Below are 230,686 nucleotides of genomic sequence, written 5' to 3' on the forward strand. Positions count from 1 at the left end.
AAGTTGGCTTAGAAATAAAGTTGGTTGGTATTACCCCTTTATTGAAAAAGAGAATAAACTTTTTAAAGATATTGACCAAGAATTATTATAATTAATTTACTACATTTGAACATAATATAATTATAAATCAGAGTACACACTTTCGTACACAATTTAATCAAAATATAGCTGAAAAAGGGCAAAAATGGGTGTTTTCCTCGAGCTCATAACCCGAAGGTCACTGGTTCGAGTCCAGTTCCCGCTACTATTTTAAATCATTATAAAAAAACAGTTTAGGTCACTAAACTGTTTTTTTTGTAATCAATTTATGAATTCATTACCTTTACTAGGAAAATTGAACACGATTTGGAACACGATTTCAAAAATAAACTGCTATTTTCAAGCCCAAAAATCTATACTGCAGAGGGAGACCTCTCCAAACATTGGTATATTTTTTTTTCGTTTAGAAATCCAGATACTGAAAGACTAAATAGAATGGCAAATCCGAGACTTTGATTTGTATACAGGTTAGATTGTTTATTTTGGATTGAGTTTATCTTTTAAAAATTAAATGGTATTAAAATAAAAAAATAGCAACCATTTAGTAAATCAGTCAGAGACCAATTTAAAATCCTTAGAAGAATTAGAACTAGAGTTTGTAGAAAATTAGTTTTAAGGAAATAGTATTTTATTAAAATGGTTTATTTTTCTGTTAATTTTATCTTACTTGTTATTGGTTTTAGCTTACAAATTGGAATTTAAATCTAAAATAATGATGCTGGATAAAATTTAATTTTAATTTTTAAAATTAATATAAATCAACTAAATTTTAAAAAGAAGAAATACATTTATATCTATTTAGAGCTCGAATATTGATGTCAAAATCATAGGACACAGAAAATTCATGAATGCCACCTGTATTTACGAAGTTAGTGGTATTAAAATCATAAGAATATCCAAATCTAAAACCTTGCCATCTAAGACCTACAAAAGAGCTTATAGAGCTTAATGATGAAGTTGTGAATTCATTTTTTATAGGTGTTAACCCAGCAGTGATTCCTAGCGAAAACTGATTTTCGAAAACATATTGGGCACCAACATCCAACCTATTAAAACCACCTTGCATCATGAAATTTGATAAAACATAAACTTTACTTTTGCGGTTAAATTCTGTCCTATCATTTTCTAAAAAAGGCAGGTAATATTTTGCATGTACAGACCAGAAAATATCTAAAGGAGCATTCCCATTTTCAGTTAATGAAATATTAGGTTTATTTAAATGCCTTACTGTTAAACCAATCCAACTATCATCATTATTAAATAGTATAGACGAACTAAAATCTAAAAAATTTCTTTGGCTGGCTAACAAAGTAGGATCTAATGATGATGTATTTATAGTGTTATTGGTTAAATTAATTTGATCTTCTAAAAGTAAATTTTGGAAGCCATAGTTTTTCATTCCAAAACCAACAGAAACACTAGGTCTAAAAAACCAGGTTTTGTTTAATTGAAATGCCATTGCATAATTAAAATTAATTTGATTAAAGCTATAGCTAGAATTACTTTCTGATTGGTTTAAAAAACTAACACCAATTCCTGTATTGTACCTCTCAAACCAGGTGTCGTAAAAGGCATAATTAGTGTTTGTTTTAAATGCACTATTTCGCCATTGAGACCTAAATAAAGAACCAACTTTACTACTTCTTATAGAGCCTGTAAAAGATGAATTTAAAGTTTCTGGAACTAAAAATGCCTGTGAAAAAATAATATCTTGTGCAAAACTAATCACACTAGAAAAAACAAAAAATAGAATTATAATTTTCTTCATCTTATCTTATTAGTGTAAATGGTGCAGTTTCGATAATCTCTGTGTTATAAAAAGTAAGTCCTTTTACAACCATAATATAGTTTCCGTTTTCAGCTGGTGAGCCATTTATAAGTCCATTCCAGCCATTAAAATTTAGACTTTTTTCGTAATACAAAGTAGCTCCCCAAGTACTGTATATGGTCATTTCTATTTCTGTAAATCCTTTATGTATAGGTCTAATAGTTTCATTATAACCATCTCCATTAGGTGTAAAAGCATTTGGATTAATTAAAATATAGCCTTTGGTAATGTTTATCTCTCTCTGTATGGTGTAAAAACAGCCAGCATCATATTCTATAGAATATGTAATGGTATAATTACCTTCTCTAGTATAGGTATGAACTGGGTTTTCTTCATTGGTATTGGAACTACCATCACCAAAATCCCAAGTAATTTTTCCATAATCTCCTGTAGATAAATTTGTAAAATCAATTGGGTCTTGAATTGATAATAAATCGATATTAGTCAATGCAAAAGAACTATAGGTAAAATCTTGAATACCAATTGTTGGCACATCAACATTAAAAGACCTAACAGCAGTACAACCTTTATCATCTGTTATTGTTAAAGAATACGAGTCACTTTCTGTAGTAGTCATAATATTATTATCTAATCCAGAAATGGTACCTCCAGACCAAGTGTAAGTGTATGGTAAAAAACCTCCAGTAACAGTTGCAGTTACTTGCATAGCACTGGTTTTTAAATTACAAAAGGGTAGAAGAACTTCATTTAAAGTAATATCTAGTGGTTCTTGTCTAAATATGTTGTATTCTCTTGTTACTACACAATTATTAGCATCTGTAATGGTAACTGAATAATCTCCTTTACCAATATTTACTAAATCTTTTGTAGTTTCATTATTGCTCCATAAAAACGAATACGGTTCTACACCACCAGTAACTTCTAAATTAATGCTTCCACTGTTTTCAATATCACAATCTATGGCATCAATAACTGTCTCAGTAATAACAATTGGAGATGGATTGGTAATAACAAACGTTTCTTGTATAGGACATTGGGTAGGATTGCTATCTCTAATTAGCACAGTATATGTGCCTGCTGCCAAATTTGTTCTGTTTGCACCTGCTGTTGCATTATCATTCCAAACTATAGAAACAGGAGCAATACCACCTGTTATATTTAAATTAATAGTAGCATCATTTGCTGAGCTACAGGTAATTGGTGTTGTAGTTGGCTCTATATAAAACAGCGCTTCGTTTATAATTATTGATGCTGCTTTAGTACAATTATTAGCATCCGTAACTGTTAATGTATACGTGCCTGGAGCTAAGTTTGATAATGATAAACCAGTTGCAGAATTACTCCAATTAAAAGTGTAAGGTGCAGCACCACCACTTAAAATTATATCAATACTTCCGTCATTTTGTTGATAACAACTCTCATCTTTTTTTGTAACATTGATGTCAATTTCATCAGATTGATTAACGATAAAAGAAGCATTTTTTGTACAACCCAAATTGTCAGTTACGTTTAAAGTGTATGTGCCTGCAATTAAATTGTCGATGTTTTTTGATGAACTTGTATATCCATTTGGCCCAGACCAAGAGTATATATAATTAAAAACGCCAGCGGCTATTTCTGTTCTTGTACCACCAGAAACATTTACTTCTAAAGAACCAACTGCATCACCAAAACAGATAATATCATTTTTGGCAATTAAATCAATCTGAATTTCATCTGGCTCATTAAGTGCAAAACTTGTAGATATTGTACAGTTATTTTTATCGATAACTTCTAAGGTATAATTTCCTTTTGTTAATGTATTTTGATTTTTTTGGTTAGGCACTATTCCACTTCCATTGGTGGTCGTCCAATTATAAGTATAGGGCAAAGTACCGCCATTTATGGTAACTTCAATAGAGCCATCATTGCCATTAAAACAGGTAATGTTTTTTTCTAAATCTTTTACAAGTTCTAAAATATTAGGCTGAGTAACAGTATAGTTTTCTGTGAAAATAAATCCATTTTTATCTTCAATTGTTAGCGTATAAATTCCTGCCTCTAAATTTGAGATGGAAGCGTCTGTTGAGGTAAATCCATTTGGACCAACCCAAGAAGTTAGGTAAGGATTGCCAGCATCAAAAGGAATTCCTCCTGTTATATTCGTATTAATGGAACCATCATTTGCTTCGAAACAACTGTTATTTATAACAACAGTATTTGGGTTTAAACTCGGATTTACAGTAACCTCTAAAGTAAAATTATTTCCAGTACAAATTGTGCTTGTTGGAGTTATAACATAGGTAACTTTTACTGGTGATGCTGTTGTATTTTCTAGTGTTTGACTTATGAGTTCTTGAGAAATTGTAACTGCTGATGCACCAATAATTGAACCGGCAGGATTAAAACTAGGTGCAGACCAAGTATATAAGGTATTGTTAGGTACTATATTTCCAGCAACAGAAGTTGGATTGAAAGAAAATGTCTCTTCACTATAAATACTTATCTCTACATCAGAAATAACAGGTGTTTCATTGACAATTACCTGAGCTGTATCAGAAATAATTTTAGAACAACCACCAGATGTAAATGAAATTTCTACATAATAATAAAATGTTCCAACAGTATTTGTTGGTGGATTATATGAACTTGTAGTAGCTATTGAAATTCCTCCAAAATTCTCATTATTGGTGTTAGAGAACCATTCGTATGTTGGAGTTCCTATTCCGTTTTCATAAGTCACTTCCAAAAGTGTTGCAGTTTCATTAACACAAACTTCTGATGATGTTGGTTGTGCTGAAATTATTGCATTTTCGTTAATTGTTACTTCAGATACTGAACTAGTAATAGTACAACCAGATGCAGGTTCAGTAATAACCACATAGTAATAAAAAGCACCAACTGTTGCAGTTGAAGGTGTATATGAGTTTGCAATTTCTCCAGAAATTACAGATCCACCAGAATTCGAATTGGTTGTGTTTGCAAACCATTGGTATTGCTTGGCTGAATTTAAACCGCCAGAAACTGTAACAGATAAATCAGTAGGAATCGCGTTTTGACAAACTTCTTGACTTACAAGTGGCTGTACATCAATTACAAGGCTTTCAGCAACATCTACTTGAAAAACATCACTTATGGCATTCGAACAATCATTTCCATCAAAACTTATTTCTGCATAATAATAGTAACTGCCAGCCACAGAATAACTAGCTGGTTGGTATGTTTTATTAATTTCATTCGTAATTAAAGTACCTCCAGTATTCGTGTTTGAAGTATTTGTAAACCATTGATAAGTTGGATTTCCTGCACCACCAGAAACTTCAATATCCAATTCATTTGGAGTAGAACTAATACAAACTGTTTGCAATGCTGTTAGGTTGCTAACACTTGCTTGATTGGCCACTTTAACAGAAGCAGTATTGGAAGTAATTAAATTACATCCACCACCAGAAAAAGTTATTTGTAGATAATAAAAAGTTTCGCCAACTGCCACAGTTGGTGGATTGTAAGTGCTAGTAGTTGCTCCAGGAATTTCAATTCCACCAGAATTTGAATCTACATTATTTGAAAACCACTGAAAACTTGGAGTTCCAGAACCATTTTGATGCGTTACCTCTAAAAGAGTTGCAATTCCATTTAAACAAACTTCAGAAGAAATTGGTTGGGTAGCAACTGTAGGTCCCTCATTAATTTCAATCTGCGAACTTTCACTTGTTACAGAACAACCAGATTCTGGTTGCGTAATAACAACGTAATAAGAAAGCGTACCAACATTGTCTGTGTTTGGTGTATAACTGTTAGAATTAGTACCAACCATAGTAATAGTTCCTCCAGAGTTTTGATACCATTGATAATTTTTCGGAGTACTAGTTCCTCCAGAAACCGTTACAAATAAATCTACAGGAGTTGCTCCTTTACAAAAAGCAAGACTTGCAACTGGTTGTGTATCAATTATCGGATCTGAAACAACATTAATTACAAACACATCACTAGCAACAGTTGAACAACCTGTTTTACTTAGAGAAACTTCTGCATAATAATAAAAACTACCAGTTGTAGAAAAAGGAGCAGGTGTATAGAAACTATTTGTTTCACCATTGATTAAATTTCCACCTGTATTAGCATTATTTGTATTCGAAAACCATTGATAGGTAACATTTTCTGTCCCAGAATAACTTACTTCCAATTCATTCGTATTACCACCAATACAATAAGTTTGTATAGGGTTTATAGTATCTATAGAAAGTTGTTCGATTACAATTACACTTGCAGTATTGGATACAATTTTAGAACATACACTTCCTGAAAAAGAAATTTCTACATAATAAAACAATTCTCCTATCGTATCAGTTAGTGGATTGTAAGCATCATTGATTGCACCACCAATTATATTTCCTCCAGAATTGACATCAACAGTATTTGAAAACCATTGATAGGATGCAGTTCCTGTTCCATTTTCGAAAGCAACTTCTAAAAGTGTTGCTGGTGTATTTTGACAAACTTCTGATGATAAAGGCTGTGTCGTAAATCTTGGTGAACTATTTATTGTAATTACAAAATCAACAGCATCACCATCACAACCATTTACAGTAGGAATTACTGTATAAGTTACTGTGCCACTTCCATTTTGATTATTAATAATAGTTTGACTTGGTATTGTGTTTGTATTTCCACTGGTTATAAAACCACTTATACCAGAAGAAGCTGCAGCTGTCCAAACATACGTTGTGTTTGGAATATCTGAAGTTAAATTAATTTCTTGTGTGTTTTCGTTTGAACAGATTTGTTGGGTTAAATCTGTATTTGTAATGGTTGGTTTTTGAAAAACTTCAAAAGTTTGAGATGCTATATTAGAATCACCACAGTCATTTGTAATCTGTAACGTTATTTCATAAGTTCCTGGAGTATTGTAAACAATATTACCAGGGTCTAAAGTATTTGCAAAAGCAGGATTTCCTCCAACAAACTTCCAGTTATAAGTAATACCTGCAACATTAGAGGTGCAATTCTCAATCGTTGCAACAGGGTTTATGGTAAGATTATCACATGCATCATCAATGGGATCTAAACTTACTGTGGGTGGTTTTTTTACTTCAATTATTTTTGAGGTTGTTTCGGTTCCACAACCTGTAATTATTTTTTGTGTCAATGTATAAAGTCCAGCATTCGTAAATAAAAATTCTGGATTTTCTGAATTTTTATCTGTTCCGTTTATAAAACTCCATGAGCCAGTAGTTTCGCAATTACCAGCAGCATACGCAACTTCCCACTCATAACTTGCAGCACTACAAACAGTATTTTCTGTTGTAGTATTGGTTGCTGCTACATTTAAAGGAATACAGCCAGCCTCATTATCTACAGTAAAAGTTGGTGTGTTTACTTCTTCGATACAAATGTCTTTTGTAAAAATATCGGTGTTACATTGTGTAGTAACTGTTAAAGTAACAGTATAAGTGCCAGAAGCAGCATACCTATGTATTTGATTGTTTGACAGGCTTGCAGCGTTATCATTTACAATTGTTCCATCACCAAAATCCCAAATAAAGTTTGCGGCTTTGTTACAATCGTCATTTTCTCCAATAAGAGATTTGTTTATAAATTCTACATCAGTATTTATACAAGCAATTTCTGGCGATTCAAATTCAGCTACAGAAGGTTCTAAAATTGTAATATTATTGATGGTCTTCTCAGTATTTGAGCATAAATTTTCCATCGATAATATAGCAATATATTCTCCATTTGGCAGAGTACAACTTCCTTTGTCGTAAGTATGAGTTAGCTTATTGTTATTTAGTATTTCAGCATGGGTATACGTCTCTAAAGGAGAACCATCACCAAAATTAACCGTATAAATTGTGTCTTCCCAATTTGTTTCAAAGTTTGTAATTTCGAAGTCTATTTCTGCATTTGTTAAACATACATTGTCAGTGTTTTCTGTACTTGCAAAATCTCCTACAGGATGGGCAATGTTTATTACTTGATATATCAGTTCGCTAAAACAACCATTTTCTCCATTTCCTTTCACTTTCATGTCATAAATACCTAAATTTAAATAGGTGTGTGCAATTGGGAAAGTAATTGAGGTCTCAGTGTTTCCATCACCCCAATCTATATCGTAAGAATCTACACATGGAGAGTTAGAGTTGTTACCTACATTTACTGTAAATTGAGGAGTTGCTATTGATGCATTATCACAATTATTAAAATCACCACCATCTGCATCAAAAAATTCAAGGTCTGGTTTTGGAGTTACTGTAACAGAATTAACTACAGAGTTTAAACAGCCATTTTCGTCAGTTACCTCTAAAGTAACTCTAAAAACTCTATCTTCTACTATACAACCAAAAGCTTGAACAGAATGACTAGCTATTTCAAGATCGGAAGTTACACCATCTTCAAAAGTCCATAAATATTTAAGTTCTCCTTTACCAGATGCTGTTGGCGTAAATGTTATTATTTCACCAGCACAAACATTATTTTTATCAAAAGTAAAACTTACAGTTGGTAATGCATTAACAATTATTGTAACTTCTTGATTGTTTATTGGAATAACCCCTGAACTAGCATCTTTAACACTAGTAAGCTTATAAGTAAAAGTGCCAGCAAAAACTTCTCGAAAATTAAATTCTGCAACGCCTGCATTATTAGAAGTAATGGTTTGCTCTGCACCACCATTTACGGTGTACGTAAAGATATAAGGTGCTGTGCCTCCAGAACCTTCAAAAGTAATGAGCATAAATTCGCGTTCACAAACTTCAGTTTTTGCAGCTGTTATAGTTGCACTGGGATTAAATGAAAATTTATTATCAATACTATTTGTATAACTAGCGTAAGAGTTTAATAAAATAAGACCAAAAGAGATTACAAGAAAAAGTGTAACGTTATTTTTTAATAATGAGTATAATTTATTTTTAAGCTTCATATAGCACTATGAGCAATTCGTAAAAAATAATAGGACTCCATTTTTAATTTAAGAAATCTCTTGTTTATACTAGCTGCAATTTTTTTATTTTTTTTAATAAGCCAAATTTAGTTAAATTAATTAATTAATAAAATTTTATGACGGAATATGTTGATTCAAAATTTCAGAAAATAAACTAGTTTATTTCTATTTTTTTAGACTTAAATAAAACTATTTTAGGATAAGAAATTAAAAATAAAAACTGATATTAAAAAAAATGAAGTGAACAAATTTTATTTGTGACTAAAATTACTTTTTTTGCTTAATATTTAAAAATACAAAGGTCAATTCAAAAAGGTATAAGAACTGATTTTTAATGCAATAGCAGTAAACAGATTTCAGAAAAACACAGTCCCATTTTTATAAGAATTCGAAAACATTATTTGAATTATTTAAAAATTTAGAATTGAAAAACTTATCTATTTAATTTTGATAATAGATTCCTTTTTTTTGATAATTTTGTTCGAAATTAAAGATCTATGGTCTTTGAAAATAAATACATTAAGTAAGAATCTTGATAAGAATTATTTATAGTTAAATTTTATTCAATTTATAAAAATGGTTAATCGTAATTTTATAAAAGGTAATTATTATCAATTATTAAAGAGTCTATTTAAAAGAATTTTTTTTTTTGTAAGAAAACATCCTTTTAAAAGTGTTTTTTATGCAATAGCTGCATGTTTAGCTAGTTTTATCATATTAATTTCACTTACCTACATAAGTGTGTTTGGTAAATTACCTACAAAAGATTTCTTACTACAGTTAAAAACACCACTCACTTCCACCCTTTATAATAGTAATAAAGAACAAATAGGTTTCTATTATCTTCAAAATAGATCTAATGTCGATAGTACAGAAATTCCTAAAGTTTTAAAAGATGCTCTAATTGCAACTGAAGATAGTAGATTTTATGAACACAAAGGAATTGATTATAAAAGTTATGGGCGGGTTTTTGTAAAATCGGTTTTATTAAGACAAAATGCTGGAGGAGGAAGTACATTAACTCAACAAGTAGCCAAAAATACTTTTGGTAGAAAAAATCATTTTTTGTTTTCTACACCCATTAATAAAATTAAAGAAGTTTTTATTGCCAAGAGGTTAGAGGACATTTATTCAAAAGATGAGATATTACTTTTATATTTAAACACGGTTACCTTTGGCGAAAGTATTTATGGCATAGAAAAAGCAGCATTTCGTTTTTTTAATAAAGCACCAAAAAAGCTATCGGTTTCTGAGTCTGCAACTCTTGTAGGTTTGCTAAAAGCACCAACATATTATAATCCTAGAAGAAATCCTGAACGTGCAGTTATCAGAAGGAATGTGGTCTTACAGCAAATGGTGAAATATGGATATTTAACTTTAGAGGAGCAAGAAAAAGCTAAAATACCATTAAAACTTAATTATTAAGAACCTAAAAAATTATCTTCTTTAACGTCGTATTTTAAGGATTATGTTGCCAATGAATTCGATAAATGGGCTGCAGAAAACCCAGCCTCAGATGGACATATATATAATTTAGAAACTGATGGTTTAAAAATTTACACTACACTAAACAGCTCTATACAAAAATCGAGCGAAAAGGCAATGTTGAGGCACATAGTTAATCTTCAGAAATTGATGAATCAACATTGGGAATCCTTAAGCACAGAAGGAGGAAAGGAAGCTTTACTTAAAAAAATTATAGATCAAACGAATGAAGTAAAAAAATGGAAATCTCAAGGTAAAAGTGAGTTGGAAATAGAAAAATTGATCTCAGAGAAAAAACAAAGAATGTATTGGACTTTAGATTCTGGCAACCAATTGAAGTTGCAATCGTTAAAAGATTCTATTGCTAATGCTATTAATAGATTGCATACAGGTTTATTAACTATAAATAGTAAAACCGGAAGAATTATGGGGTATGTAGGAGGTATAGATTATGGAATGAGTCAGAAAGATAATATTCTAGAGGCAAAACAGGTTGGATCTACTTTTAAACCTATTACCTATCTTGCTGCTTTACAAAATGGAAAAAATCCTTGCGATTTTTATGATAATAGTTTAGTAACCTACTCAAAATATGAAAATTGGATGCCTCGTAATTCAAACGGAAAATATGGAGGTAGTTATAGTATGTATGGTGCTTTAGCAAATTCAGTGAATACTGTGTCTGTAAAAATTCAGCTAGAAACAGGTATTCAACCAGTTAAAAAATTAGCTGAAAAAATGGGAATTACAGCCACATTACCTTCTGTACCTTCACTTGTTTTAGGTACTGGTAATATCTCATTAATAGATATGGTTACAGCTTATGCAAGTATTTCTAATGGAGGTAGACGCATCCAGCCTTTTGCTATTGAGCGTATAGAAGATGATAAAGGAACTGTTTTATACCAAGCAAAACCATTTTACAATGGAAACTTTGTTGCAAGTAGCATAAAAATAAGTCACTTGCAGAAGATGATGGGAAGTGTGTTAACTGAAGGAACAGCATCTCGCATTCAAAACTATGAAATTCCATATAATTTAATTGGTAAAACTGGCACAACTCAAAATAATGGTGATGGTTGGTTCATTGCCTGTTCTCCAGAAATTGTTGTTGGTTCTTGGGTTGGTACCTATGATAAAAGAGTACAATTTAAAAACACCTATTTAGGTTCAGGTGCAAATACAGCTTTGCCTATGGTTGCCTCTGTTTTTAAATCGATGAGTTTATGGAATAGACCCTTACTTACAAATTTTGTATATGAAGAAGATTATTTCGATTGTCCACCGTTTTTAGAAATGAATGCTAATGAAGCTGATAATTTTATTAAAACAGACAGCACCTATTTATTAAAAAGAAAATTAAGAGATTCTATTCTGAATAATTCTCAGATAATTATAGATTCTATTGTAGATATATCCAATAAAAACATTCCCATAGATTCAATATCGAAGCAATAATTATGCTAAGGTTTTCTATTTTTTAGAGACATTAAAATAGATTAGAAATTAAAAGGTTAGTTATTGTAAAAGAACTCATTATTATAAATAATATACTGATAAATAATTATTTAAGTAATTACTTTGCGAAGTAAAAGTAGCTTTAATACTAAACTAAAAATTATTCTGTTTTATAAGAGTGTTAAAACTTTATGTTTAGATATATTTATTCTTTCAAAATCGATATATTTGAAACTTAAAATAATTTATGCTTTTAATGAAGTTATTGTGTACTAGATTTTCTTTATTATGTCTAATTCTTTTTTCATTAAAAAGTTATTCCCAAGAAACACTTCCAATATATCAAGATTATCTTTCAGATAATGTTTATTTGGTGCATCCGTCAGCAGCTGGTATTGGTAATTCTAGTAAATTACGTTTTACAGCCAGGCAGCAATGGGCAGGAATACCAGATGCTCCAGCCTTACAAACTTTAAGTTTTCATACAAGATTTGGTGAGTATTCAAATGCTGGTTATGGTTTTGTTCTTTTTAATGATAAAAATGGTTTTCACTCCCAAAAAGGAATTCAAGGTACGTATGCATATCATTTGCCAATGGGAAATGGTAGAAACTTTAATCAGCTTTCTTTTGGTCTGTCATTTACATTTGTTCAAAATCAATCAGATCAAAGAACTTTTACAGGAGATAGAGCAGTAGCTGCGATTGTAGAAAGTACAAGTTATTATAATGCCGATTTTAGTGCTGCATATCATTATGGTGGTTTTTCTTCATATTTTACAGTTAAAAATTTGTTACTAACTGCTAAAAATAATTTAAACGTACAAGAGCCTTTAGATTTACGAAACTATATTTTTACTACTGGTTATTATTTTGGAGAGGATTTAATTGTACAATTCGAGCCTTCTATTATGTTGCAGTTTAGAGAAGGGACAGGAGAGAGAATAGCAGACTTTAATATTAAAGCATATAAAAATTTATCGAGTACTCAAGTTTGGGCAGCACTTTCCTATAGAAGATCTTTTGATGCGAATGCTATAGAAAACTCTCAGTTTATTTCGCCAATTATAGGTATAAACTATCAAAATTGGATGTTCTCTTATACGTATACAAATCAGATGAATGACATTGTATTAACAAACTCTGGGTTTCATCAGGTTTCTGTGGGAATTAATTTATGGACAAGAGAGCCAAGAGCTGCAGCCTGTCCTAATATTAACTCTTCTTTTGGAAGTTTCTAAAAATCTTTCTCTATTACTTTAATATTTTCGTTTTTGGAGACAAGTAGCTCTAAAACTTGTTTATTTTTATTGATGTAAAACTGATGTTTTCCTTCTTTTTTATAAAAATTTAATAATGAATTTTTCTCGAGAATATTTTTAGTCTGTCTAGCTACTGCTTGACCAGAATCTATTATTTGCATTTTTTCGCCAACTATTTCTCTAATTTGTGGAATTAGATAGGGGTAATGAGTACAGCCTAAAACCAAACAATCTACCTTTTCTTCAATCATAGGTTCTATATAAGCAGTTAATAATTTTTTAATTTCTATAGAATCTATTTTACCATCTTCAATCAATTCAACTAATCCTGTTCCTATTTTTTCTTTAATGGTTATTTGTTGTTTTATTAAACTAGATGTTTTCTCAAACAATTCGCTATTTAAGGTGCCTTTAGTTGCTAAAATTCCTATCACATTGCTTTTTGTGCTTAAAGATGCTGGTTTAATAGCTGGTTCTATGCCTATAAAAGGAATTGGGTATTTCTCTCTAAGTATTTTAATTGCATTTGTAGTAGCTGTATTGCAAGCAACCACAATAAGTTTGCAGTTCTGTTCTAATAAAAACTGAGTATTTTTTATTGATAATTTAATAATATCCTCTTTGCTTTTATCTCCATAAGGTGCATTTTTACTATCTGCTAAATAAATTGTATTCTCATTTGGTAGAAGTGATTTTATTTCTTTCCAAATAGATGTTCCACCAACTCCAGAATCGAAAATACCAATAGGATAATTATTAGATTTCATATAGTTGTAAAAATAAAAAAACCTACTTTATAAAAAGTAGGTTTTACATTATTTGTAAGAAGTTTTTATTAAAAACCTAATTTAGTTTTTACTGCTGCAAATAAATCTTCTCCTTTACTAACTAAAAGACCTTTACCAACAGAAGCATCTAAAACATATAAAATACTTTTAGAAGCTGCTACTTCATCTATAGCTTTTTGAGCTTTTTCTATGATTGGCTGTAAACCACTAGCTTGTTTTTTTTGCATTTCTTGGTAAGCAGTTTGTCTCAATTGCTCATATCTTGCATTTTCTTGTTGCACTTCTTGAGCTCTCATTTTATTAATTTCTTCTGTTTGAGCCGCTTGTTCTGCAGTGTATTTTTTCATTTTCGTATCTAGCTTCTTAGCCATACCTTCAATTTCATCCTGGTAAGTTTTACCTAATTTTTCAATATCTAGCTTAAGCTGCTTTGTCTGTGGCATTTCTGCTACTAATTTTTCAAAGTCTATATGACCCATCTTTTGTGCATTTGCAACACCACCTACTCCTAAAGTAAATACAGCAATTAATAGTAACGTTTTAAAATTTTTCATTCTTGTTTTAATTTAATTATTATTCTCGTGTTTTTGTTTTAATTATCTTCTTTCTTTTTGTCTTCTTCCGCTTTTTTCTTTTCTTCTTCTTTTTTCTTCTTTAAAGCTTCTTGTTTCTCTCTTAATATTTTTCTTTTTTCTTCACGTTGTTTTATCAACTCTTTTCTTTTTTCTTCTATAGCAGCCTTTTTAGCTTCCCTTTCTTTTTCCTTTTCAGACAAAAGCTCTTCTCTTTCTTTTTCTTTTTCAGAAATAAGTTCTTCTTTTTTGGCTTCGGCTTCCTCTTTTTTAGCCATTAACTCTTTTTGCTTATCAGTTAATTCATCATCTGGAATGTTAGAAATATCGCTTTTATTTTTTCTAAGTTCCTTTTTTTCTTCTGATAATCTTGTTCTATCTATAGTGGATAAAACGAGGTCGCTAATATCGTATTTTTTATTTGAATACAACATTACTAAATCACTTGATTTTTCGAAAACAAAATCATATTTTTTTCTTGCTGCAATGCTCTGTATCGCATTGTAAACTTGATCCTGGATTGGTTTTACCAATTGCTTTCTAACTAAAAACATGTCTCCATTTGGACCAAAATACAAAGATTCTAATCTTCTTAATTCTTCTTGCTTAATGGTAATTTCTTCTTCTTTTTCTTCAATTAAATCTTTTGTTAAAATAGCTTTTTCATTTGCCAAATCTGATTTTAAAATTTCGATATGACGTGCTTGCTCATCTAATTTCTTTCTCCACTTTGCAACTTTAGAGTCTAAAGTATTTTGAGCTTGCATATATTCAGGAACATTCTCTAGAATATATTCCATATCTATATAGGCTATTATTTGATTTCTTTGTGACCAAAAATTTGTAACACTAAATAAAAGAACGACTAATAAAAATATTTTTTTCATTGGTATAATGTATTTAGAAAAAACCGTGCCAAAAAAACTTTCGACATTACAAATGTACAGTTTTCTTAGAATTGTCTTCCGATAATAAAATGTGTTTGCCAGCCAGATTTTTCTGTAAAGCCAGGTAAAGGATCAAAACCATGAGCAAAGTCTATACCTAACAATCCAAATGCAGGCATAAATATACGTATACCTAAACCAGCTGAACGTTTTAATTCAAACGGATTAAATGTCTCAAAATTGTCATAAGAATTACCTGCTTCTAAAAACCCTAAAGTGTAAATAGATGCAGAAGGAGAATCTGTAATAGAATATCTTAATTCTAACTGAAATTTATTATAAATAGAACCACCTTCTAAAGGCGATAATCTGTTGTTTTCATATCCTCTTAAACCTACAACTTCTCTACCATCTAATTGAAATACTGCGATTCCATCTCCACCAACAAAATATCTTTCAAAAGGAGATAAACCTACTTCAGAGTTATAGAATCCTAAAAAACCCATTTCAGCATTGGTCATTAAAACCAATTTATCTGTAAAAGAAGTATACCATTTTCCTTTGGCATTTAATTTATAGTATTCTAACCATTTGTATTTTTCTGCTGCATCTAAGTTAGAGTAATCTTTATTATTAACTAAAGAATAAGGGAAAGTTGCTTTTACACCAATAGAAAATTCAGAACCATAAGTTGGAAATATTAAACTTGGACCTGCAGAATTTCTGGTAATATTTGCGCTATAAGAAAGGTTGTTTAGAGTTCCATTGTCTAAAACTTCAGATCCAACCCTGAAACCATAATTATTTAAATTAAAACTTTGATAACTAATTGTTTGTGATAATTGAAAGTAATCATCTGGCCATTTTAAACGTTTACCTAAACCAATAGATGCACCAACAATGCTTAAACTCCTGTCATTATCTACTTGAAAAGTTTGTGGATTTAATTGATATTGATTTGACGAGTATATAGAAAATGATAAAGACTGTGGTTTTCTGCCTCCTAACCAAGGTTCTGTAAAAGAGAAACTGTAAGTGCTAAAAGTTTGACTTGATTGTAATCGTAAAGAAAGGCTTTGACCATCTCCCATAGGTAATGGTTTGTATGCATCTTTATTAAAAATATTTCTGATAGAAAAATTATTAAATGATAAACCTAAAGTTCCAATAAAAGAACCACCTCCATAACCACCTTGCAATTCTATTTGGCTTCCACCTTTCTCTACTACATTAAAATTAATATCTGCAGTTTTATTTTGATAATCTGGAATTACGTCTGGAGTTACATTTTGATCAAAGAAACCCAACTGACCAATTTCTCTAATAGATCTAATAATGTTACTTCTACTAAATAAATCACCTGGTTTTACTCTTAATTCTCTAAAAATTACATTATCGTTTGTTTTATCATTTCCAGAAACTGAAACTTTTCTAATACGTGCTTTTTCATCTTCTCTAATTCTAATCTCTACAGTTATAGAATCATTTTCCACTTTGGTTTCCACAGCATTTATTTGCGAAAACAAGAAACCATTATCTTGGTAAAGTGTTGATAAATCTTGAGATGTTGGAGATCCATCACCTTTTACGCGCTCTTTTAAAACGGCTCCATTATAAATATCACCTTTGTCTATTCTTAAATAGTTTTGCAGTTCTTCGTCTGTGTATTCTTTGTTTCCAACAAATACAATATCTGCAAATCTATATTGTCTACCTTCTTCTAAATTTATATTTACGTTAATGGTATTATTATCGTTCCAGGTAATATTTTCACTTAATATTCGAGCATCTCTAAAACCAAGTCTACTATATTTATCTAAAATACTTTCTAAATCTGCTTGGTAATCTTCTTCTATATACTTAGATCCTTTCCAAAAACGACCAAGTATTTTTTCTTTGGTGTTAGACATGGTTTTACGAAGTTTTTTACTAGAAAGTTTTTTGTTACCCGTAAAAACAATGTCTTTAATTTTTATCTTCTTTCCTTTGTCTATAAACACATTCATGTTTACAATATTAATATCGGAAGTGTCTGGTTTGATGTCTAGGCTTACTTTTGTTTTTAAGAAACCTTTGTCTGTATATTTTTTAGTAATATAATTTTTAGTAGTTACAACTAGGTTATCTGTAACCATTGTTCCTAACTTTAATTCTGTTTCTTTTACAAGGTCTTTTGCCTTCGACTTTTTAATACCGTTAATTTTAACCAGGTTTAATTGAGGTAATTCTTGCACGTCAAATTGTAAATAAACCGTTTCGCCATCTAATCTTGCCAGGTAAACGTCTACATTACTAAACTGTTTACTTTCGTACAATTTTTTAATAGCACTTGTAAGTTTGTCTCCAGGTAATTTTATGCCTTGTCCATTTCTTAAACCTGTGAAAACTTTCACAGTTTCTTCGCTAAACTTTTTTAAACCAGTAACTACAATTCCTCCTAAAATATATTCTTTGCCTTTTTCGAAAGCAATATTATTGTTAGAAATGGTGTCGTTTTCTATTTGTGCATTGGCACTAAAACTAAAAAATAGTGCAATTAGCACTAATGCAGCAGAAGTAAATTTTATAATAAACTTATTCTGTAATTTGTTCGCTTGTTTTTCCAAATCGTCTTTCTCTGTTCTGATAATCTATGATCGCTTCATAGAAATGTTCTTGTCTAAAATCTGGCCAAAGTACATCTGTAAAATATAATTCAGCATATGCCATCTGCCATAATAAAAAATTACTAATGCGTTGTTCTCCACTAGTTCTTATCATTAAATCAACGTCGGGCAAATTAAATGTATATAAATGGTTATTTATAGTATTTTCATCAATATTTTCTAAATCGAGTTCTTTATTAACAACTTTTTTAGATATGTTTTTGATTGCGTTAACAATTTCTTCTCTTGAGCCATAACTTAAAGCAAAAGTTAAAACAATGTCTGTATTGTCTTTAGTTTCAAAAATAACATCACTTAAAACTTTTTGAGCTTTATTAGGAAGTGTTTCTATAGAACCAATTGAGTTTACTTTAACTCCTTGTTTCATGAATTCTGGCAATTCTTTTTTTAGTGAGTTTATTAATAAACTCATTAAAGCATCTACTTCTAATTTGGGTCTGTTCCAGTTTTCGGTAGAAAAAGCGTATAAAGTTATGGCTTCTACATTTACTTGAGAGGCAGCTTTTACAGATTCTCTTACAGCTGTTAAGGCATTTCTGTGTCCAAAAATTCTATTCATTCCTTTACCTTTTGCCCAACGTCCATTACCATCCATAATAATGGCAACGTGTCTTGGGGTTTTTAGTAAATCGATGCGTAGTTTTTTATCCATATAATATTACAATCCGTTTGTATAACAAGCTGGTCTTCCAAAAGTATAAATTAAGGAAACACCTGTAAACATATACCAATCACTTCCATTTCCGCCAAAATTTAAATTTGGTATTGTGTCTGTTGTGTAATCTAAATCGTCATTAAAAGTATATCTAAATTTTGTTTCTAAAGCAAAAGCCAATGGCCCCATTAATTTAGACTTAAACCCTACCCCAATAGGTATAGCGAAAGAGTTTTTTGTTTGCAAAAGAAATTGATTGGGAGAAGGCTCTGAAACAACATGTTTAGAATTGAATGCTGCAAGCTCTACTAAAATATAAGGCGTCCAAGTTTTATCATCTGATGATAAATCGTATTCATAAAAATTATACTCTAGACCTACTGCCAATTCGTGAATTGTATTTGTAAAATTTAAACCTCTTGTTCTTCTAAAATCTGTATCTGCATCTAAATCATTGCCTTCAATTGGCAAATAACTGTAAGTAGCTCTTAGAGCTATTCTAGGATTCCAGTTGTATTTAAAGAATGCAGCACCTGCAACTTTATTGGGGTAAATATAGTTTGTTCTTCCAATATCGCCTACGTAATTAGAACCTCCTAAAAAGATTCCAGCTTCATAAACTTGTGCAAGTGCAAGGCTAGAAAAACATCCAAAAATAATTAAAAATAAACTTTTTTTCATCCTAAAAAATAGCGAGCAAATATAGGGATTTCAATTTGCTTTATAAAGTTAATAATCAGTCTTTTTTGAATAACTACTATTTTAGTGATTTATTGTAATTTATTGCTTAAAGATTGGTTTCGTTTCTGGTATCTTCTCCCCAAAGTAATTTGGTGCGTAAGGTTTGTAAAAACGATTGATTATTTGGAATCATACTTTTTACTGTAAATGGCGCTTTTTCTATAAAAACTTTAGTGTTTTTTGAAACGGATGTAATTCTAGAATCTAAAGAAATTAAGAAATCTTTTTCCCTTGAGTTTATGGTTAATTCTATTTTAGTTTCGTCTGAAATAACCATTGGTCTGGCATTTAAATTGTGAGGTGCAATTGGTGTAATTACTAAGTTTTTAGAATCTGGAGAAATTACAGGACCATTGCAACTTAAAGAGTAACCTGTAGAACCTGTTGGTGTTGCAATTATTAAGCCATCTGCCCAATAATTGGTTAGATATTCGTTGTTTAAACTGGTTTCTACACCAATCATGGAAGTTGTATTTTTTCTTGCTATGGTTACTTCGTTTAAGGCAAAATTAAGCTCAGAAAAAGCGTTCGTTTCTGGCGATGTTTTTATAGTTAATAACGTTCTTTCTTGTATGGAATATTCTCCTTCTAAAATTAAAGCAACACTTTCTTTAATTGTTTTTTTGTTGATGGTTGCTAAAAATCCAAGTCTACCTGTGTTAATACCTAAAATAGGAATGCCTAAATCTCTGATGTAAGTTACAGCTCTTAGTATAGTTCCATCTCCACCTAAAGTAAAAAGCACATCAAATGAGTTGTTTAAATCATTAAAATGAGAGAAAGTAGGATATTTTTTATCTAAAGAATTTGCTTTTACTAAAAGGTTGTAAAATTTCTTTTCAATAAAACTTACAATGTTATTTTCTTGCAGAACTTCCAATAAAATTTTTAATTCCTTTTCTGCAGAAATAGAATAAGATTGACCGTAAATTGCAACTTTTTTCAAATTGATATTTTATTTTAATTTTCTTGTTTTTTTTGATACCTGAAAATAAATACTACATTTCTAAGTATTTCTGTAGATATTCCGATCTGTTTTTTAAATCTTCTAAATAAATATCATTCTCATGTGTAGATATTATTTTGTAATCATAACGTCTAAATGTTTGAATGATTTCGTTAATTTCTTTGGATACAATTTTTAAGGTTATCTGCACAAAATCATTCGATTTTTCTGACAAATACAAACCAAGTAATTTCCCTCCATTAGACTCTACAATTTGAGAAACTTCAGCCATAGAATAATCCATTTCTAATTTTTCTATAATTAAAGTTTCGCTTTCTTCAATCATAAAAGGGCTTGTCGAAAAAACGTCTAAAACATCAACCAAATCATAATAACCAATGTATTTTTTTTCTTTATTTAAAACAGGTATAATGTTGGTGTCATTATCTGCAAATATTTTTAATAGCTCTAAAACTGTCGCTTTTTCGTCTGCGAAAAAAGAATTCATAAAGTGAGCATACCCAACCAATTCATCTTCTTTATTTCCAAGTGCTTGAATATCTGCTTCAGAAAAAGAACCCAAAAGCATTGCATCTTCTACCACAGGAAAATGTGTTATCGGAAAATTTTTAAACAAACTTTGTGCACCCTTTACAGTGTGTTTTAAATTCAAAGCTTCAATTTCTTTTAGTATGTAATCGTTTATGTTCATTCTCTACGAATATAGGATAAAATGATTTAATGAGTTATCTTTGCACTCTAATTTTATACAATGACAAAGTTAAGTGTAAATATTAACAAAATTGCAACTTTACGCAATTCTAGAGGAGGTAATGTGCCTAATTTATTAAAGGTTGCAGCAGATATAGAAGATTTTGGAGCCCAAGGAATTACCATTCATCCAAGACCAGATGAAAGACATATTAAATATCAAGATGCTCGCGATTTAAAAAATACGGTTAGAAGTGAATTTAATATAGAAGGTAATCCTATCAAATCTTTTATGGATTTAGTGCTAGAAACCAAACCAACTCAAGTTACTTTAGTTCCAGATGCTGTAAATGCAATTACCTCTAATGCTGGTTGGAATACTATTAAACATCAATCTTTTTTACAAGAAGTGATCAAAGAATTTCAGAAAAATGGAATTCGTACGTCTATTTTTATTGATACTGATTTAAAACTCATAGAAGCTGCTGCAAAAACTGGAACTGATCGAATAGAATTATACACAGAACATTTTGCAAGCGAGTTCGAAAAAGGAAATAAAAACGCTGTAAAACCCTATACAGAAGCTGCAATTTTAGCACATAAACTAGGTTTAGGGATCAATGCAGGACATGATTTAAGTTTGGAAAATATCAAATTTTTTAAAGAGAATATTCCCAATTTAGCTGAAGTTTCTATTGGGCATGCTTTAATTACAGAAAGTTTGTATTTGGGTTTAGAGAATGTGGTGAGTATGTATTTACATCGATTACAATAAGAAATTGGATGTCAATTCCAATTTTCTATCAATCTAAAAATCCAATAATCTAAAAATCTAAAAATCTAGATGATATTGCATTCACAAATTTTAGGAGAAGGAAAGCCATTACTCATTTTACACGGTTATTTTGGTTCTAGTGATAATTGGAAAACACTAGGAAATCAGTTTGCTGATAATTTTCAAGTTCATTTAATAGATCAAAGAAATCATGGAAGAAGTTTTCATGCAGAAGATTTTAATTATGATTTGTTGGCACAAGATTTATATGAGTATGTGCAACATCATCAATTAGAAAATTTTCATTTAATTGGGCATTCTATGGGAGGCAAAACTGCGATGCTTTTTGCTGTAAAATATCCAGATTTAGTTGATAAATTAATTATTGTAGATATTTCACCAAAAGAATATAAACCACATCATAATGCAATTTTGGCAGGCTTAAATTCTGTTGATTTTTCCTTGCAAAATTCAAGAAATTTAGTTGATGAGCAAATTGCTAAATACATTCCAGAGTTTGGCGTTCGTCAGTTTTTGCTTAAGAATGTATATTGGAAAGAAAAAGGAGTTTTAGAGTATCGATTTAATTTAAAATCGCTTACAGAAAATAATATTGAAGTTGGTAAATCTTTACCAATAAATGCTGTTTTTAAGAAATCAACTTTATTTTTAAAAGGAGAAAATTCAGGTTATATAATTGCTGAAGAACATTTAATTATTGATACTCATTTTCCTAGTAATAAAATAGTAGAAATTAAAAATGCAGGGCATTGGTTGCATGCAGAAAATCCGAAAGATTTTTATAAAGAGGTTTGTGAGTTTTTGGGTTGATTTGTTAACTTTAACGCCAATATACAACATTTTAATGTTTTATACTCGTAGTTAAAGATAGTATAATTTTTAAGGTATAGAAACAAACTAAATTATTTTAGAAACTATATATTTGAATCTTACAATTAAAAAAGTATGAACATACAAAACGCACAGCAGCAAGTAGATGATTGGATTAAAAACCACGGAGTTCGTTATTTTAACGAATTAACAAACATGGCTCAATTAACAGAAGAAGTTGGCGAAGTTGCTAGAATAATTGCGCGCAGATATGGAGAGCAAAGTGAAAAAGAATCTGATAAAGCCAAAGATTTAGGCGAAGAGTTAGCAGATGTTCTGTTTGTAGTTTTGTGTTTGGCAAACCAAACAGGAATCAATTTGCAGGATGCTTTTGAGAAAAAATTAGATATTAAAACAAAACGCGATCACGATCGTCATCAAAATAACCAAAAATTAAAATAATGAGTTTCCCAGAAAAAATTAAAAGACCAGAATTTTGGCCAAACTTTTTAAAAGTAGCTGTTCCCTTTTTTATAATAGTTACTTTAATTTCATTATTTATGAATAGTTGGCAAGAAATATTTGCTGGAGATTTTGAAGCAGTGTCTGAAGCCAATTTTAATGATGGGAAATGGAAATCTTTTTGGGGAATTAAAATAGTGATTAGTATTATTTATGGTTTTTATATTACGAATAAAAATATGAAAAAGTGATTTTAAAAAACATCAACAACAAGTTGAATAAAAACGTTGAAGACGAAACTGATTTGATAAATTCAATCTCATTAGGTAAATACTTATTGATTTATATTCCATTTTATTTTTTGATATTTGCTCTATTCCAATTTATTGCTAATATTTTTTTTGATGTTCCTTTTGATATTCTACAAGTTTTTATTCAAGTAATTGGATTTGCAATTTTCTTTAGGATTTTTCACAAAGCAAGGAAATTGATCAACGAGAATTTTAAAAATAAACACAACTAAAAAAGGTTAAATTTTTACATCTAACCTTTTTAATTTTAAAATTTAATTATTTTTTTTTGTAATTCTAATAAGCAATTTATGGAACGAATGTCAGTCTGAGCTTGTCGAAGACCATTTAAAATTTATTTACATTCTAGAATCTTTATATTGCCTATAGTTTTTAGAAAATTTCACCAAATCATCCCAATTCCCATCAATTAACGCTTGTTTTTTTCTTCTAGACCAACCTTTTATCTTTTTTTCATATTGAATTGCATCTCTAGAGTCTGAACATTCTAGATACCATTTTAATTCTAAAGGTAATCTTTGGGAAGTATATGAGTCTTTATTTTTAACAGATTTATGTTCTATTATTCTTCGTTCTAAATCGTTGGTTATTCCTGTGTAAAATGATTTATCTGAACAAAGTAGAATATAAACGTAATAAGTTCTCATTTTTTGATTTTTTAAACATTAATTTCCACTTCGACAAGCTCAGTGTGACATTGTGAGTTTCAATTGGCATTAGTAAAAATAAATTATTTTCTTAATCTTATATAATAATTAATCTAACGAATGTCAGTCTGAGCTTGTCGAAGACTTTTTTTTTGTATTTGATAAGCTCAATGTGACATCCTTATTTTAATTGTTTTTAGTACAACTAAATTATTTTATAAATTTCAAATTATAATAAATCTAAAAAAGGTCAGTCTGAACTTGTTGAACACCCTATAATAAAACATCAATCCAACTGAATCAAATCAATATCACTTTCTTTTACTTTCTGGTTCAATTCTTTTACTCCATTTGTAAATAGTGCGTTTAACTTTGCCAATTCTACATCAATTTCTTTGGTAATTTCATTTTTAAAATCGATTGCTTGTTGCGTAGGAGCGTAGTTTCCTATTCTTGTTAATGAGTTTAAATGTCCTAGTTTATTGTTCAATCTTATAGGATAATTTAAAGGATCTTGCCCACTTTTCGATTTTGTTTGATACAAAGTTTCCTCAATAACAGTCAAGTCTTTCACTAATTTATCTGCAAAATCAATTAACTCTTTGTGTTTCTTTTTATCAGTAATAGATTTATTTAACAAACCAACCTGGTCTCTTACTTTTTTTACATTTTTTAAAGCTTTATGAATCTCAGTCATTTTAGAATTAATATCATTAATAAAATCAAACTGCGCTTTCATGTCACTTTCAGTTGCTTCAGAAGTTGGATTATTGATAATTTTAAATGTTTGATTCATTTTTTTATCATTTATAGCCAACTCCACTTTATAAGTTCCTGGCAAAGCCATAGGTCCAGATAAAGAAGCCCACCACAAAATCATACCATCAACAGATTCTGCTCCATCATACATCATATCCCAATTAAAAATATTACTGCCATCTTCTACTTTTAGAGTTTCCTCTTTTTCTTCTTTGTTTGGTTTAGTGCTATATTTTTTGATAAGATTGTCATTCACATTATAAAAAGACAAAGCAATAGTATCTTTTTCTTCCACTTTATTGATGTAATAATTTACACTTACACCTCCAGCATGATTTGTTCCTGCAGTTCTTGACGTTCGTCCATTTCCTCCAGATAAATTATAGGCATCTTTTGGTTTGTATAAAACTACTTCTTGTTTTAATGTTGATGAATTTAGTTGATGTAAAGGAGTTAAATCATCAATAATCCATAAAGATCTACCTTGAGTTGCTACAATTAAATTATCCTCTTTTATGGCTAAATCTGTAATAGGTACAATTGGTAAATTCTGCTGAAAAGGTTGCCAGTTTTGTCCATCATCAAAAGAAATGTACATTCCTTTCTCTGTTCCTGCATACAACAAGCCTTTGCGTTTTGGATCTGCTCTTAAAGCCCTAGTAAAACTTTCTTCTTCAATTCCGTTTACAATTAAAGTCCAAGATTTTCCATAATCATCGGTTTTATAAATATATGGACTGTAATCGCCAGATTTGTATTTTGTACCTACAATGTAGGCACCACCTTTTGTAAAAGGATCAACTTCTATACAGTTAATCATCATCCATTCTGGCATTTTTTTTGGTGTGATGTTGTTCCAAGAATCACCATTATTTTTTGATACATGCACCAAACCATCATCTGAACCTGTGTAAATTAAACCTGGTTCAAAAGCAGATTCTGTAGCCGCGAAAATAGTTCCATAATATTCTACACCAGTATTGTCTTGTGTAATTGGGCCTCCAGAAGATTTTAATGTTTTTGGATCGTTTCTTGTTAAATCTGGACTGATTAATTTCCAAGATTGCCCTTCGTTTTCAGTAACATGCAAATGATTAGAAGCTGCATACAAACGATTTTTATGAGTTGGCGAAAAGAAAATTGGGAAATTCCACTGAAATCTGTATTTAAAATCTTCAGCTCCATGTCCCATTGGGTCATCTGGCCAAACGTTTACAGCTCTGGTTTCATTTGTTTTATGATTTACTCTTGTTAGCAAACCACCATAACTGCCACCATACACAATATCATCATTTAAAGGATCTACAGCTATGTGTGCACTTTCTCCACCAGCAGTTGAGCTCCAATCAGATTCTGTAATAAATCTACCATCATTTCTATGCGAAATTCTCACTGTAGAATTATCTTGTTGTGCAGCTAAAATTCTATAAGGAAAATGATTATCAGTAGTAACCCTATAAAATTGCGAAGTTGGTTGATTCATATAAGTACTCCAATTTTCGCCAGCATCAAAAGAAATTTGAGCTCCACCATCATCACCAATTATCATTCTTTGGTTGTCTTCTGGTGCAATCCATAAATCATGATGATCTCCATGAGGCGCATTATACGTTTTATAAGTTTTTCCACCATCTGTAGATTTGTGATAGCGAACATTTAACACATATAAAATATCTTCATCTTGGGTGTCTGCATACAAACGTGTGTAATACCAAGCTCTTTGACGCAATTTTCTTTCAGAATTTATCAAACTCCAAGTTTTTCCTGCATCTGTAGATTTGTAAATTCCGCCTTTTTCATTTTCGATTAAAGCATACACAATATCCGAATTTACTGGCGAAACTGTAACTCCAGCAATTCCCCAAATACCTTTAGGCAAACCTTTGTACTCTGAAATATTTGTCCAAGTTTCACCTTCGTCAGTACTTTTCCACATTGCAGAACCTTTGCCACCAGAAGATAAACTATAAGGAGTTCTTCTAACATCCCAAGTTGTTGCAAATAAAATTCTTGGATTATTTGGATCGATAATTAAATCGACAACTCCAGAATTTTCATCAGAAAAAAGAACTTTTTTCCAAGTTGTTCCACCATCAATAGTTTTGTAAACCCCTCTTTCTTGAGTGGGTTTGTATAAATCACCTAAAACTCCTGCAAAAGCAATATCAGAATTTTTTGGATGAATACGCATTCTTGGAATATGTCTTGAATTTTTTAAACCTACATGTGTCCAAGTTTTTCCTGCATTTTCAGATTTCCAAATTCCATCTCCAGAAGAAACATTTCCACGAACGGTTTTTTCTCCCATTCCAACATAGATTACATTATTATCAGAATCAGAAACTGCTACAGCACCAACAGAACCGCCAAAAAAACCGTCAGAAATATTTTGCCAAGTGTTCCCAGCATCAGTAGTTTTCCAAACGCCACCACCAGTTGCGCCCATGTAAAATAAATTTGCTTTTCCAGAAACGCCAGTAACAGCAGCACTTCTTCCACCTCTAAAAGGACCAATATTTCTGTATTTTACTTCGCTAAAATATTCGTCAGAAACTTGGGTAGCTTTTTTTTGTGCATTAACTTTGGCATTTGCAGATAAAAAGATGCAAATTGCCGCAAAAAGAAATTTTTTCATGTAGGTTAGTTGTAAGTTTAAGCCTTAAAAATAAGAATTAAAATCAGTTTTTAGAATGGACATATTGTTAAATGTTTTAGACGATAAAAAAATAAATCAAAAAATAACTATTTCTGGTTCGAAAAGTGAATCGAATAGATTGCTGATTTTACAAAAATTATTCCCAGAAATTACGATAGAGAATTTATCGGATTCTGATGATTCTGTGCACATGCAACATGCACTTTCTACAAATGATGTTACTGTAGATATTGGTCATGCAGGCACTGCAATGCGTTTTTTAACATCTTATTTTGCAGTAAATGATGGCAGAGAAACTGTACTTACAGGTTCTGAAAGAATGCAAAACAGACCTATTGAAATTTTAGTAAATGCTTTAAAAGATATAGGTGCAGATATTTCTTTTACAGATAAAATTGGATATCCACCAATTAAAATTAAAGGCACAAAAATTACACAAAACAAAGTTCAAATTAATGGGAATGTAAGTAGCCAATATATTTCATCATTATTGTTAATTGCTTCAAAATTAGAAAACGGATTAGAAATAGAATTATTAGGGCAAATAACATCTATTCCTTATATAAACATGACATTGAGTTTATTGCATCAAATAGGTGTAAAAACAAGTTTTATAGGCAATTTTATAAAAGTGTATCCTATAAAAAATATTGAAAAACAAACAGTAGTTGTAGAATCTGATTGGTCTTCTGCAAGTTATTTTTATTCGATTATTGCATCCTCAGAGATTGGTTCTCAAATTCAATTATCAGCATATAAGAAAGAAAGTTTGCAAGGAGATTCTTGTTTAAAAAAAGTGTACAAACATTTTGGTGTAGAAACTACTTTTGGAGAGAATTTTATCACTTTAAAAAAAGTAAAAGAAAGTAAAAAATCTGCTTTGGAAATCAATTTAAAAAATGCTCCAGATATTGCGCAAACCATTGCTGTTACTTGTTTTTTAGAAAATGTTGCTTGTAATTTAAAAGGTTTACACACTTTAAAAATTAAAGAAACAGACAGATTAGAAGCTTTGCAAGTTGAATTGACCAAATTGGGAGCAACTATTTCTGTAACAAACGAAAGTTTGCATTTAGAAAAATCATTAGAAATAAAAGAAAATATTGCCATAAAAACATATAATGATCATAGAATGGCAATGGCTTTTGCGCCTTTAGCGTTAAAAGCACCCATCAAAATTTTAAATGCTGAGGTTGTTACCAAATCGTATCAAAAATTTTGGGATGATATGCAGCAAATTGGGTTTAAAATAGATAAACTTTAAAGATAAACAGGTAAACACTTGACAACGCCTATTTTCATATCGTATATTTGCATCTTTTTATAGCTAAATATATATATGAAATTATCACACTTCGATTTTGAATTGCCAGATGAATTATTGGCAGAATATCCTGCAGAACATAGAGACGAGTCTCGTTTAATGGTTTTAAACAGAAAAGACAAAACTATAGAGCACAAATTGTTTAAAGATGTTATCGATTACTTTGATGAAGGTGATGTTTTAATGCTAAATAACACCAAAGTTTTTCCTGCAAGAATGTTTGGAAATAAAGAAAAAACAGGTGCTAGAATTGAAGTTTTCTTATTAAGAGAATTAAATGCAGAAAATAGATTGTGGGATGTTTTAGTAGATCCAGCAAGAAAAATAAGAATTGGAAACAAGTTGTTTTTTGGTGATGATGACAGTTTAGTAGCAGAAGTTATAGACAACACAACTTCTAGAGGTAGAACTTTACGCTTTTTATACGATGGAAGTTACGAATCTTTCAGAGAAAAATTATTAGAATTAGGGCAAACACCTTTGCCTAAATACATTTTAAGAGCTGTAGAACCTTCAGATGAGGAGCGTTATCAAACAATTTATGCAAAACACGAAGGGGCTGTTGCAGCACCAACTGCAGGTTTGCATTTTTCTAAACATTTATTAAAACGTTTAGAAATTAAAGGAATTGATTTTGCAGAAATGACATTACACGTTGGTTTAGGAACTTTTAGTGGTGTTGAGGTAGAAGATTTGTCGAAACATAAAATGGACTCTGAACAAATTATAATTCCGGCTGCAACTGCTGCGAAAATTAACCAGGCAAAAAAAGACAAAAGAAGAATTTGCGCTGTTGGAACAACAGTAATGAGAACTGTGGAATCTTCGGTTTCATCGAATGCAGAATTAAATGCGTTTGAAGGTTGGACAAATAAATTTATTTTTCCTCCTTACGATTTTAGTATCGCGAATTCTATGATTACCAATTTCCATACACCAAAATCTACCTTAATGATGCAAGCTGCAGCATTTGCTGGTTACGATTTTTTAATGGAAGCCTATAAAGTAGCTGTAAAAGAAAAGTACAGATTCTACTCTTATGGAGATGCAATGTTGATTATCTAATAAATTAAAGAATTGAAAAATTTAAAAATTAAAAACTGGTGCTTGTTCAAGTGCCAGTTTTTTTATGTATATTTTACATTGTATTTTTTTTAATTTTTAATCTTTTAATAAGAATATTTTGAATAGTAAAAAAGACATCAGAGCCTTAACCAAAGAACAATTACGCAATTTTTTTGTAGAAAATGGCGATAAAGCTTTTCGTGGAAATCAAGTGTATGAGTGGCTCTGGAGTAAGTCTTTGCATACATTTGAAGAGATGACAAACATTTCTAAACAAACTAGAGAAATGTTAGAGAGTAACTTTGTCATCAATCATATCAAAGTAGATTCTATGCAAAAAAGTGCAGATGGCACTATTAAAAACGGCATAAAATTACATGATGGTTTGGTTGTAGAATCTGTTTTAATTCCTACAAAAAAAAGAACCACAGCTTGTGTTTCTAGTCAAGTTGGTTGTAGTTTAGATTGCAAGTTTTGTGCAACTGCACGTTTAAAAAGAATGCGTAATTTGAATCCTGATGAAATTTACGATCAAGTTGTAGTCATTGATAAACAAAGCAGATTATACTATAATCGTAAGTTGACCAATATTGTTTTTATGGGAATGGGCGAACCACTTATGAACTATAAAAATGTCTTGAAATCTATAGAAATGATCACTTCTCCAGAAGGTTTAGGAATGTCATCAAAAAGAATTACAGTTTCTACTTCTGGGGTGCCAAAGATGATTAAAATGATGGCAGATGAAGAAGTGAAATTTAATTTAGCAGTTTCTTTACATTCTGCAATCGATGAAGTAAGAACTTCAATTATGCCTTTTAATACCAACTTTCCTTTAAAAGACTTACGAGAATCTTTAGAATATTGGTATGCAAAAACAAAACGTGCAATTACCTACGAATATGTTGTTTGGGAAGGAATTAATGATCGAAAAGAAGATATAAACGCACTCGTTGAATTCTGTAAATATGTGCCTTGTAAAGTAAATTTAATAGAATACAACCCAATTGATGATGGACAATTTCAGCAAGCCAAAGAATCGGCTATCAACAATTATATTTCTAATTTAGAAATGAACGACATTACAGTAAATGTAAGAAGAAGTAGAGGAAAAGATATTGATGCAGCTTGTGGGCAATTGGCGAACAAAGCTTAACATATTGTTATGCTTCACTTATTTGAGCATCTTGTTATTTTCATTACTTTTGATATTAATACTGCATCTAGTTTACTATAAATGAAACCAGCAGAACTTATAAAATTTCCCATCAAAAAAGAGATGGAACTCTTTGAAAAAAAGTTCAAGGATTCCATGCTTTCTAAGGTGCCGCTTTTAAACAGAATTACTTATTACATTGTTCGTAGAAAAGGAAAACAAATGCGACCCATGTTTGTTTTTTTGGTAGCAAAAATGGTTTCTGATGGTGGTTTTGATGAACGAACTTATAGAGGAGCTTCTGTAATAGAATTGATTCACACAGCAACTTTGGTGCATGATGATGTTGTTGATGACTCCAATAGAAGGCGTGGTTTTTTCTCCATAAATGCGCTTTGGAAAAATAAAATTGCAGTTTTAGTAGGCGACTTTTTACTTTCTAAAGGATTGCTTTTATCCATAGATAATGAAGATTTCGATTTACTAAAACTAATTTCTATTGCTGTTCGTGAAATGAGCGAAGGCGAATTACTACAAATAGAAAAAGCAAGAAAACTAGATATTACAGAAGATGTTTATTTTGATATTATCAGACAAAAAACGGCAACTTTAATTGCGGCTTGTTGTGGAATTGGGGCAGCTTCTGTAGGCGCAAACCAAGAAACTGTGCAACAAATGAGAAAGTTTGGAGAATATATTGGAATTGCTTTTCAAATAAAAGATGATTTGTTCGATTACACAGATGATAAAATAGGGAAACCTACAGGTATTGATATTAAAGAGCAAAAAATGACTTTGCCATTGATTCATACTTTAAATACTTGTTCAAATAAGGAAAAATCTTGGTTGATTAATACCATCAAAAAACACAATAAAGACAAAAAAAGAGTAAAAGAGGTAATTACTTTTGTAAAAGAAAATGGAGGTATAGAATACACCATTTCTCAAATGAATGATTACAAAGACAAAGCACTTTCTATTCTAGAAAATTACCCAAAATCGTCTTACAAAGATTCTCTTTTATTGATGATAGATTATGTTGTGGAAAGAAGGGTGTAGATAATATAACTTTATAAAACATATTTTTCACCTTTTGGTTTTAGTGAAAAATATGTTTTAAATTAATTTACATGTGTAGTATTTTAAAGAATTTAATTCTTTAATTCTTTAAGACTTTAATAATTTTCGAGTTTTCCTCAGACAAAATCTTAACAAAATATAAACCTTTTACTAAATTTTCTAAATTTATATTTTTAGAATTCTTTGTACTTAATACTGTTTTTCCAGATACATCAAAAACTTTAATTTCATCCATTTGTAAACTAAAATTTAAATAGCTTTTTGTAGGATTAGGATAAACTCTTAGATCAGAAAAATATAAATTTTCAACAGATAAACTTGCGCTACAAGCAGCAGAGATAGAATTTACATCTTCAATTATACCAGTATTGTTAAATGTTTTACCATTAAAACCAGCATAATTTTCAGCATATCTATGTGCTCTAAAAGCGTTATTTCCAGAAATTTCTGTAGTAAATTGGCTATAATTAGTATTATTACCTACAGGAATTATGTACACCCATATTACATTTCCTTCTCTATCAACTTCTGTAATTCTTCCATTTATGGTTTCATTAATCAAGGCGTTTCCATTCGACATGATTTGGACACCACATTGAGCGTCTCCAAGCATTGGAGTTCCCATAATAGTTCCATCCCAAGACCAGAAATAATCATTTGGTAAAAATTTATCAGCCTCTAAAGTGTATACCCCATTTGTAGCATTTTGATCGATAATGTGTACAGAAGAAAAAGCAGTATTTGTTCCATAACCATCATTGCTAAATACAGACATTTTACCTTTATCAGGACCTTCGGTAATCCATTTTATATCATGCTGTCTTCCTAATTTTCGATCGCTAATTGTTCCTTGGTTATATACTTCTGGATTTCCCCATCTCCAAAGAAAATCTCCACCTTTTCCATAAATACCTCCAGAATGCGAGGCAGCTTCTGCAGTTGTTGTGCTATGGTCTATAACAAAGACTTCTTTTAAATGTCTAGCCGAAAATACAATTTGGTCTAAACTTTCGTTATAATCAATTGCATTGGCATGTATAGGATTAGAACCTTCCCCATCTTCATAGTTCATATCCAGTAATTGAGGATTGTTAGCAACAATGCCATAATTAGGTTTGGTGCTATCAAATTCTTGAACTAAATGATCAAAAAGTTTCCATTCCCAAACTATTTCAGCACTATTAGTTCCAACAGGTTTGATTTCTACAATTCTTTCTAAAACTAATACATCATTTGGATAAGAAGTATCCATACCTGCAGCAAACATTTCTGTATTGGTATAATTGTCTCTTACTAAAACTAAAAAGTTGCCATTTGGTAAAGGTTGAATATCGTGATGAATTCTAAAGCCTAGCACACTTTGATAAGTAATACTCCATAGAATATTATTATCCCAATCTCTAATTTCTGCATATAAACCTGAGCTTTGAAATATATTACCATTCTCTAATAAATAATAATTTCTTGCGTCTTCACCCGAAAAATCCCATTGATGAACTACCTCACCACAGTTATTAATAAGAAAAGTTCTACTATCTGAAATTGGATTGATAAGAGTATAACCATTTGACTTTGTTTTACTAACATCATTAAAAACCAAACCAATGGTTTCTTGAGCAAAATTATACTCAACTAACAATATCAAAACGAATAAGATAATTTTTTTATGCACCTTTATTTTTTTTACAAATATAATTAAACACATTAAGGTATAAAAAATTTAGATCAATTATAAGGGGGTTTTTTATATGTTAAAACTTACAACGATTTTTATGAATTTTTTTAAAAAAAAGTATAAATGAATAGCATTAAGGAAAGTGTTTTTAATTTTAATAAATCTAAAGAAACTTCTTCTTTTTATTTGGTTATAATTTAGATATAATATTTATAACAACCAAAAAAAAGGCAATAATACTTTAAAATACGGTTGTAGGTTTAAAAGTTCCTCTACAAAATCTCTTTTATTAGACAATCTTGGCACTTTATGTTGGCCTCCTAATTTATCTTTTTTCTTTAGCCATTCATAAAATAAACCTTGTTTAGCTAAATGAATTTTAGGCATTGCCAAAGTCATGGAGTTGTAACGTTTTGCTTCATAGTCAGAATTTATAGCTTTTAAAGCATTGTCTAAAAGTTCTGTGAAGTAGTTCATGTTTTCTGGCTTTTTGCTAAATTCTATAATCCATTCATGTCCACCACTTTCTTTATCCTTCATAAAAATAGGCCCCACAGTATAATCAACAATTAGCGCATTTGTTTTTTCGCAAGCCAGCTTTAAACCATCTTCTACATTTTCTATATTTAGCTCTTCACCAAAAACATTTATATAATGTCTTGTTCTTCCTGTTATTTTTATTCTGTAAGGTTCTATAGATGTAAAACGAATGGTATCTCCAATTAAATAACGCCATAAACCACTATTTGTAGTAATTATCAAAGCATAATCAACATCGGTTTTTACATCATTTAAAGCAATGGTTTTTGAGTTTTCTCCTTTGTAATCTGTCATTGGAATAAACTCGTAGAAAATACCATAATCTAGCATCAACAATAATTCTTTAGAACCATTTCTGTCTTGAATAGCAAAAAAACCTTCAGATGCATTATAGATTTCATAATACTGAAAATCTTTTTTAGGAATCAGTTTTTTGTACTGTTCTCTGTAAGGATTAAAGTTTACGCCTCCATGAAAATAGACTTCCAAATTTGGCCAAACTTCTAAAATATGTTCTTTTCCAGTTCTTTCTAAAACTCGGTTTAAAAGTACCAACATCCAACTTGGCACACCTACTAAACTCGTAATATTTTCGTTGATGGTTTCATCAATAATGGCTTCCATTTTGGTTTCCCATTCAGACATTAAAGCCACTTCTTGGCTTGGTGCAGAACTGTAATCTGCCCAAAAAGGTAAGTTCTCTGTAATAATTGCAGATAAATCTCCAAAGTAAGAATTGTTGTCTTCGTAAATATCAGAACTTCCACCTAAACGCAAACTTTTACCCGTAAAAAGCTGAGTTTCTTCGTTGTTATTAATGTACAAACACAACATATCTTTACCAGCTTTCATGTGGCAATATTCTAATGCTTCATTACTAACAGGTATAAATTTACTTTTTGCATTCGTGGTTCCACTACTTTTTGCAAACCATTTTATGGGAGTTGGCCAAAACAAATCTTGTTCTCCTTTTCTGCAACGTTCAATTAAAGGTTCTATACTTTCGTATTTTTGAATGGGTACTAATTTTACAAAATCCTCATAACTTTTGATGGATGAAAAATCATGATCTATTCCAAATTCGGTTCTTTTAGCAGTCGAAACTAACTTCAGTAAAAGTTCGTTTTGAACATCTATTGGATATTTTAAAAACAATTCTATTTGATGAATTCGCTTTTTTAAAAACCACGAAATGATAGAATTTACAATAGGTAAAGCCATGTAGAAAGTTCGATTTTTTATGTAATTTTGTTAAAAGCTAAAAATAACAAAATTTATTTATGCAGTATCAAGGAGTTTTAAAAAAGATGATGACAGAGAATGGTGATGAAATTCAGTATTATTTAGATATGAAAACTGATTTTTTGAACATGAATCAGTTGTTAAACAAAGAGATAACCCTCAAATTTGTGACTTATGAATGTTTAAATTGTCATTTAGAAAAGAAAATTTACAGACAAGGTTTTTGTAAATCTTGCTTTTTTGATATCCCACAAGCTGCAGATTGGATTATGAGACCCGAATTAAGTCAGGCGCATTTAGATATTGAAGACAGAGATTTAGTCTATGAAAAAGCTGTACAATTGCAACCTCATATTGTGTATTTGGCAAATTCTAGCAACGTAAAAGTTGGGGTAACCAGAAAGCAACAAGTACCCACAAGATGGATAGATCAAGGAGCTCATGAAGCCATAGAAATTGTAGAAGTACCTAACAGATATTTGGCAGGAATTACAGAAGTTGCTTTAAAAGAGCATGTTGCAGACAAAACGAATTGGCGCAAAATGTTGCAAAATGATATTGAAGACGAAAATTTGGTAGCATGGAGAGAGAAGTTAAAACAATACATTCCAGATGAAGCCAAAGAATATTTTATTGAAAACAATTCTGAAACCAATTTAAATTTCCCTGTTAAAAAATATCCACAGAAACCTAAAAGTTTAAACTTAGAAAAAAACTTAAATTTCACTGGAAAATTGGTAGGAATTAAAGGACAATATTTAATTTTTGATGATGAAACTGTTTTTAATATTCGAGGGAATGAGGGTTTGGTGGTTTCTATAGAAGTTTAATTTTTGTCATGGTGAATCTCTGCGAAAAAACTCTGAGATATTATGTGTGATAAATTTCAAATTCATAGAAAAATATTCAAAATAATATGAAAAATAACCTATTAAAAGTAGCCTTAGCACAAATTTCTCCTGTTTGGTTAAACAAAGAAAAAACCATCAATAAAATTGAGAAATCAATTTTGGATGCAGCAAAAGAAAATTGCGAATTGATTGTTTTTGGAGAAGCATTATTACCTGGTTATCCTTTTTGGATTGCCTTAACAAATGGTGCTGAATGGAATTCTAAAACTCAAAAAGAAATTCATTCATATTATGTTCGAAATTCTATAATCATAGAAAAAGGGGAGTTAAATTCCATTTGTAAGTTGGCAAAAGACCATAAAATTGCCATTTATTTAGGCATTATGGAACGTGCCCAAAATAGAGGAGCACATAGTATTTATGCCAGCTTAGTGTATATAAATCAAAATGGAGAAATAAAATCTGTTCATAGAAAACTACAACCTACATATGATGAACGCTTAACTTGGGCTCCTGGAGATGGAAATGGTTTGCAAGTGCATCCATTAAAAGAATTTACTGTTGGCGGTTTAAATTGTTGGGAAAATTGGATGCCTTTGCCAAGAACTGCTTTGTATGGTTTAGGAGAAGATTTGCATATTGCAGTTTGGCCAGGAAGTGATCATAACACTAAAGATATTACACGTTTTATTGCAAGAGAATCTCGATCTTTTGTGATTTCGGTTTCTGCTTTAATGTCTAAGTCTGACTTTCCAAAAGATATTCCTTATTACAATAAAATTGTAAAAGATGCTCCAGATATTTTGGCAAATGGAGGCTCTTGTATTGCAGGTCCTGATGGAGAATGGATAGTTGAACCTATCATTAATAAAGAGGGTTTAATTATAGAAACCTTAGATTTTAATAGAGTTTTAGAAGAAAGACAAAACTTTGATGTGGTAGGGCATTATTCCAGACCAGATGTTACCAAACTGCATGTGAATAGAGAAAGACAAAGTATGGTTTCTTTTAATGATTAGCTTTAATCAGTTTTTCTAAAATAGTTTCTACACCCAAATTATCATTACTTTCTGTCAGGTATTTGGCAATTTCTTTAATTTCTTTGTGTGCGTTTTTCATGGCAAAACTAAAGTCCGCTTCTTGCATCATTTCTATGTCATTATGATAATCACCAAAAACCATCGTTTCTGCTTTGGTAATATTCAATAATTTTTGAACCGTTCTTAATGCATTTCCTTTATTGGCTTTTTCATCAGAAATATCTAACCAATTTATTCCAGAAATTTTTAGTAGAATTTCATCATTTAAATGTTTTACTACAGGATAAATAAATTGTTCAGAAGAATCGAAATGATAAACAGCAATTTTAAAAACGGGTGTAATTTTTGCAATTTCAAGCAAATCATCCACCACTTGAAAACTATGATAATATTCTTGAAAAAGGTTAATAAATCTTTCGTCTCTACTTTCTATAAATGCAGAACCATTGCAACACAAAACCATATTTGCTCCAGAAATTTCTCTTAATACAGGAATTAAGTTGAGTACTTTTTCTGGTTTTAAGAAATTGGATAATAAAACTTCATTCCCTTTTTTTGCAATGCCACCATTTTCTGCAATTACATAAATATCTTCTTTTATAGCATCTAATTTAGAAACAATACTATTGTGTTGTCTGCCACTTGCAGCACAGAAATAAATATTTTGTTTTTGTAGTTTTGAGAAAAGTTCAAAAAAAATGGAGCTAACTTCACCTTTAGAGTTTAGCAAAGTGCCATCCATATCCGAAACTACTAATTTTACTTTCGAAAAGTCAATCATTTTTATCTAGTAGAATCTCTAATTACCAAATCTGTTTTAATCACTTTAGTAATAATTTCTGTATGTTTTTTTTGTAATTTATCAATTAAAATTTGCGCAGCTGTTTCTCCCATTAATTCTCCATGCTGACTTATCGTAGTCATTTTTGGGCTGGAATGTCTTGATAAAATTCCGTTAGAAAATGCAATTACAGAAACATCTTTTGGTATTTCTTTTCCACTTTTCACCAAAGTTTTCATCGCAGAAATTGCAACAGATTCTCCAGTGGAAATAACACTATCAATTTTATTTTCTTTAAAAAATGGTATTAAAACACTTTCATATTTTTTATAATCTCTTTCCAAAATATCGATAACTAAATTTTCATCAAAAGGAATATTTACATTTTCTAATCCTTTTTTGTAACCTAAAAAACGTTGCTTACCTATGTGTAAATCGCTTATTGTAGAAATAAATGCAATTCTTTTATGCCCTTTTTTGTGTAAATATTCAACAGTATTTAAAGCGCCATTAAAATCATCTGCTGTAACTTTATCACATTCAATCGATTGTGCAACTCTATCAAACATAACAATTGGAGTCCCGTTTTCTATAGATTCTTTAAAGTGCTTGTAATCATTCTTTAATTCAGTTTCTTTTGCCATAGACAAAATAAAACCATCGATACTTCCATTAGAAAGCATTTCTATAATTTCTGCTTCTTTTTCAAATGATTGATTCGAGATACAAGTAATAACTTTATAACCCTCTTTTAAAGCCTTTTTTTCTATGCCTTTAAAAACTTGTGCAAAGAAATAATTTAGCATGGTTGGTATAATAACACCTATGGTTTTTGTGCTTCTGTTTTTTAAACTTAATGCATTAAAATTAGGCTTATAATTATGCTCTTTAGCGTATTTCTGAATTTTCTCTTTCGTACTTTCACTAATTTCATAACTATCGTTTAAAGCTTTTGAAACAGTAGAAATAGAGACTTTAAATTCTTTAGCAATGTCTTTTATGGTGAGTTTCTTCATGTACAAAAATTAACCACTAATATATAAAATTAAAAGCACTTGTTTTTTATTAAATGATTAAGTTGTTATTTTTTGATGATTTATTTTTCAATTCGTAAATTAAAAACCCAAATACCAATAAATATTCAATTATTAATATAAATGGATTTTCTTTCCAAAGTTCATTAGCATACACTTGATAACTTAAAATAACAACCAAACTCCAGAGAATTGGGAATTTATATTTTGTAAAAACAGATAGCAGTAATGGTGTTGCTATATACCAAGGATGAAGAGTTGTCGCAGTAAAATAGTAAAAACACAAACCAAATAACATTGCTGTAAATAGTTGTTTAAAAGAAGTGTTTTTTCTAAAAAAGGTGAGTATTATTAAAAATAGAATGGTTGAAATAGCTGTTATTTTTCCAATAATTGCAATTTCATTGTAGCCTCTAAAAACGTAACCTATTTCTCTAAAAATGTAATAAAAGCTTGCATTAAACTCAAATTTACCAAACCATAAGGCTATAGATTTTGTGTAGTTTTCTAGTAATTCTGATGAATAAAAAGGAAGAAAAAGTAGTGTAATTGTAGATAAAATGATTGCGTAAAATGCTATCAGTTTTGAAATTCCCATAAAGGCAGGAATATTTTTTTCAAGATTTACAACATTTTTTTTACATTGAATAAATTCTAAATCTAAATCTCTGTTTTTTACAAACCATTTAAAAAACAAGGGTAAAAACAATAAAGGAAGCAATTTTAAGGAAATAGAGAGTCCAATAAAAATAGCTGCTAAAATCCATTTTTGTTGATGTAATTTATACATCCCAACAATAAAAAAGAAGAGCATTACAGATTCGAAATGCAAATTGCCTGTCATTTCTATAATGATGAATGGATTTAATATGTACCAAAATATATTTCTTTTTGGTAGGTTTAGTTTCTGTAATAACTTACTTCCAAAATAAAGAATTCCAATGTCTGCTAAAATAATGATCGACCTTAAAACAATAATAGAACCAAATATACTTTTGCTAGAAAAAATGGCAGCTATTAAAAAACAAAGTTGATTTAAAGGTGGGTAATTGGAATAATGGCTTCCATTTAATTCGCCCATTCCAAGATACAATTCAGAAGCTTCAGCAATGGGATATATTCTTTGTTGCATAAAGTATTCTGGATAAGATAAGTAAGGATTTAAGCCTTCTAAAATCATTCTTCCATCCCAAATAAAACGATAAAAATCTTGTGATAAATTTGGAGTAGTAAAGAGAAATATCAATCTAAAAAGAATGGAAATGCCTACTAAATTTGAAAATGAAATTTTCTTGTTATTTATTAAAAAATAAAAACAACCAAAGAGTGCAGACCACAAAAAAAGGAGCTTATAAAATGCTGTTCTTTCTAAAAAGTAGCCAAATAAAAAGTAGAGAATTATGCTTGTAAGAACTAATAAAGTAACCTTTTGTTTTCTAAAGAAAAACATTAAGCTTTCGAAAAAATGGATTTAAAAAATACATAAGAAAAACCAACAAAAAGCATAAAATGGAATGGAAATAAACCAAAATCGCCTCCTTGATCTCCAACAATAAAAGCACTATACATTCCAAACACAAAATATAAAGCTAATATACCTTCTAGAATTACGTGTACAGAGGGTTTCTTTTTAATGTATTTATTATTTTTCCAACCGTCTTTTATGGTTTTAATATTAAATTTTGGTGTTCTTACAAACTCACTTTTTTTACCAAAATGACCTTCTAAAACTGCTATTGTATTATGCAATGAAAAACCCATTGCAACAGAAAAGAAAGTGAAAAATGCGCCTATATATTTAAAAAATTTAATAAATCCACCACCATAAATATTTTTGTACATATGCCAATAACAAACAAAAAAGATGAGTGAACTAACCACAAAAAAGCTCATCATATAAAAATAATTTCTTAAGTGAGCATATTCATTTTTAATATACAACATGGGCACACTTAAAACAGCCACTAAAAATATGCAAGTAAACATAGAGCTATTTAACAAATGCAATAAAGCATGAATTTTAGTTTTAAAAGGAGCGCTTTTACTCGTGATAATTCGTCTCGCCATTTTTTGAAAATTCTCTGCACCACCTTTATTCCATCTAAATTGTTGCGATCTTGCTGCACTAATTATTACAGGTAGTTCAGCTGGAGTTTCTACTTTCTCTAAATACTTAAATTTCCAATTTTTTAATTGTGCTCTATAACTTAAATCAATGTCTTCTGTTAAAGTATCTCCTTGCCAATTTCCAGCATCATAGATACATTCTTTTCGCCATATACCAGCAGTTCCATTAAAATTTATAAAGTGTCCTTTGCTATTTCGTCCTACTTGTTCTAAAGTAAAATGGGCATCTAACATAAACGCCTGAATTCTTGTTAAGGTTGAATAATTTCTGTTAATATGACTCCATCTTGTTTGAACAACTCCAATTTTTTCATCCTTAAAATAAGGCACAGTTTGCAGTAACCAATCTTCTTTTGGTAAAAAATCTGCATCAAAAATGGCAATAAATTCACCTTTTGCTAATTTTAAACCTTCTTTTAACGCTCCAGCTTTATAGCCATCTCTATTACTTCTTCTAATATGTTTAATGTCTATGCCTTTTTCTTGCACTTTTTTTACGTGTTTGGCAGTCATTTCTACAGATTCATCTGTAGAATCATCTAATACTTGAATTTCAAATTTATCTATAGGATAATCTATTTTTGCAATATTTTTTAACAAACGCTTCATTACATAAAGCTCGTTAAAAACAGGAAGCTGTATCGTTACAAAAGGAATTTCTTCTGGATTATTAAAATCGAATTTTGGAGAAAAATCTTCTTTATCTCTGTTTTTTAGGTAGTTAACAAGGAGATTTAATTGTGCTAGAGCATACACAAAAATAAGCAATAGGCATATTGTATAAATAGAAATAACTAAATATTCTAAAATCATTATTTAAAACTGTATTTAAAAATCCAACCTAAAATTTTCATACCTGCAAATATACTACCTTTTATGGTACCTGAAACTTTTGAAACTCCAATTCTATTTCTATATTTTACAGGTATTTCTATATATGTCATTTTTTGTTTAATTACTTTTAATTGCATTTCAACTGTCCAACCATAGGTTTTGTCTTCCATTTTAAGTGCTAATAATTTGTTGTATTTAATAGCTCTAAAGGGACCTAAATCTGTAAATTTTGCACCAAAAAAGAATTTCATTAGAGAAGTGGCTAGCCAATTACCAAAGATTTGTTGAGGTGTCATTGCCCCAGTTTCTCTATATTGATGCACTCTTGCACCAACAACAAAATCTAAATTATCTTTAATTATTGGCCTTACAATTTCTATTAGTTGTTCTGGGTAATCTGAATAATCTCCATCTAAAAATACAATGATATCTGGTTTGGTTATTTGACCTGCAATATAATCCATCCCTTTTAAACACGCAAAACCATAGCCTTTTTGCTTTTCCAAAAGAACAGTAGCTCCTGCATTTCTTGCATTTATTTCTGTGTTATCTGTAGAATTATTACTAATTACAATTATTTCGTTAACAATTTTAGGAATATCTTTAATAACTTTTGCAATAGAATTTTGCTCATTATAAGCAGGGATAATTACTTTTATTATTGGGTTCATTTATCTTAAATCAAATAGATTGTTCTCTTTTTTAAATGATGAAAAGTCTGTCCATTCTTTAATTTTTTTCCCAGCTTTAAATTTTGAAGCTTTTATAAGTTCGTTTTTTTTGTAAATCAAACAATATCCATTTTTCTGATTATTTTCTAATTGGCATTTGTGGTTTATATTACCATTTTTGTCGTAAAATAGCCACCAACTATCTTTATTTCCTTTTTTGTAATGACCTTCTTTTTCAAGAATTGAATTGTCGTTGTAAAAGTACCAATAATTTATTTTTTGACCATTTTTAAAACGTCCTTCTTCTTTGATATTTCCATTTTTATGATAAAATTTCCAATAATCTATTTTTTTATCATTTTTCAACCAACCTTCTTCTTTCAGTTGTCCGTTTTTGTAATAGGCCTTGTAATATATTTTTTTCGCGGATATTGTAAAATTTATCAATAGAATTAGAGTAAACACTATTTTTTTTATCATAACTTCTTATTTACCAAACTCATTAAATCTATATCATTCCCTAATAAAATGTCTGTTGGGTTTATTCTTCCATTTTCAGGTCCATTTTCTAATTTTAAAACTCCTCTTGGACAAACTGCAGAACAAATTCCACAACCCACACAACTAGAACGTACAATATTTTCTCCTTTTTGTGCATACGCTCTTACATCTATTCCCTGCTCACAATACGTAGAACAGTTACCACAAGAAATGCATTGCCCACCATTTGTAGTAATTCTAAAACGCGATTTAAAACGTTGTACTAAACCTAAATAAGCAGCTAATGGGCAACCAAATCTGCACCAAACTCTGTTACCGAAAATAGGATAGAAGCCTGTTCCAATAACGCCTGCAAACCAAGCTCCAATTAAGAAACTATAGGTGTCTTTTATCCATTGCGATTTTATTCCTAGAAAAGAACTCGTTCCAGAAAAATAACAATATAAAGTAACTAGCGTCATTAATAAAGAAAAAACTAAAACAGCATGAATTAACCATCTTTCTAGTTTCCATGCATTTAAACTTTTGTCTGAATGCTGTCTGTATGGATCTCCTAAAGTTTCGGCTAAACCTCCACAACCACAAACCCAAGAACAGTACCATCTTTTTCCAAAGAAATAAACCATTACAGGAACTATAATTAAAGTTAAAATAATTCCCCAAACCAAAATAAAGATACCTATTCCTCCACTCTCAGATAAGCTTTTAATGTTCCATTCCCAAAAAAAATCATAATCTAAAGGAAAGGCGCTTTTAAAATCGTAACCAGGTTTTCCTAAACTTGCCATAATTTCAGGAATTAAAAAGGCAAATACAATTTGAAAAAATAAAACCGATGTTGTTCTTACAATTTGATATTTATTATGTCTGTATTTAATGTACATTCTTATGCCCATTGTTAGCATAATTGTGCAGTATAAAAAACCATAAACAAACCATTGAGATGCTTCACCACCATTTAATGCTTTGCTTATTGGGTCTAAAATATATGTCCAATTCACTACATAATCTGCCATAAAATATAGCACCAAATAAAAAGTAACCAAGTAAACTAAAACCAACCAAGCAATAAAACCTCTATTAGTTGAAGATTCTTGATAAATATGATCGTTTTTTATGCCAGGTTTTCCAAGTAAAATTAGGTTTGGTAGCATAAACATTAATGCGCCTAGAATTCCTAAACCAAAAGTTAAGAACCACATGAGGCTAGCATTTTCTTTTACAAAACCACTGCCTGCTTTTTTTGCAATCTGATAACTTATGGCGTGAGGTTTTCCATTGATTTTATATTGATACTGTAAGCCTTTTTTATCCCAATTTTTCTCTTTGTTATATTTTTCTATTAAATTATCATAATACAAATTGTTTTTTTCTACAGCATTTCTAACGCGCTTAGAAAATTGGAAAATATTTAAATTTTCATCGGTTACAATTCCTTTTTGTAATTCTTCTTTAAAAATGTCACTTTTGTATTTCTTTTCAACAAAATAAATGTCTAATTCTTTTTCTGTAAAAGAAAAGTTCCCTGTAAAAACAGATGCTGTAAAAATGGTTAATCCTATTAAAAAGATTACTAAACCTATGTGTTTTATTGTTTTCATTATATTTTAAGCTTTAGAAAAAATTCGTTTCCAACTTTTCTTTTTTACTTTAATATCAGTTCCATTTTCCTGATTGAACTTGGCAACAATATCGTTTTCATACAAACTGTAAAATTCAGGATCGAAATTGGCGTCTTTTAAATATTCTAATACGTGTTCTATTGATTGATTTTCAGTTAACCATCTATCAAAAAGCTCATGGCGCATTCGAATTCCGAATGTATTTATTCCTAAAAATTTATGCGTATTTTTATCATAAGAAATGGTAATACAAATATTTTTATTCGCATGTTGCCATTGAAAATACGTTTCATTTTCTTGTTTGTTTCGCTCGCTAAAAACCCAACCATAAGTTTGATATTCAATATCTAAAAACTTGGCAGAATTAAACCAATGTCCAGGTTTGTATTCCATTTTGTTTCCACAAATGGTTTGTGCTAAAGCTTCGCCCATCATTCTTCCTGTATACCAAACTGCTTCAATATTTCTACGCTGACCAATTGCAGTGTGTTGTTCTGCACAATCTCCAATTGCATAAACATCTTTTATATTTGTTTCTAAATATCTGTTTACTAAAACTCCTTTTTTAGTTTCAATTCCTGAATCTTTTAAAAAGGCGATATTTGGAGTTACACCTGCAGTTAAACCCACAACATTGCAAGATATTTCTTCACCAGTTTCTTCAATAATTATCGATTTTACACGTCCATTTTCATCACTTTTAATTTCTTTTAAATTAGTACTTAATCGCAAATCTATATGATGTTCTTTAATATGATTGTTTATCATTTCAGATTCTTGAGCAGGCAGAACTCCGTTCCAAAAACTATCTTCACGTACTAAAAAAGTAACAGGTATTTTTCTGCTTCTCAGCATTTCTGCCAATTCAATTCCTATTAATCCACCACCAACAATTACAGCTCTTTTACAAACTTTGTTATTAGGTGCATATTTTTCTAAATTTTCTAAATCTTGTTTATGATACATGCCCATAACTCCTTCTAAATCCTGGCCTGGCCAACCAAACTTATTTGGTTTTGAACCAGTTGCAATAATTAATTTATCATAAGAAAGTGAAGAAGAATCTTTAAATTCTAATGTTTTTTTATCAGTATCTATTCTAGAAACATAACCTTCTTTTAGGTTGATGTTATTCCTCTCCCAAAACCAATTTTCGTAAGGTTGCGTATGTTCAAATTTCATGTGCCCCATGTAAATATACATTAGCGCAGTTCTAGAAAAGAAGTATTTGGTTTCAGCAGAGACAATGGTTATTTTTTTGTCAGAATTTTTTCTGATATGCCTTGCAACTGTAACACCAGAAATTCCATTTCCGATAATAACAATATGTTCCATAGTTAGTTGATTAGTTCTTGCATTTAAGTCGAAGTTAAAGTTAAGAACTTAAAAAGCAACTATAATTTAGAATTATTATAAATAAAATATTCTGTAAGTAATTAATTTAATTAAAGACTGATAGCATAATCTAAATTAAACTAAACTAAACTAAAATGAGAAACAATGTAAAGCAAATCGTATTTGCATCACTTTTATTGATAAGTATTCATGTTTTTGCACAAGAAGAAGATAATTCTAAAAGCAACATTCAAACCTACACACCTTCAAAACTTTTAAATAAAGATCAATGGGATATTAAGTTTTTTAATAATTTGTACACAGAAACTAGTGCTACTTTTAATGGTATTAAAGCAGACAAACCAAGAGAAAATTACTTTACATCAACCATCGAAATTTTTAAAGGAATATCAGAAAATAGTCGGTTTAATGTAGGTTTAATTATCGAAACAAGGTCGAATACAATAAATGGTAGAAATGCTTTTTCGGTTTTTAGTTTTGATGGTAGAGCAGGTATTACCTCAATTGCACCTTCAATTAAATGGCAACCCATAGAAAATATTGGTAATTTTTCTGTTCAATCTACAATAAATATTCCTTTGGTAAAACAAGAAACAGTAGATGGTATTTTTTTAGATGAAGCAGCTTGGAATTTTCAAAATCGCCTTTTTTACGATTACACTTTACCAAGTGGAAAATGGCAATTATTTACAGAATTAAATACACAATACTTTTTTGGAAAGGACGAAAACGCAGTTTTTGACGCTCAAGGTAGAAAAACAACTTTAGAAGGTAGTTTCGCCTCAGGAACTTTTATCTTAAATCCAGGGATTTTTATGAGTTATTTTCCAAGTGAAAAATCTACTATTTTAGGATTTATTCAGCACACAAATCGTTTTGGAAATTTTACACAAGATTTTACTGCTTTGGGTTTTGGTGGAAAATACCAATTAACCAATACTTTAAATTTAGAAGCATTATATAGTAAATTTGTGCGAGGAAATAATACAGGTTTAGGGCAAAGTTTTAACATTGGTTTAAGAGCTTTGTTTTAATAAAAATAACTACTTTTAGAGAGATTTATGAAAACAAAAACTCTCTTATTAGCAGCTATTATTTTATTACAAATATCCTGCACTAGTCAAACAAAAAAAATAAATGGTTTGAGTTTTGTAGCATCAAGAGATACAATTGATGCCAAACATATAAACCCTGCAATAAAGGTAAATAGTAATTATGTTGCTTTAATGCCTTATAGCTATATTAGAGATATTGAAGTTCCTAAGATTCAGTTCAATACAAATAGAGAATGGTTTGGGGAAACGAAAAATGGGTTGCTGCAGTATGCCAAAGAGTTTCAAAAAGTTGGCATAAAAATTATGGTAAAACCTCATTTATGGTTAAGAAGAGGAGGTTTTACAGGAGATTTAAAACCAACAACTGAAGAAAATTGGGTACTTTTAGAAAATACTTACAGAGATTATATTTTAACATATGCATATGCTGCCAAAGAATTAAATGCAGAAATATTTTGTATTGGTACAGAGTTAGAAGAATTCGTGCTAAATAGACCTAAATATTGGCAGAAATTAATTAAAGAAATCAGACAGATTTATAAAGGGAAATTAACCTATGCTGCAAATTGGAATGAGTATAAAAAAGTTCCTTTTTTAGCAGAATTAGATTTTATTGGTATTGATGCTTATTTTCCTTTAAGTGAATTAAAATCGCCAACAATCAAAGATTTTGAAGACGGCTGGAAACCTCATAAAGAAGAAATTATGAGTATTCAAAAAAAATATAATAAACCCATTTTGTTTACAGAATATGGCTATAGAAGTGTTGATTATAATGGTAAAAAACCATGGGATGTAGATAGATTAGAAGGGAATGTAAACCTTAAAGCACAGGCAGATGCTTTGCAAGCAATTCATAATCAGTTTTGGAAAGAAGAATGGTTTGTAGGTGGTTTTATTTGGAAATGGTTTCATGCACATGATAAGGTTGGTGGAGAAAACAATAACAGATTTACACCTCAAAATAAACCTGCAGAAGAGTTATTAATACAATTACATAAGCAATAAATTTTTCTAAAAACATGATAAATGTTTTAATAAAATAAGCAAAACCTGTTTAGTTTTGTGTTAGACTCTAAAATTCATTTAACATGAAAAAAATAATTGTACCCATAGATTTTTCTCAACATTCAGAATATGCTTTAAAAAGTGCAGCCCTTTTATCAAAAAAAACAGAAGTAACCATTTATGCGCTTCATATGTTAGATCTTCAACAGGTGAATTTTGCACAAAGTCCAGGCTATAGTCAAGAAAATGCCGTTTTTCTCTTAAAACTAGCAGAAAAAAGAATAAAAAAGTTTCTTCAAAAAGATTTTTTAGAAGGTATTAAAGTAGTTCCAATTATTAAGCATTATAAAATTTTTAGTGAAATAAATGAGATAGCAAAAGAAATTGGGGCAGATTTTATAATTATGGGCTCTCATGGAGCTAGTGGTTTAAAAGAGTTTTTTATGGGCTCTAATACAGAAAAAGTAATTAGATATTCTGATACACCTGTTTTAGTAGTAAAAGATGAAATACATGATATTAATTTTACAGATGTTGTTTTTGCAACTGATTTTTCAGAGGAATCAATTCCTGCCTATAAAAGAATGTTAAGCTCACTGGAGTTTTTAAATGCTAGAAAACATCTTTTGTTTATAAACTTGCCAAGCGAAAAATTTAAAACTACTCCAGAAATGGATTATTTAGCTACTAACTTTTTAATGCAAGCAGAAGGAAATATAGACAGATTAATAAATGTGAATTTTGTTTGTGCAAAATCTATAGAAGAAGGTGTTTTTACATTTTCTAATGCAGTTGGTGCAGATTTAATTTCGCTAGTTACACATGCAAGAAAGGGCTTGTCTCACGTTTTTTCAGGAAGCATTTCTGAAGATATTTCAAATCATTCTGCATTGCCAATTATTACCTTCAAAATATAGAATATTTAAGGCTAAGATTTATTTGTAATTTATTAGAACCAAATTAGTTAAATATAATTTGGTAAATTTGTAAATACAAAAATGTTTACAGCCTAGTAATGAAATTAAAAAACGGATTGTTTTTTTTACTTTTTTTTTGGATGTCAATTAGTTTTTTTTCGCAAGAAAATTCAATTAATAATATAGAAATAGAAGGCACAAAAAAAACGAAAAAGGTTTTTTTAAAATCGTTACTATCTTTTAAAAAAGGAGATGTTTTAGATTCTACTTCTTTAGATAACGATATTGTTTTACTAAAAAGACTACCAGCAATTAGCAATGCCTATTACAATGTTTATTATTCTGATAATAAAGAATGCAGGGTTTCTATTGTAATCGAAGAAAATTACACCATAATTCCAGAAATTAATTTATGGACCACAACTAACAAACAGTTTTCCTACAAAATAGGTTTGTATGATTATAATCTTTTAGGAAGAAATATTGTTTTGGGAGGTTTTTATCAAAACAATGGTTTTGATTCTTATGGCATTAATTTTAGAGCACCCAACTTGTTTTCTAAAAAATGGGGTTTGGCTTTAAATCATCAAAACTGGAAAAGTGAAGAACCACTTTATTTTGGAAATCAGTCTGCAAATTATTTATATAATAACATTTCTTTTGAGGTTTTAGGTTTGTATCAATTCAACTTAAAAAACGAAATTAATTTTGGAGTGAATGTTTTTAGTGAAAAATATCAATATCTATCAGGAGCAACAGATGCATCTATTCCACAAAGTTTAGATTTAGATAAAACACTTTTCAAACTTCTGTATTCTTATGATAGTTTAGATTATTTTTATCAATATGTAAGCGGATTTAAAAGTGTCTTATACACACAATTTGTAACTTCTAATAATCAATTTCAAAGCGATTTCTTTATAGCTTGGAACGACTTTTTTTATTTTAAAAGAATTGGAGAAAAAGGAAATTGGGCAAACCGATTACGTTTTGGTTTATCTAGTAACGAAGAAACACCTTTTGCACCTTTTGCTTTAGATAATAATGTTAATCTGAGAGGTGTGGGTATTTTAGTGGATAGAGGCACAGGTGTTATCGTTTTAAATTCAGAATACAGATATACTGTTTATGATAAAAAGTGGTTAGCAATTCAAACCAATATTTTTTCTGATTTTGGCTCTTGGAGAAATCCTGGAGGAAGTTTAAATGATTTCGTGCAAAGTGAAAATATTAGAATATATTCAGGAGTTGGGCTGCGTTTTATAAGTAAAAAAATATACAATGCAACGTTTAGAATCGATTATGGTTTTAGTGTTTTAAACAGAAAAAACAATTCTAATGGTGGTTTTGTTTTTGGTATTGGGCAGTATTTTTAATGTTATGTTAATATAAAAACTCTTTAAAGGGTTTAGTTTTGTTACTTAAAGAAAAAGAATGAGAACTTTTGCAATAGGAGATATTCATGGAGGTTTAAAGGCACTACTTCAAGTTTTAAACAAACTAGAAATCACAGAGAAAGATACCTTAATTTTTATGGGAGATTATGTAGATGGTTGGAGTGAATCTGCTCAAGTAATTGAGTTTTTAATCCATTTATCAAAAAAAATAAACTGTATTTTTATAAAAGGAAACCATGATATTTGGTGCGAAAATTGGTTAAAAAACGAGAACGACGTGAATCCTTCTTGGTTTATGCATGGAGGAAAACAAACCATGGAAAGTTATGATGGTTTTTCTAAAGATGATAAAAATAAGCATTTAATCTTCTTCAAAAATTTAAAAATGTTTTATTTAGATGATCAAAACAGGCTTTTTTTACATGCAGGTTTTACATCTATTCATGGTGTAGAAAGTGAATCGAACAAAATAAACTTTTGTACAGACAGAACTTTATGGGAAATGGTTTTTTCTATGGACAAGAACATACGTAAAGATTCCATTTTTTATCCTAAAAGATTACAACATTATAAAGAAATTTATATTGGACACACACCAACCACAAATTTCGGAATCGAAACCCCAGTTAATATTGCCAATTTATGGAATGTTGATACTGGAGCAGCTTTTAAAGGGAAAATTTCAGCAATAAATATCGATACAAAAATATTTTTTCAAAGTGATAATTTGCCAAGCTTATATCCGCATGAAAAAGGTAGAAACAACTAATTTTCTTTAAAAAGTACTAAAAAGTACTAAAAAGTCTAATAAAAGTAGCTTGTTGAAAAAAAAAGAACTTAAAAAGGGCTAAAAAGAAACATCCTTTTCTTTTAATAAATTTAAATTTGTTTAATTAAAGATGTTGGGGGATGTCTTTATTAAAATTAGAAAGCTGTTTCATAGAGAGACAGCTTTTTTTCTTTGTTTTTTTTGATTTCTTAATTTTACTTATCTTGTATCAATAAAAAAACAGTAACAATGAAAACTAAAACTACTTTCTTAAATTTAATTCTATTTTTTTTAATAAGCCTTGCGTTTTCTTGTAAAAAAAAAATAGCGAAAAAAGAATCAAAAATCGAAGTTTCGCAAGTTTGGGAAGTCGATTTTATAGATGATTTTAATTCTTTTAATACTGATAATTGGCAAGATCAGCGCATTTGGGTAAATAATGAAACACATTGTTACGTGCCAGACAATAAACATAATACACGTGAGGTAAGTGAGGGTACATTAAAGTTAAGAGTAGTAAATGCAGGTGAAAAATTACCTTGCGATAATTTTGATAAACATGGCAAGCAGCATCCAGAAACCCAATATGTAGCTGGTAGAATATGCTCTAAAAACAAAAAAGAATTTGTAAAAGGTAAATGGACAGCCAAGCTAAAGTTAAGTAGCAATGGCGAAAAAAGCATGTTTCCTGCTTGGTGGTTATTAGGCGCAGAAAATAATGAACCTCCTGTGCAAGAAGAAAACGAAACCGTTTGTTGGCCTTTAACTGGTTCTGGAGAAATAGATATTTTTGAACATCATGGAGATTATCACCACGATTTATTTACAACAGGTGCAATTGTAAGTTTAGGAAACTGTGATAAAGGAGATTGGGAAAGTAAACGTAGAAATTTTCCTGCAACTCTGAACGATTTTCACGAGTATTCTGTAGAGTGGGAAAATAGCGATTTGGTTTATAGATTGGATGGAAAAGAAATTTATAGAAATGAAGGTGAAGGAGATAAATATCCAGAAAAAATGTTTGCTATTTTAAACTTTGCTAAAATTACAGATTCACCTATGGATGATAGTTGGACCATGGAAGTAGATTGGGTAAAGCACGAAAAAAAGATTTAACTTCAATAAAATTTTAAAGAAATGACTTGGAATAAAATACTTTACAAACTAAATACTTTAGGTTTTGAAGGACTGTATTTTGATGTTAAAATAGGTAAAAGAAAATATTTAAGAATACGAATTTGGTAGTTTTAAGAGAATCATTTTTCTGCACTAAAACTTCTGTAGAACACTCCTTTATGATTCATAAAAGAACTTTACGATTAAATTATTACTAAAATTATAAACACACTTTTTATTGCACAACCTTGCAATGTTAAACGTATAATTTTACCATAGCCACCCCAAAGTGATTGAATAACCTGTTTTTCCTTTAAAGAACTTGCCCCTGTTTTTTTAGAATTATAGATTTAAAATATTCGTTCATAGAATATTAAATGTAGTAAATATAATTAATAATATTTAGGGAAATGGTATTACAAAATTTCAATAACCTTTTTAAAAAGAGTAATCATTTTAGGTTCTGCTTTACCAGCAATTGCAATAATTTCTGAAATATCTACAGGTTGTAAATTTTTAGGATCACATTCGTCTGTTAACACAGAAATGGCTGCACAAGGTAAATTTAATTGTTTAGCAACAATAACTTCTGGAACTGTACTCATTCCTACAGCATCAACCTCTAAAATTTGTAGCATTCTGTATTCTGCTCTAGTTTCTAACTGAGGTCCTAAAACACTTGCGTAAATTCCTTTGTGCAGTAGAATTTTATTTTCGGTAGCTATTAAACTTAATTTATTATTTATTTCTTTTGAATAAGGTTCTAGCATATCAGCAAAAATATTGCCAAAATTATTAGCTCCTTTAAATGCCAAAGGTGAACTTCCTTGTAGATTAATATGATCTTCAAGCAACATTAAATCACCTTTTTTGTAATCTAAATTGATAGCTCCAGCTGCATTCGAAATTAGTAAATTTTTAATTCCTAAGCCATGCATAGTTCTAATTCCGTAAGTAACTTCCCAAGGATTATAGCCTTCATATAAATGAAAACGACCAGCCATTACAATTACTTTTTTACCAGAAAGTTCTCCATAAATTAATTTTCCTGAATGAAATTCTACAGTAGCCACAGGAAAATTTGGAATGTCTTTGTAGGCAATTTCTTGTTCAATCGAAATTTCATCCACTAACTTCCCTAAACCTGTTCCTAAAACAATTCCTGTTTCAGGGTTTGTAATTCCTTTTGATTTTAAAAAATCGATGGTTTCTTGTAATCGCTTTTGTTTCATATATTTTATTGAACTACTAATTTTTGTGTTTTCGATTTTCCATCAACATCAATTTTAACTAGATAAATTCCTTTTTTAAAAGGAGAAATATCGATAATTTTTTCTGTAATTTTTGATTGATGAAAAACTTGTTTTCCTAAAACATTAAAAATACGAATTTCGGCAGAAACTCCATCAATATTTGAAACTTGAATTTTATTTTTTGCTGGATTTGGGTAGAAGGTAATTCTATCGATTTTATGTGTATCAATTGCTAAAACTGAACAACTATTTTGAGTGAATTTTGCAAAAGTTCCTAAATCCCAAAAATGGTCGAATTGTAAACAATAGAAGAATAATTTATCAAAATTTGTAATATCTTTTTCTTCAGGAATAGCAATTGTTAAAGTTTGTTGACCTGTTGCTTTTGTTAAACCAATTTCAAAATGATTTAAATCTGCAATTAAAGTTTGCGCTAAAACTGCATCTGATTTACCATCAGAATCCACTAAAAAAGCTCTAACATCTGGACCTGCAATTGTAGAAAAATTACTTGCTAAATTTAATGTCATTGTGTTGTTTGTATTTAAAGTTAGAGTTACATCGCCATTTATATGATAAGATTCTCCATCAGGACTATTTCCAAAACCACCAACAATTTCGGTACACTGAGCGTTAAATTCTATAATTGAAAAAGCAAAAAGGAAAGCAAGTAGTAATTTTTTCATATAAAATTATTTAGAGTTGATAAACGTTTGCATGATTTCTGGGATATTTACAATATCCTCATATACATCTATGTCGTTTTTAAACTCTAATAATTTCACTTTTTTGTCAATTAAATCTGTTAGTGTGTCTTTTCTAACAGTTTCTGTACCCCAATTTTTATTTTTAAAAATGTTTTCTTGCAAAACTTTCATACCCAAAAGATAATAACCACCATCTTCTGCAGGACCAATAACTACATCATTTTCATCTAATTCTACAAATGCTTTTTCAATATTTTCTGATGATAAATCATACAAATCACTTCCAATAATCATCACTTTTTTGTAACCAGATTCAAAGCTTTGCTTAAAAGCATTTTGCATTCTTATGCCTAAATCACCCCCAAATTGTTGTTGTTTTTGATAGATTTTTTCATCCCAAATATCATTTTCTCGAATTTTTACAGAATAATAAACAGCTTTATCAGCATTTACTTTTGATGAAATTTCGCGAGTTCTTTCCAGTAAAAATTTATAAATTTCTAAAGCAGTTTCATCTCCAACCGTTTTTGCCAAACGTGTTTTTGCTTTTCCTAACTCTGGGTTTCTGGTAAAAATTAATAATAAGTTTTTATGCTTCATCTTTTTCCATTTCTAACCATTCATCATAAGAAATTACTAAGCTACCTTTTTCTGGTTTGTGTTTTCCTGGCAGAATACCAATAAATTCTAAATAATGCCCATCAGGATCTGTAAAATAAATAGCGATTGCAGGTATGTTTGCAAAAACCATAGGTTCTTCTAAATCGGTATTTAGAAAATTCCAAAAATTTAAATTGTACGATTTTAAAAAAGGTATTGAGTCATTTAAAATCCATTTCCAATCGCATTCAAAAGCAAAATGTCTTGCCTGTATTTCTTCTTTTGGTTTTTCCCATAAACCCAACATAGCCTTTTGGGGCTTACCAATCCAAAATAAAGCAGCTCTTCTATCTTCTTCAAATAAATACATTTCTAACTTTAAAACATTGGTGTAAAAATCTATAGAACGTTCTAAATTTTCAACAAATAAATGCGTTTCAAATAGTCCTTTAATCATAAACTTTCTCTCCTTTTTTTAACCATTTGCTCCAACTTTTGTTAAAAGTATGTACGTTTTCTGTGGTTTTCCCTAAAGTATCAACAACTTGAAAATTGTTGTTTTTCCATTCAAAAATACCTCCATATAAATTGTAAACATTGGTATATCCTTCTTGAATTAATTTATAAGCAACTGTTTCAGAACGAATACCTAAAGAGCAATACACCACAATTTTAGTGCTTTTATCTTTTGGTAATTTCTCCAAGGTTTCTTTGATTTTAAAATTATCATATCCTACACAAATTGCATTTTCTAAATGACTTACTTTAAATTCTTTTTCTTCTCTTGCATCTAATAAAATAGCATCTGTTTTTGGCAATGCTAAGGTTTCTGCAGACATGTAAGGAACGTTTCTTTTGTTCCATTTTTCTAAAAGTTGATCTAATTTTTTTTGTCCAAAAGTAGCTGAGCTAACTACTAAAAAAAGTAAAAGTATTTTTTTCATTTTCTTTTATAATTGAATTCCAAATCCTTGTAAACCACTTTCAAAGGCTGGTAAAATTTCTGTATTATCCCAAATTCCTGTTATAATAGTTCTTGAATATTCTTCAGGAAGTAAGCCATTTTGCATCAATTTACTGGTTAATTTGTATTTGTATTCTAGTGTTTTATGTGTAAAGTTAAAACTATTATTCGAATCGTCTAAAATGACATACCAAACAGCAGGACTCCCATCATTTGCGGGCATTCCAATAACACCAGGATTTAACCAAAGTTGTTCTTTTTTTTGATGATGAAAAGGCAATCCACAATGTCCTGCAATAATTACATCACTTTTTGTAGCTTCAAAATTTGGTTTTTTAACTTCCCAATCTGTAGATTTATAAATAAATTCAGATACGTTAAAATACGAGCCATGAACTACAGTTACTTTTTTATCAGCATACTTAAAAGTAATATGATTGGGTAATGTTTTTAGAAATTCCAATGAATTTTCACTCAACTTACTTTGTGCAAACGGATACCATAATTGCGAAAAATTATCACATCTAGAGCCTTCTCTAAAATCGCAACCACAATCTTCTGCGTTTTCTCTCAACTGAATTTCTACATTGCCAACAATGCTTTTTGCACCCCACAACTTAAATAATTGCACAGTTTCTTCTGGTTGAGCACAATAGCCCACAATATCACCAGTACAAATACAATTTTCTGGTGCAATTTGTTCTTTTTCTGCAAGATGTTTTAAAGCTTCTAAAGCTTGTAAATTGCTATAAACACCACCAAAAAGTAGTGTTTTTCCTGATATTTTATCTAATTTCTCTATTATTTGATCCATTTTGGAATAAAATATAAAATGATACAACTTAAAATTCCCCAAATATTTACCCAAAGTAAATCTGCATATTTTCCTTCTGTAAATATCAATGCTTTTGGAAAAACATCAAAAACTAAAAAGATTCCAAAAACCAAACCACAAATTACAGATAAGTAAAAACTAATTTTTGGAACTTTGATATTCCAAAAAATAAAAATTGGAGTTAAACCAATTACCATGGTTCCAGAAATTGTGGTAGCCGATAAAATTTCGGCATCTAAAAAAACAGGGATTGTGCCTAAAATTGCCAATATTATCATTGAAATTCTTCCAAAGGAAACCGTTTTTTTTAGGTTTAAATCAATAGCCAATAATTTAGAGAATGATGAAAAAGTAGAATCTAATGTAGAAGCTGCTGAGGTGATCATTATAAAATTGATTACTAATAAAATAACAACGCCCAATGCTTTACCAACTTCTACTGCTGCTTGACCTTGCATACCTTTTGTTTGTGCGTAAACTCCAATCAAACTAAAAAGAACAATACAAATAGCACCTAAAAAACTGGCCCATAAAAAACTTTTACGAGTAACTTTTGGTGAAGAAATAAAACCTCTGTCTGTTAAAACAGGATCGTGAAAAGGGTAACTAAAAGATTGAATAATGGCTGCAAAAAAGAGATTTAAACCGAGTTCAAAACTCCAAGTTCCTGAGGTAATTATTTGTTCTGATGAAAATTCATCTGTAGAAAAAATAGTTCCTAAAATGATGATTAATAAAACTGAAAATAAGACCATTTGAATTACATCTGTAAAAATAGAACTACTCAACCCACCCTTTAAAGCATATCCTAAAGTTAAAACTGTAAATAAAATAATTGACCAATAATAAGAGGAACTTCCTATATCTCCAAAATAATTACCAATAACCATAGTATTACTCCAAACTTCATTAAATAGTCGAAAAGCAATCAAAATAGAAAAAATAGCCATTGCTTTTTTACCAAATCTCGAAATTAAAAATTCGTGAATACTTTTAAAATTTCCTTTTGTTCTTAATTGATAAATTACAATACCTGCAATAGCAAAAGACAAGTAATAACCAGCATAAGCAACTCCACCCACCAAACCAAAATCGAGACCTAAATTTGCAGCGTTTGTAATGCTTTTGGCAAAAATCCAAGAAATAATTAAGCTCCCTGTTAATACCAAAGTATTAGGCGCTTTTTTCTTATGGACTGCTTTAAAAAACTGATCTGTAGTTTTTGCTAAAGGAGATATAAAAAATAGTATTAAACTAAATAAAATCAAAAAACCATAAGCCCATCCTAACCTTCCTGTTTCGACTGAGCTCAACACAGGCGCCAGGAAGGAGTTCTCACTCAATTTCATAAAAAAGGATGTTAACATAGTTTTTATAAATTTACTCTTTCTCAAAAATTCCCACAACAGTTCCCTTTCCTTTGGAAAGGGTTAGGGATAGGATTTTACTCATTCCACCAAACTTTGGCATTTAAACTGTTTCCATTTGTTGCACTTGCAGCAACTGCATAATTGACTTGATTTAAAGTTGCTTCTTCAGCAGGATAAGGCATTCTAACAGGAATTAAACCATTGTTTAAACTTGCAGAGACTGCTTTTAAATTTGGAAAACCCGTTCTTCTATATTCAATCCAACCTTCATAACCATTAATGATAGACGCAATCCATTTTTGAGTGATAATTTGTTCTAAAGGAGTCTTGCCAACTGCATTAAAATTTGCATTTCCTGATAAATAATTTGCAGGCAAAATCGTATTCCAATATTCAAAAGCTTGTGTAACTCCTATACTGTATAATGTTTCTGCATTAGCAGTAATCAATCCTTTTTGTGCTGCTTCTGCCAATAAAAAACTAGTTTCCCAAGCTGTCATAAAATTAGCGTCTAAAGTAGAAGTGTCTTCTCTAAAAGCTATTCCTGCTAAAGAATAATCTGATAAAACAATAGAAGTAGTTGATGAATTAATTCCGTTAATTAACCCATTAAATTCGCTGGAAGTTGAGTTTGTAAAAGGTCTGAAAAATGTTGAAATTCTATCATCATTTAAATTAAGTAAAATTTCTTCCATCGTTTCAGAAAGCACAAAATTATTAAAATCGCCAATTCTTAATTGTGCCAATCTAAAACTATTGGGTTCTGAATTTGTGAAATCGAAAACAGCATTTTCGTTATTATTTTTGATATAATTCCCTGTATTGAAAATTGTATGCAGTTGATTAGAAACATCAACTTTATCAGAAATTCGGATTAAATATTTAATTTTTAATGAGTTTGCAAATTTTATCCAAGCTTGTAAATCACCTTCAAATAAAATATCACCTTGTAATGGAATTGAACTCGAATAATTATTAATTGCTGCAATTCCTTTGTCTAAATTATCTAGAATTCCATTTTCATTTTGATAAATAGCTGACTGCAAATCATAACTTGGAGTTGCTGTTCCATCTACACCATCAAAGGCTTCAAAATAAGGAACATCACCAAATAAATCTGTTAATCCTGCAGCCATGTATGCTTTTAAAATTAAAGCTGGACCTTCGTAAACTGCAAAAGCAGCAGTTTCTCTACTTTGTTTTAAAATGATTTCATTATCACGTAAATTGGTGTAAAAAATAGCCCAAGGGTTTCCACCTAATTGAGGACTTTTTAAATCGTGTCTGTCAAAGAGATTAAAGTCTAAAGCAGTTCTGTGTTGGGCTAATAAATCTCCTGCAACAAAACCTTCGTAACTCATTTGTTCACCAAAATCGTAAATAACTTGTCTTAATAACAAGCTAGGTTGCACAGCAGCAGGTGCATTTGGATTGGTGTTTATTTCTTCAAAATCTTTGGTGCAACTTGTAGTTATAAAACTAAAAATTGCGAATATGTAAATAATTTTTTTCATTGTAAATTTCTTAAAAATTAAATCCTACTTTAAAACCTAAACTTCTGCTGGTAGCATAACTCATATCTTCAACTCCACTTACAAAACCATTTCCTTGAACTGCAAGTTGTTCAGGATCGAAATGTGGATTTTCTGTAATTACAAATAAATTGTTTCCTATAAATGAAAAGTTCATTGTTGATGGATCTTTTAAACCTAAAAAGCCTTCATCAAGATTTAAAACATATCCAATAGAAAACTGGCGTAATTTTAAAAAGGAAGCATCATAAACATTATTTTCTTCATGATTTCTATCGTAAAATTGTCTGTAATAACTTTCTGCTGAAACTGCAACTATGTTTGTTAGCCCAGTATTTACGTTTACACCTTGAGCAATAATTCCTGCAGTTGGTCTAAAAGCAGTTTCTGCTAATTGGCCGCCAACATTTCCTAAAGCTCTTGTTCTTGAAACGATTTCTCCACCTTGTCTCCAATCGAATAAAAAACTCGCATTCCAATTTTTGTATTTGAAAGAGTTGTTCCATCCTAGCGTAAAATCTGGGTTGTAATTTCCTATTTTAATCAATTCGTTATTGGCAATATATCTTCCATTATCATCTAAAAGAAATTCTCCTTCACTATTTTTTTGATAACCTGTTCCATACATGTCTCCAATTTGTCCTCCTTCTTCTACCTGAAACCAAACTGTTTGGTTGGCACTATCATAAATTCTGCTGTAAGCCAACGTTAAACGTCCATCATTCTGTGGTAAATCTTTAATGATTGATTTGTTAGTTGCAAAATTAAAAGTAGTGTTCCAACTAAAGTTTTTAGTTCTAATAGGAGTTCCGCCTAAAATAATTTCAACTCCTGTTGTATTTACTTTTCCTCCATTAATTACTTGCTGATTGTAACCCGAAGAAATAGGAATTGGCAAAGAAATAATTTGATCTTTTGTAGTTGCATTGTAATAGGTAAAGTCGATATTTAAGCGATCTTTAAAGAAACGAACGTCTGTACCAATCTCATAAGAAGTGGTGATTTCTGGTTTTAAATTTGCATTCGGAATAAAGTTTTGATTGCTAAAAGTTGGTTGTCCATTAAATGGAGTTTGTGCAATAAATGCCCCAGAAGTTTGGTAAGGATTTGTATCATTACCTACTTGAGCAACACTTGCTCTCAATTTTGCAAAAGAAATAGTTGAAGGTAATTCTGTATAATTAGATAAAATAAAACTTGTGGAAATTGATGGATAAAAAAACGAAGTTCCATCTACAGAAAAAGGTGTTGCTAAAGCACTAGACCAATCATTTCTTCCAGTAATATCTAAAAATAAATAATCTTTGTAACCAAATTTTGCAATTCCATAAAATGAATTTATTCGCTTTTTAGATTCAAATTGAAAAACTTCTAAAGGAGAAGCTGCATTGTTTAAACTAAAAATACCTGGTTGTGCTAAGTTGGTAGTTTGTGTTTGTTTAGTAGATGCAGTTTGGTCTAATCTGTTACCTCCAAAAGAAACATCAAAAGAAACATCACCAAAATTATCTGTATAATTTACTAAAAAATCTGTGTTAATTTCTCTGTAAAAAACATCGTGTTCTGCATAAGCTCCGTTTTTAAAACGATTGCTACTAAAATTACGTTTGAATTCTCTTTTTTCTGATGAATAATCCATTCCAGAACGTAGAGAGACACTTAGTTTATCTGTAAATTGATGATTGATGGCAATATTTCCAAAAACACGATCTCTGTTAAAGGAATTGGTATTTTCCTTTAAAATAAAAAATGGATTATCGAAGAAAGTATAGTTAAAAGAATATTGTTGAACACCTTCTAAACCTGGCTGCCAATAATCGCGTAAACTATTAATATTTAAAGAACGTGGACCCCAAGCAACCAAGGAATAATTTACATTTTCACTTCCATAACCATTAGAAGGTCTGTTATCGCTATTCGAATTAATATAGTTGATAGAACTTGTAATTTTCGTTTTTTCTGATGGATTAAAATTCAATTTGAAAGCAGCTGTTTTTCTATCTAAATTTACTCCAGGAATAATAGATTTACTGGCTAAATCTGTAATAGATAATCTGTAAGAACCTCTTTCAAAACTATCATTAATAGCAACATTGTTAATAGTTGTAATTCCTGTTTGATAAAAATCTTTTAAATTATCTGGATTCGATTTAAACAAAGTGGCTGTAATAGGTAACCCTGAATATAAAGAAGTATCTCCACCTCTCACTACAGTTCCATTAGGTAAAGTTACTGGCGAATCAAATTGCGGAATTAAATTTCCAACATCTAATCTAGGTCCCCAAGAATAGGTAATATTGTCATTGGTTCCTCCACCCAAACCATTTCCATATTCGAAATTACCAGAATTTCCTTGTCCAAATTCGTTTTGAAATTCAGGCAAACGAAAAGCATTATCAAAAGTGATGGATGAATTTATGCTAATTCCTAGACCTTTTTTTTCATTTCCATCTTTTGTTTTAATGACAATAACTCCATTAGATGCGCGAGTTCCATACAAAGCAGCAGCACTTGGGCCCTTTAAAACGGTTACAGATTCAATATCGTCTGCATTTACTTCCATAGCTCCATTTCCAAAATCAATTCCTTGAAAACCAGCAGCAGCTTCATTGGTAAAGTTTAAAACTGAATTATTATTTATGGGTGTTCCATCTACCACAAAAAGTGGATTGTTGTTCGAAAAAGAAGCTTCTCCACGAATGGTAATTTTTGATGATGAACCAACTCCTGTTGCACCTTGTGAGATAGTTACACCTGCTAATTTTCCAGACAAATTATCTAAAAAATTGACTGTTTTTACCTCTGTAACATCTTTCGCTTTTATTTCTTGAACAACATAGCCTAGCTCTTTGGTTTTCCTGTTTAAACCTAAGGCAGTTACAACAATTTCTTCTAAATTAGTTTCAATTTCTTCTAATTGAACATTGATAATTGTTTGAGTACCAACTTTTATTTTTTGCGTTTTATATCCTAAATAAGAAAATGTTATAATTTGACTTTCATCTGAAACCTTTATGGAATAGGTTCCATTAATATCTGAAGTGGTTCCATTTTCTTGAGATGCTGTAATAGCAACAGAAGGAATTCCTTGACCTGTAATTTTATCGGTAATTGTTCCCGAAATTTTAATTTGTGAAAAACTGATGCTAGCTACAAACAGCATAATCCACATAAAAATGTGTTTCATTAAGTAATGATTTTTGTATAATTTTTTTTGATAAACCATAGGCACTTTTCTCAATTAGAAAAAAAGTGTTTTAAATAACAAAAATCAATGGTGAGCCTTTATTGGAATTTGGGGTGGAAAAAGTTTTTTTAAGGTTGATAATAATATCAGCAAAAAACTTTTTTTGAGTAATAATAAGCAGGACTAAAATATTTAGAACAGATTTAGGTACTGCTTTAAAACTATGTAGTAATTTTTTTAAATCTTCTTTTGTATCTAAATCATTTAAAATTTCTAAAAAATGGATAGTTAGATTTTTAGATTCAATTAGAGAAGAAATACATTTTTGTAATTTAGAAGTTTGCCAAGGCAATTTTAAGAAGGTGTTTTTATTAAAATGCTCTTTTTTAATCCCCATTAAATAAAAACCACCATCTTTTGATGGTCCTAAAACCAAATCATTTTTTTCTAGTTGATGTAAAGTATCCAGTAAATGATGTGTTTTTAAATGTGGAGTATCGTTACCAATGGTAATTACATTTTTAAAACCCTTGTTAAAAATAGCTTCAATAGCATTCGAAAAACGTTCTCCAAACGAACTACCAATTTGATTTTTTTCTGAAAAGTGAAAATATTTAATTCCTGATTTTTCTGCTGTTTTTAAAGTTTGAGAATTAATTTCCAGAAAAACATCCGAAGAAAGAAAAGACTTTCTTTCAGCATCTTTTTTAGCAGAATTCGCAAATATTAATATGGCAGTATTTTTTTTCAAATTCCGATTTTATGCAACAACTCCTTGACAGCTACTTCCAGCACCAGCTGTGCAGCCATAACAATGTTGATTGATAATAATGTTTCTGTTCTGTAATAATTCTTCATTATAAGCAGAAACATGTTTTACTTTACTTGCCACTTTTAAATTTAGCATTTGATTAAAATCGCAATCAAACAGCCAACCATCCCAACTTACAGAAATTGTATTGGTACACATTACATTTTCTACAGCTGCAGGATTGTAAGCATCTAACAAGGAGTGCATATAGTCTTCGTAATTATCTGAAGCAATTAGATAATCTAAAAAACGACTTATTGGTAAATTTGTGATGGCAAATAAATTATGAAAATCGATATCAAAATCGGCCTTTAATGCTTTTTTGAAATCATTTTCTAAAGCTTGCTGATCTCCAGGTAAGAAAGCGCCTGAAGGATTGTAAACCAAATCTAATTTTAAATTAGAATTTGGCATTCCATAACCCACTGCATTTAGTTCTTGTAAAGCTTTAATTGATTTATCAAAAACTCCATCACCTCTTTGTTTGTCTGTTTTTCCACGAGTCCAATGTGGCATTGAAGAAACTACATGAATGTTATGTTTTTTGAAAAACTCTGGTAAATCGTAATATTTTTTGTTGGCTCTAATAATGGTTAAATTAGATCGTACAATAAAATCTTTAATTCCTGCTTTTGATGCTTCCTCTACAAACCATCTAAAATTAGGATTCATTTCTGGAGCACCTCCAGTTAAATCTAAAGTATGTGCTTCTGTTTTTTTAATAACTTCTAAACATTCATTCATGGTTTCAAGCGTCATAATTTCCTTTCTATCTGGACCAGCATCAACATGACAATGTTCGCAAACTTGGTTACACATATAACCTAAATTAATCTGAAGAATTTCCAATTTTTTAGGACGCAATGGAAAATGACCTGTCTCTTTTATTTTTGCTGCAAACGTTGGTAATTCTCCGTTTGCGAAAATTCCGTTTGAAAGAATTTCCATTTGACGAGAGGTATTTGCAATATCGTTATTTCTTGCTTTTAATGATTTTGTAGCCATTAATTTCTTTTAATTTATAATATTTACGATGAAATTGAGGATTGGGTTTTTTAAAAATAAAATAATAGATACCCATTTTTGTGGGTATAAGCGGCCTCTAAAATTTTTACGAAAAGTAAAAATTAGAGTCTGCTTACATTTCTAATTTATTCACTTTATTCATCATTTGAACCCCATGAACCAAAGTTGCTCCGCTTTTAATGGCTGCACCCACATGAATTGCTTCCATCATTTGTTCTTTAGTAACACCTCTTTGCAAAGTATCTTTTGTATACGCATCTATGCAATAAGGGCATTGTTCTGTATGTGCAACAGCTAAAGCAATTAAAGATTTCTCACGAGCAGTTAAGGCTCCTTCTTCAAAAACTTTTCCATAATAGTCAAAGAATTTGTTGCCTAATTCTTCACTCCATTCTGTTATTTTTCCAAATTTTCTTAAATCTGCTGAATCGTAATAGGTTTTAGACATTTATTTTTTTTTTAAAAATCGAAAGGTAAGAATTTATTTATCGTTCAAACTCCAATTATATTTCAAATATGTAATTTTTGTGCTCTCATTTATTGGAGTTTCTAAGTAAGAATTTAAGTAATTGATCACTGTTCCGTTTTTCGTAAAATCATCTTTAAACCAATCGAAAATGGAAGAAATTTGTATCTTTTTTGCAGCAATTTTATTTCTGCTAGAATCGTTGATAAATTCTTTCATTAATTTTTCTAAAGTTTCATTTACGTTTTCTTCTGTAAAAGCTACATTGCCTAATTTAGGACAAGAAATTGAGGCACAATTTACACCTACATGAATTCTTGGATCGAACAGTTTTTCTCTCAAAATTTCATGCTCTATCTTGTCTAAAGTATAGATTTTGCCACCCACTTTAGCAAAAGGAATTTTCCAGGCTGTTTTGCCTTTTTCTTTCACATCCATAATGCTTTTTAGCGGATAATTTTTTAAGATAAGTTTAATGGTATAGGCATTGTAAGCATTGATCCAAAAGGCTTTTTGTTTATTTTCTGACCATGTTTTTTCGGGAGAAGTTTTTCTTAAATAATCTAGATAGGTATCTAAAGTTTTTTCATCTTCTTTAAAAGATTTGTAATCTACAATTCCCGTTTCAGAAACGTGTTTTTGTAACAAATCATTAAAAATGGAGGTTTGTGCTTTTACTTGTGATAAAGTAAAAATAGTTATAAGTGATAAAAGTATTTTTTTCATTTGTTGTTTGTTTTCTGTTTTTTTAGACGAAGCTTCTAATTATTAATTACAAAAATTATAGAAAAAAATTTTATGAGCCAATGTTGTCAATTTCATTTTCTGAATTGTATAAGAACTCGTCTGTAAGTTCATCATTAATCTCTAATTTAAATCTTTTTTTAAATAGATAAACAGCTATGTATAATAAAGGTGTATCTAAAACTGCAACAACAACTTTAAACAAAAAACCACTTATTAAAAGAGCCGTAAAAATTGTCCAAGGCAAAATTCCAAAAGAACATAATAAAAGTAACACAACTAAAGTGTCTATAAACTGAGAAGCAAAAGTTGAAAAATTATTTCGTAACCACAAATGTTTTCCTTTGGTAAGGTTTTTCCAGAAGTGAAAAATTTTAATATCGATAAATTGAGCGAATAAGTATGCCATCATCGAAGCAAAAACAGCTAAAGGTGATAAGCCAAAAACTCGATTAAAAGTTTCATTATTTATAGGAGAGGTTTCAATTGCAGGTGCAACATCAGCAATTAAAATGATGAGCATAGAAAAGAAGGATGCAAAAATACCAGCAATAACAACTTTGTTGGCTTTCTTTTTTCCATAAATTTCTGATAAAATATCGGTTATTAAAAAGGTAATTGGATATGGTAAAATTCCTACAGAAACCTCAAAACGATACAACCCAAAAGGTTCCCAATAAAAGAACTTTTGAAAAATTAAGTTAGATGCTACTAAAGAAGCGATAAATAATGCAGCTAAAATTAAATAAATATTATCAGCTAATTGTTTGTCTTTTATTGTCATTCAGCGAATTTAATAATTTTGTTTGAAGAATGAAGAACGAAGTTTGAAGAAAAAAAGAAGATAATCGTTATTGATTTTGCCTATAAATAAGCTTAGCCCTGATCGAATCCGTTCGAATAACTGTTGATATTCTTAACCTTTTTTACTTTCAGTTTGAGTGAATTTGTGAGATATGAACAAATTTGAATCGTGAGCAAAGTAAAAAAGATAAAACGAAAAGCAGGAAAAAGCTTCAAATAAAAATTGTTATTTTTGCCAACAAATAAATGATTATACATATTTATGAAAGCATATATTTTTCCAGGTCAAGGAGCGCAATTTACAGGAATGGGATTGGATTTGTACGAAAAATTTCCTTTGGCACAAGAATATTTTGAAAAAGCAAACGATATTTTAGGCTTTTCAATTACAGATATTATGTTCGAAGGAACAGCAGAACAGTTAAAAGAAACGAAGGTTACACAACCAGCTATTTTTTTACATTCGGTAATTTTAGCAAAAGTTTTAGGTGATTCTTTTCAGCCAGAAATGGTTGCTGGGCACTCTTTAGGAGAAATTTCTGCTTTGGTGGCAAATGGTGTTTTATCTTTTGAAGATGGATTACAATTAGTATCAAAACGTGCTTTGGCAATGCAAAAAGCTTGCGAAATTGCAGCATCAACCATGGCAGCTATTATTGGTTTAGAAGATGCTGTTGTAGAAGAAACTTGCGCAGAAATTGATGGAGTAGTTGTGGCTGCAAATTACAATTGTCCTGGACAATTGGTAATTTCTGGAGAAATGGAAGCTGTGGAAAAAGCTTGTGAGATTTTAAAAGAAAAAGGAGCAAAAATGGCGGTTATTTTGCCAGTTGGTGGCGCATTTCATTCGCCAATGATGGAACCTGCAAGAGAAGAATTAGCAGCTGCAATTGAGGCAACAGAATTTAAAAAACCTACTTGTGCAGTATATCAAAATGTAACTGCAAGCGCCGTTTCAAATCCTGATGAAATAAAGAAAAATTTAATGATTCAGTTAACTGCACCAGTAAAATGGACGCAATCTATACAAGCAATGATTGCTGATGGTGGAACTGAATTTATAGAAGTTGGACCAGGAAAAGTGTTGCAAGGTTTAATGCGTAAAATTGATAGAAGTGTTGCTGCGAGTGGGGCTAGCGTTTAAAAAAGTAAAATTATTTTCAAAAGCTTTTTTTCCTTTTCAAGTACTTTTTTTCCCTTTGAGCCAGCTTTTGTTGGAGTAAACCTTACAAATCTCGTTTCTTTGTGGTAAGAAATTTAATAACATATAAAATCAGTAAACATGAAAAATTTTAGCAAACAATTTATTTACACAATCACATTATTTTTAGCAATAGGTTTTACTAGTTGCGAAAATTCTAATGAAGACATTTTAGAAACAGAATTAACTATTGAGCAGAAAGTAGCTTTATTAGAAGGCAGTGAATGGCTTTTAAAAGGTTTTGAAACAAATGTAATGCATACTTTTGCAGACGGAAAACGTTTTACATATTATGGATCAGATAGTGTATTTGCAGAAGATCCAATTCCTGATACACAAGCATATTCAGTTTCTGGAGATCTTTTAATTATGGACTTTAATTTTGGTAATATTTATACGTATGAATTAAAAGTTTCTTGTGATAATAATATTGTGGAATTTTATAGAGATGGAGAATTAAATAGTACTTTATATAAAAGAGATTCAAATTACCAAAATTGTTTATAATATTGAGTAAAGTTTGAATTAATACAGAAAAAAACGGCTGCCAAATTTGGAAGCCGTTTTTGTTATGAGAAACTTATTTCTTAATTTTCTTTTGTCTTTCATTTAATAAAACAGGTTCTCCAAATCCTAATTCTTTCATCCTTTCTAATTGCGTTTCTGCGTCACCCACAACTAACCAAATCATTTTATTTGGATTTATGTATTTATTGGCAAGTTCAGCAATTTGTTCTTTAGTCATATTATTTACCACAGTTTCTCTGTCTTTTACGTAATCAGATTCCCATCCATAATCGCTCATATTAGACAGCATATTTAATTTTGCTCTCGAAGTTTCAAATGCTCTGGCATTACTTTTAATTAAGAAACTTTTTGTGGTTTCTAAATCTTTATCAGAAAAAGTTTCAGGATACTCTTCTAAAATCTTTTTTACAGCTTGCGCAGATTCTAAAGTTACATTCGAACGAACTCCACTAGAAATGGTGAAATCGCCTTTGGCTTTTGTGCCCGAAAAACCAGAACGAATTCCATACGTATATCCTTTTCCTTCACGCAATTCTTGGGTTAATCTAGAAGCAAAACCACCACCACCTAAAATATAGTTCATCACATTTGCTGCATAAAAATCATTATCTGTAGCAGCCAAAGATGGTGCCCCAAATTGTAAAACAGACTGTTTTGCATTTGGAATATCATAAAAATAAACTGTTGGTTTTTCTGGAGCATCAGGAGTTTTATATTCGGGTATTGTAACTTCTTTTGCCATCCATTTATTATTTAAACTAGCTAAAGATGATGTTACTTTGTCTTTAGAAATATCGCCAACCACCAACATTTTTGCAACAGAAGGCGAAATGAAATTATTGTAAAAACTTTTTACATCTTCTAAAGTGATGCTTTCTACAGATGAAACTGTTCCTAAAGTATTTTTAGAACGGATATTGTCTTTCCCATAAATTAATTCATTGTAGGTATTTCTTGCAACCGAATTTGGGCTAGCTTCTTCTTGGCGTAAACGTGCCACTGTTGCACTTTTTAATAATTCGAATTCACCCTCATCAAATCTTGGCTCCAATAAAATTTCTTGCACTAAAGCCAATGTTTTTTCATAGTTTTTAGCCAAAGTAGTTGCACTAATAGTAATATTTTCTACATCAGAATACACATTTATAGAAGCTCCTAATTCTTGAATTGCTTCTTCTAATTCAGCTACGGTTTTATTTTTTGTGCCTTTATCTAAAATACCAGCAGTTAAATTGGCAACTCCTAATTTATCCATAGATTCTAATAATTGTCCACCATCAATAACTACTTGAAATTGTACCAAAGGAACTTCATCATTTTGAATTCCGAAGATTTTTAAACCATTTTTGAGTTCACTTTTATATACTTCTGGCACAGCCAAAGAAGGTGTTTCTCCATATGGTGGCTCTATACTTCTATCAAAAGAAGAAGGCGTTTTTTCATAGGTTGCAGCTATTTTTGGGTCGAAACTTTCTTCTGCGCCAATTACAATTTTTTCCTCAACAACATCTGCTAAAACAGCCCCTGTTAAGGCTAAATCAGTTTGATTTCTAGGCACAAAACTGGTAGCAATGTAATTTTTATTTTTGATGTATTTGTTATACACATTCATCACATCTTCAGTAGTTACAGCCAATGTTTTTTTAATGTCTTCAGTTACAAAACCAGGATCTCCTGTGTAGGTATTGTAAGATGCCAGGCCAGTTCCTTTGCCTAAAACACTAGACAAACTAGCGTAAAAATTGGTTTCTTGACCTGCTTTTATCCTGTTTAAATCTTTTTCAGAAATACTTTCTGCTTCAAACTTTGCAAACGCTTTATCAATTCCTTTTTTTAAACTATCTAATTTTACACCATCAAAAGCTCTGATGACCAATTGTGTTTGCCCTGCAATTTCTGATGTATAATTATACATTGTTGTATTTGAGGTTAATTTTAAATCATCCACCAAAACCTGATTGAAAGGTGCTTTTTTCCCATCTGTTAAATATTGAGCTAACACGTCTAAAGCATAAGAATCTGGGTGATATTGCTCCACACTTGGCCAAGCCATTGTTAATTGTGGTACTCTTGCAAAGTTGTCTTCATAAAAGAAAGACTTTGTTTTAGCAACATTACCAGCAACTTTCTCTAAAGCAGGAATTTCTTCTCCTCTAGGAATTTCATCAAAATATTTCTTTACCCATTTTGTAGCTTGTTCAATATCTATATCTCCAGATAAAACTAAAGTGGAGTTATTTGGCACATACCATTTTCTAAAAAATGTTTTTACATCTTCTAAAGTTGCGTTTTGTAAATCTTCTAAAGAGCCAATTACTTGCCAATTGTATGGATGATTTGCTGGATATAAATTTTTATCAATTACATATTGATTATGTCCATAAGGTCTATTATCAACACTTTGTCTTTTCTCGTTTTTAACCACTTGTTTTTCTTTGGCTAAAACAGGATCTGTTACTGTATTTATAAACCAACCTAATTTGTCGGCTTCTGCCCAAATCATTTTTTCTAAAGCATCTTTTGGCACAGTTTGTAGGTAATTTGTTCTATCTCTAGAAGTAGATCCATTTGCGCCAGAACCACCAATTCTTGCACTCATTTTATCTAAACCCCCTTTTCCTAAATTTTCTGATTCTAAGAATAATAAGTGTTCAAACAAATGGGCAAAACCAGTTCTGCCTTCAATTTCTCTTGCAGAACCCACATGTACCATCAATTCTACAGCCACAACAGGATCAGATTTATCAACATGAAAAACAACTTCTAAACCATTATCTAGCGTAATTTTTTTATAGTTGATACTTAGTTCTGGGGTTTCTTCTTTTATTGGAGTTTTACAGCTAATTACTGTAAAGATTGCTATTAAAACAATTAGTATTTTTTTCATTTGGATGTTTTTTTTGAGATGCTAATTTACAAAATGATTCCTACAGTATAATTTTTAAAATTGATATTTCTTTTTTATCGCGGTTCCAATTAATTCTTTGCGAGAATAAACGTAAATTTGCACCCTCAAAAGAAGAAATAATGCAATATAATCATCAAGAAATAGAAAAGAATTGGCAAAAATTTTGGGCTGAAAACCAAACTTTTAAAGCCAGTAATGAAAGTGAGAAACCTAAATTTTATGTATTGGACATGTTTCCTTATCCTTCTGGAGCAGGTTTACATGTTGGGCATCCTTTAGGGTATATTGCAAGTGATATTTATGCACGTTACAAACGCCATAAAGGGTTTAATGTATTACATCCACAAGGCTATGATTCTTTTGGTTTGCCTGCAGAACAATATGCCATTCAAACAGGGCAACATCCTGCAAAAACAACCGAGGAAAACATAAAAACGTATAGAAGACAATTAGATCAAATTGGTTTTTCTTTTGATTGGTCTCGTGAAGTAAGAACTTCAAATCCTGAGTATTATAAATGGACACAGTGGATTTTTATTCAGCTTTTTAATTCTTGGTATAATAAGGATTCAGATAAAGCAGAAGATATTTCAACGCTAGCAAAAATCTTTAAAAAAAATGGAAACTCTAAAGTAAATGCAGTTTGTGACGAAAATATCAAACAATTTTCTGCAGATGAATGGAAAGCGTTTTCAAAAACAGAACAAGAAGAAATTTTATTACAATACAGATTAACATTTTTGTCTGATACAGAAGTAAATTGGTGTCCTGCTTTAGGAACAGTTTTAGCAAATGACGAAATTATAAACGGAGTTTCAGAAAGAGGAGGTCATCCTGTTGTTCGTAAAAAAATGACACAATGGTCTATGCGAATTTCTGCGTATGCACAACGTTTAATAGATGGTTTAGAAACCATAGATTGGCCACAACCTTTAAAAGATTCTCAAACCAATTGGATTGGAAGAAGTCAAGGAGCAATGGTTAGTTTTGAAGTCCTATCCCCAACCCTTTCCAAAGGAAAGGGAGTAAATTCGGATTATTCAATAAAAACGCCTGGTTATATGACTGGAGGAAATAATTCTTATTTATTGCTGGAAAAAGCAAGAGAAATGAGAGCAAATCCAACACCTGCAGAGGCTATTTTGTGGAAACAATTAAAAGGTAAAAAATCTGGACAAAAATTTAGGCAACAACATTTAATTAATGATTTTATTGTTGATTTTGTTTGTTTAACTAGAAAGCTAATTATTGAAGTTGATGGTAAAATTCATGATTATCAATTAGAAAAAGATGAGGCAAGAACTTTAGAATTAGAGCAAAAATCAGGCTTTAAAGTAATTCGTTTTAAAAATGAGGAGGTAATTGGAGATGTTGATAGTGTTTTGTCTAAAATTGAAAAAGAATTAAACAATCAATTCTACAACCTTCAAAAATTTGAAGAAAAAATAAAACAAAGCCATTCAGAAAAAGATGAGAACATAACAGTGTCCCTTTCCTCTGGAAAGGGAGTCAGGGATAGGATAACTGTCTTTACAACTCGTCCTGACACAATTTTCGGAGTTAGTTTTATGACGTTAGCTCCTGAACACGAGCTGGTTGCTAAAATTACTACAGATGCTCAAAAAGCAGAAGTTGAAGCCTATATAAAAGCAACTGCAAAACGTTCTGAACGTGATAGAATGGCTGATGTAAAAACCATTTCTGGTGCATTTACAGGTGCCTATGCAGTTCATCCTTTTTCTGGAGAAAAAGTACAAATTTGGATTGGAGATTATGTGTTGGCTGGATATGGAACTGGAGCTGTAATGGCTGTTCCTTGTGGAGATCAACGTGATTTTGATTTCGCTAAAAAGTTCGGAATTCCGATTCCCAATATTTTTGAAGGAGTAGATATTTCTGAAGCAGCACATACTGGAAAAGAAGGAACTATCATTGCAAATTCAGATTTTTTATCAGGATTAACTTATAAGAAAGCCTTGAAATTATCAATTTTAGAATTAGAAAAAAGAGGTTTTGGCTATGGAAAAATAAATTACAGATTAAGAGACGCCGTTTTTAGCAGACAACGTTATTGGGGTGAACCATTTCCAGTATATTACAAAGATGGAATGCCACAAATGATTGATGAAAAATACTTGCCAATTGTGTTGCCAGAAGTTGAAAAATACTTGCCAACTGAAGATGGAAAACCACCTTTAGGAAACGCAACAGAGTGGGCTTGGGATTCTCGTGCAAACAAAGTAGTGAGTAATGAAAAGCTAAAAAACAAAACGGTTTATCCTTTAGAATTGAACACAATGCCTGGTTGGGCTGGAAGTTCTTGGTATTTTAATAGATATATGGATTCACAAAACTCGGAAGAAATTGCAAGCAAAGAAGCTTTGAATTATTGGAAAGAAGTCGATTTGTATATTGGAGGTTCAGAGCACGCAACAGGCCATTTATTATATGCTCGTTTTTGGCAAAAATTCTTGTTTGATAAAGGAATAGTTCCAGTTGATGAGTTTGCGAAAAAGCTGATTAATCAGGGAATGATTTTAGGAACAAGTGCTTTTATTACTCAAGCTATTTACGAAGATAGAGCTATAAACTACTATGTTTCAAGTGATTATTTGGATGGTGAAAATTATATTAATTCTACTCATGAAAAATGGGAAGAATTTAAATCATTTTTCTCTAGTTTTGAGATTTCGAAATTGAAATTTAGAAATATCCATGTTGATGTATCTCTTGTAAATTCATCAGATGAACTTGATGTAAATAGTTTTAAAGAGATAAGACCAGTATTCAATAAAGCTTCATTTTTCTTGTCTGAAGATGGCACTTTTAAAGTCAAAAGAGAAGTAGAAAAAATGTCGAAGTCGAAATACAATGTTGTAAATCCTGATGATATTGTTGCAGAATATGGTGCAGATGCTTTACGTATGTTCGAAATGTTTTTAGGACCTTTAGAGCAAGCAAAACCTTGGAAAACATCAGGAATTTCAGGAGTGTATTCTTTCTTAAAAAAGTTATGGAAACTGTATTTTAACGAAGAGAATTTTGAGGTCTCTGAAGAAAACGCAACAAAAGAGGAATTAAAAACGTTGCATAAAACCATCAAAAAAGTTCAAGAAGATATAGAGAATTTCTCTTTCAATACTTCAGTTTCTACCTTTATGATTGCTGTAAACGAGTTAACTGCTTTAAAATGTAACAAAAAAGAAATTTTAGAACCTTTATTAATTTTATTATCATCTTATGCACCTCATATTACAGAAGAATTGTGGAGTAAATTAGGTCATAAAGAAAGTATTTCTATAGCTCCTTTTCCAATTTTTGATGAAAAGCATTTGGTAGAAAGTGTTAAAAATTATCCGATTTCTTTCAATGGTAAAATGCGTTTTACATTAGAATTACCATTAGATTTATCGAAAGAAGAAATTGAAAAAGCAGTATTAGAAAACGAAAAAACAATGGCACAATTAGAGGGTCGAGCTCCTAAAAAAGTAATTATTGTGCCTGGTAAAATTGTAAATATTGTAGGTTAAAATAATTTATGAATTATTTTGAAATTATAGGATTTTTAGCAGCTATTTTAACAACTGTATCATTTTTTCCACAAGTTATTAAAATCTATAGAACAAGAGAAACAAAGTCAATTTCCCTAACTATGTATATTGTTTTGACTTTTGGTATCTTGTTATGGCTTATTTATGGTTTACATTTAGAAAGTATGCCTATGATTCTTGCAAATGCACTAACATTATTCTTCCTTTTTTATATTTTACTCATGAAAATAAAATATAAATAATGAATTTTGGATCTTACCTTATAATCATTGATTTTTTATCAAGAAAAACTTATTTTTGATAAAACTTAGATTTAATGACTACATCAAGACAAAATGGAAGTTTATACACGAGCATTCAAAAAAATATTGCAACTATAGAGTTTGGGCATCCTGCAAGTAATTCTTTTCCAAGTGAATTGTTAGAGAGATTAACAAAGGAGTTAAAATCATTTGCTACAAACGATGCAGTTTCCATCATCATTTTAAAATCTGAAGGAGAAAAAGCTTTTTGCGCTGGTGCTTCTTTTGATGAATTAATAGCGATTTCCACTTTGGAAGAAGGAGAACAATTTTTTGCTGGTTTTGCAAATGTGATAAACGCCATGAGAACTTGTGGCAAGTTAATTATTGGTAGAGTTCAAGGAAAAACAGTTGGAGGTGGAGTTGGTTTGGCTGCTGCTTGCGATTATGTTTTGGCAACCGAAAATGCCTCCATAAAATTATCGGAATTTACAATTGGTATTGGTCCTTTTGTAATAGAACCAGTAGTAAAGCGCAAAATAGGTTTGGCTGCTTTGTCTGAACTAACTTTAGATGCTACCAGTTGGCAAACTGCTTATTGGGCAAAAGAAAAAGGATTGTATGCAAAAGTTTTTGAAAGTATAACAGAGCTAGATAATGAGATTGAGCTTTTTGCTCAAAAATTGGCATCTTACAATCCGCAAGCATTATCAGAAATGAAAAAAGTTTTGTGGGAAAATACAAATCATTGGAGTGCTTTATTGTCAGAAAGAGCTAAAATTTCTGGGGAATTGGTTTTATCAGAATTTACAAAAAATGCTTTAGCTAAATTTTCTAAACAATAATTAATGAAAATTGTATCAACAAATATTGGGGAAAGAAAAGAAGTCGATTATAGAGGTAAGAAAGTTTTAACAGGAATTTATAAATATACTGTTGATGAACCTATTTTTTTAGATACTAATGAAGTAAAAGGTGATGAAATTTCGGATAGAAAACATCATGGAGGAGTCAATCAAGCAGTTTATGGGTATTCTTTAAAACATTATGAATTTTTTAAAAAATTATATCCTAAATTAAATTTCGAAATGGGAATGTTTGGAGAAAACTTAACAATCGATCATTTAGATGAAACTATTATTCATGTTGGAGATACTTTTAAAGTAGGTGATGCCATTTTAGAAGCTACAGTTCAAAGAAATCCTTGTTATAAATTAGGCATTCGTTTTAATAGTATGAAAATTGTTAAGCAATTTTGGAACACCACATTCTGTGGAGTTTATTTTAAAGTGTTACAAACGGGTTTTGTGAAAAAAGGCGATGAGTTTGAGCAGTTAAAAAATTGTACTAAAAACCCAACAATTGCAGATTTGTATTTAAATAAGAAAAAAGAAAAGGGAATATAATGAAGTTAAGAAAAAGATACTTTTTGCTTATTTTTTTGGCAATTTTGCCATTTTATAAAATAATTACATTTGATGATTATTGTTTTGGTATCAGAGATTTAATAGTAATAGGATTTTTTTCTGTTATTTTTTTAATCGCTTTTATAGCCACTGTTTTTTATAACCTGTACCAAATAAATATTCAAGTAGAACGATTCAATTTTAGACCTCTTATTATATTTGGTGTATTTGCAATCTCTTTATTTATCGGAATTCAATTTAAAGGGAAACATATTTTAAAATCTAAAGTCCACACATTTAAAATTAATGATAGCTCGAAAGGAGCTGCTGAAATTATTTTATATGATAATGCGTCATTTGAATTTAAAACTCTGCATAAAGAATTCGATTGTGTAAAAAAAGGAACTTATATTTTTACAAAAGATTCACTTTATTTAAAAAGAAATAATATAGATTCTAAAGAAAACTTGATGGATAGTTTATATTATTACAATAAAAGTAAACGAACATTAGTGCCTAATAATAGAAAGTTTCCAAATTTTACAAATTAAAATTTAAGATTACTTCCTTAAAATCTAGAATAATGGAATTTATTGCAAGGTTAAATAAGAAAAAAAGAAAATTTTATTCTATTTTTTGTGGATATGAAAAATTAATTTTTATATTTGTGCGTGGCTTTTAATTAAGTCACACTTTTTCTTTTTCATAGCAATTTTCCCACTCAAATTTTGAGTGGGTTTTTTTATGTTCTTAAATAAACAAAACCTTTTAAATTCTATGGTAAATTCAGAATTATCAAATATCTTTGCAGTCCATTTATAGCAATATGAGTTTAACAGTAATTTCAGATACAGAAACTTCAATGAATTCAATTCTATCAGACTTAAAACAGCTTACCAAAGTTGGTTTGTCTTTAAGTGTTGTTTTCTCTTCTGTTGCAGGATATTTGTTAGCTGTAGAAGTTGTAGATTTTGCAACACTTTTATTGTTGGCACTTGGAGGTTTTTTTATGGTGGGCGCCTCTAATGCATACAACCAAATTATAGAAAAAGATACGGATGCTCTTATGCAACGTACCAAAAATAGACCTTTACCAACAGGAAGAATGTCTGTTAATTTTGCAATGTTTATTGCAGTTTTATTTACGGTTTTAGGAATTGCCATTTTATACAGTATTAATCCAAAAACAGCTTTGTTTGGAGCAATTTCAATTTTTTTATACACCTGTGCTTACACGCCTTTAAAGTCGGTAACACCTTTAACTGTTTTTGTTGGTGCAATTCCTGGTGCAATTCCATTTATGTTAGGTTGGGTAGCAGCTACAAATGAATTTGGTATAGAAGCAGGCTTTTTATTTATGATTCAGTTTTTCTGGCAATTCCCACATTTTTGGGCAATTGGCTGGTTACAATTCGAAGAATATAAAAAAGCTGGTTTTAATATGTTGCCAATGAATACCAAAGATAAAGGCGCTGTAAAACAGATTATTTTTTACACGTTTGTAATGATTTTAGTTTCGATTATACCTGTTTTAAAAGTATCTGGAGATTTTTATATATTTCCATTAACTGCAGTTATAGTAGCATTATTAGGCTTTGTTATGTTGTATTATGGAATAAGATTGCACAAATCTGAAAATAATACAGACGCAAGAAAATTAATGTTAGCAAGTGTTTTATACATAACAGCTGTACAAATTATATATGTAGTTGATAAATTTTTACATTAAAAATGATAGGAGAACAAACTTTAGAACAAGAATATATAGTGGCTAAAAAGAAATCTGCAAAACCAATGTTGTGGGTTTCTATGATAAGTATGGTGATGTTTTTTGCAGGATTAACAAGTGCTTACGTTATTAGTATGAAACGTGATGACTGGGTTTCTTTCGATTTACCTCAGGCATTTTATGTAAGCACTTTTTTAATTATCGCAAGTAGTATTGCCTTATCTTTATCTCAAAGATTTTTAAAAAAGGACAAAAGACAACTATCTCTAATAATGTTAGTGGTTACCTTGTTGCTTGGAATAGGTTTTGTTTGGCAACAATATGTTGGCTTTAATCAATTAAAAAGTATTGGGTTATTTTTTACAGGACCAGAAAGCACAGTATCCACATCATTTATTATTGGGATAACATTTATGCACGTTTTACACATTCTTGCAGGTGTAATTGTACTTTTTGTTGTAATTTATAATCATTTTAAATACAAATACAAACCAAATGATATGCTAGGGTTTGAGCTGGGTTCAATTTTCTGGCATTTTGTAGATATATTATGGATTTATCTATTTTTGTTTTTCTCTTTTATTAAGTGATAGAAAATAGTTATTTTTGACAACTAATTAAGAATATAATAACTTAAATTATTTATGGAAGCAAACATTGCTATACCTTCAGACGGAAAAAACACTTGGGATGGTGGAGGAGTAAGACCATTTGGCGCAAGTTATGGTAAAATGATGATGTGGTTTTTTATCGTGTCTGATGCTTTAACCTTTTCAGGCTTTTTGGCAGCTTATGGTTTAACTCGTTTTAAATTTATAGATTCTTGGCCAATTGCAGATGAGGTTTTTACACATATTCCTTTCGTACATGGTAATTATCCTATGTATTATGTGGCTTTCATGACATTTATACTTATTTTCTCTTCAGTAACAATGGTATTAGCTGTTGATGCTGGTCATCAAATGAAAAAAAACAAAGTAGCTTGGTATATGTTTGCCACTATTATTGGAGGTTTAATATTTGTTGGTTCACAAGCTTGGGAGTGGAATACTTTCATTAAAGGTTCTTATGGAGCAGTAAAAACTACAGATGGTAAAGTTTTACAGTTTGTAAAAGATGGTCATCAAATTGCCTTATCTGATTTTGTGGTAGGAGATCGAATGGATGAAAGAATTACACATACTAAAAAGAACGGTTTGTGGTTTGTAAGTGGAGAAACAGTTCCTGAATATTCAATTGCTCAAATAACAGCTTCTTATCAGGCCAATTCCTCTATTCAAATTAGAAGTGAACAAATAAATTTAGCAGAAAAGAAAAAAATCATACTATCCAGAGAAAAAGGATTGGAAGAGCTAACAAATGGTGAATTGGTTTTAGAGGGTGCAAACCTTGAAGCAAATGAATATGGGAATACTATTTTTGCAAATTTCTTTTTCTTTATAACAGGTTTTCATGGTTTTCACGTATTCTCAGGAATTTTAATAAATATTATCATATTCTTTAATGTAATTCTTGGTACTTATGAAAAAAGAGGACATTATGAAATGGTAGAAAAAGTAGGATTATACTGGCACTTTGTAGATTTAGTTTGGGTATTTGTATTCACTTTCTTCTATTTAGTTTAATTGATAAAATAGCATTATAAAATGGCACACGCACACGAATCACATACTAAAAAAATCTGGGTAGTTTTTGGAATTTTATCTGTAATTACCATTGTAGAAGTTGGTTTTGGTATTATAAAACCAGCATCATTTCACTTAACTAGTTTTTTAGGAACTAGCCCATTAAACTGGTTATTTATAATTTTGACTTTAGCCAAAGCTTATGGAATTACTTGGGCATTTATGCACATGGATGGAGAGAAAAAATGGTTTAGACGTGCAGTAGTTTGGACAGCAGTTTTTCTAATCTGTTATTTAGTAACATTGCTTTTAATAGAGGGTGGTTACTTACACAGCACACTTGCACCACTAGTAAAATGGTAATTTAAATATAGAGGTGGTTTTAACCACCTTTTTTTATATACTTAAAATATTCGAAAGCTAATTTCGGCTTTTAATCAATTTTTGATAAATGAAATTTTTCACTAAAAAAAGAATCGTTTTATTCTTACTTTTTATTTTTCCTCTCATCTGTTTTTTAATTTTATCTACAGGTGAAAATAATTTTAAAAGACTTCCTACTCTTACAGAGAATATTGTAGATATTTCTGAATTTGATAATAGCAAAAATACATTATTAAAAGACCACGTTTCAATTGTTTGTTTTTTAGGTAATGAAAGTAACCAACTAAAATCTGGACTTTTAGCTTTGAATGAGAAAATCTATAAAAAATTTTTAGATTACAAACAGTTTCAAATTATTGCTGTTTATCCTAAAGGACAAGAAACAGAGGTTTTTAAAATAAAAGAAGAATTAGCATCATTTACAGATATGCAAAAATGGTCCTTTATAGCTTTAGCTGAAAAAGATATCGAAAATTTTTACAGCACCTTTTCTGTAAATGAACCTCTTGTAGATTTAGCTTCTTCTAAAGTTTTTTTATTTGATAAAAACATGAATTTAAGGGGTAGAACCAATGATGAAGATAGCAAAGATGGCTTATTATATGGTTATAATATAAATTCTGTATCTGAATTAAATGGGAAATTAAAAGATGATATTAAAGTATTGTATTATGAATATTATGCTGCTTTTAAAGACAGAAACAAAAATAAAGCAGATAGAAAAGAAGTAGGGATATGAGTAAAAAGTATTCTTACATAGGGATTGCATTCATCATTTTATTGTTTGGCATTTATACAATTCCGAAAATAGTTAATCGTTTTTCTGAATCTGGCTTGGTATTTCTTAATAATTCAGATGTAATACCCAAGAAAAGGAAAGTACCAGAATTCAGTTTTGTGGATCAAGAAGGAAAAACAATTACCAACGAAACATACAAAGGTAAGGTGTATGTTGTGGAATTCTTTTTTACAACTTGCCCATCCATTTGCCCAATAATGACCAATAAAATGCTGATTTTACAAGATGCTTTTTTTGGGAATCCTGAATTTGGTATTGCATCAATTTCTATTACTCCAGAAACGGATACACCAGAAATATTAAAGGAATATGCTAAAAACAAAGGGATTTCTCATAAAAACTGGCATTTGTTAACAGGTAAATCAGAAGAATTTATTTACGATTTAGCTCAAAAAGGCTTCAGTTTATATGCTGGTAAAGGAGATGAAAAACATGGAGGTTTTGAGCATTCTGGATATTTTGCGTTGGTAGATAAAAGCGGTTATTTACGTTCAAGAAAAGATGCAAATGGTAATCCGCTTATTTATTATAATGCAATAGAAGATAATGGGTTTCCAGATCAAATAAATGAATTAAAAGAAGATATTAAATTGTTGCTAAATGAATAATCTAACAAAAGAAAGAAATTACAAGAAAATAATTACAGCTTTATCAATTATAATTCCAATAGCTGTTGCAGGTTTATTTGGAGTTAACTTAAGAGGATTGGGCTTTAATGTAGAACCACTTACTTTTTTGCCGCCAATTTATGCCTCTATTAATGGTTTAACAGCAGTTTTATTAATTGCTGCAGTTATTGCCATAAAAAAAGGAAATAGAAAATTACACGAACAATTAAACACGATTGCAATATTTTGTTCTTTAGTTTTTCTATTGATGTATATTGCTTATCATATGACATCAGATTCTACCAAATTTGGAGGTGAAGGAATTATAAAATACGTTTATTATTTTATTTTAATTTCACATATAGTTCTATCTGTAATTGTTATTCCTTTTGTTTTAACAACTTTTATGCGAGCTAAATTGGAAAATTTTACGCAACATAAAAAAATCGCAAAAAAAACATTTCCATTATGGCTTTATGTTGCTGTAACTGGAGTTGTAGTTTATATAATGATATCTCCTTATTATGCATAAAAAAAGAATACTTTTTCTTTTGTTGTTTACGGTTTTCACCTTCAAATCTTTTTATTCACAATGTGCTATGTGTAAAGCTGTAGTAGAAAATGGAGACCAATCTATTGCTGAAGGTGTTAATAATGGGATCACTTATTTAATGGTGTTTCCTTACCTGCTAATTGGTGTTTTATTCTTTACTATATATAGATATAGAAAGCAAACCAAAAATTAACATTATACTAAGAGTATAGTTTTGTAACATATTTTACTTTTGGTCGTCTTATAAGCATAATCAAAAGATTTTTTTTTGATTTCATAAAACAATGAACCAACCAAAAACAATACGTTTTGAAAATTAAACTTATCTTATTTGTAGCTTTTTTAACTTCAATAGCTACTTTTTCTCAAAAACAATGGACTCTTAAAGAATGCGTAGATGAAGCATTAAATAAAAACATTACCATACAACAAAATAGATTAAGCCTTGAGCTTGCCAAAAAAGATGTAGAAATAGCCAAGGGAAACTTTTTACCAAATTTAAATGGGAATACATCAGGCAATCTTAATTTTGGAACTGGTTTTGATCCTGTTTCTCAAGATAGAGTAAATACAAGTTTTTATGGTGGTTCAATAGGTTTAAGTTCTGGTATTACAGTTTTTAATGGCTATAGAAATACAAATATTTATAAACAAGCGCAATTAGGTGTAGAAAGTAGTTTGCTAGATTTACAAAAAATAGAAAATGATATTTCTTTATTTGTTGTAAATGGGTATTTAAATATATTATTTGCTAAAGAAAATTTAAACGCAGCAAAAGTGCAATATGATATTAGTAATAAACAAATAGAAGCTGCACAAGTTAGATTTAAGTCTGGTGTTATACCTAAAGGAGATTTGTTAAACACAGAATCTACAGCAGCTACAAATTTACAAACAGTTATCGCTCAAGAAAATGCTTTAGATTTAGCACTTTTAAATTTAGCACAATTATTACAAGTACCTTCAGAAGGTTTTGATGTAGCCTCAATAGATGTTGGAACGCCATCTGCTAATTTGTTATATAATAATTCTTCTTTTGTTTATGATAAATCTATATCAAGAATGCCAGAAATAGCGAGAGCCAAGTTAGCAATAGAAAATGCAGATTTGAATATAGATATTTCTAAAGCGTCTTTTTTACCAACAGTTACAGCATCTGCTGGATTATCAACTAACTACGGATATAATTTAAATTTACCTCCAGGATTTTCTAATGCAGCTTTTTTCGGTCAGTTAAGTGATAATTTAGGTTATGGTTTAGGATTTAATGTTGCTATCCCAATTTTTAATCGTTTTCAAACAAGAAATAGAGTTGCACAATCTGTTATCAATAAAGAAATATCAGAAACAAGATTAGAAAGCGAAAAGTTGAGTTTAAAACAAACTATAGAGCAAGCTTTTTTAGATGTTAGAAGCGCTTTAAAAAGTTATGAAGCTGCAAAAATTTCTTTAGAAGCACAAGAAGAGGCATTTAAAAATGCACAAGAACGTTATAATTTTGGAGACATGACTCAATTCGATTTTGATCAAGTAAGAACCAGATTGGTAAATTCAGAAGCTACTTTAATCCGTTCTAAATACGATTATGTATTTAAAACGAAAGTGCTACAATTCTATGCTGGAGAATTAACACTAGATTAATAATAAATAAAATTAAATATTTAAACCTCATTAATTTAGTGAGGTTTTCTATTTAAATTATCTTTGTAAAAATTTTTTATTTGAGTACTATTTTAAACATAGAAACAGCTACAAAAAATTGTTCAGTGTGTATTGCCAAAAACGGAGAGATTTTAGCAATAAAAGAACTCAACAATGGGAATTATTCTCATGCAGAAGTATTACACCCTTTTATTGTTGATGTTTTAAAGGAGGCCAATTTAACATCAGATAAAATAGATGCTGTAGCAGTTAGTAAAGGTCCAGGCTCTTATACAGGTTTAAGAATTGGAGTTTCTGCAGCAAAAGGATTGTGTTTTGCTTTCGATAAACCTTTAATTTCTATAGATACTTTATCATCTTTATCTTATGCTATTTCTATTAATATGGGAATAATTGTACCTATGTTAGATGCAAGAAGAATGGAGGTTTACGCAGCTATTTTTAATGAAGAACATAAAAAAATAAGAGAAATTAAAGCAGAAATTATTGATGAAAATTCTTTTTCAGAATATTTATCAGATCATAAAGTCTATTTTTTAGGTGATGGGGCTCACAAGTGTAAAGAAATAATAAAACATAAGAATGCCGTTTTTATTGATAATAAATTTCCATCAGCAAAAGAAATGGCTCAATTATCTTTTAATAAATACAAAATAAGCGACTTTGAAAATGTCGCTTATTTCGAACCTTTTTACTTAAAAGATTTTATCGTAATTCCAGAAAAGAAAAAGAAACCTACTTTTTAACCTTTACTCTTATTTACTAATATTTACTCTATGAGGATACGGAATTTCGATACCAGCAGCATCTAAAGCCAATTTAATGTTCTCTGTAATATCAAAATAAACGGCCCAATAATCTGCTGTATTACACCAAGGTCTTACTGCAAAATTCACTGAGCTATCAGCTAGCTCCATAACAGTTACACTAGGTGCTGGATCTTGTAATATTTTTGGGTGCGCAGTTAAAACATCTGTTAAAACTTGTTTGGTCTTTTTTATATCTGCATCGTAAGAAACACCAATAACTAAATCTACACGTCTTGTGCCTTCTGTTGTATAGTTTAGTATATTTCCATTAGATAAAGCTCCATTTGGTATTATAATTTCTTTATTAGACAAGCCCGTAAGTTTTGTAGTAAAAATATCAATTTCTTTTACAACACCTATTTCTCCTTGAGCTTCAACTAAATCTCCAATTTTAAATGGTTTAAAAATCATTATTAAAACTCCACCAGCAAAATTACCTAAAGAGCCTTGCAATGCTAATCCAATTGCTAAACCTGCTGCTGCAATAATTGCTGCAAAAGAGGTGGTTGCAATACCAAGCTGAGAAATTACAGTTATAAACAGTAGTATTTTTAAAAGCCAACCTACTAAATTTCCTAAAAATTTTTGCAGAGTAATATCAACATTTCTCTTTTGCATTAATTTTCGAGATGATTTCACTATCAGCTTAATAATATATAAGCCTAGAAGTAGAATTATAAGAGCTGTTATAGCCTTTGGAGCGTATAAAAACAAGATGTCTTTACCAGTTTCAATATAATCTTCCATTTTTATTTTTTAGTTATAAGGTTGTAAAAATAAGGCTTAATAGATAATTAGTCTACGAATTTTAAAAAAACAGAACTATTATAGCCAGAGTTGCAGGGATAGATTGTATGTAAAAAATCTTAATTTGTTTTGTAGAGTAAGCACCATATATCCCAGCAATAAAAACACAGATTAAAAAAAATATTGAAACATTTTCATTTCCAGAAATAATAGACCAAATTAAGCCAGCAGCTAAAAAACCATTATATAGGCCTTGATTGGCCGCTAAAACTTTTGTTTCTTCTGCAAACTCTAAACTTTTAAGGTTAAATGCTTTTCTACCTTTTTTAGTTGTCCAAAGAACCATTTCTAAAAACATTATATAGATATGTATAATGGCAACAAGGCTAATTAAAACGGGCTGTAAGTAATTCATTATTAGAATTTAAGAAGATTTATAAATATGGAGTAATATAATCATTTTTAAAGTTTTATTTACCTAAAATAGTATTTTAAGATTTACTCTAAACTTAGTTATCTCATCCACAATTACAACTGCACTTTGAGATTGTACAAATACATACTTCATTTTTTTAAAGATTTAGATGCATCCTTTACCATTTTTTTTGATGCATCTTCCCAGTTTTGCTGGAGTTTGCTAATATTTCAACTACTTTGATTACTTCCATAATCCTTTAATTTTTAAACTTTTAAAACGATAATATATATTTTTTATCTAGCGAAAGCTATAAATATACCCAATGTTAAATTAATGTTACCAAAATGTTGTTTAATTGTTACATATTATATATATTTGTAAATATAATGTAAACCTTAAAAATTATTAGTCATGAAAAAATTTATAGCAATTGTTATTTTTACCTTAATAACTATGGCAGGATATGCACAAGAAAAACAAACAACTTTTGAGGCTGAAGGAGATTTAGTGAAAGCAACATATTATTATGAGGATGGATCTGTAAAAACCCAAGGTTTTTTTAAGGACAAGAAATTATCTGGTGAATGGACCAGTTATGACAAATCTGGAAATAAAGTTCAATTAGCTTACTATGATAATGGTAAGAAAGTAGGAAAATGGTTTGTTTGGACAAATGAATCTTTAAAAGAAATCAATTACGAAAATAATTCAATCGCTTCTGTGTATGTTTGGAAATCAGATTCTAAAGTAGCATTTAATAATAAGTAAATAAGAGCATATCAATTTTAAAATAGAAACGCATTAAGTTTAATCTTAATGTGTTTTTTTTATGTCTAAAATTAATTTATCCGTCTTTAAATAGAATTTTTAATAATTATGTTTACAATAGACTGTCGTTTAACAATCTTCTCGTAAAGTCTTTAGTGTAGTTAAAACTGTTTTTAAATACAATAGAAAGTTGTCTTTAAAGACAATGCTATTGACTTCTTTTTAAGCCTAAATATTATTACATTAACATATTAAATGATCAAAAAAAAACGATTAGAATAAGTCTAATCGTTTTTCACTATTTTATTTGAGTTATATTTATTCTACTATAAGAGTAAATGGAATACTGTATTTTACACCTACTGGTTTGCCTCTTTGTCTTCCAGGCTTCATTTTAGGTAATTGTTGCATTACACTAATTACTTCACTTTTAATTCTTGGGTGTGGAGCTCTAGTTTGAATATCTACAATGTTTCCATTTTTATCAATTTTAAAACTTATAAATACTTTTTTCTTACCTGGAGATAAACCCAATTCATTAGGTAATTCTGCATCGAATTTTCTTGAGAAGTGCTTTTGAACTTTATCACTAAAGCAATCTTTAAGTTCATTATTGTTACCAGTACAACCTGGAAAAACAGGAACGTTCTCGATAATCATAAAACTTACATCTTCTATTACTTCTTCTACTTCTGCAACTTCTACAATTTCTTCTACAACTACTTTTTCAGTTTCATCTGTTTCTGTAGATTCAATTACTGTTTCTTCAATCTCTTTCTCATCTTCAACAACTTCAATTTTTTCTGGAGTTGGTGGTGGTGGAGTTTTTGGTTTTACAGGTTCTACTCTTTCTGTAATTGGAATATCTTCTTCCAGTTCCTGATTCATGTTAACTACACCTAAATCTCCATAGGTTTTGTCGTATGTTTTTTGTTCTATGGCAGCATAAGTAATAAAAAGGGCTAAAACTAGACCTATTTGCATAAAAATTTTGCTAAAATTTTCTAAATTTGACTTCGGATTTTTCTTTATTTCCATTCTAAAAGAGTTTTAATAGGTTGCTAATTTAACTAAATTATTGTTTTAAATGCAATCTTAACATTAATTAATATATTTTTTTTTAAAAAATAAATTAAATAGTATTAAAGCAAAGAGAACTCCTAATGAATTTGCTAAAACATCGATATAATCTCCTGTTCTGTAATTTGTGAGAGTTGTTTGAAATACCTCAATAATTATGCCAAAAAGAATACAAATAAAAGCAATTAAGTTTTTCTTTTCTGGCTTTTTATAAAAAGTAAACAGCCAAGTTATAGTTAATACAAAATAGGCAAAACCATGATAAGCTTTATCAATATTGGATATATTGATGCTGGTTTTAGGCATCTCGATTAAACTTAAGCATAGAATGCAAATACTTATTGAAATTGCTATTAGAAGTAAATTATCCTTTAACAAGGTTTTTATATTCTTCAGCATTTAATAAGTTTTCAATTTGAGATTCGTCAGAGATATTAATTTTTATCATCCAACCTTTTTCATAAGGGTCTGAATTTACTAATTCTGGATCGTGTTCTAAAGCTTCATTAAATTCTATTACCTCACCTGTTAAAGGCATAAATAAATCTGAAACTGTTTTTACTGCTTCTACAGAACCAAAAACTTCACCTTCTTCTACAGTATCGTCTAAAGTGTCAACATCAACATATACAATGTCTCCTAATTCTCCTTGAGCGAAGTCTGTAATTCCTACAGTAGCGATTGAACCTTCAATTTTAATCCACTCATGGTCCTTAGTGTATTTTAATTCAGCTGGAATATTCATTTTTTAAATTTTATTTTATTTTTTTTAATTTCCTCCTAAGTTGTATACAATATTAAATCCACCATTAATTGCCTGTCTAGGGAATGTTGTAGAGATTGCATACTTAGATGTTTGATGATTGTAATAGAAAGAGGCAGTTAAATTTGCGCTCAATCTATAATCGGCTGTAAATTTAATTGAAAATAATCTTTGTCCACCACTTATTTGGTCATTATCTTCATCTACATATCTAATTTGTGTTAAATTATCTCTAAGAGATACATCTGCTCTTAAATTAATATCGCCTTTTAAAGTAGTTTTTTTACCAGTGAAACGCGTATTCATTTTAACATCTTTAAAAACATAACCCAATCCAAAGATATATTCTGTGCCAGCAATATCTGTTAAAGTACCATTGTTAAAATTCATGGTTAGGGTTCTATCTCTCTTCACTTCACCTCGAAAAGAAAATGAATTTTTCATTTTCATATCTACTTTAATTAATGGTGAAAATTCATCAACTAAAGTTGCACTTGCTACCAATCTTTCTGGTCTAAAATTACCTGCTGCATTTTTTTCTGTAAAAGCAGTATTACTATTGTATTGTAAATTATTTGTAAAACTAGAAATCGTATAGGAAGAACGATAACCATGTGAAACTATAAAAGTTGAAAAATTCTTTTTAAACCAATTAAATTTCATAAGTCCATTATAACGTATGGTCCAGTTTGGAATAGGTATATTTCTAAACAAACCTGTATTTACTGTGTTAGGGTCTTTACCAGAATAAGCAGCTATAAAAGCAGGTAACAAAACTTGTTGACTATTTTCTCCAAAACCTGTTGGATCTGCAGTTGGGTTTTCTGAAGCATATCTGTTAGCAATAACAGTTCTGTAATCTTTCATGGTTTGAAAAAGTGCATCACCATCTGTGAATGCTGTTGATAACATAGAGTGACTTGTACTAAAGTTTCCTGTTTCGAAAATTGGAGTATCTTCTAAAGTTGTTCGACCTTCGATTAAATCTAACTGTTGAGAAATATCGCTAGTATTAATTTTGTTTCCTCTAACATCTATATCTAAATCTTGAAAAGGTTTTACAGTAAAGGTATAATCGAGTTTATTATAATAAGTTCTGCTGTAGTTTTTATTAAAGTATTCTGCACCATCAACTCTGGTAACTAACCAGCCGTTTTCTAGAGCTTTGTTTCTAATATCTACTTGACTTCCAAATGCAAACGATGTTGGTGGCCCACCTAAAAAACCAACTCCTTGGTTGTAACCTTGTAAATATTGACCATTATTTTCTGTATAACTTATTTTACCTTGTTTTACAGAGGTAACAACATCCCAAGCTCCTTTTAAAATCTTTTTGCCTACAGGTAAATTCTTCTTTGGTTGTATTCTGGATGTATTGTTGTCTTTTGCATTTTTTCTTTGCGATTTAGTTAGCAATAGCTTTTCGAAACCAACTTTTTTATAAATTTGATCAAAAGACAAAGTTGTATTTACGTTATGCGTATTTGCATTCTGAATTACGTTTCCTATTTGTTCCACAATGGTTTCGTCTTGTGATGATACTTTCCAATCAAAGTCTGCTGTATAAGCATAATCTGCTTTCATAAAGCTTAAAAAAGGAAATTTATCTGAAGGTAAATTATAGGTAGCATTTAATTTTTGATGATATTGGTTTGGTCTTCCTGTATTAAAGAAATTATCAAAAATTTGCAATTCTTCTCCAGTGCCAAAAGTATCGTAGATATAACTATTTGAGGCATTAAAATTTACTTGTAGCGATTTTGTTAAATCGAAACCAACTGTGTAATCCCAATCAAACAAAAATCTTCGTTGAACTAATTCTGGCTGTTCAGATAAACCAGGCACTAAGTTTCTAGATTGTTGCTCATTATAACTTCTATTAACTCTAGAGTTAAATGCTAAAGTTGCAGGTACTGGATTTACATTTAAATCTTTAATAAATTGCCAATATTTGCTTCTAAAAATGGAGTCGTTGTTCTTAAAAGGTTCTATAGATTTAGAGTCGAAATTAAAATTATAAGCTGCAGAAGCCATTACGTTTTCGTTAATGTATTTCTGAATATTATAATCTCTATGGAATTCTTTATTATGAGCGTAAGAAACTGCTAAGTTTTCTACATCGTAAAATCTTGGTTTTTTTGTAGAATTCGGGTTTCTATTCTTTTTAACGTTTGTAAAACTGATACTAGTTCTTTTGGTATAATCTCTAGAAAATTCACTATTTGGGTTTTGCCCAATTGCATCCTCTAATTTTACATCTTGGTATTGAGGATCAAATTTTGGGTCTATAAATTTTTCACCAATACTGTAACTCATAGGCAACTGAATTCCCCATTTTTCTGGAGTTATTACTTTACCAAGATTTATTGTAGTGGCAACATCATACTCTTTAGTTTCATCTAAACTTCGCTGATTTACTCTGTCTTCTACATTACCAAAACCAATTGTTTGAATACTTCCAGAAAGCGAGACGTTTGCAACATCTGCAAAATTGGCATCAGCATTTACTACTGCAGCCCAACCAGCTTCATTATCGAAACCAGAAGAACGTAATTCGTTAAACCAAACTTCTCCGCTTTTAGCAACAACACCTGTATTTTTTAATCCAAGTACTATTGTTCTTAATTGCGCTAAAGTTGGGTTTCCTTTAACCGAAATTGTATAATTTCCAACCTGACTTGTAGATGTATAAAGTTGGTTAATTGGCGCGTTAATAGCATCTCTTTCTAATTTAACGCCGCCAAAATTTTCTAAAAATGCGTCTAAATTATTCGCTTCTGGCCAAATATCAAATTGTCCATTTCCTCCAGGACTAACTGTTAAAGGTATTTCTATTTGATAATAATTATCGTCTAAATCTGTACCCAATCTAATTACACCAGCAAAACCATCATCACCTTCTAAATGCATAAACATTTTTAGATTTTTAAATCGTCTTAAATCTACACTTATGTTTTTATAAATAGCTCTTGTTTTGTTAGGCTCTAAATTATTTACTTTTAAAGTTACAGATTGCTCGTTTTGTAATTGCACAGTTGTAGTTCCCTGTAAACGTTCACGCTCAATTCCTGGAGGCTGAATATAACTTCCATTATTTTGTTCGATACTTACCACTCCAACTTCGAAATTTTCTAATTCTGTTTGATTTAATTCTCTATCAGGATCTATTGCTGGATCTATAGTTCTTACATAACGTCTCCAATCTCCACGAACTAAATCTAATTCTCCAAATCTAACAACTACTGGCATTTTAAAATTGGTTAAAAACATTCTTACAAAACGAATGCTATTAAAGTCAGAAATACCGTTTATTGGAGTTCCATTTCTAATGGGCACTCTAAATTGATACCATTTTGTTTCTTGCGTTGTTCCATTTTCTAGAGATACAGTGGTTGTTTTTTCATCAACTATAAAGTTGGTGCCTTTTACCAAATTATTTCTATTCATAGAAATTTTGTACTCGTAATAACTCTCAACAGTATTCATGGTTTGATCTCTGTTGATGTCTTCTACATCTGGGTAAGTTGTTGATGATGTTGGAAAAGCTTCTGTAGATTGATTTAAAGTAGGCGAGTTTCCCTGGGTGTTGTTAAAATCTTTATATCTTGTAAGTATAGATGCATTGATTGCATCTAATTGTCCTCCTCTGAAAAATTGAAAATTGTCTGCTGCAGGATCTTCTAATGTACTATAAATACCAATATTGGCTAAGTTTTGTTCTTCTGTGTCATTTAAACCATCAAACCCTAAATCTTGATTTGTTCTTGCTGCATCTTCTTCGTTAAAAGCATAAATAATTGAAGGATTTCTAGGCACATCACCCCAAGTTGTTCTGTTAACATTACCTCCATTTGTTTTTAAACCATCTTCTGGTAAACCGTTTTCGAACATCTTTCGATTATCTTTTAAGATGTCTTCTGAAATGTTTCCTAAGTTGATGTATAAATCTCCCACTTGATTTGTAGGGTCGTTTGGATTTACACCTTGTGGCAAACCTTCTTGATTTGTAATAGAGTAATTTTGATACGGATCCATGATCCAAAACTGGATGTATTCTACATTTGCTTGATCAAAATTATTTGTATTTAAAGGACGCATAATTCCACCCCAATTTGTATTCGGGTTTGGCAATCTTATTCTTCCATCTTGAATGTTTGCATTTGGATTGAAGTTATATGAACCTCTTTCTTCTGGAAAATATGCCAAATCTAAAGTTCTAATTTGCGAATTTTGAGTAATATCTAATTGCTGATTTGGAAATAATTCAGCAAAATTAATTTGCCTTGTTTCTGCTCTCGAAAGTTCATCAGCATCAACACTTTCTGGTGTTTGTCCAAAACCATAAAAAACCTGATCAATACTATACCAAGCTAACTTTCCTCTTTTATAATTATAAGACAAATCGTTTTGTTCTCCATTAAAACCAGGGAAATATTTTGGTGTACTTGCTTCATACCAATCTAAAGCAGACAATAAACTAATAGGAATTTGTGACGCTTCAAAATCGTCTATATAAGAAGTTGCAGCACCTGCAACATCAATTCCACTTGGAGTTCCTGGCAATAAATAAGCCATATCTGCTCTTACAGATAAATTAGAAGGAACATCTGTATCTACAAAAGGAAGTTTATTTGCCAATTTAGTAAAGTAAGGTACTTCTGTAGAAAAATCTATATTTAAACCAAGCATGGTATTGTCTATAGGTTCAGAGCCAAAATTAACTTTTGGTGTTAATGGTCTTTCCATTACATTTAAAATGGTGGCACCAACAACTAAATCATCAGAAAATTTATGCTCAACATCTATACCCATAAAGGTTTTTCTTTGTTGATTAAAAACAGCATTATTTTCTGTAGATACATTTATTGGAGTTCCAGATGCTTGTAGGCCTGGATCTATAATTTGAACTCTACCTAATTGATAATCCACCACAAAATCTACACCTTCTACTAATTGTCTACCTCCAGCAGTTACTCTTACAGAACCTCTTGGAACGTTAAATGCGCCTATTGGAATTCCACCAGCACTTTCTGATTTAAAGTATCCTTTTAAAAAGTATTTGTCTTTATTTTGGAAATTATTCTGAATATTAATTTTGGTATTTAAATACATTTCTTTAAAAAGAAATTGTTGATCGGAAGGTGTTGTTAAATCACTTTCTAATCCACTTCCAAAAGGTTCAGGATTTGGGAAAATGATGTATCCGTTTTGAGAGTTTACAGTAATACCTTCCACATAATCAAAAAATCCATCAGGAGTTCTAAACTGACTTTGGTCTAATTGATCTAGTTTTAAAACTTGAATTAATGGTTTATTAGGTATGCCTGGAGTCGTTGCATTTTGCAATACATTCGAAGGTATTCCAGTATCATCATCTCTATATTGAATTTCAAATCGAAAGCCATCTTGTGTTAATGGAAATGCGCCCAAAGCATAAACGTTTTTCATCATTAAACGCCAAGTAGGAAAAGACTCCTCTGTATTTGTTGTTGTGTTTGTTCGTTTGGTTTGTAAAATTTCTGAACGTAATAATTTTACTGCTAAATTTTGTGGTGCTTGAATTCCATCATTAGAAAATTCTCCAACTTTAAAAGATTTTTCGGTACTACCATTTACACTTCCTGCAACAGTATATTCGTAAGCAACTGCTAAAACTTCTCCATCATTTAATCTTCTGCTTAAAGAAATATAACCCAATTGAGAGTTTAAAACATATTCGTTTACATCTAATCTTCTTGCATTTTCTAGAATAGAATAATCTGTTCCTTGTTGCATTTGAAAAGTGTTCATTAATGTGTTATCTACATTTGCAACATCTCTAATGCCATTTAAAGTATTCTGATTGTAAATGCTATTTGCATTATTTTGAGGGATATTTAAAACCTGACCGTTCGAATTTATGGTTACAGGATTTACAGGAAGCACAGTTCCAGAATCATCTACTAAATTTCTATATGTAGAATTTGTATTATTATTTTCACCTAAATCTGCAAATGCTACAATACTTCTAAAATCTTGAGTGCTTGCATTTCTATTCGTTACCCAAACCTCTATTCTAGTAATATTTACTTGACTACTAATTAGTGGATAATTTTTTACAGAGTTTGCATAATTATCAATAAAAAATTGCGATAAGAAAAAGTGTCTATCATTATCGTAATCTGTAGTTCTTAATTCGAAAGGTTGTATTGAGGCGCCTGCTTCTGCAGTAACAGTTTTACTTTCTGAGTTTTGTTGAGAAAAAACGGCTGTAATATTGGTGTTTCCAAATTTTAATTGTGTTTTAACACCAAACAAACTCTGGGCTCCATTTATTAAAGAGTTTTTAATAGGCATTGCAACGTTACCAGCCTCAATTCCTTGAATAATATCGTCTTCTGTGGGTTTGTATTCGATGGTTACTAAATTTTGAAAATCGAAAGTAGATTGCGTATCATAATTTGCTGTAAATTCTAAACGCTCTCCAACTTGTGCTCGAATGCTGGCATTTATTTGTTGATCAAAATCGAACGTAATACTACTTCTGTTTTCTTCTGAAATTTGCGGATTTTCTGTATTTTGATAAATAAAACCTAATTTTATATTAAGGTTTCCTGTAGGTGTAACTTTTACAGTATTTCCACCAAAAATAGATTCAAAAAATTTAGAGTTAACGTAATAAGTTGGTAGCAAGTCTTTTTGAGCGTCTGCAGAACCTTTCTTTTTGCTATTGGTTGCACTTACTTTGTCTTTAAAATATTGCAACATATCTCTTTTTAAACGATATTGTTGATATTCTTTTTGAGTTAAGTAAATAGGAGTTCTTGTTTGATAATCTCCAATTTTTTCGATAATTACATACTTATTTAAAGCCTTATCAAAAATAATTTCCTTTTCAGCTAAATCATCCAAGAAAAGCCCCCCTTTTTGGCTATTTTTAAAATCGTATCTTAATTTTAAAGTATCTTTTTTAACCTCTGTAGAATCTTTACTTTCATTGGTTTGTGCATAGGTAGCAAAGTTTACTACAAAAGTAAAAAGGACTAATAAAAATATATTTTTTAATAATCTAATCAATTGATTATAAGTTTTTTAAAGCTAATTTAATAATTTTTTCTACAGAAGCATCTGCATTCTCCCTTAAAATAGCGTTTACAATTTTTTCTGATTGTTTTCTTTGAAAGCCTAAAACTTCTAAAGCAGATAACGCTTCATCTTTATTAGTATTGTTTCTGGTAAAAGAAACTTCATCAATATTAAAGGTTTTTAAAATCTTATCTTTTAAATCTACAATTACTCTTTGCGCAGTTTTAGCACCAATACCTTTTACAGATTGTATTACAGCTACATTTTCTGATGCAATTGCATTCTGTATTTCTTCAGAGGTCATAGAAGAACACATGGTTCTTGCAATACTTGGCCCAACACCAGAAACTGAAATTAATAATTTAAAAACTTCTCTTTCTGTTTTTGTGATGAATCCAAATAAAGTATGTGCATCTTCTCTGATAGATAAATGTGTGTATAAAACTACATTTTCATCCGAAGGCAAAGCACTGAAGGTGTTTAAAGAAATATGCAGTAAATAGCCAACACCATTGCAATCTACTACAACTTCTGTCGGATTTTTCTCTACTAATCTTCCCCTAACTTGTGTTATCATAAAACTTTTTCTCGGCTCTAAAGTAGTGAATTTTTATTCTTTTCTCTCTGTTGTGCATCAACAGCTGCTAAAGCAGCCATATTTACCATTTCATCCACGCTTGCTCCTAGTTGTAAAACATGCACTGCTTTGCTTAATCCTAAAATTACAGGACCAATAGATTCTGCTTTGTCTAATTGTTTTAATAATTTGTAGGTAATATTTGCAGATTCTAAATTTGGAAAAATTAAAACATTTACTTTTTTTCCGTTTAATTTAGAAAATGGAAATTCTTTTGCTAGCATTTCTGGATTTAATGCAAAATCTGCTTGTATTTCTCCATCTACAATTGCATTCGGAAAATTACGATGAATGTAAGCAACAGCCTCTCTAATTTTTTGAGAAGATTCTGTGTTGGTAGAAGAAAAATTGGAAAAAGATAGCATAGCAACATTTGGTTTCATACCAAACATTCTAACCATATTAGAGGTCATTTGACATATTTTAACCAAATCTTTCGCAGTTGGATTGATGTTTATTGTAGTATCTGCAAGAAAAATTGGGCCTTGTTTGGTTAACATTAAATTACAAGCAGCAACTTTAGAAATTCCTTTATCTTTTTCTATCAACTCTAAAATTGGTCTCACTACACTTGGGTAAGGTCTTGAATAACCTGTAATTAATGCATCTGCTTCATTTTCGTTCACCATCATTGCAGCAAAATAATTACGTTCTCGCATTAATTTTTTTGCTTCTGATAAAGTTCTTCCTTTTCTACGTCTTCTAATCCAATAGGCTTCTCCAAATCTATTTCTTCGTTCTTCTTCTTCGTCTGTTTTTGGATCAAAAATTGGCACATCATCTGTAAAACCAATTTCTTCTTTTAGTTCTAGAATTACTTCTTTTCTACCTAATAAAATAGGTATTCCTAATCTTTCTTCATGCACTCTTTGGGCAGCTTTTAAAACATCTAAATGATCTGCTTCTGCAAAAACAATGCGTTTTAAGTTGCTTTTTGCTCTATTGTGAATTAGTCTAATTTCTTTACTTCCAGAACCAGAACGTTCCATTAATTCTTCTCTGTAGGCTTCCCAATCAGAAATTGGTTGTAGTGCAACTCCAGAATCCATAGCAGCCTTTGCAATTGCTGGAGGAATTTCGTAAATTAATCTTGGATCGAAAGGTTTAGGAATTATGTATTCTTTTCCAAAAGTTAAACTAACTTCATCATACACAATATTTACTTGTTCTGGCACTGATTTTTTAGCTAAATCTGCTAATGCATGCACAGCTGCCATTTTCATTTCTTCATTTATTTTTGTAGCTCTAACATCTAGAGCACCTCTAAAAATAAATGGAAAACCAAGCACATTGTTTACTTGATTAGGATGATCTGATCTTCCTGTAGCCATCACTAAATCATCTCTTGTAGCAATTGCTAAATCGTAATTTATTTCAGGAACTGGGTTTGCCATTGCAAAAACAATTGGCTCTTTTGCCATCGATAACAGCATTTCTGGAGAAACTACATTCCCCATAGATAAGCCAATAAAAACATCTGCATTTTGCATCGCTTCTTCTAACGTGTATATGTTTTTAGAGGTTGCAAATTCTGCTTTTTCTGATGTTAAAAACTCTCTGTCTTTTCTAATAACCCCTTTGCTATCGCACATTACAATATTGTCTCTTTCTGCACCTAATTTTAAATACAAACGAGTACAAGAAATTGCTGCAGCACCTGCACCATTAACTACTATTTTTACTTTAGAAATATCTTTTTCTGTAATTTCGATAGCATTTTTTAGAGCAGCAGCAGAGATTATAGCAGTTCCATGTTGGTCATCATGCATTACAGGAATGTCTAACTCCTCTTTTAATCGTCTTTCTATTTCGAAAGCTTCTGGAGCTTTTATGTCTTCTAAATTAATTCCGCCAAAAGTGGGTGAAATTGCTTTCACTACTTGAATAAATTTTTCTGGATCTGTTTCATTAATTTCGATGTCAAAAACATCGATATCTGCAAAAATTTTAAAGAGTAATCCTTTTCCTTCCATCACTGGTTTTGAGGCTTCAGGACCAATATCTCCCAAACCTAAAACTGCAGTTCCGTTAGAAATTACAGCAACTAAATTTCCTTTAGATGTATATTTATAAACGTTCTCTTTATTTTTTGCAATTTCTAGGCAAGGCTCTGCAACTCCTGGAGAGTATGCTAAAGCTAAATCGTGTTGTGTAGCATATTTTTTGGTAGGGACAACTGCTATTTTTCCTGGTCTTGGTTTGGCATGATACAATAATGCTTCATGTCTTTTTCTAGAATCGCTCATAAAATAGTTGTTTGCTTATATTTAGGGATACAAATATATGCTTTTCAATGAAAGAGCGTAAGAATTTTTAAATCTTTTAAATTGCTTTTTTGATTTTTTTGAATAAGTGTTTATTTAAAAAATTAAAGATTTTTTTTCTCCTTTATCTGAATAAAGAACAGAAAAAGAATACGTTTTAAGATTCGCTTTTAATTCAGCAAAAGAATTGTTGAGTTTCCAAGTAATTCGCATTTCAGTTTCTGGAGATTCATTAAAAATAATTTTACCATTAAACGCTTCCAAAGTATTTCTCAATCGCATTAATTCAAGTTGATTTAAAACAATGTCTGTTTTTAAACCATCTTCAATATCTTTTGATGATAGGGCAGTTCTATTGATTTCTTTATGAGCACCTGTGCCACCTTTATTTGCAGCTTCGTAATTATTTTTACCTGCAAATAAATCTAAATACCAAACTTGAGGAATTCCAGGCATAAATAATTGAATGGCTCTTGCTAATAATAATTTTTGATCATTTTCACCTAAAGCGCTAAAAAATGTAGCATTTACTTGATAGTATGAAATTTTATTTCCTGCAGGGTCATATAAATTTTTAACTCTTCCACCACGTTCTATAATAGTATTCATAATAGATTCTATTTCTGAATCTTCCAATAAACCTTTATTGTAAGCACCATTAACTTCTTTCCCTTTTAAGTCTAAAACCGGAATTCCATCATGGCAACCCAACATATTTACAGTCTTATAACCTTTTGCAATAATTTCTTTTGCCCAGTTTAGAATAGCTTTATTATTTCCTTTTTCTAAAGTGTGAATCATTAATCCTGGTAGGAAAAAATCATAAATTTGATAGCCTTCTTTGGCAACTTCATCATGAAGATGCAAACCATATTCAGCATGAATTTCTGGTAAAAGCGTTAAGTTATTTTTATCAGCAATTTGTTTTATTTTTTCTAAGTAGGTCCAAGTACCTGGTTTGTTAAAAAAGTTAGATTGCCCAACTTCTTTGTGCAAATAAGCAAAAGCATCTAACCTTAATATAGAACATCCAAAGCTTTTTACTTTTGCCAAAGTTTCTTCGTAAAAATTCCAAACCAAATTTGATTTTGCATTTACATCCATCTGACCTAAAAATGTTTTTTTTGAATTTACGATTTTTAAAAGTTCAGTTTTTAGCGGTTCATCAAAATCTAAAATTGAAATATCTTTTTTTCTTTCGATTGCTTCATTAATTGTGATACAAATTTCTTCTTTTTCTATGATAGATAAATTCTGTAATGCATCTAAATCATCTAGAATAACTTTTTCAAAATTTATTTCTTGATAAAAAGTATTCCAATATGGTTGTTCAGTTCCGTCTGGAAATGGAACCTTTAAAATTGGTAAGCCAGATTTTCTCATAAATAATTTATTGAGAAATTCTTCTTTAGGAATTATAATTCCGTCTTTGTTTAATTCGCCATTATTTTTCCAAAAGCTATTCCAGTTGATAAAAAAATCTTTGTATTTTGATTTTTCACCGTTTTTTAAAATGTCTTTAAACTGAGGAGAAGCTACAGAAAGATGATTTAAAACAATGTCAAATTTTAAATCAATTTTCAATTCTTTTAATGCTTTCAAATCGTCTTTAGAAACTAACTCTTCGTTTATGTTATAATCAATAATAGAAAAACCTCTATCTAAATCGCTATTAAAGAAAGTAGGTAACACATAAAACAAAGAAAACACATCTTTAAAATCTTTTTTTTGAAGCATTTTAATAGTGTCACTTAAATTTGTTCCAATACTATCTGGATATGCATTTAGCATAACACCATTAGAAATAGTAGTATTTTTTTCTGATGACATAAAAAAGGTGTTTTTAAGTAAAACTTATAAAAGTTTTGATAAAATATTGATATTGTTAGGTAATCTACCTACGTTTTGTAGTTTTAAAGCAGCTAATTTTAAAGCAATTTGCAAACACTCTTCAATAGATTTTTCTTTTATGTAGGCAAATAAAAAGCCAGACCAAAAAGCATCTCCAGCGCCTGTTGTATCCATTACCTTTTCTATTTTTATAGCGGGTAATTGAATAATGTCTTTCCCTTTTTGAGAAAGTTTTACCCCTTCACTTCCTAGTGTTAAGCAAACAGTTTCTACGCCTAAATTGTGAAAGAACTCAAAAATTTCTTTATGTGGAAGTTGTTTTTCAAAAAGACGCAACATATCATCTTCACTAATTTTTATTAATGGATTGAATTGACAATAATTTTTAATTACTTGTAAAGCTTGTTCTTTAGTTTCCCAGAGTTCTTTAGCGTAATTGACATCGATACTTAATTTGCATCCTTTTTTGTGAGCTTCTTCAGCTTTTTTAAGAATAGTTGTTTGTGCAGGATTTTTACTTAGCGCGAAACAAGTTGTATGAAAAATTTTTGTTTGAGATAACATTTCAGTAGTAATTTGATCTTCTGAAATGTGATAATCTGCATTTCTGTAAGGCATAAAATCTGGTGTGCCATTAGAACGAGATACAAAAATAACGCTCGTAGAATTATTTTCAGATTTCTTTAAGTGCTTTGTGTTTACTTTTACTTCATTTAGTCTTTTAAAAATGTATTCTCCAAAGCCGTCATTACCAACAGTGGAAACTAAAGTAGAGGATAAGCCCAATCTTTTACAGTTCATAGCTACGTTTGCTGACGAACCACCTAAATATCTGTGGTAGTCTCTAGTTTCGTTTATTAGCACATTGTTTTGGTGGCCTATAAAGTCTACTAAAACTTCTCCCACACATAAAATATCTATGTTTTTATTACTGTTCTTCAAAATTAATTTTTGATCTTTTTATCTATTTTTTATATAAATAGAATCTTAAGTTTATTCTGTAATTGATTTTGGTTCTTTGAGTCTAAGTGCTAAAAAACCAGAAATTATAAAAAAGGCACCTCCTAGTAAAATGGCATTTATTGCACTATTATTCAAAAGGTTTTTTACAATCGGCCCAAAAGTTAATGTTTGAATCCCCATTGGAATTACAATCATCATATTTAAAATACCCATATACACACCACGTCTTTCTTGAGGTACTATTTTAGATACCATAGAATATGGAATACCCATCATTGCTGCCCAACCAATACCAAATAAAATCATTGGTAAAATAACCAAAGTTGGGTCTTGTATGTTTGGAATACTAAGCATAGCAATACCTGTTAAAAATAAACTAAGTACATATACTTTTTTTCCTCCCCATTTTAATGCAAAAGGAACTAGTGCCAGTGCAAAAACAATAGTAGAAATATTGTAAGTTGTATTCATTTTTGCAGCTTGACTCAATGCTTCTGACTTGTTAAAGCCCATACACTCCTCAAACATTGGCGAGATAAATTGCCAGTAAATAAATAGGGCATACCATTGAAAAAGATAAACTCCAGCTAACTTCCACATAAATTTTGGCATGTCTTTTATTGCACTTACAATTTCTTTAAAAGGGGTTTTTACTCTATCTATAAAAGATAATTTATTGTGATGTTCTATTGCTTTTAACTCTTCTACTGAAGGCGGTATTTCTGGTGTTTTTAAAACCGACCAAAGTATGGTTGCAACAGATAGTATTGCTCCTATAAAAAAGGAGTAATACAGCCATTTTGGTATTGCTTTTACAGTTTCATCTACATTTTCTACACCACCAAATTGATCTTGAAAAATAAAAATAGATGCGTTTGCCAACACAATACCTGCACCTACAAATAAACTTTGCATTTGATAGCCAAAACTTAATTGTTTGTTTGGTAATTTATCACCTACAAAAGCACGATAAGGCTCCATAGCCATATTGTTACCAACATCTAAAATCCAAAGTAAACCTACTGCAAACCATAAAGATGGACTGTAAGGAAAAGCGAATAAACACAAACTACCTATTAAAGCACCAATTAAAAAAAATGGTTTTCTTCTTCCCCAACGTGGAGACCATGTTTTGTCTGAAATTGCACCAATTATAGGTTGAATAATTAAACCTGTAACAGGGCCAGCAAGGTTTAATAAAGGTAAATCTTCATGACTAGCACCTAAAAAAGAAAATATGGGATTAACAGCGGTTTGTTGTAAGCCAAAACTGAATTGGATTCCTAAGAATCCTACATTCATATTAAATATTTGCCAGAAACTTAGCGTAGGTTTTTTAATTTTCATCTTTTTCTATTTTTTTAGCTAATACTTTTAGAAACTCTTGCAAGTTACCTTTGTTTAAAAAAACATCCCCTTTATTATCTACTACTGGTAAGCTTAAAGTATGAATAGAAATATTGTTTTTTTGAAGTTTTAATAACATTTCTTGTTCCTTTGCTTTATTTATATCAATATCGTAATACGTGAATTTAACCTTTTTTTCTTTCAAAAAAGCTTTTGTGTCTAAACAACTATGGCAACTATCGCTACCATACACAATCATTTTTTGTTTTTTTGATTCTTTATTTTGATGAAAAACTTCTTGTGCATTGCTTTGAAGTGATGTAAATAAAAGAACAATAATTATGAAATGTTTCACTTTAAAATAATTTTAGAATTTGATGATTGTTTTGTTTTTAAAAAGTAGAGCCAATATATTTATCATTGGCTCCACTTTTAATTCAAATCAAATAATAACAAACTACTCTTAAAAACTATATTGTAAAGTCATTGTTGTAGAACGTCCAGAAATTGTTCTTGCTGCAGCTAAACCACCTGCTAAATTTCCATTTCCTTCTACTTCTGTAACACCAATCGTATCGAATAAATTATTAGCATTAACACTTAAAGATAATCCTTTAGTTAAGCTAACTCTTGCCATTGCGTTTACATAAGCATAACCTGGCATTACAAGGTCATTGTCATCTTGTGCAAAAGATTTAGATGTACCTAAAACTGTGATTCCGAAAAGATGTTGTTTTTCTGCTCCAAAAGAATATGTTGGTGCAAAATTGTAAACAAAGTCTGCTTGTCTTCTTGGTTTGTTTCCTTTGTTTGCTCCACCATCAATTTCTGCTTTTGTATAGGTAACAGAACCATTAATGCTAAAATCTCCAAATCTATAAGCAGATTCTACCTCTAAACCTAAAGCTTTAAAAGGATTTCCTACAGTTCTGTTTAACTCGTTACTAATGCCTTCATCTGTATTACTTATAAAACCTGTAACATTTAAAACACCATCAGTAAGTCTCTTTTTTAAACCGACTTCAAATTGAGAAATCTCATCAAACTGTACATCCCCAAGACCATCTGCACCATAGGTGTTTCTATCTGCAGCTCTACCAGAAGCTCCTTTACTATATCTACCAAAAACAGCAGCTCCATCATTAAGTTTATAGTTTAAACCAGCAGAATAAGAAACAAAATTATAATTATCGCTTATTGCTTGTCCTGGATTACCAGCTATAGTAGGTATTGTTTCTTCAAAAGGGCTAATTACACCATCACTGTTGTAATCAAAACCAATTAAATCTCCATTTGCATCTAAATTACTTAATTGACCTGAGTTTATGGTTCCGTTAACATTTACGTTTTCAAAACGAATACTACCATCAAAATTTAATTTTTCAGAAATTTCTGCATCTACACCTACATAAGGAGAATTTACATTATGTACAGTGTTATATTTTCTTTGACAACAGTTACCCCAAACTGGCTGACCAAATGAGTAAGCTCCTCCTTGAGAAAATCCATCAAAAATACCTAATCTAGCTTTTCCATCACCTGCAACTTCAGAAATTGCAGAACTCCATTGCCATCCTATTTTAGTGTTTTGTGTTGCAGAGAACATCCCAACAGTAAGCCCTATATTGTCATTAAGTGATTTTGTAACTTTTATATCACTAAAAAAGTTGCTTAAATCTTCAATAGTTACATCAAAATATCTAATATCTTGTGCTAATCCGTTAGCTGGGTTAAAAGGTGTACCATCTTGAAAAGTTAAAGCACCTGTTGCTCCAGAAGCTCCTCTAACTAAAGCTTCGATATCTGCTACAGTACCAACATTTGCAGTAAAGGGAGCGTTCCATTGACCAGAATTGTTAGAGTATCTTGCTTTACCATTTACTTTCCAATCATCACCTAAATCAAAAGAAAACTCTGCACCAACTGAAGCACTTACAGGGTTATTACCATTTCTCATATCATTTTGAGTAGGATTCCCATCATAAACACTATATGTATTTTGAATATTTACAGAATGAGGAGTGTCTGAAGTAATATCAAAACCAGGTAAATTGCCAAAAGTAGGATTAGAGTTAGAACCCGTTAAACTTACTGGCATTGGCATATACATTACAGATTTATCATTTAAAAATTTAAAATATGTACGTACATAACCATTTTTAAATTCTTTAGTAATGTTTGCTTTTAATTGTCCACCTTTATTACCTTGGTAACCTATATTTCTTGGACCTTCACCAACTCTCATAAAACCACCAATATGATAATATAATCCGTCGTTGATAGAAGTTCCATATTCAAAATCTAATCTACTATTTTGAAAATCTAAACCATAAGTTGCACCAATAGTACCTCCTTCTGTTTTTCCTGTTTTGCTAATCATATTAATGATACCTGCAGGACCATTAGATGTTTGTGTAGAAGCAGAACCTCCTCTAATAGCTTCAACTCTTCCAATATTAGAATCTATACGTAAAAAGTTATCTGCATTACCAAAAGAGGTATCTCCAAATAACATTATAGGAAGTCCATCTTCTTGTAATTGTAAATATCTAGAACCACCAGAAGAAACTGGCACACCACGAACGTTAAAGTTTGCATTACCCTCACCACCTGAAGATTCTGCACGAATACCGGGTATACTTCTAAAAAGTTCACCAGCAGATCTTGGTGATGCTTGTTCTATTTGTTTAATACCAACAGTAGAAACAGAAACACTAGATTCTATCTTAGATTTTGGGTTTACAACTCCTGTTACAATTATTTCATCTAAAGATTGTGCGTTTTCTTTAATGATAATATCTAATTTTAGATTTCCATTAACGGTAATTTCTTTGGTAAAATTATCATAACCAATATAAGAGGCTACAATTGTGTAGGTGTCATTGGCAACATTTGTAATTTCGTAGTTCCCATCAAAATCTGTATTAGCTCCTTTAGTCGTTCCTTTTAGTAGGATATTTACACCAGGTATTAAATTACCACTATTATCTTTAACAGTACCAGAAATTGTTGACTGGGCAACAAAAGCTGATGATGATAGTATCATTATCATCAAAAGCAAATTTTTAAAGTTTAATTGTTTTTTCATTTTAAGTATGAATTTAATAAAAAGTTAATTGTTTATTTATCAAATGTATTTTTATTTAACTTTTATTTATTAAATAAATAAATCGAAAACGTTTTCGATTTACCAAAAACGTTTTCGATAAAGATAATTAACTATATTTATCAGGTAAAAAAGCAACGTTTAATTTTTATAAAAATATAATATTTTGGTTACACTTAAACAAATAGCAGAAGAATTGGGTATCTCTATAACAACAGTATCTAAAGCCTTAAAAGAATACCCAGATGTTAGTAAAAAAACCAGAAAATTAGTTAGAGAAACAGCAGCTATGTTAAATTATAAGCCGAACTCTTTTGCTGTAAATTTAAGAACAAAAGAATCAAAAACAATTGGTTTAATTATTCCAGAGATCGTGCATCATTTTTTTTCGAGTGTTATTAAGGGGATAATTTCACAGGCAGAAAAAAAAGGATATTTAGTAATTACATTACAATCTAATGAATCTTATGAATTAGAAAAAAAACAAATAGATTTATTAATAAGTAAAAGGGTAGATGGTATTTTAATTTCATTAGCAAATGGCACTGCAGATTATAAACATTTAACTGAAATAATTGAACAAGAAACCCCTTTAGTTATGTTTGACAAAATAGCAAAAGTGGTAAAATGCTCTAAAGTAATTATTGATGATAGAAAAGCAGCCTACAAAGCCACAAAACATTTAATTGATATTGGTTGTAATAGAATTGCACATTTTAGAGGTCCGTTATTACCACAAAACTCAATAGATAGGTTTTTAGGCTACAAGCAAGCTTTAACCGATAACAATATAGTTTATGATCCCTCTTTGGTATATCTCTTAAATAATATGAGTTTTGAAGAAGGGAAGTTTTATGCCAATCAACTTTTAAAAGATCATTCAGATGTAGATGGTATATTTATCAATACAGATTTAGTAGCTATTGGAGCCATATCAGAATTTAATAAACTAGGTATTAAAGTACCAGAACAAATAAAAGTAATTGGTTTTAGTAACTGGTTTATGGCTTCTGTAATTTCTCCATCTTTGACCACTATAAATCAACCTGGATTTGAAATGGGTAAAAAGGCTTTTAAACTTTTATATAAAGAAATAAAAGATAAAAAAGAAAAGAAAGTTATTAGCTACAAAGATGTGGTTTTAGAAACAGATTTAGTTATTAGAGCATCTACCAGAAACTAATCTTTTAAAAACTGAATATTTCTTTGTAAACCCGCAAATTTTGTTCTTTTTACAGCTGATTTTTTAAAGATTTTTTTAAACGTTTCTTCTGTTATTTCTTCCCAATCTTGTTTCGAAAATTGCAAAACTTCTTCATTTGGATGAAATAAAGGCTCTTGATGCGGTTTTGAAAATCGATTCCAAGGACACACATCTTGACAAATATCGCAACCAAACATCCAATTTTCCATACTGTTTTTAAAGTTTGATGGAATGCTATCTTTCAGCTCTATTGTTGCATAAGAAATGCATTTTTTAGCATCAATTGTATTGTTTGGTAAAATGGCTTCAGTTGGGCAAGCATCAATGCATTTGGTGCACGTACCACAATGATTGGTGGTGATTTGTTGGTTGTATTCCAATTCTAAATCAACAATCAATTCTGCCAAAAAAAAGAACGAACCTTGTTGTTTTTGAATTAAAAGTGAGTGTTTTCCATTCCAACCCAAACCAGCTTTTTCTGCCCAGGCACGTTCTAGAACTGGTGCAGAATCTACAAAACAACGACCAGAAATTTCACCAATTTCATCATTTATAAATTGTAATAATTCCTTTAATTTTTCTTTAATCACAAAATGATAATCTTCTCCATAGGCATATTTTGATATTTTATAAGTATTGCTATTTTGCTGTTTTTCTGGATAATAATTGTAAGAAAGAGAAATAACAGATTTTGCACCATCTACCAATAAACGTGGGTCTAAACGTTTGTCGAAATTATTTTCCATGTACTGCATTTCTCCATGAAAATTGTTCTTTAACCAATTTTCTAATCGAGGAGCTTCTTCTTCTAAAAAAGTAGCTTTCGCAATTCCACAATCTAAAAAACCCAAACGTTTGGCTTCTTGTTTTATTAATTTTGTGTGGTTGCTTTTCATTTTAAATTTTAAAAATACACTAAGAGGATAATTTTTTAATATTTTAATGGGGATATAAAATTAAGAAACATTTTATCATCTTTAACAAATTTTAAAGATTAACTTATAACAGATACTTTATGTTTGCTATTGTAAAATGAAACCAAACTATGAAAAAAATTACCTTTCTAATTTTACTCTTTATTTCATCAATTTCTATAGCTCAAATAAAAGGTGTAATTACAGATGTAAATAAAGAGCCTCTTTCTTTTGTGAGTATTTATTTAGATAAAACTGTTACTGGAACTACTTCTAATGATAATGGAGAATATGTTTTAGACATCACAAAAAAAGGAAATTACACAATTGTTTATCAGTTTTTAGGCTATAAAACAGAGAAAAAAGACATTACTATAAATACTTTCCCTTTTGAATTAAATATTGTTTTAGAAGAAGAAAGTGTGGTGTTAAGTGAAATATTAATTTCTTCAGAAGACAATCCTGCCAATAAAATTATTAGAAATGTAATTGATAATAGAGAAAAAAACACCGATAAATATGCAAATTATACATCTAAATTTTACTCAAGAGGTTTGTATAGAATTAAAGATGCTCCAGAAAAATTTTTAGGACAAACCATGGGAGATTTTGGTGGAGGTCTAGATTCTACCAGAAGTGGTATTATTTATTTATCGGAAACCGTTTCTGAAATTAAATTTCAAAAAAAGCCAAAAAGATTTAAAGAAAATATTATTGCATCTAAAGTCTCTGGTAGAGATAATGGTGTCAGTTTTAATAGGGCAGAAGACGCAAATATTAATTTTTATGATAATAGTGTCGAGTTTGGTAATTTTTTAATTTCGCCTATTTCTACAAACGCATTCACATATTATAGATACAAATTAGAAGGTACTTTTTATGATAAAAACGGAAGACTCATCAATAAAATAAATGTACTTCCTAAGCGTAAAAACGATCGAGTTTTTGAGGGGGCTTTATATATTGTAGAAGATGATTGGGCTTTATATGGTGTAGATGTTACTGTAACTGGTGCTCAAGTTAATATACCTGTTGTAGATGTTTTAAAACTAAAGCAGAATTACAATTATTCAGAAGAAAACGATGCTTGGGTTTTAATTAGTCAAAGTATCGATTTTAAGGTAAATGTCTTTGGTTTTAAATTAGATGGTCGATTTTCATCGGCATATTCTAATTACAATTTTAAGCCAAATTTTAACGAAAAAACATTTACAAACGAGGTTTTAACTTTCGAAAAAGAAGCAACCGAAAAAGACAGTGTGTATTGGAATGGTTTAAGACCTGTTCCTTTAACTTTAGAAGAAGTAAAAGACTATCAAATTAAAGATAGTATTAAAGTGGTTCGAAAATCTGAAAAGTATTTAGACTCTGTAAATAAAATTCAAAATAAGTTTAGCGTTGTTTCTCCAATATTGGGTTATAATTATAGAAATTCTTATGAGAAATGGTCTTTAAGTTTCCAAGGCTTGTTGTCGAACTTTAGTTTTAATACTGTGCAAGGTTTCAATACTTCTTTAGGGGTGAGCTATTTAAAAAGTTTAGATGATAAAGGCAAATTTTGGAATATTGGTGTTTCTGTAAATTATGGTTTATCAGACAATAGAGCAAGGCCGGTTTTATTTTTTAATAAAAAATGGAATAATATTTCTAAACCAACATTTTCTGCATCTTTAGGTGTTGTAACAGTGCAGTTTAACGAGCGAAAACCCATTTTAAAAATCAATAACACTATTAGTTCTTTGTTAGAAAATTACAACTTCATGAAAATTTATGACAAAGAATTTGCAAAGGTTAGTTATTCAGAAGAGATTAAAAACGGTATTTATGTATCATCATCTTTAGAATATGCAAACCGAAAACCATTATTTAATACCACAGATTATTCATTTGTACCAAAAAGTGATAATGGGGGTTATACCTCTAACAACCCTCTAGATCCAACAGATTTTGTAAATGCTGCTTTTACAGAACATTCCATAGCAACTTTAAATTTGGGTGCTACTTTTGTTTTTGGTCAAAAATATTTATCTTATCCAGATAGAAAATTTAATATTGGCAATGAGAAATATCCGATACTAAATATAGAATATGTTAAAAAATTTGGAGCATCGAATAAAGAGCTAAATTCAGATGTATTTATAGCAAGTTTAAGGCAAGATATCAATGCAGGGAACTATGGTAATTTGCGCTATAATATGAGAGCAGGCGCTTTTGTAAATAGCAAAAATATTGCTTTTATGGATTATTTACAAGCCAATGGAAACCAATTAGTTTTTCCTTTAGATAATCAATTAAATAGTTTTGGTTTGCTAGAGTATTACAGATTTTTTACAAATGATAAGTATGCAGAAGCACATGTAGAACATAACTTTAAAGGAGCATTTTTAGGCAGAATACCGCTATTAAACAAATTAAATTTACATTTAGTAACTGGTGCAAAAACTCTTTTTATGGCAGATACAAAACCTTTTACAGAATATTCTTTTGGGTTAGATAATATTGGTTTTGGTAAATGGCGCTTTTTGCGAATAGATTATGTAAAATCGTATCATGCAGGAGTTAGAAACGAAGGTTTTTTATTCAGATTTAATTTATTAGAATAGCACCATTATTTTTCTATAAAAAGATAATTATGAAAGAGATTTTAAAGAAAATTGGCATTATAGATGCTCTTACAATTCAGCTTGAGCTAGATAGAAATGAATTCTTAAAAAAGTTAAGTGATCACACAGAAGAGAGTAATTTAGGTTTTGGTTCTAGTTTTTTTGAAGTATTTTCTTCTAACAAAAAAGAGTTTAAAGGCTCAATAGGAATCAATGATTTTAAAATTAGAAAAAGAAGAAAATTTTTTGATAGAAGTTCTGGTTTGGCAATTGCCACAGGTAAAATTCATCAAAAAGAAAACACAACAATTGTAGAAACAGAAATAAGTAGTTTTAAAAATAATATGTATTTTTTTCTAGGTTTCTTAATACTCATTTATATTGTTGTAATTACCTCAATTATTTTTAATAGTGATGATAATCTACCTGTATTTATAATTCCTTTTATTTTACTTCATGGACTATTAATGTTTGGTATTCCTATATTTATGTTGCGAAAAAGTACAGCAAGATTAAAAAAAGAATTAGAAAAAGACTTCTATTTTATAGTTAAAAAATGAACATAAAAACCCTTTTTTTTGGCATTACAACAGACTTGATAAATGCTTCAGAAATTCAGATTATTGTTGATGAAAAAACATCTATCAAAAAGTTTAAGACTGTTTTAAAAGAGAAGTTTCCTAAATTAGAAAACATAAATTCTTATGCAATAGCTGTAAATGAAGAATATGCAGAAGATGATTTTATCTTAAAAGAAAATGATATTGTAGCAATAATTCCTCCTGTAAGTGGAGGTTAATTAGCGTAAATACTTTTTATCTACATAAAAAGTCCCAAAAGGAATAATAGAGCAAAGCAAAACAATACCAAGAGTTTTGTTGCTCCAACTCATTTGTTTTTGAATTACAATTGCTAAAACTATGTAGAGCATAAATAGAATTCCATGAGGCATTCCTAAAAGTTTTACATATTCTGGGTTTCCCTGTAAATATTTAATTGGAGTTGCAATAAATAACAAAAGCAGGTAAGAAATTCCTTCTAAAAAGCTTACAATTCTAAAGGTATTTTTCATTCTATTGTATTAAAGAAAATTAAAAGACAAAGATACATTTTGAATTATTATTTTTGCACTAATGATTAGAACTTCGATAAAAATAACCGCAGAAAAACTAAATCTCCAAGAATGTTACCATTTTGTAGAAGATGATTCTTGTGGGGGAATTGCAGCATTTGTAGGAACTGTAAGAAATGATACTCAAGGTAAAGAAGTTACACAACTAGATTTTTCTACCTACAAACCTATGGCAATTAAAGAGATGCAAAAAATTGCAAATCTTGCTTTAGATAAATTTGATATTAAAAAAATTGCCATCCATCATGCAGAGGGTATTTTACAAATTGGCGAAATTCCAGTAATTATAACTGCATCTGCAAAACACAGAAAAGCAGCTTTTTTAGCTTGCGAATTTGCGATTGATACTTTAAAAGAAACAGTTCCCATCTGGAAAAAAGAACATTTTTCTGATGGACAAGTTTGGGTAAATGCACATCCGTAAATTAAGTTTCAAAGTTTCAAAGTTTCAAAGTTTCAAAGTTTTCAAAGTTTTCAAAAGTTGATAAAGAAACTGAAATCATTTAATACTTCGTCATTCTGAACTTGTTTCAGAATCACATCACTTATTTTTGTTTACTGATTACTGAACTGTCTTTCTACTTTGCAACCACAAATAAAACTGCAATCCAAATAAAATAGCACCAGATAATAAATGGATGGCTTGTGTGCCAATTGGAAATTCTGCATAGTACATTAAAATACCTGTAATTGTTTCTAAGAAAATTAGAAAAACAATCCAATTTACCAATTTGTAACCCAAGCCTTTTATCTGATTGATATAAAATAATCCGAAGTTTACCAACACAATTGCTATGGTAAAAGATCTGTGAAAGTAAAATTTAAAACTAGGATTCATTAAACTGTAATTCTTATTTTCAAAACCTAATTGTTTTACTTGTTCATCTATAAATTGACGAACTTGTGTGCCCATTGCAATTTGTATCAATGAAAAAATTACAGAAATAATTAATAGTTTATTAAATAACGAATTGTAATTATATGTTTTTTTAGCAGAAATAATGAATTTTAGTTTTAGTAAAATCGCAATAATAATTAAACCAACCACCATATGAATGGTGATTATTGCTGGTGTTAAATTGGAATCAACAACAGTTTTACCAAGCCAAGCTTCAAATAACATTAAAAAGAAAGCCCCAAAAGAAAGTAGCGTTATTGTTTTGTTTTCTATCCAAAATTTGGCGGATGCATAAATTAAAAATAAAAATACAAAGCCAGCTAAAACTGAGACAAGTCTATTTATATATTCTGTCCAAGTGTGGTATTTATTAAATTTATTATAATCGTGTTTTGTGTATTTAGACCAATTATTGTTGTTGAATTCGTTAGCTGTTTTTATATCTTTTTCAGCAACAAATAAAACTTCGTCTTTTATTATTATAAACCCTTTTTTATATTCAGAATTTGGTTTCCAAGTAATTTGTTCTTCAGAAGTTGGCGGAATATAATAGCCAAAACACTTAGGCCAATCTGGGCAACCCATTCCAGAACCTGTCATTCTCACAATAGAGCCTGCTAAAAATATTAAATAGAGAGATATAATGGAGAGTTGAACTATTTTAGGAAACCTATTTTTCATCCGAATTAAAGTTTTTTGCAAAAATAACACAAAAAAAAATCGCTTAAAATATTTTAAGCGACTTGTTCCTTATGTAAAAAAATTCTAAATAGTAATTAGATTACTCTAACGTCTACTGCGTTTAAACCTTTTCTACCTTCCTTTAGGTCAAATTCTACTGCATCACCTTCTCTAATTTCATCAATTAAACCTGATACGTGCACAAAATACTCTGTTTTTGATCCGTCTTCAACTACAAATCCAAATCCTTTAGATTCGTTGAAGAATTTTACTGTTCCGTTTTTCACTTTAAATATAATAAATGTTAATAATGATACAAATATAACATATATCCACCAATTTTTACAATTTGTTCTTTTAAATCATTTTGTTTAATGTTATTTTTTTAAAAGTCTAAATTTTAAATATGATTTTATAAATAAAATTGCAATAAAAAAGAATGTTCTAAGAATGTCAGTAAAACTAGGCTTTTAAAAGGTTTTGATATTTTAAGTATTTAATAATCAATATTTTATATTTTTTTAAAAATCCTAAAAAAAATCATTTTTTTTACTTTTGTTAAAAACTTCAGGGGTTTTGTGAATAAGTAGGCCTTTCTTTTTTTATTAAAAAAACCAATCTTTGTAGAGGTCGTTTTTAACGATTAAATAACATTCAATAACGCAAAAATATATAAAAGTAATGTCTAAACAAGAACCAATTTTACAACCAAATGATAATCGCTTCGTGATTTTTCCAATTCAGCATAATGATTTATGGGAATGGTATAAAAAACAGCAGGCTTGTTTTTGGACGGCAGAAGAAATTGATTTGCATTCAGACATTGTTGATTGGAACACAAAATTAACAGATGATGAGCGTTATTTTATTAAACATATTTTAGCATTCTTTGCAGCTTCAGACGGAATTGTAAATGAAAATCTAGCTGAAAATTTTGTAAATGAAGTACAATATTCTGAAGCAAAATTTTTCTATGGATTCCAAATAATGATGGAGAATATTCACTCAGAAACCTACTCCTTATTAATTGATACCTATGTAAAGGATGAAATTGAAAAAGACAGATTATTCAGAGCAATTGAAGTTTTTCCTGCCATTAAGAAAAAAGCAGATTGGGCTTTAAAATGGATAGAATCAGATTCTTTTGCAGAACGTTTAATTGCTTTTGCAGCAGTAGAAGGTATTTTCTTTTCAGGTGCATTTTGTTCAATTTTTTGGTTAAAGAAAAGAGGTTTATTGCCAGGTTTAACTTTTTCTAACGAGCTAATTTCAAGAGATGAAGGTATGCATGCAGATTTTGCAGTTCATTTGCACAACAACCATATTGTAAACAGAGTTTCTCCAGAACGTATTAAAGAAATTATCGTGGATGCTTTAAATATAGAAAGAGAGTTTGTAACTGAGTCATTACCAGTTAGTTTAATTGGTATGAATGCAAAGTTAATGACCCAGTATTTAGAGTTTGTAACAGACAGATTGTTGCAAGAATTTGGCTGTGATAAAGCATATGATGCAACAAATCCTTTCGATTTTATGGAAATGATTTCTTTAGAAGGTAAAACTAATTTCTTCGAGAAAAGAGTTTCAGAATATCAAAAAGCTGGAGTAAAATCTGGTGGAACAGGAAGTATTAGTTTCGATTCAGATTTTTAGAGTTTAAAACTCATTAAATATAAAAAGTAAAAAGTCGCCAAATATTTGGACGTTTTTGTCGGCTTCAATAATAACCCAAGTAAAAAATATAAATCAATGTACGTAGTTAAAAGAGATGGCAAGAAAGAGCCTGTGATGTTCGACAAAATCACAGCAAGAGTTAAAAAAATGTGTTATGGATTAAATGATATTGTTGATCCTGTAAAAGTTGCCATGCGTGTAATTGAAGGTTTATATGATGGTGTTACAACTCCAGAACTAGATAATTTAGCTGCAGAAACTGCTGCAACTATGACCACTGCTCACCCAGATTATGCAAGGTTGGCTGCAAGAATCGCGGTTTCTAATTTACATAAAAACACAAAAAAATCGTTCTCAGAAACCATGGATGATTTGTATTATTATGTAAATCCACGTACAAATAAAAAATCACCATTATTAGCAGATGATGTATATGAAATTATTAGAGATAATGCAGAAAAATTAGATTCTACAATTATTTACAATAGAGATTTTAATTACGATTACTTTGGTTTTAAAACATTAGAACGTTCCTATTTACTAAAATTAAATGGACAAATTGCAGAGCGTCCACAACACATGTTAATGCGTGTTTCTATTGGTATTCATAAAAATGATATTGATGAAGCAATTGCAACGTATGAGTTAATGAGTAAAAAATATTTTACACATGCAACTCCAACATTATTTAATGCAGGTACTCCAAAACCACAAATGTCTTCTTGTTTTTTACTACAAATGCAAGATGATAGTATAGAAGGAATTTACGATACCTTAAAACAAACTGCAAAAATTTCTCAATCTGCAGGAGGTATAGGTTTGTCTTTACATAATGTTCGTGCAACAGGAAGTTACATTGCTGGCACAAATGGAACATCGAATGGAATTGTACCAATGTTACGTGTTTTTAATGATACAGCACGTTATGTAGATCAAGGTGGAGGAAAACGTAAAGGTTCTTTTGCAATGTATTTAGAACCTTGGCATGCAGATATTTTCGACTTTTTAGATTTAAAGAAAAATCATGGTAAAGAAGAAATGCGTGCAAGAGATTTATTCTATGCAATGTGGATTTCAGATTTATTCATGGAACGTGTTCAAGAAGATGGTATTTGGACGTTGATGTGTCCTCACGAATGTCCTCATTTATATGACACATATGGAGAAGAGTTCGAACGTTTATACACAAGTTACGAAGCTGCAGGAAAAGGAAGAAAAACCATTAAAGCTCGTGAGCTTTGGGAGAAAATCTTAGAATCTCAAATAGAGACAGGAACTCCTTATATGTTGTATAAAGACGCTGTAAATCGTAAAACAAATCAGAAGAATTTAGGTACTATTCGTTCATCGAACTTATGTACAGAAATTATGGAATACACTGCAAAAGATGAAGTTGCTGTTTGTAACTTAGCTTCTATTGCATTGCCAATGTTTATTTCTGAAAAAGAAAATGGTGAAAAATACTTCAATCATAAAAAACTATATGAGGTTACCAAAAAAGTAACTCGTAATTTAGATACAGTGATAGATATGAATTTTTATCCTGTAAAAGAGGCAGAAAACTCCAACTTTAGACACAGACCAATTGGTTTAGGAATTCAAGGTTTGGCAGATGCTTTTATTAACTTACGTTTGCCTTTTACGTCTGATGAAGCTAAAAAACTAAACCAAGATATTTTTGAAACAATGTATTTTGCAGCTGTAACTTCCTCTATGGAAATTGCAAAAGCAAAAGGCCCATACTCTACATTTAAGGGCTCTCCAATGTCTCAAGGAGAATTTCAATACAATATGTGGGGAATTACAGACGAAGAATTGAGTGGAAATTGGGATTGGGCAAAATTGCGCAAGCAAGTAATGAAGCATGGAGTTAGAAACTCATTGTTAGTAGCACCAATGCCTACAGCATCTACCTCACAAATTTTAGGAAACAATGAGGCTTTCGAACCTTACACTTCTAATATTTATACACGTAGAGTTTTATCTGGAGAATTTATTGTAGTAAACAAACATTTACTAGAAGATTTAGTAGGTTTAGGTTTGTGGGATAATGACATGAAAGAGAGCATTATGCGTGCAAATGGCTCTATACAGCATATAGAAGAAATTCCTGCAGATTTAAGAGAATTGTACAAAACAGTTTGGGAAATGAGTATGAAAGATATTATTGATATGGCACGTCATAGAGGGTATTTCATAGATCAATCTCAATCTTTAAACTTATTTTTAAAAGATCCAGATTATGGTAAATTAACATCAATGCATTTTTATGCATGGAAATCTGGATTAAAAACAGGAATGTATTACTTAAGAACAAAATCTGCCGTAAATGCAATTCAGTTTACAGTTTCTAAAGAAAAGAAAGCTGAAGTTATTGAGGATGAAAAACCAATGACACCAGAAGAATTTAAAGCGATGGTAAACGCTTCTAAAAATGCAGCTCCAGATGACGATTGTTTAATGTGTGGTTCTTAAAAAGTCATTGCGAATGAAATGAAGCAATCTTTTAATGAACTAAAAGATTACTTTGTTTTAAATTCTTAATAAAATCTATAAATTAAAAGTTGATAAAAAGAGAAGTAGAAATGCTTCTCTTTTTTGTATTTTAGAATTTTATTTCTTTTTAAAAATTGATTAATGAATAAGTGTTTTATAGTAATTATTATTTTGATTCTCACAGGATGCAAAATTAAAGATATCAAAAATGATGAAACAGTAAGAGATGCTTTTTTATCCTATAAAATCGGTGTGAATATCAATGAAACTGATACGACTATTTCAAATAAAAAAACAAGTTCTTTATTTGAAAAAAAAATTAGTGAAGGAAATAACTCTAATGTAAATTATTATTTGTTTAAAGATAGTGTGAGAATTAATGATATAGATGGGAAAACCATTTTTATTCCCAGCCAAATTAAAAAACTAATTAATAGGAAAAATTGGCAGATGGAACATTATGAGATTATAGATTATAATTCCATTACTGAAAATTGGGAAGTGAAATATGATATTAAAACTGATAAGAAAGATAGAATTAAAGTTTTAGGTATAAATGGATATAAAGTTCTAATAAAAGAAAATTACAAAACACCTTCTGGCATAAAAATGGAAAATATTTCTGAAATATATGTTTCTGATGATTGTAAAATTCCTTTCAATTATTATGAATTTTTAAAATTGCGAAGAAGTATCGATACTAAAGGTCTAATATTACGACTGAAAAGTTACAATACGGAATTCCCTAAAAATTTCAATTTGTATACAATTTCAGAATACAATCTAAAAAAGCAAAACAAAGAATTAATTCAAATATCTAATCTAAAAAAAATACAATAAGTAGTTAAAAACAGAAGTAGAAATGCTTCACTTGTTTATTTTAAGCTTTATGGAAATTAAATATTATGTAATACTTGGTGTTATTTCTGGATTAGCTATTGTTTTAAGAAATAGAAATGAAAAAGATGCTGAAAATATTTCAAAAAAGAAAGCAGTTAGGGAAAAATCAAGAACATTGTTATTAGCGTTTCAAAAATCTTCTGATTTTAATCATCCAATATCAAAAAGCATTGTAAAGCTTTTAGAATATTATCATGTTCACGATAATGTAAATGATACTTTAACTGAATATCAAATTGATAGAATTGAGAAAAGACTTAATTTGAAATTACCAAAGTCGTATAAAATTTTTCTCAAATATTTTGGAGATGGAGGAGATTGGATTTTCTGTCAATATATTGATAGTATTGAAAAAGGAGGTTATTTAAAAGAGTTTGATACATTTAATCAATTGGAAGAAGATTTATTTTTGGAAGATAAAAAAATAAAGAAAACATCATTATTATCACTAATGTGTGAAGATTCGAATGGAGGGGCTTGGTGTTGGTTAACACATGAAAATGGAAAAGACAATGAATGGTCTTTAGCCTATTATAAAGATGGAAGATTACATTATAAGGTAAAAAATTTTACTGAATGGTTAAAAGTTACAGCATCCAATAGAGAAGTTATTAGAGAATATGATATTGAAGAAAAACTTGGTTTAGGATAAAGATTTCGTATTTTCGAAAAATTTAAAAACAATTATGAACTGGGAACAACTACTTTCTTTAAAACGTTTTGGTGATACAGAAAAAAGACCAAGAATAGCACAAGATGAAACACGATTGGGTTTTGAAGTAGATTTTGATAGAATTATATTTTCATCAGCATTTAGAAGTTTGCAAGACAAAACACAAGTAATTCCATTATCTGAAACCGACTTTGTGCACACAAGACTTACACATAGTTTAGAAGTATCTGTTGTAGGTAGAACTTTGGGTAGAAGAGTGGGAAAAGTGTTGTTAGAACGTCATCCAAACTTAGTAGAATTAGGCTACACTTTTAACGATTTTGGCGCTATTGTTGCTGCAGCTTCAGTAACCCACGATATTGGAAATCCGCCTTTTGGACATTCAGGAGAAAAAGCAATTGGCGAATATTTTAAAACAGGAAAAGGGGCAAAATACAAAGACCAATTATCTGCAAAAGAATATCAAGATTTAATAGATTTCGAGGGAAATGCAAACGGATTTAAAATTCTAACTGAATCTAGAGAAGGCATTTCTGGAGGTTTAAGATTAAGCTATGCAACTTTAGGCGCGTTTTTAAAATATCCAAAAGAGAGTTTGCCAAAAAAACCAACAACACATATTGTTGATAAAAAATATGGGTTTTTTCAATCTGAAAAAGAAGCGTTTTTAGATGTTATAATGGAATTAGGAATGAAGCCAAAATCTTTAGAAAACAATTCTTTTTACAGACATCCTTTGGCTTATTTAGTAGAAGCTGCAGATGATATTTGTTACACAATTATCGATTTCGAAGACGGAATTAATTTGGGTTTAATTGATGAAGAGTATGCTTTGGAATACATGTCTAAGTTAATTCATGGCATCAATAGAGATAAATATTATGCTCTAAAATATACCAAAGACAGAACTGCTTATTTAAGAGCAATTGCTATCAATTCTTTAATAGATGAAGCAGTTACCATCTTTTTAAATAACGAAAGAGCAATTTTAAATGGAGATTTTGGTAAATCTTTATTAGAGAAATGTAAGTACGAAGCTCAAATTAATGACATCATTAATATTAGTGTAGCTAAAATTTATAAAAGCAAAGAAGTTATCGAAAAAGAAGTTGCTGGTTATAGAATTATAGCAGATTTATTAGATGTTTTTGTCACTGCTGTTAATAATAAATTTGAAGGCAATCATTCTAATTTCGATAAATTAGTATTGCATCTTTTGCCAGAAGAATATCAAACAGAAACTATTCTTTTATACCAAAGAATAATGCAGATATGCAGTTATGTTTCGAGAATGTCAGACAGTTATGCAATTCGCACGCACAAAAAATTAACAGGTAATATTATTTAGATACGCACTAATTCTTAATAATTTTTTTGGTAATTCTAAGATTAGATTCAGAATCTGAAATGGTTAAAAAATAAATCCCTGTTTGTAAATTACCAACATTGTTTAATGTAATTATACTTCCATCAGAATCAGTTTTTTGATTGTATAGCAAAGATCCTTTGATATCTGTTAATTTAATGGTTAACTGAGTCGCTTTTAAGTTCGTAAAGTTCAGAGAAATTTGATTGTTAAAAGGATTTGGCGAAATAGATACATCTGTTGAAATAGTTAAGTCATTTGTATTTAATGCTGATGTACATATAGACCACCCCATATTTTCAAATAAACCTAAAGTACTTGGTCCTGGATGGTGCATTACTTCACCTCTGCTTAGTGTTGGTGTCATTAATGAATTTACGTTGCCTCTTTCAAAAGTACCTTCATCCCAATGACTGTAACTTGATCCCTGAACATATGGTGAAGGAGCATGAATTTTTGGAAGTACATTATTGTTTCCTGCAATAGCCAAAGGACTATTGCTAAATAAATTATTACTTGTAAATTCAGTTAATAATTCTGGAGATGGATCAGGAAAGTCTAAAATTGAAACATCATCTCCATTCACAATAAAGTTATTATAAACTACTGCTCTGTTTTGAATTCGTAACACGCCATTAGCTTCATCAATTCTTGTAGAACCAGAGAAGCCTAAACCATGACCAAGTTCATGTAAAACCACAGTAACAAAATCTTGTAAACCATCAGGAGCATTACCATCTGTACCAAAATACCAATTAAAATTACTATTAAAACTAGCTCGTATATCATCAGATTCTCCTAATTCTTGATCTCTATCTCTACCTATCAATTTTTCATATAGAGCTGACACATACCATGTATTTTCATCTATTCCTGCAACCTTACTGGCTGTATGAAGAGAAACTGCACCAGCACTGCCAAGTGTATTTCCCTCTAATGGTTCAAAGGTTGCAACTACAGAAATGGGTACTGGAGAATCTATTAAATGCGCCCAAATGTCCACTGCATACTGAAAAGCCAAACGAGCTTCATCAGTAAAACCGATATAATTTACTTTAAAGGTTGCGCAAGGAGTAGAAGATAAATCTAATTTTTTTCCTAAATATGATGCGTTTTTAGAGTCATACTGTTTAAAATCTTGCTTATAAATACAAACAGGCTCTGTTAATTGTATTTCTTTGTATTCAGAAGTTTGAGCTATTGAAATTGTTGATAAAACGATTGAAAACCAAGTTAAACAGGCAACTTTAAAAAAGGAGGTATTTTTTTTCATCTGAGATGGTATATTAGGTTTAAAAATTGAGATGTAAAAATCAACAAGCAAAAGTACATTTTTTACTAAAAACTTTTATGCTATTTTTTGTTAGTAAAAATGATGATTCAATAAGATTTTTCTATATTCTTTTTTAATTCAAAGAATTTGCTATACTTAAGTTAAATTATAACTTTATTTTTGATAGCACAGTAAAAGACTCAAATCGTTATTCATGAAAAAAAATCTTTATTTTAGTTTAGGGCTATTTGCAATAATAATTCTTTGCTTTAATTGCAAAACAAAAAACGTAAATCAAATAGAAACAAACAAGGAAGTAACGAAGCGCAAAAATATTTTGAAAGAAATTCCAAGTCCAGACAAATCTAAAATACTCGTTTTAGAATACGAAGATAAATTGGAAATCCCCATTGAATTCAAATACAAAGTGTTAGATTCCACTTCAGAAAAACAACTTATTTCTGGGGTTTTTACTGGAATTAAAATTGTATGGGCAGACAATCAAAGTTTAAAAGCCTACAGTTATGAAGCTATTGCAGAATTAGACAATCCAAATCCTAAAAAGTTGTTCGAAATAATTAAAATAGAATAACAAGGTTATTCAGTTTATAATGTAGTTTCAATTTTATATCTCTGAATCTATCAGTTATAAAATATCTTACGAGAAAATCTGAAAATTAAAAGAATTTGCTAAAGTTTTATCCATTGGTTTTTTTAAACTCAACATAGAGGTTAAGTAAAGTTATGCAATTCGAACACACAAAAAATTAACAGGTAATATTATTTAGATATAAACTTTAAGCTTTATTTTTACAACTTTTATATTTTTAATTAAAATTTAATGCAAAATATTATATAAATGCACAACAAGTACATATTTATTTTAATTATAACTATAACATTTTCTTTATTTTTTAACTGTAAATCAAAAAAAATGGACAAAAATGAAGAAACAGAAATTGTATTCAATGAAAAAAAAGTCACCAAAGAAATACAAAGTCCAGATAAATCGAAACTTTTAGTTTTAACTTATCTTGAAGATATGAATGCTAGAAAAGATTTTGATTACAAGATTATAGACTTAAAAAGCAAGAAAGAATTACTTACTGGAACTTTTACAGGAATTAAAATGGAATGGTATACAAATGATAGTATAAAAGGATATCTATTTCAAGGAATGATAGAAAAAGAAAATCCTCAAGATAATTTTAAAATTATAAACATAAAATAAACCTATTTAAATAGAAAAATGAAGAAAATTTACAACACCTCAAAGTATTTTGCATTGGCAATTTTGTTTTCAATAGCATCTTGTAATAAACAACTAGAAAATGAAAAAGGAGAAATAAAAATTGAGCCAATAAAATACAAAAAGCAAAAAAGAAACCCAGATGTAAGACATAAAAAGGGCATAGAAGAAATGGCTGATTATCAATTAGAAATCAGAAAACCTATGGATTCTAAAGAGCCTACTTACAAAAAAGGGTATCTTTTAGAAGAATTTAAGAAGGCAACAGATTTCGCTTCTAAATCTAAAAAGAAAAGTGCAGTAAATCCTGTTTTTATAGAAAGAGGGCCAGCTAATGTTCCTGGACGTACAAGAGGAATTGTGGTAGATCCAAATGATAACAAAAGATGGTTTGCTGGAACAGCAAGTGGTGGGGTTTGGCTAACAGAAGATGAAGGTGTTACTTGGAGAAACGTTACAGATACATCAATACCTAATTTGGCAACATCAACAATTGCAATCAGTCCTCAAGACTCTAATACATTATATGTTGGTACAGGAGAACCTTTTGGCAATTTAGGTGCAGTTGGTGGTTCTGGAGTTTTTAAAACTACAAATGGTGGAACAACCTGGACAGTTTTAGGAGCTTCATCAGCCTATGGAGATGTTGGTAGAATTATCATCAACCCAGCAAATAAAGACAATGTCGTAATTGGTACAACTAAAGGTATTTATAGAACTACGGATGGAGGTGCTAATTGGACTCAAACGTATGCATCACCAAATATATCATCAAACTGGGTGCAAGATTTGGATGCAGATCCTACAGATTTTAACATTCAATATGGTTCTATAAGAAATTTCGGAATGGTAAAAAGTACAGATGGAGGCGTAACTTGGTCTACTATTTTTGATAGAGCTAATTTTAACACAAACCATAGCAGATTCGAAACTGCCATTTCTCCTGCAGATCCTAACACTATTTTTGTAAGTGTTTATTCTCCTACAATAAACCAAAATGGTACAGCAACAGTTGGAGTAAACACAGATTTTTATGTTTCTAGAAATAAAGGAGGAAGTTTTGCCAACTTAAAAACTACTGGAACTGCAGCAGGTGCAAACTTGGTTACAGGTCAAGGCTGGTATGATAATATTATTATAGCACATCCTTATGATACGAATATCTTTTATGTTGGTGGAGTTGCCGTTTTTAAAGTTACAATTTCTGGTCTTAATTTTACATCTCGATCTATAGCTTCAGGTTATGATGGTTCTCAAATTAATACAGACGTTCACGTAGATCAACATGGAATGACTACCATTTTAGGGAACAATCAAGAATTTAGAATTTTATTAGGTAATGATGGAGGTGTGTATAGTACTTCTTTTAAAACAGACCCTGGAGCTACAACTGGAGATTGGTCTGTAACAGCAGTTGGTAAAAATAGTACACAATTTTATGGTGCAACAAAACAAAATGGTGCAGATAATTATTTAGCAGGTGCACAAGATAATGGAACATGGATTTCTCAAGGAAATAACGCTGATAAAACCAAAGCTTATCAAAAAATATTAGGAGGAGATGGTTTTGAAGTTATTTGGCATTATAACAAACCTGGTAATTATATTGGAGTTTCTCAGAATTATGGTCAAGTAGGGAGGTATATAAATAATGTTGGTGCATTATCTAATTTTACAGAATCAGGATCAGCAGCAGCGCCTTTTTATGCAAAACTATCAAGTGCAGACAACAACCCAGATGCAGTTTTTGCAGTTACTATGACAGGTGTTTGGAGATCTACAGACTTTGCAGGCACTTGGGTTCAAACGCCAATTTCAGTTGGTTTTGCATCAACTTACAGCAGTACAATGAACGTAGAAGTTTCTACTGCAGACCCAAATGTGGTTTGGGCTGGAGGTGCAATGAGAGAAGATGGGGCTGTTTCTCTACATGTTTCTGAAGATAATGGTCAAACCTTTAGGCAAACAAGTTCTTTTGACAATCCTAAAAGTAATCACAGTTTAAATATTTCTGGAATAGGAGTTTCTTTAACAGAAAGAAAAAGAGCGTATGCTTTATTTTCTAGTCAAGGTGCAGCAAAGATTTTAAAAACAGAAGATTTAGGAGTTACTTGGACAGACATATCTGGTTTTGCAACCAATATTAGAACAGGTTTTCCAGATGTTGCTGTACACAGTATTGTAGAAATGCCTTTTAATAAAGATATACTTTGGGCTGGAACAGATATTGGTATTTTCGAAACTTCGAATGGTGGAAATACTTGGACATTATTAAACAATTTCCTTCCAGTTGCAGTGTATGACATGAAAATAGTGAACGATCAAGTGGTTATTTCTACTTATGGTAGAGGTATTTGGTCTGCAACCTTATCAGAATTAAGTTCATATACATTGCCTGCATTTTTATCTCAACCAAATGTAACATCTGCTCAAAAAGGTATAGAAAGTTTAAAAACCTTAGTGAGTTATAATGTAACAACAGATAATGTAAATAGAGTGAAAGTTTTTATTGATGATGTAGAACAACCAGAAGTTATTCAGAACTTTAATACAGGTGTAACTTACCAATATGAAACTGCAGATTTATCTGAAGGAACTCATAAATTTGGAATTCAATTGTTTGATGATGGTAATAGCTCAAGTTCTTTACTTAAAGAGTATGTATTCTCTGTAATAGATTTCGATGATGCTTCGCAAACAGCTGGTATTGCACAATTTTCGAATTCAGATGTTTACACACTAAATGCAGAATTTAGTATAAATAATATGAATGGAACTGTAACACAATCTGTTCTAAACAATACAGATCATCCTTATGCAGATAATAAAGTTTATACAACAATATTAAGAAGACCTTTAACAATTACAGAAGCAAATAAAAACTTTATCTATGAAGATATGGCTATTGTAGAGCCTTATACTGATAATTTAGCAGATTTAACTAGTTTCTATGATTATGTAATTATTGAAGCATCTACTGATTTACAAACTTGGAAAACGTTGGATAAATACGATTCTAGAAGATTTCCAGAATGGTTAGCAGAATTTAATAAAGGTGCAGCAGCAACTGCTAGCGATAATTTATTTAAATCGCAAACCATTGTTATTACAGATAAAGGATTCTCTATTGGAGAAACTATTGTTTTCAGATTTAGATTGGTCGCAGACCCAGGAGCAAATTCTTTTGGCTGGGCTATTAAATCAATAGAAGGTTCTGTTGTTTCTATAGATGATGTAATCAATGGTCTAGAAGTTTTCTCTGTTTACCCAACAATTTCGAAAGGAAACTTCACCATTTTCGGTAAAAATACTTTAGGAAAAACAAAACTTCAAATTGTTGATATTACAGGTAAAAGTGTTTACAATAGTATTTTAGATTTTAATACTAAAGAAAAACAATCAGTTTCTGTAAATCTAAAATCTGGAGTTTATATTTTACAAGTTATTGGAGAGAATAATAAAAAATCTTCAAAGAAAATTATTATAGAATAAAACAATTTAGATTGATATATATAAATATAAAAGACGCAGAAATGCGTCTTTTTTTATTGCTAAATTTTGGAAAAAATTTCAACTAAAATTCTGGGGTCTAAACCTTTTTTGAGTTGTAATCTATATACTGAAACATGCTCCACAAATTTATCTGAAATACCTAGGATTTTTATGGAGTTGTGGCAGCCGTTTTCTGCTCCAAATTCTAAAATTGCATTTCCAAATACTCAAGAAATCAAGCCATCTTCTATTGCAAGTATGGTTTTATCTTTCTTGAAAATTTTATATTATAATTGCTTCTAAAGGTTTTATAAAACACATATTATAATTTGCAAAGGAGTTTCTCTTATCTTTAATTATTTCTAACGCGTCTTCTACATTTTTGCAAATAGTACCTATTGATAAAATTACGATTCTTTCTCCTTCTTTTAGACAAACACCTTTTCCGTTTCTATTCTTTCAAAAGGTTTTTGCCAATTTATGATAGTTCCAAAACCTCTTGGATAGCGAATTGCAATTGGGTTTTTTAATCCTAATTGAACATTGTATAAAAAATTGTGCAATTCGATTTCATTTTTTTGTGGAAAAATCATCAAATTAGCAATATAACTTTAAATAGCATATCCAAATAGAAAAAATAATTTCTAAAATAGAATTAGGTATGTACCTGTTTTTTATTGAATTAGTAAATTTATTCAATTTTAAATCACAAAAAAATTAACAAGAAATATTATTTAATATTATTTATAACAATTATATTTGAAAAAATACAAATAAGCATGAAAATAAAATTACCACAAAAAACAATTTTAAAGCAATTAAGTTTAAGGAGATTTATCTTAACTTTTTCAATGATATCTTTATCATTAATCTCATTTGGACAAAATTACAAGAGTGTCATCAAAACACATCTTACCAATAATCTTGAAAAATTTAACTTATTACAATCTGATATAGATGAATGGAAAATTACTAATCAAGTTTATTCAGATAAAACAAAAATCACCCATGTTTACATTCAACAATTATACAAAGGTATTCCCGTTTTTAATGCAGTTAGTAACATAAGTATAAGAGAAAGTGACAATGAAGTAATTTTTTCAGGAAACTCATTTATTAAAAACCTGGCATTGAAAGTTAATAAACTTACTCCAACTTTAAAACCAGAAATTGCAATTACTCAAGCTGCAAGCGCTCTGCATCTTGGAACTCCAAATGGTATTCAATTACTTGAAGAAAAGGAATATGGAAATTATCTTTTTTCTAAAAGTGGAGTATCTCAAGAAAAAATTCCAGTAGAGCTAGTATTTCAGCCATTAGAAGATGGTACCGTAAAATTATCTTGGTTGTTAAATATTCATCAATTAGATGGTATTCATTGGTGGAATGTTAGAATTGATGCAAATTCAGGTGTTTTATTGCAAAAAAATGATTGGGGAGTTAGTTGTAATTTCGATATCGAAACAGGTAACCATTCACATGATTATAAGGTGAAAGAAGAGAATAAACAAAGCCCTTTAATTTTAATAAAAAAAAACAAAAGTCTATTTGAAGTAGAAACGTACAATGTTTTTGCTTTGCCTGTAGAAAGCCCTAATCATGGTTCTAGAACTTTGCTGTCTGCACCCCATAACACAAATGCCTCTCCTTTTGGATGGCATGATGTTGATGGTATAATAGGGGCCGAATATACAACTACCAGAGGTAACAATGTATATGCACAATTAGATGATGATGGTTTTAATGATACTTTCGGAGATTCGCCTGATGGTGGAAGTGGGTTAGTTTTTGATTTTCGATTAAATTTAGATAACGCTCCTCTTAGTTACAAAAATGCTGCAATTACTAATTTATTTTATATGAGTAATGCAATGCACGATATTTGGTATCAGTATGGTTTTGATGAGCCTTCAGGTAATTTTCAAGCAAAAAACTATAAAACATTTGAAGGTTCTGAATTAGGACAAGAGGATGAAGTTATTGCAGATGCACAAGATTCAGGTGGTAAAAATAATGCAAACTTTGCAACACCACCAAATGGATTTAAACCTAGAATGCAAATGTTTCTTTGGGATAATACTTCATTAATTATTAATTCTGGTTCTTTAGCAGGTAAATATTCAGCCATTGATGCCAATTTTACAGAAGATGGAACAGGAGATACTGACTCTACAGGAGCACCAGTAGCTACTAACCCAGTAACTGCAGATTTAGTTTTAATGAATGATGGTGATAGAACAAACCCAACAGAAGGGTGCTCAACTAGCGGACTTTCTCTTCCTAGTTTAGCTGGTAAAATAGTAGTGATAAGAAGAGGAAATTGTTCTTTTGTTAGTAAAGTTCAATTGGCACAAGATAACAATGCTGTTGGTGTTATTATTGTAAATAATGACGCTGGGACTGTTAGAATGGGTGGTGCTACAACAACAATTAGTATTCCCTCAGTTTCAGTTACACAAGAATTAGGTGAACAAATTATAGCAGCGTTGCAAAATTCTGAAGTTATGAATGTAAAGTTTTCAGGGGTTGATTTAGATGGTAGTTTTGAAAACGGAATAATTGCACACGAATATGGTCATGGAATTTCCAATCGATTAATTGGGGGGGCATCAAATTCTAATTGTATGAATAATGATGAACAACTTGGCGAAGGATGGTCAGATTATTTTGCTGTAGCAATTACAATGAAATCAGAGCACACAGAAACTACTTCAAGAGGTATTGGTACTTATATAACAGGAGAGCCAGTTAATGGTAGAGGAATTAGACGTTATCCTTACACAACAGATATGGCAGTGAATCCTTTTACATTTAATAACGTGAAAGATCAAGAACTTGGAGATCTTTCTGTTTCTGTTCATGGTGTTGGTTCTATTTGGGCAACCATGTTATGGGATTTAAATTGGAAAATGATTGGAATTTATGGTTTCGATCCAGATATGTATAATGGAACTGGGGGTAATAATAAAACAATGGCCTTAGTTATAGAAGGATTAAAATTAACGCCTTGTAGTTCTGGTTTTGTAGGCGCAAGAGATGCTATTCTAGCTGCTGATCAAACGCTATATGGAGGAGTTAACCAATGTGCTATTTGGGAGGTTTTTGCAAGAAGAGGTTTGGGTTACAGTGCTAGTTCTGGAGATCCATCTTCTTTTAGAGACCAAGTAGAAGCTTTTGATATGCCTCCAGAAGAAATACTTTCAGCAGCTGCATGTAATAGTACATTAAATTTAAATAATGAATCTTTAAAAGCGTTTAAAGTTTATCCAAATCCTACTAATTCATACATCAATATTTCTTTGGTTAATGAAATTAAAAATGCAACTATTGCTATTTATGATATTAATGGAAGACAAGTATATTTTAAAAAGTCTGATTTAAAAGGAACTGAAATAATAAATACAGAAATTTTAAGCAACGGTATTTATATCTTAAAAATTAATAATACTGAAGTTAATTATAGCGAAAAATTAATAATAAATTAATTAATACCTTTAATCAAATAAAAAAGACGCAGCAATGCGTCTTTTTTTATTGCTAAATTTTGGAAAAAATTTCAGCTAAAATTCTGGGGTCTAAACCTTTTTTGAGTTGCAATCTATCTACAGAACCATGCTCAACAAATTTATCTGAAATACCTAGGATTTTTATGGAGTTGTGGTAGCCATTTTCTGCTGCAAATTCTAAAATTGCAGAACCAAATCCTCCAGAAATCACACCATCTTCAATCGTAAATATGGTTTTATATTTGTCAAAAATTTTATGCAATAATTTTGCATCTAAAGGTTTTACAAAACGCATATCAAAATGAGCAAAAGAGTTCCCTTTTTCATTAATTATTTCTAACGCGTCTTCTACATTTTTGCAAATAGTAACTAGTGATAAAATTGCGATCCTTTCTCCCTCTTTGAGACAAACACCTTTTCCTAATTCTATTCTTTCAAAAGGTTTTTGCCAATTTATAATAGTTCCAAAACCTCTTGGATAGCGAATTGCAATTGGGTTTTTTAATCCTAATTGTGCAGTGTATAATATGTTGCGTAATTCAATTTCATTTCTTGGTGCAAAAATAATGATGTTAGGTATGCATCTTAAAAAAGCAATATCAAAAACTCCATGATGTGTAGCACCATCTTCGCCAACTAAACCTGCTCTATCTAAGCAGAAAATTACGGGTAAATTTTGCAAAGCAACATCATGAATTACTTGGTCGTAAGCACGTTGTAAAAAAGTAGAATAAATATTACAGAAAGCTACTAAACCTTGGGTAGCCATCCCAGCTGCTAAAGTTACAGCATGTTGTTCTGCAATACCCACATCAAAAGTTCTTTGTGGAAACTTTTGCATCATCAAATTTAAAGAACTTCCAGTTAACATGGCAGGCGTAATTGCTACAATTTTCTCATTTTTTGTTGCTAATTCAACTAATGTTTTTCCAAAAACATCTTGATATTTTGTCGATAAATTTGCTTCTTTTTGTATTCTTTCTCCAGAAATTTTATCGAATTTTCCAGGAGCATGATAGGTAATTTGGTCCTCTTCTGCTTTTTGCAAACCTTTACCTTTTGTAGTAATGACATGTAAAAATTTAGGACCTTTTATGCTTTTTAATCGTTCTAATTCTGTTAATAATTTTGGTAAATTATGACCATCAATTGGGCCTGAATAATTGAAGTTTAATGCTTTTATGATATTGTTTTGAGCCGCAAGTTTTTTATCACTTTTAACCTTTGTTAAATATTCTTTTACTGCACCTACAGAAGGGTCTATTCCAATAGCATTATCATTTAAAATGATTAGTAAATTAGCATCAGAAACACCTGCATGATTCAGTGCTTCAAAAGCCATTCCACTTGCAATAGAAGCATCACCAATAACTGCAATATGATGTTTTTCTATTTCACCTTTTAAATTCGATGCAATTGCCATTCCTAAGGCTGCAGAAATAGAAGTTGATGAGTGTCCAACCCCAAAAGCATCAAAATTACTTTCTTTTCTTGTTGGAAAACCAGCTATACCTCCAAATTGTCTGTTGGTATGAAAGACGTATTTTCTACCTGTTAAAATTTTATGGCCATAAGCTTGATGCCCAACATCCCAAACCAATAAATCGTTTGGAGTATCAAACAAATAATGCAAAGCTATTGTCAGTTCTACAACCCCCAAACTAGCGCCTAAATGTCCTTCTTTTGTGGCAACAATATCAATAATAAATTCTCTCAATTCTTTTGCTAATTGAGGCAATTGCTCAGGATTTAATTTTCTTAAATCTTCAGGATTTAATATGTTGTCTAACAAATTTTTCATCACTTTGCAAAAATACAATTTAAGTTTTGTAATATTGAAAACTTATTTTTTAAAAGATGATACAACCTTTTGATGATGTTTATTTTATGAAAAAAGCCCTGCAAGAAGCCGAAACTGCTTTTACTAAAGGGGAAATTCCTGTGGGAGCTGTTATTGTTTTAAACAATCAAATTATTGCAAGAGGGCACAATTTAACAGAAACTTTAAATGATGTAACTGCGCATGCAGAAATGCAAGCTTTTACTGCAGCAGCTGATTTTTTGGGTGGAAAATATTTAAAAGATTGTGTTTTATATGTTACCTTAGAGCCTTGTCAAATGTGCGCTGGTGCCAGCTATTGGACTCAAATTGATAAAATTGTGTTTGGAGCTTCTGAGCCAGAAAGAGGATTTATGAATTTAAAAACAACTTTGCATCCTAAAACAAAAGTGATTGGTGGAATTCTAGAAAACGAATGTTCACAGATTTTAAAAAAGTTTTTTATAGAAAAACGTAATTTGAATTAGAAAAAAGAGGAAATGAAAGAGTATGATGTTGTGGTAATTGGTGGTGGTCCAGCAGGAGGACAAGTTGCTAGAAATTTATCAAAAAAAGGGTATAAGGTTGCCTTGGTTGATCGTAATAAAACTTTTTTTGATAATAATTTTTCCAGTGCTGGTATGACATTAGCGCCATTATCTGAATTTAATTTGCCAGAATCTATAATAGGATCTTATTGGAAAGATATTACTATTCAATGTACAGAAAAAGCATATGATTGGTTAGGTGATGGTAATAAAGGTGTAGTTTTAGATTTCGGAAAACTTCGAGAGTTTTTAGGAGAAGAAACTCTTAAAAATAATGGAGAAGTTTATTTGGGTCATAAATACATTAAAAAAGAAGTAACTGAAAATGGTGTTTTTATAGATCTTTTAGATAGTAACACCTCTAAAACTAAAACTTTAAAAACAAAGTTATTGGTTGATGCAACTGGTCCTTTACGTAAAGTAATGTACGATTCTAAAGAGGCGCAGCCTAAAATGGATTTAGGAAGTGGAACTGAATATTTAATTGAAATAGATCAAGAAACATACGATAAATTTAAGGAAAAATTAGTCTTTTTCTTGGGTCACAAATGGGCAATAAAAGGATATTCTTGGATTTTTCCTATGGAAAATAAAATTTTAAAAGTAGGTGCTGGAAAAACACATTTAAAATCTAACAATCAAGAAAATACAGATAAAACAACTAAAAAAATAACAGAACAAATAATTGAAGAATACATACAGCCTAAAGAATATAGACTTTTAGATGTTCATGGTGGTGTTGTAAGATATTCAGTTGGTTTAAAAGATATTTTTTATAAAAACAAAGTTTTTGCTGTGGGTGATGCTGTTTCAGCTATCAATCCAAGAGGTGGAGAAGGAATTAGATATGCAATGCAAAGTGCAGATTTAGCTTGTAAATATATAAATGAATACTTGGTAAAAGGAACTACTAATTTTGATGATTACAGAAAAAAATGGCGTGGAAGAAAATTATTTAAATGGAAATTAAGTGAAATATCTAGCAGAAGAATGTATAGCAAATATTCTGATAAACAAGTTGAAAATAGAGTGCAATTTTTTCATAATAATTTTAGTACTGATGTTTTAGTGGACAGCTTATTCAACTTTAAGTACAATCAAATGATTTATAGAATTTTTCAATTTTTGTTTTTAAAAATAAAATTCCTTTTTAAAAAGGAGCGTTTTTAGGAAAAAACAGTCATTTTCCGACTGTTAAAATTTATACAAATATTCCTTAAAAATTTGCATTAGCAATCCAATTAAAAGAACTTTAAAATTTTATACAACCTAAACAAACTTATTCAAATGAAAAATAACATCTTATTTTTTTTGTTTTTACTATCAGTAATAACTTTAAAGGCACAAGAAACACCAAAACCCAATTATAGAGCAGCAGCAAAATATTCTCCAACAAACTTGGCCAAAATGGTGCATTCAACAGATGTAAGTCCACATTGGCTTAAAAAAGGAAACCGTTTTTGGTATGCGTATAAAACTTCAGAAGGATCAAATCATTATATTGTAGATGCAGATTCAAAATCTAAAAAGCTACTTTTTGATAATGTTAAAATGGCAAAATGGCTAACCCAAATCACTAAAGATCCTTATGATGCTCAACATTTACCACAATTTGATATTAAATTTAACGAAGCCGAAAATGCATTTCGTTTTAGAGTAACATCAAGTGAAGAAGTGGAAGCTGAAGATGATGATAAAAAAGATGAGGATAATAAAGTAAAGAAAGATTCTACAGCCACCAAAAAAGGAAAAAAGAAAAAGCCAAAAATGGAAAAGAAGACCTACTATTTAGAATATAGATTAGGTGGAAATGGCTTAACAATCATCAATACAAAAAAAGAAGAAAAAAAACCTTGGGAAAAATGGGCGAATGTAGCTCCAGACAGTTCTATTGTTTTGTATGGTAAAAATCATAACCTTTATTGGATGGATAAAATAAACTTTAAAAAGTTTATTAAAGATGAAAAAGATTCGACAGTTGTAGAAAACCAATGGACCAAAGATGGAGAAGAAAATTACGGATATACATGGGGTGGAAGAGGAGATGACAATGAAGATGTAGAAAAAAAGAAAGATGATAGAAAAGGAGTTTGGGGAACTTGGTCTCATGATTCTAAAAAGTTTGTGTTTGAAAAATCGGATTCTAGGCATATTAAAGATTTATGGGTAATAAATTCTACAGAAAAGAAAAGACCAACTTTAGAGACCTATAAATACCATATGCCAGGAGAACAAGAATATTACAAATCGGAATTGTTAATTTTTGATATTCCTACAAAAACTCATATTAAGATTCCATTAGATACTGCTCGTCAGCAAAGTATCGATGTTTTTAGAGCACCAAGAAAACAATCTGATAGAGATGATGATTTTACACCTTCTTTATTATTATCGAAAAAAGGGAAAATATATTTTAGTGTCATTTCTAGAGACCGTAAAAAATACGATATCAATGTTGCAGACATCAATACTGGTGAATATAAAACCTTAATTGAAGAGCGTTTTAATACCTATATAGAATCTAGACCTTTGGTTTTATTTAACGACGAAACAGAAATGTTGCATTGGGCAGAAAGAGATGGTTGGGCACATTTTTATTTGTATGATGCAAATGGGAATTTAAAAAACCAAGTCACAGAAGGCGATTATCATGTAGATGATTTTGCAGGTTTAGATGAAAAAAGTAGAACTTTATATTTTACTGCAAATGGAGTTGATAAAAAACAAGATCCTTATTATTTACATACCCATAAAATCAACTTAAATGGCAGTGGAATTCAAACTTTAGATGTTGGAGATTTTACTGTAAGTACAAGCATGTCAGATTCTAATAAATATTTTGTAAGTAATTATTCGCGTGTAAATACAGTGCCTAAATCTGAGTTAAGAGATGTAAATGGAAAGAAAGTAATGGATTTAGAAATTGCAGATTTATCTCAATTATTTGCTTCAGGTTATAAATTTCCAGAAACGTTTAAAGTAAAAGCAGATGATGGTATTACAGATATTTATGGAGTGATGTACAAGCCTTTTGACATGGATTCTACAAAAGTATATCCACTTTTAGAATACGTTTATCCTGGTCCACAAACTGAGGCTGTTAACAAATCTTTTTCTTACAGAATGGATCGTTTAGACAGAATGGCTCAAGTTGGTTTTGTGGTGATTACCCTTGGAAACAGAGGAGGACATCCAGACAGATCTAAATGGTATCACAATTATGGTTATGGTAATTTACGTGATTATGGTTTGGCTGATAAAAAATATGTTGCTCAACAATTGGCAAACAAACACAAATTTATAGATATTGAAAAAGTAGGAATTTACGGACATTCAGGAGGTGGATTTATGTCTACAGCTGCAATGTTAGTGTATCCAGATTTCTTTAAAGCCGCAGTTTCATCAGCAGGAAATCATGATAATAATGTGTACAATTCATGGTGGAGTGAAACACATCATGGAGTAAAAGAAGAAATTGATGAAAAAGGTAAAATTTCTCATGTTTATAAAATTGATGACAATCAATCTTTGGCAAAAAACCTAAAAGGACATTTAATGTTGATTCATGGAGATATGGATAATAACGTGCATCCTGCAGGAACAATTAGAATGGCAAACGAACTAATTAAAGCACACAAACGTTTTAAATTTATGACAATGCCAGGACAAAGACATGGTTTTGGAAGCATGACTGAATATTCTTTTTGGTTAAGAGCAGATCATTTTAGTAAATATTTATTAGGTGAAGAAGTTACAGATGTAGATTTTCTTTTTATGAATATGGATGAACCAAAGAATTAAAGAGAAAAGCCCATCCTAGCCTTCCCAAAGGGAAGGAATTTATCACTCTTATGAAGGTGAGGTTGACAAATTATATAAACTATTATAAAAGTAAAACTCCGAATTTTAATTCGGAGTTTTTAGTTTTAATCTTTTTGATATTCCAAAATATCAGCTGGCTGACAATCTAATGCTTCACAAATTAATTCTAAAGTAGAAAAACGGATAGCCTTTGCTTTACCAGATTTTAAGATGGATAAATTTGCTGTGGTAATGTTAATTATTTCTGCCAATTCTTTACTCTGCATTTTGCGTTTGGCAAGCATTACGTCTAAATTTACTATGATTGCCATATTATATTGTTAAATCGTTTTCTTGTTTTTGATGTTTCGAAATTTTAAATATTTCACTTAAAATTATAAAAAATAACCCCAAACATATAATCACTATATGTTGATTCAAGCCCAACTCTAATGATATTTTTTGCTCAAAATAAACTTTACCAACCATAGAAATAATGAGTGAAATAATCCCTGAAATTATTAGTAAATTCCCTATTATTTTAAATGATGTTATAACTGTTTCTTCAAATATTTTTATTCTTACGAAGTAGTTTAAGACTTTTCTAAAAAAATACAAAGCAGCAAGTATTAATAAATAATTTAATGTGGAAATAAGAAGTAATAGTTTTGATATTAGTGAATCATTACTAAAATTTACAGAATTTATTTTGATATTTAATTCACTTAAATCAACAAAGAAAATTGCAATAGAGAAGCCAACGATTAATAATACTAATGGCATAGAAAAAATCCAGAGTAAATCTACTATTGCTTTTAAAATATTAATTTTTTTCATAATTATATAGTTAAATCATTTTCTGTTTGAATTTCAATACCTCTTTTTACAATCTGTGTAAAAATGAAAATTACTCCAGCTAAAAAGATAAAATCGCTAGAAAATAAATCCATAGAAAAATAATTTTTTTTCGCAATAAATTTAACATGAGCATTATGAACTAAAGCAAGAATCCATAAATTAAAAATGCTATAACTTATACTTTGCATTAATTTTTGAACCTTCGAATTAAAAGGTTGTTCTAAGTTTAAAGTACTTAGCAATTTAGTTACTAAATAAGCAATGTAGGCTTCAGTTGCAAACAAAGCAACTTTATAGCTTACAATAAAAGTGTACTGTCTAAAACTGTAGTTGTAATATTCAGATAAATCTAAACCCAAATATAAATTTTTTGCAGCTTCAGGATTTCCAATACTAACCATATAGGATATTAATACAGCTCCAGTTTTTATACACAAACCAATAAAGGCAATCCAAGAAAGAATGTGCATAAATTTTAATATTTTTTCTGTTTTCATTAGATATGATTTTTACTATTTGACAATGCAAATATATAAAAATTATTGATAAACAATAATTAATTATTAAAATTTAATAATAATTTAAAGATTTAGTAAAAAAAATAGAAGTTTTAGTTTCTGATTTCTAAATGTTTTTGATTTAGTATAAAACTTAATTTAAAAACTGAAATTCTTACGTCCAGTAAAATAGCTCCATTACCTTATTGCTTTTTAAAGTAAAAAAAGTAAGCTTGCTTCAGGCTTTCATTGGTAATAAATTACAACTTATCTTTAAATTTAGCTGCATATTCTTTAATCACGTTTGCATCAAAATAAGGTTCTTCATCAACTCTACCAATCACATTTACATTCGTCATTTTTTTAATGATACTTTCTGAGCTTTTATGCTCATTACCAGAAAAAATAATAGAAATATTAAAACCTTTTTCTTTTAATAAATTAATGGTTAATAAAGTATGATTGATGCTCCCTAAATAATGACGTGAAACCACAATAACTTTGTAATCGGGCTGAATTAAATCTAAAATAGTATCTGTATCATTTAATGGAACTAACAAACCTCCTGCACCTTCTATTACTAAATGATTGTCGGTTTTTGGTACTGTAATTTGTTTTAAATCAATGGTAATTCCATCTATTTCAGCTGCTGCATGTGGACTCATAGGTGTTTTTAAAGCATACGCATTTTGATGAAAAACCGATTTTGTATTTGATATAAATCGTTCTACTTTATGTGTGTCAGAATTGTCTAAATCTCCTGCTTGTATAGGTTTCCAATAATCTGCTTCTAGAGCTTCAGTAACAATTGCAGCAACCACAGTTTTACCAACTTCTGTAGAAATTCCTGTGATGAAGTATTTTTTCATTTTAAAATTCTGTTTCGTCATGCTGAACTTGTTTCAGCATCACACTCGATTAATAATCTAATGTTTTTAAAGTTGGATTTACTTCTCTAATTAAATTCAGTTTCCATTCCTTATGCCAATTCTTTAGTTGTTTTTCTCTAGCAATTGCCTGATTGATATCAGTAAACTCTTCAAAATAAATTAAATCTTTTACATTATATTTTTTAGTAAAAATAGAAGCAGTTTCATCATAATGTTCATATAATCTTTTAGATAAGTCTGCTGTTACTCCAATGTAAAAAGTAGTTCTGTATTTATTTGTTAGTATGTATGTAAAACTCCTTTTCATCTTTTTGAATTATGCGACTCTGAAACAAGTTTAGAGTGATGCAATAAAGTCAGTACTTTACTAATTTCTTCTTTAGAATTATAACTATGCAAGCAAAAACGCAAACGTTCTTTGTTTTCTGGAACTGTAGGTGATAAAATAGCTTTTACCTCAAAACCATTTTCTTCTAATTTTTTAGAGATCAATTTCACGTTTTCATTACCAGAAATAACACAACAATGAATAGCAGAACAACTAGGTATAAAGTTTAATTGTAGTCTTTTTACTTCCTCTAAAAAATGATGAATATTTTCCGTTAATTTTTTTTGATGTTGATGATTACTTTGCAACTCATTATACGCAATTCTAATAGTTGCCAAAGAATGAGGAGATAAACCAGTTGTATAAATAAAACTTCTTGCGAAATTCACTAAGTATGTTTGTAAATCTTTGCTTCCTAAAATGGCTGCTCCATGACAACCAAATGCTTTTCCAAAGGTAATTATTCTTGCAAAAACAGCATGCTGTAAGTTGAGTTTTTGAACTAAACCTTCGCTAAAAACTCCAACTGCATGCGCTTCATCAACAATTAAAAAAGCGTTATTTTTTTTAATTATCTGTGACATCGTCACTAAATCAGGTGAATCTCCATCCATAGAAAAAACAGATTCTGTAACCACATAAACTTCAGAATCGTCATTGCGAACAAAGTGAAGCAATCTACTTTCTAAATCCACCAAATCATTATGCAAAAACTTAAAAGATTTAGCATTGCTTAATTGAATGCCATCTCTTATTGAAGCGTGAATAAATTCGTCATATAAAATAACATCACTTCTTTGTGGAACAGCAGAGAAAAACCCAATATTGGCATCATAGCCAGAATTAAAAATAGTAGCAGATTCAGTTTGATGAAAATCACTCAAAAAACGCTCAACAACATTATAAAGTTGATGATTCCCAGATAATAATCTACTGCCTGTTGCACCATTTTGTTTGCTGTTTTTATCAACTAAAAATTGATGCGTTTTGTCAAAAATACCTTCAGATTTTGCAAAGCTTAAATAATCGTTTGAAGAAAAATCAACCAAATCAGAAGGCATTTTTAAAGAGCGTAAAGAATTACTTTCATCACGCAATTTTAATTTATTTGTTAACTTCTTTGGTAAATTCATCACTACAAAAATAGGTATTTTTATATACCTTTACAGAGAAGTTTATAGCAATATTTTTTTGGAATGACATTACAAGAAAGAGATAAAAAACACCTTTGGCACCCTTTAAAACAGCATCAAACGCACCCTGAAAGTTTGGCCATTGTAAAAGCAAAAGGTTGCATTTTAACAGACGAAAATGGTAACGAATATATAGATGCCATTTCGTCTTGGTACACGTGTATGTTTGGTCATTGTAATGAATATATAACCAGTCGTGTTTACAATCAAATGCAACAATTAGATCAGGTCATGTTCAGTGATTTTACGCATGAACCTGCTATAAAATTATCAGAAAATTTAATTAAAATTCTACCAAAAAACCAGAATCGAATTTTTTTTAACGACAATGGTTCAACTGCTGTAGAAGCTGGAATTAAAATGGCATTGCAATATTATTTTAATATTGATGAAAAGCGTGACACTTTTATAGCCTTAGAAAATGGATTTCATGGAGATACTTTTGGAGCCATGTCAGTTTCAGGCTTGTCTGTTTACAATGGTCCTTTTGAAGATTTTTTAATGGATGTAAAAAGAATTCCAACTCCAAATGGAAAAAATCATCAAGAAATTTTAGCAGAATTAGATAAAATTGTTTCACAAAATAAGGTTGCTGGTTTTATTTACGAACCTATTATTCAAGGTGCAGCAGGAATGAAAATTCATGATGCGAATGGTTTAAATGAAATTTTAAAATTTTTCAAAGAACAAAATATCTTAACAATTGCAGATGAAGTAATGACAGGTTTTGGCAAAACAGGTCCTAATTTTGCATCCGATTTTATCGAAACAAAACCCGATATTATTTGTTTGAGCAAGGCTTTAACAGGTGGTTTAGTTCCTTTGGCAATTACATCTTGTACAGAAAAAATTTACGAAGCTTTTTTAAGTAACGAAATGGCAAAAGGCTTTTTTCATTGTCATACCTATTCTGCAAATCCAATTGCGTGTGCAGCTGCAAATGCTGCAATTGAACTTTTGCAAACTAATGAAATTCAGCAAAATATTGCAGCAATTTCAGCTTCTCACAAAGTATTTCAAGAAAGAATTCGCAAACATCCAAAAGTAAAAACGGCACGTTCTCAAGGTGTTATTTTTGCTTTAGATTTAGACACAAAAATGGCACGTTATGGAAGTTTACGAGATAAATTATTGACTTTTTTTATGGAAAGAGGCGTTTTTTTGCGTCCTTTAGGAAACACCATTTACATTCAAGTTCCTTATGTAATCACAAAAAAAGAATTGCAAAAAGTATATAAAACCATTGAAGAAAGTTTGGAGATTGTTTAGGGCGTTCCTTTTTTTTATTTAAAAAGTTTCGAAAAAAAAACTTTTTAAATAAAAAAACGTCAGGCTTTCAGCAGTCGCTATTATTGTTTAGAAAAAAAACAAAAATGAGCTCCAACAATGCTTCAATCCTTAACGCATTTAGCATTTTTAAAAGCTATGTTTTCTATTCAACTATGTGGTTAACATTTTTAGAAACACTATTTTTGTAGTAAATTTAAACTCATTCAGACCTCACAGATTTTTAAAATCTTTCAGGTCTTGTGCATGAAAACAATTAATGATTCAATCAATTTCAATAACATCCATAGCCTCAATTTCTGCATTAGGAAGTAATCCAAAAGAAATTTGGGAAAATTATTTGCTAAACCAACATTTTTTGTCAGAAAAGGAAGCAAATGGGAAACAAGTTTTTGTTGGTCAACTTTCAGAAGAAAATCAACAAAAAATAGAAAATTTAAAAAAATCAGATTCAAAATATAAAAATTTAGATGACTCTGTTTTATTTGCCATTTATGTGTCTAGAGAAGCCAAAAAAAATGCAAATTGGAATAAAGAAAAAAATTTCGGAGTCAATTTTGGGTCTTCAAGAGGTGCAACAGCTTTGTTTGAAAAATATCATCAAGAATTTTTAGAAACACAAAAATCATCAACTTTAAGTTCGCCAACTACAACTTTAGGCAACATTTCTTCTTGGGTTGCTCACGATTTACAAACATCTGGACCAGAAATATCGCATTCAATAACTTGTTCTACAGCTTTACATTCTTTATTAAATGGAATTGCTTGGATTAACTCAGGAATGTCAGAAAAATTTTTAGTGGGTGGCAGTGAAGCTGCTTTAACAGACTTTACAATTGCACAAATGCAAGCATTAAAAGTTTATTCTAATTATGATTCCAAATGTCATTCTGAGCTTGTCGAAGAATCTTACCCTTGTAAATCTTTCGATTTAAAAAAGAAACAAAACACCATGGTTTTAGGTGAAGGTGCTGCTGCCATTTGTTTAGAAAAAGGAATTGTAGAAAATTCAATTGCGATAGTGTCAGGAATTGGTTTTGCTACAGAAGTTTTAGAACACAATACATCAATTTCTACAGATGCAACTTGTTTTCAAAAATCGATGAAAATGGCTTTAGGTACTATTTCGCCCAATGAAATTGATGTAATTGTAATGCATGCTCCAGGAACAATTCTGGGAGATCAATCAGAATTTAATGCGATTTCTAAAATATTTTGTAACAAAGTACCTTTTTTAACTACTAATAAATGGAAACTCGGTCATACTTTTGGAGCATCAGGATTGTTAAGTTTAGAATTGGCAGTTTTAATATTACAACATCAAAAAGTAGTGGAGGTTCCTTTTGCAGAAAAGCAAATTCATCCAAAGAAAATTAAGAATATTTTAATTAATGCTGTTGGGTTTGGAGGAAATGCAGTTTCTGTTTTATTGACCAAATAAATCACTTTATAAAGTCAAAAATATTTATATTTATATACTTTTAAAAATTATGCTATGATAGAATGGTTTAACGATTTGAGTCCTTTTTTAAGAATATATTGGATAGTTGCAATTATATCTACGTTCCTATTTTTAATTGTTTTAATAAGTACAATAGTTGGCGCAGATGCAGATGATGTAGGAGATGTAGATGCAGAAATAGATGCAGATTCTGGAGCTGGCTTTCAGTTTTTTACATTAAAAAATTTAATCGCTTTTTTTACCATTTTTGGTTGGAGTGGAATTGCAAGTATAGATGCAGGAAATTCAACCTCAACAACCATTATTATTTCACTTTTTTGTGGTTTACTAATGATGTTTATAATGGCTGCACTTTTTTATTATGTAAGTAAATTAACATCAAGTGGAACTTTAAAAATAGAAAACGCATTATTATCTGTAGGCGAAGTCTATTTATCAGTGGGTGCAAATAGATCTAGAATGGGAAAGGTTCAAATTAAAGTTCAAGGTAGTTTAAGAGAATTGGAGGCAATTACAGATCATCATTACGATTTAAAACAAGGAAATATCATTATTGTTACTGGGGTTACAAATAATGGAGTGCTAATAATAGAACCTCAAAATAGAAATACTATCGAAAATCAACAAAAAACAAAATTACTATGCTAAACACATTTATTTTACAAAGTTCACCATTTGCTGGATTAATAGGAATTGGAGTTGCCATTCTATTTATATTCATATTATTGGTTGCAATGACAAAACGTTACAAAAGATGTCCTTCAGACAGAATTTTAGTAGTCTATGGAAAAGTTAGTGGAGGACAATCTGCGAAATGTATTCATGGTGGAGCTGCTTTTATTTTTCCTGTAATTCAAGATTATCAATTTTTAGATTTAACACCAATCTCTATAGAAGTAAATTTGGTGAATGCTCTTTCTAAACAAAATATTAGGGTAAATGTTCCAAGTAGATTTACAATTGGAGTTTCTACAGAACCTGGAATTATGCAAAATGCAGCCGAGCGTTTGCTAGGCTTAGCGCAAGGAGATATACAAGAATTGGCGCAAGAAATTATTTTTGGTCAATTGCGTTTGGTGGTTGCATCTATGGATATTGAAGAAATTAACTCTGATAGAGATAAATTTTTAACCAATATTTCTCAGTCTGTAGAATCGGAATTAAAGAAAGTAGGTTTAAAGTTAATCAACGTAAATATTACAGATATTGTTGATGAATCTGGCTACATACAAGCTTTAGGTAAAGAAGCAGCTGCCCATGCAATAAATGCTGCAAGAAAATCGGTTGCAGAAAAAAACAGAGATGGTTCTATTGGAGAAGCAAACGCTGTGCAAGATGAAAGAACGCAGGTTGCTGCAGCAAATGCAAAAGCTGTAGAAGGAGAAAATACTGCAAAAATTGCAGTAGCAAATTCTGATTCTTTAAGAAGACAAAGAGAAGCAGAAGCAGAACGCACAGCAATTGCAGCAGAAAAAGTACAAACTGCAAATGCTTTAAAAGAATCGTATGCAGCAGAACAAGAGGCAGAAACAGCAAGAGCAGAAAGAGAACGTTCTTCTCAATTAGCAGATATTATTGTTCCTGCAGAAATTGATAAAAGAAAAGTTGAAATTGATGCAGAAGCAAGAGCTGAAAATATTAGAAGAATTGCTAAAGGTGAAGCTGATGCAATTTTATTTAAAGCGCAAGCAGAAGCACAAGGTTTATATGAAGTTTTAACAAAACAAGCAGCAGGTTTGGATCAAATAGTAAAAGCAGCTGGTAACAATTCTAAAGATGCTGTGCTACTTTTAATTGCAGATAAATTACCAGAATTGGTAAAAACACAAGCAGAAGCTATTAAAAACATAAAGATTGATAAAATTACTGTTTGGGAAAATGGAGGAGGACAAGATGGAAAATCATCAACTTCGAACTTTATTTCTGGAATGTATAAATCTGTACCACCATTACAAGAAATGTTTAATATGGCAGGTATGCAATTGCCAGATTATTTAAAAGGAAAAGAAATTCCTGTAGATTTAGTTGATGAGAAAAAAGAAGATTCTAATTCTTAAACCAAATAAACAAGTTTAAAAATCCGCTTTTAAAGCGGATTTTTTATATTTTTGATTTTATCAAAATGAACCAATATTTATGAGTGAAGTAAGACATAACTGGACGAAAGAAGAAATATTAGAAATTTACAACAGACCATTAATGGAGCTGTTGTATGATGCAGCAACAATCCACAGAAAACAACACGATCCTAATGTTGTACAAGTATCAACTTTATTATCCATAAAAACAGGAGGTTGTTCAGAAGATTGTGGCTATTGTCCGCAAGCTGCAAGATATCATACCAATGTAGAAGGGAATGATCTAATGACCGTAAATCAAGTAAAAGCACAAGCTTTAAGAGCCAAAGAAAGTGGAAGCTCTCGAGTATGTATGGGTGCTGCTTGGAGAAATGTAAAAGATGGCCCAGAGTTCGATCAAGTTTTAGACATGGTTAGAAGTATTAATAAATTAGATATGGAAGTTTGTTGCACACTTGGAATGGTTACAGAAAATCAAGCTCAAAGATTGGCAGAAGCTGGTTTGTATGCATATAATCATAATTTAGATTCATCAGAAGAATATTACAAAGAAGTAATTTCTACACGAGGTTACCAAGATAGATTAGATACTATTAGCAATGTTCGTAAAACGAATGTTACTGTTTGTTCTGGTGGAATAATTGGAATGGGTGAATCTGCAGAAGATAGAGCAGGGATGCTAGTTGCTTTGTCAACTTTAAATCCACAGCCAGAATCTACTCCAATTAATGCTTTGGTTGCTGTTGAAGGAACTCCTTTAGAAAATGAAAAACCAGTTGAAATTTGGGATATGATTCGAATGGTTGCAACTACTAGAATTGTATTACCCGAAACACAAGTTCGTTTATCTGCTGGAAGAACACAAATGAGTAGAGAAGGCCAAGCCATGTGTTTCTTTGCTGGAGCAAATTCAATTTTTGCAGGAGATAAATTACTAACAACTCCAAATCCTGATGTAAATGAAGACATGAAAATGTTTCAATTATTAGGATTAAATCCGCAGAAACCATTTACCAAAAAAGTACAGCCTCAAACCGTTGAAGCAGAAGATTCTCAGTTTAAAAGTTTAGGAGAAAAACCAAAATGGACAAGACCCAACCATAAAATTGAAAGAAATGAAGTTGCAAAACAAAAAGGGAAAGTAATAAAGGTTTAACAATATTTTTTTTAAATTTCATTTTTCATAACATTTTCTTAACTTTGTTTTCTAATTTTTTGTAGCATGAGTTTAAACTTATCTCAAATCGAGAGGGTAAAAACAATTACCAAAGCAGATTTTATTAAAAATTATTTTAAACCTCAGAAACCTGTGGTTATAGAGCAATTTATAGAAGATTGGCCAGCATATCAAAAATGGAATCTAGAATATATGAAAAAAGTGGCAGGAGACAAAGTTGTGCCACTTTATGATGATAGACCTGTAGACTACAAAGATGGTTTTAACGAACCTCATGCAAAAATGAAAATGTCTGATTATGTTGATTTGTTGAAGAAAGAACCAACTAAATTCAGAATTTTTTTATGGAATGTTTTAAAAGAAGTTCCTGTTTTGCAAAAAGATTTTAAATACCCAGATTTTGGTTTGCGATTAATGAAAGGATTACCAATGTTGTTTTTTGGTGGCACCAATTCTTACACTTTTATGCATTATGATATAGATTTGGCAAATATATTTCACTTTCATTTCGAGGGTAAAAAAGAAATTATTTTGTTCGATCAAAAGCAAAACAAACATTTATATAAAATTCCTTATTCTTTAATTACTAGAGAAGATATCGATTTTTCGAATCCAGATTTACAAAAATGGCCAGCTTTAAAAAATGCAAAAGGCTATATTACAAATTTAGAACATGGTAATGTATTATATATGCCAGAAGGATATTGGCATTATATGAAATATATAACTCCAGGTTTTTCTATGAGTTTAAGAGCAATTGCCAGAAACCCAAAAAATCTTGGAAAAGCGATTTACAATGTTTTTGTAATGCGCTCTATTGATAATTTAATGAGAAGAATCAAGGGTCAAAAATGGATAGACTGGAAAAATAGGCAAGCATTATTGCAAAATTCATAATAATCAACCTAAATTAGGTTAAGTGTTTGGTTTTGAGTAAATTCGCCATAACTAATCAAACCTCAACTATTTATGAAAGCTTGCCCAAAATGCAAATCTGATTCCAGACACAGAATGAAAAGAAAGGGAATTATTAGGGTTATACCAGGAACAAAATCATATGGTTGCGATAAATGTAATACCCATTACACTTGGTTTTCATTCTTAAACCTATCTTTAAGAGTATAAAAAAACCTCGCTTTTGCGAGGTTTTTTTATGTAAACTATTTTCTTATAATTATTTGAATAGCCTAAAAATATCATTTCCGTTTGCAAATAGTAGCAATATAATCAGTAAAACAAAACCAACTACTTGTGCATATTCTAAAAATTTATCACCTGGTTTTTTACCAGTTATCATTTCCCAAAGTGTAAAAACCACATGTCCACCATCTAAGGCTGGTATTGGTAAAAGGTTCATAAAACCTAACATGATAGATAAAAATGCAGTGATATTCCAAAAAGATTCTGCACTCCATTCATCAGGAAAAATACTTCCAATAGATATAAAACCACCCAAACCTTTATAAGCTCCTGTACTAGGATTAAAAATCTTTTTTAACTGTTTCACATAGTCTGTTAATGTTTTCCAAGATTTATTCCATCCAGCAGGAATTGCTTCTGTGAAAGAATATTGATAATCAGCTAATTGGTAGTACCCTAATTTTTCTAAATCAGAAAAAGGAATGGTCGTAAAAACAACTCCTAATTTTCCTTCATTATTAATATTTAGAGAAATTTCTTTTGTTTCTTTACCTCTTAAAACAGTTGCTTTTACTTTCGTGTTTTTATAATTTGATAAAATTTGTTCAGCCTCATCATAATATTTTAAGGGAGTTCCATCTATGCTAGTAATAATATCTTTTGCTTTTAAATCTGAGTTTTTGTTTTGAGAATCATCAGAAATTTTACCAACTGTAAATGGATAACGTGGAAATAAAATTGGTCCAGCATCTTTACCTCTATCCATTAATTGAGAAATGAAATCTGTTGGAATATTTTTATCAATAACCTCTCCATTTCGTTCAATTTGAAATTTATTTCCATTGATAAATTCCAAAGTTAAACCCGAAAATTTCTTTATTTTCTCATCATCAACAGTTAAAATTTTATCTCCAGTTTGTAATCCCAAATTCATTGCTAAAGAGTCTTGTACCCAAACACCATTATTTAAATTTTCGTTTGGTAAATATTCTTCTCCATAAGACCACATTAACATAATGTATATAAAAATTCCTAAAATAAAATTTACAAATACACCACCTAACATTATTATGAGACGTTGCCAAGCAGGTTTAGAACGAAACTCCCAAGGTTGTGCAGGTTGTTTCATTTGTTCTGTGTCCATACTTTCGTCTATCATTCCAGAGATTTTAACATAACCTCCTAAGGGAATCCAGCCAATTCCGTAAACTGTTTCACCAATTTTCTTCTTAAAAATAGAGAATTTATAATCAAAAAATAAATAGAATTTTTCTACTCTGGTTTTAAATAATTTTGCAGGGATAAAATGCCCCAATTCGTGCAAAACAATTAATAAAGATAAACTTAAAATAAATTGCGATGCTTTAATTAATATTTCCATTCAGCGTTAAATCAGATTTAAAAAACGCACAAATGTACGTTTTTATGGAGAGTATAAAAAGAACTATTACTAGTTGATTTTTATTTTAACAAAGATTTTAGATGTATTTTAGTATCACTAACTTTTCAAACACTTTTTTAAGCCGTAATTTTGCATAAAACATTTTTTAATGGATTTAAAATTTTTCAAGAAAAGTAAAAGCACACTTATTTTTTTAGTTGTTTTTTCGGCAGTTTCTATTCCTGTTTTTTATCATTTGGTAAAGGTTGATAAGAAATTGAAAATCTACAATCCAAAAGATGTAAATCCTCAATTGGTTGATGCTGATTTAAGGCATATTTCTAAAAATCATAAAGTAGCAGATTTTGAACTTATCAATCAAAATGGAGAAATTATCACCAATAAAAATTACGAGAATAAAATTTATATTGCTGATTTCTTTTTTTCACGTTGTACAAATATTTGTATAATGATGGCTTATAATATGAGCGAATTACAAGAATATTATAAAAATGATGATGACATTATGTTTCTCTCTCATTCTGTAACTCCAGTAATAGACAGTGTTTCTGTTTTAAGAGAATATGCGAATAATAAAGGAGTTGTTGATGGAAAATGGAATGTAACAACAGGTTCTAAAAAGCATATTTATGAGTTGGCTAGAAAAAGTTATTTTGCAGTTTTAGACGAAGGTGATGGAGGTGAACAAGACTTTATACATACAGAGCAATTTATCTTGGTAGATAAAGAAAGACGTCTTCGAGGTTTTTACGATGGTACAGAAAAAAAAGACATGGAAAAATTGAAAATTGATGTGGCTTTATTGAAGAGAGAATATAACAAAAAATAACTTGTTTAGAATCATTCTAAATTCATATCTTTGCTTTCCAAATTAAAATATTTGAACACAATTGCATCCTTACTTATTGGAGAAATAGGCTATATTTCTGAAGAGTCTTTAGATATTATTCCTTTAAAATTATTAGAAATGGGCTGTTTGCCTGGTGCAGAAGTGGAATTAATTCAAGTTGCACCTCTAAAAGATCCATTATACATCTGTGTTAATGGAAGCCATTTGGCAATTAGAAAAGAAACTGCAGAACAAATTTTAATTCTAAAAAGCGAATAAATAATGTCTAAAAACGATATAAAAGTTGCTTTAATTGGAAATCCAAATACGGGTAAAACATCACTTTTTAATCAGCTTACTGGTTTAAATCAAAAAGTGGGAAATTATCCAGGAGTTACTGTAGATAAGAAATTAGGAGTTAGTAAATTATCTTCTACACAAAATGCAATTATTACAGATTTACCAGGAACTTACAGTATAAATCCTACTTCTTTAGATGAAAGTATTGTTTTAAAAACACTGCTTAAAAAAGACATTAAAGAATCTCCAGATGTAATTTTGGTGGTTGCAGATGTTGAGAATTTAAAGAGAAATTTACTACTTTTTTCGCAAATTAAAGATTTAGAAATCCCTACAGTTTTGGCAATTAACATGGTTGATCAAATGAGTAGAAAAGGAATTACCATTGATTTATCGTTGCTTAAAAAAGAGCTAAATACAGAAGTTGTTTTAATAAGCGCAAGAAAAAACGAAGGCATTAAAGAAATTAAAGAAGCCATTATTCGTTGTCATGTAGCTGCAAAAGCATCACCTTTATGTGGCATCAATCATAAAATAGACCCAGATTATTTCGAGAATTTGAAGGCTATTAGTCCGAATTATTCCTTGTACGAATTGTGGTTAATGGTTACTCAAAACAACTATCCAGAAACTATTACCAAAGTAGAAAAAGAAAAGCTGCTGGCTTTTAAAAAAGACGTTTCTAAATTAAAGAAATACCAACACAAAGAAACCATATATCGTTATCAAGAAATTAATAAAATTTTAAAAAATACCTATATAGTAGATAAAACAAAAGCCAAAGATTTACGAGGTAGATTAGATAAAATTTTTACCCATAAAATTTTCGGATACGTATTTTTTGTATTGATTCTATTAGTAATTTTTCAATCTATTTTTGATTGGGCAACTTTACCAATGGATTTAATTGATGGTACTTTTGCACAATTATCTGACTTTGCAAAAAGCAATTTACCTAATGGTGTTTTAACAGATTTATTATCAGAAGGTATTATTCCAGGAATTGGAGGCGTTATTATATTTATACCTCAAATTGCCATATTATTTCTATTCATAGCTATTTTAGAAGAAACTGGATATATGAGTCGTGTTGTTTTTTTAATGGACAAAATTATGCGACGTTTTGGAATGAATGGCAAAAGTGTAATACCATTAATTTCTGGAACAGCATGTGCAATTCCAGCAATTATGGCAACCAGAACCATTTCTAGTTGGAAAGAAAGATTGATTACCATTTTAGTAACGCCATTTACAACCTGCTCTGCACGTTTGCCTGTTTATGCTATTTTAATTGCATTGATAATTCCTGATAAAAAAATCTTCGGACTTTTAAATTTACAAGGATTGGTATTATTATTGCTCTATGCATTAGGTTTTGCATCAGCTATTATAGCTGCTTATATTTTGCATAAAACTTTAAAGATAAAATCGAAATCTTTTTTTGTGGTAGAGATGCCAAATTATAAATTACCATCCATAAAAAATGTCGCTTTTGATGTGATTGAAAAAACAAAAGCATTCGTTCTTGGAGCTGGAAAAATAATTTTAGCATTGTCTATTGTTTTGTGGTTTTTAGCTTCAAATGGAGGTTCTAATTTTAAAAATGTAGAAAAAAATACAATAGAAAATGTTGATAATCAAAATTTGAATACTAATGAATTGCAACAAAAAATAGCTTCTGCGAAATTAGAAAATTCATATATTGGTATTTTAGGAAAGAGCATAGAACCCGTTATTAAACCTTTAGGTTACGATTGGAAAATAGGCATTGCTTTAATAACATCTTTTGCAGCTCGTGAAGTTTTTATTGGAACTTTGGCTACCATTTATAGTGTGGAATCTGGAAACGAAAACACAGCAACCATCAAACAAAAAATGGCATCAGAAATAAACCCAGATACAGGTAAAAATCTGTTCAATTTTCCTGTAGGTATGTCTTTAATGGTTTTTTATGCTTTTGCGATGCAATGTATGGCAACTTTAGCAATTGTAAAAAGAGAAACAAAAACTTGGAAATGGCCTTTAATTCAGTTGTTTGCAATGGGATTATTGGCTTATGTAGCATCATTTTTAACCTATCAAATTTTAAGTTAATGCAAGTAATTATAGTATATATTCTTTTAGCAATCGCCGTTATTTTTCTAAGTAAGAAATTTATTTTTCCATCAAAAAAGGATAAAAATTGCCATACAGATTGTGGTTGCCATTAATCTTAACAGAATATTAGTAATAATATTTTTTCTGATTCTCTAACTTTGATATCACAAAAAACGAATAAAAATCAAATACTCATAATATGAAAAAAGCTATTTTATCAATTGCAATTTTTTTAATTTCTTTAATTTCTTCAACAGAAATTTCAGCTCAAAAATTTGTTAAAGTTGATGCAAGCCCTATGGATGCAGCATCTTATCCAGAAAACTGGAGAGAACCAAATAAGTTAGTAAAAATTATATATAGTCGTCCACAGTTAAAAGGAAGAACTTTAGAAAAACTAGCGCCAAAAGAAACTGTTTGGAGAACTGGAGCGAACGAAGTTCCAGAAATTACATTTTACAAAGATGTTACATTTGGTGATAAAGCTGTAAAAGCAGGAACTTATTCTTTATTAACAATTCCATCTGATAACAGCTGGACTATTATTTTAAGTAACCAGAAAAATGTTTGGGGCGCTTATTTTTATGATAAAGCTCAGGATGTTGTTAGAGTTACTGGAAAAGTTTCTAAATCTGCAAACGTAATTGAAAATTTTTCGGTTGTTTTTGATGGTGAAGGAGAAAATGCAATGATGCATTTAGGATGGGCAAACACCATTGTTTCAGTTCCTGTAAAAGGTTAATTTATTTAAATATACCAATTAAAAAACCTCAAAAGTAATTTTACTTTTGAGGTTTTTTTATGGTTTAAAAATTAAATATTCAAACTACTTATTTAGCTTGTTTTAGTTGCCATTGCCAAGCAGAACGCAAAGCTTCTTCTAAATCAATTTCTGTTTTCCAGTTTAATTCTTTATTTGCATGTGTAGTGTCAGCATAGCAAGTCATTACATCACCTTCTCTTCTTCCAACAATTTTATAATTTAATTTTAAATTGTTTACTTTTTCAAAAGCTTTTATCACTTCTAAAACAGACGTTCCTTTTCCAGTTCCAATATTAAAAAACTCAAAAGAATGTTTATTATTTTTATTGATGAGTCTTTTTAAAGCAGCAATATGTGCCTTTGCTAAATCTACTACATGTATATAATCACGAATTGCAGTTCCATCTTCAGTTGGATAATCATCTCCAAAAACGGATAATTCTTTTCTAATTCCTGCAGCAGTTTGTGTAACAAAAGGAATTAAATTAGCAGGAACTCCTAATGGTAATTCTCCAATTTTTGCTGTTGGATGAGCCCCAATAGGATTAAAATAACGCAAGGCTATTGCATTAATTCCATAAGCATTACTTGTATCTTTTATAATTTCTTCTCCAATTTTTTTAGTATTTCCATACACAGATTCTGCCTTTTTTACAGGTGCATTTTCTGTAATTGGTGATGAATCTGGTTCTCCATAAACAGTTGCAGAAGAAGAAAATATAAAATTATCTAATTTACGATCTCTAACTTCTTGTAAAATATAAATTAGTGAGCTTAAATTATTTTCGTAATAATCTAAAGGCTTTGCAATACTTTCACCAACTGCTTTAAAAGCAGCAAAATGAATAATTCCATCAATTTTATGGGCATCAAAAACGCCTTTGATTTCGCTTTTATTTCTTACATCAGCTTTATGAAAAGTTGGTTTTATACCTGTAATTTCTGCAATACTGTCTAATACAGAAAGTGTTGTGTTCGATAAATCATCAATAATAACTACTTCAAAACCTTCGTTTTGAAGTTCTACTACTGTATGCGATCCTATAAAACCAAGACCTCCTGTTACTAAAATTTTTTTCATTTTTGGTTGTTGTTAAGGGTTTTTATTTTAAGAAATTTATAATTGTTTGAGTGATAAACGTCAATTGATCATCATCTAATTCTGTATGCATAGGCAAAGAAATAACGGTTTTTACCAATTCATTGGTTACCGGAAAATCATTTTCATTATATCTTGAGTCTTGATATGCTTTTTGAGCATGTAAAGCAACAGGATAATAAATTGCATTCGGAATTTCTTTTTCTAACAAATGCTTGTGCAATGCATCTCTTTTTCCATTTGTGATTTGTAAAGTATACTGATGATAAACATGGCAATCGCAAACATCACAAATTTGTCCACAATTTTTTGTTTTATTAGATTTTGAAGTTGGAGTGATAATATTTGGGTTATTTGAAAATGCTTGGTTATAAAAACGAGCTGCATTTCTACGAGTGTTACAATAGGTGTCTAAATGTGGTAACTTTGCTTTTAAAACTCCAGCCTGAATAGAATCTAATCTAGAGTTTACACCCACAACATCATGATAATAACGTTCGTACATTCCATGATTTACGATGCCTCTTAATGTATGAGCCAATTCATCATCATTGGTAAAAATAGCTCCTCCATCTCCATAACAACCTAAGTTTTTCGATGGGAAAAAAGAGGTTGTACCCACATTTCCAATGGTTCCAGCTTTTTTCTGAGAACCATCTTTAAAGGTGTAATTTGCTCCAATTGCTTGTGCATTATCTTCTATTACAAATAAGTTATGTTTTTTTGCAATTTCCATAACAGCATCCATATTGGCTACTTGTCCAAATAAATGAACAGGAACAATCGCTTTTGTTTTTGGAGTGATTGCTTTTTTTAGTGCATCAATATTGATATTAAAAGTGTCTTTTTCAACATCAACTAAAACAGGTGTTAATTTTAAAAGTGCAATTACTTCTACAGTAGCTGCGAATGTAAAATCGGCTGTAATTACTTCATCTCCTTGTTCTAAACCCAAGCCCATCATTGCAATTTGCAAAGCATCAGTTCCGTTTGCACAAGGAATGACGTGTTTTACATTTAAATAATCTTCTAAATCTTTTTCAAATTGATGTACCAAAGGTCCATTTATATAGCTTGAAGAATTCAATACCTCTTGTATAGAATTATCTACAGTTTCTTTAATTTGTTGATATTGATTTTGCAAATCAACCATTTGAATTTTTTTCATAAATGATGAAATTGTTAGAACTTCAAAAATACAACATAAATATTTTATCTTTGGCTTCAATAAAAATTTTCAAATGAAATCTATTAAAAAAGCTTTAAAAATTGTTGTTTTATTAATAGTGTTAATTTTACTAGGAGCCTGGTTGTATTCCAAAACGTATCAACCAAAATATGATGGGGAATTAGAAATTAATAATTTAACAGACAATGTAGCTGTTTATTTTGATGAAATTGGAGTTCCACACATTACTGCTCAAAATCAAAAAGATGCTTATGTAGCTTTAGGGTATGTGCATGCACAAGATCGATTATGGCAAATGGAACTAATTCGTAGAATTGCTTCTGGAAGATTGTCAGAAATTTTCGGAAAAGAATTGTTAAAAACGGATGTTTTTTTTGCAGGATTAGGTATAGAAGAAGCTGCAGAAAAAAGTATTGCGAATTTAGATAGAACCTCTGAAGCCTATGTTTTAACAGAGGCATATTTAGACGGAATCAATCAATTTATAAATGAAGGAAAAACGCCTTTAGAGTTTACATTAGTTGGTGTTAAAAAAGAAAATTATACACTTAAAGATATTTACAATGTATTTGGTTATATGGCTTTTAGCTTTGCTGTGGCTCACAAAACAGATCCTTTATTAACAGAGATTAAAGAAAAATTAGGTGATGCTTATTTTAATGAATTAACAACTACAGATGAAGGTGATTTAACTATCAATAAATATGAAGTCAAAGAAATTAAAGGACAAATCTCAAATGCTGTAAGTAAAATTATGGATCAATTACCAGTTTCTACTTTTATAGGAAGTAACTCTTGGGTAATTGCACCAGAAAAAACTAAAAATGGACAAGTAATTTTCGCAAACGACCCTCATATTGGTTTTTCACAACCTTCTGTTTGGTATCAAAATCATATAAAAACACCCGATTTCGAAATTTATGGATTCAATATTGCTTTGATGCCTTTTCCATTATTAGGGCATAATACTGAGTATGCATATGGTTTAACAATGTTGGCAAACGACGATTTAAACTTTTATATCGAAGAAAATAATCCTGAAAATTCCAAGCAATATAAAACTGTTGAAGGTTATAAAAATTATACAATTGTTGATAAAACCATCAGCATAAAAGATGAAAAAGATACTACTTTTCAAGTAAAAGTTTCGAATCATGGGCCAATTATGAATGGTTTAATTACTCATTTAGAAGATGAAAGACCTATTGCCATGAATTGGATGTATACTCAATTAAATAATGAGCAATTAGATGTTTCTTATGAAATGTCTCATTCAAAATCTTTATCAAATTTTAAACAAGCTGTAGCTAAAATTCACGCTCCAGGTTTAAATGTAATGTATGGAGATGCAAAAGGAAATATTGCCTGGTTTGCTTCTGCAAAATTGTATCAGTTAAGAGATAGTCTATCTTCTAAAACCTATTTAAATGGTGTTTCTGGAGAAGATGAAATTACAGAATATCTGCCTTTTTCAGAGAATCCACAAGCCATAAATCCAAGTTGGAATTTTGTGTATTCTGCTAATAATCAGCCAGATTCTGTAAGAGGAAAATTATATCCTGGGTATTATCAACCACAAGATAGAGCAAAAAGAATTGTAGAATTGTTAGAAGCTAAAAATGATTTCACAAAAGAAGATGTCGCTAAAATGATGTTTGATGTAAAATCATCTACAGTGTCTGAAATTGCAATCGATTTACTGAAAAATGTAAACAGAAATGATTTGTCTGTTTCAGAGCTAAAAGCGATTTCTATTTTAGAAAATTGGGATGGAACTTATTTAAAAAATGCTGCAGCACCCACAATTTACAATCGTTTTTTATACGAAGTTTTAGCAGCGACTTATAAAGACGAATTAGGAGATGGTTTTGAGTTATTTATAAATTCGCAATTGCAAGACCAAGCATTGCCAATTCAAATAAATAGAACTCAATCTGTTTGGTGGGATGATATTTCTACACCTTCAAAAAAAGAAGAAAGAAATGAAATTATAACATCTTCTTTTAAAAATGCCTTTACTTTTTTAGAAAATCAGTTAGGAGAAAATGTAGAGGATTGGCTTTGGAAAAGAGTCATTTCTGTAGAGCATGAGCATGCTATTGGAAAAGCAGGAGGTATGTTAAGAACCATTTTTAATGTGGGACCTTTTGAAACTATTGGAGGAAATGAGGTGATAAATAATCAGATTTTTAAGTTAGATAGCACAGGTGTTTATAAAATTACTGCTGGTCCATCTACAAGAAGAGTTATAGATTTTTCTGATGTAGAAAATAGTTTAGGAATACTTCCAACAGGTCAATCTGGAAATGTTTTTAGCCAACATTATAAAGATCAAGCTCAAAAATTTGTAAATGGCGAATTTGTAGAGATGAAACTAAATGAAGTGCAAATAAAAAGAAGCGAAAATGTTTTGGTTTTGAAGCCTAAAAATTAAATTATTAATTAAAATTTTTCCTTGTCATTTCGATCTTTTGGAGAAATCTTATCAATAACTAAACCTCCTTATAAACTTCTTCAAAAGGAATTCTAAAACGATCTCCATAAACACCTTTTGGTTCTCTAATTCCACAAGAAACAATCATATTTATTTCTGCTCCAAAAGATAAACCCAGTAAGTTTTTAACACGCAAAGTGTCAGAACCTTCCATTGGGCAAGTGTCATAACCTTGTGCAGCCATAGAAATCATAAAATTTTCTGCAGCCAAACCACATGTTTTATGTGCAACAATTCGCATATCACTTTTTCTAACTTGTCTGTAAATGGGTTTAAAAATACCAATAACAGAAACCATTAAAAATTTTAAAAAACCTAAGATTCCAAGAAAATCAGCATAAGCAAAAGGGATAATTTTCCCATAATAATTTCTGGCAACTTTTTCTCTACTACTTTGTTCAGATTTAGGGTTGTTAGCTCCAAAATTCGAATCAACAAATTTCAAATTTGCTTTGGCTCTTTGTTTCCATAAATCTTTTCTAGTTACAAAAACAACCAATTGTTGTGCTGTTTTGGCCGCATTTTGATTGAAACAAAAAGGCGCAATTTTAGCAATAATATCTTTGGATGTAATATGATAAAACTCCCACAATTGCATATTACTGCTATTAGGAGCTAAAGAAGCTTGTTCAATACATTTTTTTACAATGGCAGTATCCAGTGGTTTTTCTGCGTTGTAAATTCTTACTGAACGTCTATAATTAATAGCTTCAGAAACTGTTTTCTCTAAGTACATAAAAGCGTTTTATGAATTTTGATTTAGTTTTTTATTCATCACCCAAAACCATAAAGGAGGAAAGAGTGATAATAACATCATACCTGGATAACCTGTTGGCATTTGCGGACTTTCAGGAAGTGATCTTAATAATTGGTAATGTTTAGAACCATTATAATGATGGTCTGAATGACGAGATAAATTAAACAATAAAATCTGCCCAACTTGATGATTAGAATTCCAAGAATGATTTCTTTTTACGCGCTCATATCTACCATGTTCGTTTTGTTTTCTCAATAAACCATAATGTTCTATGTAGTTCACAGTTTCGAGCAAAATAATTCCAGAGACAGCAGCTGCTATAAAAGTAAGAAGTACAAATTGTCCAAAGAAAAAATAAATACTTCCCAATAATAAAATATTACAAATAGTATAAACAACCATTCTATTTTGATGATGTAACCAACTTTTTTCAGTTTCATTCATGCGTTTATTTTCTAACCTCCAAGCTTCTATATAACTTGAAAAATGAGAGCGAAACCAGAAGGTAAAAAGCACTTCATTTTTTCTGGCAGTTGCAGCATCTTTTGGTGTGGCAACATTGTAATGATGACCTCCATTATGATAAGGTAAAAAGTGCGTGTTTAAAGAAGTTAGTAATAAAATTTCTCCTATAAATTCATCAAATCTATTGTTTCTATGCCCAAGCTCATGACCAACATTTATACCAATTACTCCACACATAATTCCCATTCCAAAAATTCTACCAAAAATTTCTGAATTACTTAAATTAGGTTCTTGAATTGCATAAAAAAAGAAAATTAAAAAACCAACTTGTATAGGTAACGTTAAATAAAGTAAATAGGTATACAATTTATTTTCCTTTTCAATTTTTTCTTCCTCTAAAGAAAAATTTTCTTTATTAGGTTTTATAAAAAATTCTAAAAACGGAACAAATCCAAAGAAAACAATAGCAGGTAAATGAGTAAGCCAACCTTTGCTTGTAAAAGAAATATAAACCACTAAAGGTAAAATAAGAATTGAAAAATATTTAAGAGCTTTCATACAGAAAAATATATGTTCTAAAGATAGCAATTAGTTGCATGCGTTCCAAATAACTTCATCTGGAACTGGAGCAGTAACAGAAATATTTTCTTTAGAAACAGGGTGAATGAATTCAATTTTTCGAGCATGTAAGTGAATGCTACCATCTTTATTGCTTCTGTTAAAACCGTACTTTAAATCGCCTTTAATTGGAAAACCAATAGCAGCTAATTGTGCTCTAATTTGATGATGTCTACCAGTTTCTAAATCTATTTCTAAAAGCGAATAATTATCGAGTTTTTTAATCAATTGATAGTGTAAAACAGCTTTTTTAGAACCTTCAGTTTCTTTTTCAAAAACCGAAGATTTATTGTTCTTAGGGTTCTTTTTTAAGAAATTAATAAGTGTGTCTTTCTCTTTTTTTGGGTAGTCTTTTACAACAGCCCAATACGTTTTATTAATTTTCTTATCACGTAACATTTTGTTTAAACGCTCTAAAGATTTAGAAGTTCTTGCAAAAATAATAACTCCAGAAGTAGGTCTATCTAAACGATGCACAACTCCTAAAAAAACATCGCCAGGTTTATTGTATTTTTCTTTAATGTAGTTTTTTACAACATCACTTAAAGGTTTATCTCCAGTTTTATCACCTTGAGAAATATCACCAGAACGTTTGTTAACAATTATAATATGATTGTCTTCAAAAAGTACTTGCAAGTTTTCTTTATTAGAATGCATTATCGATTATTTAAAATCTTTAGCAACATCTTGGTTTACACCATCAATAAAATCTAAAAATTCTTTACGCCCTAAACCTGTTTCAGAAGAAGTTAAAAAAGTCATAGGTAAAGCCTCCCAATGTTGTAATAATTTCTTTTTGTAAGAGGTAATTTGCTTATTTAACTTAGAACTCCCAAGTTTATCCGCTTTCGTAAAAACCAAACAAAAAGGAATTTGATTTTCACCTAAAAAACGCATAAAATCTAAATCAATTTGTTGAGGATCGTGTCTAGAATCTATCAAAACAAAGGTGCAAACTAATTGCTCTCTTTCTTTGAAATAATTTTCTATAAAATATTGAAAAATAACTCTTTTTTTCTTGGAAACTTGGGCATAACCATAACCAGGTAAATCTACTAAAAACCAATCTTCATTAATTTTAAAATGATTAATTAATTGAGTTTTTCCAGGTTTTCCAGAAATTTTAGCTAAATCTTTACGCTCCATTAACATATTAATTAATGAAGATTTACCAACATTTGAACGACCTATAAAAGCATATTCTGGAATTCTATCTTTGGGTGCATTTATAACATTGCTGTTACTCATTACAAATTCAGCAGATTTAATTTTCAAAGCAAAAAAGTTTAAATATTTCTAGATTTTAACCAATCATGAAGAATCAAATTAAATTCCTCAGGTCTTTCCATCATTGCTGCATGACCACATTTGTCAATCCAGAATAAGTCAGAATTTGGTAATAATTTATGAAAATCAATAGCAACTTCAGGTGGTGTAACACTGTCTTGTTTTCCCCAAATTAAGCAAATTGGTTGTTTCATTTCTGGCAAATCGTTAGCCATATTATGCCTAATTGCACTTTTTGCAATAGAAAGGGTTTTTAGAGCTTTCATTCTGTCATTTACAGTAGCATAAACATCATCAACCAATTCTTTGGTAGCAACATTTGGGTCGTAAAAAACTTCTCTAGCTTTGGTTTCTATATATTCGTAATTTCCTCTTTTTGGAAAACTATCACCCATTGCTTTTTCATACAATCCAGAGCTTCCTGTAAGCACAATTGCATTTACTTTTTCTGGATAATGTTTGGTAAAATATAAAGCAATATGACCTCCAAGAGAATTTCCTAAAAGTAAAGCACTATCTATTTTTTTGTATTCTAAAAAATCTTTTAAATAACTTGCCAAATTCTTAACATTCGTCTGAATTAATGGCAAAGTGTAAAGAGGTAATTCTGGAATTAAAACTTTATACCCATTAGTCGAAAAGTGATTAAATGTGGCCCCAAAATTACTCAAAGCTCCCATTAATCCGTGTAAAACAATAATAGCAGGTCCTTCTCCAGCTTCTGCATACGTAAAATTACCTTCAGTTTTTAACTTGTCAGTCATTGATTTTTTATTTGTTTCACTTTGGGCAAATGTAATTCTTTTTTATTACATAGAAATTCATTTCCTAAACAGCAAATTAAGGTTATTAACAATAGGTTTTCATTGTAAACTATGAAGATTCTTTCTTTTTATTAACAAAGTGGTAAAAAGTGGTAAAAAGTGGTAATTTTTGTATATTTTTGATATTTAATATTCAAAATTGTTTTTAATTGATTAATCTAATTGGCACATACGAATGCAAAGCAGATGCTAAAGGAAGAGTGATGTTTTCATCAGCTTTCAAAAAGCAACTGTCTTCTGTGCTAGATGAAGGTTTTGTTTTAAAGCGTGCTGTTTTTCAGCCTTGCTTGGAGTTATATCCTATGAAAGAATGGACTTTGATGATGGAGAAAATTAACAAACTAAATAAGTTTAAGAAAAAGAACAACGATTTTATTAGACGATTTACTGCTGGTGTAAAAATGGTTGAGTTAGATGCTACAGGAAGAATTTTAATTCCTAAAGATTTGTGTGATTTTGCAGGAATAGAAAAACAGATTGTGATGTCATCATCAGTGGGTATCATAGAAATTTGGGATAAAGATAAGTACGAGAAGGCAATTAATGATGCTGCAGAAGATTTTGCAGATTTGGCAGAAGAGGTAATGGGTAATACAGATTTCGATGAGTTATCATAATCCAGTTTTATTAAAAGAAAGTGTTGATGCATTGGCTATTAAGGAAAATGGTGTTTATGTTGATGTAACTTTTGGAGGTGGAGGTCATTCTAGAGAAATCTTAAAAAGATTAGGTAAAAACGGAAAACTGTTTGCTTTTGATCAAGATCCAGATGCTTTAGCGAATGAAATAGATGATGAGCGCTTTGTGTTAATTCAAGAGAATTTCAGATTTATAGCAAGGTTTTTAAGGTTTTACAGAATTAAAAAAGTAGATGGAATTTTAGCAGATTTAGGGGTTTCGTCACATCAATTTGACGAAGCAGAGAGAGGGTTTTCGACTCGTTTTGAAGGTGATTTAGATATGAGAATGAATCAAAAATCTAAAATTTCTGCGAAAGAAGTCATCAATAATTATTCTGAAGAAAAACTAGCAGAAATATTGTTTTTGTATGGAGAGTTAAGAAACTCTAGAAAAATTGCAAGAACTATTGTTCACGAAAGAGGAATCAAAAAAATAGAAACCAGTTTCGACTTAAAGGAAGTTTTAAAAGAATTTTTACCAAAAGCGAAAGAACATAAAATATTGGCTCAAATTTTTCAAGCGATTCGAATCGAGGTAAATGAAGAATTGGAAGTTTTAAAAGAATTTTTGCAACAAGTTCCTAATTTATTAAATGACGAAGGTAGATTGAGTGTTATTTCTTATCACTCTTTAGAAGATAGATTGGTAAAGCGTTTTATACAAACAGGCTTGTTTCAAGGGGAGCCAGAAAAAGATGTTTTTGGAAATTCTAACGAACCTTTAATGAAAGTTGGCAAATTAATAATTCCTTCAAAAGAAGAAATTAAGATTAATAATAGAGCAAGAAGTGCAAAATTAAGAATAGCAGCGCTAAAAAAATAGGTTTCAAGTTTCGGGTTTCAAGTTTTGAGAATATTAGAAACAAAAGAAACAAAAGAAACAAAAGAAACAAGAAGTAAAAGAATATAAAACCAACTTTGAATTCTAAACTTTAAACATTGAATTGAAAAGATGACCAAAGTAAAAAGAGGTATTTACGATTTTTTAAGAGGAAGTTTCCTTACAGATGAATCTGCTTTTAAAAATTGGCGAATTATCATTTTTGTAGTGATGCTCATGTTAATTATGATTTATAGTTCTCATAGTGCAGAAACAAAAGTGTTCGAAATATCAGAATTAAATAAAAGGAAAAGAGAGTTAAGATCAGAATATGTAGATACAGGTACCATTTTAATGCGAATGAAAATGGAATCTAGCATCCGAGAAAAAGCAATAGAAAGAGGTTTAAAACCTTCAGAAACACCTCCAAAAAAAATTATAGTAACTATTAAAGATTAATAAATTGGCAACACAGAAAAAAAGCATCCTTACCAAATTCTACTTAGTAGCTGCTTTTATGTCGCTTTTTTTGCTTGCTATCATTTTTAGAATATTTAATATTCAATTTGTTGAAGGAGACAAATACAAAAAATTAGCCACAGAACTTACTATAAAACAAGATACCATTTATGCAAATAAAGGAAATGTGTATGCTTCAGATGGTAATTTACTGGCAACTTCCATGTCTAAGTTTACGATAAGAATGGATGTTGTTGCAGTAGATAGTAATGTTTTCGAAAAGAATTTTGTTGGGTTGTCAAAAGAGTTGTCTAAAATGTTGGGCAATTCTAAAGAGTTTTATCAAAATAAATTAAGAACAGCAAAAAAACGCAAAAACAGGTATTTGTTAATTGCAAGAAATGTTGGTTATAACGATTATTTGAAAATGAAAGAGTTCCCAATTTTTAACTTGGGAGTTTATAAAGGCGGTTTTATTTCAGAACATAAAACAGTGCGTGCGCATCCAATAGGTAAAATTGCAGAACGTACAATTGGTTATGATGATTTTAGAGGTGAAGCAGGAATAGAGGGTGCTTTTGCAGATTTTATGCAAGGTGAAAATGGTTTGCGATGGAAACAAAAAATTGCAAAAAACCAATGGAAACCAATTTCTGATGTGAATGAAAAAGAGCCCATAGATGGTCATGATGTTATTACTACCATAGATGTTAATATTCAAGATATTACACATCATGCTTTATTACGTCAGTTAGAATTTTATGAGGCAGACCATGGTTGCGCAGTTGTTATGGAAACTGCAACAGGCGAAATTAAAGCCATTTCTAATTTGGCAAGAACCTCTGAAGGCAAATATTTTGAGAAAAGAAATTATGCAGTTTGGGAAAGTCACGAGCCTGGTTCTACTTTTAAGTTAGCAAGTTTAATGGCGGCTTTAGACGATAAGGTTATTGATACCTCTACAGTAGTTGATACAGAAAAAGGAAGAATTTTTGTTCACGGGTCTAAAGTAGAAGATTCACAAAGAGGAGGTTATGGAAAAATATCTGCAGCCAGAGTTTTTGAGGTTTCATCAAATGTGGGTATTGTTAAGCTCATACAAGAGCATTATGATGAGAATCCTCAAAAATATTACGATAAAATAGAAAAATACGGTTTTACAAAACCAATAGGATTTCAAATTAAAGGAGAAGGAAAACCTTATGTACCAAATCCAAAAGATAAAAAAAATTGGAATAATATCTCTTTAGAATGGATGGCTTGGGGTTATGGAATTTCTGTAACACCTATGCAAACTTTAACTTTTTACAATGCTGTTGCAAATAATGGAGTTATGGTAAAACCGCGTTTTGTAAAAGAATTAAGAAGACAAGACAAAACCGAAAAGGTTTTTGAAACGGAAATTACAAATCCAAAAATAGCATCAGACGAAACCTTAAAAAAGATTCGAAAAGTGATGGAAAATGTGGTTAGAAAAGGAACTGCAAATAATATTTATTCTCCTAATTTTTCTATGGCAGGTAAAACAGGAACTGCTAAAAAGTACATTCCAAGAACAAAAAATTCTAAAGGTGAATGGGAAGGGGGTTACTATTCTAATGAACGTTATGTAGCTTCTTTTGCTGGTTTTTTTCCAGCAGATAATCCAAAATTTTCTTGCATTGTAGTTATACATGACCCAGATAAAAACAAAGGTTATTATGGTGCAATTGTAGCTTCTCCTGTTTTTAAAGAAATAGCCCAGAAAATCTATACAACAACACCTATAGATAATCAATCTGTAAACGCTAAAACAGAGTTTGCAGCAATTGATAAAGAGTATAAAAAATACGATAAAAATTTAAGTAAAGAGCATTCTCAAGTACCAAATGTAGAAGGAATGTCTGGAATGGATGCAATATCCTTATTAGAAAATATTGGCTTAAAAGTAAAATTTTCTGGTGTAGGAAAAGTAGAAACGCAATCCATTAAAAAAGGAGAAAAAATAGTGAAAGGAACTACCATCATTTTAAAATTATCATAAACTGAAAAAATTACAAGACATATTATATAAGGTTAGCATCAATCAAGTATTTGGTTTCACAAATATTGATGTAAATCAGCTTGTTTTCGATTCTAGAAAAGTTGAAAAGAATGATGTTTTTGTAGCTCAAAAAGGTGTACATGTTGATGGTCATTTATATATTGAGAAAGCAATTTCTTTAGGTGCAATTGCCATTATTTGCGAAGATTTTCCTTCTGATAAAAAAGACGGAATTACTTATATTCAGGTCGATGATGCAAATGTTGCTTTGGCAATTATGGCTTCTAATTTTTACGAAAATCCGTCATCAAAATTCCCAGTTGTTGGTGTAACAGGTACCAATGGAAAAACCACGATAGCATCACTGTTATATCAATTATTTCACAAAGCAGGTTATAAAGTAGGCTTGCTTTCTACAGTAAAAATTTTGGTTGATGAAACCGAATTTAAAGCAACACACACAACTCCAGATTCAATTACAATTAATAAATATTTGGATTTAATGCTAGAAGCTGGTGTTGAATTTTGTTTTATGGAAGTGAGTTCTCATGGAATTCATCAAAAAAGAACAGAAGGTTTAACCTTTGCTGGAGGTATTTTTACCAACCTTTCTCACGATCATTTAGATTATCATAAAACATTCTCAGAATATAGAAATGTTAAAAAAGAGTTCTTTGATTCTTTGCCAAAATCAGCATTTGCACTTACAAATATTGATGATAAAAATGGCAGCTTTATGTTGCAAAATACCAAAGCAAAAAAATATAGTTACGCTTTAAAAACAGTTTCAGATTACAAAACAAGAATTTTAGAAAAACAACTTTCGGGTACTTTAATTTCTATTGATGGAACAGAAGTCTGGACCAAATTAATTGGCGTTTTTAATATTTACAATCTTACAGCAATTATTGCAACTGCAGAATTATTAGGATTAGAAAAGTTAGAAATCTTAACAATTGTAAGCCAATTAGAAAGTGTAAGTGGTCGTTTTCAATACATTATTTCTGAGGATGGTATTACTGCAATTGTAGATTATGCACACACACCAGATGCTTTAAAAAATGTTTTAGAAACTATAAATGATATTAGAACTGGAAACGAAAAAGTGATTACAGTTGTGGGTTGTGGAGGAGATAGAGACAAAACAAAAAGACCAAAAATGGCACATATTGCTTCGCAATTAAGTTCTCAGGCAATTTTTACATCAGACAATCCAAGAACAGAAAATGCACAAACCATTTTAGACGAAATGGAAGTTGGGGTTTCTCTTGAAAATTATAAAAAAACAATCTCAGTTTTAAATAGAAAGCAAGCAATCAAAACAGCTTGTAAAATGGCAGAAACTGGAGATATTATTTTAATTGCTGGTAAAGGACATGAAAATTATCAAGAAATAAATGGAATTCGTACTCATTTTGATGATTTAGAAGAAGTTACAAACTGTTTTAATCAACTAAAAAAGAATTAAGAATGTTGTATTATTTATTCGAATACTTAAATAGCCAATTTAATTTACCTGGAGCAGGTGTTTTTCAGTATATCACATTTAGAGCAGCTGCAGCATTTATTTTGTCGTTGTTAATTTCTGCTATTTATGGTAAAAGGATCATCAACTTTTTAAGAAATCAACAAGTTGGAGAAACAGTAAGAGATTTAGGTTTAGAGGGACAAAAACAAAAGTCTGGTACACCAACAATGGGTGGAATTATTATTATTCTAGCAACTTTAATTCCTGCAGTTTTATTAGCAAAATTAGATAATATTTATATTCTCATTTTAATAATAACCACTGTTTGGATGGGTTTTATTGGCTTTTTAGATGATTATATAAAGGTATTTAAAAAAGATAAGCAAGGTTTAAAAGGAAAGTTTAAAGTTTTAGGTCAAGTTGGTTTAGGGTTAATAGTTGGTTCGATGTTGTATTTTAATGAGGGTGTAACTATCAAAGAAAAATTACCAGTAGAACAACAAATTACTCTAGAAAATGGAAACAAACAAGTTTTTGGTGAAGCACATAAATCTACAAAAACGACAGTGCCTTTTTTTAAAAATAACGAATTAGAATATTCTAAAATATTTAGTGTTTTAGGAGATGGTTACGAAAAATATGGATGGATTATTTTCATTTTTATAACTGTTTTTATTGTAACAGGTATTTCTAATGGCGCAAATTTAACAGATGGAATTGATGGTTTAGCAGCTGGTTCATCAGCAATCATAGTCATAACATTGGCGATTTTTGCTTGGGTTTCTGGTAACATCATTTTCGCGGAATATTTAGATGTGATGTACATTCCAAATTCTGGTGAAATGACGGTTTTTATACTGGCATTTGCTGGAGCATTAATTGGTTTTTTATGGTACAACACATATCCAGCTCAAGTTTTTATGGGAGATACAGGGAGTTTAACCATTGGTGGAATTATAGCAGTGATTGCTATTTCCATTAGAAAAGAATTGTTGTTGCCAATTTTAGCAGGAATTTTTGTCATCGAAAATTTGTCAGTAATCATGCAAGTTTCTTGGTTTAAATACACAAGAAAAAAATATGGAGAAGGAAGAAGGATTTTTAAAATGTCGCCTTTACATCATCATTATCAAAAGTTAAGTTATCACGAAAGTAAAATTGTAGTTCGGTTTTGGATTGTTGGAATTCTATTAGCCGTATTTACCATTGTAACCTTAAAATTAAGATAAAAAAACCCCATCCCAACCTACCCAAAGGGAAGGAGTTAGCAAGTTTGTGAGTATTTTTTTTTTAATTAAGAGACAAGAGACAAGAGACAAGAGACAAGAGACAAGAAATAAGAAGTTAAAGAGTAATGAGTAATCAAGAAAATAAAATAACGATTCCAGTTTTACCCCCTTTTGGGGAAAGGGGACTTCTTGTAATTCTTGGTGGAGGTGAAAGTGGCGTTGGAACTGCAATTCTTGGAAAACAAAAGGGATACAAAGTTTTTGTTTCTGATAAAGGATTGATAGCAGAAAAGTACAAAGAAGTTCTTTTACATAACGAAATAAATTTTGAGGAAAATAAGCATACAGAAAGCAAAATCTTAACTGCTGATGTTGTGATGAAAAGTCCTGGAATTCCTGATAAAATTGCGTTAGTTCAGAAATTGATAGAAAATTCAATTCCGGTAATTTCTGAAATTGAATTTGCGGCACAATTTACCAATGCAAAGATTGTTGGAATTACGGGTTCGAATGGTAAAACAACTACCACTTTATTAACGCATCATATTTTAAAAAATGCTGGTTTAAATGTTGGAATTGCAGGTAATATTGGAGACAGTTTTGCAAAACAAGTTGCAGAAAATAATTTTGATAATTACGTCTTAGAAATTAGCAGTTTTCAATTAGATGGAATTGAAAAGTTTAATCCTCATATAGCAATTTTAACTAATATTTCACCAGATCATTTAGATAGATACGATTACAAATTTGAAAATTATATCGCCTCAAAATTTAGAATTACAAAAAATCAAAAATCAACTGATTATTTAATTTATGATGCAGACGATGAAACCATAAATAATTGGTTAAAACAAAATAAGACACAAGCAAAATTAGTTCCGTTTTCGCTTGAAAAAGAATTAGAATTTGGAGCATACGTGAAAGACAGTAACATGATTATCAATATAAATAAAGAAAAAATTAACATGCCAACATCAACTTTATCAATTAAAGGAAAACACAATACTAAAAATGCAATGGCAGCTACATTAGCTGCGCAATTATTAAGCGTAAGAAAAGAATTTATCAAGGAAAGTTTGTCAAATTTCGAGGGTGCAGAACATCGTTTAGAAAATGTGGCGAAAATAAAAGATGTTGAGTATATAAACGATTCAAAAGCAACCAATGTAAATGCCACTTTTTATGCTTTAGAATGTATGGACAAAGCAACAGTTTGGATTGTTGGTGGAGTTGATAAAGGAAATGATTATAACGATTTACTACCTCTAGTTAGAGAAAAAGTAAAAGCAATTGTTTGTTTAGGTCTTGACAACGAAAAGATTAAAAACACCTTTGGAAGCGTAGTTGATATTATAGTAGAAACTGTAGGCGCAGAAGAAGCTGTAAAAGTATCACACAAATTAGCAGAAAGAGGAGATGCAGTTTTATTATCTCCTGCTTGCGCAAGTTTCGATTTGTTTAAAAATTACGAAGATAGAGGTCGTCAATTTAAGGCAGCAGTTAAAAATCTTTAGCCCATCCCAACCTTCCCAAAGGGGAGGAGTTAGTAAGTTTGAGGCAGATTATTTATATTATAGTATTAAGAAACAAAATAAAACAAAGATTAGCACAACAGTGTTTCTCTCCTTTGGAGAGATTAAGAGAGGCAAATGAAAACCATTTTTCAACATATAAAAGGAGATAAAACCATTTGGGCAATTGTTGCTGTTTTGGCAATTTTCTCATTTATGCCAGTTTATAGCGCAAGCACAAATTTGGTATATGTTGTGGGTTCTGGTTCTACTTTAGGCTATTTAATAAAACATGTGGTTTTATTAATTATGGGTTTTGGAATTATTTACGGAGTTCATAAAATTCCTTACAGATATTTTTCTGGAGGATCTGTTATAATGCTTCCAGTAGTGATTATTCTTTTAATATTTACCCTAATGCAAGGCACCACAATTGGTGGCGCAAATGCAAGTAGATGGATTCATATTCCTTTTGTTGGTATTGGTTTTCAAACATCAACTTTAGCAGGTTTGGTGTTGATGGTTTATGTTGCTAGATATTTAGCAAAAAATAAAGAAAAACAAATAAATTTTAAAGAAAGTTTATTACAGCTTTGGTTGCCAGTTGCTGCAGTTTTAATATTGATTTTACCTGCAAATTTCTCTACGACTGCAATGATTTTTTTAATGATTTTAATGGTGGTTTTTGTAGGAGGTTATCCAATAAAATACATGGCATTTATTATTGGAGCAGGCGTTTTAGCACTCGCTTTTTTTGTATTAATTGCAAAAGCATTTCCAGATGCGATGCCAAATAGAGTGCAAACTTGGCAAAATAGAATAGAGAATTTTTCTGATTCTGATAGCAAGGAAGCATATCAAGTAGAAAAAGCTAAAATAGCAATTGCTACTGGAGGTCCAGTAGGAGTTGGCCCAGGAAAAAGTGTGCAGAAAAACTTTTTACCTCAATCTTCATCAGATTTTATTTTTGCAATAATTATTGAAGAGTATGGTTTGGTTGGTGGTTTTATGGTAGTATTTATTTATTTCTTATTGTTATTCAGAATTTTTGTGGTGATTAGAAAAACAACTACAATTTTTGGAACCCTGTTAGTAATAGGAGTTGGTTGTCCAATTATTTTTCAAGCAACTATAAACATGGCAGTTGCAACCAATTTGTTTCCTGTAACAGGACAAACGTTACCACTAATTAGTAGTGGAGGAACATCAATTTGGATGACGTGCTTTGCACTTGGAATGATTTTAAGCGTAAGTGCATCCAAAGAAGAAACAGAAGAAGATATTTTAGATGATAACCCTTTAGACATTTTGCATGAAACACTCGATTAAACATTTAAATACAAATAGCAAAATTGTAATGAGTGCTACATACATCCAAATAAAAAAAATAGAAAAGTGTGTATGAAACCATATAATATACTTATTTCAGGAGGAGGAACAGGTGGTCATATTTATCCTGCAATTGCCATTGCAAACGAAATAAAACTGCGTTTTTCAGATGCTAATTTTCTATTTGTAGGTGCAAAAGATAAAATGGAAATGGAAAAAGTTCCACAAGCGGGCTTCGAAATTAAAGGTTTATGGATTTCTGGAATTCAAAGAAAATTAACGCTAGATAATTTATTATTTCCATTTAAGTTCATCAGCAGTCTGTGGAAAGCAAATTCAATCATCAATAAATTTAAGCCAGATATAGCCATTGGTACAGGCGGTTTTGCAAGTGGACCAACTTTAATAATGGCAAGTAGAAAAGGAGTTGCTACCTTAATTCAAGAACAAAATTCCTATCCAGGAATTACTAACAAATTGTTAAGTAAGCGCGCTAAGAAAATTTGTGTTGCTTACGATAATTTAGAAAGGTTTTTTCCTTTAAATAAACTTGTAAAAACTGGCAATCCTGTTCGTCAAGATTTATTAAATATACATTCTAAAGTAAAAGAAGGTAAAGATTATTTTAAGTTAGATAAAAAAAAGAAAACGATTTTAGTTTTAGGGGGTAGTTTAGGAGCTAGAAAAATAAATCAGTTAATAGAAACAAATTTAGAATTTTTTAAAAAACAAGATGTTCAACTTATTTGGCAATGTGGAAAATTCTATGATAATGAGTATAAGAAATATGATGATTTAGAATATGTTCAAGTACATCAATTTGTAAACAGAATGGATTTGGTTTATGCAGCTTCAGATATAATTATTTCGAGAGCTGGAGCAAGTTCAGTTTCAGAGTTATGTATTGTTGGTAAACCTGTTGTTTTTATTCCATCTCCGAATGTAGCTGAAGATCATCAAACCAAAAATGCAAAAGCAATTGCAGATAAACATGGCGCTATTTTATTGCCAGAAAGCGAGTTAGATACCTTTCCAATCGTTTTTGAAACCTTGCTAAAAGACAAAGGAAAACAAGAACATTTGTCAGAAAATATTAAGGAATTAGCAATGCCAAGTGCAACTACAAATATTGTAAACGAAATAGAAAAATTATTAAAAAGGTGAGTTTTAAAAATATACATAACGTCTATTTTCTCGGAATTGGAGGCATAGGAATGAGCGCAATTGCTCGTTATTTTGCTGTCAATGGAAAAAAAGTGGCGGGTTATGACAAAACTCCCTCTCAAATAACAACCGATTTACAAGATTTAGAAATAGAAATCCATTTTGAAGATCATTTAAAAAACATTCCTATTTCGTTTTTAAATCGGGAAAAAACATTGGTGATTTACACACCAGCAATTCCTAAAAACAGTATCGAACTAAATTATTTTATAGACAATAATTTTACAGTTTTAAAAAGAGCTGCAGTTTTAGGGAAAATTACAGAAAGTACTTTTTCTTTAGCGGTTGCAGGTACTCATGGCAAAACTACAACTTCTTCCATTTTAGGTCATTTAATGAAAGAAGTAAAAGCAACTTCTTTTTTAGGCGGTATTGCAGAAAACTACAATTCAAATTTAATTTTAGGAGAAGATAAAATTTCTGTGGTAGAAGCAGATGAGTTCGATCGATCTTTCTTACAATTAAGCCCAAATATTGCTTGTATAACTTCTATGGATGCAGATCATTTAGATATTTATGGAGAAGCAGAAGCTTTGCAAGAATCATTTTTTGCCTTTTCTCAAAAAGTATCTGAAACGCTAATTGTTGCAAAAGGGTTGCCTTTAAAAGGATTAACCTATGCAGTAAATGAAGATGCAGATTATAAGGCTTTTAACTTAAAAATTGATAGTGGGAAATATATTTTTGATGTACAAACACCTTCAGAAATTATAAAAAATATTGAATTCCATTTGCCAGGAAATCATAATGTAATGAATGCTTTAGCAGCTTTAGCTATGGCAGATGTATATGGAATTTCTTTAGAGAATATCAAACAAAGTTTATCAACATTTAAAGGGGTAAAACGCAGATTTTCGTATAAAATTAAAACTGATAATTTTGTTTTGATTGATGATTATGCACATCATCCTACAGAAATAAACGCTGTAGAAAATTCGATAAGAGAAATGTATCCTAACGAAAAAGTGATGGTTGTTTTTCAGCCACATTTATTTTCTAGAACAAGAGATTTTATAGATGATTTTGCATCTGCTTTATCAAAGTTTGATGAAGTTATTTTACTTGATATTTACCCTGCAAGAGAAGAACCAATACCAAATGTAACTTCTGAATGGTTATTAAGTAAAATTGATAATAGGCAGAAAAAATTGACTCAAAAAAATAATTTAATAAAAGATATTAAAAATTCATCAGCAAAAGTGGTAGCAATGTTAGGTGCTGGTGATATTGGTGTATTAATAAATGAAGTAACTAATCAACTTTTAAAACCGCAAGAAAATGAAGTTTAAAAGGTTTTTAAAATACGGGTTATTCGTTGTTTTAGTTATAGGTTTGGGCTTTTTGTATAGTTTTTCATCAGCAAGAAATCAAGAGAAAAAAGTGTCAGAAATAACTATTGAATTTGAAAAAGGAGACAACAATTTTTTAACACATGCAATGGTTAATAAATTGTTAATACAAAATAACGAAACAGTTAAAAACCAAGCAAAATCTGTAATAGATTTATACAGTTTAGAAAATGAAGTAATAAAAAATCCTTATGTTGAAAAAGCTTCGGTTTTTTTAACAGTTGAAGGGGAGCTAAAATCTATTGTAAAACAACGTACACCAATAGCAAGAATTATTAATAAAAATAGTTCTTATTATATTGATAAACAGGGTGTAAAAGTTCCTCTGTCTGATGTTTATTCAGCAAGAGTACTATTGATTTCTGGAGTGGAAAAAGAAGAAGATATTAAAGATATTTTACCTTTAATAAGGAAGATTTTGGACATCAATTTTTTGAAAAAAGAGATCGTCGGAATTAAGAAATCTGACGATGATGAGTATCAATTTTCTGTAAGAAGTGGAGATTATAAAATCGATTTTGGAAAATTAACCGAGATCGATGTAAAATTTAACAAGTTAAAAGCGTTCTACAATAAAACATTTGAAGACAAAACAATTCAAAATTATAGAACAATAAATTTAAAATATCACAACCAAGTTGTGTGCACTAAATAAACTAAAATGGAAGACAATAAAATAGCTGTTGGTTTAGATATTGGTACAACCAAAATTGTTGCCATGATTGGTCGTAAAAACGAATATGGCAAAATAGAAGTTGTTGGTATTGGTAAGGCCAAAAGTTTAGGTGTAAAACGTGGGGTTGTTAGCAACATTACACAGACTATACAATCTATTCAGCAAGCTGTAGATGAGGCAGAAAGCGTCTCTGGAGTAAAGATAGAGAATGTAGTTGTAGGTATTGCAGGTCAGCATATTCGTAGTTTACATCATAGTGATTATATCACAAGAAATAATGCAGATGAAGTAATTGAAGAAAAAGATATTGAAAATCTTGTAAATCAAGTGCACAAATTGGTAATGTTGCCTGGAGAAGAAATTATTCATGTGTTGCCACAAGAATTTAAAGTAGATTCTCAAGCAGATATTAAAGAGCCAATAGGTATGTATGGTGGACGTCTAGAAGCTAATTTCCATGTGGTTGTTGGGCAGGTTTCTTCAATTAGAAATATTGGACGTTGTGTAAAAAGTGCAGGTTTAGATTTAAGTGAAATAACCTTAGAGCCTTTAGCCTCTGCACAAGCAGTGTTAAGTCAAGAAGAAAAAGAAGCTGGAGTTGCTTTGATTGATATTGGTGGTGGAACCACAGATTTAGCCATTTTTAAAGACGGAATTATTAGACACACAGCTGTAATTCCTTTTGGGGGAAATGTAATTACAGATGATATAAAAGAAGGTTGTTCAATAATTGAAAAACAAGCTGAATTGCTTAAAATAAAGTTTGGTTCTGCTTGGCCAGGAGAAAATAAAGAAACAGAAATAGTTTCCATTCCTGGTTTAAGAGGAAGAGAACCAAAAGAAATTACTTTAAAAAATTTATCGAAAATTATACATGCAAGAGTGCAAGAGATTATTGAGCATGTTTATTTAGAAATAAAAAATTACGGACATGAAACTGCAAAAGGAAAATTAATTGCAGGTATTGTTTTAACAGGAGGTGGTTCGCAATTAAAACATTTACGTCAATTAGTAGAATATATTACTGGTATGGATGCAAGAATTGGTTTTCCAAACGAGCATTTAGCAGGCGATTCTGACGAAGCTTTATCAAGCCCAGCTTATGCAACTGCAGTAGGTTTACTAATGGAAGGTTTAGAAAAAGATATTAAAATAGAGGAAATTGTTGCAGATATTTTTGCTGACAATCATGAAACTGATATAGAAGAAGAAGACCAACAAAAAGTAGAAGTAATTGTTAAACCAAAAAAGAAATCTTTCTTCGAGAAATTTACAGAAGGTTTAAAAGATTTTTTAGATAATGCTGAGTAAGATTAGCAAGTAATAGAATAAAGAACAAACATTAATAAAAATATAAAATACAAACGTTATTATGAGCGCAGAATTCGATAACATTTTATTTGACATGCCCAAAACACAATCGAATACCATTAAAGTAATTGGTGTTGGTGGTGGTGGAAGCAATGCAGTAAATCACATGTTTACCCAAAGCATAAAAGGAGTAGATTTTGTAATCTGTAATACAGATGCACAAGCTCTAGAAAATAGTCCAATACCTAATAAAATACAGTTAGGTGCAAACTTAACTTCTGGTTTAGGGGCAGGAGCAAATCCAGAAGTTGGAGCAAAAGCTGCTAAAGAGAGTATGCAAGAAATTCAGCAAATGTTAAATACCCAAACTAAAATGGTATTTATAACTGCAGGAATGGGTGGTGGAACAGGTACAGGAGCTGCACCAATTATTGCAAAGATTGCAAAAGATATGGATATTTTGACTGTAGGTATTGTAACAATGCCTTTTCAGTTCGAAGGTAGAATGCGCTCAAAACAAGCACAATTAGGAATCGATCAACTGCGTAAAAATGTAGATTCTTTAATTGTAATTAACAATAATAAATTACGTGAAGTTTATGGAAACCTTGGTTTTAAAGCAGGTTTCTCTAAAGCAGACGAAGTTTTATCAACTGCAGCAAGAGGTATAGCAGAGGTTATAACACATCATTATAAGCAAAACATAGATTTGCATGATGCTAAAACTGTACTTTCTAACAGTGGTACTGCAATTATGGGTTCTGCAAGAGAAGAGGGTAAAGCAAGAGCAAAAAGTGCTATTGTAAAAGCTCTAGATTCTCCTTTATTAAATGATAATAAAATTACAGGAGCAAAGAATGTTTTATTGTTAATTGTATCTGGTAAAACAGAAGTAACCTTAGATGAAATAGGTGAAATTAATGATTACATTCAAGATGAAGCTGGTTATGATGCCAATATTATTATGGGAATTGGTGAAGATGATGAATTGGGTGAGTCAATTGCTGTAACTATTGTAGCTACTGGTTTTGCTGCAGACCAACAAAGTTCTATTACCAATACAGAAATAAAAAAAGTAATTCATACTTTAGAGGATGAGCAAAAAGCTACCTATAATTTTACCGAAAACAAGGTTACAAAATCACCAAGTTTAGATGAACCAATTTCTAATGCGCTAGACCAAACAATTATTCATGTTTTAGAGGATGAAATTGAAGATTCAAAACCAATAATGGATTTGATTAAAACAACTCAATCAATAGAAAACGAACCTGTAACTTTCGAGGAAGTATCTAAAAAAATTGTTTCTGAAGAAGACTTTATTATTACAAATGTTACCAAAAAAGTAGAGGTTGAAGAGAAAATAGAACCTAAAATTAATGCAGATTTATTATTCGATTTACCACTAAATTCTTATTCAGAAGTTACAGCTACAAAAGAAATAAAGTACAATTTAGAAGATTCTATAAATGCGATAAACGAAATAGAAGTTTTTGGATTCGAAGAAATTAAAGCGCCTAAAAAAGAAGTTGAAAAACGTTATGTTTTAGAAGATTTTGATGCACAACCAACCATTGGTAAAAGCTCTAGTTTTTCAAATAAAGCGAAAGATGAAGAAAATCAAATTCAATTCGAACTTAAAATTGCAACTGCAGAAACAAAAGTTAATAAGATTGAAACAGGAATAGAAGAAGCATCTCCTTTAAGCTTAACTATTACTGAGTTGCAAAAAAGAGCTGAAGAAAGACGCGAAAAAATGAAGGGTTTTAATTATAAATTTAATGATCAATTAAATAAAAACATCGATGAAATAGAACGTCAGCCAGCATATAAAAGAATGGGTGTAGATTTAGATAAAACGAATGTAAACAGTAATTCTAAAACTGCAATAAAAAAAGATGACGACATTACATTTAAATCGAATAATTCTTTTTTACATGATAATGTAGATTAGACAATATGTCACCAAAACTATGAAAATCACATCTCAAAAGGATGTGATTTTTTTTTGCCTTTCTCTAAATAAATCAGCTAATCATCGCAAATATTCCATTTGTCGACACTTTTTTGTAAAGTAACAGTTCCTCTAATTTTTTTTAGGAATCACAAACTACTTTTGTCTAAAATTATAAAAAATGAAATCAATTTTACATTACTTAACTAAAACAAAACTCTTATCATTCATTATTTTAATAGGTTTTTTTGGTTATGCACAAGAACCTTTTAATTGCGATTATAATGCATACTTATTTCAATACAATGATATTTATGCGTTAGATTTAGCCTCTGGAAGCTCTTATTTAGTAAAAGAAGATATTACAGATGGAAGTTTAAATGCAGTAGGTTATAACCCTGCAGATGGTTTTATTTGGGCATCATTAAGTTCGCCAGCAAATACCATTGCAAAAATTGGTAAAAACTTTGAAGTTGAAACATTTTACATACCAGAATTACCTTCTTCTAATAGATATGTAGGAGATGTAAGTTCTGACGGAATTTATTACCTTAAAGGAGGAGGAACTGAGTATTATAAAATAGATTTAAACCCAACTTCAGGAAATTATGGGAAATATATAGGTGAAGAAATATTATCAGTAAGTCTAAATATACATGATTGGGCATTTAATGCAGTAGATAATCATTTATATACTGTAGAGAAAAAAACAAATCATTTATATAGAATAAATCCAATTACAAGTCAAGTAATAGATCTTGGTGAAGTACCAATTTTAGCAGGTTTAAATTATACTTATGGGGCTGTTTATTTTGATGTTACAGGACGTTTTTATATATCTGCAAATCAAACAGGAACTGTGTATGTTATACAAAATGTTCAAGATTTAGAGGCTAGTTCAACTATTGATTCTAATTTATTTGCTTTTGGTCCTTCAAGTGCTTCAAACGATGGTGCAAGATGTCCAACAGCTCCTGTACCTCAAGAAGATTGTGCAAATGGAATTGATGATGATGGAGATGGTTTGTCTGATTGCGATGATCCTGCTTGTTCTGGTATTGCAGCTTGTCCAGTAATTTCTACAGAAGTTTCTACAGGAAATGAAGGTGGGTTAGAAAGTAATAATCGTTTATCAATTCAAATTAATAAAAGAAATTATTTAAGAACTAAGAAAAATTATGTTTTTGATAAGTTAAAAGCAAAAAAAGTTAAAAAATCTGAATCTTATAAAAGAACAGCTGCTAAAAATAATAGCTTTAATCTTAAAGATTTAATTCCTATGGATGTAATCTCTGGTGCACAAGCCATAGAATCATCGCCTTCAGACTTAATAAATATTACAAATGCAACAGAACTTTTTTCTGTAGATTACGTTAGAGACAATAATACGATTGCAGTAATTCTAGCAACAAAAACTGAAAACGGAGTTTACGAACACACAAAATACATTTGTGATAGACTTTTAGGATCTGAATTATTAGCCGTTTCTACAATTATTATTAAAGAACAGACTTTTATAAAATCTATTATAAAAAATGTAGATGGTAGTAAAGAATTTGTCTTAAGTTTTTCTGGTAAAATTTCTAATGATAATAATTTCGAAATAGAAAGTCACTGGAATATAGATAAATATGAAAAAAATGCTACTTTTTACAATTTTCAAATCTGGACAAATCAAATAGACGATTTAATTACTTTAGGAGAAGAAGCATTAGAATTATTCAATGCACAAAGAACAATTAGCTCTTATAACAATTCTTCACCTCCACCAGTATTTGTTAAAAAGGGAAGATATATAAATGGAGCATTAGAGTTAGAAATTATAAACACAAACAGAAGTCAAAGTATTGTTTTTGATGCAGGTTTTAAAAGAACAGAAACATCTGCAACAGAATATTCTAATAGCACAATCGAATTAAATGGAAACTATATTAGTAAACTGGTTGTAAATACAGGAAATATTTTTGATATCGGTTTTAGATTAGAAGGAAATAATAACCAAACACCAGACGATTTATTTATGTCTGATGGACCTTGGGGAGTAGACGATTCTTCAGATGGCACAACTTTAGATGCTTTTAATATTACTCAAAATGATAATATATATGCAGGAAGTGGTTATAGAGTAGAAAGAAATATTTCTTTAGAAGCAACCACAAGCACTTATGTAGCTGCTTATAGATCTTTTACACCAAGATTTCAGTCTATAGATCTTTCAGAGAATGAGGTGTTAGAGTTGGATGCAAGTGGAACAGGAGATTTAGAAATAACAATTATTAAAAAAGGTATTGAAGCTTGGGAAGATCAGTTTAGAACTATCATTAAATTAACAGAAACAGAAAGTCATTATGCAATTCCTTTAGCACATTTTGTTTCAAAAAATGGTTCTAGTATAAATTTATCTGATGCAGTATCTATGGTTTTTACAATGTCTTCTAATGGAATAGATGTTGTTAAGAAAAAAATGAACATTAAGAATATTGAGTTTACTAAAAAAGTTTTAAGCACTAACAATGAAATAATTAAAGAAAACGAAACCTTATTATATCCAAATCCAATGAACTCTAAAACAGAGATTCGCTTTTATTCAGAAACAAATACTACTACAAAAATTCTAATTTATAATTTAACAGGAATCTTAGTTAAAAAGTTAATTGTAGATACAGAAATAGGAAATAATAAGGTAGAACTTTTTAAAGAAGGATTAAGTTCTGGATTGTATTTTATTAAAATTTCGAATGATTATAGAATATACAATGCTAAAAAATTAGTGATAAATTAAATAGGATGTTTCCCTAAAACTGTCTATTCCATTTTGTAATTACCCCAAAAGTTAAGCCATCAAAAATTTATTTTGATGGCTTTTTTTTATGATTTATTAAAAATATTTCATTTATTTTTTCTGATTGTCGTAAACCATCAATCCTAGAAAAACTAATTTTCCGCCTTTATTTACAAAGGGTTAGCTTGTAACAAAGTTTTTTTATGCTCGTCTTAAGTATGTAACCAAATAAATAACACATTATGAAATCAACATACCCAAACACAATCGAAAGAGGCATTTTAACTTCAGCTTATAAAAGAGAGATTAGAGAAAATATATCTGAATCTAAAAGAGCTACTTTATCAAAAATAAAATCTATTATAGAAAATCATCATGCAAAAGTACAAAGTGAAACAGGTACAATTCTGCAAGTTTCTTTATTTGCCTTTGCCGTAATTTTAATGATTGCCTAAAAAAAATCTCACAGCTAATAAAACTGTGAGATTTTTTAATTGTTATAAGAAATAAAATTTAGCTAACGGCTTCTTTTATTCTTTTTAAAGCTTCTCTAATTTGTAATTCTGATGCTGCATAAGATATTCGTATACAGTTTGGAGCACCAAAAGCATCGCCAGTTACTGTGGCAACATTCGCTTTTTCTAGTAAGTAAAAAGCAAAATCATTTGCATTTTTAATACTAACACCATTGATGGTTTTACCAAAAAAGGCAGAAACATCTGGAAAAACGTAAAAAGCACCTGCTGGTACATTTACTTTAAAACCGTTTATTTCTCTTAATAATTGTATAATGATATCTCTACGAGTTTTAAACTCATCTACCATAAATTGTATTTTTTCAACAGGCGCTAAAACTGCAGTTATTGCCGCTCTTTGTGCAATACAATTTGTACCAGAAGTAATTTGCCCTTGCATTTTAGTACATGCTTTTGCAATCCATTCTGGGGCACCAATATAACCAATTCTCCAACCTGTCATAGCAAATGCTTTTGCTAAACCGTTAACAGTAATGGTTCTATCATATAAACCTTCTATGGCAGCAAAACTAAATGGTTTTACTTCATAATTAATATGTTCGTAAATTTCATCAGATAAAATAAAAATCTGCGGATATTTTTCTAACACCTTTCCTAAAGCTCTATATTCTGCTTCTGTGTATACAGTTCCACTAGGATTGTTTGGCGAGTTAAAAAACACCATTTTTGTTTTTGGTGTAATTGCAGCTTCTAGTTGTGCAGGAGTAATTTTAAAATCGCTTTCTATGGTAGAAGGAATTTCTACATAAGAAGCTTCACATAAAATTGCCAATGCAGAATAACTCACCCAATAAGGTGCAGGTAAAAGTACCTCATCACCAGGGTTTAATAACACTTGCATTACATTAGCAATAGATTGTTTAGCGCCTGTAGAAACTACAACTTGACTAGGCTTGTAGTCTAAATTATTATCACGTTTAAACTTTACGCAAATTGCTTCTTTTAACTCTAAATACCCATCAACTGGCGAGTAAGAATTGTAATTTTGATTGATAGCTTCTATAGCTGCATCTTTAATAAAATCTGGTGTATTAAAGTCGGGCTCTCCCAAACTTAAACCAATAATATCTTTTCCTTCAGCTCTTAATTCTCTTGCTTTAGCAGCCATTGCTAAAGTTTCTGATACAGGTAAACTGTTAATTCTGTCCGATAATGGATGTGTCATTTTTACTCTAAATTGTTGTGTTTTTGTTATGCTAATTCTGGTTTTTTTCCCAAAACACCTAAATGTCTAAAATGTTCTACAATGGCTTTACGCATAGTTTCATACTCATTGTAAGGCAAGTTAAATTCTTGTGCTGTTTCTTTTACAATTTTAGCTAATTTATCATAATGAACATGAGAAATATGTGGAAATATATGATGTTCAACTTGATGATTTAAGCCTCCAGTATAAAAGTTTACCAACCAATTGCTAGGTGCAAAGTTAGAAGTTGTGTACAATTGGTGGACTGCCCAAGTGTGTTCTAAATTGCCATCTTTATCTGGTACAGGCATTTCTGTATTTGGTACAATGTGTGCCAATTGAAAAACCAAACTTAAAATCATACCTGCTGTATAATGCATTACAAAAAAACCGATTAAAACTTTCCACCAAGAAACGTCTAAAACCAATATTGGCAATACTATCCAAAGCGAATAATAAGCCAATTTAGAAATTACTAATTTGGTCCATTCTGTAGTTGGATTTGGAAATTTTCCATAAGACAATTTCTTTTTTAAATATCTATGCATTTGCTTGATATCTGTTGTAATTGCCCAATTTATAGTTAATAGTCCATATAAGAAAATTGAATAATATTTCTGAATTTTATGTATTTTCAGCCATTTAGAATGCAAAGAAAAACGAATTATTCGACCAGCATCAATATCTTCATCATGGTCTTTTACGTTGGTAAAAGTGTGGTGTAAAACATTGTGTTGTACTTTCCAATTATAAACATTTCCTGCAAGTATATAAATGCTACTTCCCATTAATTTGTTTACCCATTTTCTCTTAGAAAAAGATTCGTGATTGGCATCGTGCATCACATTCATACCAACTCCAGCCATACCAATTCCAGTTATAACCATTAATAAAACCATAGTCCATTGAGGCATAGAAACTGTGAGTACTAAAATAAAAGGGACTAAAAAAAGCGAAAACATAATTATGGCTTTCGAATATAATTTCCAATTACCAGTTCTTTTGATGTTGTTTTCTTTAAAATAAGAGTTTACGCGTTTGTTTAAAGTTCTAAAAAACTTTGCTTTGTTAACTCTTGAAAAAGTGATTGTATTCATGTATTAAAAAATAAGTTGTAAAAATAAGCTATTTAAAATTGCTGTAAATAATAAACGCTAAATTTTGTGAAGAATTGTTGTTATCAAATAACTATTTTTGCACTTCAAACTTTATAACGAATGGAAATTATACAAAAATATTTTAGAAACTTAACCAAGATGCAATTAGAGCAGTTTTCTAAACTTCAAGATTTGTACCAAGATTGGAATTTAAAAATTAATGTAGTTTCTAGAAAAGATATAGATGAATTGTATTTACGCCATGTTTTACATTCTTTAGGAATAGCTAAAGTAATAGAGTTTAAACCAGGATCTAAAGTTATGGATGTTGGAACAGGTGGAGGTTTTCCTGGAATTCCGTTAGCAATTTTATTTCCAGAAACAAAATTTCATTTGGTAGATTCTATAGGTAAAAAGATAAAAGTTGTAAATGAAGTTGTAGAAGGCTTAGGTTTAACAAACGTAAAAACAACTCATGGCAGAGTAGAAGATGTAAAAGATACCTACGATTTTATTGTAAGTAGAGCAGTGGCTCAAATGGAAACCTTTGTTCATTGGACCAAAGGGAAAATTTCCAAAAAACAAAATCACGAACTCAAAAACGGAATTCTCTATTTAAAAGGTGGAGATTTAACAGAAGAATTGCAAAAATACACTTCAGCAACTATTTACGACTTACCTGCTTATTTTGATGAACCTTTTTTTGAAACTAAAAAAGTAGTGCATTTGCCCATTAAGTTTAAGGGATAAATATTTTAAATAAAATCAAAATATTTTAATGCAATTCCCACAATAACCCCAATTATCATTAAACTGATAAAAAACACCATTAGGCCGAGTAAAAACCGTAGCAATTTTAATATGTTTTTTCCAAGAGAAAGTTGATAAAACTTTCCAAATGCATACATGTAAAAAAGGATATAAATTAGGATACTATAACTATAAATAGATGGATGTATGGTAATTGCCAACATAAAAAATAGTAGCGTAATGTAGGTAAGAAAACCATAAATAAAAGCATTTATCACCACATGCTCACCAAAATTATGAGGTTTTCTATATGTCCATTTACTCAAAATTGCATAAATCAAAAGAAAAATAAAAGTCATTAAATTGTAATAACGCAACATAAACTGCATCCATCCATCCATGAATTTTAATTGCATTTGAGCTGTTTTCTTTTCTATTTCTAGTTTTTGAAATTCTTGTTTGTCAATATTTTTTATGGTAGAGAGATCTAGTGCTGCTTTTTGTTTCAGTTCACTAATTTGATCCGATTGAATAGAATTATTGATTGCAATAAAATCATCAGCAAAATAATTGAAGGTAAGTAATGATAAACCTGCTCCAACTGCTAAAAATGCAAAGGGATTTACATAACGTTTTCTAATCCCATCTATATATTCATTAATAACCTCATCAGGATGAGTTGCCATTTTTCTTAAGGTTAAGAAAAACTTACTATCCACTCCAAAGGTATTTATGAAAAATTCTATGAGTAATTCTTTGAAAGTAATTCTTTGAACAATTACTTTTCCACCACAATTGTCACAAAATTGTGAGTTATCTTTTAGTGATTCTTGGCAATTTTTACAATTCATAAAATAAAAGTACAAATATTATTCTTGAAACAAAATCACAGCCGAAATTGCTGGTAATTTTATTGTTTTTGATACTATTTCTTTCCCTTCAAAATCAAAAGAATCTTTAAAAACTGCAATTTTCCAATTTTTATCTAAATGATATTCAACTGGTTTTGAATTCGCATTAAAAATAACCAAAATATTTTTCCAAGAATCGTGGTTTGCGTTATTTTTTATTTGATAAGAAACCAACCCATTTTCGAATTTTAAAAACTCTAAATTTTTTTGAACTTCTTTTGATGTTGGAATTCTAAAAGCAGGATGTTCTTTTCTTAATTTGATTAAATTTTGATAATATTCAAAAACATCATCATTTTTAAATTTTAAACTCCAATCAATTTGATTGATTGAATCTGATGATTTATAAGAGTTATGTTCCCCAAATTTAGTACGCATCATTTCTGAGCCAGCATGCAAAAATGGAGTTCCTTGAGATGTTAAAACAATGGCAGTTGCCAATTTATGCATGGCTTTTATCTCCTCTTTAGAGGCATTTGGTTGCGATATTTTTAGTTTATCAAATAAAGTATGATTGTCATGACAAGAAACATAATTAATTGCTTGCCAAGGTTGTCTTGCCCAAGCTTTATCAGAATAATTTACCTTTTTGTAATCAATTTGAGGATGTTTAATAGAGCCTACAATTCCGAACTTAATAGATTCTTCTGTGTTTTTTGCTCCATTTACAAAACCTGTACTTTCATCTTCGAAAACAGAACCTTTAATTCCATCTCTAATATCATCAGAAAAAGCAGCAATTTTAGGCATTTGAAAGGTATGCTTTTTTAAAGCCCTGCTTTTTTCTAGAAGAGGAGAATCTCCAGCTGTCCAACCTTCACCATAAATCAAAGCATTTGGGTTTATTTTTTTTATTTTGTCTGCTAATAAATTCATAGTCTCAATATCGTGAATGCCCATTAAATCGAATCTGAAACCATCTAAATGGTATTCTTCTGTCCAGTATTTTACAGATTCTATCATAAATTTTCGCATCATTTTACGTTCTGAAGCAGTTTCGTTACCACAAGCTGCAGCATCAGAATAAGAACCATCTTCTTTAAAACGATAATAATAATTGGGGTTTTCTAAATTAAAATTCGAGTTTTCTGTTCTTCCTGTATGATTGTAAACTACATCTAATATTACCCCAATTCCTGCATCATGAAATGCTTTAACCATCCTTTTAAATTCTTTGATTCGAACTTCAGCATCAAAAGGATTTGTAGAAAAAGACCCTTCTGGAACATTATAGTTTTGTGGATCGTAACCCCAATTAAATTGTGGTTTTTCTAAGTTGCTTTCATCAATAGAATAATGATCGAAAGTGGGTAGTAAATGTACATGAGTGATGCCCAATTCTTTGATATGATCTATGGCTGTTGCAGCGTTTTGGGTTGATTTTGTTCCACTTTCTACCAAACCTAAATACTTGCCAGGAAAAGTAGAATTTGCCTCTTTTTGTATGGTTACATCTCTAATATGTAACTCGTAAATAATAGCATCATTTGGATATTTTAAATTTACGTATTTATCATTTTGCCAATTTTCAGGATTTGTTTTATCAAAATCTAAAACCAGGGCTCTTTGCCCATTAACGCCCACTGCTTTTGCATAAATTCCAGGAGTTTCTGCAAGCCATTTATCATCTATATAAATTTGATAGGTGTAATAAGTTCCTTGTAAATCACCTTTTACAGTTTGAATCCAAAGTCCATTTTCATCCTCTTTTAGTTGATGTGTTTCAAAAACTTCAGAATTATTTCCAGTTTTATAAAAGTTTAATTTTACGGCTTCAGCATTTGGTGACCAAATTTTAAAAGTGGTTTTTTCTTTTGAGTACGTTAACCAAAGATTGTTTTCTGTTGTTGGATAATCGTCTAAAGAAAGAAAAGTAGTTTTGTTTTTTGTACAGGAAGCTAATATCATTAAAAGAAAAAAATAACCGAAAAATTTCATAAGTGAAAGTTTTGCATTAGAGCAAGGAAGTTCTTCAAATTTAATGAAGATTGCAAATAAAATTATCTAAAAAATAGAGGAAGCTGTTTTTGTTGTAAATTTTTCTAAAAACAACATTCCTTTATATGAATTCCCTTTTTTATTCAACTTTGGGCTCCAAACAACAATGCAGTATTTATCTGGATGAATGGCTACAATACCACCTCCAACACCACTTTTTCCTGGTAAACCAACTCTAAAAGCAAACTCTCCAGATTCATCATAAAAACCGCAAGTAAGTAGAATTGCGTTCACTCTTTTTGCTCTGCTCATGGTTAAAACCTTGTTTCCTTTATGGGTTGTAAAATTATCATCTGCTAAAAAGAGAAATATTTCTGAAAGTTCTTTACAGCTCATTTCTAAAGAACAAGTATAAAAATAGAAATCTAAAACAGTTTCAACATTATTTTTAATATTGCCAAACGATTTTATAAAATTACAAAGTGCAATATTTCTAAAGCCAGATATTTTCTCTGATTGTGCAACTTTTTCATTATAACTTAAAGTAGGATTATTAGAAAGTTCTCTGCAAAAAGCAAGAAAATCTTCTTTAGGATTCTTTAAATGACTAATTAAAATATCGCAAATAACAAGTGCGCCAGCATTTATAAACGGATTTCGAGGTTTGCCTAAATCTGCTTCTAATTGAAGTAAAGAGTTAAAAGGATTTCCTGAAGGCTCAACATCTACTCTATTCCATAATTTTGCACCTTCAAATCTGTAAGCTAAGGTTAATGATAAAACTTTTGAAATACTCTGTATGGAGAATTTTTTATCAAAATTACCAACGCCAAAAGATTCTTTTTTAATAGAGGTCATATTCACTCCAAAATTATCTGAAGAAACTGTTGCTAGTTCTGGTATGTAGTTGGCAACTTTACCAATATCATTTACATTTTTTACCTCAAAATAAATGTCTTCTATTATTTTTTTATAATTTTCCATTTTAATTTTTATTGAAATAATCTATCATCGAAAGGAAAATTAATAATATCTATAATTTTAATTTTTTTAAAATCTTTATGATGTGGGTTGATTAAATAATTAAAATCTCCTTTAACAACTGCAGAAGGAACTTTTAAAATGCAATATTTCATTGCATCTATAAACAAATCTCCAATTTTTTGAGTTTCTGAATTAGAAGGATTTGCATTCCAGTTTTTATCTAATTCTTTAGAGTCTAATTCTTTAATTATAATGTTTTTAGAAATATCAATAGTAATCATTACAAAATCTTTTGGCAGTGTAGCAATGGTTAAATGCACTGCAACTTCTGCCATGGCTAAAGCTCTACTTTCTGCTGTGTAAATAATTTCTGTTCCTTTAGTGTTCCATCTATTATTAAATTTTGCAGCTCCTTTACCATTTAATTCTGTTGCATATTTTTTTTTTGATAGTCTAAAAACTTTCATTAGGCAAAAATTCCATGCTCTATTCTATTTAACTCTGCCATAACTAATTCTTTCCCATAAGAATCTCTTAAAAGTTCTGAAGGTTTTAAATTATTAAAAATAAAAGCAGGTGTATTTAACCACAAATAAAATTGATCTTTAGAACTAAAAACTTCTTTGCCAAAATTGGTAACTTCTGCAAGCTCGATAATTTTTTCTGTATGAATAGGTTTAAATAAATGATTTTTATCATTGCTATATCTTTGCAAAGATTTTTTAGAAATGTTTAAATAACTTGCCCAATCTTCTTCTGTAAAAGGACTCATCTTTTTTATAAGATTAAATAATTTATAAGGTAAACCTTGTCTTATAACTTTAATTACTAACATCTTGTTATTAAAAAAATCTGAAATAGTAATTTTTTCTTTAGTGATGTTAAAAGGTGAACTAGTTACATAGTTGCTAATGGCCTCATTAACAATATTAGATTCTGATATATTTTCTTTGTAAACCATGACAAATACATTTGACCTCAAATATAAGACATTTGTCTCTATTTAAAATGTTTTTTATCATTTATTTTTATTTACTAAAAAAGGAACTATATTTAAGTAATTCCTTTTAAAATATTATTCAGCTTATCTATTTATAAAACTTCTACAAACAAACCATCATCAGTTTTAGAAACTTTTGCCAAACTGTTTTTAGTTAAGTGTTTAATGGATTTATCCCATTTTTTATTTGATAAACCGCTTCTAGTTTTCAAATCATCTAAGGTTAATTTTTGGGCTTTTTTAAGAATTGCTAAAACTGCTTTTTCATCATCATTTAATTCCACAGCCACTACTTTTTTCTCTGGTCTCATTTGCGGAAAAAACAACACTTCTTGAATGGATTGATTGTTGGTTAAAAACATAATTAATCTGTCCATTCCAATTCCCATTCCAGAAGTTGGTGGCATTCCATATTCTAAAGCTCTTAAAAAATCGTAGTCTATAAATTCTGTAGCTTCATCATCGCCTTTTGCAGCTAATTTTAATTGATGTTCAAAACGCTCACGTTGATCAATTGGATCGTTTAATTCTGAATATGCATTTGCAATTTCTTTACCACAAACCATCAATTCAAAACGCTCTGTAAGCTCAGGATTTGTTCTGTGCTCTTTACAAAGTGGAGACATTTCTTTAGGATAATCTGTAATAAATGTTGGCTGAATGTAATTTCCTTCACATTTTTCACCAAAAATTTCATCAATTAATTTTCCTTTACCCATGGTTTCATTAACCTCAATTCCCATTGATTTTGCAGCTTCTCTAATTTCACTTTCGGTTTTTCCATTGATGTCGAAACCAGTAAAATGTTTGATAGAATCTGCCATAGTTACTCTTGTATAAGGCGCTTTAAAATCGATATGATGTTCACCAAAAGTAGCTTTAGAAGTTCCATTTACAGCAATTGCACAGTGCTCTAAAAGTTGCTCACAAAAATCCATCATCCAATTATAATCTTTGTAAGAAACATAGATTTCCATGGCTGTAAATTCAGGATTATGAGTTCTATCCATTCCTTCATTTCTAAAGTTTTTCGAGAATTCATAAACCCCATCAAAACCACCAACAATTAAACGCTTTAAATACAATTCGTTTGCAATTCTCATATACAAAGGAATATCTAAAGAATTGTGGTGTGTTATAAAAGGTCTTGCAGCTGCGCCTCCAGGAATCGGCTGTAAAACAGGCGTTTCTACTTCAAAATAACCAGCAGTATTAAAGAAATTACGCATGGCATTAAACAACTTTGTACGTTTAATAAATACTTCTTTTACATGTGGATTTACCACCAAATCTGCATAACGTTGTCTGTAACGCATTTCTGGATCGTTAAAAGCATCATGTGCTTTTCCTTCTGCATCAATTTTTGGCAAAGGCAAAGGTTTTAAAGCTTTAGAAAGCAATTTAAAATTCTTAACCATCACTGTTTTTTCACCTACTTTGGTTGTAAATAAAGTGCCTTCAATACCAATAAAATCGCCAATATCAAGTAGTTTTTTATAAATTTCATTATACAAGGTTTTGTCATCACCTGTACAAATTTCATCACGATTAAAATAAACTTGAATTCGTCCTTCACCATCTTGTAATTCAGCAAAAGAAGCTTTTCCTTGAATTCTTCTAGACATTAATCTACCAGCAATTACCACCTTTTTATCTTCTACAAAATTCTGTTTTATTTCTTTCGAATTAGAATCGATTGGAAATAAATCTGCTGGATATGGATTCACACCCATTTCTCTTAATTTTGCGAGCTTCTCTCTTCGTACAACTTCTTGTTCTGATAATTGCATTTGTATTTAAATTTGTAAAGTTTAATAAAGGAAGCAAAGATACAATCTATGCGCAAATACACAATTGGCAATATTGCAAAAAATAGGATATTTATTTTAAAATATTTAAAAACTGCTTATATTTGTGCGTTGCTTTTTGTTGAAGTAACAAAAGTTGTGTTGTTTTGGTACTTTCGTAAAAGTGTCGTGGTTTTGTTAACCAATGGAAAGCTTCCCTTTAAAGGGACGCTTTTTTTGTTTTTTAAAGAATTAAATTCTGTCTACATTAAAAAAAGCCAAGTTTTAAACTCTTCAAATTTAGAATTTTATGGTTTTATAACCAGATAAAAAAGACATTTATAGCTTTACCAATTGAGTGCGTATCTTATACCATAAGCTATAACTACTGGAGGTGCAACACTTAAATTGATACTTATTTTTTTAGATATTTTATAATTAAACTCAAAACCTACCATAGGCGTTATGGGGCCTGAAAAAAGAGTTTCTCTAAAAGGCAAACCTTCTACTTCTGCTAGTTTTCCATCATAACCATAAGCAAGACCAATACCATATATAAATGACCATTTTTCTGATAAATTTTGTTTTCTTTTATAATAAATAGAAGTTGTTATATCATTATGAGAATTCGCATACATAGAAATTTCAAAACCCTTGTAATTAATACCTGTATAAAAAGGAAAAATTACATCAGGATTTATGATGTGATGTCCTATTGGCATAAAAATAATTGCAGATTCAACAGGTTGACCATACAATTTTTTCCAAAAAGATTTTTTTATTGTATCATTAGCAACCTCTTGAGCAGAACTATTGGTAGAAATTAGAAATGCCATAAATAAAACTAAAATAGCTTGATATTTCATATATATATATAAATTGATAAATGAATAACAAAAGTAATTATAAATTTTTTTCTGCTGATACAGATTCTTATTTTATAATCATAAAATGTTTAAATAATTGGTTATCAATTTTGTAGTGGCATATTCGTTGTTGTTTTACAACATTTTTTGCTGTTTTTTATAAAAAGAATCTGCTTGTAGTTTCATCAATTCTCTTGCCATTTTTTGCTTGTAAGTGTATAAATCATCATCTTCTTTAAGATCTCTATATACTTTATTATCTATAGCAATGTCTGCATTTAGCATTTGTTGTCTTTGCTGAACTTGTTGTGTTACCCAAGTTTTTATCGCTGATTCCTTTTCCTCTAATTTAAAATCGTACTCACCTTTTGGCGCTAATAATTTTGCTATGATGGGTGATGTTTCAATGGCCAAAAACAATAAAAATATAAAGAATGATGTAAAAAAGGGTAATTCTCCTAAGGTATTTATCCTTGCCATTAATCCATCAAAATTAGAAATGATAGGTTGTGTTTTTGTTTCTGCTAATTTTTGATTTTCGATCAAAGTAGCAATTGCACTTTCTTTTTGGTTTATTTTCTCTTGATTTTCTTTTTTAAGCTGATTTAAAGCCAATACAGAAGCATCGTGTTTGGCTCGTTTTTCTTCATAAACAGGACCTTTACCTAATTTTTTAGTTCCTTTTGTGCCCTCAGCCTCTGCAATATAGGTTTCATATAAAGTATTGGTTTCAATTTCTTTAGCTAAAACTTCTGCTTTTAAGTTTTCAATTTCTGAATTTATTTTCGAAATCTCAGGCATGAATTGTTGTGCAATTTGTGTTTTGTTATCGAGCGTCATTTGGTTTTTCTGAGCCAATAAAACTTGATTGATTTCTTTCTCAAACAATTTTAGTTCTAAAGGTTTAGAAATAACAACAGCAATAATGATTGCTAAAATTATTCTTGGAGCTGCTTGTAAAAGTTCTTTCAATTTAGAATCCGACTTTTTAATCGTCGAAACTATGAAACGATCTAAATTGAAAATCAATAAGCCCCAAATCAATCCAAAGAAAATAGCTGCATATAAATTATCAAAAACGGTAAATAAAGCGTAAGAACCAGCTATGGTTGCCATAACTGCAGTAAAAAACACAGTGGCTCCAATACCAACGTATTTATTTTGTTCGCCATCAGAACAATTATTAATTAGGTTTTTATCAACACCAGAACAAATAATAAAGAAATTTTTAAGCACAATTAAATAGTTTGTATTTTATTATAACGTTTTAAAATGCTATTTGTTACTTCTTAAAATTTTGAATTTTCGAAGTTTAAACTATTGATTATTTTGTGACCACTGCATCTATTCAAAAACAATCATTTTAGCTACTTTTGTTTAAAATTTAAAAAAAATAGGATGAAAAAAATATACATAATATTGGCATTAGTAATACTTTCTGCTTGTTCAACTGTTAAATTCAATGAAAAGTGGTTAAAAAAAGAAGCGCCTGCTACTTTTAAAGCACGTTTTGAAACTACAAAAGGGAATTTTGACATTGAAGCCAATAGAGAATGGTCTCCAAAAGGTGTTGACAGATTGTATCAATTAATCAAAAATGAATACTATGTAGATGTTCCTATTTACAGAGTTGTTCCAAAATTTGTTGCTCAATTTGGTATACATAATGATACTTTAATCAATAATGCTTGGCAAAAAAGAGGTATTGAAGATGAACCTGTAATTGTTAAAAACGATTCTATGACGATTTCTTTTGCAAGAGGAGGAGTGAATACTCGCTCGAATCAAATTTTTATCAATTTAAAAGAAAATTACAGATTAGATAAATTGGCATATTCAGGAGTTACTGGTTTTCCTGTGGTTGCAAAAGTAATTGTTGGGCAAGAAAATGTCTTGAAATTTTACAATGGTTATGGAGATAAATTGGGCTATAAACAAGATTCAATAGCAAAATTTGGCAATAAATTTTTAAGAGAAAAATACCCAGAAGTAGATTATATTTTGAAGGCTTATTTTATAAAATAATTAGTTCTAAAAATATGAAAAAAAGTGTCTTTTTATTTATTTTACTTGTTTCAAGTTTAACATGCTCCCAAGAAAAATTCGAGAAAGAATACAGAGTAAAACCAGCTCAAGTTCCAGAGAATTCTTTGAACTTTATAAAAGGTCTAAATTTTGAAAAGAAGGTAAAATGGTATGTAGAAGAAAGTAATGATGGAAAAAGTTTCGAGGCAAAAATTTGTTTCCAAAAACACTTATTTAGCATCGAATTTTCAGAAAAGGGAAACTTAATTGATGTTGAAAAGAAAGTGTCTTTTGCTGAATTGGATTTAGAAATTCAAAATAAAATTACTCATAAATTATCTGGGACTTACAAAAAATATAAATTTAAAAAGATTCAAATTCAGTACAAAGGATTAGAAACTGAAGTAAAGAAAGTTTTTTTAGAAAGTACAAGAAATCATATAGCAACTAGAATTTTTTATGAAATTGTATTAAAAGCTAAAAAAGAAAATGACTACGATTTATATGAAGTTTTATTTAATGAAAATGGAGCCATAATTAAAGAATTAAAGTTTAAACAAATAAATTCAATCAATTTAGAATTTTAATGGGTAAACAAATAGTTTCGTTTTTTGCATTTATTTTGTTTTTTATCCAAATCAATTCTCAAACGAATTTAGATGCAGGATTTTTGCCAAAAGTCGTGTTATCAAAAAAAATATCTGAAAAAACAAAATGGATAAATAGTTTAGAGTCTAGAACTGTTTTATACGATGATGCATATCAGTTTTCTCATAGTTTAGTTGATATTTCATCTATAATATCCTTAAAAACAGGGCTAAATCAATCTTTTAACTTTGGCTATATTTTACGTTTAAGAGATACAAGAACAATTCATAGAACTTTTCAGCATTTCAATTTAGTCAATCAATTATCAACTTTAAAATTAGGTCATCGTTTTGCTTTTGAACAATTTTTTGAATCAGAAAAACAAACGACTTTTAGAATGAGATATAGAATAAGTGCAGAAAAAGCTTTGAATGGCGAAAAGGTGGACGTTAAAGAATTTTACTTGAAATTTGGCAATGAGTATTTGTACGATTTCTCTGATTTAGAGATTAGATTTACACCTTATTTAGGTTATCAAGCAACAAAGAAAGATAAAATTGAATTTGGTTTCGATTACAGATTAAGCAATTTTATAGAAAATGCAACTGAAAATAATTTGTGGTTTAGAGTAACTTGGTATATTTCTTTAAATTAAAAAAGCATCTACTATATAAATTGTAGATGCTTTTTTAATTATGTAATTTTGTTGATTTTATCTTAACTTAAATGTAACTTTTCTAGCAAATTGTCTTGCTTCTTCGGTTACAGTTTTATCTTCACCACCTCCAAAATAAGAAAGTCTAGATGGGCTTATCCCAGCTGCAACTAAAACATCATATACTCTTTTTGCTCTATTTTGAGAAAGCGTCTTATTTCTGTCTGCTGTTCCAGTTTCATCTGCATAACCGATTAAATCTGCACTTACAGATGGGTTGTCCATCATAAATTGCTTTAAGTAGTTTACAGAATTTAAAGACCCTTTTTGAATTTCGTCTTTATTCACATCAAAATAAACATTAATATAACCGCTGTTTAATAATTCTCTAATAAAATCAACATTAGAACCCGTAACTACACTAGAATATCTATTAGGGTTTTCATCTCTTTTAACATATCTCTCATCTAATTCTGTTAATACAAGATCTTTATTAGGGCCAGACTCTTTTGATTTTAAAATTTCTATTTCTTTTTCGGCATTGTTTAAACGTTTTTTAATTGCGTCTAGCTCTGTGTTAACTATCTTATCTTCTATTTCATCTTCAACATAAAAATCAGCTGATTGCCTATTTTTTCCTAAAGCAATATTCAAACCTATTGATGTATTCATAAGGCTTATGTTAGACTCTCTCCAATCTACATTCTTTCCTCCATCAAAATTATTTTCTTGATAAAAGTGAATTATACTATTTAAATCTAAAAATAGCGTGAATCGGTCATTTAATTTAAATTGAGGAGTTAAACCAAAATTCATAGCATACATTACATCGCCACTACCATTATTTACTGGAGCAGTAACGTTTAAAGTAGCAGCTCCTGCACCTGCATGAAATAATAATCCAAAACGTTTAGTCCAAGTGTCAAATTTTAAAATACTTCTTAAATTAACAACACCTTCTAAACTAGCTCTATAATAATTAGAGGTAAAAGGTTGAGAAGTTTCATTAGCTGTAAAACTATTATATCCTAAATCTAATCTTAAACCAAATTTCTCGTTAAACATATATCTATAACCAATATGTCCTTGTCCGAAAATATTTTCAGCAAATCCCGGAGTTAATGCAGAACCAACCTGATGAAGTCCACCTCCAATGTCAATAGACCAATGATCGTAATCTTGTGCACTCGCGAAAAAAGACATTAATGTGAATACTGCCCCAAAGTAAATTTTTTTCATTTTTATTTTTATTTGTGATTATTTTATTCTGACTTTAGATGTCAAATTTATTACTAAATATTTATTTTGGGGAACGTTTTTTTTTGAATTGTTTAGTTATATCGTTAAAATGGTAAAAAAACAGGTTAACATGCTTTAAATACAACAATTATAAAGATAATTTTGCAAAATTAAGATAAAAAAATGGAATTGTTTCAATACCCTTTAAATAATTCCAAACTCCAAAATGTTCATTTGGTGAATGAATAGCATCAGAGTTGAGTCCAAAACCCATTAAAATAGTTTTACTTTTTAATTCTTTTTCAAATAAGGCAACAATAGGAATACTACCTCCACTTCTTTGCGGTATTGGAGTTTTACCAAAGGTGGTTTCATATGCTTCACTTGCTGCTTGATATGCAATGTTATCAATAGGAGTAACATAACCTTGACCTCCATGATGTGGTGTAACTTTTACTTTCACAGATTTTGGAGCAATACTTTCAAAATGATTTTTAAACAATTCTGTAATTACTTTCCAATCTTGATTTGGCACCAAGCGCATCGAAATTTTTGCAAACGCTTTGCTTGCAATTACTGTTTTTGCACCTTCACCTGTATAACCTCCCCAAATACCATTTACATCTAAAGTTGGTCTTATGGAATTTCTTTCGTTTGTAGAATATCCTTTTTCACCAAAAACGTCATCAATAGCCAATGCTTTTTTATAGTTTTCTAAGGAAAAAGGTGCTTTAGCCATTTCTGCTCTTTCTTCTTTGGATAAATCTTCTACTTTATCATAAAAACAAGGAATGGTAATTTGATTATTTTCATCGTGCAAAGAAGCAATCATTTTTGTTAAAATATTAATTGGATTGGCAACTGCACCACCATACAAGCCAGAGTGCAAGTCTCTATTAGGTCCAGTTACTTCTACTTCTACATAACTTAAACCACGTAAACCTGTGGTTATAGATGGAATATCGTTAGCAATCATGCCAGTATCTGAAATTAAAATCACATCATTTGCTAATTTTTCTTGATTTTCTGATACAAATTTAGATAGGTTTACAGAACCAACCTCTTCTTCACCTTCTATCATAAATTTTACGTTACATGGCAGATTGTCTGTTGCTATCATGTATTCGAATGCTTTAACATGCATGTACATTTGTCCTTTATCATCGCAAGCACCCCTTGCAAAAATTGCACCTTCAGGATGAATTTCTGTTTTTTTAATTACAGGTTCAAATGGTGGAGAATGCCATAAATCAATTGGATCTGCAGGTTGTACATCATAATGTCCATAAACTAAAATTGTTGGTAGATTTTTATCAATAATTTTTTCTCCATAAATTATAGGATACCCATCTGTTTGGCAAATTTCAACAGAATCGCAACCTGCATTTTTAAGACTTTCCAAAACAAAATCTGCAGTTAGTAAAACATCTTTTTTATAAGCTCTATCAGCGCTAATTGAAGGAATTTTTAGTAATTCTATCAATTCGTCCAAAAAACGTTGCTTGTGTTCTTTTATGTAAGATTTTACAGTTTTCATAAATTTTTATTTGAATTAAAATCAAAAATATAAAAATAATAATGAACTGCTTTGTAGTTTCTATTGATTGTTTATATTTGCAAACCAAAATGCGAGCGTGGTGGAATTGGTAGACACGCTAGACTTAGGATCTAGTGCCGAAAGGTGTGAGAGTTCGAGTCTCTCCGCTCGTACTTAAAGCTTCTCAATTGAGAAGCTTTTTTCATTTCTATAATTATGTTACCTTGGTAAAAAATATTTTTTATGAAAGCTATAGTATGTAACGAATTTGGAACACCTGAAACTTTAAAATATCAAGAAATTGAAACTCCAAACCCCAAAGGAGATGAAGTTTTGATAACTGTAAAAGCATGCAGTGTAAATTTTCCTGATACCTTAATTATTCAAGGAAAATATCAATTTAAGCCTGAATTCCCATTTTCTCCAGGAAGTGATGTCGCTGGAATTATAGAAGAAGTTGGAGAAAATGTACAACATTTTAAAATTGGTGATGAGGTTGTGGGTTTTATACCTTTTGGAGGTTTTGCTGAAAAAGCAATTGTAAAAGCGAAAGACTGTTTTCCGAAACCAAAAGGGATGTCTATGGTAAATGCATCTGCTTTTTTATTGGCTTATGGCACTTCTTATCATGCTTTAAAAGACAGAGCAAATTTACAAAAAGGAGAAACTATTTTAATTTTAGGAGCTTCTGGTGGAGTTGGTTTAACAGCTTTAGAATTGGCAAAATTAATGGGTGCTAAAGTTATTGCAGCAGCTTCAACGAAAGAAAAACTAGATTTATGCAAGCAATTTGGTGCAGATGAAGTTATTAATTATACAGAAGAAAATTTAAAAGATAGAGTCAAAGAATTAACAAACGGGAAAGGTGTAGATGTAATTTATGATCCTGTTGGAGGTCATTTTTCTGAATTGGCATTAAGAGCAATAGCATGGAAAGGAAGACATTTGGTAATTGGTTTTGCAAATGGTGAAATACCCAAAATACCTATCAATTTAACGTTATTAAAAGGAGCAAGTATTGTGGGTGTTTTTTGGGGAGCATTTGCTCAAAAAGAACCGAAAAAAAGTTTAGAGAATATTAAAGAGTTATTAACTTGGTTTGCAAAAAGGGAGTTAAAACCACATATTGATAAAACCTATTCTTTAAAAGATGCTCCAATAGCGCTCGAAAATATGATGCAAAGAAAAACGAAGGGTAAAATTGTAATTGATATGGAACTTTAAACCTTTGGTTTTAAAATAATTTCTTCAAAATCATCAGTTTTATCAGCGCTCAAAAACAAATTTTTTGCTTCTTTTGGGGGTGAGGTTAATTTTCTTTTTGATAAATCTAACCAAGCTCCATAAACTTTTATCACTGCAGATAATTTACCTGCTTCATTAAAAACTTCATGAACTAATTTCCATCGTTCATTATTTTTGGAAAGTCCAGATAATTTTATGTTTACTGTTATATTTTCGCCCAAATGAATTTCTTTTCTAAAAGATGTTTCTTCTGTGAATAAAATAGGACCGATATTATATTTGGTAAATTCATCAATAGAAAAATTTTGTTCAGCAAAATAACGCACTCGAACTTCTGCTGCATATTCGTTGTAAGCTGTGTGACGCATGTGTCTGTTTGGATCAAAGTCAGACCATTTTGTGGCAAATGTTACTTTATATGTCATTTTTCAAAATTAAAAAAACCTGATATTTTTTTATAAAAAAAATATCAGGTTTTAAATATTTATAATTGAACTGCTTTAATTCTTAACAAGTTCAGATTTTTCTTTAAGTTTTAATTCACTTAGTACATTTAAAGCTTCAGAAACATACATGTCTTTGGCTAAGTTTTTGTGCCAAGCCATTCTTTTGTCTGCTAAATCTTTATTACTTTTTACCAAGGATTGTTCGTATTTAGGTGATGAAAAAGTTAAATTCGATTTGTAATCAAAGACAGATTTAAACTTCTCTGCTTCTTTTTCTCTATCATCACTTTCTTTAAAAAATTGATTATAGTTTAAAGAGAAAGAGGTGTCATCTTGATTTTTCTTCAGCCATTTTGCATATTCATTTACCATTTTAAAGTTTGTGTCAGAGGCAATTCTTTCTTTACTCTTGTATATAACATCATTAAAATTTGAATATGTATTTGTTTGCGTGTATTTCGCTTGTGGAACTTTATCCCAAGCTAAAGCACCTGCTAAATCTCGTTCTCCAAACTTCATATAACTATATCTACTAGGCATAGCAATGTCGGAATAAACGCCCTCTATTTGTGTAGAACCTCCATTTACTCTGTAGAACTTTTGAATAGTCATTTTTAAGAAACCTAAGTCTTTTTCGTATTTTGGATAAAACTGATTGATAGGTAAAACGTTTTGAACTGTACCTTTTCCATACGTTTGATTACCACCTAAAATAATTCCTCTTTCATAATCTTGCATTGCAGCCGCAAAAATTTCTGATGCTGATGCAGAGAATTCATTTACTAGCACAACAAGAGAACCATCCCATTGCAACTTAGGGTCTGTATCTTTGTAGATTGTTGGGTCTTCTCCTCTATATTTAACCTGCACAACAGGACCTTCGTTAATAAATAAACCAGATATTTCTATGGCAGTTTTTAGAGAGCCACCACCATTGTTTCTTAAATCTACAATTAAACCATTTACGCCTTCGGTTTTTAATCTTTCAATTTCTTTTTCCATATCTTTTGCAGAATCTCTGTAATTATCATCAGAAAAATCGATGTAAAAACTTGGCAAATCTATAATTGCATATTTTTTTCCATCTTTCTCTACAATACTAGATTTTACAAAAGTTTCATCTAATTGAACAACATCTCTTATAATAGAAATTATTTTAGTAGAGCCATCCATTTTTTTCTTTACTGTAAGCTTTACTTCTGTTCCTTTTTTACCTTTAATAAATTTAATGGCATCATCTAAACGCATTCCTACAATATCCAAAGCTTCTTCATCACCTTGTGCCACTTTTAAGATGATGTCATCTGGTTCAAGTTCTCCTTGTTTCCATGCAGGTCCTCCAGAAACCAATTCGAAAACGTGTGTGTAAATCCCTTTTTTTTGTAAACGAGCTCCAATCCCCTCAAGTTTCCCAGACATTGTTTGGTCAAAACGCTCTTTAATACTAGGATCCATGTAAGTTGTGTGTGGATCAAATGCGCCTACAACTGCATTTAAAAAAGTCGAAAACCAATCATCGTTTTCTAACTCTTCTATTCTAACATACAATTCATCCATATTTTTTAGAACTTCAGCTCTCGCTTCTTTTTCTAAAACTTTAAAAGATTTAACCTTGTAATTTTTATCTTTCTTTAGTTTATCTTTTTGTAAATCTGTTTGTTCTTGTATTCTGCTTAAGGTTTGCAATTTTAATTGCTTTCTCCAATAATCTATAAGTTCATTATCGTTTTTTGCAAATGGTACTTTTTCGTAATCTAAATCTATTGTTTCATTCTTATTAAAGTCGAAAGGTTGTGCTAATAAATCTCCATAAAAAGATTTTGCATTTTTCATTTTAGTTAAAAATCGATTGTATACCAATTTGTAAAAACTTAAATCATCTTTTAATAGTTGATTGTCTATTTGATATTTATACTTAGAAAATTCTTTCATGTCTTCTTGGGTAAAATATCTTTTGCTGGCATCTAAATCATCAATAAAAGTATTATATACTTGCTCTGAGAAATTATCATTCATGTTTTTTACAACAAAATGCATTCTGCTTAAAATATTTTTTAATACATAAATTAAAACTTTATCTTTTTCTGGGTCTGCTTTCTTATCATGCTCTGCTGCTTTTAAAGATGCACTACTAATTAATAATAATATTGCTAAAAAAGTAGTGATAAACTTAAATTTTACTTTCATATATAGTTTTCTGTTGTTTTTATTTTCTAATTACGAATCTACTAAAATAGTGCCAAAAATTTATATTTATTTTTTTTAATAAATTTTTATGAATACTTCTGATATTATTTTTTTCCTTTTTTAATTCTCATTGCATTGAAACATAATCTCCTTTTCGTCAACGATCTTTATTCAGAACTAAAAAAATTCTTAATTTTCTGCCTAAACTTCATTCCAAAAACACTGAAAATGGTGGAAGAGAATATTAAAAATTTAATAATTACGTACATACAATGTTACAAAAAATAAGACTTTTTTATTCTTTACGAAATGTTAAAAAGATTATCGCTTAAAATATTTTACATTTGCTTAAAGAATTCAAAATTTTAAGTTTAGAATTCAAGATTTAATATGCAATCTTGAACCTTAAAAGTAAATAGTATGCAAGAAAGACCTTTAATTTTAGTTACCAATGATGATGGAATTACTGCTCCAGGAATAAGAGCATTAATTAAAATAATGAATAAAATTGGAGAAGTTGTTGTGGTAGCTCCTGATAGTCCTCAAAGTGGAATGGGACATGCAATTACTGTGGATAATGTGCTTACTTGCAACCCAATTACTATTGATGATGGGCCACAATTAGAATACACTTGCTCAGGAACTCCTGCAGATTGTGTAAAAATGGCAATCAGCGAAATTTTGAATAAAAAGCCAGATTTATGTGTTTCTGGTATTAATCATGGTTCTAATTCTTCTATAAATGTTATTTATTCTGGTACAATGAGTGCTGCAATAGAGGCAGGAATAGAGGGTATACCTGCAATTGGTTTTTCTTTATTAGACTTTAAATGGCATGCAGATTTTAAGCCTTGCGAAGATTTTGTAAAAAATATTACTTTAAATACTTTGTTAAATGGTTTGCCAGAAGGTATTGTTTTAAATGTAAACATACCTAATTTAAAGAAGGATGAAATAAAAGGAACTAAAATTTGCAGACAAGCAATGGGTTTTTGGAAAGAGATTTTCGACAAAAGAAAAAGTCCTTTTGGTAAAGAGTATTATTGGCTTTCTGGTGAGTTTGTAAATAAAGATAAAGGGCAAGATACAGATGTTTACGCTTTAGAAAATGGTTATATTTCTATAGTACCTGTTCAGTTCGATTTAACTGCACATCACATGATTCAAAAATTAAACTCTTGGGAACTGTAAAAAAAGACCTATTAATAGGAGTTTTAGCAGCGCTGTTTGCAACTGCAGCAGGTGGTTTTTTATATGTAGAATATTTTTCTAGAGTTGGTTTTAGTGAAACTTTACAATTGATTAAAGACGGAGATTTGTATGGTAAAATTTTATCTATTGCTGCCATTCCAAATTTATTTGTGTTTTTAATATATATTAAAAAGAAACAAGACAACAGAGCAAAAGGTGTTTTATTAACTACCATAATAATTGCATTAACCACTTTGATTTTAAAGTTTATCTGATGAAATACTACATTATTGCTGGTGAAGCTTCTGGAGATTTACATGGTTCTAATTTAATGAAGGCATTGTATAAAAATGATACAAATGCAGAAGTACGTTTTTGGGGTGGAGATTTAATGCAAAATATTGGAGGTACTTTAGTAAGTCATTACAAAGAAAGAGCCTTTATGGGCTTTTTCGAAGTTTTAAAAAACCTGAATAAAGTATTGGGTTTTATTAAGTTTTGTAAAATAGATATTGAAAAATTTAAGCCAGATGTTGTTATTTTTATAGACAATTCTGGCTTTAATTTGCGAGTAGCAAAATGGGCTAAAAAAGCTGGTTTTAGAACCAATTATTATATTTCTCCTCAAGTTTGGGCAAGCAGAGCAAGCAGAGTAAATGGTATTAAAAGAGACATCGATAAAATGTTTGTCATTCTCCCTTTTGAAAAAGATTTTTATAAACAATTCGATTACAATGTAGAGTTTGTTGGCCATCCTTTAATTGATGCAATTGCAGATCGAAAACAAGTTGATGAATTCAAATTTAGAGAAGAAAATTCTTTAGGAACCAAACCAATTATTGCATTATTACCAGGAAGTAGAAAGCAAGAAATCACAAAAATGTTAGCTGTAATGCTTTCTTTAGTGGATGACTTTTCTGATTATAAATTTGTAATTGCTGGTGCACCAAGTCAAGATTTTTCTTTCTATCAACAAATAATTGGCAACAGAGAAGTAAGTTTTATCAATAATAAAACCTACGATTTATTGTCTATTTCTACTGCAGCTTTAGTTGCTTCTGGCACTGCAACTTTAGAAACAGCGTTGTTTAAAATTCCACAAGTGGTTTGTTATAAAGGTGGGTTTATATCTTATCAAATAGCCAAAAGAATTATCACTTTAAAATTTATTTCTTTGGTCAATTTAATTATGGATAAAGAAGTTGTAACCGAGTTAATTCAAGATAAATTAACAAGAACAAATCTAAAAACGGAACTCGCAAAAATTTTAGAAACAAACCATAGAGAAAAAATGTTTTTAAATTATTACGATTTAGAAAAGAAATTGGGAGGAAAAGGAGCTTCAGAAAAAGTAGCTGAAGAAATTATAAAAGGGATAAAATCATAATTTATTATGAATAGGTTTTTTTTGACAGCGCTATTTTTAGTACTCATTTTCAGTTCTTGTTCTTTACAAAAAACAACACTTGCTAATAAAAAAGATAAAAATAATGCCATTGTAAAAGATCGTAGTTTGGTAAAACCAATAACATTAAATGAAGATATTGTTAGAGTTGATGACAAAAAAGATTCGTTTAATTCAAACACTTTAGAAACAGAGCTTATAATAGATAAAATTGTAACAAACGCTCTTTCGTATTTAAATGTTAAATACAAATATGGTGGAATTACAGAAAAAGGGATGGATTGCTCTGGTTTGGTTTCTGTTGCTTTTAGTAAAGAAGATATTCAATTGCCAAGGAGCTCTCGAAATATAGCAGAAATAGGAATGGATGTGTCTTTAGAAAATGTAAAAAAAGGAGATTTACTTTTTTTTATAATTAGAAGGAACTCCAATACTATAAACCATGTAGGTTTAATTGTAGAAGTGAAAGATGATGAAATATTCTTTATACACTCCACAACCTCTAAAGGTGTTATTGTTTCTTCATTATCAGAAGCTTACTGGACAAAAACATTTGTAAAAGCAAAAAGTATTCTTTAAAATATATTAAATTTTTAGTACCTTGTCTTCGCTATGAATAAGGTACTTAAGTATTTACCACTACATTTTGTGTTGTTCCTAATTTTTGGGGTGTTAACTCAGTTTTACTCTAAAATATGGAAATTTGGTTTTTTAAATTTGTTTCTTTTATTAGGAATAATTTTAATTTTGATTGTTGTTTTCAATCAGAAAATTTTTAGAACTTTTTTCGCCTTTTTACTCTTCTTTATTCTTGGAATTTCTTCGGTTTTTATTGATAATTCAGAGAATTACGATTCGTATTATAACCACTATTTAAAGGAGAATTCTTCAGTTATTTTAAAGATTGATAAAATTTTAAAATCGAGTAATTATCATTATAAATACGACGTAAATGTTGTTCAAATTGATAGTGTAAAAACTAGAGGAAAAGTATTATTAAACGTTTTAAAAGACAGTGCTTTCAGATCTTTTAAGGTTGATGAACTTATATTTGCAAAACCAGAATTTTTAGAGGTAAATAAATCTTTGAATCCTTATCAATTTGATTATCGATTTTATTTAGCCAAACAAGGAATTCATCATCAAATATTTTTAACATCTGACAGTTATAAAAGCTCAGGAATACAAGGTTTTTCTTTGGTTGGTTTATCAGCAAATTTTAGAGATAAAGTTCAAGAATCTTTAAGAGAATACAATTTTAAAAATGATGAGTTTGGTGTAATAAATGCCTTATTATTAGGGCAAAGACAAGAGATTTCTAAAGATTTAATAGCTGATTATTCTAAGGCTGGAGCCATTCATATTTTAGCAGTTTCTGGGTTGCATGTAGGTATTATTTTATTGATTTTAACAAACTTATTAAAACCAATGGAAAGACTAAAAAATGGCAGAATTATTAAAACCATTTTAATCGTTTTTTTACTTTGGGGGTTTGCTTTTGTTGCAGGGCTTTCTGCAAGTGTTGTTAGAGCAGTAACAATGTTTACTTTTTTAGCAATTGGCATGTCTTTTAAAAGAAAAAATATAGTGCTATTTTCTTTAATAACTTCGATGTTTTTCTTGCTTATTTTTAAACCAATGTTTTTGTTCGATGTTGGTTTTCAATTAAGTTATTTAGCCGTTTTTGGGATTGTTTTGGTACAACCCAAGTTGTACACATTTTGGAAAACAAAATATAAAATTATAGATTATTTTTGGCAATTAACAACGGTTTCAATCGCGGCTCAAATAGGAATTTTACCTCTAAGTTTATACTATTTTCATCAGTTTCCTGGTTTATTTATACTTTCGAATTTAATTATAATTCCTTGTTTGGGTGTCATTTTATTGGGTGGAATTTTAATAATTTCATTAGCTTTAATAGGTGTTTTACCTCAATTCTTAGCCGATTTTTACGGAGCTGTAATTTCTATGATGAATAACTTTGTAGGATGGATTTCTAGTCAAGAGCAATTTTTATTTACAGAAATTTCACTCTCATTTTTAATGATGCTGGTCTGTTATTTTGCAATTTTTTTAGGAGTTTACTTTTTAATAAAAATATCTTCTAAAAGATTACTTTATGTATTGGCATCAATTTTATTGGTGCAAAGTGTTTTTTTGTATGAAAATCATCGAAAGAAAACAAAAAAAGAATTCATTGTTTTTTATAAAAGTAGAAATACGATTTTAGGAAATAGAATAGGAGAGAAACTAATTGTAACTCATGATTTAGATAGTTTAGAAATTTCTAAAACAAATTTTATGGTTTCTTATAGAATCAATGAAAATATAATTCCAGTCTATAGAAAAGGGTTTTCTAATATCTTTAGTTTTGAAAAAGACAAAATTTTAATTGTAGATAGTTTGGGCGTTTATCAACTTAAAAACTTAAACAAACCAATTGTTTTGTTGCAACAATCACCTAAAATAAATTTAGAAAGATTGATAAAGGAAATAGATCCAAAAGAAATTATTGCAGATGGTTCTAACTATAAAAGTTATGTGAAAAGGTGGCAGGAAACTTCCAAGAAATTAGAAATACCTTTTTATTATACAGCAGAAAAAGGAGCTTATATTCTCAAAAAATAAGACTATAAATTGCTCTTAAAGTTTTTTTCGTATGTTTCCCAACTTTCTGTTTTGTATGCACTCTCGTTAAAAAAGCCAAGTATTTTTTCAAACCTTTCTTTAGATAAATAACCAGGAATATTTTGAAGCAGTTCTTCTTTTTCGGTCATAAAAATTGTGGTTGGGTATGAGAGTTTGCCATTTTGTAAAGTTGCAGATAATTCGTGATACCCAGATTTACCTTCTTTTTTATATTTAAAAGTGTAGCCTTTAAAAATAATATCTTCTTTTCCTTCACCATCTAATTTTATGGCATAAAAATTTGTATTAATATAGTTTGCAATTACTTTATTTGAATAAGTTTCCTTATCCATTTTTTTGCAATAACCACACCAATCTGTATAGATATCAATTAAAATAAGTTTCGGATTTTTTTTGTTGAGTTCAATTGCTTCTTCAAAAGATAGCCAATTTATTTCATATTGAGCTTTTGAAGAAAAGCTAAATGCTATAAAAGCAAAAAATAAAAGTGTTTTTTTCATAAAAATTTAGTCGCAAATGATATGCCAAATTTACAAATTATACTGAATATCAACTTTTTGTAAACAAAAAAACCTCATAAATTTTAGTTTATGAGGTTTTGATTTATTTATTTTTAGTGAACGTTACCTAATAACTTTTTCATTAATGGAGAGAATAATAGAACAATTGCACCTGCACCTAAAGCATACATTGCAATTAAATGAAAACCATCTGTATAAACGGTTAAAGTTTCTAAACCACCCACATTTTTGTCTGTACTTTCAATGGCCAATTGCTCGCCAATAAAACCTACAATTTGAAATGCAAAAGCAGATGATAAGAACCAAACTCCCATCATAAAAGCAACAATGTTTTTTGGTGATAAATCTGTAATTTTTGACAATCCAACTGGAGACATAAACAATTCTCCAATAGAAATAATAAAATACATAGCAAATAAATAATAGAAAGGTACCAAACCATTTTCATCTGCACTTGCTCCACTTATAGATAAAATGTAGAAACATAAACCTGCAAAAAGTAATCCTAAACCAAACTTATATGGTGTTCTTGGATTTAATCCTTTTTTAGATAAATAACCCCACAATAAAGAAATAGGAATTGCCAAAACAATAATAAACATAGAGTTTAAAGCATTGGTTTGAGCAGCACTCATAATACCAGCTAAATCTACATTTCTTGATGCAAAAAGGGTAATTACACTTCCAGATAATTCATGGAAACCCCAAAAAAGTGTCATAAAAAATGTAATTAAAACTGCCATAATTAGTTTTTTACGAGCATCAGAATCTAATTTAACCATAATGTAAACTAAATATGCTAGTACAGCAAAACCAATAAACTTAAAGATTCCACTTACATAATTTTGTTGCCAAGAAGCCAATAAGTATGCAATTCCTGGAGCACATAAAAATGCGATAACTGGGATTAACGTTTTTTGCGGAATTCCTAAAACTTTCTTTTCATAAACCTCTTTGTTTGGTGGCATTCCTTTGTCTCCAAAAACATTCTTTTTTATTCCACTCCAAAAGAAAATTAAACCAGCCATCATTCCTATTCCAGCTAAGCCAAATCCATAATGATAGCCATATTTTAGAGCTAACCAACCACATAAAAGAGGAGCAACAAAACCACCAATATTTATACCCATGTAAAAAATGGTAAATCCAGAATCTTTTCTTACATCACCTTCTTTATAAAGTGCACCAACAAAAGTGGAAATGTTTGGTTTAAAAAAACCGTTACCAACCACAATAAATGCCAAGGCTAAATAAAAAGCAACATCATTTTCTATGGCTAAAACAAAATGACCTAAAGCCATTAGAATTCCTCCCAGGAAAATGGAAGCTCTCATACCTAAAATTTTATCTGATATTTGACCACCAATTACAGTAGATGCATACACTAAAGAACCATAAGAAGCATAAACAACAGCAGTTGCTGTATCCCTTTCAGCGATTGCTTCAAAAATATGTTCTACCATATACAGCGTTAATAACGCTCTCATACCATAGAAACTAAAACGTTCCCATAATTCTGCAAAAAATAAGTAGAACAATCCTTTTGGATGTCCAAACATTTGTGGTTCTACTGCAGCTGTGCTAACTCCTTTGTCTAACATAATTATCCTTTTATTTCAGTTGATTTATTTGATTTGTTAATTAAATGTTCTTCTACAAAATTAGTCATTTTTGTAAATAAGTTAATTTGTGTGTTTTCACCTTTTCTAATGCCATGTGCCCTATCTGGAACTATAAACATATCAAATTGTTTATTGGCTTCTATCAAAGCATTAATCATTCTATAAGTATTTTGTACATGCACATTGTCATCTCCTGTACCATGCACTAATAAGTAGTTTCCTTCTAGTTTTTCTGCATAATTTATGGGCGAATTATCATCATATCCACTTGGGTTTTCTTGTGGAGTTTGCATATAGCGTTCTGTGTAAACAGAATCGTAAAAACGCCAAGAAGTTACAGGTGCAACTGCGATAGCTGTTGAGAAAATATCACTACCTTTTAAGATGCAATTTGTACTCATAAAACCTCCATAAGACCAACCCCAAATACCTATATTATCTTCATCTATATAAGAACGTTCAGCTAATTTTTTGGCTGCAGCAATTTGATCTTCAACTTCATATTTACCTAATTCTTTTTGTGTTACTTTCTTAAAATCACTTCCTTTTAAGCCAGTTCCTCTTCCATCAACACAAACTACAATCATTCCTTTTTGTGCCAATAACTGATGCCAATAATCGTTTCTGGCATTCCATTTATTACCCACTTGCTGAGAACCTGGACCTGAATATTGAAACATTAACATTGGGTATTTTTTGTTTTTATCAAAATCTACAGGCTTAATCATCCACATATTTAAATCATTTCCATTAATGTTTATTGTAGAAAACTCTTTTGCACTTATTTTATAATCTGCTAATTTTTCTTTTAGTTGGCTGTTATCTTTAATTACTTTAAGCATTTCGCCTTCAGCTTTGTATAAAGAATAAATAGGTGGTATTTCAGATGATGAAAACGTATTGATAAAATAATTTAAATTGGTGCTAAAATCTGCATTATTTTGTCCGTCTTTATTGCTTAATAGCTTTTTATTTTCGCCATCTAAACCAATAGAATATACACCTCTATTTGTAGAGCCATTTTCTACAGATTGATAATAAATTGTTTTTTTAGCTGTGTTAAAGCCATAATAATTAGTCACTTCCCAGTTTCCTTTTGTAATTTGGTTGATCAGATTTCCATCAAAATCATAATGATAAATATGATTAAATCCATCCTTTTCACTTGTCCAAATAAAACTATTATCAACTAAAAAAGTAAGATTGTCAGTAATATCTATATAGGCTTTATCAGTTTCATTTAACAATAAAGTTGATGAACTTCTTAAAGCATTTACTTTGTACAATTTTAAATTATTTTGATGACGATTTAAAGTTGTTGCCACTAAAACAGCATCATTATTAGACCACTTAATTCTTGGTATATATTCGTAATCTCCTAAATCAACTTTTTTAGTATTTCTGTTTGATAAAGCATACATGTGTAAGGTAACATCAGCATTTTTCTCACCAGCTTTTGGGTATTTAAAAACCTGCTGATTTGGATACAATTCTTTACCAACAATATCCATAGAAAAAGTAGGTACTTCAGATTCATCAAAACGTAAAAAAGCTAAGTAATTACTATTATTACTCCACTCAAAAGCTCTTACAAAAGCAAACTCTTCTTCGTAAACCCAGTCTGTAATTCCATTGATAATGCTATTTTTCTGACCATCAGTAGTTACTTGAATAAGATCATTTTTAGAAAAATCTTTGACAAAAATATTATTGTCTTTTGCATAAGCAACTTTTTGATTGTCAGGAGAAAAAACAGGTTCTTGAATACCTTCTCCAATTAAAGAAAGTTTTTTAGTAGCAATATCATAAGCATAAAAAGTACCACTAAAAGAACGTCTAAAAATTTGCTGGAATTTAGTGCCAAGTATAATTTTAGTTTCATCATTATTAAAGGAGTAAGAATCGAAACTATTTAAATCTTGTAAATCTGCACTGCTCACAATAGTTTCTATCTTTTCTAAAGTTTTATAGCTATATTTATCAACAGTAGTGTTTCCTTTTTCGTCTGTGTTTAAAAGCGAATAGAAATCACCATTCATAGAATTTAAAGCGTTCATTCTTTCAGCAGAGAATGTTCCATCCCAAATTTCTGTAAGACTAATTTCCTTGGTTCCACTTTTGTAAGTTGATTGTGTTTCACTCTCTTTTTTACAGCTTATTAGAGTGATGATTGCTGCAAGCATTATTAGTTTTTTCATCAGATACTTTGTTTTTGATAAAAGTTTTCCAAGTTTACGGAAAAATCCGCAAAAAATGATTGAAAAATATAGAAATGTTGAATAAAACGAAATGTTTTAGAACTTTAAATTATATTTGTTGTACATAGTTAGAATCTAATAAATGAGTAAAATTATATCTGGTTTTTCCAAGCTTACAAAAGATGAAAAAATTGATTGGATCACAAACAATTACTTTCAAAATTCTTCCGAAACAAAAAACATCTTACATCAATATTTAAATAATGATGAAAAATTACAACAACTACATGATGATTTTATAGAAAATACCATTACTAATTTTTACATGCCTTTTGGTGTGGCTCCGAATTTTGTAATTAATGGTAGAGAGTATGTTATTCCTATGGTTATTGAAGAAAGTTCTGTGGTTGCTGCAGCCTCTTTAGTCGCTAAATTTTGGAGTACTAGAGGAGGTTTTAAAACCAAAGTGATTGGCACTACAAAAATTGGGCAAGTTCACTTTATGTTTGCTGGTAGTAAAAAAGATTTAGAAGAGTATTTCAATAGAAATAAGACAGAATTATTTGCAGCAACTGCTTCCATCACTAAAAATATGGAAAAACGTGGTGGTGGTATTTTAGATATTATTTTAGTTGATAAAACAGATAAATTACCTAATTATTATCAGCTGCATGCAACCTTTGAAACCAAAGATTCAATGGGTGCAAATTTTATAAATTCTTGTTTAGAAGCCATCGCTAAAAAGTTTGAGAAAGAAGATATAGAAATTGTAATGAGCATTCTTTCTAATTATGTTCCTGAGTGTTTGGTAAGAGCAGAAGTGAGCTGTAAGGTTGAAGAATTAGGAGGAGAAAATCCGCAGAAATTTGCAGATAAATTTCTACAAGCAGTAAAAATTGCAGAGGTAGAACCTTACAGAGCAGTAACGCATAATAAAGGAATTATGAACGGAATTGATGCTGTTGTTTTAGCAACTGGTAACGATTTTAGAGCTGTAGAAGCTGGTGTGCATGCGTATGCATCTAAATCTGGACAATATACAAGTTTATCTCATTGTGAAATTAAAGACGGAATTTTTAAATTTTGGATTGAAGTTCCTTTAGCCTTAGGAACAGTAGGAGGTTTAACAGCCTTGCATCCTATGGCTAAAATCTCTTTAGAAATGTTGCAAAAACCATCTGCTAGAGTTTTAATGCAAATTATGGCAGCAGCTGGTTTGGCTCAAAACTTTGCAGCTTTAAGAGCGTTAACAACGAAAGGAATTCAGCATGGACACATGAAAATGCATTTGCAGAATATCCTGAATCAGTTTAATGCAAATGAAACTGAAAAAAAGGAAGTAGAAGCTTATTTCGATACAAGAACAGTATCTCATTCTGCAGTGGTTGAAAAGCTAAATTCGATGAGAAAGTCTAAAATTAATTGGATAGATTTTTTAGATGAAGTTTCAGTTCATAAAAAATTATCGACTTTAAATAATGAAATGAAGCCCGTTTTTGGCATGATGAACTCACAACAAATGATAGAGCATTTAAGTGCTGTAACTAAAATTGCAAATGGCAATTGGAAAGTTGACGTATATGTTTCTGAGGAAAAAACAGCAAGGAGAAAACCTTTTTTAGATACCGAAAACGAATTGCAAACAGGTTTTAAAGCCTCTTTTTTATCTGATGAACCTTCTGAATTAAAATTTAATTCGATAGAAGAAGCGATTGATGATTTAATTGAACAAGTAAATTATTTTATAAAAGTATTTACTGAAGAAGAAAACAGAACTATTGTTCATCCATTTTTTGGTGAATTGAATTTCGAGTATTGGAAAAAGTTTCAAGTAAAACATTTTACACATCATTTTAAACAATTTGGATTGGTATAATGAACTTTTATTCTAATGGAAAATTATTACTAACAGGAGAATATCTTGTTTTAGATGGAGCAAAATCTTTAGCAGTTCCAACAAAATTTGGACAAAATTTAATTGTTGATAGAATAAAAGAACAACAATTAATTTGGGGAAGTTTTACAAACACTGGAGAATGTTGGTTCGAAGCTGTTTTTGATTTGCCAAAACTACGTTTAGTAAATTGTACGTTTAATTCAGAGAAAGAAGGAAGTGCAGAGTTTATTGCAGAAACTTTGTTAGAAATTTTAAAAGAAGCAAAAAGATTAAATCCTGATTTTTTAGGTTCAGAAAATGGCTTTGTAGTAAAAACACAATTAACATTCCCAAGAAATTGGGGCTTAGGAAGTTCATCAACCTTAATAAATTCGATCGCTTTTTGGGCAAAAGTAGATGCTTTTAAATTATTGTGGAATTCTTTTAAAGGCAGTGGTTATGATATTGCTTGTGCGCAAAATGATGCGCCAATTTTTTATCAAATTAAAGATTCTAAACCAATTATTAAACAAGTGGATTTCAATCCTAGTTTTAAAGAAAATTTATTTTTTGTGCACTTAAATAAGAAACAAGATTCAAAAGAAGGAATTGCAAAATTTAGAGAAAGTGGACATAATTTTCAAAATGAAATCAAAAGAATTTCTGCTATTTCTGATGAATTTTTGAAAACAAAATCAATAGAAGATTTTAATAAATTAATTATAGAGCATGAAGAAACTATCAGCTCAATTATCAAATTAAAACCTATTAAAGAAAAGTTTTTTCCAGAATATTATGGAGAAATTAAAAGTTTGGGTGCTTGGGGTGGCGATTTTGTTTTAGCAACAGGTAATAAAGAAACAAAAACCTATTTTAAAAATAAAGGATTTGAAACAGTTCTTACCTATCAAGAAATGATTTTATAGAAACGTCATTCTGAACTTGTTTCAGAATCACATGATAATAATTATAAAATGAGAAACTGAAACAAGTTCAGTTTGACGAAAAAAAACATGAATAAAATAATAATAATTGGAGGTGGAGCAGCAGGATATTTTACAGCTATAAATGCCAAAGAATCAAACCCTGAATTAGAGATAATAATTTTAGAAAAAGGCAATGATGTATTGCAAAAAGTAAAAATTTCTGGAGGTGGAAGATGCAATGTAACACACGCTTGTTTTACACCAAAAGAATTGGTTGAGTTTTATCCTCGAGGTAAAAAAGAATTATTAGGACCTTTTCATCAATTTATGACTGGAGATACTTTTGAGTGGTTTGAAGAAAGAGGGGTGCCTTTAAAAATTGAAGATGATAATCGTGTTTTTCCAGAAGCAAATACAAGTCAGGAAATAATCGATTGTTTCCAAAAAGCTGTTGATAAACTAGGGATTAAAGTGTTGACAAACTTTGGCGTAAATGAGGTTTATCAACAAGAAAAAAAATGGGTTATCAACACAAAAAACGAAAAATTTGAAGCTGATAAATTAGTAATAGCTGCAGGAAGTTCTAAACGAATTTGGGATTTATGCGAAACTTTAAATCACACAATTATAGATCCTGTTCCTTCTTTATTTACCTTTAATATTAACGATAAAAGATTGGTAGATTTATTAGGCATTTCTGTACCAAATGCAACTGTAAAAATTGTGAACTCTAATTTAGAAGCTTCAGGACCTTTACTAATTACACATTGGGGAATGAGTGGGCCAGCTGTTTTAAAATTATCGGCTTTTGGTGCTAGAGTTTTGGCAGATAAAAAATATCAATACAATGTTGAGGTGAATTGGTTGTCTAGATCAACTGAGCAAATTTTAAATGTTTTACTAAATTTAAAAAAGAAAGAACCTCGAAAAACAGTGGTTTTAAAATCGCCATTTACAGAAATTTCTAAACGATTATGGGAACGTTTTGTAATTGCATCCGAAATTATAAATAACGAAAATTGGGCAGATTTAAATAATCATCAATTAGAAAATTTAGCCAATCAACTTACAAAAGGAGTATACAATGCAAATGGAAGAACTACTTTTAAAGACGAATTTGTTACTGCAGGTGGAGTTGATTTAAAAGAAATAGATTTTAAACGTTTTGAAAGTAAACTGCATAAAAACTTATTTTTTGTAGGTGAAGTTTTAAATATTGATGCTGTAACTGGTGGATTTAATTTTCAGAATGCTTGGACTAGTGGTTATATTTGTGCACAGGCTTTAGCTAATTAATTTTTAGTGTCATAAAAATTTTTCAACACAAAAAAAGCTTTTTTCTTCTCACCCTTTTCTGAAATCAATCCTTTTCTGTTCCAACCATCTTGAATTTCTGGTAACACTCTTCTTGGCGATCTAAAGTCAACTAAAATCCATGGAGAAAAACCTTGAAGTTGTTCAATTTTATCAATCATTTTAATGGTTTTATCATATAAATTTGCTTGATACTCTTCACTCCACCTTGTGTCTTTATCTGCATAAAAATCTTTTTTTGCACCAGCCCCAAATTCAGAAATTAAAACAGGTTTATTTTGGGTTATTTTCCAAGTAATAGTTTCAGTTTTATCAGGTAAACCATCATACCAACCAATGTATTGATTAAAACTTAACACGTCTACAACATCTGCAAATTCATCACTAATGGTTCTAATATTTTTATTTCCTTGGTGATCGCTTTGTTCTAAGGCAGCACTAATTAATCTTGTGGGGTCTTCTTTTCGAGTAAAATCGGCTAATTTTTTTAAAAATTCATTTCGTGCTTCGCTAGTTGGTGTTTCATTTGCCATCGACCAAATAATTACAGAAGCTCTATTTTTATCTCTTTGAATAACTTCGGAAAGCTGATTTTTTGCATTGTTATAAGTAGTTTCATTTTCCCATGAAATAGTCCAATAAACAGGATTTTCTTCCCAAACTAAAATGCCCATTTCATCTGCCAATCTGAGCATATTTTCATTGTGAGGATAATGTGCTAAACGCACATAATTACAACCCAATTCTTTTGCCCATGTAAGTAGTTTTTTAGCATCATCAAAAGAATTTCCTCTTCCTCCTGTTATTGGGCTTTCTTCGTGAATAGAAATCCCTTTTAAATATATTTTTTCATCATTTAACAAAATGGAATGTCCAGAAGTTTTTATAGTTCTAAAACCAATCTTGTCTTTAATTTTATATGAATTAAAGTTTAAAATAACTTCATATAATTTAGGGTTTTTAGTTGACCAATATTTTATTTTATTAGAATTGATAGTAAAAGTGGCAACTCCGTTTTTATCAGAAATCACCTTTTTTTCTATTCTGAGTTCTGGAATATTTATGGTTATTTCTTTGGTGGAAATATCACTTCCATTCAAAGCAATTTTACCAATTATTTCATTTTTATTTTCCTTGTTTAGTTGTATAAAATAATCTTCAATAAAGTTATTGGCTACTTCCACTAATTTAACATCTCTTGTAATTCCACCATAATTCCACCAATCTGTATTTAAGGTTGGTACTGCTTCTTTTTTTCGTTTGTTGTCAACTTTTACAACTAAAAAGTTATCTGTTTCTTTTAAAAGTGATGTAATTTCAAAATTAAATGGTGTAAATCCACCTATATGTTTTCCAAGTTTTTTTCCATTAAAATATACGTCAGTTTCGTAATTAGAAGCTCCAAAATAAACGAATACTCTATTGTTCTTTTTATCAGTTTTATAATCGAAAGATTTTTTATACCAAACAGTGCCTTCGTAATAAAATAAATTTTCTTTTCGTGTATTCCAATCGCTTGGAACTTTAATAGAATCACTTTTATCAAAATTATATTCTAGTAAATCTGTTTTGTTTTCTGCTTTAGCATTTTTAAAAAAGGCATTTCTAGAGGGGTTTTTTTGGTCTTCAAAAGGTTCATATCTATAATTGTAAAACCCATTTTCATAAGGGTCTACAATGTATTTCCACATCCCATTTAAAGAAGTAGTTTGTTTATTGTAAACATTTTGTAGTAATTTTTCTTGTGCAAAAGAACAAGTAATTGTGAATAATATTAGGATAAATACTTTAAAATTTAAGTTCATTTAGGATGAATAAAAAATTGGTTTTCCAATTTATGAAATTTAACTTGATGTAATTGTCTATTTTTGAAAAAAAAATTAAATGGCAAGAACAGAATCTAATGAATTTGCAATAGGTACAAAAGCGCCAAATTTTAATTTGGTAAATACCATTGATGATAATTTTTATGCTTTAAATGAATTAAAAGGTAAGAAAGGAACTGTGATTATGTTTATCTGTAATCATTGCCCTTTTGTAATTCATGTAAATTCTGAGTTGGTAAAAATGGCAAATCAGTATCAATTAAAAGGAATCAATTTTATTGCTATAAGTTCTAATGAAATTGAGAATTATCCTCAAGATAGCCCAAAATATATGAAACAAGTTGCAGAGAAGTTAAAGTATCCTTTTCCTTATTTGTTTGATGAAAGTCAACAAGTTGCAAAAGCGTATGATGCAGCTTGTACTCCTGATTTTTATGTTTTTAATGCTGATTTAAAATCGGTTTATCATGGACAATTAGATAATTCTAGACCAGGAAATGAAGAGCCATTAACAGGGAAAGATATTCGAAAAGCGATGGATAATTTATTGCAAAATAAACCTGTTTTGGAAAACCAAAAACCTAGTGTAGGTTGTGGAATTAAATGGAAATAGAATTTGAATTCATTTTTTGCATGTAATGGAAAATAAAAACACTTCTTTTTTTGAAACTAATTTTGTTGCAGAAAATCAGCAAATTCATCTTCCAATTTTAGAAGAAAAAAAAATTGAACTTTATATCAAAAGAGAAGATATCATTCATCCTTATGTTTCTGGAAACAAGTTTCGAAAATTAAAATACAATTTAATTGAGGCTAAAAAAAGTAATATCAGAGTTTTATTAACTTTTGGCGGGGCCTTTTCGAATCATATTTTAGCAACTGCTGTTGCTGGTAATTTGATGGGTTTTAAAACAATTGGAATTATTAGAGGTGATGAACTTGCTTATAATTTAGAAAAAACTTTGGCAAACAATTCAACATTAAATCAAGCCCATAAAAATGGAATGAACTTTGAGTTTGTTTCAAGAACTGTTTATCAGAATAAAACGGATGTCAGTTTTATAAATCAATTAAAAGGAAAATTTGGAGATTTTTATGTAATTCCTGAAGGTGGAACAAATACATTAGCCATTAAAGGTTGTGAAGAAATTTTAACAGAAGAAGATTCAAAATTCGATTATATTTGTTGTGCTGTTGGAACAGGAGGAACAATTTCTGGCTTGATTAATTCATCAAAAAGCAATCAAGAAATTATTGGTTTTCCTGCTTTAAAAGGTGATTTTTTAAAGGATGAAATTCATCAATTTACAGAAAAACTAGACAATTGGAGTTTGCAAAAGGCTTATCATTTTGGAGGTTATGCAAAATATAATGAAGAGTTAATTCGTTTCATCAACAATTTTAAAAAGGAAACGAATGTTTTGTTAGATCCTATTTATACAGGAAAAATGATTTTTGGAATCATGGATTTAATCAAAAAAAATAAGTTTTTTAAAGGCAGTAAAATTTTAGCAATTCATACAGGAGGCATTCAAGGAATAGAAGGTTTTAACCAAAAATTAGAAATAAAAAATCAACAAATAATTAATACTTTATGAAATTGAAAAGTGTACTTTTTTTATGTTCTATATTATTTTTAGCCAGTTGTGGCTCAAAGAAAAATGTGGTAAACAGAAAAAATCCTGGTGTTGTAATTGCTGAGCCAAAACCTGTAGAATTGCCTTCTGTAAATGAAAAAGAACTCACGAAAGAATTAGAAAAGAAAAACCCAAATTTAAACGATTACACCTTAGATTATATTCGAAAATTTGCGCCAATTGCAGTAAAAGAAATGCACGAATACAGAATACCAGCAAGCATTACTTTGGCACAAGGAATTTTAGAATCTGGTAGAGGGAGAAGTGAATTGGCATTAAAATCGAATAATCATTTTGGGATAAAATGCCACACACAATGGACAGGTGAACGTGTGTATCATGATGATGATGAAAAAGGCGAATGCTTTCGAAAATATGTGTATCCAGAAACTTCGTACAATGATCATTCTTTGTTTTTAACGCAAAGAAAACGATACGCTTTTTTGTTCGATTACAATATTAGAGATTATAAAAGTTGGGCTTATGGTTTGCGAAAAGCAGGGTATGCAACAGATAAAAAGTATCCTGTAAAGTTGTTAAAACTGATAAAAGACTACAGGTTACATGAGTTTGATAGAGTTAAGAAAAATAAATACGAGAAAGATATTGCAAACTTAAATGATGGTCAAACTTTCGAAAAACCGATTGAAAATCATAAAGTAAAACAGAATTATCACGAAGTTAAAAAAGGAGAAACCTTATATTCAATTAGCAGAAAATATGGAGTTTCTGTAGAATTTTTAAAAGAAATTAATGAATTAGTAGATAATACCATTTCTATTGGTGAGATGTTATTGATAAAATAAAACCTGTAAAAATTTTTACAGGTTTTAATCAAACCAACGAACTTAAAATCGCCAATTATAGTTTTCGAAGTTTGACTGTTTTTCTAGGTGCTATTTTATTTGAAATTTCACATACAAAGAAGATGTAATTTTTATTTTTTGAAATTCCACAATTTCATTTATAGAACCTCCAGTTTTTGAAAAAGAGCTATAAGAACGAGAACTATTTATAAATTTTGCATTTACAAAATTGGAGTTGTTATTTTCCAATTCTCTTATAATTATTGGTTTTCCTGTTTGTTCGCCAATTGCAGAAAGTAGATAATCTGCTTTTTCTTTTGCAATTTTAATGGCTTTAATTCTATTTTTCTTTCTTAGTTCTATGATGTTAGAATGGGTCGCTTTTGTAATATTTACATCAGAAATATTCATTTTTTTAAAATTTTCAAATAGTTGTTTTAATTTCTCTGCGCCATTTACTTTTAATGTATAATTACCAACAGATAGAATTTCTTCAGACCACCAACCAGTTTTTGCTAAAACTGCATTTACATCAGAAATAACAAGGTTGTTTTCATGAATTCCTATTTTTTTTAAAACCGATTTTAGTTCATTTTCTAAATAATCTAATGTCAATTTTTTTCCTTTTTCAGTTCGTTCTTTTATACAGATGTCTAAATAAATTTCATCTGGAACAATTTCGGTTTCAGCAATTCCAGTGATTTCAATAAATGGTTTTTCAACTGTAGATTGTGCTAAAATTGTTGCTGTAAAGAGCAAGAATAATATGAAACTAAATTTTTTCATTTGATATGATTTTTTGTTAAAACTGGCTCAATATTAACACCAACTTTTTTCTTAAAAAAACCAGAATGAGTGAACTTACCTTTTGAATGAGTGAAAACAACTTTACAATTATTAAAGCTAACTTATTTGATTGTTTTTAAAGCTATTGTTTAGTTTTAGTGTTTTTTTGGTTGATTTTTTGTTGCTATGTTTACAAAGAATTTAAACCTTTTTACTATGAAATATCAGATAACAATACCAAAACCATGTCATGAAGATTGGAGTAAAATGACACAAACCGAAAAAGGAAAATTTTGTAAAAGTTGTAATAAAGAAGTAATCGATTTTACAAATTTATCAACTTCTGAGATTTCTAAAAAAGTATTAAAAGAGCAAAATTTATGTGGTCGATTTAAAGAATCGCAATTGAATACAGAAATTGAAATTATCAAAAAAAATAATTTTTCTAAAATTGCAGCAGGTGTTGCTTTGGTTTCTGCAATTACAGTTACAGAGCCTTTGTTTTCTCAAACTAAAAAAGATTCTATTGAAAACGTAAATCAAATCCAAGGAAAATTTATAAAAGTGAATGATAGTATCGAAAAGTTCATCAATATAAAAGGAGTTATCAAAGACAACTCTGGCACTTTACCTGGAGTTAGTGTCTTTTTAAAAGGAACGAGTATTAGAACAGAAACAGATTTTGATGGAAATTTTTCAATTAAAATACCCAATGAAAAGGGAAAGTCTACTATATTAGTTATCTCGTATTTGGGATATCATTCTCAAGAAATAGATATTTTAAAAATTAAAAAACCTTTAGTTATTGAAATGAAGGAAGATGAAAATGTATTGGAAGAAATAATAATAATTGCTGGTCAGATATCAGTAAATAAAGAAAAGAATTTATTAAAACCTTTAAGAAATTTATTCAAAAAGAAAGAAAACAGAAATTAATAAATGAGTCATAAAATAGTTATATCAATTCTCTTTTTGGTATTTAGTGTATCAACTTTAAATGCTCAGGAAAAAATTATTACTCAAAAAGGAGTAGAGTTTCCTTTGAGAATTATTGTGGTTGATAGCAACAATAATCAAATTACAAAAAATGTTGATATTGAGGTAAATGGGTTTTATTACTCTTTTTCAGATGTAAATGGAAGATATATTGTAAGAGCCAAAGTTGGTGATGATCTTCGAGTTTCACATCCAGATTTTGAAACGGTTTATTACACCTTAACTTCTAGCGAAGACATTAAAATAATTATTGAAGATGGTTTAAAAAATAAAAAAACAATTTCTAAAACACGCGAATCTAAAAGTGAAGACTTGTATTTAAAACATTTAGATTCTGCTAAATTTTATCAAAAGAAAGACATAGAAAAAAGTTTATCTTTTATAGAAAAAGCCTTAAAAGGTAAAGAAAATAAAAATCGAAATGCAGCAACTTACAAGTTATTAGCTGATATTTATTTTCACTGGAAACAGTTTGATTTAGCAGTCTATAATTACAAATTATCGAATCAAATTTTTGAAGATATTAACACTAAAATATCTCTAGCTAAAGCTCAGTTTTTATCAAAAGGTTATACAGAAAGTGAAAGCACTTACAAAAATTTAAAAACTCAAAAGTTAAGTAATTACGAAAAAATTCAAGTTTTTGAAGGTTTGGCAGATGTTTTATTTACCTCTAAAAAATACAATGAGGCAATTACAAATTATCAGCAGGCATTGCAGGTTGCAAAAGATAATTTAGTAACTCCGAAAATCACAGATTTAAACTCTAAAATTGCCAACGTTTTTGCAGCTCAGGGAAAAGTAAATAAAGCAGAGAATTTGTTTAAAAATTCGTTGAATCTGGCAGAGAAAGAAAACCCTAAAAGAGCTCTAGAAGAAGAAGAAAAAGTAGCCGATTTTTACAATGATAATAGACGTTTTGATGAGGAAATTAAATTACGAAAAAAGAGTTTAAAAAAGGCCGAAGAAAATGAATCATCACCTCAAAAGTTAGTTAAAAATGATTCCATTACTTCCCAAAAAATAAATTATAAAATTGGGAATGCCTATATTTTAAAAGAAGACTATAGAGAGGCAATTCCGTTCTTGCAAAAAAGTATAGAAGTTGCCAATTTAAAAAAGGATTTTGTTGTAGAAAAAGATGCTACCAGAAAAATTTCTGAGGTTTTTGCCAATTTAGGCGAAAACGAAAAAGCATTAAAAAACTACAAAGAATATGTTGCTTTGGTTGATTCTTTATACGTTCGAAAAGAACAAGAAATTCAACAAGTAAAACGTTTTTCGAAGAAAATTTCCGACAATCAAAATAGAATTGCAAGTTTAGAAAAAGACAAAGAATTAACTGAGAGTAAAATAAGTTTGGCTTATGTAGACCAAAAATTATCCGAAGAAAGTAATCAAAGACAACGTTTAATTATTTACTCTTTAATTGGTGGTTTTTTATTGATGAGTTTGTTGGCGTATTTTATGTTTAGAAACAACAAACAACAAAAATTAGCCAATAATTTATTAGCGCTAAAATCTATGCGTTCGCAAATGAATCCGCATTTTATTTTTAACGCTTTAAACTCTGTAAATAGCTTTATTGCTGTAAATGATGAAAGGAATGCAAACCGTTATTTAAGTGAATTCTCGGTTTTAATGCGTTCTGTTTTAGAAAATTCTGATGAAGATTTTATCTCTTTAACCAAAGAAATAGAATTGTTAGAATTGTATGTAAAATTAGAACACAATCGTTTCAAGGACAAGTTCGATTATCAAATAAATATTGATGAAAACATCGATTTAGAGCAATTTTCAATTCCACCAATGTTGTTGCAACCTTATATAGAAAATGCTATTTGGCATGGTTTACGTTATAAAAATGAGAAAGGAAATTTAGAAATTTCCATCAATCAAAAAGACAAAGAAACGGTTTCAATTTTAATTATTGATGATGGAATTGGACGTAAAAAATCGCAGGAAATCAAAACGAAGAATCAACTAAAACAGAAATCGAAAGGAATGAGCAATATAAAAAACAGAATTGCCATTTTAAACAGTATGTATAAAGAACGAATTTCTGTAAATGTTTCTGATGCTTTTGATAAGGGAGAAGGAACAAAAGTAGAGTTGTTTTTGAAAAGAAAATAAAAATGAAGAGTGAAGATTGAAGTAGGAAAAAAATTAGGAAAACTTCCAACTTCATACTTCAAGCTCCTAACTTAAAAGTTATGAAATTAAAAGCCATTATTGTCGAAGATGAACAAATAAGTAGAGAAATTCTACGAAATTACATTGGTAAATATTGCCCAAATGTAAAGTTGTTAGGGGAAGCAAGTAACATTGACGAAGCTCATCAATTGATACAAAAACACCAATTAGATTTGGTTTTTTTAGATGTAGAAATGCCTTTTGGAAATGCTTTTGATTTGCTCGAAAAATTAGAAAATAGAACTTTTGAAACCGTTTTTGTAACGGCTTACGATCATTATGCAATTGAGGCTTTAAATAACGATGCAAGTTATTATTTATTAAAACCCATTTCTATAGATGAGTTGATAAAAGCTGTAAACATTGTTACCCAAATTAAGGAAAGAGAAAATGAATTGCAGCATCAAATATTAGTTCCAAAAACAAATTCAGCAAAAGGTAAAATTACCATTCCACAACAAGATGGTTTTGAAGTTTTAGATATTGATGATATTGTTTTTTGCAAGGCAGATGATAATTATACAGAAATTCATTTAGCCAATTCTAAAAAGTTGGTCAGCAAAACTTTAAAATATTTTGAAGATGCTTTAACAGAATATACGTTTGCAAGAATCCATAAATCGTATTTGGTAAACGTTAACGCAATTACAAAATATAAAAAAGGAAAAGGAGGAAGTGTAATCGTTTCTAATGGAAAAGAAATTCTGGTGTCTGCTTCTCAAAAAGCGAATTTGTTGTCTTATTTTAAATAAAAAAAGCCCATCTTTAATTCTTCCTAAAGGGAAGAAACACTCAAACGAAACACAACTATATTTTTCTATTGTGTCTCTCTGGTAATTTTTATCTTTACAATTTACAAATGTTTAAATTTTATAAAATATGCCAATAATCAAACCAGTAAATAATAAACATCCACAAATACCAGAAGATTGTTTTGTGGCAGAAAATGCAACCATTCTTGGAGAAGTTTCTTTAGGAAAAGAATGTTCTATTTGGTATAATGCTGTGATTAGAGGAGATGTGCATTACATCAAAATTGGCAACAAAGTAAACATTCAAGATGGAGCAGTAATTCATGCAACCTATTTAAAATCGCCTACCAATATTGGAAATAATGTTTCAATAGGGCACAATGCAATTGTACATGGTTGTACAATTCACGACAATGTTTTAGTGGGTATGGGTTCTATTATTATGGATGATTGCGTTATAGAATCGAACTCAATAATTGCAGCAGGTGCAGTGGTTACAAAAAATACAAGAGTAGAAAGTGGTAGTATTTATGCAGGAGTACCAGCTAAAAAAGTGAAAGATATTTCTCAAGAATTAATTTCTGGTGAAATAGATAGAATTGCTAATAACTACGTGAAATATTCCAGTTGGTTTAAAGAGTAATTTTTAAAATAAAAAACCCAATTTCTTTTCAGAAACTGGGCACTTATTAAACCAATCAACCAAAACTAGTTTACTATTCTTCTCTATTTTCAGACATTTTTTTCTTTTTCATAGCTCCTTTTTTCATCATCATTTTTTTGCCTTTCATTTTCCTAGACTTTGCCATTTTTTCAAATTTTTCAAACTGCTCTTTGTCTAAAATATTTTTCATATTTTTCTTAAATGCAATTTGATTGTCTAAACGTTTCATTTGCATTTCATAAATTTCATCAGCAGAAGGTTTTTTATCACTTTCTTTTAAAGCCTTCCAATTCTCCATGTTTGCTTTTTTAGTTTCTGCTTGTGCTTTTATTAAAGGAATTATCTGGTTTTGTTGTTTTTCAGATAAATCTAAAGCCAATGTCATTTTTTTAACTGCCAAGGTTGTATGTTGTTCTACAGACATTTTTGGTCTTTTGTTTTCTCTTTTATTTTTTTCTTTTTGCTGGCCATTTACTGTGAAGGTAAATACAAATGCTACCAAAATAATACTTGCTATTTTTCTCATGATGTTATCTTTTTAAATTTTTATAATATACTTCTTTGACATTAAAAAAAGGAAAAGGTTTAATCTTAAATATTGATTAACAGTTTTTTAACAGTGTTTTTTTTGATAAAAAAAATCAGCAGATATTCTTTTTAGAATCTATGCTGATTTAAATTCGAGTTTAAGTAAAAAAATTAAAACTCTTTAATTTTCGTTTTTCTCTTTCTTTCCTTTCTTTCCTTTCTTTCCTTGTTTTCCTTTTTTTTCTGCGTCAATTGCTTTGAATTTTTCAAATTGCTGCTCACTTAATATTTCTGACATTTTTTTATTCATATCAGCTTCTTTGGCATCTCTATCTTCTTTCATTTTTTTGCGAGCTTCTTTACTTGGCTTTTCTCCAGATTCTTGCATTAATTTTCTTTGCTCGTTCATTGCTTTTCTATCCTCGATTTGCGAAACCAATAAAGGTTTAATTTTTGCTTGTTGATCTGCAGATAATTCTAAATCTGTGGTTAATTGAGCAAGTATTTTTTCAACTTGTTTACCATCTTTTTTTTGTGCTTGTGCTGTTAATGTAAAAGCAAAAACAAGGATTGTGATACTAATTACTTTTTTCATTTTTTTATTTCTATTTAGTTATGCAGTTTAGACTTTAGAAAAATCAAAAGGTTTAAATTTGCACTAGTTTTAAACAAGAATTCATTAATTATGAAAAAATTTCTTATACTTTTTTGCTTCTTATCTCTTTCTTTAAATTCACAAGAGGCAGAAAATGTAGATTTAAGTAATCCTTATGCAACTATATACACACATTTATTTTTTTTACAAGATGCTTCTTATCAACCTGAAAAATCTGCCAAAACTATTTTAGGTTTAGATGGAAAAAAAGCTATTGAAAAAGCGATTAAAATAAAAAGAATTCTAGATGGAAAAGGGTTAGTAGTAGATTTTAATAAAATTCCAAACAATCCTAATTATAACGATACTATTGGTTACTCGAATTATTATAAATATGTTTTGTTTCCAGAGAGAATGCCTCAAATTTATGTTGAAAAAGTAGATGACAAATGGTATTATTCAACAGAAACCATTGCCCAAATAGATAATTTATACAAAGATGTTTTTCCTTGGTATGTAGAAAGTTTGCAAAATATAATACCTGAATCTGGTCATAAAAATATAATGGGTATAGAGATTTGGCAATTAGTTGCATTAATAATGGTCTTTTGTTTATCACTCTTAATTTTCTTTATCATTAAAAAAATTACCTTTTGGATTTTACAAAGAGTACAACATCAAATAACTAAAAGTGAAAATAATTTAGAGGTAAAGTTGGTTTTAAAAAAATTGGCACATCCAATAAGTTTATTGGTTTCTTTAACATTTGTTGATACTTTTTTTCCTTCTCTAGAATTTTCTATAGAGATAAATAAATGGTTATTTTTAGCAATAAATATTGCTGAAACTATTTTTTGGATTTATATTTTTCTAAAATTAGTACAAGTAGTAATGCGTATTTATGGCGAGTTTACTGAAACTACTCATGGAAGACTTGATGACCAATTAGTTCCAATTTTAAACAATTTTTTAACAGGAATTGTTTTGGCAGTTGGTTTGTTTAACCTGTTAAGATTGTTTGGTGTAGACACTACAACTTTATTAGCAGGCGCAACAATTGGTGGTTTGGCATTTGCATTGGCATCTCAAGACACTGTAAAAAACTTGATAGGAACGATCATGATTTTTATGGACAAACCTTTTCATATAGATGATTGGATAGAAGCTGGTGAAGTAGTTGGAACTGTAGAAAAAGTTGGTTTTAGATCTACCAGAGTTCGTGCAGCAGATACATCCATTTATCAAATTCCGAACAGTAAATTATCAGAAATTGTAATTAATAATAAAGGTTTGCGCTTGTTCAGACGTTATAATACGAACTTAGGTTTGCGTTACGACACTCCACCAGAATTAATAGAAGCATTTGTAAACGGAATTAGACAAATTATTATAGAACACCCAGAAACACGCTCGGATTCTTATAATGTTGAGTTTACAGGTTTTGGAGATTCTGCACTTTTAGTAATGGTAAATGTATATTTTAAAAGTTTAGAATGGGGTATAGAACAAACTTCGAAACACAGATTGCATATTGCCATTGTAAAATTAGCAAAAGAATTGGGTATAGAGTTTGCTTTCCCATCTACAACTGTTACAATAGAACAGTTTCCAGACAAAGGAAATTTATTGCCAAAATATAACATAGATAAAGAAAGAATTGATGCTTCCATTCAAAAAATAGTATCAGATTTTTCTAAAAATATTTCAAGAGATACACCAACAGATAACAGATGAAACATTACCTAAAACACTTTTTTCGCTTTTTATTTTTATTGATAATCGCCTTTGTAATTTTCTTTTTCTGGGCATCATCATCTACTTTAAATAAAAGTGAATATGCTATTTTACAAGTAGTTGAAGGTAATTTTACAGTTGATAATGATTCTGTTTTTAGCATTATCACTTATAATATAGGTTATTTAAGTGGTATGACTAATAATTTACCTGTATCCAAACCAAAGGGATTATTTGACACAAATTTGGATAAAGTGTTAGAGGAAACTAAAAAAGTGAATCCAGATATTATCGCTTTTCAAGAAATAGATTACAATGCTTCTCGTTCATTTAATATAAATCAAGAAAGCGAAATTGCAAATTTGGGTTTTAAATATAGAGCTAAAACCATTAATTGGGATGAAACTTATGTGCCTTTTCCTTATTGGCCACCCACAATGCATTTTGGAAAAGTAGTTTCTGGGCAGTCAATTATTAGTAAATATCCATTAAAAGACCAACAAAGAATTGTTTTAGAAAGAGTATCAAATGCTCCTTTTTATAGAGATGCTTTTTATTTAGAACGTTTGGCGCAAGTTGTAAAAGTTACTTTAAATAACAAAGAAGTAATATTGATAAATGTTCATTTAGAAGCTTTTGATAAAACAACTAGAGCAAACCAATTTGAAGAAGTTTTGGCAATTTTTAATCGATATAAAGAAAACTATCCAACAATTTTATTGGGCGATTTTAATTCGGAAGCAAGAGATAAAGAGGCTGTAATTCAACAGATGTTTACGATGGAAAATATTGGAAATGCAGCATTTGATTTAGAACATCTTTCGAATACTTACGATAGTAAAAACCCGAAAGTTCGAATAGACTATATTTTTTATACTAAAAATTCGATTGAGTACATTTCTGGAAAAGTCTTAAACGAGTTTGGGGAAGCTTCAGATCATTTGCCTGTTTTTATGGAGTTTCGATTGAAGTAATCAATTAAATATAAAAAACTCGTTTGGTATTTTTTAATAAATGGAGTTTCGTTATCGTTGTTGTACAAGTTTAGTTGCGTTGATTTAGTAATAAAGTTAATAAATAATTACTGACCAAGAAAATCCGCGAGGATTTTCGTAAGTGAGCAGAAAGCAAGCAATTAATTTTGTACGGTGTTGTGCAACGTTTTTTTATTTCGTTCGGAATGTTTTTAATAAATTTTCTAATTCACAAAGTTCCTTTTTTCCATATTTGTCTTTACTTACAGATAAATTTAAAGTGTAAAATAAATTTTCAGTTGGATGTTCAGTCATAATGTACAATGTAAAAGAAGGAATTGAATCATTTTTAAAGTCAACTAAATTCCACAAAGATTCTATTCCATTTATTTTAGTTAAGCCAGATTCGATAACATTATATTTTGACTCAATATCAGCTTGTTGTTCCTTTTTACTCATCCAATTTTCAGCTTTACTCAATTCTGAAACACTAAATGATTTAAAACTATTTCCTTCGAGTACAGCTCCAACTATTCCATTTCCTAATTCGTCATTGTGAAAATTCGGTTCCCAATTTTCATTCGGAAAAGTAACATGAAATCTATCAAGATTATCAGTTACTTTAATTCCTTTTTTAATATCTATTTTCAAGCATTCACAATCAGAGATAAAGTCCGATTTTTCTTGGCAGGAAGAGACTGAATAAACTAAAATTAACAAAAATAATATTCGGATTTTCATTTTTTTAATGTTGCACAACTTTATTGATATAAAATCGTTTCAATGTTTTATATCAGACGATAACGAAGTTAGCGTTTTAAAAAATTAGAAACAAACCAAATTATTTTACTCTTTCAAAAACAAAATCAATTCTAAAATCATCAGAAGAAATAATTGCTTTTAATTGCTTATTTTCTATATAATATTTTATTTTTTTTGGGAATTCGTTTTTAGGGTTTTCACAGACAAAAGAAGTATTTGTTTGTTGTGTAAACTTAAATAGAGTAGGCGTTTCATTTACACCTTCTACTTTTAAATATAAGGTGTCATTTACAGAAATAATACTCATGGTTTCTTGAAAAGTGGTGTTTGCACCTTTTTTGGTATAACCTATTCCTGTAAAATTGGTGTTCCAAGTTTCGTAAGTTTGGCTGCCAGGTTTATCGTTTAAACGAATCCAATTGCCAATTAAAAAAGCTGGTTTTTCTAATTTATTTTTATCATTTTGACAAGAGATTGTCAATAGAAAACAACATATAAAAAGATAATTTTTCATTAAAAATAAATTTACACCCTCAAATATAGTTAAATTGATATAATTGAATTCACAAGAAATATTGTAAATTTACCCCCAAGAAAAGACAGAAGATGTTAGATAAATTAAGAATTGTTAAGCAACGTTATGATGAGGTTTCTGATTTAATTATTCAGCCAGAAATTATAGTAGATCAAAAGCGTTATGCGCAATTAATGAAGGAATATAAAGATTTAGGAAGTGTTGTTAATAAAGGCGAAGAATACCAAGTTTTATTAAACAATATAGAAGAAGCTAAAGAAATTATTGCTGATGGTTCTGATGCAGAAATGACAGAAATGGCAAAGATGCAACTAGAAGAAGCCAACATTAGAATTCCTGAATTAGAAGAAGAAATTAAAATTTTATTGATACCAAAAGATCCAGAAGATTCTAAGAATGCAGTTGTAGAATTGCGTGCAGGAACTGGAGGTGATGAAGCAAGTATTTTTGCTGGAGATTTATTTAGAATGTATTCTAAATATTGCGAAAGTAAAGGTTGGAAAGTTGCTACTGTAGATTATTCTGAGGGCACAAATGGTGGTTTTAAAGAGATTCAGTTCGAAGTGAATGGAACAGATGTTTACGGAACTTTAAAGTTCGAAGCTGGTGTGCATCGTGTGCAAAGAGTACCACAGACAGAAACTCAGGGACGTGTGCATACATCTGCAGCCACGTGTATGGTATTTCCAGAGGCAGAAGAATTTGATGTTGAGATAAATCCAAAAGATGTAAGAATCGATTTTTTCTGTTCTTCAGGTCCTGGAGGTCAGTCTGTAAATACAACCTATTCTGCTGTTCGTTTAACGCATTTACCAACTGGCTTGGTTGCTCAATGTCAAGATCAAAAAAGTCAGCATAAAAATAAGGAGAAAGCTTTTAAAGTTTTAAGATCTCGTTTGTATGATATGGAATTGGCCAAAAAACAAGCAGAAGATGCTTTAAAACGTGGTTCTATGGTTTCTTCTGGAGACAGAAGTGCGAAGATTAGAACTTACAATTACGCACAAGGTAGAGTTACAGACCATAGAATTGGCTTGTCTTTATATGATTTGCCAAATATTATAAATGGTGATATTCAGAAAATTATTGATGAATTAATGCTTGCTGAAAATACCGAAAAATTAAAGCAATTAGGAGATGGAATTTAAATTCATCTAAAAAAAAAGCCTTCTACTTAACAAAATAGAAGGCTTTTTTTTGTTCAATTTTTTTTAATTACCAAATAAATGAAGTTCTGTAAATGTTTTATCTATAGAAATGGCTTGCGTATTTCCATTTTTTAATCCACTTAAATCTACTTCAA

General features: G+C 29.9%; 198 protein-coding genes and 1 tRNA gene (1 of these 199 cut by a window edge). 104 read left to right on the plus strand and 95 right to left on the minus strand.

The genetic code is table 11. The features are described from left to right. Positions 1-808: 808 nt before the first annotated feature. A complete protein-coding gene (locus WAO74_RS09850; RefSeq protein WP_422161683.1) occupies positions 809-1,807 on the minus strand; it encodes a PorP/SprF family type IX secretion system membrane protein in 999 nt (332 codons plus the stop codon). Position 1,808: 1 nt separating this feature from the next. Continuing rightward, entirely contained in the window at positions 1,809-8,729 is a 6,921-nt protein-coding gene (locus WAO74_RS09855; protein WP_422161685.1) for a PKD domain-containing protein, read from the minus strand. 597 nt (positions 8,730-9,326) lie between these two features. On the opposite strand from WAO74_RS09855, the gene WAO74_RS09860 reads away from it, so the two are divergent. The 3 genes from WAO74_RS09860 (at position 9,327) to WAO74_RS09870 (ending at position 12,933) form a co-directional block, all read left to right on the plus strand. After that, entirely contained in the window at positions 9,327-10,175 is an 849-nt protein-coding gene (locus WAO74_RS09860) for a transglycosylase domain-containing protein (RefSeq protein WP_422161687.1), read from the plus strand. A gap of 210 nt (positions 10,176-10,385) precedes the next feature. Continuing rightward, on the plus strand, positions 10,386-11,693 hold the full coding sequence (locus WAO74_RS09865; RefSeq protein ID WP_422161689.1) for a transglycosylase domain-containing protein: 1,308 nt from the start codon (positions 10,386-10,388) through the stop codon (positions 11,691-11,693). A gap of 256 nt (positions 11,694-11,949) precedes the next feature. Further along, positions 11,950-12,933: a type IX secretion system membrane protein PorP/SprF gene (locus tag WAO74_RS09870; RefSeq protein ID WP_422161691.1), complete on the plus strand. Its 984-nt coding sequence runs from the start codon at positions 11,950-11,952 to the stop codon at positions 12,931-12,933. Here the strand turns inward: WAO74_RS09870 and murI are convergent. From murI to WAO74_RS09910, 8 genes are all read right to left on the minus strand, one after another. Next, the gene (gene murI / locus WAO74_RS09875; RefSeq protein WP_422161693.1) at positions 12,930-13,721 is read right to left on the minus strand and encodes a glutamate racemase; all 792 of its coding nucleotides are present in this window, start codon (positions 13,719-13,721) and stop codon (positions 12,930-12,932) included. The genes WAO74_RS09870 and murI overlap by 4 nt on opposite strands. A 68-nt stretch (positions 13,722-13,789) precedes the next feature. After that, positions 13,790-14,296, minus strand: a complete 507-nt coding sequence (locus WAO74_RS09880) for an OmpH family outer membrane protein (RefSeq protein WP_422161695.1) — start codon at positions 14,294-14,296, stop codon at positions 13,790-13,792. Between the two features lie 38 nt (positions 14,297-14,334). Then, entirely contained in the window at positions 14,335-15,201 is an 867-nt protein-coding gene (locus WAO74_RS09885; protein WP_422161697.1) for an OmpH family outer membrane protein, read from the minus strand. Between the two features lie 65 nt (positions 15,202-15,266). Next, on the minus strand, positions 15,267-17,807 hold the full coding sequence (bamA, locus tag WAO74_RS09890; RefSeq protein WP_422161698.1) for an outer membrane protein assembly factor BamA: 2,541 nt from the start codon (positions 17,805-17,807) through the stop codon (positions 15,267-15,269). Next, on the minus strand, positions 17,776-18,519 hold the full coding sequence (locus tag WAO74_RS09895; RefSeq protein ID WP_422161700.1) for an isoprenyl transferase: 744 nt from the start codon (positions 18,517-18,519) through the stop codon (positions 17,776-17,778). Before WAO74_RS09895 ends, bamA begins: the two co-directional genes overlap by 32 nt. Positions 18,520-18,525: 6 nt before the next feature. Further along, complete coding sequence (locus tag WAO74_RS09900; protein ID WP_422161702.1) at positions 18,526-19,203, minus strand: DUF6089 family protein; 678 nt, start codon at positions 19,201-19,203, stop codon at positions 18,526-18,528. A 106-nt stretch (positions 19,204-19,309) separates the two neighbouring features. After that, positions 19,310-20,209 carry an NAD kinase gene (locus tag WAO74_RS09905; RefSeq protein WP_422161704.1) on the minus strand — a complete coding sequence of 300 codons (900 nt, stop codon included), beginning with the start codon at positions 20,207-20,209 and terminating at the stop codon, positions 19,310-19,312. Between the two features lie 52 nt (positions 20,210-20,261). After that, the gene (locus tag WAO74_RS09910; RefSeq protein WP_422161706.1) at positions 20,262-20,921 is read right to left on the minus strand and encodes a CBS domain-containing protein; all 660 of its coding nucleotides are present in this window, start codon (positions 20,919-20,921) and stop codon (positions 20,262-20,264) included. 60 nt (positions 20,922-20,981) lie between these two features. On the opposite strand from WAO74_RS09910, the gene WAO74_RS09915 reads away from it, so the two are divergent. The 4 genes from WAO74_RS09915 to WAO74_RS09930 all read left to right on the plus strand — a co-directional run bounded on the left by WAO74_RS09915 (position 20,982) and on the right by WAO74_RS09930 (position 23,239). Then, positions 20,982-21,695 carry a pyridoxine 5'-phosphate synthase gene (locus tag WAO74_RS09915; protein ID WP_422161707.1) on the plus strand — a complete coding sequence of 238 codons (714 nt, stop codon included), beginning with the start codon at positions 20,982-20,984 and terminating at the stop codon, positions 21,693-21,695. Between the two features lie 69 nt (positions 21,696-21,764). After that, positions 21,765-22,526 (plus strand): alpha/beta fold hydrolase, encoded by a 762-nt coding sequence (locus WAO74_RS09920; RefSeq protein WP_422161709.1) that lies wholly within the window; start codon positions 21,765-21,767, stop codon positions 22,524-22,526. Between the two features lie 135 nt (positions 22,527-22,661). Next, positions 22,662-22,988 carry a nucleotide pyrophosphohydrolase gene (locus tag WAO74_RS09925; RefSeq protein WP_422161711.1) on the plus strand — a complete coding sequence of 109 codons (327 nt, stop codon included), beginning with the start codon at positions 22,662-22,664 and terminating at the stop codon, positions 22,986-22,988. After that, entirely contained in the window at positions 22,988-23,239 is a 252-nt protein-coding gene (locus WAO74_RS09930; protein WP_422161713.1) for a hypothetical protein, read from the plus strand. Before WAO74_RS09925 ends, WAO74_RS09930 begins: the two co-directional genes overlap by 1 nt. A 398-nt stretch (positions 23,240-23,637) precedes the next feature. On the opposite strand, the gene WAO74_RS09935 is transcribed toward WAO74_RS09930, so the two are convergent. Both WAO74_RS09935 and WAO74_RS09940 read right to left on the minus strand, forming a co-directional pair. Continuing rightward, entirely contained in the window at positions 23,638-23,946 is a 309-nt protein-coding gene (locus tag WAO74_RS09935) for a GIY-YIG nuclease family protein (protein ID WP_422161715.1), read from the minus strand. A 286-nt stretch (positions 23,947-24,232) separates the two neighbouring features. Further along, positions 24,233-27,340, minus strand: a complete 3,108-nt coding sequence (locus tag WAO74_RS09940) for a VPS10 domain-containing protein (protein WP_422161717.1) — start codon at positions 27,338-27,340, stop codon at positions 24,233-24,235. A gap of 55 nt (positions 27,341-27,395) precedes the next feature. Between WAO74_RS09940 and WAO74_RS09945 the strand changes: the two genes are divergently transcribed. The 4 genes from WAO74_RS09945 to WAO74_RS09960 all read left to right on the plus strand — a co-directional run bounded on the left by WAO74_RS09945 (position 27,396) and on the right by WAO74_RS09960 (position 31,965). After that, positions 27,396-28,625: a 3-phosphoshikimate 1-carboxyvinyltransferase gene (locus tag WAO74_RS09945; protein ID WP_422161718.1), complete on the plus strand. Its 1,230-nt coding sequence runs from the start codon at positions 27,396-27,398 to the stop codon at positions 28,623-28,625. Between the two features lie 75 nt (positions 28,626-28,700). Continuing rightward, complete coding sequence (gene queA, locus WAO74_RS09950; protein WP_422161720.1) at positions 28,701-29,750, plus strand: tRNA preQ1(34) S-adenosylmethionine ribosyltransferase-isomerase QueA; 1,050 nt, start codon at positions 28,701-28,703, stop codon at positions 29,748-29,750. A 118-nt stretch (positions 29,751-29,868) separates the two neighbouring features. After that, positions 29,869-30,906, plus strand: a complete 1,038-nt coding sequence (rlmN, locus tag WAO74_RS09955) for a 23S rRNA (adenine(2503)-C(2))-methyltransferase RlmN (protein WP_422161722.1) — start codon at positions 29,869-29,871, stop codon at positions 30,904-30,906. Between the two features lie 81 nt (positions 30,907-30,987). After that, positions 30,988-31,965: a polyprenyl synthetase family protein gene (locus WAO74_RS09960; RefSeq protein WP_422161723.1), complete on the plus strand. Its 978-nt coding sequence runs from the start codon at positions 30,988-30,990 to the stop codon at positions 31,963-31,965. 100 nt (positions 31,966-32,065) lie between these two features. On the opposite strand, the gene WAO74_RS09965 is transcribed toward WAO74_RS09960, so the two are convergent. Further along, positions 32,066-33,631 carry an aryl-sulfate sulfotransferase gene (locus tag WAO74_RS09965; protein ID WP_422161725.1) on the minus strand — a complete coding sequence of 522 codons (1,566 nt, stop codon included), beginning with the start codon at positions 33,629-33,631 and terminating at the stop codon, positions 32,066-32,068. Positions 33,632-33,871: 240 nt separating this feature from the next. Next, positions 33,872-35,422, minus strand: coding sequence for a GH3 auxin-responsive promoter family protein (locus WAO74_RS09970; protein ID WP_422161727.1), 1,551 nt, complete (start codon positions 35,420-35,422; stop codon positions 33,872-33,874). 59 nt (positions 35,423-35,481) lie between these two features. On the opposite strand from WAO74_RS09970, the gene WAO74_RS09975 reads away from it, so the two are divergent. Both WAO74_RS09975 and WAO74_RS09980 read left to right on the plus strand, forming a co-directional pair. Then, positions 35,482-36,273, plus strand: coding sequence for a DUF2797 domain-containing protein (locus WAO74_RS09975; RefSeq protein WP_422161729.1), 792 nt, complete (start codon positions 35,482-35,484; stop codon positions 36,271-36,273). Positions 36,274-36,359: 86 nt separating this feature from the next. Beyond that, a complete protein-coding gene (locus WAO74_RS09980) occupies positions 36,360-37,313 on the plus strand; it encodes a carbon-nitrogen hydrolase family protein (RefSeq protein WP_422161730.1) in 954 nt (317 codons plus the stop codon). Here WAO74_RS09980 and WAO74_RS09985 read toward each other — a convergent pair. From WAO74_RS09985 to WAO74_RS10020, 8 genes are read right to left on the minus strand one after another with little or no spacing between them, the layout of a single operon-like run. Next, entirely contained in the window at positions 37,303-38,115 is an 813-nt protein-coding gene (locus tag WAO74_RS09985; RefSeq protein WP_422161732.1) for an HAD family hydrolase, read from the minus strand. The genes WAO74_RS09980 and WAO74_RS09985 overlap by 11 nt on opposite strands. Positions 38,116-38,117: 2 nt before the next feature. Further along, positions 38,118-39,131, minus strand: coding sequence for a LacI family DNA-binding transcriptional regulator (locus WAO74_RS09990; protein WP_422161734.1), 1,014 nt, complete (start codon positions 39,129-39,131; stop codon positions 38,118-38,120). A 49-nt stretch (positions 39,132-39,180) separates the two neighbouring features. Then, the gene (locus WAO74_RS09995; RefSeq protein WP_422161736.1) at positions 39,181-40,599 is read right to left on the minus strand and encodes a mannosyltransferase; all 1,419 of its coding nucleotides are present in this window, start codon (positions 40,597-40,599) and stop codon (positions 39,181-39,183) included. Beyond that, positions 40,599-42,089, minus strand: coding sequence for a cellulose synthase family protein (locus WAO74_RS10000; protein WP_422161738.1), 1,491 nt, complete (start codon positions 42,087-42,089; stop codon positions 40,599-40,601). Before WAO74_RS10000 ends, WAO74_RS09995 begins: the two co-directional genes overlap by 1 nt. Further along, the gene (locus WAO74_RS10005; protein ID WP_422161740.1) at positions 42,089-42,781 is read right to left on the minus strand and encodes a glycosyltransferase family 2 protein; all 693 of its coding nucleotides are present in this window, start codon (positions 42,779-42,781) and stop codon (positions 42,089-42,091) included. Before WAO74_RS10005 ends, WAO74_RS10000 begins: the two co-directional genes overlap by 1 nt. After that, positions 42,782-43,261 carry a toxin-antitoxin system YwqK family antitoxin gene (locus tag WAO74_RS10010; RefSeq protein WP_422161741.1) on the minus strand — a complete coding sequence of 160 codons (480 nt, stop codon included), beginning with the start codon at positions 43,259-43,261 and terminating at the stop codon, positions 42,782-42,784. Then, entirely contained in the window at positions 43,258-44,883 is a 1,626-nt protein-coding gene (locus tag WAO74_RS10015) for a 4Fe-4S binding protein (protein ID WP_422161743.1), read from the minus strand. Before WAO74_RS10015 ends, WAO74_RS10010 begins: the two co-directional genes overlap by 4 nt. 6 nt (positions 44,884-44,889) lie before the next feature. After that, positions 44,890-46,239: an NAD(P)/FAD-dependent oxidoreductase gene (locus tag WAO74_RS10020; RefSeq protein WP_422161745.1), complete on the minus strand. Its 1,350-nt coding sequence runs from the start codon at positions 46,237-46,239 to the stop codon at positions 44,890-44,892. Positions 46,240-46,394: 155 nt separating this feature from the next. Between WAO74_RS10020 and WAO74_RS10025 the strand changes: the two genes are divergently transcribed. The 6 genes from WAO74_RS10025 (at position 46,395) to WAO74_RS10050 (ending at position 52,522) form a co-directional block, all read left to right on the plus strand. Further along, on the plus strand, positions 46,395-47,294 hold the full coding sequence (locus tag WAO74_RS10025) for a transporter (protein WP_422161746.1): 900 nt from the start codon (positions 46,395-46,397) through the stop codon (positions 47,292-47,294). 27 nt (positions 47,295-47,321) lie between these two features. Further along, entirely contained in the window at positions 47,322-48,323 is a 1,002-nt protein-coding gene (locus tag WAO74_RS10030; protein WP_422161747.1) for a glycoside hydrolase family 113, read from the plus strand. A gap of 83 nt (positions 48,324-48,406) precedes the next feature. Further along, the gene (locus WAO74_RS10035; RefSeq protein WP_422161749.1) at positions 48,407-49,240 is read left to right on the plus strand and encodes a universal stress protein; all 834 of its coding nucleotides are present in this window, start codon (positions 48,407-48,409) and stop codon (positions 49,238-49,240) included. A 140-nt stretch (positions 49,241-49,380) separates the two neighbouring features. Beyond that, positions 49,381-50,616, plus strand: a complete 1,236-nt coding sequence (locus WAO74_RS10040; protein WP_422161751.1) for a POTRA domain-containing protein — start codon at positions 49,381-49,383, stop codon at positions 50,614-50,616. Between the two features lie 58 nt (positions 50,617-50,674). Beyond that, positions 50,675-51,406 (plus strand): metallophosphoesterase family protein, encoded by a 732-nt coding sequence (locus WAO74_RS10045; RefSeq protein WP_422161752.1) that lies wholly within the window; start codon positions 50,675-50,677, stop codon positions 51,404-51,406. A 249-nt stretch (positions 51,407-51,655) separates the two neighbouring features. Beyond that, entirely contained in the window at positions 51,656-52,522 is an 867-nt protein-coding gene (locus WAO74_RS10050; protein WP_422161754.1) for a glycoside hydrolase family 16 protein, read from the plus strand. A gap of 416 nt (positions 52,523-52,938) precedes the next feature. Here the strand turns inward: WAO74_RS10050 and WAO74_RS10055 are convergent, their stop codons facing one another. The 14 genes from WAO74_RS10055 to WAO74_RS10120 form a co-directional block, all read right to left on the minus strand. Beyond that, complete coding sequence (locus tag WAO74_RS10055) at positions 52,939-53,754, minus strand: purine-nucleoside phosphorylase (protein WP_422161755.1); 816 nt, start codon at positions 53,752-53,754, stop codon at positions 52,939-52,941. 5 nt (positions 53,755-53,759) lie between these two features. Continuing rightward, positions 53,760-54,461: a T9SS type A sorting domain-containing protein gene (locus WAO74_RS10060; protein ID WP_422161757.1), complete on the minus strand. Its 702-nt coding sequence runs from the start codon at positions 54,459-54,461 to the stop codon at positions 53,760-53,762. A 6-nt stretch (positions 54,462-54,467) separates the two neighbouring features. Further along, positions 54,468-55,082, minus strand: a complete 615-nt coding sequence (locus WAO74_RS10065) for a TIGR04282 family arsenosugar biosynthesis glycosyltransferase (RefSeq protein WP_422161759.1) — start codon at positions 55,080-55,082, stop codon at positions 54,468-54,470. After that, complete coding sequence (locus tag WAO74_RS10070; protein WP_422161761.1) at positions 55,072-55,539, minus strand: VOC family protein; 468 nt, start codon at positions 55,537-55,539, stop codon at positions 55,072-55,074. The genes WAO74_RS10065 and WAO74_RS10070 overlap by 11 nt, the downstream gene beginning before the upstream one ends. Further along, positions 55,532-56,026: a rhodanese-like domain-containing protein gene (locus tag WAO74_RS10075; protein WP_422161763.1), complete on the minus strand. Its 495-nt coding sequence runs from the start codon at positions 56,024-56,026 to the stop codon at positions 55,532-55,534. The genes WAO74_RS10070 and WAO74_RS10075 overlap by 8 nt, the downstream gene beginning before the upstream one ends. A 6-nt stretch (positions 56,027-56,032) precedes the next feature. Next, a complete protein-coding gene (locus WAO74_RS10080) occupies positions 56,033-56,860 on the minus strand; it encodes a metallophosphoesterase family protein (RefSeq protein WP_422161766.1) in 828 nt (275 codons plus the stop codon). Then, on the minus strand, positions 56,848-58,230 hold the full coding sequence (locus tag WAO74_RS10085; protein ID WP_422161768.1) for a sodium:solute symporter family transporter: 1,383 nt from the start codon (positions 58,228-58,230) through the stop codon (positions 56,848-56,850). The genes WAO74_RS10080 and WAO74_RS10085 overlap by 13 nt, the downstream gene beginning before the upstream one ends. A 95-nt stretch (positions 58,231-58,325) precedes the next feature. Then, positions 58,326-59,765 carry a SusD/RagB family nutrient-binding outer membrane lipoprotein gene (locus WAO74_RS10090; RefSeq protein WP_422161770.1) on the minus strand — a complete coding sequence of 480 codons (1,440 nt, stop codon included), beginning with the start codon at positions 59,763-59,765 and terminating at the stop codon, positions 58,326-58,328. 10 nt (positions 59,766-59,775) lie between these two features. Further along, positions 59,776-62,970 (minus strand): SusC/RagA family TonB-linked outer membrane protein, encoded by a 3,195-nt coding sequence (locus tag WAO74_RS10095; RefSeq protein ID WP_422161772.1) that lies wholly within the window; start codon positions 62,968-62,970, stop codon positions 59,776-59,778. A gap of 70 nt (positions 62,971-63,040) precedes the next feature. Next, complete coding sequence (locus tag WAO74_RS10100; RefSeq protein WP_422161774.1) at positions 63,041-63,721, minus strand: TIGR04282 family arsenosugar biosynthesis glycosyltransferase; 681 nt, start codon at positions 63,719-63,721, stop codon at positions 63,041-63,043. 9 nt (positions 63,722-63,730) lie between these two features. Beyond that, positions 63,731-64,786, minus strand: coding sequence for an arsenosugar biosynthesis radical SAM (seleno)protein ArsS (arsS, locus tag WAO74_RS10105; protein ID WP_422161776.1), 1,056 nt, complete (start codon positions 64,784-64,786; stop codon positions 63,731-63,733). A 133-nt stretch (positions 64,787-64,919) separates the two neighbouring features. Then, a complete protein-coding gene (locus WAO74_RS10110; RefSeq protein ID WP_422161778.1) occupies positions 64,920-65,255 on the minus strand; it encodes an arsenosugar biosynthesis-associated peroxidase-like protein in 336 nt (111 codons plus the stop codon). A gap of 33 nt (positions 65,256-65,288) precedes the next feature. Continuing rightward, the gene (locus WAO74_RS10115; RefSeq protein WP_422161780.1) at positions 65,289-65,999 is read right to left on the minus strand and encodes a DUF547 domain-containing protein; all 711 of its coding nucleotides are present in this window, start codon (positions 65,997-65,999) and stop codon (positions 65,289-65,291) included. A gap of 70 nt (positions 66,000-66,069) precedes the next feature. Beyond that, positions 66,070-66,801, minus strand: coding sequence for a queuosine precursor transporter (locus tag WAO74_RS10120; RefSeq protein ID WP_422161781.1), 732 nt, complete (start codon positions 66,799-66,801; stop codon positions 66,070-66,072). A 282-nt stretch (positions 66,802-67,083) separates the two neighbouring features. Here WAO74_RS10120 and fabD point away from each other — a divergent pair, with 282 nt between their 5' ends. Together fabD and WAO74_RS10130 are read left to right on the plus strand one after the other, a co-directional pair. Then, complete coding sequence (gene fabD, locus WAO74_RS10125) at positions 67,084-67,965, plus strand: ACP S-malonyltransferase (RefSeq protein ID WP_422161783.1); 882 nt, start codon at positions 67,084-67,086, stop codon at positions 67,963-67,965. A 138-nt stretch (positions 67,966-68,103) separates the two neighbouring features. Further along, complete coding sequence (locus WAO74_RS10130; protein WP_422161784.1) at positions 68,104-68,529, plus strand: hypothetical protein; 426 nt, start codon at positions 68,104-68,106, stop codon at positions 68,527-68,529. Positions 68,530-68,602: 73 nt separating this feature from the next. Here WAO74_RS10130 and WAO74_RS10135 read toward each other — a convergent pair whose 3' ends face one another. Beyond that, positions 68,603-71,437 carry a M16 family metallopeptidase gene (locus WAO74_RS10135; RefSeq protein WP_422161785.1) on the minus strand — a complete coding sequence of 945 codons (2,835 nt, stop codon included), beginning with the start codon at positions 71,435-71,437 and terminating at the stop codon, positions 68,603-68,605. A gap of 140 nt (positions 71,438-71,577) precedes the next feature. On the opposite strand from WAO74_RS10135, the gene WAO74_RS10140 reads away from it, so the two are divergent. From WAO74_RS10140 to tsaB, 15 genes are all read left to right on the plus strand, one after another. Next, positions 71,578-74,988 (plus strand): leucine--tRNA ligase, encoded by a 3,411-nt coding sequence (locus tag WAO74_RS10140; protein WP_422161787.1) that lies wholly within the window; start codon positions 71,578-71,580, stop codon positions 74,986-74,988. Between the two features lie 8 nt (positions 74,989-74,996). Further along, complete coding sequence (locus tag WAO74_RS10145; RefSeq protein ID WP_422161789.1) at positions 74,997-75,251, plus strand: SemiSWEET family sugar transporter; 255 nt, start codon at positions 74,997-74,999, stop codon at positions 75,249-75,251. 74 nt (positions 75,252-75,325) lie between these two features. Beyond that, positions 75,326-76,096 carry an enoyl-CoA hydratase/isomerase family protein gene (locus WAO74_RS10150; RefSeq protein ID WP_422161791.1) on the plus strand — a complete coding sequence of 257 codons (771 nt, stop codon included), beginning with the start codon at positions 75,326-75,328 and terminating at the stop codon, positions 76,094-76,096. Positions 76,097-76,099: 3 nt separating this feature from the next. Beyond that, positions 76,100-76,657, plus strand: coding sequence for an MOSC domain-containing protein (locus WAO74_RS10155; RefSeq protein ID WP_422161793.1), 558 nt, complete (start codon positions 76,100-76,102; stop codon positions 76,655-76,657). Then, entirely contained in the window at positions 76,657-77,208 is a 552-nt protein-coding gene (locus WAO74_RS10160) for a hypothetical protein (protein ID WP_422161795.1), read from the plus strand. Before WAO74_RS10155 ends, WAO74_RS10160 begins: the two co-directional genes overlap by 1 nt. 275 nt (positions 77,209-77,483) lie before the next feature. Continuing rightward, the gene (gene cyoE / locus WAO74_RS10165) at positions 77,484-78,386 is read left to right on the plus strand and encodes a heme o synthase (protein ID WP_422161796.1); all 903 of its coding nucleotides are present in this window, start codon (positions 77,484-77,486) and stop codon (positions 78,384-78,386) included. Between the two features lie 2 nt (positions 78,387-78,388). Beyond that, positions 78,389-78,976, plus strand: a complete 588-nt coding sequence (locus tag WAO74_RS10170; RefSeq protein WP_422161798.1) for a cytochrome c oxidase subunit 3 — start codon at positions 78,389-78,391, stop codon at positions 78,974-78,976. Positions 78,977-79,030: 54 nt separating this feature from the next. Next, entirely contained in the window at positions 79,031-80,011 is a 981-nt protein-coding gene (locus tag WAO74_RS10175) for a cytochrome c oxidase subunit 3 (protein WP_422161800.1), read from the plus strand. A gap of 21 nt (positions 80,012-80,032) precedes the next feature. Beyond that, positions 80,033-80,374, plus strand: a complete 342-nt coding sequence (locus WAO74_RS10180) for a cytochrome C oxidase subunit IV family protein (protein WP_422161802.1) — start codon at positions 80,033-80,035, stop codon at positions 80,372-80,374. Positions 80,375-80,462: 88 nt separating this feature from the next. Beyond that, positions 80,463-81,134, plus strand: a complete 672-nt coding sequence (locus tag WAO74_RS10185; RefSeq protein ID WP_422161804.1) for a hypothetical protein — start codon at positions 80,463-80,465, stop codon at positions 81,132-81,134. Beyond that, positions 81,131-81,802 (plus strand): SCO family protein, encoded by a 672-nt coding sequence (locus WAO74_RS10190; RefSeq protein WP_422161806.1) that lies wholly within the window; start codon positions 81,131-81,133, stop codon positions 81,800-81,802. The genes WAO74_RS10185 and WAO74_RS10190 overlap by 4 nt, the downstream gene beginning before the upstream one ends. Continuing rightward, positions 81,795-82,334 (plus strand): DUF420 domain-containing protein, encoded by a 540-nt coding sequence (locus tag WAO74_RS10195; protein ID WP_422161807.1) that lies wholly within the window; start codon positions 81,795-81,797, stop codon positions 82,332-82,334. Before WAO74_RS10190 ends, WAO74_RS10195 begins: the two co-directional genes overlap by 8 nt. Continuing rightward, positions 82,327-82,548 (plus strand): hypothetical protein, encoded by a 222-nt coding sequence (locus WAO74_RS10200; protein WP_422161809.1) that lies wholly within the window; start codon positions 82,327-82,329, stop codon positions 82,546-82,548. The genes WAO74_RS10195 and WAO74_RS10200 overlap by 8 nt, the downstream gene beginning before the upstream one ends. Before the next feature lie 116 nt (positions 82,549-82,664). Continuing rightward, the gene (locus WAO74_RS10205) at positions 82,665-83,996 is read left to right on the plus strand and encodes a TolC family protein (protein WP_422161811.1); all 1,332 of its coding nucleotides are present in this window, start codon (positions 82,665-82,667) and stop codon (positions 83,994-83,996) included. Between the two features lie 80 nt (positions 83,997-84,076). Then, positions 84,077-84,763, plus strand: a complete 687-nt coding sequence (tsaB, locus tag WAO74_RS10210) for a tRNA (adenosine(37)-N6)-threonylcarbamoyltransferase complex dimerization subunit type 1 TsaB (RefSeq protein ID WP_422161812.1) — start codon at positions 84,077-84,079, stop codon at positions 84,761-84,763. A gap of 9 nt (positions 84,764-84,772) precedes the next feature. On the opposite strand, the gene WAO74_RS10215 is transcribed toward tsaB, so the two are convergent. Next, positions 84,773-85,573: a mechanosensitive ion channel family protein gene (locus WAO74_RS10215; RefSeq protein WP_422161814.1), complete on the minus strand. Its 801-nt coding sequence runs from the start codon at positions 85,571-85,573 to the stop codon at positions 84,773-84,775. A gap of 61 nt (positions 85,574-85,634) precedes the next feature. After that, a complete protein-coding gene (locus WAO74_RS10220) occupies positions 85,635-85,988 on the minus strand; it encodes a DUF1304 domain-containing protein (RefSeq protein ID WP_422161815.1) in 354 nt (117 codons plus the stop codon). Between the two features lie 414 nt (positions 85,989-86,402). Between WAO74_RS10220 and WAO74_RS10225 the strand changes: the two genes are divergently transcribed. After that, a complete protein-coding gene (locus WAO74_RS10225; protein ID WP_422161817.1) occupies positions 86,403-86,759 on the plus strand; it encodes a toxin-antitoxin system YwqK family antitoxin in 357 nt (118 codons plus the stop codon). A gap of 318 nt (positions 86,760-87,077) precedes the next feature. On the opposite strand, the gene WAO74_RS10230 is transcribed toward WAO74_RS10225, so the two are convergent. From WAO74_RS10230 to WAO74_RS10280, 11 genes are all read right to left on the minus strand, one after another. After that, positions 87,078-87,797: an energy transducer TonB gene (locus WAO74_RS10230; protein ID WP_422161818.1), complete on the minus strand. Its 720-nt coding sequence runs from the start codon at positions 87,795-87,797 to the stop codon at positions 87,078-87,080. A 63-nt stretch (positions 87,798-87,860) separates the two neighbouring features. Further along, a complete protein-coding gene (locus tag WAO74_RS10235) occupies positions 87,861-88,145 on the minus strand; it encodes a VanZ family protein (protein WP_422161820.1) in 285 nt (94 codons plus the stop codon). A 58-nt stretch (positions 88,146-88,203) separates the two neighbouring features. Further along, positions 88,204-88,584 carry a glycine cleavage system protein GcvH gene (gcvH, locus tag WAO74_RS10240; protein ID WP_422161822.1) on the minus strand — a complete coding sequence of 127 codons (381 nt, stop codon included), beginning with the start codon at positions 88,582-88,584 and terminating at the stop codon, positions 88,204-88,206. Positions 88,585-88,608: 24 nt separating this feature from the next. Next, the gene (gene sprA, locus WAO74_RS10245) at positions 88,609-95,658 is read right to left on the minus strand and encodes a cell surface protein SprA (protein WP_422161823.1); all 7,050 of its coding nucleotides are present in this window, start codon (positions 95,656-95,658) and stop codon (positions 88,609-88,611) included. A 4-nt stretch (positions 95,659-95,662) separates the two neighbouring features. Next, entirely contained in the window at positions 95,663-96,244 is a 582-nt protein-coding gene (ruvA, locus tag WAO74_RS10250; RefSeq protein ID WP_422161825.1) for a Holliday junction branch migration protein RuvA, read from the minus strand. Between the two features lie 17 nt (positions 96,245-96,261). Beyond that, positions 96,262-98,550, minus strand: coding sequence for an NADP-dependent malic enzyme (locus WAO74_RS10255; protein WP_422161827.1), 2,289 nt, complete (start codon positions 98,548-98,550; stop codon positions 96,262-96,264). Between the two features lie 114 nt (positions 98,551-98,664). Continuing rightward, positions 98,665-100,398: an alpha-amylase family glycosyl hydrolase gene (locus tag WAO74_RS10260; RefSeq protein WP_422161829.1), complete on the minus strand. Its 1,734-nt coding sequence runs from the start codon at positions 100,396-100,398 to the stop codon at positions 98,665-98,667. A gap of 24 nt (positions 100,399-100,422) precedes the next feature. Next, positions 100,423-101,361 carry a carbohydrate kinase family protein gene (locus WAO74_RS10265; RefSeq protein ID WP_422161831.1) on the minus strand — a complete coding sequence of 313 codons (939 nt, stop codon included), beginning with the start codon at positions 101,359-101,361 and terminating at the stop codon, positions 100,423-100,425. A gap of 51 nt (positions 101,362-101,412) precedes the next feature. Then, a complete protein-coding gene (locus tag WAO74_RS10270) occupies positions 101,413-102,729 on the minus strand; it encodes an MFS transporter (protein ID WP_422161833.1) in 1,317 nt (438 codons plus the stop codon). Continuing rightward, on the minus strand, positions 102,719-103,084 hold the full coding sequence (locus WAO74_RS10275) for a glutaredoxin family protein (RefSeq protein WP_422161835.1): 366 nt from the start codon (positions 103,082-103,084) through the stop codon (positions 102,719-102,721). Before WAO74_RS10275 ends, WAO74_RS10270 begins: the two co-directional genes overlap by 11 nt. A gap of 108 nt (positions 103,085-103,192) precedes the next feature. Further along, entirely contained in the window at positions 103,193-105,817 is a 2,625-nt protein-coding gene (locus tag WAO74_RS10280; protein ID WP_422161837.1) for a TonB-dependent receptor domain-containing protein, read from the minus strand. Positions 105,818-105,998: 181 nt separating this feature from the next. On the opposite strand from WAO74_RS10280, the gene WAO74_RS10285 reads away from it, so the two are divergent. Next, the gene (locus WAO74_RS10285; protein WP_422162045.1) at positions 105,999-107,018 is read left to right on the plus strand and encodes a LacI family DNA-binding transcriptional regulator; all 1,020 of its coding nucleotides are present in this window, start codon (positions 105,999-106,001) and stop codon (positions 107,016-107,018) included. On the opposite strand, the gene queG is transcribed toward WAO74_RS10285, so the two are convergent. After that, the gene (queG, locus tag WAO74_RS10290) at positions 107,015-107,935 is read right to left on the minus strand and encodes a tRNA epoxyqueuosine(34) reductase QueG (protein ID WP_422161839.1); all 921 of its coding nucleotides are present in this window, start codon (positions 107,933-107,935) and stop codon (positions 107,015-107,017) included. The genes WAO74_RS10285 and queG overlap by 4 nt on opposite strands. Before the next feature lie 149 nt (positions 107,936-108,084). Here queG and WAO74_RS10295 point away from each other — a divergent pair, with 149 nt between their 5' ends. Genes WAO74_RS10295 through WAO74_RS10305 form a run of 3 tightly spaced genes read left to right on the plus strand, consistent with a single transcriptional unit; the run spans position 108,085 to position 111,355 of the window. After that, positions 108,085-110,556 carry a DUF5686 and carboxypeptidase regulatory-like domain-containing protein gene (locus WAO74_RS10295; RefSeq protein ID WP_422161842.1) on the plus strand — a complete coding sequence of 824 codons (2,472 nt, stop codon included), beginning with the start codon at positions 108,085-108,087 and terminating at the stop codon, positions 110,554-110,556. A 29-nt stretch (positions 110,557-110,585) separates the two neighbouring features. Then, positions 110,586-111,116, plus strand: coding sequence for a hypothetical protein (locus tag WAO74_RS10300; RefSeq protein WP_422161844.1), 531 nt, complete (start codon positions 110,586-110,588; stop codon positions 111,114-111,116). Beyond that, positions 111,113-111,355 carry a MoaD/ThiS family protein gene (locus tag WAO74_RS10305; protein ID WP_422161846.1) on the plus strand — a complete coding sequence of 81 codons (243 nt, stop codon included), beginning with the start codon at positions 111,113-111,115 and terminating at the stop codon, positions 111,353-111,355. The genes WAO74_RS10300 and WAO74_RS10305 overlap by 4 nt, the downstream gene beginning before the upstream one ends. On the opposite strand, the gene WAO74_RS10310 is transcribed toward WAO74_RS10305, so the two are convergent. Next, positions 111,356-111,628: a DUF3817 domain-containing protein gene (locus tag WAO74_RS10310; protein WP_422161848.1), complete on the minus strand. Its 273-nt coding sequence runs from the start codon at positions 111,626-111,628 to the stop codon at positions 111,356-111,358. It lies immediately after the preceding gene. Positions 111,629-111,689: 61 nt separating this feature from the next. On the opposite strand from WAO74_RS10310, the gene WAO74_RS10315 reads away from it, so the two are divergent. Further along, a complete protein-coding gene (locus WAO74_RS10315; protein ID WP_422161850.1) occupies positions 111,690-112,112 on the plus strand; it encodes a molybdenum cofactor biosynthesis protein MoaE in 423 nt (140 codons plus the stop codon). A gap of 138 nt (positions 112,113-112,250) precedes the next feature. Here the strand turns inward: WAO74_RS10315 and WAO74_RS10320 are convergent, their stop codons facing one another. Then, positions 112,251-113,267 carry a COX15/CtaA family protein gene (locus WAO74_RS10320; RefSeq protein ID WP_422161852.1) on the minus strand — a complete coding sequence of 339 codons (1,017 nt, stop codon included), beginning with the start codon at positions 113,265-113,267 and terminating at the stop codon, positions 112,251-112,253. A gap of 95 nt (positions 113,268-113,362) precedes the next feature. Continuing rightward, positions 113,363-113,554 carry a cold-shock protein gene (locus WAO74_RS10325; protein WP_422161854.1) on the minus strand — a complete coding sequence of 64 codons (192 nt, stop codon included), beginning with the start codon at positions 113,552-113,554 and terminating at the stop codon, positions 113,363-113,365. A gap of 394 nt (positions 113,555-113,948) precedes the next feature. On the opposite strand from WAO74_RS10325, the gene WAO74_RS10330 reads away from it, so the two are divergent. From WAO74_RS10330 to WAO74_RS10350, 5 genes are all read left to right on the plus strand, one after another. Beyond that, positions 113,949-114,920, plus strand: a complete 972-nt coding sequence (locus WAO74_RS10330; protein ID WP_422161856.1) for a ribonucleotide-diphosphate reductase subunit beta — start codon at positions 113,949-113,951, stop codon at positions 114,918-114,920. Between the two features lie 96 nt (positions 114,921-115,016). Next, on the plus strand, positions 115,017-117,416 hold the full coding sequence (locus tag WAO74_RS10335) for a ribonucleoside-diphosphate reductase subunit alpha (protein WP_422161858.1): 2,400 nt from the start codon (positions 115,017-115,019) through the stop codon (positions 117,414-117,416). Positions 117,417-117,578: 162 nt separating this feature from the next. Continuing rightward, a complete protein-coding gene (locus tag WAO74_RS10340; protein WP_422161859.1) occupies positions 117,579-118,277 on the plus strand; it encodes a hypothetical protein in 699 nt (232 codons plus the stop codon). 22 nt (positions 118,278-118,299) lie between these two features. Then, complete coding sequence (locus WAO74_RS10345) at positions 118,300-118,989, plus strand: SMI1/KNR4 family protein (RefSeq protein ID WP_422161861.1); 690 nt, start codon at positions 118,300-118,302, stop codon at positions 118,987-118,989. A 34-nt stretch (positions 118,990-119,023) separates the two neighbouring features. Further along, positions 119,024-120,358, plus strand: coding sequence for a deoxyguanosinetriphosphate triphosphohydrolase (locus tag WAO74_RS10350; protein WP_422161863.1), 1,335 nt, complete (start codon positions 119,024-119,026; stop codon positions 120,356-120,358). Positions 120,359-120,365: 7 nt separating this feature from the next. Here WAO74_RS10350 and WAO74_RS10355 read toward each other — a convergent pair whose 3' ends face one another. Continuing rightward, positions 120,366-121,649: a T9SS type A sorting domain-containing protein gene (locus tag WAO74_RS10355; protein WP_422161865.1), complete on the minus strand. Its 1,284-nt coding sequence runs from the start codon at positions 121,647-121,649 to the stop codon at positions 120,366-120,368. 214 nt (positions 121,650-121,863) lie between these two features. Between WAO74_RS10355 and WAO74_RS10360 the strand changes: the two genes are divergently transcribed. From WAO74_RS10360 to WAO74_RS10370, 3 genes are all read left to right on the plus strand, one after another. Continuing rightward, positions 121,864-122,241 (plus strand): hypothetical protein, encoded by a 378-nt coding sequence (locus WAO74_RS10360; protein WP_422161866.1) that lies wholly within the window; start codon positions 121,864-121,866, stop codon positions 122,239-122,241. Positions 122,242-122,583: 342 nt separating this feature from the next. Next, the gene (locus WAO74_RS10365) at positions 122,584-122,880 is read left to right on the plus strand and encodes a hypothetical protein (RefSeq protein WP_422161867.1); all 297 of its coding nucleotides are present in this window, start codon (positions 122,584-122,586) and stop codon (positions 122,878-122,880) included. An 18-nt stretch (positions 122,881-122,898) separates the two neighbouring features. Next, positions 122,899-126,390: a VPS10 domain-containing protein gene (locus WAO74_RS10370; protein WP_422161868.1), complete on the plus strand. Its 3,492-nt coding sequence runs from the start codon at positions 122,899-122,901 to the stop codon at positions 126,388-126,390. 428 nt (positions 126,391-126,818) lie between these two features. Here the strand turns inward: WAO74_RS10370 and WAO74_RS10375 are convergent, their stop codons facing one another. Next, entirely contained in the window at positions 126,819-126,983 is a 165-nt protein-coding gene (locus tag WAO74_RS10375; protein WP_422161870.1) for a hypothetical protein, read from the minus strand. Positions 126,984-127,241: 258 nt separating this feature from the next. Here WAO74_RS10375 and WAO74_RS10380 point away from each other — a divergent pair, with 258 nt between their 5' ends. After that, the gene (locus WAO74_RS10380; protein ID WP_422161872.1) at positions 127,242-129,875 is read left to right on the plus strand and encodes a T9SS-dependent M36 family metallopeptidase; all 2,634 of its coding nucleotides are present in this window, start codon (positions 127,242-127,244) and stop codon (positions 129,873-129,875) included. Between the two features lie 52 nt (positions 129,876-129,927). Here WAO74_RS10380 and dxs read toward each other — a convergent pair whose 3' ends face one another. Then, positions 129,928-131,697, minus strand: coding sequence for a 1-deoxy-D-xylulose-5-phosphate synthase (gene dxs, locus WAO74_RS10385; RefSeq protein ID WP_422161874.1), 1,770 nt, complete (start codon positions 131,695-131,697; stop codon positions 129,928-129,930). Between the two features lie 56 nt (positions 131,698-131,753). Between dxs and WAO74_RS10390 the strand changes: the two genes are divergently transcribed. From WAO74_RS10390 to WAO74_RS10400, 3 genes are all read left to right on the plus strand, one after another. After that, on the plus strand, positions 131,754-132,203 hold the full coding sequence (locus tag WAO74_RS10390; protein WP_422161875.1) for a nucleoside deaminase: 450 nt from the start codon (positions 131,754-131,756) through the stop codon (positions 132,201-132,203). A 12-nt stretch (positions 132,204-132,215) separates the two neighbouring features. Continuing rightward, the gene (locus WAO74_RS10395) at positions 132,216-133,433 is read left to right on the plus strand and encodes an NAD(P)/FAD-dependent oxidoreductase (protein WP_422161877.1); all 1,218 of its coding nucleotides are present in this window, start codon (positions 132,216-132,218) and stop codon (positions 133,431-133,433) included. A 117-nt stretch (positions 133,434-133,550) separates the two neighbouring features. Further along, positions 133,551-136,064 (plus strand): prolyl oligopeptidase family serine peptidase, encoded by a 2,514-nt coding sequence (locus WAO74_RS10400; RefSeq protein WP_422161879.1) that lies wholly within the window; start codon positions 133,551-133,553, stop codon positions 136,062-136,064. A 125-nt stretch (positions 136,065-136,189) separates the two neighbouring features. Here WAO74_RS10400 and WAO74_RS10405 read toward each other — a convergent pair whose 3' ends face one another. From WAO74_RS10405 to WAO74_RS10430, 6 genes are all read right to left on the minus strand, one after another. Then, complete coding sequence (locus tag WAO74_RS10405; RefSeq protein WP_422161881.1) at positions 136,190-136,396, minus strand: helix-turn-helix domain-containing protein; 207 nt, start codon at positions 136,394-136,396, stop codon at positions 136,190-136,192. A 1-nt stretch (position 136,397) separates the two neighbouring features. Continuing rightward, complete coding sequence (locus WAO74_RS10410) at positions 136,398-136,901, minus strand: DUF2975 domain-containing protein (protein ID WP_422161883.1); 504 nt, start codon at positions 136,899-136,901, stop codon at positions 136,398-136,400. A gap of 2 nt (positions 136,902-136,903) precedes the next feature. Further along, a complete protein-coding gene (locus WAO74_RS10415) occupies positions 136,904-137,419 on the minus strand; it encodes a DUF2975 domain-containing protein (RefSeq protein WP_422161885.1) in 516 nt (171 codons plus the stop codon). Positions 137,420-137,679: 260 nt separating this feature from the next. After that, positions 137,680-138,288 carry a dethiobiotin synthase gene (gene bioD, locus WAO74_RS10420; RefSeq protein WP_422161888.1) on the minus strand — a complete coding sequence of 203 codons (609 nt, stop codon included), beginning with the start codon at positions 138,286-138,288 and terminating at the stop codon, positions 137,680-137,682. A gap of 49 nt (positions 138,289-138,337) precedes the next feature. Further along, on the minus strand, positions 138,338-138,616 hold the full coding sequence (locus WAO74_RS10425; RefSeq protein WP_422161889.1) for a GIY-YIG nuclease family protein: 279 nt from the start codon (positions 138,614-138,616) through the stop codon (positions 138,338-138,340). Next, the gene (locus tag WAO74_RS10430) at positions 138,613-139,770 is read right to left on the minus strand and encodes an aminotransferase class I/II-fold pyridoxal phosphate-dependent enzyme (RefSeq protein ID WP_422162046.1); all 1,158 of its coding nucleotides are present in this window, start codon (positions 139,768-139,770) and stop codon (positions 138,613-138,615) included. Before WAO74_RS10430 ends, WAO74_RS10425 begins: the two co-directional genes overlap by 4 nt. Positions 139,771-139,833: 63 nt before the next feature. Between WAO74_RS10430 and bioA the strand changes: the two genes are divergently transcribed. The 6 genes from bioA (at position 139,834) to WAO74_RS10460 (ending at position 146,731) form a co-directional block, all read left to right on the plus strand. After that, positions 139,834-141,099, plus strand: coding sequence for an adenosylmethionine--8-amino-7-oxononanoate transaminase (gene bioA, locus WAO74_RS10435; protein ID WP_422161890.1), 1,266 nt, complete (start codon positions 139,834-139,836; stop codon positions 141,097-141,099). A 277-nt stretch (positions 141,100-141,376) separates the two neighbouring features. Then, positions 141,377-142,558: a beta-ketoacyl synthase N-terminal-like domain-containing protein gene (locus WAO74_RS10440; RefSeq protein ID WP_422161892.1), complete on the plus strand. Its 1,182-nt coding sequence runs from the start codon at positions 141,377-141,379 to the stop codon at positions 142,556-142,558. A gap of 54 nt (positions 142,559-142,612) precedes the next feature. Next, positions 142,613-143,227, plus strand: a complete 615-nt coding sequence (locus tag WAO74_RS10445; RefSeq protein ID WP_422161893.1) for a hypothetical protein — start codon at positions 142,613-142,615, stop codon at positions 143,225-143,227. Beyond that, positions 143,221-144,636, plus strand: coding sequence for a flotillin family protein (locus tag WAO74_RS10450; RefSeq protein ID WP_422161894.1), 1,416 nt, complete (start codon positions 143,221-143,223; stop codon positions 144,634-144,636). Before WAO74_RS10445 ends, WAO74_RS10450 begins: the two co-directional genes overlap by 7 nt. 79 nt (positions 144,637-144,715) lie before the next feature. Continuing rightward, positions 144,716-145,813 carry a biotin synthase BioB gene (gene bioB, locus WAO74_RS10455; protein ID WP_422161895.1) on the plus strand — a complete coding sequence of 366 codons (1,098 nt, stop codon included), beginning with the start codon at positions 144,716-144,718 and terminating at the stop codon, positions 145,811-145,813. 66 nt (positions 145,814-145,879) lie between these two features. Next, entirely contained in the window at positions 145,880-146,731 is an 852-nt protein-coding gene (locus WAO74_RS10460; protein ID WP_422161897.1) for a cupin-like domain-containing protein, read from the plus strand. A gap of 277 nt (positions 146,732-147,008) precedes the next feature. On the opposite strand, the gene rseP is transcribed toward WAO74_RS10460, so the two are convergent. Beyond that, on the minus strand, positions 147,009-148,355 hold the full coding sequence (gene rseP / locus WAO74_RS10465) for an RIP metalloprotease RseP (RefSeq protein WP_422161899.1): 1,347 nt from the start codon (positions 148,353-148,355) through the stop codon (positions 147,009-147,011). Positions 148,356-148,524: 169 nt separating this feature from the next. Between rseP and WAO74_RS10470 the strand changes: the two genes are divergently transcribed. The 4 genes from WAO74_RS10470 (at position 148,525) to WAO74_RS10485 (ending at position 152,344) form a co-directional block, all read left to right on the plus strand. Next, complete coding sequence (locus WAO74_RS10470) at positions 148,525-149,205, plus strand: SCO family protein (protein ID WP_422161901.1); 681 nt, start codon at positions 148,525-148,527, stop codon at positions 149,203-149,205. A 51-nt stretch (positions 149,206-149,256) separates the two neighbouring features. Next, complete coding sequence (locus tag WAO74_RS10475) at positions 149,257-149,484, plus strand: FeoA family protein (RefSeq protein ID WP_422161903.1); 228 nt, start codon at positions 149,257-149,259, stop codon at positions 149,482-149,484. Between the two features lie 3 nt (positions 149,485-149,487). Next, complete coding sequence (feoB, locus tag WAO74_RS10480; protein ID WP_422161905.1) at positions 149,488-151,599, plus strand: ferrous iron transport protein B; 2,112 nt, start codon at positions 149,488-149,490, stop codon at positions 151,597-151,599. 202 nt (positions 151,600-151,801) lie between these two features. Beyond that, positions 151,802-152,344 (plus strand): DUF2911 domain-containing protein, encoded by a 543-nt coding sequence (locus tag WAO74_RS10485; protein WP_422161907.1) that lies wholly within the window; start codon positions 151,802-151,804, stop codon positions 152,342-152,344. Between the two features lie 88 nt (positions 152,345-152,432). On the opposite strand, the gene galE is transcribed toward WAO74_RS10485, so the two are convergent. Then, a complete protein-coding gene (gene galE / locus WAO74_RS10490) occupies positions 152,433-153,446 on the minus strand; it encodes a UDP-glucose 4-epimerase GalE (RefSeq protein ID WP_422161909.1) in 1,014 nt (337 codons plus the stop codon). A gap of 22 nt (positions 153,447-153,468) precedes the next feature. Further along, positions 153,469-154,632 carry a DegT/DnrJ/EryC1/StrS family aminotransferase gene (locus WAO74_RS10495; RefSeq protein WP_422161911.1) on the minus strand — a complete coding sequence of 388 codons (1,164 nt, stop codon included), beginning with the start codon at positions 154,630-154,632 and terminating at the stop codon, positions 153,469-153,471. 73 nt (positions 154,633-154,705) lie between these two features. Here WAO74_RS10495 and WAO74_RS10500 point away from each other — a divergent pair, with 73 nt between their 5' ends. Beyond that, positions 154,706-157,087, plus strand: a complete 2,382-nt coding sequence (locus WAO74_RS10500) for a penicillin acylase family protein (protein ID WP_422161913.1) — start codon at positions 154,706-154,708, stop codon at positions 157,085-157,087. Between the two features lie 58 nt (positions 157,088-157,145). Here WAO74_RS10500 and WAO74_RS10505 read toward each other — a convergent pair whose 3' ends face one another. Genes WAO74_RS10505 through WAO74_RS10525 form a run of 5 tightly spaced genes read right to left on the minus strand, consistent with a single transcriptional unit; the run spans position 157,146 to position 161,038 of the window. Continuing rightward, the gene (locus WAO74_RS10505; RefSeq protein WP_422161915.1) at positions 157,146-157,883 is read right to left on the minus strand and encodes a nitroreductase family protein; all 738 of its coding nucleotides are present in this window, start codon (positions 157,881-157,883) and stop codon (positions 157,146-157,148) included. Between the two features lie 9 nt (positions 157,884-157,892). Continuing rightward, positions 157,893-158,927 carry an alkane 1-monooxygenase gene (locus WAO74_RS10510; protein ID WP_422161917.1) on the minus strand — a complete coding sequence of 345 codons (1,035 nt, stop codon included), beginning with the start codon at positions 158,925-158,927 and terminating at the stop codon, positions 157,893-157,895. Between the two features lie 30 nt (positions 158,928-158,957). Further along, the gene (locus WAO74_RS10515; RefSeq protein ID WP_422161919.1) at positions 158,958-159,644 is read right to left on the minus strand and encodes an RluA family pseudouridine synthase; all 687 of its coding nucleotides are present in this window, start codon (positions 159,642-159,644) and stop codon (positions 158,958-158,960) included. A gap of 6 nt (positions 159,645-159,650) precedes the next feature. Then, positions 159,651-160,262 carry a ribosome biogenesis GTP-binding protein YihA/YsxC gene (gene yihA / locus WAO74_RS10520; protein WP_422161921.1) on the minus strand — a complete coding sequence of 204 codons (612 nt, stop codon included), beginning with the start codon at positions 160,260-160,262 and terminating at the stop codon, positions 159,651-159,653. Positions 160,263-160,273: 11 nt separating this feature from the next. Beyond that, positions 160,274-161,038: an alpha/beta fold hydrolase gene (locus WAO74_RS10525; RefSeq protein WP_422161923.1), complete on the minus strand. Its 765-nt coding sequence runs from the start codon at positions 161,036-161,038 to the stop codon at positions 160,274-160,276. A 209-nt stretch (positions 161,039-161,247) separates the two neighbouring features. Between WAO74_RS10525 and mraZ the strand changes: the two genes are divergently transcribed. The 15 genes from mraZ to WAO74_RS10600 all read left to right on the plus strand — a co-directional run bounded on the left by mraZ (position 161,248) and on the right by WAO74_RS10600 (position 180,368). Then, positions 161,248-161,715 carry a division/cell wall cluster transcriptional repressor MraZ gene (mraZ, locus tag WAO74_RS10530; protein ID WP_422161925.1) on the plus strand — a complete coding sequence of 156 codons (468 nt, stop codon included), beginning with the start codon at positions 161,248-161,250 and terminating at the stop codon, positions 161,713-161,715. Continuing rightward, the gene (rsmH, locus tag WAO74_RS10535) at positions 161,702-162,601 is read left to right on the plus strand and encodes a 16S rRNA (cytosine(1402)-N(4))-methyltransferase RsmH (RefSeq protein ID WP_422161926.1); all 900 of its coding nucleotides are present in this window, start codon (positions 161,702-161,704) and stop codon (positions 162,599-162,601) included. The genes mraZ and rsmH overlap by 14 nt, the downstream gene beginning before the upstream one ends. 129 nt (positions 162,602-162,730) lie before the next feature. Continuing rightward, complete coding sequence (locus WAO74_RS10540; protein ID WP_422161927.1) at positions 162,731-163,057, plus strand: FtsL-like putative cell division protein; 327 nt, start codon at positions 162,731-162,733, stop codon at positions 163,055-163,057. Between the two features lie 58 nt (positions 163,058-163,115). Next, the gene (locus WAO74_RS10545) at positions 163,116-165,080 is read left to right on the plus strand and encodes a penicillin-binding protein (RefSeq protein WP_422162048.1); all 1,965 of its coding nucleotides are present in this window, start codon (positions 163,116-163,118) and stop codon (positions 165,078-165,080) included. Position 165,081: 1 nt separating this feature from the next. After that, positions 165,082-166,548 (plus strand): UDP-N-acetylmuramoyl-L-alanyl-D-glutamate--2,6-diaminopimelate ligase, encoded by a 1,467-nt coding sequence (locus WAO74_RS10550; RefSeq protein ID WP_422162049.1) that lies wholly within the window; start codon positions 165,082-165,084, stop codon positions 166,546-166,548. Between the two features lie 2 nt (positions 166,549-166,550). Further along, on the plus strand, positions 166,551-167,777 hold the full coding sequence (gene mraY, locus WAO74_RS10555; protein WP_422161928.1) for a phospho-N-acetylmuramoyl-pentapeptide-transferase: 1,227 nt from the start codon (positions 166,551-166,553) through the stop codon (positions 167,775-167,777). A 125-nt stretch (positions 167,778-167,902) separates the two neighbouring features. Continuing rightward, entirely contained in the window at positions 167,903-169,291 is a 1,389-nt protein-coding gene (gene murD / locus WAO74_RS10560) for a UDP-N-acetylmuramoyl-L-alanine--D-glutamate ligase (protein ID WP_422161929.1), read from the plus strand. Between the two features lie 135 nt (positions 169,292-169,426). Then, positions 169,427-170,617: an FtsW/RodA/SpoVE family cell cycle protein gene (locus WAO74_RS10565; RefSeq protein ID WP_422161930.1), complete on the plus strand. Its 1,191-nt coding sequence runs from the start codon at positions 169,427-169,429 to the stop codon at positions 170,615-170,617. A 72-nt stretch (positions 170,618-170,689) separates the two neighbouring features. Beyond that, complete coding sequence (gene murG / locus WAO74_RS10570) at positions 170,690-171,781, plus strand: undecaprenyldiphospho-muramoylpentapeptide beta-N-acetylglucosaminyltransferase (RefSeq protein WP_422161932.1); 1,092 nt, start codon at positions 170,690-170,692, stop codon at positions 171,779-171,781. Beyond that, positions 171,778-173,130: a UDP-N-acetylmuramate--L-alanine ligase gene (gene murC, locus WAO74_RS10575; protein ID WP_422161933.1), complete on the plus strand. Its 1,353-nt coding sequence runs from the start codon at positions 171,778-171,780 to the stop codon at positions 173,128-173,130. The genes murG and murC overlap by 4 nt, the downstream gene beginning before the upstream one ends. Continuing rightward, positions 173,120-173,845, plus strand: a complete 726-nt coding sequence (locus WAO74_RS10580) for a cell division protein FtsQ/DivIB (RefSeq protein WP_422161935.1) — start codon at positions 173,120-173,122, stop codon at positions 173,843-173,845. The genes murC and WAO74_RS10580 overlap by 11 nt, the downstream gene beginning before the upstream one ends. Before the next feature lie 6 nt (positions 173,846-173,851). Next, positions 173,852-175,177, plus strand: a complete 1,326-nt coding sequence (gene ftsA / locus WAO74_RS10585; protein ID WP_422161937.1) for a cell division protein FtsA — start codon at positions 173,852-173,854, stop codon at positions 175,175-175,177. Positions 175,178-175,238: 61 nt separating this feature from the next. Continuing rightward, positions 175,239-177,131 carry a cell division protein FtsZ gene (gene ftsZ / locus WAO74_RS10590; protein ID WP_422161938.1) on the plus strand — a complete coding sequence of 631 codons (1,893 nt, stop codon included), beginning with the start codon at positions 175,239-175,241 and terminating at the stop codon, positions 177,129-177,131. A 181-nt stretch (positions 177,132-177,312) separates the two neighbouring features. Beyond that, entirely contained in the window at positions 177,313-179,913 is a 2,601-nt protein-coding gene (locus tag WAO74_RS10595; protein WP_422161940.1) for a DUF6923 family protein, read from the plus strand. Positions 179,914-180,155: 242 nt separating this feature from the next. Continuing rightward, positions 180,156-180,368, plus strand: a complete 213-nt coding sequence (locus WAO74_RS10600) for a hypothetical protein (RefSeq protein WP_422161942.1) — start codon at positions 180,156-180,158, stop codon at positions 180,366-180,368. A gap of 58 nt (positions 180,369-180,426) precedes the next feature. On the opposite strand, the gene WAO74_RS10605 is transcribed toward WAO74_RS10600, so the two are convergent. Then, positions 180,427-181,614 (minus strand): pyridoxal phosphate-dependent aminotransferase, encoded by a 1,188-nt coding sequence (locus tag WAO74_RS10605; protein ID WP_422161943.1) that lies wholly within the window; start codon positions 181,612-181,614, stop codon positions 180,427-180,429. Between the two features lie 26 nt (positions 181,615-181,640). Next, positions 181,641-182,732, minus strand: coding sequence for a fatty acid desaturase family protein (locus tag WAO74_RS10610; protein WP_422161945.1), 1,092 nt, complete (start codon positions 182,730-182,732; stop codon positions 181,641-181,643). 120 nt (positions 182,733-182,852) lie between these two features. Between WAO74_RS10610 and rsmG the strand changes: the two genes are divergently transcribed. Continuing rightward, complete coding sequence (gene rsmG / locus WAO74_RS10615; protein WP_422161947.1) at positions 182,853-183,482, plus strand: 16S rRNA (guanine(527)-N(7))-methyltransferase RsmG; 630 nt, start codon at positions 182,853-182,855, stop codon at positions 183,480-183,482. A 5-nt stretch (positions 183,483-183,487) separates the two neighbouring features. Here rsmG and WAO74_RS10620 read toward each other — a convergent pair whose 3' ends face one another. From WAO74_RS10620 to WAO74_RS10655, 8 genes are all read right to left on the minus strand, one after another. Continuing rightward, the gene (locus WAO74_RS10620) at positions 183,488-184,333 is read right to left on the minus strand and encodes a DUF3667 domain-containing protein (RefSeq protein ID WP_422161949.1); all 846 of its coding nucleotides are present in this window, start codon (positions 184,331-184,333) and stop codon (positions 183,488-183,490) included. Between the two features lie 18 nt (positions 184,334-184,351). Next, on the minus strand, positions 184,352-186,331 hold the full coding sequence (gene pulA, locus WAO74_RS10625; protein ID WP_422161951.1) for a type I pullulanase: 1,980 nt from the start codon (positions 186,329-186,331) through the stop codon (positions 184,352-184,354). A gap of 66 nt (positions 186,332-186,397) precedes the next feature. Continuing rightward, positions 186,398-187,315 carry a glutaminase gene (locus WAO74_RS10630; protein WP_422161953.1) on the minus strand — a complete coding sequence of 306 codons (918 nt, stop codon included), beginning with the start codon at positions 187,313-187,315 and terminating at the stop codon, positions 186,398-186,400. 8 nt (positions 187,316-187,323) lie between these two features. After that, on the minus strand, positions 187,324-187,782 hold the full coding sequence (locus tag WAO74_RS10635; protein WP_422161955.1) for an RES family NAD+ phosphorylase: 459 nt from the start codon (positions 187,780-187,782) through the stop codon (positions 187,324-187,326). Beyond that, the gene (gene parS, locus WAO74_RS10640) at positions 187,782-188,276 is read right to left on the minus strand and encodes a type II toxin-antitoxin system Xre/ParS family antitoxin (RefSeq protein WP_422161957.1); all 495 of its coding nucleotides are present in this window, start codon (positions 188,274-188,276) and stop codon (positions 187,782-187,784) included. Before parS ends, WAO74_RS10635 begins: the two co-directional genes overlap by 1 nt. Positions 188,277-188,407: 131 nt before the next feature. Further along, complete coding sequence (gene lysS, locus WAO74_RS10645) at positions 188,408-190,105, minus strand: lysine--tRNA ligase (RefSeq protein ID WP_422161959.1); 1,698 nt, start codon at positions 190,103-190,105, stop codon at positions 188,408-188,410. A gap of 344 nt (positions 190,106-190,449) precedes the next feature. Next, positions 190,450-190,968: a hypothetical protein gene (locus tag WAO74_RS10650; RefSeq protein ID WP_422161961.1), complete on the minus strand. Its 519-nt coding sequence runs from the start codon at positions 190,966-190,968 to the stop codon at positions 190,450-190,452. Positions 190,969-191,103: 135 nt separating this feature from the next. Further along, positions 191,104-192,204, minus strand: a complete 1,101-nt coding sequence (locus WAO74_RS10655; RefSeq protein ID WP_422161963.1) for a DUF4407 domain-containing protein — start codon at positions 192,202-192,204, stop codon at positions 191,104-191,106. A 162-nt stretch (positions 192,205-192,366) separates the two neighbouring features. On the opposite strand from WAO74_RS10655, the gene WAO74_RS10660 reads away from it, so the two are divergent. Genes WAO74_RS10660 through WAO74_RS10670 form a run of 3 tightly spaced genes read left to right on the plus strand, consistent with a single transcriptional unit; the run spans position 192,367 to position 194,236 of the window. Continuing rightward, entirely contained in the window at positions 192,367-192,993 is a 627-nt protein-coding gene (locus tag WAO74_RS10660; protein ID WP_422161965.1) for a peptidylprolyl isomerase, read from the plus strand. Positions 192,994-193,007: 14 nt separating this feature from the next. Next, positions 193,008-193,580, plus strand: coding sequence for a hypothetical protein (locus WAO74_RS10665; RefSeq protein WP_422161967.1), 573 nt, complete (start codon positions 193,008-193,010; stop codon positions 193,578-193,580). Next, on the plus strand, positions 193,580-194,236 hold the full coding sequence (locus WAO74_RS10670; protein ID WP_422161969.1) for a DUF2490 domain-containing protein: 657 nt from the start codon (positions 193,580-193,582) through the stop codon (positions 194,234-194,236). Before WAO74_RS10665 ends, WAO74_RS10670 begins: the two co-directional genes overlap by 1 nt. 57 nt (positions 194,237-194,293) lie before the next feature. Here the strand turns inward: WAO74_RS10670 and WAO74_RS10675 are convergent, their stop codons facing one another. Together WAO74_RS10675 and WAO74_RS10680 are read right to left on the minus strand one after the other, a co-directional pair. Continuing rightward, positions 194,294-195,475 (minus strand): OmpA family protein, encoded by a 1,182-nt coding sequence (locus WAO74_RS10675; RefSeq protein WP_422161970.1) that lies wholly within the window; start codon positions 195,473-195,475, stop codon positions 194,294-194,296. Between the two features lie 148 nt (positions 195,476-195,623). Continuing rightward, positions 195,624-197,012, minus strand: coding sequence for a dipeptidase (locus tag WAO74_RS10680; protein WP_422161971.1), 1,389 nt, complete (start codon positions 197,010-197,012; stop codon positions 195,624-195,626). 91 nt (positions 197,013-197,103) lie between these two features. On the opposite strand from WAO74_RS10680, the gene WAO74_RS10685 reads away from it, so the two are divergent. Beyond that, positions 197,104-197,185: transfer RNA gene (locus WAO74_RS10685), tRNA-Leu, on the plus strand. A gap of 70 nt (positions 197,186-197,255) precedes the next feature. Further along, positions 197,256-198,236: an NADPH:quinone oxidoreductase family protein gene (locus tag WAO74_RS10690; RefSeq protein WP_422161973.1), complete on the plus strand. Its 981-nt coding sequence runs from the start codon at positions 197,256-197,258 to the stop codon at positions 198,234-198,236. On the opposite strand, the gene WAO74_RS10695 is transcribed toward WAO74_RS10690, so the two are convergent. Both WAO74_RS10695 and WAO74_RS10700 read right to left on the minus strand, forming a co-directional pair. Beyond that, on the minus strand, positions 198,233-198,682 hold the full coding sequence (locus WAO74_RS10695) for an acyl-CoA thioesterase (RefSeq protein ID WP_422161974.1): 450 nt from the start codon (positions 198,680-198,682) through the stop codon (positions 198,233-198,235). The genes WAO74_RS10690 and WAO74_RS10695 overlap by 4 nt on opposite strands. Before the next feature lie 75 nt (positions 198,683-198,757). Beyond that, complete coding sequence (locus tag WAO74_RS10700) at positions 198,758-200,890, minus strand: carboxy terminal-processing peptidase (RefSeq protein WP_422161976.1); 2,133 nt, start codon at positions 200,888-200,890, stop codon at positions 198,758-198,760. A 420-nt stretch (positions 200,891-201,310) separates the two neighbouring features. On the opposite strand from WAO74_RS10700, the gene surE reads away from it, so the two are divergent. The 5 genes from surE to WAO74_RS10725 all read left to right on the plus strand — a co-directional run bounded on the left by surE (position 201,311) and on the right by WAO74_RS10725 (position 206,117). Then, the gene (gene surE / locus WAO74_RS10705; protein ID WP_422161977.1) at positions 201,311-202,081 is read left to right on the plus strand and encodes a 5'/3'-nucleotidase SurE; all 771 of its coding nucleotides are present in this window, start codon (positions 201,311-201,313) and stop codon (positions 202,079-202,081) included. Further along, complete coding sequence (locus tag WAO74_RS10710; RefSeq protein WP_422161980.1) at positions 202,069-202,356, plus strand: hypothetical protein; 288 nt, start codon at positions 202,069-202,071, stop codon at positions 202,354-202,356. The genes surE and WAO74_RS10710 overlap by 13 nt, the downstream gene beginning before the upstream one ends. After that, the gene (gene lpxB / locus WAO74_RS10715; protein WP_422161981.1) at positions 202,356-203,468 is read left to right on the plus strand and encodes a lipid-A-disaccharide synthase; all 1,113 of its coding nucleotides are present in this window, start codon (positions 202,356-202,358) and stop codon (positions 203,466-203,468) included. Before WAO74_RS10710 ends, lpxB begins: the two co-directional genes overlap by 1 nt. A gap of 6 nt (positions 203,469-203,474) precedes the next feature. Then, positions 203,475-204,065: a C40 family peptidase gene (locus WAO74_RS10720; protein ID WP_422161983.1), complete on the plus strand. Its 591-nt coding sequence runs from the start codon at positions 203,475-203,477 to the stop codon at positions 204,063-204,065. A gap of 138 nt (positions 204,066-204,203) precedes the next feature. Continuing rightward, entirely contained in the window at positions 204,204-206,117 is a 1,914-nt protein-coding gene (locus WAO74_RS10725; RefSeq protein WP_422161985.1) for a ComEC/Rec2 family competence protein, read from the plus strand. Positions 206,118-206,119: 2 nt separating this feature from the next. On the opposite strand, the gene WAO74_RS10730 is transcribed toward WAO74_RS10725, so the two are convergent. The 3 genes from WAO74_RS10730 to WAO74_RS10740 all read right to left on the minus strand — a co-directional run bounded on the left by WAO74_RS10730 (position 206,120) and on the right by WAO74_RS10740 (position 210,479). Continuing rightward, entirely contained in the window at positions 206,120-206,638 is a 519-nt protein-coding gene (locus tag WAO74_RS10730; protein ID WP_422161987.1) for a thioredoxin family protein, read from the minus strand. A gap of 113 nt (positions 206,639-206,751) precedes the next feature. Further along, positions 206,752-208,260, minus strand: coding sequence for a peptide MFS transporter (locus tag WAO74_RS10735; protein WP_422161989.1), 1,509 nt, complete (start codon positions 208,258-208,260; stop codon positions 206,752-206,754). A 2-nt stretch (positions 208,261-208,262) separates the two neighbouring features. Then, positions 208,263-210,479 (minus strand): S9 family peptidase, encoded by a 2,217-nt coding sequence (locus tag WAO74_RS10740; protein ID WP_422161991.1) that lies wholly within the window; start codon positions 210,477-210,479, stop codon positions 208,263-208,265. A gap of 142 nt (positions 210,480-210,621) precedes the next feature. On the opposite strand from WAO74_RS10740, the gene WAO74_RS10745 reads away from it, so the two are divergent. The 3 genes from WAO74_RS10745 (at position 210,622) to WAO74_RS10755 (ending at position 214,577) form a co-directional block, all read left to right on the plus strand. Then, positions 210,622-212,355 (plus strand): hydroxymethylglutaryl-CoA reductase, degradative, encoded by a 1,734-nt coding sequence (locus WAO74_RS10745; RefSeq protein WP_422161993.1) that lies wholly within the window; start codon positions 210,622-210,624, stop codon positions 212,353-212,355. Then, positions 212,355-213,281, plus strand: coding sequence for a GYDIA family GHMP kinase (locus tag WAO74_RS10750; RefSeq protein WP_422161995.1), 927 nt, complete (start codon positions 212,355-212,357; stop codon positions 213,279-213,281). Before WAO74_RS10745 ends, WAO74_RS10750 begins: the two co-directional genes overlap by 1 nt. Before the next feature lie 87 nt (positions 213,282-213,368). After that, on the plus strand, positions 213,369-214,577 hold the full coding sequence (locus WAO74_RS10755) for an NAD(P)/FAD-dependent oxidoreductase (protein ID WP_422161997.1): 1,209 nt from the start codon (positions 213,369-213,371) through the stop codon (positions 214,575-214,577). Here the strand turns inward: WAO74_RS10755 and WAO74_RS10760 are convergent. Next, complete coding sequence (locus WAO74_RS10760) at positions 214,574-216,400, minus strand: glycoside hydrolase family 2 protein (RefSeq protein WP_422161999.1); 1,827 nt, start codon at positions 216,398-216,400, stop codon at positions 214,574-214,576. The two genes, WAO74_RS10755 and WAO74_RS10760, sit on opposite strands and share 4 nt — an antisense overlap. 79 nt (positions 216,401-216,479) lie before the next feature. Here WAO74_RS10760 and WAO74_RS10765 point away from each other — a divergent pair, with 79 nt between their 5' ends. Genes WAO74_RS10765 through WAO74_RS10775 form a run of 3 tightly spaced genes read left to right on the plus strand, consistent with a single transcriptional unit; the run spans position 216,480 to position 218,864 of the window. After that, positions 216,480-217,034 carry a thioredoxin family protein gene (locus WAO74_RS10765; RefSeq protein ID WP_422162001.1) on the plus strand — a complete coding sequence of 185 codons (555 nt, stop codon included), beginning with the start codon at positions 216,480-216,482 and terminating at the stop codon, positions 217,032-217,034. Between the two features lie 25 nt (positions 217,035-217,059). Continuing rightward, positions 217,060-218,019, plus strand: coding sequence for a 1-aminocyclopropane-1-carboxylate deaminase/D-cysteine desulfhydrase (locus WAO74_RS10770; RefSeq protein WP_422162003.1), 960 nt, complete (start codon positions 217,060-217,062; stop codon positions 218,017-218,019). Continuing rightward, the gene (locus WAO74_RS10775) at positions 218,016-218,864 is read left to right on the plus strand and encodes a glucosaminidase domain-containing protein (protein WP_422162005.1); all 849 of its coding nucleotides are present in this window, start codon (positions 218,016-218,018) and stop codon (positions 218,862-218,864) included. Before WAO74_RS10770 ends, WAO74_RS10775 begins: the two co-directional genes overlap by 4 nt. A gap of 90 nt (positions 218,865-218,954) precedes the next feature. Here the strand turns inward: WAO74_RS10775 and WAO74_RS10780 are convergent, their stop codons facing one another. Continuing rightward, positions 218,955-219,650: an SIMPL domain-containing protein gene (locus WAO74_RS10780; protein ID WP_422162007.1), complete on the minus strand. Its 696-nt coding sequence runs from the start codon at positions 219,648-219,650 to the stop codon at positions 218,955-218,957. Positions 219,651-219,866: 216 nt separating this feature from the next. Between WAO74_RS10780 and WAO74_RS10785 the strand changes: the two genes are divergently transcribed. The 4 genes from WAO74_RS10785 (at position 219,867) to WAO74_RS10800 (ending at position 224,234) form a co-directional block, all read left to right on the plus strand. Beyond that, positions 219,867-220,586, plus strand: coding sequence for a carboxypeptidase-like regulatory domain-containing protein (locus tag WAO74_RS10785; RefSeq protein WP_422162009.1), 720 nt, complete (start codon positions 219,867-219,869; stop codon positions 220,584-220,586). A 3-nt stretch (positions 220,587-220,589) separates the two neighbouring features. Then, a complete protein-coding gene (locus tag WAO74_RS10790; protein ID WP_422162011.1) occupies positions 220,590-222,779 on the plus strand; it encodes a histidine kinase in 2,190 nt (729 codons plus the stop codon). Positions 222,780-222,859: 80 nt separating this feature from the next. Then, positions 222,860-223,591, plus strand: coding sequence for a LytR/AlgR family response regulator transcription factor (locus WAO74_RS10795; RefSeq protein WP_422162013.1), 732 nt, complete (start codon positions 222,860-222,862; stop codon positions 223,589-223,591). Between the two features lie 127 nt (positions 223,592-223,718). Continuing rightward, positions 223,719-224,234: a gamma carbonic anhydrase family protein gene (locus WAO74_RS10800; RefSeq protein ID WP_422162015.1), complete on the plus strand. Its 516-nt coding sequence runs from the start codon at positions 223,719-223,721 to the stop codon at positions 224,232-224,234. Positions 224,235-224,307: 73 nt separating this feature from the next. Here WAO74_RS10800 and WAO74_RS10805 read toward each other — a convergent pair whose 3' ends face one another. Together WAO74_RS10805 and WAO74_RS10810 are read right to left on the minus strand one after the other, a co-directional pair. Continuing rightward, positions 224,308-224,781: a hypothetical protein gene (locus WAO74_RS10805; protein WP_422162016.1), complete on the minus strand. Its 474-nt coding sequence runs from the start codon at positions 224,779-224,781 to the stop codon at positions 224,308-224,310. A gap of 183 nt (positions 224,782-224,964) precedes the next feature. Then, positions 224,965-225,378, minus strand: coding sequence for a hypothetical protein (locus WAO74_RS10810; protein ID WP_422162018.1), 414 nt, complete (start codon positions 225,376-225,378; stop codon positions 224,965-224,967). Positions 225,379-225,468: 90 nt separating this feature from the next. Here WAO74_RS10810 and WAO74_RS10815 point away from each other — a divergent pair, with 90 nt between their 5' ends. Together WAO74_RS10815 and WAO74_RS10820 are read left to right on the plus strand one after the other, a co-directional pair. Beyond that, complete coding sequence (locus tag WAO74_RS10815) at positions 225,469-227,112, plus strand: mechanosensitive ion channel family protein (RefSeq protein WP_422162019.1); 1,644 nt, start codon at positions 225,469-225,471, stop codon at positions 227,110-227,112. Next, on the plus strand, positions 227,109-228,086 hold the full coding sequence (locus WAO74_RS10820) for an endonuclease/exonuclease/phosphatase family protein (protein WP_422162021.1): 978 nt from the start codon (positions 227,109-227,111) through the stop codon (positions 228,084-228,086). Before WAO74_RS10815 ends, WAO74_RS10820 begins: the two co-directional genes overlap by 4 nt. Positions 228,087-228,278: 192 nt before the next feature. On the opposite strand, the gene WAO74_RS10825 is transcribed toward WAO74_RS10820, so the two are convergent. After that, complete coding sequence (locus tag WAO74_RS10825) at positions 228,279-228,827, minus strand: hypothetical protein (RefSeq protein WP_422162022.1); 549 nt, start codon at positions 228,825-228,827, stop codon at positions 228,279-228,281. A gap of 100 nt (positions 228,828-228,927) precedes the next feature. Continuing rightward, positions 228,928-229,362, minus strand: coding sequence for a hypothetical protein (locus WAO74_RS10830; protein ID WP_422162024.1), 435 nt, complete (start codon positions 229,360-229,362; stop codon positions 228,928-228,930). Positions 229,363-229,454: 92 nt separating this feature from the next. Here WAO74_RS10830 and prfA point away from each other — a divergent pair, with 92 nt between their 5' ends. Beyond that, a complete protein-coding gene (prfA, locus tag WAO74_RS10835; protein WP_422162026.1) occupies positions 229,455-230,531 on the plus strand; it encodes a peptide chain release factor 1 in 1,077 nt (358 codons plus the stop codon). Between the two features lie 63 nt (positions 230,532-230,594). On the opposite strand, the gene WAO74_RS10840 is transcribed toward prfA, so the two are convergent. After that, a protein-coding gene (locus WAO74_RS10840) for a glycoside hydrolase family 31 protein (RefSeq protein ID WP_422162028.1) crosses the window boundary here: on the minus strand, positions 230,595-230,686 show its 3' portion. Its footprint extends 2,314 nt past the window's final position; 92 of the gene's 2,406 nt are visible here — the last part of the coding sequence; the start codon falls outside the window, past its right edge; the stop codon is at positions 230,595-230,597.

Source organism: Polaribacter sp. (assembly GCF_049276715.1).
GTDB lineage: Bacteria > Bacteroidota > Bacteroidia > Flavobacteriales > Flavobacteriaceae > Polaribacter.

What these genes read in the sequence shown, in the direction of transcription:
- WAO74_RS10765 (WP_422162001.1), top strand. Translation starts at nt 216,480, where the DNA reads ATGGCAAGAACAGAATCTAATGAATTTGCAATAGGTACAAAAGCGCCA.
- WAO74_RS09980 (WP_422161730.1), top strand. Translation starts at nt 36,360, where the DNA reads ATGAAAAATAACCTATTAAAAGTAGCCTTAGCACAAATTTCTCCTGTT.
- WAO74_RS10190 (WP_422161806.1), top strand. Translation starts at nt 81,131, where the DNA reads ATGAGTAAAAAGTATTCTTACATAGGGATTGCATTCATCATTTTATTG.
- WAO74_RS10025 (WP_422161746.1), top strand. Translation starts at nt 46,395, where the DNA reads ATGAGAAACAATGTAAAGCAAATCGTATTTGCATCACTTTTATTGATA.
- WAO74_RS09880 (WP_422161695.1), bottom strand. Translation starts at nt 14,296, where the DNA reads ATGAAAAATTTTAAAACGTTACTATTAATTGCTGTATTTACTTTAGGA.
- feoB (WP_422161905.1), top strand. Translation starts at nt 149,488, where the DNA reads ATGTCTAAAAACGATATAAAAGTTGCTTTAATTGGAAATCCAAATACG.
- rsmG (WP_422161947.1), top strand. Translation starts at nt 182,853, where the DNA reads ATGGAAATTATACAAAAATATTTTAGAAACTTAACCAAGATGCAATTA.
- WAO74_RS10510 (WP_422161917.1), bottom strand. Translation starts at nt 158,927, where the DNA reads ATGAAAGCTCTTAAATATTTTTCAATTCTTATTTTACCTTTAGTGGTT.
- WAO74_RS09985 (WP_422161732.1), bottom strand. Translation starts at nt 38,115, where the DNA reads ATGATTGACTTTTCGAAAGTAAAATTAGTAGTTTCGGATATGGATGGC.
- WAO74_RS09860 (WP_422161687.1), top strand. Translation starts at nt 9,327, where the DNA reads ATGGTTAATCGTAATTTTATAAAAGGTAATTATTATCAATTATTAAAG.
- WAO74_RS10580 (WP_422161935.1), top strand. Translation starts at nt 173,120, where the DNA reads ATGAAGTTTAAAAGGTTTTTAAAATACGGGTTATTCGTTGTTTTAGTT.
- surE (WP_422161977.1), top strand. Translation starts at nt 201,311, where the DNA reads ATGCAAGAAAGACCTTTAATTTTAGTTACCAATGATGATGGAATTACT.
- WAO74_RS10445 (WP_422161893.1), top strand. Translation starts at nt 142,613, where the DNA reads ATGATAGAATGGTTTAACGATTTGAGTCCTTTTTTAAGAATATATTGG.
- WAO74_RS10130 (WP_422161784.1), top strand. Translation starts at nt 68,104, where the DNA reads ATGAAAAATTTTAGCAAACAATTTATTTACACAATCACATTATTTTTA.
- WAO74_RS10270 (WP_422161833.1), bottom strand. Translation starts at nt 102,729, where the DNA reads ATGAAAATTAAAAAACCTACGCTAAGTTTCTGGCAAATATTTAATATG.
- WAO74_RS10335 (WP_422161858.1), top strand. Translation starts at nt 115,017, where the DNA reads ATGTACGTAGTTAAAAGAGATGGCAAGAAAGAGCCTGTGATGTTCGAC.
- WAO74_RS10720 (WP_422161983.1), top strand. Translation starts at nt 203,475, where the DNA reads ATGAATAGGTTTTTTTTGACAGCGCTATTTTTAGTACTCATTTTCAGT.
- WAO74_RS10195 (WP_422161807.1), top strand. Translation starts at nt 81,795, where the DNA reads ATGAATAATCTAACAAAAGAAAGAAATTACAAGAAAATAATTACAGCT.
- WAO74_RS10350 (WP_422161863.1), top strand. Translation starts at nt 119,024, where the DNA reads ATGAACTGGGAACAACTACTTTCTTTAAAACGTTTTGGTGATACAGAA.
- WAO74_RS10085 (WP_422161768.1), bottom strand. Translation starts at nt 58,230, where the DNA reads ATGAAATTGAGTGAGAACTCCTTCCTGGCGCCTGTGTTGAGCTCAGTC.
- WAO74_RS10675 (WP_422161970.1), bottom strand. Translation starts at nt 195,475, where the DNA reads ATGAAAAAAATTTACTTTGGGGCAGTATTCACATTAATGTCTTTTTTC.
- WAO74_RS09900 (WP_422161702.1), bottom strand. Translation starts at nt 19,203, where the DNA reads ATGAAAAAAAGTTTATTTTTAATTATTTTTGGATGTTTTTCTAGCCTT.
- WAO74_RS10650 (WP_422161961.1), bottom strand. Translation starts at nt 190,968, where the DNA reads ATGAAATATCAAGCTATTTTAGTTTTATTTATGGCATTTCTAATTTCT.
- WAO74_RS10060 (WP_422161757.1), bottom strand. Translation starts at nt 54,461, where the DNA reads ATGAAAAAATTACTACTTGCTTTCCTTTTTGCTTTTTCAATTATAGAA.
- WAO74_RS10775 (WP_422162005.1), top strand. Translation starts at nt 218,016, where the DNA reads ATGAAATTGAAAAGTGTACTTTTTTTATGTTCTATATTATTTTTAGCC.
- ftsA (WP_422161937.1), top strand. Translation starts at nt 173,852, where the DNA reads ATGGAAGACAATAAAATAGCTGTTGGTTTAGATATTGGTACAACCAAA.
- WAO74_RS10225 (WP_422161817.1), top strand. Translation starts at nt 86,403, where the DNA reads ATGAAAAAATTTATAGCAATTGTTATTTTTACCTTAATAACTATGGCA.
- bioB (WP_422161895.1), top strand. Translation starts at nt 144,716, where the DNA reads ATGAGTGAAGTAAGACATAACTGGACGAAAGAAGAAATATTAGAAATT.
- WAO74_RS10065 (WP_422161759.1), bottom strand. Translation starts at nt 55,082, where the DNA reads ATGAAGCATAAAAACTTATTATTAATTTTTACCAGAAACCCAGAGTTA.
- WAO74_RS10665 (WP_422161967.1), top strand. Translation starts at nt 193,008, where the DNA reads ATGAAAAAAAGTGTCTTTTTATTTATTTTACTTGTTTCAAGTTTAACA.
- WAO74_RS10030 (WP_422161747.1), top strand. Translation starts at nt 47,322, where the DNA reads ATGAAAACAAAAACTCTCTTATTAGCAGCTATTATTTTATTACAAATA.
- WAO74_RS10425 (WP_422161889.1), bottom strand. Translation starts at nt 138,616, where the DNA reads ATGAAAAGGAGTTTTACATACATACTAACAAATAAATACAGAACTACT.
- ftsZ (WP_422161938.1), top strand. Translation starts at nt 175,239, where the DNA reads ATGAGCGCAGAATTCGATAACATTTTATTTGACATGCCCAAAACACAA.
- WAO74_RS09850 (WP_422161683.1), bottom strand. Translation starts at nt 1,807, where the DNA reads ATGAAGAAAATTATAATTCTATTTTTTGTTTTTTCTAGTGTGATTAGT.
- WAO74_RS10470 (WP_422161901.1), top strand. Translation starts at nt 148,525, where the DNA reads ATGGATTTAAAATTTTTCAAGAAAAGTAAAAGCACACTTATTTTTTTA.
- WAO74_RS10070 (WP_422161761.1), bottom strand. Translation starts at nt 55,539, where the DNA reads ATGATTAAAGGACTATTTGAAACGCATTTATTTGTTGAAAATTTAGAA.
- WAO74_RS10755 (WP_422161997.1), top strand. Translation starts at nt 213,369, where the DNA reads ATGAATAAAATAATAATAATTGGAGGTGGAGCAGCAGGATATTTTACA.
- WAO74_RS10395 (WP_422161877.1), top strand. Translation starts at nt 132,216, where the DNA reads ATGAAAGAGTATGATGTTGTGGTAATTGGTGGTGGTCCAGCAGGAGGA.
- WAO74_RS10760 (WP_422161999.1), bottom strand. Translation starts at nt 216,400, where the DNA reads ATGAACTTAAATTTTAAAGTATTTATCCTAATATTATTCACAATTACT.
- WAO74_RS10450 (WP_422161894.1), top strand. Translation starts at nt 143,221, where the DNA reads ATGCTAAACACATTTATTTTACAAAGTTCACCATTTGCTGGATTAATA.
- WAO74_RS09970 (WP_422161727.1), bottom strand. Translation starts at nt 35,422, where the DNA reads ATGGCTTTACCTATTGTAAATTCTATCATTTCGTGGTTTTTAAAAAAG.
- WAO74_RS10495 (WP_422161911.1), bottom strand. Translation starts at nt 154,632, where the DNA reads ATGAAAAAAATTCAAATGGTTGATTTGCAAAATCAATATCAACAAATT.
- WAO74_RS10825 (WP_422162022.1), bottom strand. Translation starts at nt 228,827, where the DNA reads ATGAAAATCCGAATATTATTTTTGTTAATTTTAGTTTATTCAGTCTCT.
- WAO74_RS10215 (WP_422161814.1), bottom strand. Translation starts at nt 85,573, where the DNA reads ATGGAAGATTATATTGAAACTGGTAAAGACATCTTGTTTTTATACGCT.
- WAO74_RS10185 (WP_422161804.1), top strand. Translation starts at nt 80,463, where the DNA reads ATGAAATTTTTCACTAAAAAAAGAATCGTTTTATTCTTACTTTTTATT.
- WAO74_RS10405 (WP_422161881.1), bottom strand. Translation starts at nt 136,396, where the DNA reads ATGGCAATCATAGTAAATTTAGACGTAATGCTTGCCAAACGCAAAATG.
- dxs (WP_422161874.1), bottom strand. Translation starts at nt 131,697, where the DNA reads ATGAAAAATTTGTTAGACAACATATTAAATCCTGAAGATTTAAGAAAA.
- WAO74_RS10140 (WP_422161787.1), top strand. Translation starts at nt 71,578, where the DNA reads ATGCAATATAATCATCAAGAAATAGAAAAGAATTGGCAAAAATTTTGG.
- WAO74_RS10370 (WP_422161868.1), top strand. Translation starts at nt 122,899, where the DNA reads ATGAAGAAAATTTACAACACCTCAAAGTATTTTGCATTGGCAATTTTG.
- WAO74_RS09895 (WP_422161700.1), bottom strand. Translation starts at nt 18,519, where the DNA reads ATGGATAAAAAACTACGCATCGATTTACTAAAAACCCCAAGACACGTT.
- WAO74_RS10565 (WP_422161930.1), top strand. Translation starts at nt 169,427, where the DNA reads ATGAAAACCATTTTTCAACATATAAAAGGAGATAAAACCATTTGGGCA.
- WAO74_RS10680 (WP_422161971.1), bottom strand. Translation starts at nt 197,012, where the DNA reads ATGAAAACTGTAAAATCTTACATAAAAGAACACAAGCAACGTTTTTTG.
- cyoE (WP_422161796.1), top strand. Translation starts at nt 77,484, where the DNA reads ATGAGTTTAACAGTAATTTCAGATACAGAAACTTCAATGAATTCAATT.
- murD (WP_422161929.1), top strand. Translation starts at nt 167,903, where the DNA reads ATGAGTAATCAAGAAAATAAAATAACGATTCCAGTTTTACCCCCTTTT.
- WAO74_RS10260 (WP_422161829.1), bottom strand. Translation starts at nt 100,398, where the DNA reads ATGTCATCAGAAAAAAATACTACTATTTCTAATGGTGTTATGCTAAAT.
- WAO74_RS10750 (WP_422161995.1), top strand. Translation starts at nt 212,355, where the DNA reads ATGAACTTTTATTCTAATGGAAAATTATTACTAACAGGAGAATATCTT.
- WAO74_RS10150 (WP_422161791.1), top strand. Translation starts at nt 75,326, where the DNA reads ATGACTACATCAAGACAAAATGGAAGTTTATACACGAGCATTCAAAAA.
- WAO74_RS09935 (WP_422161715.1), bottom strand. Translation starts at nt 23,946, where the DNA reads ATGAGAACTTATTACGTTTATATTCTACTTTGTTCAGATAAATCATTT.
- WAO74_RS10035 (WP_422161749.1), top strand. Translation starts at nt 48,407, where the DNA reads ATGAAAAAAATAATTGTACCCATAGATTTTTCTCAACATTCAGAATAT.
- mraY (WP_422161928.1), top strand. Translation starts at nt 166,551, where the DNA reads ATGTTGTATTATTTATTCGAATACTTAAATAGCCAATTTAATTTACCT.
- ruvA (WP_422161825.1), bottom strand. Translation starts at nt 96,244, where the DNA reads ATGATAACACAAGTTAGGGGAAGATTAGTAGAGAAAAATCCGACAGAA.
- WAO74_RS10300 (WP_422161844.1), top strand. Translation starts at nt 110,586, where the DNA reads ATGAAAGAGATTTTAAAGAAAATTGGCATTATAGATGCTCTTACAATT.
- WAO74_RS09910 (WP_422161706.1), bottom strand. Translation starts at nt 20,921, where the DNA reads ATGAACATAAACGATTACATACTAAAAGAAATTGAAGCTTTGAATTTA.
- WAO74_RS10485 (WP_422161907.1), top strand. Translation starts at nt 151,802, where the DNA reads ATGAAAAAAGCTATTTTATCAATTGCAATTTTTTTAATTTCTTTAATT.
- bioA (WP_422161890.1), top strand. Translation starts at nt 139,834, where the DNA reads ATGACATTACAAGAAAGAGATAAAAAACACCTTTGGCACCCTTTAAAA.
- WAO74_RS10630 (WP_422161953.1), bottom strand. Translation starts at nt 187,315, where the DNA reads ATGGAAAATTATAAAAAAATAATAGAAGACATTTATTTTGAGGTAAAA.
- WAO74_RS10390 (WP_422161875.1), top strand. Translation starts at nt 131,754, where the DNA reads ATGATACAACCTTTTGATGATGTTTATTTTATGAAAAAAGCCCTGCAA.
- WAO74_RS09995 (WP_422161736.1), bottom strand. Translation starts at nt 40,599, where the DNA reads ATGTTTTTCTTTAGAAAACAAAAGGTTACTTTATTAGTTCTTACAAGC.
- WAO74_RS10075 (WP_422161763.1), bottom strand. Translation starts at nt 56,026, where the DNA reads ATGAAAAAAATACTTTTACTTTTTTTAGTAGTTAGCTCAGCTACTTTT.
- WAO74_RS10345 (WP_422161861.1), top strand. Translation starts at nt 118,300, where the DNA reads ATGCTTCACTTGTTTATTTTAAGCTTTATGGAAATTAAATATTATGTA.
- WAO74_RS10080 (WP_422161766.1), bottom strand. Translation starts at nt 56,860, where the DNA reads ATGGATCAAATAATAGAGAAATTAGATAAAATATCAGGAAAAACACTA.
- murG (WP_422161932.1), top strand. Translation starts at nt 170,690, where the DNA reads ATGAAACCATATAATATACTTATTTCAGGAGGAGGAACAGGTGGTCAT.
- WAO74_RS10055 (WP_422161755.1), bottom strand. Translation starts at nt 53,754, where the DNA reads ATGAAACAAAAGCGATTACAAGAAACCATCGATTTTTTAAAATCAAAA.
- WAO74_RS10230 (WP_422161818.1), bottom strand. Translation starts at nt 87,797, where the DNA reads ATGGAAATAAAGAAAAATCCGAAGTCAAATTTAGAAAATTTTAGCAAA.
- WAO74_RS10460 (WP_422161897.1), top strand. Translation starts at nt 145,880, where the DNA reads ATGAGTTTAAACTTATCTCAAATCGAGAGGGTAAAAACAATTACCAAA.
- WAO74_RS10340 (WP_422161859.1), top strand. Translation starts at nt 117,579, where the DNA reads ATGAATAAGTGTTTTATAGTAATTATTATTTTGATTCTCACAGGATGC.
- WAO74_RS10830 (WP_422162024.1), bottom strand. Translation starts at nt 229,362, where the DNA reads ATGAAAAATTATCTTTTTATATGTTGTTTTCTATTGACAATCTCTTGT.
- WAO74_RS10690 (WP_422161973.1), top strand. Translation starts at nt 197,256, where the DNA reads ATGAAAGCTATAGTATGTAACGAATTTGGAACACCTGAAACTTTAAAA.
- WAO74_RS09870 (WP_422161691.1), top strand. Translation starts at nt 11,950, where the DNA reads ATGAAGTTATTGTGTACTAGATTTTCTTTATTATGTCTAATTCTTTTT.
- WAO74_RS10330 (WP_422161856.1), top strand. Translation starts at nt 113,949, where the DNA reads ATGTCTAAACAAGAACCAATTTTACAACCAAATGATAATCGCTTCGTG.
- WAO74_RS09940 (WP_422161717.1), bottom strand. Translation starts at nt 27,340, where the DNA reads ATGAAAAAATTTCTTTTTGCGGCAATTTGCATCTTTTTATCTGCAAAT.
- WAO74_RS10440 (WP_422161892.1), top strand. Translation starts at nt 141,377, where the DNA reads ATGATTCAATCAATTTCAATAACATCCATAGCCTCAATTTCTGCATTA.
- WAO74_RS10235 (WP_422161820.1), bottom strand. Translation starts at nt 88,145, where the DNA reads ATGCCTAAAACCAGCATCAATATATCCAATATTGATAAAGCTTATCAT.
- WAO74_RS10730 (WP_422161987.1), bottom strand. Translation starts at nt 206,638, where the DNA reads ATGAAAAAAACACTTTTATTTTTTGCTTTTATAGCATTTAGCTTTTCT.
- WAO74_RS09925 (WP_422161711.1), top strand. Translation starts at nt 22,662, where the DNA reads ATGAACATACAAAACGCACAGCAGCAAGTAGATGATTGGATTAAAAAC.
- arsS (WP_422161776.1), bottom strand. Translation starts at nt 64,786, where the DNA reads ATGGCTACAAAATCATTAAAAGCAAGAAATAACGATATTGCAAATACC.
- WAO74_RS10800 (WP_422162015.1), top strand. Translation starts at nt 223,719, where the DNA reads ATGCCAATAATCAAACCAGTAAATAATAAACATCCACAAATACCAGAA.
- WAO74_RS10175 (WP_422161800.1), top strand. Translation starts at nt 79,031, where the DNA reads ATGGAAGCAAACATTGCTATACCTTCAGACGGAAAAAACACTTGGGAT.
- WAO74_RS10005 (WP_422161740.1), bottom strand. Translation starts at nt 42,781, where the DNA reads ATGAACCCAATAATAAAAGTAATTATCCCTGCTTATAATGAGCAAAAT.
- WAO74_RS10815 (WP_422162019.1), top strand. Translation starts at nt 225,469, where the DNA reads ATGAAAAAATTTCTTATACTTTTTTGCTTCTTATCTCTTTCTTTAAAT.
- WAO74_RS10500 (WP_422161913.1), top strand. Translation starts at nt 154,706, where the DNA reads ATGAAATCTATTAAAAAAGCTTTAAAAATTGTTGTTTTATTAATAGTG.
- WAO74_RS10545 (WP_422162048.1), top strand. Translation starts at nt 163,116, where the DNA reads ATGTCGCTTTTTTTGCTTGCTATCATTTTTAGAATATTTAATATTCAA.
- WAO74_RS10805 (WP_422162016.1), bottom strand. Translation starts at nt 224,781, where the DNA reads ATGAGAAAAATAGCAAGTATTATTTTGGTAGCATTTGTATTTACCTTC.
- WAO74_RS10375 (WP_422161870.1), bottom strand. Translation starts at nt 126,983, where the DNA reads ATGATTTTTCCACAAAAAAATGAAATCGAATTGCACAATTTTTTATAC.
- WAO74_RS10595 (WP_422161940.1), top strand. Translation starts at nt 177,313, where the DNA reads ATGAAATCAATTTTACATTACTTAACTAAAACAAAACTCTTATCATTC.
- WAO74_RS10050 (WP_422161754.1), top strand. Translation starts at nt 51,656, where the DNA reads ATGAAAACTAAAACTACTTTCTTAAATTTAATTCTATTTTTTTTAATA.
- WAO74_RS10040 (WP_422161751.1), top strand. Translation starts at nt 49,381, where the DNA reads ATGTCAATTAGTTTTTTTTCGCAAGAAAATTCAATTAATAATATAGAA.
- WAO74_RS09990 (WP_422161734.1), bottom strand. Translation starts at nt 39,131, where the DNA reads ATGAAGAAACTCACCATAAAAGACATTGCTAAAGAATTTAAAGTCTCT.
- WAO74_RS10000 (WP_422161738.1), bottom strand. Translation starts at nt 42,089, where the DNA reads ATGATTTTAGAATATTTAGTTATTTCTATTTATACAATATGCCTATTG.
- WAO74_RS10820 (WP_422162021.1), top strand. Translation starts at nt 227,109, where the DNA reads ATGAAACATTACCTAAAACACTTTTTTCGCTTTTTATTTTTATTGATA.
- pulA (WP_422161951.1), bottom strand. Translation starts at nt 186,331, where the DNA reads ATGAAATTTTTCGGTTATTTTTTTCTTTTAATGATATTAGCTTCCTGT.
- WAO74_RS10430 (WP_422162046.1), bottom strand. Translation starts at nt 139,770, where the DNA reads ATGAATTTACCAAAGAAGTTAACAAATAAATTAAAATTGCGTGATGAA.
- WAO74_RS09945 (WP_422161718.1), top strand. Translation starts at nt 27,396, where the DNA reads ATGGACATATTGTTAAATGTTTTAGACGATAAAAAAATAAATCAAAAA.
- rseP (WP_422161899.1), bottom strand. Translation starts at nt 148,355, where the DNA reads ATGGAAATATTAATTAAAGCATCGCAATTTATTTTAAGTTTATCTTTA.
- WAO74_RS10095 (WP_422161772.1), bottom strand. Translation starts at nt 62,970, where the DNA reads ATGAAACACATTTTTATGTGGATTATGCTGTTTGTAGCTAGCATCAGT.
- WAO74_RS10600 (WP_422161942.1), top strand. Translation starts at nt 180,156, where the DNA reads ATGAAATCAACATACCCAAACACAATCGAAAGAGGCATTTTAACTTCA.
- lysS (WP_422161959.1), bottom strand. Translation starts at nt 190,105, where the DNA reads ATGCAATTATCAGAACAAGAAGTTGTACGAAGAGAGAAGCTCGCAAAA.
- WAO74_RS10415 (WP_422161885.1), bottom strand. Translation starts at nt 137,419, where the DNA reads ATGAAAACAGAAAAAATATTAAAATTTATGCACATTCTTTCTTGGATT.
- WAO74_RS10620 (WP_422161949.1), bottom strand. Translation starts at nt 184,333, where the DNA reads ATGAATTGTAAAAATTGCCAAGAATCACTAAAAGATAACTCACAATTT.
- WAO74_RS10090 (WP_422161770.1), bottom strand. Translation starts at nt 59,765, where the DNA reads ATGAAAAAAATTATTTACATATTCGCAATTTTTAGTTTTATAACTACA.
- WAO74_RS10280 (WP_422161837.1), bottom strand. Translation starts at nt 105,817, where the DNA reads ATGAAAAAACAATTAAACTTTAAAAATTTGCTTTTGATGATAATGATA.
- WAO74_RS10310 (WP_422161848.1), bottom strand. Translation starts at nt 111,628, where the DNA reads ATGAAAAATACCTTTAGAATTGTAAGCTTTTTAGAAGGAATTTCTTAC.
- WAO74_RS10745 (WP_422161993.1), top strand. Translation starts at nt 210,622, where the DNA reads ATGAGTAAAATTATATCTGGTTTTTCCAAGCTTACAAAAGATGAAAAA.
- WAO74_RS09975 (WP_422161729.1), top strand. Translation starts at nt 35,482, where the DNA reads ATGCAGTATCAAGGAGTTTTAAAAAAGATGATGACAGAGAATGGTGAT.
- WAO74_RS10170 (WP_422161798.1), top strand. Translation starts at nt 78,389, where the DNA reads ATGATAGGAGAACAAACTTTAGAACAAGAATATATAGTGGCTAAAAAG.
- lpxB (WP_422161981.1), top strand. Translation starts at nt 202,356, where the DNA reads ATGAAATACTACATTATTGCTGGTGAAGCTTCTGGAGATTTACATGGT.
- WAO74_RS10010 (WP_422161741.1), bottom strand. Translation starts at nt 43,261, where the DNA reads ATGATAAAAAAAATAGTGTTTACTCTAATTCTATTGATAAATTTTACA.
- WAO74_RS10120 (WP_422161781.1), bottom strand. Translation starts at nt 66,801, where the DNA reads ATGACAATAAAAGACAAACAATTAGCTGATAATATTTATTTAATTTTA.
- gcvH (WP_422161822.1), bottom strand. Translation starts at nt 88,584, where the DNA reads ATGAATATTCCAGCTGAATTAAAATACACTAAGGACCATGAGTGGATT.
- WAO74_RS10355 (WP_422161865.1), bottom strand. Translation starts at nt 121,649, where the DNA reads ATGAAAAAAAATACCTCCTTTTTTAAAGTTGCCTGTTTAACTTGGTTT.
- WAO74_RS10135 (WP_422161785.1), bottom strand. Translation starts at nt 71,437, where the DNA reads ATGAAAAAAATACTAATTGTTTTAATAGCAATCTTTACAGTAATTAGC.
- WAO74_RS10180 (WP_422161802.1), top strand. Translation starts at nt 80,033, where the DNA reads ATGGCACACGCACACGAATCACATACTAAAAAAATCTGGGTAGTTTTT.
- WAO74_RS10315 (WP_422161850.1), top strand. Translation starts at nt 111,690, where the DNA reads ATGATTAGAACTTCGATAAAAATAACCGCAGAAAAACTAAATCTCCAA.
- WAO74_RS09930 (WP_422161713.1), top strand. Translation starts at nt 22,988, where the DNA reads ATGAGTTTCCCAGAAAAAATTAAAAGACCAGAATTTTGGCCAAACTTT.
- WAO74_RS10155 (WP_422161793.1), top strand. Translation starts at nt 76,100, where the DNA reads ATGAAAATTGTATCAACAAATATTGGGGAAAGAAAAGAAGTCGATTAT.
- WAO74_RS10360 (WP_422161866.1), top strand. Translation starts at nt 121,864, where the DNA reads ATGAAAAAAAATCTTTATTTTAGTTTAGGGCTATTTGCAATAATAATT.
- WAO74_RS10515 (WP_422161919.1), bottom strand. Translation starts at nt 159,644, where the DNA reads ATGCATTCTAATAAAGAAAACTTGCAAGTACTTTTTGAAGACAATCAT.
- WAO74_RS10740 (WP_422161991.1), bottom strand. Translation starts at nt 210,479, where the DNA reads ATGAAAAAACTAATAATGCTTGCAGCAATCATCACTCTAATAAGCTGT.
- WAO74_RS10400 (WP_422161879.1), top strand. Translation starts at nt 133,551, where the DNA reads ATGAAAAATAACATCTTATTTTTTTTGTTTTTACTATCAGTAATAACT.
- WAO74_RS10145 (WP_422161789.1), top strand. Translation starts at nt 74,997, where the DNA reads ATGAATTATTTTGAAATTATAGGATTTTTAGCAGCTATTTTAACAACT.
- WAO74_RS10305 (WP_422161846.1), top strand. Translation starts at nt 111,113, where the DNA reads ATGAACATAAAAACCCTTTTTTTTGGCATTACAACAGACTTGATAAAT.
- WAO74_RS10700 (WP_422161976.1), bottom strand. Translation starts at nt 200,890, where the DNA reads ATGAAAGTAAAATTTAAGTTTATCACTACTTTTTTAGCAATATTATTA.
- WAO74_RS10525 (WP_422161923.1), bottom strand. Translation starts at nt 161,038, where the DNA reads ATGACTGACAAGTTAAAAACTGAAGGTAATTTTACGTATGCAGAAGCT.
- WAO74_RS10795 (WP_422162013.1), top strand. Translation starts at nt 222,860, where the DNA reads ATGAAATTAAAAGCCATTATTGTCGAAGATGAACAAATAAGTAGAGAA.
- WAO74_RS10695 (WP_422161974.1), bottom strand. Translation starts at nt 198,682, where the DNA reads ATGACATATAAAGTAACATTTGCCACAAAATGGTCTGACTTTGATCCA.
- parS (WP_422161957.1), bottom strand. Translation starts at nt 188,276, where the DNA reads ATGGTTTACAAAGAAAATATATCAGAATCTAATATTGTTAATGAGGCC.
- WAO74_RS09960 (WP_422161723.1), top strand. Translation starts at nt 30,988, where the DNA reads ATGAAACCAGCAGAACTTATAAAATTTCCCATCAAAAAAGAGATGGAA.
- WAO74_RS10020 (WP_422161745.1), bottom strand. Translation starts at nt 46,239, where the DNA reads ATGGAACATATTGTTATTATCGGAAATGGAATTTCTGGTGTTACAGTT.
- rsmH (WP_422161926.1), top strand. Translation starts at nt 161,702, where the DNA reads ATGAGTTATCATAATCCAGTTTTATTAAAAGAAAGTGTTGATGCATTG.
- galE (WP_422161909.1), bottom strand. Translation starts at nt 153,446, where the DNA reads ATGAAAAAAATTTTAGTAACAGGAGGTCTTGGTTTTATAGGATCGCAT.
- WAO74_RS10160 (WP_422161795.1), top strand. Translation starts at nt 76,657, where the DNA reads ATGAAGTTAAGAAAAAGATACTTTTTGCTTATTTTTTTGGCAATTTTG.
- queA (WP_422161720.1), top strand. Translation starts at nt 28,701, where the DNA reads ATGAAATTATCACACTTCGATTTTGAATTGCCAGATGAATTATTGGCA.
- WAO74_RS10785 (WP_422162009.1), top strand. Translation starts at nt 219,867, where the DNA reads ATGAAATATCAGATAACAATACCAAAACCATGTCATGAAGATTGGAGT.
- WAO74_RS10770 (WP_422162003.1), top strand. Translation starts at nt 217,060, where the DNA reads ATGGAAAATAAAAACACTTCTTTTTTTGAAACTAATTTTGTTGCAGAA.
- WAO74_RS10505 (WP_422161915.1), bottom strand. Translation starts at nt 157,883, where the DNA reads ATGTACTTAGAGAAAACAGTTTCTGAAGCTATTAATTATAGACGTTCA.
- WAO74_RS10365 (WP_422161867.1), top strand. Translation starts at nt 122,584, where the DNA reads ATGGACAAAAATGAAGAAACAGAAATTGTATTCAATGAAAAAAAAGTC.
- WAO74_RS10255 (WP_422161827.1), bottom strand. Translation starts at nt 98,550, where the DNA reads ATGAGCGATTCTAGAAAAAGACATGAAGCATTATTGTATCATGCCAAA.
- WAO74_RS10610 (WP_422161945.1), bottom strand. Translation starts at nt 182,732, where the DNA reads ATGAATACAATCACTTTTTCAAGAGTTAACAAAGCAAAGTTTTTTAGA.
- WAO74_RS10380 (WP_422161872.1), top strand. Translation starts at nt 127,242, where the DNA reads ATGATATCTTTATCATTAATCTCATTTGGACAAAATTACAAGAGTGTC.
- fabD (WP_422161783.1), top strand. Translation starts at nt 67,084, where the DNA reads ATGAAAGCATATATTTTTCCAGGTCAAGGAGCGCAATTTACAGGAATG.
- WAO74_RS10115 (WP_422161780.1), bottom strand. Translation starts at nt 65,999, where the DNA reads ATGAAAAAAATACTTTTATCACTTATAACTATTTTTACTTTATCACAA.
- WAO74_RS10810 (WP_422162018.1), bottom strand. Translation starts at nt 225,378, where the DNA reads ATGAAAAAAGTAATTAGTATCACAATCCTTGTTTTTGCTTTTACATTA.
- WAO74_RS10110 (WP_422161778.1), bottom strand. Translation starts at nt 65,255, where the DNA reads ATGTCTAAAACCTATTACGATTCAGCAGATTTAAGAAAATTTGGAAAA.
- WAO74_RS10670 (WP_422161969.1), top strand. Translation starts at nt 193,580, where the DNA reads ATGGGTAAACAAATAGTTTCGTTTTTTGCATTTATTTTGTTTTTTATC.
- WAO74_RS10660 (WP_422161965.1), top strand. Translation starts at nt 192,367, where the DNA reads ATGAAAAAAATATACATAATATTGGCATTAGTAATACTTTCTGCTTGT.
- WAO74_RS10220 (WP_422161815.1), bottom strand. Translation starts at nt 85,988, where the DNA reads ATGAATTACTTACAGCCCGTTTTAATTAGCCTTGTTGCCATTATACAT.
- WAO74_RS09915 (WP_422161707.1), top strand. Translation starts at nt 20,982, where the DNA reads ATGACAAAGTTAAGTGTAAATATTAACAAAATTGCAACTTTACGCAAT.
- WAO74_RS10735 (WP_422161989.1), bottom strand. Translation starts at nt 208,260, where the DNA reads ATGTTAGACAAAGGAGTTAGCACAGCTGCAGTAGAACCACAAATGTTT.
- murI (WP_422161693.1), bottom strand. Translation starts at nt 13,721, where the DNA reads ATGAAATCTAATAATTATCCTATTGGTATTTTCGATTCTGGAGTTGGT.
- WAO74_RS10320 (WP_422161852.1), bottom strand. Translation starts at nt 113,267, where the DNA reads ATGAAAAATAGGTTTCCTAAAATAGTTCAACTCTCCATTATATCTCTC.
- bioD (WP_422161888.1), bottom strand. Translation starts at nt 138,288, where the DNA reads ATGAAAAAATACTTCATCACAGGAATTTCTACAGAAGTTGGTAAAACT.
- WAO74_RS10015 (WP_422161743.1), bottom strand. Translation starts at nt 44,883, where the DNA reads ATGAAAACAATAAAACACATAGGTTTAGTAATCTTTTTAATAGGATTA.
- queG (WP_422161839.1), bottom strand. Translation starts at nt 107,935, where the DNA reads ATGAAAAGCAACCACACAAAATTAATAAAACAAGAAGCCAAACGTTTG.
- WAO74_RS09865 (WP_422161689.1), top strand. Translation starts at nt 10,386, where the DNA reads ATGAATCAACATTGGGAATCCTTAAGCACAGAAGGAGGAAAGGAAGCT.
- WAO74_RS10045 (WP_422161752.1), top strand. Translation starts at nt 50,675, where the DNA reads ATGAGAACTTTTGCAATAGGAGATATTCATGGAGGTTTAAAGGCACTA.
- WAO74_RS10605 (WP_422161943.1), bottom strand. Translation starts at nt 181,614, where the DNA reads ATGACACATCCATTATCGGACAGAATTAACAGTTTACCTGTATCAGAA.
- prfA (WP_422162026.1), top strand. Translation starts at nt 229,455, where the DNA reads ATGTTAGATAAATTAAGAATTGTTAAGCAACGTTATGATGAGGTTTCT.
- WAO74_RS09920 (WP_422161709.1), top strand. Translation starts at nt 21,765, where the DNA reads ATGATATTGCATTCACAAATTTTAGGAGAAGGAAAGCCATTACTCATT.
- WAO74_RS10540 (WP_422161927.1), top strand. Translation starts at nt 162,731, where the DNA reads ATGACCAAAGTAAAAAGAGGTATTTACGATTTTTTAAGAGGAAGTTTC.
- WAO74_RS10295 (WP_422161842.1), top strand. Translation starts at nt 108,085, where the DNA reads ATGAAAAAAATTACCTTTCTAATTTTACTCTTTATTTCATCAATTTCT.
- WAO74_RS10780 (WP_422162007.1), bottom strand. Translation starts at nt 219,650, where the DNA reads ATGAAAAAATTTAGTTTCATATTATTCTTGCTCTTTACAGCAACAATT.
- WAO74_RS10790 (WP_422162011.1), top strand. Translation starts at nt 220,590, where the DNA reads ATGAGTCATAAAATAGTTATATCAATTCTCTTTTTGGTATTTAGTGTA.
- WAO74_RS10200 (WP_422161809.1), top strand. Translation starts at nt 82,327, where the DNA reads ATGCATAAAAAAAGAATACTTTTTCTTTTGTTGTTTACGGTTTTCACC.
- WAO74_RS09855 (WP_422161685.1), bottom strand. Translation starts at nt 8,729, where the DNA reads ATGAAGCTTAAAAATAAATTATACTCATTATTAAAAAATAACGTTACA.
- WAO74_RS09885 (WP_422161697.1), bottom strand. Translation starts at nt 15,201, where the DNA reads ATGAAAAAAATATTTTTATTAGTCGTTCTTTTATTTAGTGTTACAAAT.
- WAO74_RS10635 (WP_422161955.1), bottom strand. Translation starts at nt 187,782, where the DNA reads ATGAAAGTTTTTAGACTATCAAAAAAAAAATATGCAACAGAATTAAAT.
- WAO74_RS10410 (WP_422161883.1), bottom strand. Translation starts at nt 136,901, where the DNA reads ATGAAAAAAATTAATATTTTAAAAGCAATAGTAGATTTACTCTGGATT.